Genomic DNA, 222,175 nt, shown 5'->3' with positions numbered 1-222,175 from the left:
TCGCCGACCACGGCCACGTGGTGGACGCCCCCGGCCTCAAGCCGGAGCACTACCCGGTCTTCGACTGCGCGATGGGCGAGCGGTCCATCGCCCCGATGGGCCACGTGCGGATGATGGCGGCCGTCCAGCCGTTCATCTCCGGCGCCATCTCCAAGACGGTCAACATGCCGGAGCAGGCCACCGTCGAGGACGTCGAGAAGATCTACTTCGAGGGCTGGAAGCTCGGCCTCAAGGCCCTGGCCATCTACCGGGACAACTGCAAGGTCGGCCAGCCGCTGTCGGCGGCGAAGAAGAAGGCGGCCGCGCCGGAGACCCCCGCGACCGTGCAGCCGGTCGTCGAGAAGGTCGTCGAGTACCGGCCGGTGCGCAAGCGGCTGCCGAAGAAGCGCCCGTCCGAGACGATCTCCTTCTCGGTCGGCGGCGCCGAGGGCTACCTCACCGCGTCGTCGTACCCGGACGACGGCCTCGGCGAGGTCTTCCTCAAGATGTCGAAGCAGGGCTCGACCCTGGCCGGCGTGATGGACGCCTTCTCGGTGGCCATCTCCATCGGTCTCCAGTACGGCGTCCCGCTGGAGACGTACGTCAGCAAGTTCACCAACATGCGCTTCGAGCCGGCCGGCATGACCGACGACCCGGACGTGCGCATGGCGGCCTCGGTGATGGACTACATCTTCCGTCGCCTGGCGCTGGACTTCCTGCCGTACGAGCGCCGCGCGGAGCTGGGCATCTTCACCGCGAAGGAGCGGGCCGCCCAGCTCGCGGCCGAGGCGGAGGCGGAGGCGAGCGGTGCGGACCTCACCGCGATGGCCGCCTCCGCCCCGGTCGAGATCAGGCCGGAGGAGCCGAAGACCGGCCCGGTCGCCCAGCCGGCGCAGGAGGTCGCGGACTTCGCCGCCGCCAAGCCGGCGCCGTCGGTGGGTTCCAGCACCGAACTGCTGGAGGCCGTGATCGGCAAGGCCGCCGACGCGCCGCTCTGCTTCACCTGCGGTACGAAGATGCGCCCGGCCGGTAGCTGCTACGTCTGCGAGGGCTGCGGCAGCACCAGCGGCTGCAGCTGACAAAGCAACGAGCCCCGGGCGTTGACGCGCCCGGGGCTCGTGAGCCGGGAGAAGTTCCGACCAATCTGTTGCAGGAACGGATCGCCGCTTTTCCCAAGTCGCACCCGAAGACGACGGTCAAGGAGACCAAGAGCAAGTGACCTAGGAGGCCGCCAGCGCCTTGCGTCCGGCTGCCCCTCGAAGTCATGCGAGTGGATCTCGGTGTAGTAGTTGAGGCTCTGTCCCGGCAGGTACGGGCAGGGCCTCAACTCATTTCGTTGACGGTGGTTGTCAGCGGTCGTCGTCGCCGTCGGTAGGGCGTGGCGGACGGTTGTGTCGCGCCCACTCGTCGACCTCGTCCGCGTCCCAGATCGTCGTCCCGATCAGGCGGGCGACGGGCTCGGGGAAGCCGGGACGGCGGGTGATCTGCAGCACCCGTTGCCTCGACACGCCGAACAGGGCGGCCAGTTCCCCAGGCCCGTACAAGCGCGGTCGCGTCATGCTCTATCGGTTCAAGCGGGCCATGAACGCGGACCACGACCGACGGTCGAAGCAAAGCGCCGGGCCAGAAGGGTCCTTGCTGTCGCGGACCAGGATGCTGCGATCCGTTGCTGCGACCTCGACGCAGGCGCCGCCGTTGTTGTCGCTGTAGCTCGACTTGCGCCAGACCGTGCGATCGGGGGTGTCCATGGTCAGCTCTCTCAGATCTGCTGCCGCTCTATGTCGTCCACCATCCGGAGGATGAGCTTGCGCGACTCTACCGGCCCGAGAGCGGCGGCCCGGAGTCGGTCCCATAGCCGAGTGTAGGCGCGCACCGCGTCGGGTCGGTCAAGGTAATCGGCGTCGGTGAAGGTCTCCACGTAGATCACGTCGGACGCGGCGTCGTCGCCGAACCTCAGGATGATGAAGTTGAATGACGCCGTCTCGTAGGTCTGAACGTCGAACGGGAAGACCTGGAGCGAGACGTTTGGCTGCTCGCCGACGTCGGCCAGGTGCAGCAGCTGGCTTTGCATGGTTGCCCCGTCGCCGATGCTTCGGCGGAGTGCCGACTCGCTGAGGATGAAGCTCAGATCGGGCCCGTCCTGCTCCCGAAGGATCGCCTGCCGCTCCAGGCGAACAGCGACCTGCCGGTCGGCGTCCTCGGCCGTTGGGCGTGGATGGGCGGTCGCGTTCATGGCGCGGATGTATGGCTCGATCTGGAGGATGCCGGGGACCACCTCCGGCTGGTACCAACGGATCTCGGAAGCGTCTCCCTCAAGGTCCAGGTACTGCCGGAACCAGTCCGGGACCGCGTTGCGGTACGTGCTCCAGCGCCCGCGTTGTCTGCCGGCTCGCGCGAGTTCGCGGAGTGTCTCCGCTTCCTCGCCGACTACGCCGTAAAGGTCGAGCAACACGTTGAGGTCGGTCAGCTTGATCCCTGACTGGCCCAGTTCGAGCCGACTGACCTTGCTGGCGGCGGCATCGATGACGGCGGCAGCGTCGTCCTGAGTCTTGCCAGCCTCTTCGCGTGCGCGCTTCAGCGCCAGTCCGAGGCGTCGCCGCTGGATCGTCGGGTTGACCATCGGCCGATTATGGCCCGCTCCGCACTGTGATCCCACGACACGCCGGAGCAAGGTTCCCAAAATAGGAGTCCAAAAACTAGTCTGTGTGGACTTCCAAAACAGGAGTCCAAGTGGCGGTGACGAATGAGGCGTTCGGTCTCGTACGACGGCTATCTGCTGGCGGTCGCGCTGACCCTGGCCCGACGGCACCGTCCGGTCTGGTCCTGGTCCCTGTGGCGGCGGGTCTGCCGGTGCGGTGCTGAGTTGCCCTGCCACGCCCGGCACCGCATCCCGATCCGTCGTGGCCACTGGCCAGGGGAGGAGCAGACGTGACCGAGCATCAGGTCAGCCAGATTCTGACGGTCCATCTGCCGGGTGCCGATGGGCTGTGTGACGGGTGCCGGCGGTGGTGGGCGCGGCTGTCGCCGTACCCCTGCTATCAGGCGGAATGGGCGTGCCGCTGGCATGCCCGCGCCACCACCTGGCGCTTCCTGGGAGGCCGCTGGTGACCACCCACGGGCCTGTCCTTCCGGTGTGGACCTGCGGCGGCTGCAACGGGCCGTGGCCCTGCGCGACCCGGCGCAAGGAACTGCGAGCGGAGTTCGACGGCGCGCCGGTCTCGCTGGCTCTGTACATGGGGTCCTACCTGGTGTCCGCAGCCGAGGACCTGACCTGGGTGCCAGCGGGACTGCTGCATCGGCGGTTCCTCGGCTGGATCCGGTGAGCCTGATCCGGCCCGGTGACGAGCGGTTCCACTACAGCGACGGCTCGCACAAGTGGATACCGCCGGACCCGGACTATGACCAGGAGGTCTGGGACGAGATGGTCCGGCAGCACAAGCAGCAGCACCTCGACGAGATTTCCCGACGACGGAAGCCGTAGCCGCGCCACCGCGGGGCGGCCGGCTGGGCGCCGCATGATCGGATACGCCCCAGCGGCACAACACCCGGCGTGTCGTGCCGCTGAGCCGTATCCGATCACCACGGACGCCGGGGCAGCTGCCGTTCCGGCGTCGGCACGGCAGCCGTTGGCGGTCGCGTCAGCCGGCGTGCTTCTGCTGACAGGGCACGCAGAAGCGGGCGTGCGGCAGCACCTCCAGGCGCTCGCGTGGAATCGGCGCGGCGCACCGCTCGCAGGTGCCGTACCGGCCCTCGGCGATGCGGCGCAGCGCGTCGCTGATCTGGTTGAGGCTCTGCCGGGTGGCGGCGATCAGCGCGTCCTGCGTGTGGGCCTCGCCCGGGTCGCCGGTGTCCGCGGTGAGTTGGGTCAACCTGGCGCTCTGCACCTCGAAGTCGTGGGTCAGTGCCGTACGCAGTTCGTCGAGCCAGTTCCGCTCGTCGGGTTGGACCTGGGTGGTCATGACTCCTCCAAAAAAGAAAGGGCCGAAGCGGATGTCGCTTCGCCCTGGGTGGCCGGTGCTGGGGTGCTACCGGTCCACGGCGGGCCACGCCCGGTGGGGCTCGGCAGCAGCGAGGCGGCCGAGCCGGTGGGGGACGGCGCAGCGGTACGCACCGCCCCGATCGCGGTGCGCGCCGCCTGTCGGCCGTTGGGGGTCGAGGCCGGCGTCGGCCGGCAGGCAGCGGTGGACACCGCCGTCACCACGACGGCGGCGCCTGGCTGCCGGCCCGACGGACGCATCCGGACACCATAGGCCGGGGCGACGGGGAAGCCAATGGCCTTTCGCCGATCAGCTTGGCGACGCGCTCGTGGGTCAGTCGGCGAGGCGTTCGTGGCAGAGGAGGACGACCCCGTTGCCGAAGGTGCGCGTACCCGCCAGCCGCAGCTGACGCCGTACGCCGTCGTCGGGAAAGAGCGGCCGGCCGGCGCCGACGATCACCGGGTGGACGTAGAGCCGGTACTCGTCGATCAGGTTGTGCCGGGCGAAGGTGGCGGCGATGTCCGCCCCGCCGAGGGCCATGTCGCCGCCGGGCTGCTCCTTGAGCCGGCGTACCTCGGCGGGGTCGACCTGCCGCACGATCTCCGTGCCCCAGTCGGCCTTCTCCAGCGTCCGCGAGTAGACGATCTTCGGCATGTCCCGCCAGATGCCGGCGAACTCCCGCACCGGTTCCGGGCTCGCCGGGTCGCGGTCGGCGGTCGGCCAGAAGGCGGCCATCAGGTCGTAGTTGCGCCGGCCGTTGAGGAAGGCGCTCATCTCGCGTAACTCGGCGTTGAAGTGCCGGTGCAACTCGTCGTCGACCAGGTGCCAACTCAGGTCACCGTCCGGCCCCTCGAAGAACCCGTCCAGCGACACGCTCATCTGCACGACGATCTTCCGCATGGCCCCCAGCATGCTCGACCCCACCGACATTCGCCGGCCGCCGCGCCCGGGGGCGCGGGCGATGTCCCGGGCGGTACGGTCTGCGGGCCGTCATCGGCGACGGCTGACGGGAGGTCCGGCGTGTCCATCGCCCTGTTCACCCTCGGCGGCACCATCGCGATGGCCGGTGTGGGTCGGGACGGGCCGGGGGTGGTCACCCGGCTGACCGGTGCGGACCTCACCGCGGCCGTACCCGGGCTGGCCGACCTCAGCCCGCCCATGGACGTCCGGGACGCCCTCGCGGTACCCAGCGCGCACCTCACGTACCGGCACCTGCTGGAGGTGGTCGACGCGGCGTCGCGGGCGGTGGCCGCGGGCGCGACCGGCGTGGTCGTCACCCAGGGCACGGACACGCTGGAGGAGTCGGCGTTCCTGGCCGACCTGGTGTGGCCGCACGCCGCCCCACTGGTCTTCACGGGTGCGATGCGCAACCCCACCCTGGCGGGGGCGGACGGGCCGGCGAACCTGCTCGCCGCCGCGCGGGTGGCGGCCGCGCCCGCCGCCCGCGACCTCGGCGTGTTGGTCACCCTCAACGACGAGGTCCACGCCGCGCGCTGGGTCCGCAAGACGCACAGCACCAGCACCGCCACCTTCGCCTCCCCGAACGTCGGTCCCGTCGGGCACGTGATCGAGGGGGAGGTGCGGGTGCTGGCCCGGACCGAGCGGCGGGAGCCGCTGCCGCCGGTCGATCCCGCCCGGCTGAACGACACCCGGGTCGCGCTGTACACCGTGACCCTCGACGACGACGGCGGGCTGCTCGACAGCCTCGCCGACACCCACCACGGGCTGGTGGTCGCCGGCTTCGGCGTCGGACACGTGCCGGGTGTGCTGGCTCCGGTGCTCGGTGCGCTGGCCGAACGGATCCCGGTGGTGCTCACCTCGCGCTCCGGCGCCGGGTCGGTGCTGCGGCACACGTACGGCGCGGTCGGCTCGGAGACCGACCTGCGACGGCGCGGGCTGTTGAACGGCGGGTTGCTCGACCCGTACAAGGCGAAGGTGCTGCTCCGGCTGCTGCTCGCAGCCGGTGCCGACACCGCGGCGATCGTCGCCGCCCTCGCCCGCCACCGCTGAGCGGCCTCTCTACACTGCCCCGGTGACCGGAGAGCGACGACCACTGGCGAACCGGCCGCTGACCGAGCCGCACCCGTCCCGGCTCGCATCCGACCACCCCGACAAGGAGCGCATCCTCGCCGCCCACGCGGCGGCCCTGCGCGACGGGGAGGCGGGCTACCTCGACCCGGCCACCGGCCTCTTCGTCCTGACGGCCGGCTTCCTGGCGCGCCGCGGCACCTGCTGTGGCCGCGGCTGCCGCCACTGCCCGTACGTCGACGACTGACCGTACGCCCACGCTCGCCGATCCTGCGCTTCCGCCCGTTATGCCCGCTTACTCCGGGTATGTGCGGACAGGAACCGCAAGATCGCGGAGGTGAGGGGCGCGAGAATGGGGCGGAGTCAGCTTGCGGCTACGAAGACGCGGCTGGCGACCTCGCGCGGCAGGCGGACCCGGTCGCCGGAGCGGTCGATCGACACGCCGTCCCGCTCCTGGGCCACGGTCACCGTCGCGCCCGGGTCGACGCCGGCGGCGTGCAGCTGCCGCAGCACGTCCGCGTTGGTCTGCACGCTCTCGCAGATCCGCCGGACCACGACCGGGCCGGACAGGCCGGGGAACGCCAGGTTGCGCTCACCCTCCGCCGGCGCGGACTCGGCCGGCTCCGGCGAGCCCAGCTCCTCCAGGCCGGGGATCGGGTTGCCGTACGGGGAACGGGTCGGGCGGTTGAGCAGGTCGTACACCCGCTTCTCCACCGCGTCGCTCATCACGTGCTCCCACCGGCAGGCCTCCTCGTGGGCCTCCTCGTAGGGCATCCCGATCACGTTGACCAGCAGCAGCTCGGCCAGCCGGTGCTTGCGCATCACGGAGACCGCCGCGCTGCGGCCCGCCGGGGTGAGCGCCAGGTGCCGGTCGCCCTCGACGGTGAGCAGACCGTCGCGCTCCATCCGGGCGACGGTCTGGCTGACGGTGGGGCCGCTCTGCCGCAGCCGCTCGGCGATGCGGGCGCGCAGCGGCGGCACCCCCTCCTCCTCGAGTTCGAGGATGGTGCGCAGGTACATCTCGGTCGTGTCGACCAGATCAGTTTTTGTCACCGGTTACCGCCCCTCTCGCTCTCGGAGGTAACTCGGCACTCGGTCGTGTCGACCAAATCATGCTTCACGTCAGGCCCTCCGGTGATCGATGCTACCTTGCGTAACCCCCGAACGGCCGCCGCCGAACCGCCTGCGGGTGCCGGGATGGTGTTGACTGGACGCCATGTCCGGTACCGAGGATCTGCTGGTCGAGGCCGACCGGCTCGCCGCCGAGCTCGACAGCGCCGACCCGCCCACCCTGCTCGACGTCCGCTGGCGTCTGACCGGCCCGCCCGGTCGCGACGACTACACAACCGGCCACCTGCCCGGCGCGGTCTTCGTCGACCTGGACACCGACCTGTGCGGCCCGCCGGGGGCCGCCGGGCGCCACCCGCTGCCCGACCCCGCCGCGCTCCAGGCCGCACTGCGGGCCGCCGGCGTCCGCGCCGGGCACCCCGTCGTCGTGTACGACGGCGGCGACGGCATGTCCGCCGCCCGTGCCTGGTGGACGCTGCGCTGGGCGGGGCACACCGACGTACGCCTGCTGCACGGCGGCTGGCCCGCCTGGGTGGCCGCGGGTCTGCCCACCTCCACCGAGGCGCCCACCCCGCCGACCGGCGACGTCGAGGTGCGCCCCGGCGCCCTGCCGGTGCTCGACGCGGCCGAGGCCGCCCGGCTCGCCGCGGCCGACGACGGTGTCCTGGTGGACGTGCGGGCGACGGCGCGCTACCGGGGCGAGACCGAGCCGATCGACCCGGTCGCCGGGCACGTGCCGGGCGCGGTGAACCTGCCCGCGCCGGACTACGTCGCCGAGGGACGGTTCCCGGCGGCCGACGTGCTGCGGCAGCGGTTCGCCGCCGCCGGGGTGGTCGACGGCCGGCCGGTCGGCGCGTACTGCGGGTCGGGCGTCACCGCCGCGCAGGCCGTGCTCGCCCTGCACCTGGCCGGCCGGCCGGACGCGGCGCTGTACGTCGGGTCGTGGAGCAACTGGGTCGCCGACCCGGCGCGGCCGGTGGCGACGGGGGAGCAGCCGGCGGGGTCCGCCCCGTCGGCGTGAGCCGCGGGGTGACGCCGGAGCCGTACGTGGCCCGGACCGACACCAGCCAGGCGACCAGCGCGTGCGCCGGCCACCGCCGGTCCTCGTGCGACGATGAGCGCATGTCGGACGACACAGTGGTGGTGTGGGACGAGTCGATGCTCGCCTACGACATGGGTGACCATCCCCTCGACCCGGTCCGGGTGGAGCTGACCGTCGCGCTGGCCCGGGAGTTGGGCGTGCTGGAGCGGCCGGGCGTGCGCCTGGTCAAGCCGGAGCCGGCCGACGACGACGTGCTCACCCGGGTGCACGATCCCCGCTACGTGGAGGCCGTCCGCGGCGCCCCGCGTGACCCGCTCTTCGCCGGGTTCGGGCTGGGCACCTCGGACAACCCGGTCTTCGACGGCATGCACGAGGCCAGCGCGCTGATCGCGGGCGCGTCGGTGACCGCAGCCGAGGCGGTGTGGCGCGGCGAGGCACGCCGGGCGGTCAACGTGGCCGGCGGGCTGCACCACGCGATGCCCGCGCGGGCGGCCGGCTTCTGCGTCTACAACGACCCGGCGGTGGCGATCGCCCGCCTGCTCGACCTGGGCGCGCGCCGGGTCGCGTACGTCGATGTGGACGTCCACCACGGCGACGGGGTGCAGAAGACCTTCTGGGACGACCCGCGCGTGCTCACCGTGAGCCTGCACGAGACCCCGCTGGCGCTCTTCCCGGGCACCGGGTTCCCCGACGAGACCGGCGGCCCGGAGGCGCAGGGCACCGCCGTCAACATGCCACTGCCGCCGGGCGTCGACGACGCGGGCTGGCAGCGGGCCTTCCACGCGATCGTGCCGTCGGTGCTGCGCGCGTTCCAGCCGGAGATCCTGGTCACCCAGTGTGGCGCCGACGCGCACCGGCTCGACCCGCTCGCCGACCTGCACCTGTCCGTCGACGGGCAGCGCGCCACGTACATCGCCCTGCGGGCGCTGGCCGACGAGCTCTGCGACGGCCGGTGGGTCGCCACCGGCGGCGGCGGGTACGCGCTGGTCGAGGCCGTGCCCCGGGCGTGGACACACCTGCTCGCGGTGGCCACCGGTGACCCGCTCGACCCGGCCACGCTGACGCCGCCCGCGTGGCGGGAGCTTGCCGCCGCCCGCTGTCCAGGTCGCGAGGTCCCACTGCGGATGACCGACGACGCCGACCCGTCGTACGAGCCGTGGCAGCCCTCCGGCGAGCCGAACTCGGTGGACCGCGCCATCGCCGCCACCCGTCGGACCGTGTTCCCGCTGCTGGGGCTCGACCCGCACGACCCGCGCGACTGACGCCCGGTGGAGGGCCGCCTGCCGTGACCACAGTGGACCACCCGGTGGACGTGCTGCTCAGCGACGGCACGACCGTCCAGTTGCGGCCGATCCAGCCGTCGGACGCACCGGGCATCGTCGCCATGCACTCGCGTTTCTCCGAGCGCACCCGCTACCTGCGCTACTTCTCGCCGTACCCCCGGATCCCGGAGCGCGACCTCCGGCGCTTCGTCAACGTCGACCACCGGGACCGGGAGGCGTTCGTCGTCCTCGCCGGCGACCAGATCGTGGCGGTGGGCCGGTACGAGCGGCTCGGGCCGGAGTCCCCGGAGGCCGAGGTGGCGTTCGTGGTGGAGGACGCCTACCAGGGGCGGGGCATCGGCTCGGTGCTGCTGGAGCACCTGGCCGACGCGGCACGCCGGACCGGCATCATGAGCTTCGTCGCCGAGGTGCTGCCCGCCAACGGCGCGATGCTGCGGGTCTTCGCCGACTTCGGGTACCAGGTGCAGCGCCAGTTCGCGGACGGCGTGGTCCACCTGACCTTCCCGATCGCCCCGACCGAGGCCACCCTCGAGGTGCAGCGGGGCCGGGAGCACCGCACCGAGGCGCGGTCCGTGGCCCGGCTGCTCGCCCCGCGCGGCGTCGCCGTCTACGGCGCCAGTGCCACCGGGCAGGGCGTCGGTGCGGCGGTCCTCGGGCACCTGCGGGACTACGGTTTCACCGGCACGGTCGTGCCCGTGCATCCGACCGCGGCGACGGTGGCCGGGCTGCCCGCGTACCCCTCGGCGGCCGACTCCGGGCTGCCGGTCGACCTGGCCGTGGTGGCGGTGCCGCCGGAGGCGGCGGAGGCGGTGGTCGCCGACGCGGCCGCCGCCGGGGCGCACGGCCTGGTCGTCATCAGCGCGGGGTTCGCCGAGGCCGGCCGCGAGGGTGCCGCGGCGCAACGCCGGCTGGTCCGCGCGGCCCACGCCGCGGGCATGCGCGTCGTCGGCCCGAACTGTCTGGGGGTGGCGAACACCGCCCCCGGCGTACGCCTGAACGCCACGCTCGCCCCGCGGCTGCCGGTGCCCGGCCGGGTCGGGCTGTTCAGCCAGTCCGGCGCGTTCGGTGTGGCGCTGCTGGCCGAGGCGGACCGGCGGGGGCTGGGCCTGTCGAGCTTCGTCTCGGCCGGCAACCGGGCCGACGTCTCCGGCAACGACCTGCTCCAGTACTGGCAGGACGACCCGGGCACCGACGTGATCATGTTGTACCTGGAGACCTTCGGCAACCCGCGCAAGTTCGCCCGGCTGGCCCGGCGGATCGGCCGGGACAAGCCGATCGTCGCGCTGGCGTCACCGGCCCGCCCGGCCGGCGTCGGCGAACGCGCCGGGCCGGACGAGGTGGCGGTCGGCGCGTTGTTCACCCAGTCCGGCGTGATCCGGGTGGACACCGTCAGCGAGCTGCTCGACGTGGGGGTGCTGCTGGCCAACCAGCCGCTGCCCGCCGGCGACCGGGTGGGTGTGGTGGGCAACTCCTCGGCGCTGACCGGGCTCGCCGCCACCGCCTGCGCGGCGCAGGGGCTCACCCTCGCCGACGGGTACCCCCGCGACGTGGGCCCGCGCGCCGGGGCGGCCGAGTTCGCCGCCGCCCTCGCCGCCGCGGCGGCCGACGACGCGGTGGACGCCCTGGTGGCGGTGTTCGCGCCCCCGCTGCCCGGCCAACTGCCGGACACCGAGGCGAACTTCATCGCCGCCCTGCCCGCGGCACTCGCCGCCGGCAAGCCGACCGTGGCGACGTTCCTGGTGGGGCGCGCGCCGGCCGGGGTGCCCGCGTACCCGAGTGTGGAGGAGGCGGTCCGCGCCCTGGGTCGGGTCACCGCGTACGCCGACTGGCTGCGCCGTCCACCGGGGACGCTGCCCGAGCTGCCCGACGTCGACCGGGACCGGGCGCAGGCGGCGCTGCGGCCCGAGTCCCTCGATCCGGGCGGGCTGCTCGCCGCGTACGGCATCGACGTGGTCGAGTCGGTGCCGGCTGCGGCCGAGGACGAGGCCGCCGAGGCCGCGGTCGAGCTGGGGTTCCCGGTGGCGTTGAAGGCCTCCGCCCCCGGGCTGCGGCACCGGCTGGACCTCGGCGCGGTCCGCCTCGACCTGGCCGACGAGGCGGCCGTGCGGCGCGCGTACGCGGAGATGTCGGCGCTGTTCGGCGCGGACGTCCTGGTCCAGCCGATGGTCCCGCCCGGCGTGGCCTGCGTGGTCGAGCTGGTGGAGGATCCGGCGTTCGGGCCGGTCGTCGGCTTCGGCCTGGGGGGCGTCGCCACCGAGCTGCTCGGCGACCGGGCGTGGCGGGCGGCGCCGCTGACCGACCTCGACGCGGCCGAGCTGGTCGACGAGCCGCGCGCGGCCCCGCTGCTGCACGGCCACCGGGGCGCGGCGCCGGTGGACCGGGCCGCGCTGGCGGATCTGCTGCTGCGGGTCGGGCAGCTCGCCGACGAGCAGCCCCGGGTCCGCGCGCTGACGCTGAACCCGGTGCTGGCCCGCCCGGACGGCCTGTCGGTGCTGCACGCGACCGTCCGGATCGGCTCGGCGGCCGCCCGCCCCGACACCGGCCCCCGCCGCCTGTGAAAGGAAGGGCCCCCTATTAACGCCTGGTGTTGTACAAGGGTCCCTTCCTAACCCGCCTCAGGTGCGGCTGCTGATCTGCTGGACGCCCCAGGAGTTGCCGTCCGGGTCGCTGAAGAAGACGAAGCCGACGTTGTCCAGCGGGTCCGGCACCGGGCGCGGGTTCCTGCCCAGCACCTGGATCTCGCTGACGTCGACGCCGCGCTCCACCAGTTGCGCGCGGGCCTTGTGCAGGTCCGGCACCACCAGCTGGAGCCCCTTGAGCGAACCGGGCGGCATGTCCGGCACCGCGCCCTTGCCGATCACGATGGAGCAGCCGGAGCCGGGCGGGGTCAGCTGCACGATGCGGACGTCCTCGTCGACCACGGTGTCGTGGTCGACGTTGAAGCCGAGCTGGTCGGCGTAGAACGCCTTGGCCCGGTCGATGTCGGAGACCGGGACGACCACCACTTCCAGGGTCCAGTTCATGCTCTCTCCTGATGTCGTCGTTGCGAGCAGCTCGGCGAGCCGCGTGAAACTCTCGGTGACGCCGCGGGCCATCGGGTACCGCAGCACCCGATCGCGACCCTCCGGGGTCGCGTAGCGGAGGGTGGTGGTGACGGTCGTACGGCCGGCCAGCTCGGTGAACTCGTGCCGCACCAGCGTCTCGCCGGGGTAGGACTGGTCGTCGAAGAGCTCGGTGCCGACCAGCAGGCGCGGCGGGTCGACGGCGCGGTACACCCCACCCTGGCCCATCCGCTCGCCGTCCGGCCCCTGCGACACGAACCGCCAGCGGCCACCGACCCGCAGGTCCACCTCGCATTCGACCAGCCGCCAGCCCTGAGCGCCGTACCACTGGCGGAGCAGTTCGGGGCGGGTGAACGCGGCGAAGACCAGGTGCGCCGGTGCCTCGAACAGCCGGCTGAGCACGATCTCCCGGTCGCCGGGAGCGGACACCACCAGCGGATCGTCGGCCGTACTCATCGGGAACCACCCGCGTCCCCGGCGGCGCGCAACTCGTCGAGCAGGGCGTCGAGGCGCTGGTAGCTCTCGGCCCAGTAGTCCCGGTAGTCGGCGAGCCAGGCGGTGGCGTCCCGCAGCGGCCGGGCCTCCAGCCGGCACGGCCGCCGCTGCCCGTCCCGCCCGCGGCTGACCAGCCCGGCCCGTTCGAGGACGCGGAGGTGCTTCGAGACCGCCGGCTGGCTCATCGCGAAGGGCGCGGCGAGTTCGGTGACGGTGGCCTCGCCGGCGGCCAGCCGGGCGAGGATGGCACGTCTCGTCGGGTCCGCCAACGCGGCGAACGTCGCGTCCAGGTCCGTCCCCGGCATTCATAACCTCCTGGTTCTATAACCAGGTGGTTTATATCTGGCCCGAGCGGACGGGTCAAGCACCGGGTACGACGAACGGCCCCGGCGAACCGCCGGGGCCGTCGTCGGGACGCGCGTCAGCAGGCGTACGCCTCCAGCCGCTGCGCCCGCTCCGGGGCGCGCAGCTTGAGCAGCGTCACCTTCTCGATCTGCCGGATCCGCTCGCGGGACAGGCCGAACTCCTTCCCGACCTCGTCCAGGGTGCGCTGCCGGCCGTCGTCCAGCCCGAACCGGAGCCGGATCACCGCCTGCTCACGCTGCGAGAGGGTGGCGAGCACGATGCTCACCTCCTGGCGCAGCTCGCCGTGTGCGGCCGCCTCGTCCGGGCCGGCCGCCGGGTCCACCGCCGCGACGAAGTCACCGAGTGCGCTCTCGCCGTCCTCGCCGACCGCCTGGTCGAGGCTCACCGGCTCGCGGTCGTACGAGATCAGCTCGATCACCTGGAACTCGGGCACGTCCAGCGCCCGCGCCACCTCGGCCACGGTGGGCTCCCGGCCCAGCGCGACGGCCAGCTCTCGGCGGGCCCGCACCATCCGGTTGACCTGCTCGACCATGTGCACCGGGATGCGGATGGTGCGGGCCTGGTCGGCCATGGCGCGGGTGATGGCCTGGCGGATCCACCAGGTGGCGTAGGTGGAGAACTTGTAGCCCTTGGTGTAGTCGAACTTCTCGACCGCGCGGATCAGGCCGAGGTTGCCCTCCTGGATCAGGTCGAGGAAGGCCATGCCGCGGCCCGTGTACCGCTTGGCGATGCTCACGACGAGGCGCAGGTTCGCCTCCAGGAGGTGGTCCTTGGCGGCCCGCCCCTCGGCGGCGACGAGTTCCAGGTCGGCCCGCAGCCCGGCCGAGACGGGCGTGCACGTGGCGAGCTTCTCCTCGGCGAAGAGCCCGGCCTCGATGCGACGGGCCAGCTCGACCTCCTGGGCGGCGGTCAGCAGCTTGGTCTTGCCGATGCCGTTGAGGTATGCCCGGACCAGGTCCGTGGAGACGCCACGCTCGTCGGTGGCGTCCAGGTCGGTCAGGGTCTCGGTGCCGTGGTCGGTCTCGATCGTGCCGGCCGGGCGCATCCGGTGCTCCATCATCTGCAGGGCCATCTTTCGTCTCTCCCCGTGTCCACGTCTGTGCCGTGTGATCCGGCCCGGTGGTGCCGGTTGACAAACAGCTTGGCGGGCGGGGCGTAAAACGGGAGTGAGGCGATCGGGGACCCGACAGGAATCCCACCGGGCGTGTCGTCGACGGGTGACCCTTGCCGGGCCCGGTTACCGTGCCAGCGACCGGCCGGAGCGGCCGGCTGCCGGCACCGGGCCAGTAGGGGCGACCGCCGGCGAACCTCGGCACAGGTGATGGAGGGCGTCGTGGTCTTCAAGCGGCTCATGCAGGCGATGGGTGTCGGTGGTCCCTCGGTGGAAACCGTCCTGGCGAACCCGAACTGCCGCCCCGGCGGCCAACTGGAGGGCACCGTCCACGTCGCGGGCGGCGACCACCCGGTCGACGTCACGTACGTGGCGTTGGGCCTGGTCACCCGCGTCGAGGTGGAGAGCGGTGACAACGACTACGAGACCACGCAGGAGTTCCACCGCCAGCACGCCACCGGCGCGTTCCGGCTGGAGGCCGGGCAGCGGTACGACATTCCGTTCCGCTTCGACGTGCCCTGGGAGACCCCGCTGACCGAGCTGTACGGCCAGCACCTGCACGGCATGACGATGGGCCTGCGTACGGAGCTGGAGGTGGCCCGCGCGGTCGACAAGGGCGACCTGGACGCGGTGGCCGTGCACCCGCTCCCGTCGCAGGAGCGGATCCTGGACGCCTTCCTCCGGCTGGGCTTCCGCTTCGCCCGCGCCGACGTCGAGCGCGGCCACATCTACGGCGTACGGCAGACGCTGCCGTTCTACCAGGAGATCGAGTTCTACCCGGCGCCCCAGTACGCGAACGCCATCAAGCAGTTGGAGGTCACCTTCGTGACCGACCCGCAGCAGATCCAGGTCGTCCTGGAGCTCGACAAGCGGGGTGGCCTGTTCACCGAGGGGCGGGACACCTTCGGCCGCTTCACGGTCGACCACGCGACGGCCGACCGCACCGACTGGACCGCCCAGCTCGACGCCTGGCTCCGTCAGTCCCTTCAGCGCCGCGGCCTGTTCTTCTGAGCTCAGTCCTCGTCGATCATGAAGTTGGCGGATTCCACGAGGGGCAAGATCCCCGCTAACTTCATGATCAACGGATGTTGGGCGGGGTTGTCAGAGATCCAAAAGGACCGTGCGGGGACCGACGTTGACGCTCTCGACCAGCATGTGGGTGCGGAAGCGGCCGGTCTCCACTTTGGCGCCGCGGGCCCGCAGCGCCTCGACGACCTCCGTGACCAGCGGTTCCGCCACCTCCGCCGGGGCGGCCGCCGTCCAGCTCGGTCGCCGGCCCTTGCGGGCGTCGCCGTAGAGGGTGAACTGGCTGACCACCAGGATCGGCGCGCCGGTGTCGGCGGCGGACCGCTCGTCGTCCAGGATGCGCAGCTCGTGCACCTTGCGGGCCATGGTCTGCGCGATCTGCGGAGTGTCGGCGTGGGTGACGCCCAGCAGTACCAGCAGCCCGTCGTCGATCGCGCCGACCACCTCGCCGTCGACCGTCACGCTGGCCTGGCCGACCGTCTGCACCACCGCCCGCATCAGATGGCCCTCCCGGCCCCGGCCGGCCCGGCCGCGACCCGGCCACGCCCGGTCGGCCCTGCCGCCGCCGGCATCAGGCGTCCACCGGCTCGATGAAGCCCCGCTCGACCAGGTGGGCCACGATCGGGCCGGCCGCCTCGGCCAGCTCCTCGGGAGCCACGTCGTGCGCGGCGGCGAGCAGGGCCAGCTGGTCGCGCAGCGGCAGTCGCCCGTCCGCCCCGCCGACCAGGGCCAGGACGAGGGGGTCGATCTCCTCGGTCCAGCGCAGGCCGTGCGGCATCGCGAGCACCTGCCGGTCGACGGCCCAGCCCTCGTCGCCCATGGTCGCCTCCTGCCGCAGCTGGAGGCCGTCGGCGGCCCGGTAGCGCGACGCGAGCAGCTCGTCGGTCCCGCGTACGCGGAGCCAGTCCTGGCGGTCGAACCACGTCGCCACGCGGTCGCCGAGCGGCGCCTCCACCCGCTGGCGCAGGTCCTCGACACGGACGACCGGGGCGTCGTGGCCGGCGCGGCGCAGCGACACGATGCCGAAGCCGATCGCCTCGACCTTGTGCGCGTCGAACCAGTCCAGCCACTCGGCCATCCGCCGCGGGTCGGCCGCCTCGCCGACGTCGGTGAGCCAGAGGTTGACGTACGCCATCGGGTCGGCGACCTCACGCTGGATCACCCAGGCGTCCAGCCCGGTGCCGGCGAACCATCCGGTGACCCGCTCGGCCCAGTCCTCGCCGGCCACGTGCACCCAGTTGGCCAGGTACTGCATGGTGCCGCCCTCGGTGAGCAGGCCCGGCGCGGCGGCGGCCAGTTCGGCGCCGATCGCGTCCCCGACCCGGCCGGAGTCGCGGTAGACGTGCGTGGTGGTGCCGGGGCCGACGACGAACGGCGGGTTGCTGACCACCAGGTCGAAGCGGCGGCCGGCGACCGGGGCCACCATGTCGCCGCGCAGCAGCTCCCAGTCCTGGCCGTTGAGGGCGGCGGTGGTGGCGGCGAAACGCAGGGCGCGCTCGGAGACGTCGGTGGCGGTGACCCTCCCGGCGTGGGTCGACAGGTGCAGGGCCTGGACGCCGGAGCCGGTCCCCAGGTCCAGCGCGGTCTCCACCGGCCGCCGGACGGTCGCGCCGATCAGCGTCTGGGTGGCGCCGCCGATGCCGAGCACGTGCTCGGCGTGCAGGGGGCGGCCGGGCCGGGCGCTCGCCGGGACGTCGGCGAGCACCCACCAGTCGTCCCCGTACGGCTCCAGGTCCAGGCCCATCCGTAGCCCGTCACCGTGCCGTTCGACCAGGCCGCCGGCGAGCGCCTCCTCGATCGGCAGGGGCGCGAGCGCGGCGGCGACGGCGGCCCCCGGCTCGGTCTGCTCGCAGATGAAGACCCGGATCAGGGTGGCGAGCGGGTCGCCGTCCTCGGTGGCGCGCAGCGCGGCGCGGAAGTCGTTGCGGGCCACCCCGCCGGTGGCCTGCGCGCCGAGTCGGGCGGCGATGCCGTTCGACGTGAAGTTGGCCCGGGTGAGCGCGGTCCGCAGCGCCGCCACTCCGCTGGGGGAGAGCAGCATGTCGTGTTCGTCCACGTCGTCATCCTGCCTCGCGCGCCGGGCCGGGACCGCGCCACCTGCCGGACCCGCCTTCAATTGATGAACATGCGAGTGACGTACATCTATGCAATGGCTAGCATGACCAGCACTGACCGTCGATGGCACGCCGCCCCGGCCACGAGCCCGGCGTGCCGAGCAGGGAGGCAGACGATGCCAGCAGGGTTCGTTCCACGGCGCCTCACCCGGGCGTTCGCCGTCACCGCCACCGCCGTGGCCGTCGCGGCGGCCGTCACCACCCCGGCGCAGGCGGCGCCGACCGGCGAGATCCGGGGCGCGGGCGCCCCGACCGCCATCAGCGGGAGCTACCTGGTCGTCCTCGAGGGGGACACGGTGGGCACCGCCGGGTCCGCCACCGCCCGCACGGCCGTGCCGGACCGGGCCGCGACGCTGGTGAAACGGTACGGAGGCAGCGTCCGCGACGTGTACAGCGCGGCGCTGACCGGCTTCAGCGCGACGATGACCGCCGGCCAGGCGCGCCGGCTGGCCGCCGACCCGGCCGTCGCGTACGTCGAGCAGGACAAGGTGCTCACCGCCACCGCGACGCAGTCCAACCCGCCCTGGGGTCTGGACCGCATCGACCAGCGCAACCTGCCGCTGAGCCGCAGCTTCACCTACCCGAACACCGCCTCCAACGTCCGGGCGTACATCATCGACACCGGCATCCGCACGACGCACACGCAGTTCGGCGGCCGGGCCACCTGGGGCACCAACACGGTCGACAGCAACAACACCGACTGCAACGGGCACGGCACCCACGTCGCCGGTACGGTCGGCGGCTCGACGTACGGCGTCGCCAAGCAGGTCCGGCTCGTCGCGGTGAAGGTGCTGAACTGCTCCGGCAGCGGCACCATCACCGGCGTCGTCAACGGGGTCAACTGGGTGACCGCCAACGCCGTGAAGCCGGCGGTGGCCAACATGAGCCTCGGCGGCGGTGCCAGCAGCGCCCTCGACAACGCGGTGGCCAACTCCGTCGCCTCCGGCATCACGTACGCGGTGGCCGCCGGCAACTCCAGCGCGAACGCCTGCAACTACTCGCCGGCCCGTACCCCGTCGGCGCTCACCGTCGGGTCCACCACCAGCAGCGACGCCCGTTCGTCGTTCTCCAACTACGGATCCTGCCTGGACATCTTCGCGCCCGGGTCGAGCATCCTGTCCGCGTACCGGACCAGCGACACCGCGACCGCCACGCTGAGCGGCACCTCGATGGCCGCACCGCACGTGGCCGGCGCCGCCGCCCTCGTGCTCTCGGCCAACCCGTCGTGGAGCCCGTCGCAGGTCGGCAGCTACCTGACCAGCAACGCCACCACCGGCAAGGTCGCCAGCCCGGGTTCGGGCTCGCCGAACCGCCTCCTCTTCGTGGTGAACTGACCCGCTTCGTGGTGAACTGACCCGCCGGCACACCGGGTGGGCCGCCTGCGGCCCGCCCGGTGTGCGCCACGCCACGCCGCGTCGTCGCCGCGCCGCGGTCAGGCCGCGGTCAGGGTGCGGGGCGACGGGGTTCGGGACGGGAAGGCGCGGGCGGTGCCCTCCACGGTCACCCCGACCTCGGCGCCGATCGGGACCGCCGGGCCGCCGTCCAGGATCCGGGCGGTGACCCGGGTGCCGTCGGCGAGCCGCAGGCCGACCAGCGCGTCGTGCCCGTGGAAGTCGTGCCGCAGCACGGTCGCGGTGACCGGGCCGGGGCGGCTGGTGACGCGCACCTGCTCGGGGCGGACCAGAACGGTCACCGGGCCGGCCGGTGCGGCGCCGGCGACGGGCACCACACCCAGGGGCGTACGGGCGCTGCCGTCCTCGACGACCGCCGGCAGCAGGACGGCGTCGCCGACGAAGCCCGCCACCCACTCGTCGGCGGGTTCCCGGTACACGGTTGTCGGCGTCCCGGCCTGCACCACCCGACCGGTGCGCAGCACCACCACCCGGTCGGCCACCGACAGGGCCTCGCCCTGGTCGTGGGTGACCAGCACCCCGGTCGCGCCGTCGGCGCGCAGCGCCTCCCGCACGTCGTGGCGCAGCCCGGCCCGCAGCCCGGCGTCCAGGGCGCTGAACGGCTCGTCCAGCAGCACCACGGAGGGGCGGGGCGCGAGCGCCCGGGCCACCGCGACCCGCTGCTGCTGCCCGCCGGAGAGTTGGTGCGGCATCCGGTCGCCGTAGCCGGCGAGACCCACCAGAGCCAGCACCTCCTCGACCCGGTCGCCCCGGCGGGCCGCGCGGTCCAGCCCGTACGCCACGTTGTCGGCGACGCTGAGGTGCGGGAAGAGAGCGCCCTCCTGCGGTACGACGGCGATGCGGCGGCGGTGCGCGGGGACGTGCCGGCCGGCCCCGGCGACCGGGGTGCCGTCGATGCGGATCTCGCCGCCGTCCAGCCGCTCGAACCCGGCGAGGCAGCGCAGCAGCGTCGTCTTGCCGCAGCCGGACGGCCCCAGCACGGCGGTGAGCAGCCCGGACGGCACGGTGAGGTCCACTCCGGCCAGCGCGGTGACCGCGCCGTACCGCTTGACCACACCGGCCAGCACGACCTCGCTCATCCGTGGTCCTCCTTGTCCAGCAGACCGCTGCGGGCGACCAGCAGCCACGTGGGTAGCGCGGAGATCGCCACCAGCAGCGCCGCGTACGGGGCCGCTGCCGCGTACGCCCCGACGGACGTCGCGGTCCACAGTTCGGTGGCGAGCGTGTCCGTCCCGGTCGGGCGCAGCAGCAGGGTGGCGGGAAGCTCCTTCATGCCGGTCAGGAAGACCAGCGCCGCGCCCGCCCCGATGCCGGGCAGGGTCAGCGGCAGGGTGACCGTCCGCAGCACGGTCAGCGGGCCCCGGCCGAGGGAGCGGGCGACCTCCTCCAGCCCGGGCGGGGACTGGGCGGCGGCTGCGGCGACCGCGCCGACCGCGAGGGGCAGGAAGAGCGTCGCGTACGCCAGCGCCAGCAGCCACCGGGTCTGGTACAGCGGGTACGCGACGGCGATGCCGAAGAAGATCAGCGACAGCCCGATCACCACGCCGGGCAGGGCGTGGGCGAGGTACGCGAGCCGGTCGAGGACGGTGGTCAGCACGCCGGGCGCCCGGGCGACGAGCAGCCCCAGCGGCAGGGCCAGCAGCATGGTGAGCGCCGCGCCCGCGAGGGAGACGGTGAGCGAGTTGCCGGCGGCGACCGCGACCTCGGTGAGGGCACCCGGGCGGGACACCCCGGTGACCAGGCGCTGCGCCAGGCTGACCGCGGGCACGCCGAGGGCGAGTGCGGCCACGCCGAGCAACGCCGCCAGGGCCGGCCAGCGGACCGCGCCGAGCCGCAGGCGGGCCGGTGGGCGGCGGGCGCCGCCGAGGCGCGCGTACCGGGCGCCCCGGCGGCGGGTCGCCGTCTCGGCGGCGAGCAGGAGCACGGTCAGGGCCACGAGCACGCTGGAGAGCACCAGGGCGCCGGTGCGGTCGAAGCCCAGGTCGAACGCGATGAAGATGGCCCGGGTGAAGGTGTCCGCCCGCAGGATCGACACGGCGCCGAAGTCGGAGAGCACGTACAGGGCCACCAGCAGCCCGCCGGCGGCGGTGGCCGGGCGGATCTGCCGCAGGGTCACGGCGGTGAACGTCTGCCAGCCGGATCGGCCCAGCGACCGGGACACCTCCTCCTGCGCCGGGTCCGCGCCGCGCAGCGCGGCCGCGACCGGCAGGAAGACGTACGGGTACGAACAGAGCGTCAGCACCAGCGCCGCCGGCCAGAAGCCCTCCAGCCCGTCGACCGTGGAGACCCAGGCGAACGCCGCGATGTAGGTGGGGACGGCCAGCGGCAGCGCGGCCAGCACGGCGAAGGTCCGCCGGCCGGGCAGGTCGGTGCGGGTGACCAGGAAGGCGGCGCCGACGCCGAGTACCACGCAGGCGGCGGTGACCACGGCCGCCAAGCCGAGGCTGCGGAGGGCGAGCAGCGCGACCCGTTCGGTCCACAGCTCGGCGGCGAGCCGGTCGAGCCCCGCCTCGGCGGTGCGGACCGCGAGGTAGACCAGGGGAAGCAGGGCCGCGGCCACCGCCGCGGTCGAGGCCGCGAGCAGCGCCGGGCGCGGGGCCAGCCGGCGTGCCTTCCCGCGTACGCGGGACAGGGCCGGCCCGTCGAGGACCGGCCCTGCGGTGGTCGTCGGACTGGTCAGGGCACCAGCCCCGATTCGGTGATCATGGCGACGGTGGCCTCGAGCGTGTCGAGGTCGTTCAGGTCGATGGCCGGTACCTTCAGGTCGGCCAGCGGCGGCACGTACGCCGGGCCCGGGACGCCGGTCACCACCGGATACTCGAAGGTCTCCTCGGCGAAGTACTGCTGGGCCTCCGCGCCGAGCAGGTAGTCGACGAACGCCTTGGCGTCGGCGTCCTCGGTGGAGCGCTTGAGCACCCCGACGCCGGCCACGTTCACCAGCGCGCCGGTGTCGCCGCCGGGGAAGAAGTGCAGCTTGGCCTTCATCGCCTCCGGGGTGGTGCCCTGCTCCTTGGCGATCTCGCCCAGGTAGTAGTGGTTGACCAGGCCGACCGCCACCTTGCCGTCGTTGACCTCTTCGACGATCTTGATGTTGTTGTCCCGGATCTGCGGTTCGTTGGCCTTGAGGCCGGCCAGGAAGTCCTTCGCCTTCTGGTCGCCGTGCTGCACCCGGATCGCGGTGACGAAGGCCTGGAACGAGGCGTTGGTCGGAGCGATCGCGACCTTGCCCTTCCACGTCGGGCCGGTCAGGTCGAAGACGGACGTCGGGAGCTGGTCGGTCGTGACCTGGTCGGCGTTGTAGACGAGCACGCGGGAGCGGGCGCTCACGCCGACCCACTGGCCGCTGCGCGCCCGGTACGCCTCGGCGACCTTGCCGGTGGCCGCCTCCGGCAGCGTGGCGAACATGCCCTTCTTGGCCACCGTGCCGAGCGCGCCGGCGTCCTGCGCCAGGAACACGTCGGCGGGGGACTTGTCGCCCTCCTCGACGAGCTGCGCCGCGAGCTGGGCGGTGGTGGCGTACCGGGTCTGGACCTTGATGCCGGTCTGCTGGCTGAACTTGTCCAGCAGCGGCTTGATCAGCTGCTCGTTGCGGCCGCTGTAGACCGTGATGACCTTGTCGTTCGGCTTGCCGGGATCGGCGGCGTCGTCCTCACCGGACCCGCAGGCGACCAGGCCGACGGCGAGCAGCCCGGCCGCGACGAGCGTCGTGGTGGACCGGCGGAACGTTGCGGACACGATGCGGACCCTCCAGGGAGTCGACGGACGACGGCAGGCGCGACCGGGGTGAAGTTAGCACAGGCTAACCTCATCGTGAATCGGAGTGCCGGTTGGATCACGCATCGCCGTAACGGCCGGTGGGTCGGGATGCCCGAGGGCCCGGTCGAGGGGCAGGATGGAGAGCATGACGCTCGCGCTGCCCATCGAACCGGAGGCCAACGCGCTGCTGCGGCGCAGCCCGCTGGCGCTGCTCGTCGGCATGGTTCTCGACCAGCAGGTGCGTTAACCATGGAGAGGCCCCACCCCAGCTCAACGGGCGTCTGGCCAGACCGGTGAGCGATGACTACATCCGCCTGGTTCCCACGGATCCGAACTGGCAGCCGGATCCCGAAGCCGCAGCCGCCCTCGTCGCCTACGTGGCGAGCCTGTTCTCCGGGCCCGGTGACGCTGTCGACGAGGTGAAACAGACCTTCTACGACCGAGTGACCTTGATAGACGCCGGCATGTACATGGAGCGGATCACGTGCCCGCGCTGCGCCGGAGTCATCAGCATGGATTGGCTCGGTGACCTCGTCCGCGAGAACGGCATGGGTTTCGACCACCTGGACGTGGCAGTGCCTTGCTGCGGTGCCGTCGTGGGGCTGAACACCTTGCATTACGAGGAGCCGATTGGCTTCGCTCGCTTCGAGGTGAGCGCCTTGAACGCGACTAGGGCGGGATACGAACTCGACCCCAACGAACTGGCCCGCGCGGCCGACCTTCTGGGTCACCCGGTCGCGCAGATCCTCGCACACTACTAGCCATCAATCGTCTGCCTCCCCGCTGACAAGGCATCACGCGCCGTCCGGCAAGGATGTGCCCGGAGCTGCCCGATCGACGGCAGGATGGTCCCCATGACGCTGTCACTGCCCATCGATCCCGAGGCCAACGAATTTATCAATCGGAATCAGCTGGCTCTCGTCCTCGGGCTCGTGCTCGATCAACAAGTCTCGATGGAGAAGGCGTTCTCCTCGCCGTACGTGCTCGCCCAGCGCCTCGGGCACGAGCCGGACGCCGCCGAGCTGGCCGGGTACGACCCCGAGGCCCTGGTCGCCCTCTTCGCGACCCCACCGGCGCTGCACCGCTTCCCCAAGGCGATGGCGGCCCGGGTGCAGGAGGTGTGCCAGGTCCTCGTCGACCGGTACGACGGCGACGCCGCCCGGCTGTGGAACGGGGTCGCCGACGGCCGTGAGCTGCTGCGCCGCGTCGCCGACCTGCCGGGGTTCGGCAAGCAGAAGGCGCAGATCTTCGTCGCCCTGCTCGGCAAGCGGTTCGGGGTCACGCCGGAGGGCTGGCGCGAGGCGGCCGGCGGCTACGGGGACACCGACGCGTACCGGTCCGTCGCCGACGTCACCGACGCGGAGTCGCTGCGCCGGGTCCGGGAGTACAAGCAGGAGATGAAGGCGGCCGCGAAGGCAGCGAAGGCCTGACGCCACCGACCTGCACCGCGCGGGGGCAGCTGGCTCCGTCGGTGTGACGCGGCCGGGGCGACGCAACGGGGTTCCGGTCGGCTCGTTGAAGCCCAGGTGGACGGGGCGAGGGCGGAACGCGGGGCGGCGTTGCTCCGGCCGGCGGTCAGCTCACCCCGGGCCACCTTCCTGGAGCTCTTCTTCGACCTGGCTCTCGTCTTCGCGCTGACCCGGGTGTCGCAGCGGCTCGTCGACGACGTCACCGGTCGGCAGCCGGGTGACGGCCTCCTGGAGACGCTGCTGCTCTTCCTGGCGGTCTGGCTGGTCTGGAACCTCACCACCTGGGTGACCAGCCGCTACGAGCCGGAGCGGACGGTCATCCAGGCGGTCGTGGTCGGCACCATGTTCGGCAGCCTGGTCATGGCCGTGGCGTTGCCCCGTGCCTTCGAGGAGCGGGCGGTGCCGTTCGTGGCCGCGTACCTGTCGGTCATGATCGGCCGGCCGCTGGTCATCGCCGCCGCGCTGCGCGGGCATCCGCGCCGGCAGGTGCCGCTGCGGCTCGCCGGCTGGGCGGCGGTGGGCGGGGTGCCCTGGCTCGCCGGCGCGCTCGGCCCGGACGAGCTGCGGATGCCGCTGTGGCTACTCGCCCTGACGATCGACTATCTGGGCCTGACGCTGGGCTGGCCGCTCCCGCGGCTGGGCGCCGCCCGCCCGTCCGGCTGGCGGATCGAGGGCGAGCACCTCGCGGAGCGCTACCAGCAGATGTTTCTCATCGCGCTCGGCGAGACGATCCTGGTGATCGGCATGACGTACAGCGGGCCCGACTTCGACGACGATCGGGCCCTCGCATTCGCGCTCGCGTTCATCACCACGGCGCTGCTCTGGCGGATCTACTTCCACCGGGCCGGCCACCTGTTCGCCGAAGCCCTGCGCGCGGCCCGCGAGCCGGGTCCGCTGGGCACCTCCGCCACCCAGACCCACCTGTTCATCGTCGCGGCGGTGCTGGCCACGGGCGTCGGCTACGAGCTGGTGATCGACCACCCGTTCGATCCGCTGGAGCCGGTGTGGCTGCTCTTCGTGGTCGGCGGCCCGGTGCTCTTCCTGATCGCCCGGGCCCGCTTCGAGTACGAGATCTTCGGCCGCGTCTCCCGGCCCCGGGTCGTGGCGGTGGTGGTCCTGGCGCTGGCCGTCCCGCCGCTCACCCAGGCGCCCCCGATGGCGGCGCTGGCGCTGGTCGTGGTGGTGCTCTCCGGGGTCGCGGTCGCCGACGTGCTGCGCGGCCGGCGGCGGCCGCCCGAGCGGCCCGCCTCCCCACTGGGGCGCCGGACCTCCCGCGGTGGCACCTTCCCCGCCTGACGAGGGGCGGGACGGGATCAGGCGGCCGTCGGGCGGGAGAGGGCGGCGAGCGCGCGCCGGACGTCGGCGAGGGAGACCGTCGCCGAGTCGTCCAGGTCGGCCAGGCCGGCCTCGATCCACTGCCGCATGAGCGTGGTCACCCCGATGCCCCGCGCGTCCGCGGCGGCGCGAACCCGCTCGTACGTCTCCAGGGGCAGCCGGACCGACCGGCTCACCATCGGGCCGTCGGTGTCCGGGGTGGGCAGCTCCGCGGGCTGGCTCTCGTCGATCAGGTCGGCAAGAGCGTCGCCGCCGTGGAACCGCTTGACCGCCTCGTCACGGTTCATGCTGACCGCCTCCTCATCGGCGCTCTCTCCGCACGGCCTCGTCGTAACGCTTGGCCTCCACGTCGGTCAGCTCGCGGGCGGAGAGGATGTCCCAGTCGTTGTCGGTGCCGTCGGCCTCGGCGAGCAGCACGGCCAGCCGGCGCCCCCGACGGGCGGAGGCGTAGACGACCATCACGTCGTCGCCCAGGTGGCGGATGACCCGCCGACCGCTGTGCAGCGCCTCCCAGACTTCCCCCGGCGTGACGTCGTAGACCCTCAGGTTTGCCAGCGCCTCGTCGGTGAAGCTGAACCTGCTGCCCACGGCGCGAGCGTACCACGGGCGTAACACGACCTGGTATGCGTCGAATCTCGCTGATCACGCCTGCGGAGTGACAGGATGGGGCGTAACCCCTCGAGGAGGTCCGCGGTGAAGCATCAGGCGTACCAGCCGATCCTGATCACCGACGCCTCGCGCAGTCAGGACGACCAGCTCAACAGCCGGCAGAAGCGGTACGTGCTGATGATGGGCATCCGGGTCGCGTGCGTGATCGTCGGCGCGATCCTGGTCGGCGCGCAGGCCCCACTGCTCTGGCTCTGGCTGCCGCTGGTCGCCCTGGGCATGATCCTCATCCCCTGGCTCGCCGTGCTGCTCGCCAACGACCGGCCGCCCAAGGAACAGCACCGCCTGGCCGGCCGCTTCCAGCCGCGGCAGCGGGACGAGACCCCGCCGATGAGCCTGACCGCCGAGGAGCAGCCCCACAAGGTCATCGACGCCGAGCCCTGATCCGCCCGGCTCGAACCCGCTCCGCCAAGCACTGATCGGTCGTCGGGACGACGGCCGCACCGGTCGGACAGCCCGGCAACGCCCGGGGTCCGTCGGAGCGGCCGGCGGCGGTCAGCGCGGCGGTCGGGCGCCCACCTGGCCGACCGCCGACGCGCCCAGGTCCCCGGCCCGGTGCAGCGCCGCCTCCGGCGATGCTCCGGCCAGCCAGGCCGACAGCAGGCCGGCGGCGAAGGCGTCACCCGCCCCCGTCGGGTCGACCACCGCCATCCGGCGGGCCGGCGCCACCGCGATCGCGGCGTCCCGATCCACCCACACCGCACCAGCCGCGCCCCGCTTCACCACGACCCGACGCGCCGACGCGGACAGCACCCGCCCCTGCGCCGCCGGGTCCAGGCCACCGGCCAGCACGGTCGCCTCCTCGGCGTTGACCAGCAGCAGGTCGACCCCGCGTACCCAGGTCAGGAAGGCCGCCGCGCCCACCCGCCGCAGCGGGGCCGCGGAGGCCGCGTCGACGCTGACCGTGAGGCCCCGCTCGCGGGCCGCGGCGAACGCGCGCAACCCGGCCGGCCGCGACCCCGCGTCGAGCAGGGTGTAGCCGGACAGGTGCAGGTGGGCGGCGTCCGCCGCCGCGTCCAGCGCCGCCTCCACCGCTTCCGGGGTCAGCCGCAGGTTCGCCCCCCGCTCGGTGACCATGGTGCGGTCCTCCGCCGTGGCGAGCACGATGACCGTCCCGGTGGGGGCGTCCGGCACGCGCGAGACGGCGCAGTCGACGCCGCCGCGTTCCAGTTCGGCGACCCGGTCCCGGCCCGGCCCGTCGTCGCCGACCGCGCCCACCAGCGTCACCGGTACGCCCAGCGCCCCCAGCCAGGCGGCCGTGTTCGCCGCCTGGCCACCGCCGGTGAACCGGATCGCCGCCGAGGTGTCCGACCCGGCCACCGGTGGCCCGGACAGCACCGCCACCACGTCGGTGATCAGGTCGCCGACGACGATGATGCGGGGTGCCGTCATGCCGGGCGGGACGCCGCGACCGCGATCCGGGCGGCGAGGTCGGCGTTGCGCAGGATGATGCGGACGTTGACCGCGAGGCTGGCGCCCTCGGTGGCCGAGTGGAAGTGCGCCAGCAGGAAGGGCGTCACCGCCTTCCCGGTCACGCCCGTACGCTCCAGCAACGTCAGCCCGTCGGCGAGGGTCCGGTCGTGCAGCGCCGGGTCCAACTGCTCGTCGGCGGGCAGCGGGTTGGCCACGATCAACCCGCCGGTGCGCAGGCCGTGCTGGTCACGCGCGGTGAGCACGGCCGCCACCTGCTCGGGGGAGTCCACCGACCAGTCGAGGTCGAACCCGCCGTCGGTCAGGTAGAAGCCGGGGAATCGGCGGGTGCGGTAGCCGACCACGCCCACGCCCAGGGTCTCCAGGCGCTCCAGGGTGGCGCCCACGTCGAGGATCGACTTCACCCCCGCGCAGACGACGGCGATCGGCGTCCGGGCGAGGGTGGTCAGGTCGGCGGACTCGTCGAACGTCTGCGCGGCCTCCCGGTGCACCCCACCGAGGCCACCGGTGGCGAAGACCCGGATGCCGGCCGCCGCGGCCACCGCGCTGGTGGCGGCCACGGTCGTGGCGCCGTCCGCGCCGGTCGCGGCCGCCACGGCGAGATCGCGTACGGAGAGCTTCGCCACGCCGTCGACGGTGGCGAGCCGGGTCAGATCCCCGTCGTCGAGGCCCACGACGAGTTGACCGCCGACCATGCCGATGGTGGCCGGCACCGCCCCGGCGTCCCGGACGGCCTGCTCGATCTCGCGGGCCACCCGCAGGTTGTCGGGCCGGGGCAGGCCGTGCGAGACGATCGTGCTCTCCAGGGCCACCACCGGGCGGCCGGCGCGCAGGGCGTCGGCGACCTCGGCACCGTGTCGGATGTGAAAGTCGGTCACGACGTTCCACGGTACGACCTCGGCCGGTACGGCATGAAGTGGACCGGGCCCGGGGTGACCTGCCAGACTTGGCGGTTGGAGGTGTGGAAGTGAGCACACAGGTTCTCGAGCGTCCCGAGGTGAAGGACGCCGACACCGGTCCCGAGATGTTCCACTACGTGCGCAAGGAGAAGATCGCCGAGAGTGCCGTGATGGGCACCTTCGTCGTGGCGCTCTGCGGCGAGACGTTCCCGGTCACCAAGGCGGCCAAGCCCGGCTCTCCGGTGTGCCCGAAGTGCAAGGAGATCTACGACTCGTTCGCCCAGTGAACCGGGGCGGGCGGCGGTGCCGCCCGCGTAACCTGCGGCCGTGACCACCTCCACGGCCCTCCTGCTGGCCGACCTCACCGGGGTCGCGGTGTTCGCGGCCTCCGGTGCCTCGGCGGCGGTCGCCAAGCGGCTGGACCTCTTCGGTGTCGTCTTCGTCGGCTTCGTGGCCGCCCTCGGCGGCGGGATCTTCCGGGACCTGGTGATCGACGAGGTCCCGCCCCTGGCCTTCGCCGACTGGCGGTACGCGGCCACCGCCGCGGTCACCGCCGTCGCCGTCTTCTGGCTGCACCCCCAGCTCGCCAAGCTGCGCACCACCGTCCTGGTGCTGGACGCGGCCGGCCTGGGGCTGTTCACCGTCACCGGCACCCTGAAGGCGCTCGACGCGCAGGTGCCCGCGGTGGGCGCCTGCGTGATCGGCATGGTCACCGCGATCGGCGGCGGCCTCGGCCGGGACCTGCTGACCGCCGAGATCCCCGTGGTGCTGCGCCGCGAGATCTACGCGGTCGCCGCGCTCGTCGGCGCCGTCCTCGTCGTCCTGCTGCACTGGCTCGGCCATGCCGACACGATCGGGCTCACCGTGGCCGCGGTCCTGGTCTTCCTGATCCGCCTGGTCTCCCTGCGCCGTCGCTGGTCCGCCCCGATCGCCACGCTCCGCCCACCCCGGACGGGAGCCCCAGGCTGACCCGCCCCGCCGTGGGGCCGGCGGGGCCGGTGTGACCCGTGCTGTGTCGAGTGGGGTCCCGGGGCTCCCGCGGTTATGCTGAGTCGGCCTTCGCGGCACCTTCTGCGCGGAGGCGTTTTCATGGGCGGCGGCACCCGTGGCCCTCGGCCGGTGCCCGCCTCAGGCGGTCGGAGAGGAGCTCGCGTGGCAGCCCGGACGCCGGCGCTCGAGACGTTCCCGGCCCTGCGCGCGTGGCAGCGCAAGGCTCTCGTGGAGTACCTGCGCCGCCGTGACCCCGACTTCACGGCGGTCGCCACCCCGGGCGCCGGGAAGACCACCTTCGCCCTGCGGATCGCCGCCGAACTGCTCGCCGACGGCACCGTCGAGGCGGTCACCGTGGTCGCCCCCACCGAGCACCTCAAGACCCAGTGGGCGCAGGCGGCGGCCCGGGTCGGCGTCCAACTCGACGCCGCCTTCCGCAACGCCGACCTGCACTCGTCCGCCGACTTCCACGGTGCCGTGGTCACGTACGCCCAGGTCGGCATGGCGCCGCAGGTGCACCGGCGGCGCACGATGACGCGCCGCACCCTGGTCATCCTCGACGAGATCCACCACGCCGGGGACTCGCGCACCTGGGGCGACGGCGTGAAGGCCGCCTTCGAAGGGGCCGAGCGCCGGCTGATGCTGACCGGCACTCCGTTCCGCTCCGACGACAACCCGATCCCGTTCGTCAGCTACGAGCGGGGCGGGGACGGCCTGCTGCGCTCCCGCGCCGACGCGGTGTACGGCTACGCCGACGCGCTGCGCGACGGCGTCGTGCGGCCGGTGCTCTTCCTGGCCTACTCCGGTGAGACCCGCTGGCGCACGAACGCCGGCGAGGAACTGGCCGCCCGGCTCGGCGAGCCGATGACGCAGGACCTGATCGCGCAGGCCTGGCGGACCGCGCTCGACCCGGCCGGTGACTGGATGCCCCAGGTGCTGCGGGCCGCCGACGCCCGGCTGACCGTGCTGCGCAACGCCGGCATGCCGGACGCGGGCGGCCTGGTCATCGCCAGCGACCAGCAGGCCGCCCGGTCGTACGCCAAGCTCCTCGAGCAGGTGACCGGTGAGAAGGCCGCCGTGGTGCTCTCCGACGACGTGGGCGCCTCGGCCCGGATCGCGACGTTCGCGGCGTCCGACCAGCGGTGGCTGGTGGCGGTCCGGATGGTCTCCGAGGGCGTCGACATCCCCCGCCTCGCGGTCGGCGTGTACGCGACCAGCGCCAGCACGCCGCTCTACTTCGCCCAGGCCGTCGGCCGGTTCGTCCGGGCCCGCCGGTCCGGGGAGACCGCGTCGGTGTTCCTGCCCAGCGTGCCGCACCTGCTGGGGCTGGCCAGCGAGATGGAGGCCGAACGGGACCACGTGCTCGGCAAGCCGAAGGACCGGGAGGGTTTCGACGACGACCTGCTGGAGCGTGCCCAGCGCGACGACCAGGCCAGCGGCGAGCTCGAAAAGCGGTTCGCGGCGCTGTCCGCGACCGCCGAACTCGACCAGGTGATCTTCGACGGGGCGTCGTTCGGAACCGCGGCCCAGGCCGGTACCCCGGAGGAGGAGGAGTACCTGGGCCTGCCGGGCCTGCTCACCGCCGACCAGGTGGCCATGCTGCTGACCAAGCGGCAGGCCGAGCAACTCGCCGCGCAGCGACGCCGAGCCGCCGAACGGCCCGCTGAAACGTCCGCTGCGGCCACCGCCGCCCCGCCGGCACCGATGAGCGCGGCGCAGCGGCGCGTGGCCCTGCGGCGGCAGCTGAACGCCCTCGTGGCGGCCCGACACCACCGCACCGGACAGCCGCACGGCAAGATCCATGCCGAGCTGCGCCGCATCTGCGGCGGCCCGCCCAGCGCCCAGGCGACGATCGAGCAGCTCGAGGAACGCATCGCGACGGTGCAGACCCTCTGACCCGGTTCGGGCGCAGCCGCGTCCCCCCGCCCGCCGTGCGCCGGCTGTCCGGTCGACGCGGGCCGCAGGACACGAAAAGACCGGCCGGGCCCCTCCAGGGGCCCGGCCGGTCTTATGTCGGAATTACGGACTCAGTTCGCCATCAGATCGGCGCCACGCCAGCTGAACTCCGGGTCCGTCGCGTACCGCACGGTGATCTTCACGAGATCCTCGGCGTACTTGTTCGCGTGGTGCCCACAGAACACCAACTCGCTCCCACCAGCCAGAGTGACGCGGAGCTTGCCGGCAGCATTGCAGCGGTCGCACCGTTCATCGGCGGCCGGGGGGCTCACCGTCTCGGGCGGCGGCGTGAGGGTCGGGGTCATCGCCTTCCTCCTCTGGTCGTCACCGATGAACACTCTCTTCGGTCGTTGCTCACCTATCGTGCAACACCCTTGTCGGGCCTCGCCTTCCCTGTGTGCCCGCGGGGGACCGAGGTCACACATGGCTCCGACAGCGTGCCATGCACCAAGGGTGCCACGTCAACGATCACATTCGTGCAACCAAACGATCACCATGCGGCGTTGCACGCCAAGTGTTCAAAACGACACGTTCAGTTGACGGCTCCGGTCAGTCCAGGTAATCCCGGAGGACCTGCGAACGCGACGGGTGGCGCAGCTTGGACATCGTCTTGGACTCGATCTGCCGGATGCGCTCCCGGGTCACCCCGTAGACCTGACCGATCTCGTCCAGCGTCCGCGGCTGGCCGTCGGTCAGGCCGAAGCGCAGGCGCACCACGCCCGCCTCACGCTCGGACAACGTCTGCAGCACCTGCTGGAGCTGATCCTGCAGGAGCGAGAACGAGACGGCGTCGACCGCGACCACGGCCTCCGAGTCCTCGATGAAGTCGCCGAGCTGGCTGTCGCCCTCGTCGCCGATCGTCTGGTCCAGCGAGATGGGCTCCCGGGCGTACTGCTGGATCTCCAGCACCTTCTCCGGTGTGATGTCCATCTCCTTCGCCAGCTCCTCCGGAGTGGGCTCGCGGCCCAGGTCCTGGAGAAGCTCGCGCTGGATCCGGCCCAGCTTGTTGATCACCTCGACCATGTGCACCGGGATGCGGATGGTGCGGGCCTGGTCGGCCATGGCGCGGGTGATGGCCTGGCGGATCCACCAGGTGGCGTAGGTGGAGAACTTGTAGCCCTTGGTGTAGTCGAACTTCTCGACCGCGCGGATCAGGCCGAGGTTGCCCTCCTGGATCAGGTCGAGGAAGGCCATGCCGCGGCCCGTGTACCGCTTCGCGAGCGACACCACCAGGCGCAGGTTGGCCTCGAGGAGGTGGTTCTTCGCGCGCTCACCGTCCCGCGAGATCCACAGCAGGTCGCGCTGCATCTCGCGGTTGAGCTTCTCCTCGCCCTCGTCGGCGGCGCGCAGCCGCTCGGCCGCGTAGAGGCCGGCCTCGATCCGCTTGGCGAGCTCGACCTCCTGCTCCGCGTTGAGCAGCGGGACCTTACCGATCTGCTTCAGGTACGCCCGGACGGAGTCGGCGGACGCCGTCAGCTCGGCGTCGCGGCGCGCCTGCTTGAGCGCCTCGGACTCCTCGTCGTCCCATTCGAAGTCGTTGTCGTTGGCGGAGTTGGCCGCGTCGGTCTCGGCGGCCTGGGTCAGCTCGGCCGGCTCGTCGACGACGACGTCCTCGATCTCGGCGGCCAGCTCCTCCGGATCGATCTCGCCCTCGGCGTCGGTCTCGCCCTTGGCCTTGGTGGCGGCCTTGGCGGCCTTCGCCGGGCCGGCCTCGGCCACCGTCGCCTTGGTGGCCCGGGTGGCCTTCCTGGCCGGCGCCGCCGCCTTGGCGGCCACCTCGGCGGTGGTGCCGGTGGCCTTGCGGGCGGTGGCCTTCCGCGGTGCCGGGGCCGGGGCCTCGTCGGCGGCGGGCGCCTGCTTCGGCGCGGGAGCGGCGGCCTTCTTCGTGGTCTTGGCGGTCGTCGCCCGGGACGCCGGGGTGGCCGAACGCGCGGCCGCCACCCGGCGGCGGGGTGCGGTGGTGGCCGAGCCGTCGACCACGACGGTCACTCCCGCCTCGGAGAGCGCCCGCAGGATCTTCTTGGCCTGGGCCGGAGTCACCTCGGCGGACTCGACGGTGCGCGCGAGCTGGGCCGACGTGAGCTGACCGCCGGCGCTCTGCGCGTGCGCGATCAGGGTGTCGGTGAGCGAGCGAACGTCGGCGCCGGTCTGGCGGGGTTCTGTCACGAATGACCTTCCGGAGGCGAAGAGCGAGCACGGCCGGGTCGTCCGGCGCGAGGCGGAGCGCTTGTGCCGGGCGATGTCGTTGAGGGACCCCCGTGTCCCGGGCCGGCCGGTCGCTGGCGGTCCGTGGCGCGTGGGCAGGGTGAATTGTAACGCCGTCCACGGCGATCATCCGGCGGCGCACGGTGTACCGGCCGCGAAAGTGGCCGATTCGGTGCAGACAGCGCGTGGGTAAGGATGCGATCCGCACATAAAGCGGAAATCCACCCCGAGGCGAGACGCCGCGCCAGGGACCCCGCACCCGGCGACGACCTGTCGACCCGCGTGGCCCACGCCGCCGCAGAGGTGGATCAGCGAGGCGACGAGCGGGCTCCGCCCGGTGCGTGCGGTCCTGCCTTGCTGCCCGGTCCCGGATCGGCCCAGTCGCCGGGGACGGTCGGCGCGACCAACGTCACAGCCCGGCCGTAACGGCCGGGCACGTGGACGACGCCTGCCGGGACAACAATCAGGGGCCGGTCTGTCGACTCCGGTGTCGCGCCGGAATCCTGCGGCACTTTCGCGCGAACGCTCTCCGCACGCGCATTTCGACAGGCGCACCGGACGCGGTGGGATCCCCGGTTTGGCAGGCGCGACTGTCGTCGGATATTCGTGACGATCGCGCCGCGTCGACTGCCCTCATTTGGTACGACGCGTCGGCGCGGCCACTATCGCCGTTCACGGAGCGGCCGCGCCGAGGCAATGCGTCAGTTTGTTTGAAATCACGGTCGAGCAGACAGATTACCGAGCCTCAGTCGATGTAATCGTTCATGAGGGGGTTGCACCATTCAACGCCACCGCTGACCAGAGTGCAGGCCTTCCAGTGAATAACGGCGCGCGTGACGTTGTTGGGCTCGATGCTGAAGGTCGTCTCGCGTCCCGCGCCGTCCGGCAAGGTGTAACTGCCATACCTTGCGCCGCTCCAGTAAACCTTGATCCGAGTGCCGTCGCTGTACCGGTCCTTGACGGTGAAGGCGTTGCGCTGCGGAATGCAGCAGGTGTTGAACCACACCTCGCTGTAGATCTTTCGTCTGGTTGCCGTACCCGTTCATTTCATCCCGGCTTTGAGTTGTGGTCACAAGTTCAGATTCGGTTGGTGCGAACGCGTCCGGCTGGTGCGCGGCCGGTGGTCACGGTGCGTGGAGGCGGGAGAAGTGGGGGCCGTGGACGATTGGCCGTGGCCGGTCCGCGTTGGCGCCGCCGCTGACAGGCACGCGCGCCCCCAGTCCCGTTGGCGTCGTCCGGCTCTCGCCGGACCAGTCTTCGGCCGCACCGTAGGATGAGCGACGCTGAGACGGCGGAGACGATTCCGTGCTGGTCCTCATCAATTCGCGCGCACCCGTGTGTGCGGGCAGGGGGAAGTTTGACTAGTTCAGTGCCGACACCGAAGGAACTGCTCACGATCGCCGTCGACGTGGCGCGGAATGCGGCGGACACCGCGTCCCGAATGCGCGCCGAGGGGGTGTCGGTCGCCGCGACCAAGACCACCGCCACCGACGTCGTCACCGCTGCCGACCGGGCGGTCGAGCGACAGGTCCTCGATGCGCTGGCCACGCTCCGTCCGCAGGACCAGGTGCTCGGCGAGGAGTACGGGGAAGGTGCGGCCGCCGAGGGAGGCAGTGGGGTGCGGTGGATCATCGATCCGATCGACGGCACCGTCAACTACCTGTACGGGCTCCGGCACAGCGCCGTGTCGCTGGCCGCCGAGGTGAACGGCACGGTGGTCGCCGGGGTGGTGCGCAACATCAGCACCGGTGAGGAGTGGACGGCGACGGTCGGCGGCGGCGCCTGGCGCGACGGTCGACGGCTGCGCTGCTCAGCCGAGACCGAACTCGGCCAGACCCTGGTCGCCACCGGCTTCGGCTACGACCCGAAGCGCCGCGCCCACCAGGCCCGGGTGGTGGCGGAGCTGATCCCGCACGTCCGCGACATCCGCCGCCTCGGTGCGGCCGCCATCGACCTCTGCTTCGCCGCCGAGGGGCGGGTCGACGCGTACTACGAGAAGGGGCTTGCCGCCTGGGACCTCGCGGCCGGCGGTCTGGTGGCCACCGAGGCGGGGCTGCGGGTCGCCGGGCTGGGCGGCGCGGCGGCCGGGCCGGACATGGTCGTCGCCGCGCCACCGGCTCTCTTCGGGCCCCTGCACGACCGGCTGGCGGACCTCGACGCCGCCGGCGGCCCCTGACGCCGGCCGGCCGGCCTCGGCCGGCCGGTGCCGGAGCTCACTTCTGCTGCATCGGGCAGGAACCCGGCGGCGCCACCGGCGAGCCGAGGTCGCCCAGGGACTGGTTGACCTCGGTGGTGGTGGCCAGCTGCTGGAAGGCGCTGCCGAGCACCACGTCGACGGTGTCGTCCGTACGCTTCGGGTCGTACTCGGACTCGGCGTTGTCCAGGAAGTACGCGCGCAGCAGGTGCGCCGAACCGACACCCTTCGGGCCGTACCGCAGGACCGCGATGTCCTCGATCTGCTTCCCGGTGCCGGTCTTCTTGACCTGGAACTGCCGGTTGCGGAACTCGTCGGCGACCTTGTTGGCGAGGCCGGGCTGATCCGTGCCGTTGAGGACGTTGATCTTCACGTCCTTGCGCTCTCGCAGGGTCACGTCCGCGCGCGGCCAGCCCTCCGGGCAGCCGCCGCCGATGCCCGCCTCACTCTGCGTGTCACGTACCAGTGCGACGACCACGAAGACCAGCGCCAGCACCCCCAGCAGGCCGACCACTACGAGTGCTCGCACTCGCGCAAAGCTCATCAGGGCGCTCCCGGGCAGTGGGTGGTGGCGGCCGGCGGCGGGTCGGGCCACCGGGCCGGCCGTCGAGTACGCCGCTGAGGTTAACGGTTGTCCGGCCGTCGCGTGGAAACAGGCGGACATGCCGGCGCGCCGACCGGGAACCGGGTAGTACTACCCCTATCTTCGTGTCGCCTGAGTCACATTGGGAACAACTTGCCGTGCGGGGGCGTACATCTCTGCCACGAGGGCGGTATACATGCCACGCCCAAAGGGGGGGTAAGGTACCGCGCTCGCCGGGGAAGTTTCTCTGGCGGCACCGGCCCGGCACGTCGGGTCGGGTGACCGACACAAGTGGTGGCCGGCCAGCGGAACCGAAACAACGTCGTCCGGCGTTACAACCGGAAGCGACAACATCGACATGGGAGAGTGAAACCGATGGCCACCGACTACGACGCCCCGCGTCGCGACGAGGTCGACCTCGGCGAGGACAGCCTGGAAGAGCTGAAGGCCCGGCGCGTCGACTCACAGTCGGGCGCCGTGGACGTCGACGAGGCCGAGGTGGCGGAGAGCTTCGAGCTGCCCGGCGCCGACCTGGCCGACGAGGAGCTCACGGTCAAGGTGCTGCCGATGCAGCAGGACGAGTTCCGCTGCGCTCGCTGCTTCCTCGTGCACCACCGCAGCCAACTGGCGGTCGAGCGCAACGGCGAACTGATCTGCCGCGAGTGCGTCTGACCGCACGCGGCATCACCGGCGGCGGCTCCCATCCGGGGCCGCCGCTCGTTCCGGTTGCCGTGCGGCGGCCCGGTGGAGCTGCTTGACTCGTGAGGAACGGCCGCCAGGTCGGCGGCGCGTCCACCGGGGAGGTTCGGTGCCATGACCGAGCGGAACGAGCGGGACGTCGCGTCCGGCGCGGCCCCGGCGCGCGCCGCCGACGGATCCGCGGCCGGAGGCGAATCGGCGGGTGGCGGCGACGAGTTGGGGGCCACCGTCGCCGCGCTGACGGCCGACGACATCGGGCCGGCGCGTCGCCGCCAACTGCTCGGCCGGCTGGTCGGGCAGGCCCGCGCGCGCAACCTCGGTGACCTGTTCAAGCCGAAGGCGGCCGTGCGCTGGATGGTCGACACGGTCGCCGAGATCGCCCCGCACGTGCCGGTCCGGGACCGGGCCACCCTGCGCCGGCACTTCCCGGACCTGGACGACGAGGCACTGGCCGAACGCCTCATCCGCAACGCCGCCCGGGCGACCGCGGGCGTCGGCGCGGCCGGGGGCGGTGTCGCGACCGTCGAGTGGGCCATCACCCCGACCCTGTTGTCGGCGCCGGTCCTGCTGGCCGCCGAGACGGTCGCCGTGGTGGCGATCGAGCTCAAGCTGACCGGCGAGCTGCACGAGGTCTACGGCGTGCCGCTGCCGCCGGGCCGGGCCCAGCGGTCGGTGGCGCTCGTGCAGGCGTGGGCCACGAAGCGGGGGATCAACCCGATGATGCCGGGCGTCGGCGTGAGCGCCGTACTGGGCACCGCGGCCCGTCGTGAGCTGCGCGACACCCTGCTCCGGCGCTTCGGCCGCAACCTCACCACGCTCGGCCCGTTCCTCACCGGCGCCGCGGTGGCGAGCTACCTCAACCGGCGGGCGACCCGGACGATGGCCGACGAACTCCGCACCGACCTCCGGCGCCGCGCCGGCAGCCTGCCCGGCCCGCCGCCGGCGCTGCCCAAGGCGCCCTGAGCCGGCTCAGCGCCCCGCGGGGCTGGTCCCCGCGGCGTCCCGGGCCGCGAGGAGCGCCTCCGCCAGCTCGACCGGCCGGCGCGTGCTCACCACCCAGAACGGGGTGGGATCGGCCGGGTCGTCCAGCACGACCTGCACCGCACCGGCGATCCACGGCCGCTGCACCACGAACGCCAGCGGGTCGGCGCCCACGCCGAGCACCTCGCGTCGGCCGGCGGCGTCCAGCGGCACGACGTCGGCGACGAAGCGCGCCGGCAGGCGGGCGTCGTCCACCCGCAGCTCGCCCTCCTGGACGGCCAGCCGGATCCGGCCCAGCCACGCCATGCCGGCCACGGCGGCGGGCAGCAGCACCACGAACGGCAGCCACGCCCGGACGCCGGGCGCACCCATCCAGATCTCGGCGGCGAACAGGGCGGCCACGGCCAGCCCACCCACCCAGAGCCACCAGGGCAGGCTCAGCCGTTCGGCGTACGACGGGGACGGGGACACGCTCACGTGGTGAAGGGTACGGCGCACGACGGGCCGGCGACCGGGCAGGATGGCAGGGTCACCCGAGGAACCGGACGGAAGAGGGGAACCGTGACCGACGTCGTACCCGTGCCCGTACGCCAGCTCGACCCCGGGCTGCCGCTCCCGGCGTACGCCCATCCCGGCGACGCCGGTGCGGACCTGGTGGCCGCCGCGGACGTCGAGCTGCCACCGGGCGGCCGCGCCCTGGTGCCGACCGGCGTGGCCATCGCGCTGCCGGAGGGGTACGTGGGCCTGGTCCACCCCCGTTCGGGGCTGGCGGCCAGGCTCGGCGTGACCGTGCTCAACGCGCCCGGTACGGTCGACGCCGGCTACCGGGGTGAGATCTTCGTCAACCTGATCAACCATGATCGGGAGACGCCGGCCCGGATCGTCCGCGGCGACCGCATCGCGCAGCTCGTCGTGCAGCGCGTGGCGCGGGCGGAGTTCCAGCCGGTGGCGGAGCTGCCCGCGTCCCGGCGGGGGAGCGGCGGGCACGGCTCCACCGGTGGCCACGCCAACCTGGTGCCGGCGCCCGCCGCACCGGGAACGGACGGCCGGCGGCCGGCGGCCGGGGCGCCGTGACGCGGTACGACCGGCGGCCGGTCCACCAACGGGCGGGCGGACGGACGGAAGAGGTGGCAGGGTGAGTGCGAACAGCGGAGGGTGTGCGCAGTGATCTTCTCCCGAAAGCGGGCCGGTGCCGGGCGGCACACGCGTGACGAGCGGACCGAGGTCCGCGACGCCAACGAGCTGGAGGCACCGGTGATCCCGGAGGCTCCGGCGCGCGGCCCGTACGACGCCAGCGAGGCGCCGTCCGGGGTGCAGCGACTCGACCTGGGCAGCCTGCAGATCCCCGCGGTGCCCGACGTCGAGGTGCGGGTGCAGGCCGACCAGCAGGGGGTGATCCAGCAGGTCGTGCTCGTCCACGGGCAGAACGCTCTCCAGCTCGGCGTCTTCGCCGCCCCGCGCAGCGAGGGCATCTGGGACGAGGTGCGTGAGGAGATCCGCCAGTCCCTCTTCAACGACGGCGCCGCCGCCCAGGAGATCGAGGGCGAGTACGGCACCGAGTTGCAGGCCCGGGTCCGCACCCAGGACGGCATCACCGACCTGCGCTTCGTCGGCGTCGACGGGCCGCGCTGGATGGTGCGCGGCGTCTTCCAGGGCGACGCGGCGACCAACCCGGCCGCGGCCGGCCCGCTGGCCACCTGCCTGGAGGGCCTGGTGGTCGACCGGGGCCACGAGGCGAAGCCGGTCCGCGAGCCACTGCCGCTGCGGCTGCCCCGGGAGGTCGCCGAGCAGGCCGGCCCGGGCGACGCCGCCACGGCCGCCGCCGGCGAGGCCCGGGAAGCCTAGGGTCCGCCCGGCCGATCTCGTCGAACCGAGGCGAGGTCCAGGCGACGGTCCGGCCAGGCGACAGCCGCCCGGGCCCGGGTCCCAGCCGGCCGCGCCGGGACGGCGACGCGGGCCCGGCCGGACGTCCACCGCCCGCGCCGGTGCCGGCCGTGTCGGCGTACGCTGGCGGAGCGGTCCCGGCGTCGTCGGGGCCGGTCCACTACCGGCCCCGGGCCGGGCCAGCGTGGGAAGGGTGACGCGGAGGTCATGTCGACCGACGAGCGGCGGGGTTCATTGCGGCGCATGCTGCGACGGCTCACCGCGAGCGAGGCGGAGATCGAGGCGCAGGAGCTGCGCCGGGAGAGCGCCGAGCACGGCGGTGTGCCGGCCCGGCAGTGCAGCCGGGGCGAGGTGGTCTCGGTGTCCGGCCGGCTCCGCACGGTGGTCTACACCCCCCGGACGAACCTGCCCACGCTGGAGGCGGACCTCTACGACGGCAGCGACGTGGTGACCCTGGTGTGGCTGGGACGGCGGCACATCTCCGGCATCGAGCCCGGACGGCACCTGACCGCGCGCGGCCGGGTGGCCGTGCGGGACGACCGCAAGGTCATCTACAACCCGTACTACGAGTTGGAACCGCCGAAGTGACCCGGACGGAAGGCACGCGATGACGACGGGACAGCACCGGGCGGCCCAGCCGGGCACCGGGCCGGACGAAGAGGAGCCGCTGCCGACCATCGCCGAGCAGATGGCCGACCAGTTGGGCGGCTGGCGGGGCCTGCTGGAGTCCAGCATCCCGGTGGTGGTCTTCGTGGTGGCCAACATCGTCGGCGACCTGCGTCCGGCGGTGATCGCCTCGGTGGCGGTGGCGGTCGCGATCGCCGCCCTACGGCTGGCGCAGCGGCGGCCGATCCGGCACGCGGTCAACGGGCTGTTCGGCATCGCCATCGGCGCCGCGATCGCCTGGCGGACCGGCGACGAACGGGACTTCTACCTTCCCGGCATCCTCTACGGCATCGGCTACGGCGTGGCGCTGCTGGTCTCGGCGGCGATCCGGCAGCCCCTGGTGGGCTGGATCTGGTCGGTGCTGGTGGCCAAGGGCCGCTCCGACTGGCGGCAGGACCCCCGCCTGGTGCGCACGTTCACCGGGCTCACCGTGCTGTGGGGCGTGGTCTGGCTGGCGAAGGTCGGCGTCCAGGCCGGCCTCTACCTCGCCCAGCAGGACACCGCGCTGGGCGTGGCCCGGCTGGTGCTGGGCTACCCGCCGTACGTGCTGCTGTTGCTGATCACCGTCTGGACGGTGCGGCGGGTGACCCACGAGTCGTCGCCGCGCCGACGGCCTGACGGTCGGCCCGGCGTGCCCTGACGGACCTGACGGTCGGCCCGACCGTGCCCTGACGGAACAGCCGGGCAGCCCCGGCGGTCAGCGGGACTCGCGGGTCCGCTCGACGCTGTCCGGACCCAGCACCACCGCGCGGACGGCGTCCTCCACCTCGGCGGTGCACACGAAGATCAGCTCGTCGCCCGCCTCGATGGGGTCGTCCGGGCTGGGCACCAGCACGCGCTTACCCCGCAGGATCGCCACCAGCGCGGAGTCGCGCGGCAGCGGCACGTCCCGCAGCGGCTGGCCGACGTACGGGGCGGTCGGCGGCAAGGTGATCTCGACGAGGTTCGCCTCGCCCTGCCGGAAGGTCATCAGGCGGACCAGGTCGCCCACCGTGACCGCCTCCTCGACCAGGGCGGCCATCACGCGCGGCTTGCTGACCGCGACGTCCACGCCCCACTGCTCGGTGAAGAGCCACTCGTTCTCGGCCCGGTTGATCCGGGCGACCACCCGGGGGACCGCGAACTCGGTCTTGGCCAGCAGCGAGACCACCAGGTTGACCTTGTCGTCGCCGGTGGCGGCGACGACGACGTCGCAGCCGGCGACGTCGGCCTCCTCCAGGCTGGCGAGCTCGCACGCGTCGGCCAGCACCCACTCCGCGTCCGGAACCCGGTCCGGGCGGAGCATCTTGGGCTGGCGTTCGATCAGCATGACCTGGTGGCCGTTGTCGATCAGCTCCTGGGCGATGGAGCGACCCACGTTGCCGGCGCCCGCGATGGCGACCCGCATGGTCACTGCCCCCCTTCCGGCGGACGCGCCGCCACCGCGGTGACGGTGTTCACGATGTCGTCGGTGACCAGCATGAAGACCTGGTCACCCTCCTGCACGACGGTGGACGGCGTGGGCAGCGTGCCGATGCCGAACCGGATGAGGTACGCCACCCGGGCGCCCGTCGCCTCCTCCAGCCCGCGCACGGGCCGGCCGATCCAGTCCTTGTGGAGCGGCACCTCGACGATCGACACGGTGCTCGTCGCGTCGCGGAAGATCTCCACGGTGCCCTCGGGCACCAGGTGCCGCAGCATCCGATCGGCCGTCCAGCGCACCGTGGCCACGGTCGGGATGCCGAGGCGTTCGTAGACCTGCGCCCGGCGCTGGTCGTAGATGCGGGCGGCCACCCGCGTGACACCGAAGGTCTCCCGGGCCAGCCGCGCCGAGATGATGTTGGAGTTGTCGCCGCTCGAGACGGCTGCGAACGCGTCCGCCCGTTCGATGCCGGCCTGCCGGAGCACGTCGCCGTCGAAGCCGGCGCCGGTCACGGTGATCCCGGCGAAGTCCGGGCCGAGCCGACGGAAGGCGTCGGCGTCCTGGTCGATCACCGCCACCGAGTGCCCGCGGACCTCCAGGCTGTGCGCGAGGGTCGAGCCGACCCGCCCACAGCCCATGATCACCACATGCACCGCGTTCCTCCTCAGAGTCCGCACCCGCTCCGACCGGTGAGCGGTCGTCTGCGAGCCTGCCACGTTCCCGGGGCGGGCGCGGACCGACGGTACTCCGCTGGTACACACTTCCGTGATCGGCTACCCCTGCGGGTCCGATCCGGGTGGTCGTACGCTTGGCGGTTGTGGCCAGACCCACCTCGCTGCTGAAGCGGCTGCTCCTCGGTCGACCGTTCCGGTCCGACCGCCTCCAGCACACCCTCCTGCCCAAGCGCATCGCCCTGCCCGTCTTCGCCTCCGACGCCCTCTCCAGCGTCGCGTACGCGCCCGACGAGATCCTGCTGACGCTCTCCATCGCGGGCGCGTCGGCGTACCTCTTCTCGCCGTGGGTCGCCCTCGCGGTCGTCGTGGTCATGTTGACCGTGGTGGCGAGCTACCGCCAGAACGTGCACGCCTACCCGTCCGGCGGGGGCGACTACGAGGTGGCCACGGTGAACCTCGGGCCGCGCGCCGGCGTCGGGGTGGCCAGCGCGCTGCTGGTCGACTACGTCCTGACCGTCGCGGTGTCGGTCTCCTCCGGCGTGGCCAACCTCGGCTCGGTGGTGCCGTTCGTGGCGACCCACAAGGTGGGCGTCGCGGTCACGGCGGTGGTGCTGCTGAGCGCGATGAACCTGCGCGGTCTCCGGGAGTCGGGCAAGGCCTTCGCGATCCCGACGTACGGCTTCGTGATCGTGATCGGCGCGATGCTCCTGACCGGCCTGATCCGGATCTTCGTGCTGGGCCACGACCTGCGCGCGCCGAGCGCCGACCTGGTCATCCAGGCCGAGCACAGCGTGACCGGCTTCGCGCTGGTGTTCCTCCTGCTGCGCACGTTCTCGTCCGGCTGCGCCGCGCTCACCGGCGTGGAGGCCATCTCCAACGGGGTGCCCGCGTTCAAGGCGCCGAAGAGCCGCAACGCGGCGACCACGCTGCTGCTGCTCGGCGCCACCGCGGTCAGCATGCTGGTCGGGATCATCTGGCTGTCCCGGCTGACCGGCCTCCAGTTCGTCGAGGACCCGGTGCTGCAGATCGTGTCCGGCCCCGAGGGGTACGTGCAGAAGACGGTGACCACGCAGCTCGGCGAGACGGTCTTCGGCTCCGGGTCGGTGCTGCTGTTCGTGGTGGCCGGGGCCACCGCACTGATCCTCTTCCTGGCCGCGAACACCGCGTTCAACGGCTTCCCGGTGCTCGGGTCGATCCTCGCCCAGGACCGCTACCTGCCCCGGCAGCTGCACACCCGCGGTGACCGGCTCGCCTTCTCCAACGGCATCCTCTTCCTGGCCGTCTTCGCGATCGTGCTGATCGTCGGCTTCCAGGCCGAGGTGACCAGGCTGATCCAGCTCTACATCGTCGGCGTCTTCGTGTCGTTCACGCTGTCCCAGGCCGGCATGATCCGGCACTGGAACCGGCACCTGAAGACCGAACGGGACCCCGAGGCACGCCGGCGGATGGTCCGGTCCCGGGCGATCAACAGCTTCGGCATGGCGATGACCGGTACCGTCCTGGTGATCGTGCTGGTCACCAAGTTCCTGCTGGGCGCGTGGATCGCCATCGCGGCGATGGCGGTCATCTACGGGCTGATGCTGGCCATCCGGCGGCACTACGACCGCGTCGCGGTCGAGCTGGTCCCGGACGAGGGGCGGCCGGTGCTGCCCGCCCGCAACCACGCGGTCGTGCTGGTCAGCAAGGTGCACCAGCCCACGCTGCGGGCGATCGCCTACGCGCAGGCCACCCGGCCGGACAGCCTGACCGCCGTCACGGTCAACGTCGACGACAAGGACACCCGGCAGTTGCAGGCCGAGTGGGAACGGCGGAACGTGCCGGTGCCGCTGACGGTGATCGACTCGCCGTACCGGGAGATCACCCGGCCGATCATCAACTATGTGGCCGACGTCCGCCGGCAGTCGCCCCGCGACGTCGTCACCGTCTTCATCCCGGAGTACGTCGTCGGTCGGTGGTGGGAGAACCTGCTGCACAACCAGAGCGCGCTGCGGCTCAAGGGGCGCCTGCTCTTCGAGCCCGGGGTGATGGTGACCAGCGTGCCGTGGCAGCTCGCCTCGACCGCGAACAAGAACCTGGACCGCCTCGACGCCACGCTCAGCCGTACCCCGGCCCGCGGGCCCCGGGTGGCGCCCCGCGGCACCCTGCCGCCGACCGTCCCGCCGGTGGTCTCCGCCCCGCCCGGGGAGAGCTCCGGCCGCTCGGGCGGCGGCGACGCGCCGGCCGGCGGGGGCAGCCGGTGACGGGCGGCGGCCGCGGGCTGGAGGAGGCCGAGCGGGTCGAGCTGACCGTCGGGGCGGTCGCACCCGGCGGGCACTGCGTCGCCCGCGTCGACGGGCAGGTGGTGTTCGTCCGGCACGCGCTGCCCGGGGAACGCGTGGTGGCCGAGGTCACCGAGGTGCACCGGGGGTTCGTCCGGGCCGACGCGGTGACGGTGCTGGCGCCGGCCCCGGAGCGGGTCGAGCCGCCCTGCCGGTACGCGAAACCCGGCCGCTGCGGCGGCTGCGATCTCCAGCACGTGGCGCCGGAGGCCCAGCTCGACTGGAAGGCGGCGGTGGTCCGCGAGCAGCTCAGCCGCCTCGGCGGGTTGACCGCCGCGGAGCTGGACACGCTGGCCGTCCGGGTCACACCGCTCCCGGGCGGTCCGCTGGGCTGGCGCTCCCGGGTCCGGTACGCGGTCGACGCCGCCGGCCGTGCCGGCCTGCTCAAGCACCGCTCGCACGAGGTGGTGCCGATCGACCGGTGCCTGATCGCCCACCCGGCGATCCAGACCCTGCCGGTGCTCACGCCCAGCGGCACCCGGTGGCCGGACGCGGACGCCGTCGAGACGGTCGCCTCGACCGGCGGGGACCTGGCGGTGACCGCCCTCAGCAACGGGGTGCCCCGGCCGGTGAGCGGGCCGGAGCGGGTCCGCGAGCAGGCCGCCGGCCGCCGGTGGACGTTGCCCGCGTCGTCGTTCTGGCAGGTCCACCCGGCGGCGGCCGACACCCTGGTGGAGGCGGTGCTGGCCCAGCTCGCGCCGCTGCCGGGCGAGACGGCCTGGGACCTGTACGGCGGCGCCGGCCTGTTCGCCGCGGCGCTGGCCGGCCGGGTCGGCGAGGACGGGCGGGTCACGCTGGTCGAGGCGGCCGGGGCGGGCGTCACCGCGGCCCGGGAGAACCTGCGGGACCTGCCCCAGGTCGGGATCGTGCCGGGCCGGGTCGAGGCTGTGCTGGCCCGTCGGCGGGTCACCGGCCCGGTGGACGTGGTGGTGCTCGACCCACCCCGCTCCGGGGCCGGGGCCCGGGTGGTGCGGGCGGTGGCCGCCGCCGGCCCGCGAGCCGTGGCGTACGTGGCCTGCGATCCGGCCGCCTTCGCGCGGGACGTGCGCACCTTCGCCGGGCTGGGCTGGCGGCTGGCCGACCTGCGTGGCTTCGACCTGTTCCCGATGACGCAGCACGTGGAGCTGGTCGGGCTGCTGCTGCCGTCCGGCTGAATGTTAGGAAGGGACCCTTCCTCTACCGCAGACGTTAAGAAGGGACCCTTCCTTGCGCATCGTCGGGTTGATGTCGGGGACGTCGTATGACGGGGTGGATGTGGTTGCGGCCGAGTTCACGCTCGACGGGGACACGCTCTGGTTGACACCGCTCGGGCACCGGGGCATCGACTACGACGACGGGCTGCGGGCCGAGATCGGGACGCTGCTGCCGCCCGCGGCCACCACCGTCGAGGCGGCCTGCCGGCTGGACAACCGGCTCGGCGAGGTCTTCGCCGAGGCGGCGGCGGTCGGCGTGGAGCTGGCCGGCGGCGCCGTCGACGCGGTCGTGTCGCCGGGGCAGACGGTCTTCCACTGGGTCGACCGTGGCGTGGTCCGGGGCACCCTCCAGCTGGGCGCGCCGGCGCGGGTGGCGGCCCGGGTGGGCGTACCCGTGCTCAGCGACCTGCGCTCGGCGGACGTCGCGGCCGGTGGTCAGGGCGCGCCGCTGGTGCCGGCCTTCGACGCCCTGCTGCTCGCGCCGGCGCCGGCGGCACGGCCCGGCGACGCCGGGACACCGGACCCGGCGCAGACCGCGCGCGCGGCCCTCAACCTGGGTGGCATCGCGAACCTCACGGTGGTCGCGCCGGGCGCGCCCGTCCTCGGGTACGACGTGGGGCCCGCCAACGCGCTGCTCGACGCGGCCGCTCGCCGCTTCCTCGGCCGGCCGTGCGACCTCGACGGCGCCGTGGCGGCGGCCGGTCGCGTGCACACCGGCCTGCTGGACCTGCTGCTCGCCGAGCCGTACTACGCGGCACCGCCGCCGAAGTCGACCGGCAAGGAGCTGTTCCACGCCGGCTACCTGGACGACCGGCTCGCCGCCCTCGGCGAACCGGTGCCGGTCGACGACCTGCTCGCGACGCTCACCGAGCTGACCGCACGGGTGGTCGCCGCCGAGTGCGACCGGCACGGTGTCGTCGAGGTGGTCGCGGCCGGCGGGGGAGTGCGCAATCCCACACTGACCGCCCGCCTGGCCGCGCTCGGGGCGGGCCGGTGGCGGCTGCGAACCACCGACGAGCTGGGCGTCCCGGCGCAGGCGAAGGAGGCGTACGCGTTCGCCCTCCTGGGCTGGCTCTCCTGGCACGGGCTGCCCGGCGCCCTGCCGTCGGTGACCGGCGCCACCCGGGCCGCCGTGCTGGGCTCCTGGACGCCCGCCGGCCCCGCGTACGGCGCAGAACCCGCCCGGCCACCGCGTGCGCTGCGGGTGCGCACCTGACCCGGCGCTCAGGGCGACGACCGCGCGGGCGTCGCCGCGCCCCGCGCCGACCTGCGAGGATCCCGGCGGAGCTGCGAAGTGTCGCGAGGCCGATAGACTCTCCGGTCATGAGTGTTGAACAGGACACGGCCCACCACGCCGGGCTGCTGGCCGCCGTGCGCGGTCCGCAGGACGTCAAGCGGATGTCCGCCGAGCAGCTGGGCATCCTCGCCGCCGAGATCCGTGACTTCCTGGTCGCCAAGGTTTCCCGCACCGGCGGTCACATCGGCCCCAACCTGGGCGTCGTGGAGCTGACCCTCGCGCTGCACCGGGTCTTCGACTCCCCCCGGGACCGGCTCCTGTTCGACACCGGCCACCAGGCGTACGTGCACAAGATCCTCACCGGCCGGCAGGTCGGCTTCGACAAGCTGCGCCAGCGCGGCGGGCTCTCCGGCTACCCGAACCAGGCCGAGAGCGAGCACGACCTGATCGAGAACTCGCACGCCTCCACCGCCCTGTCGTACGCCGACGGCCTCGCCAAGGCGTACGCCCTGCGCGGCGAGTCGCGCGCGGTGGTCGCCGTGGTCGGTGACGGCGCGCTCACCGGCGGCATGTGCTGGGAGGCGTTGAACAACATCGCCACCGCCGGCAACCCCCTCGTGATCGTGGTCAACGACAACGGCCGGTCGTACTCGCCGACCATCGGCGGCCTCGCCGACCACCTCTCCTCGCTGCGGCTCAACCCCGGCTACGAGAAGGTGCTCGACACCGTCAAGGAGGCCCTCGGCTCGACCCCGCTGGTCGGCAAGCCGATGTACGAGGTGCTGCACGCGGTCAAGAGGGGCATCAAGGACGCGGTCGCCCCGCAGGCCATGTTCGAGGACCTCGGCATCAAGTACGTGGGCCCGGTCGACGGGCACGACGTCGCCGCCGTCGAGGGCGCGCTGCGCGCCGCGAAGAACTTCGGCGGCCCGGTGATCGTGCACGCGGTCACCCGCAAGGGGTACGGCTACCGCCCGGCCGAGGAGGACGAGGCGGACTGCCTGCACGGCCCCGGTGGCGCCTTCGACGTCGAGACGGGTCAGCTGGTCGCCGCGCCGTCGGTGAAGTGGACGCACGTCTTCGGCGAGGAGCTGGTCGCGATCGCCGACGAGCGGCCCGACGTGGTGGGCATCACCGCCGCCATGGCCGAACCGACCGGCATCGCCAAGCTCGCCCGCAAGCACCCGGAGCGGGTGTACGACGTTGGCATCGCGGAGCAGCACGCCGCCACCTCGGCCGCCGGCCTCGCGATGGGCGGCCTGCACCCCGTGGTGGCCGTCTACGCGACCTTCCTGAACCGGGCGTTCGACCAGGTCCTACTGGACGTGGCGATGCACCGGCTGCCGGTGACCTTCGTGCTCGACCGCGCCGGGATCACCGGCCCCGACGGGCCGAGCCACTACGGTATCTGGGACATGTCCGTCTTCGGCGTCGTGCCGGGCCTGCGCATCGCCGCCCCCCGGGACGCCGCCACGCTCCGCGAGGAACTGCGCGAGGCGGTCGCCGTCGACGACGGGCCGACCATCGTCCGCTTCCCGACCGGCGCCGTCGCCGCCGACCTGCCGGCGCTGCGCCGGGTCGGGCCGGTCGACGTGCTCGCCGAGTCGCCGCGCACCGACGTGCTGCTCGTCGCGGTCGGCTCCTTCGGCCAGCTCGGCATGGAGGTGGCCACCCGGGTCGCCGAGCAGGGCTACGGCGTCACCGTGGTCGACCCGCGCTGGGTCCGGCCGGTCCCGGCCGAACTGGTCGAGCTGGCCGCCGCGCACCGGCTCGTGGTCACCGTCGAGGACGGCGTCCGGGTCGGCGGCGTCGGCGACGCGCTCGCTCAGGCGCTGCGGGACGCCGACGTCCAGGTGCCGCTGAAGGACCTGGGTGTGCCGGCCGCGTGGCACCCGCATGGCACCCGCGCGCAGATCCTCGCCGACCTCGGCCTGACCGCCCAGGACGTGGCCCGTGACGTCACCGGCTGGATCTCCCGGCTCGACGTCGAGCCCGTCGAGCCGGTCGTCGCCACGGACGACGCCGCGGCACCGAACTGATCCTGGCTCTCCCGACGGCGGGCGCCCCACCCGGGGCCGCCCGCCGTCGCCGCTAACCGGGGGCGGTCAGGGAGCGGTAGTGGGTCTTGTCGGCGGTGGCCAGGCTGACCGTCAGGCGGTCCGCGCCGAGGGGAAGGACCGCCAGGCCGGGGCGGTCGACCAGGCGTGGCGTGCCCGGCGGGGTCGACAGCGAGGTCTCGCGGTTCGACCGCCAGGTCAGCACGGCCAGCGGCCGTCCGGGCAGCGGCAGCACGTACGCCTGCAACGGCGCCGCCCGGTCGGCGGGTGACGCCACCGGCGTGCCGCCGGCCGGCCGGTACACCACGGCCGTCATCGTGCCGTCGGCCGTCTCCCAGGTGAGCTGCTGCACCTCGCCGGGCTGGCCGCCGCCGACCGCGAGCTCGCCCACGGTGCGGACGGCCAGCTTCGCCATCGGCCAGGACGCCGGCACCGAGTCCCGGGATTCCCGGTCGCCGACCCGCCGCCGGACACTGCCGAACGGGCCGTCCTCGCCGGCCAGCGAACAGGTGTCCAGACCGGCCAGGGCGCGCCGGCCGGAGCCGGCCTCGTCGCGTACCAGGGGGTACCGCGGTGCCTCCGTGCCGGTGCCGAGGTCGAGCAACCGGTCGGTGGCCCGGCCCCGGGGCAGCGACTCGGTGGCGCGCAGGGTGGCCGTCACCGGCACCGCGGCGCAGGCCGGCACGCCGACCGGCCCGCTCAGGCCGTCGGTGACCGCGAGAGCACGGCCGTCCGGGCCGAGCACCCGCTGGACCCGGGCGGACACCAGGTAGCGCCGCCCCTCGGCGGTGCGCACCGGCAGCACGTCCGAGTAGACCAGGTAGCCGGGATCGGTGTACTCGGTGGCGTGGGTGACCGCGTACCGCCCGTCCCGCGCCGTGACCTGGAGCAGCCACGAGGCGCTCTCGCCCGGCACGCTCGCGGCGACCAGGGCCAGCGGCGCGCCGTCGACCTCACCGGCCCAGAGGACACCGGAGGAGGGCAGGTGCACCCGGTCGTCGACGGGTGACCGCCAGTCGCGGACCGCGGCGGTCACGGCCGCCGTCATCTCCGCGTTCCCGGCGAGGGCGCCCCGCGCCGGCCAGACGGTGAGCGAGCCGTCCCGGCTGTCGTAGCCCGCCCGCAGGTCGCCCGGCTGCCGGTCGGCGACCGGCCCGCAGGCGGTCACGGTCGTCAGCAGGGCCAGCAGGGCGGCGACCGTCCTGCCGGGCCGGCGAGCTGGAGCCACCTTTCCGCCCCCTCGTCCGCCTCGACCATCGTCTGCGAAGCGCCATAGTACGAGATGCCGCGCCCGGCCCGTTCACCGCCCACATGGGACCCTCCGGTGACTTTGGTGTGAATTTACCCGCTCGGGTAGACTCCGCCGACTGTGACGCCTGCCGACACCCGCGCCGAGCCCGACCGGGAAACCGCCGCCCCGGCCGGCCCCGATCCACTCGCCCCCGACGTGGACGGCGCGGCCGGCGCCGACGGCGCCACGGTGAACGGACGTACGCCCTCCGTGACCGCACCGGCGCCGACGCCCGCTTCCGTTCTCCCCTCGCTCCGCCGGCTGCCGCGGTGGACGCCCCGCCGGCAGCACCTCGCGGTGGTCGGTGCGTTCCTGCTCGCCGCGCTGTGGGTGACCAGCCGGATCTGGGCCGACCCGGCCGGCCGGGTGGCCGCGCTCTACAGCAGCGACCCGGCCCAGGTGCAGTTCTTCCTGGCCCACTCGGTACGCGTGGTGCTGCACGGCGAGTTCCCGTTCTTCACCGAGCAGTTCAACTACCCGGACGGGGTCAACCTGATGGCCAACACGGCCATCCTCGCGCTCGGCATCCCGATGGTGCCGGTGACCCTCCTCTTCGGCCCGGCGGTGACGTTCGTGCTGCTGGTGACGCTCGCCCTCGCCGGCACCGCCACCGCCTGGTACGTCGTGCTCTCCCGGCACGTCGTCCACAGTCGCCTGGGCGCGGCCGTCGGCGGCTGGTTCTGCGGGTTCTCGCCGGCGATGCTGTCGCACGCCAACTGGCACCCCAACATCATCAGCCAGTTCCTGCTGCCGTTCATCGTGTGGCGGGTGCTGGTCATCACCCGCTCGCGCCGCCCGTACCGCGACGGGGCGCTGCTGGCCCTGCTGGTGACCGTCCAGGCGTTCATCAACGAGGAGATCCTGCTCTTCACCGCCCTGGCCTGCGGGGTGTTCCTGCTCGCGGTGGTGGCCCAGCGTCCGGCGCTGTGGTCGGCGGCCTGGCGTCCCCTGCTGAAGGCGCTCGCGACCTGCACCGCCGTGGCGGGGTCGCTGCTGGCGTACCCGCTGTACGTCCAGTTCGCCGGGCCGATGGCGTACCACGGCCTGAGTGACGCGGTACGCGACTACGGCAACGACATCGCCGCCTTCGTCGCCCAGGGGTCGCCGACCCTCGGCGGCCACCAGCGGGCCAACGTCAACCTCGCCCCGAACTACTCGGAGGAGAACGCCTTCTTCGGGTGGAGCCTCGCCCTCATCGCCGTCGGCATCGTGCTCTGGCTGCGGAACGAGGTCGTGGTCCGGGCGCTCGCGGTGACCGGGGTGTTCTTCGCGGTGCTGTCGCTCGGGGAGCGGGTCTCGTGGTGGGACCGGGAGATCGCCGTCGGGCCCTGGGAGTGGCTGGTCCGGCTGCCACTGCTCGACGCGGTCGTGCCGACCCGGTTCGGGCTCATCACCTCCGTGGTCGTCGGCCTGCTGCTCGCGCTCGCCGTCGAGCGCTCCCGCACGCTGCCGGTGGAACGGCGTACCCTGCGGACACTCACCGCCGCCGGGCTGGTCCTCGCACTGCTGCCGATCGCGCCCATGCCCCTGCAGGTGACGTCGCGACCGGCGGTGCCCGACTTCATCACCGCCGACCGGTGGCGCGGCTACGTCGGCCCGGACCAGACGCTGGTGCCGATCCCGGTGCCGAACATGGGCAACACCCACGGCATGCGCTGGGCCGCCGCGACGAACCTCGACTTCAAGATCCCCGGTGGCTACTTCCTGGCCCCGCGCAACGGCAACACCGGCGACCCGGGTCGCTTCGGCGGCCGGCCGAGCGGCATGGGGCAGCTGCTGGAGGAGGTCGCCACCACCGGGCGTACGCCGAAGCTGGACGACCGGCAGCGCCGGCGCTCGCTGGACGACCTGCGGTACTGGCGGGCGGCGATCCTGGTGCTCCCGATGGACCAGCACCATGTCGAGCCACTGCGCCAGACCGTCGAGCAGTTGGTCGGCCCGGGCCGCCGGGAGCTGGACGTCTGGGTCTGGGACGTCCGCGCGTTGACCGACGCGACGGCCTGATGTCGGTCCGCACCACGGCCGACACCCGACCGGACGGACGTCCCCGGCTGCCGGTGTGGACCCCCGCCCGCACCGGACCGGACGGGCGCTCGCGGCTGCCCTCGTGGATCCCGGACGCCCTGGTGGTCGCCGGTTACGTCGCCCTCGCGGCGCTGCTCACCGCGCGGCAGTGGGGCCGGCCGGACCGGCTGTTCCACCAGGCCGGCGACCAGATCCTGTTCGAGTGGATGCTCGCCCGTGCGGCGCGGGCCGTGGTCGACGGGGAGAACCCGTTGTACGCCACGGCGCTCAACGCCCCGGACGGCGTCAACCTGATGGCCAACACCTCGGTGCTGGGGCTGGGAGTGCCACTCACCCCGGTGACCCTGTTCCTCGGGTCGCAGGTGGCGTTCCTGGTGGCCGTAGCGGCCTGCCTCGCCGGCACCGCCACCGCCTGGTACGTGCTGCTGCGGCGCCGGTTCGTCGACTCCCGGGTGGCCGCGGCGCTGGGCGGTCTCGTCTGCGGTTTCGCCCCCGGCATGGTCGCCCACGCGGGCGCGCACCTGCACATGGCGGCCCAGTTCCTGGTGCCCGCGATCCTGGCGGCGGTGTTCCCCGCAGACGGCCGCCGCGTCGTCCGGCCCGGGGTGTGGCTCGGTCTCCTCGTGGCGTACCAGGCGTTCCTCGGCGAGGAGGTGCTGCTCTTCCTCGCGCTCGCCGCCGGGGTGTTCGTACTGGCGTACGCCGCCGCGGACCGGCGCGCGGCCCGGGCGGCGGCGCCCGCACTGCTCGGCCGGCTCGGGGTGGGCACGGCGGTGGCGGCGCCGCTGCTGGCGTACCCGCTGTGGTTCCAGTTCGCCGGCCCGGGCAGCTACCAGGGGATGCCGTTCCACGCCGACACGTTCAAGTTGGACCTGGCCTCCTACACCGCCTCGGCGCGGCAGACCGTCCTCGGCGACGAGTACCTGCCCGGGCTGCTCGCCCCCAACCCCACCGAGGAGAACTCCTTCTTCGGGCCGGGCCTGCTGGTCCTCGCCGTGGTCGCCGTCGTCTGGCTCCGGCGTCGGCCGCTGGTCCGGGCACTCGCCGTCTGCGGCGTGCTGTTCGCGCTGCTGTCACTCGGTACCGAGGTACGCCTCGACGGCCAGGCGACCGGGCTGCCCGGGCCGTACCGGCTGCTCGTCGGCGTACCCCTGCTCGACCTCGCGGTGCCCGCCCGCCTGGCCCTGGTCTGCGTGCCGGTGCTCGGCATCCTGCTCGCCCTCGCGACGGATCGGGTCCGCGCCGCCACCGCCGGCGCCCCGGTGCCGGCCGGCGGCGGCGCGGATCCGTCCGACGCCCCTGCGGGAGCGGCCGGCGGCGGTCCGGAGCCGGCCGGCGGTCGGGGCTCCAACTCCGGGTTGGTGGCCCGCGGCCGGCCCGCCGTGCCGGTGCGGCTGCTCTGGGGCGGCGCGGTCGCGGCCGCGTTGCTTCCGCTGGCACCCACGCCGATCCGGACCGTGCCGGTCTGGCCGGTGCCGGCCTTCGTCGCCGACGGCGGCTGGCGGGCGTACGTCCCGCCCGGCCGGACCGTCGTGCCCGTGCCGCCGGTGACCGGCGCCGGGGCGAGCCCGGGAATGCTCTGGTCGGCGCGCACCGGGCTGGCCTTCGACGCGCCCGGCGGGTTCTTCATCGGCCCGACCGCGGCGGAGGACCCGACCGCCCGCTGGGGCGCCCCGGACCGTCCCACGTCGGTGCTGCTGCGCCGGGTCGCGGAGACGGGCGAAATGCCGGCCGTGACCGACGTCGAGCGCCGGCAGGCGGTCGAGGACCTGCGGCACTGGCGCGCCGCCGTGGTCGTCCAGGGTGGACTGCACCTGGGTTACCCGGTCAAGCACACGCTCGACGCGCTGCTCGGGCCGGGCCGCGAGGTCGGCGGCGCGTGGGTGTGGGACGTTCGGCCGCTAATCGGCTGACGCGGCGCGGCGCCGTTAGGAAGGGACCCTTTTACTACCGCAGGCGTTAACAGGGGGCCCTTCCTTTCACCGCACCAGGGGGCGGACGTCCCAGAGCCAGACGTCGTCGACGCGCCGCGGCGGGCCGAGCAGGGCGGTCATCAGGTCGCGCAGCACCGCCTCCCGGGGGTGGGCGCCGAGGACCACCACCGAGGCCCGCCAGAACCGCAGGTCCTCGACCGCCTGCCGGCGGTGCTCGTCGGTGACGTTCGGCGTGGCGTTGCGGTCCATCGTCGTGTAGACGAGCGTGCTCGTCGGGCGGTTCGGCGCGCCGAAGACGCCCTCGCCCTTCTCGTTGGGGCCGATGAAGTAACCGCCCGGGATCGGGAAGGCCTGCTGGGTCAGCGCGCTCCAGCGCAGCGTGGGCAGGCCGTGCACGTTGCTCGGGATCGGCACCGGCACCAGCGTCCGGCCCTCCGGAACGTACGGGCGCCAGCCGCCCGCGGTGATGAAGTGCGGCGGTGGCTCGACCGGCTGGGCGGGCAGCGGACGCGGGAACAGCGGCAGGACGGCGAGCGCGATGGCCGCGTACCCGATCGGGCGCAGCCAGCGCCGTCGCGTCGCCCGGCCGCCCTCGCCGGTGCGGGGGGCGGGCACCGGCGGACGGCCGGCGCCGGACACCGCTTCCCAGGCCACGGCGAGCAGGACGCCGACGGCGGCCACCACCACCAGGCTCAGCCGGGTCGGCATCATCATCTCGACCAGCGGCACGTCGTCGGGGATGTACGCCCACGGGCCGTCGGTCCCGGTCTCCACGCCGTCGAAGCGGATCTTCGGGCCGAGCGACGCCACCGTGAACAGCACCGTCAGCACGGCCAGGATGCGGACGGTCACGGACCGGGCGGCCAGCAGCACCAGGGCCACCGCCGCCAGCACGACCAGCGGCCAGCCGAACCAGGTGTTCTGCTCGGTCAGCCCGATCGTCCGTTCCACGGCCTCGTCACCGGCGATCGTGTCGCGGGGGAAGGTGACGAACGCCTTCAGGTCCTCGCCCCAGTTGTGGAAGACCCCGCCCTGCAGACCGCGGTAGGACTGTGGACCGTTGAACTGGAACCAGATCGGGTACGCGGTGAGCAGCAGCGCCAGACCGCCGCCGGTGCCGAGCGCGGCGGCGAAGGTGCCCGCCTGCCGCCACGCGGCCCGGGGCCGCATCGCCGCGTACGCGACGACGACGACCAGGCATGCCAGCGCCGTCAGCAGCAGCATCTCCTCGTTGACGAAGATCTGGTACGCGACCAGCAGGCCGAGCACGACGCCGTTGCGCCGCCACCGGCCCGGCTCGCCCAACCGCATCACCCGCAGCACGATCAGCGGGAGCAGGAAGTTGGAGACGAAGTTGGGTTGGCCGTTGGCGTGGTGCACGATCCCGGGCGCGAAGCCGAGGAACGCTCCGCCGACGAACGCCGCCGCCCGCGACCGCACCAGGTGGCGCGACAGCACCCAGTACGCCGTGGCGGCGGTGGCCGAGAGCGCGGCGCCGAGGTAGAGCGCGTACATCACCTGCGGGCCGACCAGCATGGTCAGCGGCGCCAGCGGCAGGGTCACCCCGAGCAGCGAGGTGTTCGCCATCATGTTGACCCCGTCCGGGGCGTTCTGGCGGCTGGTGAAGAGCGGGTTCTCCAGGTGCCGCACCGAGTACGCCCCGTGCGAGAACAGCCACTCGAACCAACTGTGGTCGGTCGGCAGGTGGGAGGAGACGCGGTTCTGCACGTCCACCCAGTAGTTGAGGCAGACCAGCACGCCGAGCGCGACGTAGACGCCGACGGCCAGCACGTCGGCGCGGGCGGGCCGCCACCGGGCCCCGCGCGACGACGGCGCCGCGGCGGGCTCGGTAACGGTCTTCAACGAGGGGTGAACCACCGGCACAGCCACGACGCGCCATCGTACAGGTGGGATCCGCCGGAATTGCCGTCCCCGTACGCGCCTGGCCGGATTGCCGGACGGTGATTCGTGCCGCGCCGCCGGGTGACGCGGGCGGGCCGGTGCGACGGGCCGGGACCGGACGGACTGGACGGACCTGTTGCGCATACGCTTCCATCGCCGGCAGAGCCGGAGCCGGGATCCGGCGCGGACGGCCGCCGGGAAGGGGTGTCGGATGACCCTGATCGACCTGGGTGATCTGCGCGACGCCGAGCGACCCGAACCGCCCGCCCGCCGGCCCCGGCCGCCCGCCAACCGGCTGCCGGGCTTCCTCGCGGTGCTGCTGCTCGCCCTGCTCACGCTTGCCGCCGCCACCCCACCGCCCGGCCGGGTCGCCGTCGTCGTGCCGGCCCGGCTCGGGGTCGACCGGCTCGTCGCCGGGAACCTGCTGCTCGTGGTGGACCCGCCCAGCCGAGAGCGGACGCCGCGGTCGATGGCGGCGTACCGGCTGCCCGGCGGTGAACCGGCGTGGCGGGCGCCGCTGCCGGTGGACGGCCGGTTCTGGGGTGTGTCCGCTCGGGCGGACGACCTGCTGCTGATCAGCGGGTACGAGGTGCCGCCCGAGGGCCGGGGCACGGTCACCGTCGCGCTGGACGCGGCGACCGGGGCGTACCGCTGGCAGCAGCCCGGCGCGGCGCTGGGGGTGAGCGGCGGCGGCCTACTGCTGGAGGACTTCAGCCGGGAGGGCCGGGGCACCCTCCGGGCCGTCGACCCCTGCTGCGGTACGCCGCGGTGGACGGTCGACGTGCCGGCGGGAGAGGTCGGGTACCGGTTCACCCCCGACGGAATGGACCGGGTGCTCCTCAGCGATCCCCGGGGACGGGTCGAGGTGCGGGACGCCGTCACCGGCGCTGTCCTCGTCGCGGCCGACCTGTGGTCCACCGCCGAGCGGCCGTACCGTTCCACGCAGATGGTGGGGGACCTGCTGGTGACCATCGGGGGTACGCCTCCGGTGATGACCGCGTACGGGGTCGACCGGTTGGACCGCCGGTGGCGGGCGCCGGTGCCGGACGCGTCGCTCGTGCTGGACTGCGGTGGCGTGATCTGCGGCCAGACGCGGTCCGGGACGCTGTGGGCGGTGGACCCGGCGACCGGCCGTCCGCTGTGGACCCGGCCGGGCTGGGACACGATGTGGGCGGCTCCCGGGCGGCTGGTCGTCGTCCGGGTCCCCGGTACGGGCACCGGGCCGGCGGACCTGGCGGTGCTCGACCCGGTCACCGGCCGGGTCCGGGCAGAGCTGGGCAGGTGGGAGTTCGCCCAGCAGGAGCCCGGTCACGGCCGGCTGCTCGCGGTCCGTCCCCACCCGGCCGGAGGGCTGCTCGTCGCCGAGATCGACGCGGCGGCGGCCATCGTCCGGGTGCTCGACGTGCTACCCGAGGCGTCCGGCGACTGCCACGCGATTGTCGGCGGTGTGTTGTGCCGGCGGCCCGACAGCTCCATCGGGCTGTGGCGGCTGCGCCGCTGACTCACCAGTTGGCCTGGGCCGGCGGCACCGGCAGCGGCACCTCGGGCGGGCGGACGACGTACGCGACTCCACCGCTGCCCGACTGCCAGGCCCGGGCGAACGCGTGGCGGCCCACGATGCGGCGTACGCCCTCGTCGTCCGGGGCGTACGGGTCGTTGAGCACCGGGTCGCCGCCGGCGGTGAACCCGACGAGCACCACGAGGTGCCCGGCGGTGTCGTAGTCCAGCCCGGGGACCTCCCCGGCGCGGAACGAGGCGGAGACGATCAGCGGGACACCGGCGGCGACGAACGCCTCCGCCTCGGTCAGTGACCGGAGCCGCGTGACGAACGCGTCCATTCCGTGCACCCCGGCGTACGCGGTGTTGAACGGCCAGTTCCCGGTGCCCGCGTACGCGTGGTCGAAGCAGTGCCGGGCGGCGTGCACCACCACCGGCCGGGGGTCGGGCGGCGTCACCCACGCGTAGCGCTCCGGCGCCGGTTCCGCGCCCCAGTACGCGAGGACCATCGACGTGCAGGTCGGGCTGCACCAGGAGTCGCCGCCGCCGGCCCACTGGGGGTGGGTGTCGGCGTGGACGCGCTGGGAGTAGCGGGGGACGTCGAGCACGGTGCCCCAGGCCGGCCCGGGGACGCCCGTCCCGTCCAGTGCCGGGCAACCGTCGTACGGTGGGGACGCCGGGCCGGTCGCGACCGCGCCGACGGTACGCAGGACCGGCCCGGCCACCGCGTCGTCGGGTCGGAGCAGGGTCACCCGGAGCTGCCAGCCCGTCGCCGTGGTGGACAGCACCAGGGTGTCGGTGTCGACCGTGGCCACCGCGTCCCGCTGCCCGGGGATCGAGGTGCGGCGGACGGCGTGGTCGTCGGCGGCCCACTCGGCCAGCACGTACCACCTCGTGGCCGGCGCGCCGTCGTGCCAGCCGCGCAGCTCGATGCGGAGCCAGCCGTCGCCCGGGGTGTCCGCCGTCCACGAGGGCACCACCTCGCGGACCCCGAACCCGGTCGGCACCGGCGGTGAGGTCCAGCTCCCGGCGGCGTACCGCCGGACCCGGCCGTCCGGGCGGCGGTGCGACCCGCGGTCGGCCCCGCCGTCGAGCACCAGGCCCCGGTCCGTGCCGCGCAGCCCGGTGGCGGTGCCGAGGTGCAGGTCGGCCGGGAACCGGAAGCTCCGGTAGGCGACGTCCCGTCCCGCCGTGTCGGTCATGGCACCACCGTTCCGTTGCTCGTTGCCGGCAGCATCGCGTACGCCGAAGGTTTTCTGCAACCGGGACCGGCGCGGACCAGGGCTTGGCGGCCGGCACTAGGTTGTCGGGTGGTCGGGCGCGAGGAGGCCGGGATGCGGGTACTGGTGGTCGAGGACGAACGCAACCTCGCCGACGCGATCGCGCGGGGGTTACGCAAGCGCGGCATGGCGGTGGACGTCGCGTACGACGGCGACAGCGGCCACGAGATGGCCTTCGTCACCCGGTACGACGTGGTGGTGCTCGACCGGGACCTGCCCGGCGTGCACGGTGACCAGATCTGCGCCGAGCTGGCCGCCTCGGGTGCGCTGACCCGGGTGCTGATGCTGACCGCGAGCGGGACGGTCGCGGACCGCGTCGAGGGGTTGCAGTTGGGCGCCGACGACTACCTGCCCAAGCCGTTCGCGTTCGACGAACTGGTCGCCCGGGTGCAGGCGCTCGGCCGGCGCGCCACCCCCGCCGCCCCGCCGGTGCTGGAGGTGGCCGACCTGGTGCTCGACCCGGCCCGCCGGGTGGCCACCCGGGGCGGCGTGCCGGTCGACCTGACCAACAAGGAGTTCGGCGTGCTCTGCGAACTGCTCAAGGCGCGCGGCGCCGTCGTCTCCAGCGAGGAGCTGCTGGAACGGGTCTGGGACGCGAACACCGACCCGTTCACCACCATCGTCCGGGTCACCGTGATGACGCTGCGGAAGAAGCTCGGTGATCCGCCGCTGATCGAGACCGTGGTCGGGGCGGGCTACCGCGTCGCCGAGGCGGCGTCATGACGCGCGGTCGCCGGCTGCGGCCCACCCTGCGACTGCGGCTCACGCTGCTCAACGGCGTCCTGCTGGTGGGCGCCGGCGCCATCCTGGTGCTGCTGGCGTGGCTGCTGGTCCGCGACGCGCTGCGCCCCACCGACGAGTTGCTCCCCGGCACCACGGTGGTGCTGGCCGACGGCCGGTCCCTGGACGCCGCGCAGTGGCAGCGGCAACTGGTCGACGCGGCGAGCCGGGAGCTGCTGGCGAAGGGCCTCGCCGCGCTGCTGGCGCTCGGCGTCGTCGGCGTGGCCGGCGCGTACGCGGTCGCCGGGCGGGCGCTGCGGCCGCTGCACCAGGTGACCGCCACCGCCCGGCGGCTCGGCGAGACCACCCTCGACCAGCGCATCGGATACTCGGGGGCGGACGACGAGGTCGCCGAGCTGGCGCAGACCTTCGACGCGATGCTGGACCGGATCACCGCCGCCTTCGAGGCGCAGAAGCGGTTCGTCGCCAACGCCTCGCACGAGCTGCGGACTCCGCTCGCCGTGATGCGTACCGAAATCGACGTGACGCTCAGCGACGACGAGGCGGACCCGGCCGAGTACCGCCGGATGGCCACCGTGGTCCGGGACGCCTCCGAACGCGCCAACGGGCTGGTCGACGCGCTGCTGGTGCTGGCCCGCAGCGAAGCGCAGGCCGGCCGCCGCCTCGCCCGGCGGACGGAGTGCGACCTGGCCGCCGCCACCGCCAACGCCCTGACAGCGGTACGCCGGGAGGTCGAGCGCATCGGCCTGCGGGTGCAGACGTCGCTGGAATCGGCGCCGGTGGTCGGTGACCCCGGGCTCCTCGACCGGCTCGCCGGCAACATCATCGAGAACGCGGTCCGCTACAACCACCTGCACGGCCGCCTCTGGGTGCGGACCGGGTCGGACGGCCGGCGGTCCTGGCTGGTGGTGGGCAACACCGGTTTCGAGGTGGACCAGGCCGACGTGCCGGGGCTGTTCGAGCCGTTCCGGCGGGGCGGTCGGGAGCGGACCGGCGCCCGGGGCTCCGGACTCGGGCTCTCCATCGTGCGGGCCGTCTGCGACGCGCACGGCGGCACGGTCAACGCGATCGCGCAACCGGGCGGCGGCCTGGAGGTGACGGTGACGCTGCCGGCGGCGGACGTCGGGCCGGACCCCGACGCGACGCTGTGACGGCGACCGGTGATCGTGTCGCCACGGGGCTGCGGGTCGTCCGGCCGCGATGTGAAGATGTACCCATCCCGGTGCGGCGGCACAACCGGTTGCGCTTTGACACTAGTTACTCCAGCCGCACCAGGCGTCCCAGTCCTCAGATCCAGCCCCGTTCCTTGGCTCGTGCGGCGGCCTGGAAACGGTTGGCAGCACCGAGTCGGGACATGACGTGAGCCACGTGGCGGTGATAGGTGCGCAGCGATACGCCCATTCGCCGTGCCGCCACCGAATCCTTGTCCACACTGGACATCAGGCTCAGAACTTGCCGCTGTTCATCGGTCGGCTGAGATTCGCAGGCCAGTTCCAGATCGGTCGCCCGGTCCCACGCCTGCTGAAAGAGGTCGGCCAGGGCGGCCACCACACCGGGCTCGGTGAGCTGAAGCGCGGCAGCGGCGTAGGTGTCTGGGACGGCGGGCACGAACGCGTAGGTGCGGTCGATGATGACCATCTGCTGGACGGGGACGTCTGCGACGCGATGGAGGTCGCCGGCCCGGTGCAGCACGAGAGAGTAGTCCAGGTAGCCCGGCGTGGCCAGCACCGATCGCGGCAGGATCGTCCGCCACGACGAGCCGGCGGCCAGCCAGTCGAGATAGGTGGCTAGGCGGGCCGGGTCCGGAGCCTTGCGTTTTGGGCTGTGCACGGTGAGGACCGAATACGCACCACCCGCCAGTTCGCGAATTCGAGCCTCGACCTCCCTGAGGGTGTTGAATCGCTCGACGCCAGGCCGAGCCTCCGCAGGCTCATCCGCTGCTGAGACCCTGATGTCCATCGCGACCTCCCAACGGCATTCTGCCGCAGCGACGACAGCTCGTGGTCGTCACCGAGTCACTGGGTGGCCCGCACCGCCAGCCTTGACGGCAACTGGCAGGGAGCTCCCTTGCCTAGGGTGCTGAGCTGTTATTGAAGTGCCGGCCGGATCAGGGGGCGGCGCGGGCGTGCCAGCCGAGTCGTCGACGGCGCAAGCGCCGCAGCAGCGTCAGCACGGGCAGGGCCACCACGAGCACCACGACGAACCCCACGGCGAGCAGCCAGAACGGCAGCGGCCCGTGGTCGGGGCGGCCGGACCCGCGTACCGCGCCGTCGATCGCCAGGTCGGCGGCGACCGTCAGGTCGGTGATGCCCTCCGGAGTGCGGAAGAGCACCTCCGGCGCCGTTGCTCCCCGGCGCAGCACCACGAGTTCCACCCGGTCCGTTCCCGGCTCGTGATACGGGCCCCAGGCGATGTCGTGGTCCTCCGGCCGGTCCACCGCCTCGGGACCGGGCACACCGGCCAGTGCGACCGCCTCGTCCGCCGAGCGCCAGCCGAGCAGTTGAACGAACGTGCGGGAGCGCAGCGGCGGGAACGCTGCGCCGGCCTGCGGTGCGCCGTCGACGATCGACCGGGCGGCCAGCGTCCAGGTACGCGGGTAGGCGGGCACCGGGCAGTCGGTACAGGTGGACCGGTCCAGGACCGCCACCGCACGCCCGTCCGGTAGCCAGGCCCCGGCCCCGCCGAGCCGCCCGCCGGTCAGCGGCAGCTTCCGGTACGGCTCCGCGACGCCGTCGGCACCGGCGTCGGCGACCCGGGCGAGCCAGATCTCGTCACGGACCTGGAGGGCCAACTCGCCGCTGTCCGGTGAGAGCGCCGCCGTGCGTCCCGGCGGAATCCAGGCCGTGCCGACCGGAACTCGCAGGACGTCCTTCCCGACCTCCCGGTCGTAGACACCGACGTACGGGGTGGTGTAGGTGTTCGGCGGGGTGAAGGCGTCGTCGTCGGCGTAGACAAGTCGCTCGCCATCGGGCGCGAACGCGAGCGGGTAGCCGTCCGTCCGGTCCGGGGTGAACCGCCCCGATGTCAGGTCCAGCAGGGACGCGCCGACCCAGGCGTACCGGCCGTCCGGAGAGAGCAGGGCATCGAAGCCCGGGGTGACCGGCCCGGCGTCCAGCACCCGGTATCGGTCGGCGTCGGCGGCCAGCACGCCCATCCGCGTCTCGAACCAGTCGGTACGCACAGCCGGGCCGCCGAAGAGCATCGCCGCCGCACCGGGTGCCGAGTCCCGCACCGAGGCGGTACGCAGCGGCGGGGCGACGAGTCGGTTGGGCAGGCCGGGGGCGTCGAAGCGCGGAGCGGCGGGCGCCGGCAGGGCCACCGGGTGCAGCGCGTACCCGGTGCCGAGGAGCAGGACCAGGACGGCCAGCGCGCCGGCGACGGTGGACCGGCGACGCCGGTGCCGGGTCCGCGCCGCGTCGAAGAGGCCGTCCGGTACGCGTGCGGGCGGCAGATCGTCGGCGAGGCGACGCAGCGCCTCGCTGAGCCGGGGGGTCATCGGGTCACCTCCAGGGGGCTACGGCCGACCAGCTCGGCCAGCTCGGGGGCGAGGACGCGCAGCCGCCCGAGGGCGTGCCGGGTCTGGCTCTTCACGGTGCCGACTCGACAGCCCAGCAAGGCCGCCGTCTCGATCTCGGTGCGGTCCTCGTAGTAGCGCAGGACCAGGACCGCGCGCTGCCGCACGGTCAGCCGGGCCAACGCCGCCCGGAGCACCAGCCGCAGGTCCGCGTCCTCGTCGGGGCTGGCCCGCTCCGGCGGCGCTCCGCCCAGCCGCTCCGGCGGGCGGGACCGGAGCCACCGCCACCAGCTCGCCGCCTGCGTGTAGAGCACCCGGCGCAGGTAGGCGGCCGGGTCGTCAAGCCGTTCCCAGCGCACCGCGACACGGGCCAGCGCCACCTGCACCAGGTCCTCGGCGTGGTGCCGGTCGCCGGTCAACAGGTACGCGAACCGGGTCAGCCCGGCGGTCTCGGCCCGGACGAAATCGGCGAAGCCGTCCCGGGCACGGTCCTCAGTCGTCAAGCGGATCGCCCTCCTCATCCGGACAGACGCCGGGCGGACCCGCAACGGAGGGAACCGCTGCCCACAATGCTCAGGTCGTCCTCGACTCGCCAGTCGCGGCGAGCAGTCAGTTCGTTGTCTCTCGAACCCGCCGTTGCCGTACAGGCCGTGTTTCATAAGCCTCGTCAGAGCCACTCGTTGGTCGTGGTGATGTGCACGGTGGCGTGGTAGTGGATAGCGAGTTGACGCCCCTATGGATGTCATGCAGCCGATGGCAGGCTGTGCTTCGGTTTTCGGGCGATGGGTTCGTGGACCTCATTTGGCTGTCACCGCACCTGCACGGTGGCAGTTTTCTGCCATTCGCCACCGTTGATCGTACGCGTCGCAGGTGTCTACGTTGGGTCTGCGCGGCCGCGCCGTCCACGATCCCTCTATGCTCGGAGTTCGCATGAGATTGCGTATAGCTGCGCTCATCAGTACTGCTCTGCTACTGGTGACCTTGGCCCCGGCCGCCGCGCAGGCCGGGACCTACGTCTTCGAGGAGGCGGAGTTCGTCTCGCCAACCAGTATCGCGTTCGAGACCGCGGCCCCGCCGACCGGCGAGGCCACCCAGCAGATCCTCGATGGCGCTGAGAGCGTCCAGTCGCTTATCGAGACGTCCTCCGGCGATTACACCGGCGTCGAGGTCACCGACACAGGACTGGCCGTCACGCTGCCCGACGGGCTGGACATCCAGGCCCGCGCCGCAGAAGCCGATGCCGTGACCACCGCCCAGATCAGGTTCCGGCACGGCGACCGCAGCCGCGCGCAGATGTACGACGTCAAGAACCAGATCGAGGACATGATCGACGCCGGGCTGCACCGCGGCACGCTGCGCGGTGTCGGCGCCGACCCGTCGCGGGGCGTGGCCATCGTGTACCTGTCGGAGCTGGACTCGGTTGCGCTGCGGACCGAGCTGAAGACCCGGTTCGGCAGTGCCGTGGTGTTCCGCGAGATGCCCGAGATGAAGACCCTGACCGAGGAACGCTCCCGCGACAGCGCCCCGCACTATGCCGGAGCCGGCGTGCGCCTGTGGAACGACCCGCACACTGGTGAGCGCGGCAGGTGCTCGACCTCGTTCGCGGTGGCGCTCAGCGGCAGTCGTTATCAGCTGACCGCCGGGCACTGCCTGCCGGGCGGGACGAACTACCCGGACCTGTGGGCGGCGACGTTCACCTCGGCGACCAAGCCGGCCGCCGAGTACTACTTCGGCACCAAGCACACCACCACTTTCGGGGGCGAGTTGGGAGCACCGACCCAGGGCTCCGCCCACAAGTACGGCGACTGGGCGCTGATCAACGGATCCACCTACAGCCCACGCGTCTACAACTGCCCGGTAGGGACGGGCTATTGCAGTTCCCTGCCGGTCGGCGGCGCGAGCTACGGCACGCCGGCTGTCGGCACACAGGTCTGCACCAGCGGACTGACCACCGGTCAGACCTGCCGCCAGTTCGTCACCGACCCTGATTGGCACGGCGTGGTTCAGGGCGTTGTCCTTTCCCACATAACCGTCGTGCAGCACGCCACCACCAGCGGCTATTGGGACTGTCAAGGCGTTCGTCCGGGAGACTCCGGCGGGGCCGTCTATCAGGGCATGGGCAACGGGAGTGTCCGGGCCATGGGCATCATCAGCTTCGGTGACGGCTGTATCTCCGGCTACACACGCCTGTCCGGCGTGCGAGCCTGGAACAATGGCGTTTCTGTGGTGACCGCCGGATAGGCCCACCAGTTCGCAGCGGCCCGGTGGCCGCCGTGCCACGCGCTCGGCGGCCACTTATGGGTAGGAAGCAGTATTTCGAAGTAAGGCAGGTGCAGGGCGGCGGCGACAATGTCGCCAATCCCAATGGGATGGCGGTGCTGTGGCGCATGGCTTGCGTCTGCTTTCTCCGGGCGGCCGTGGTCGCCCCATTTTTGGGAATTCGGGGTGCGTGTGACCAGGACATCGTTACCGAGATGCAGGTGGGCGCCGATACCCAGCTGCCCTCGTCAACACGTTTTCTACCTTGACGACGGTCGGTGCGGATCAATCATCCACCGGAAATTGCCATGCCGGTGACAGCGCTGGACGGTGACAATGGCGTCATGAGCACTTCACGCGATCCGATCATGTTCCTCAGCGGCGCCGGGCTTCCCGCCTGGATCTGGGATGACGTCCGCCGCGACCTCGGCGAAGGGCAGCAGACCTTTGTCGCATCCCGACCGCAGGGTGGCCGAGCGCGGTTGCGCGACTACGCCCAGGCGGTGATCGACTCCGCTCCGCCGGGTAGGTACGCGATCGTCGCGCACTCGGCCGGTGGTGTGATCGGCGCCGAAGTCGCCCGGCTCGCACCCGAACGCGTCAGCGCGTTCCTGGCGATCAGTGCCGTGATCCCGCAGCCAGGAGGATCGTTCATCTCGGCGATGCCGGTACCGAACCGGTGGGTGCTCAGTGCCGCGATGCGATTCGCCGGGACCCGGCCCCCGGACTCGGCGATCAGACGTGGCCTCGCCCATGGCCTGGACGACGATGTCGCCGACCGCATCATCGCCGGCTTCACCCCCGAGTCACCCGCCCTCTACCGGGACCGGACCGCTCACCGGTCGTGGAACGGGTGGCGCGGCTACCTGACCACCAACAACGACCGGGAGCTGCCCATGGCGCTGCAACAACGATGCGCCCAGCGACTCGGCGCCGCCTGGCAGAACGACCTGAATACGGGGCACCTGCCGATGCTCGAAGACCACCAAGCCGTCGCCGCTGCAATCACGCGATTCCTCGATGCCCGGCCGTGACACCGAACGACCGACGGGCAGAGAGCCTTTGCCAGGGCTGGCGGTCGAGCAACTCGAGCTGCACCGAGCCGAGGAACGACTCGACCATGCAGTCGTAGCAGTCACCGATGGAGCCCATCGAGCCGAGCAGCCCGGCGGTGCGAAGCCGTGAGACGGTGAAAAACCGCCTGCACCTCGACCTGGAACCGACCGACCGGACCCGCGACGAGGAGGCCGCCCGCCTGCTCGGGATCGCCGCGACGCACGTCGCCGATCGCACCCGCCCGGACGGCTCGGGTCAAGTCGTGCTCGCCGACCCGGAGGGCAACGAGTTCTGCGTCCTGCGCAGCGCCGCCGCTCAGGGCTGAGGCACTGACGGGCCGGGCCCCGCCCAGGTGGTGGGCGGGGCCCGGTCGGTCCGGTTCGACGTCAGGACTTCTGCTCGATCTGGCCGCGCATCGTGGCCAGCTCCTTCTGCACGTCCGCGCCTGTCTTGAAGTAGACCATGATCATGCCGAGGCTGCCCTTGTCGCTCCAGACGCAGACGCCGATCGGGACGCCCTTGGCCTGGGCATCGCCGCACTTGGCCTCCCCGCCGAGCGGTCCCGGGTCCACCGAGGACATCTCACCGACCTGGACATCGCTCTGCCGGGCTCCGGTGATCGTCTCGTCGAGGGTCTTGGTCGGGTCGGTGTTGAGGCCCGAGGCGGCAGCCACCATCACCAGGTCCTGTTTCGCGGGGTCACCGTAGAAGGCCCCGACGGTGCTCGTGGCGTCCGGAAGGGACTTGTTCAGCTCGGCCTCCAACTGCCGGCTGATGTCCTGGAGGTTGGCGTCGGTGACCTTCGGCCGGCCGGCGAGCGTGTCCGGCTCGACGACCCGGATCTTCGTGGCGTCGACGGTCTCCTTGACCTCGTCCTTGACGGCGAAGAAGGCGACCGCGGCCCCGCCCAGACAGAGCACGAGCACGGCCGCGAGCACGATCAGCAGGACCTTGCCGGCCGACCGCTTTTTCGGCGGCGGCGCCGCGCCGAACGGCTGACCGGGCGCGCCTGGTACGGGCGGCGGGAAGCCGCCGGGCTGCTGCTGCGGCGGCGGGTACCCGCCGGGCTGCTGGCCCGCCGGGTACGCGCCCGGCTGCTGGGGTGTCGGGTATCCGCCGGGCTGCTGGCCTGTCGGGTACGCGCCCGGCTGCTGCGGGGGCGGGTAGGCGCCCGGCTGTGCGCCGTACGGGGCGCCGCTGCCCGGCTGGGAAGGGTACGGATTGACTGGCGGCTGGGACATGGTCAGCTCCAGGTCTTCGACAACGCGACGCGTGAGCTTAGCGAGCGTGGTCCCGGTGCCACCGTCCGCCGCCCGCCAAGGTGATCAATTTCGCCGGTGGGCCGGGCGGGTCGGCGTCCCCGTCGAGATGCCGACCCCGCCGCGGCCCCCACTGGTCAGGAGCGCTTCTCGACCTGCCCCCGGATCGAGGCGAACTCGGACTTCGCCTTGCTGGCGGACGAGAAGAACATCACGATCATGCCCACGCTGCCCTGGTCGGCCCAGACGCAAACGCCGAGGTCGATGTCGGAGGCGCTGCCGTCGCCGCACTTCGCCACGCCGCCGAGCGGGCCGGGGGACACGGTGGACATCCGCCGGACGTTCAGCTCGGCGGAGAGCGCCTTGACGGCGTCGTCCAGCTCCCGCTTGGGGTCGAGGACGAAACCCGAGGCGCCGGCGATCATCACCATGTCCTGCTTCTCCGGGCTGCCGTAGAAGGCGCCGACCGCGCCGCTCTCGCTGCGTACCGTCGACTTCATGTCCCGGACCATCTCGTCGGCCAGGGCTCGCAGCTCCGGGTCGGTGCTCTTCGCCCGCCCACCGAGGGTCTTCGGCGCGACGAGCCGGATGCGCGGCTCGGCGCTGGGCTCGGCCGACGGGGTCTCCTCCTCGGCGGCGGCACGCGGCGTGGCGTCCCCGCTGGGGGCCGAGGACGGCACCGGTGCGGGGTCCTCGTCACTCCCGGACAGGGCGACGTAGGCGAGGCCGCCACCGCCGAGGCACAGCACCAGCAGGCCCACCAGGCCCAGCGACAGCACCAGCGGAAGCTTGGACCGCCGGGCCGGCGCGCCGCCGGGCTGCGGTGGGGGAAACGCGCCCGGTTGCGGGTACGGCGTGCTTTCGGCCGGCTGGCCGTAGCCGGGCACCCCGGAGGTCGGCTGGCCGTAGGAGGGGCCACCGGAGGTCGGCTGGCCGTACCCCGGACCGCCGGAGGTCGGCTGGCCGTACCCCGGACCGCTGGTCGGCCGGTCGGCCGGGGGAATCGCGGCGAACACCTGGGTGGGCTGGTCGGCGGGTGCGGACGGCCGCGATCCCGGCTGCGGGCCGGGCCAACCGCCCGCGGCGGGGGCCGGTGGGTTCCCGCTACCCGCGGGCGGCCATGTCTCCGCCGGTGGTTGCCAGCCGCCGGCCGGGGTGGGCGGCGGTGTGGCCTCCGGCCAGGAGCGCGTCGGCGTGGTCTGCGGCGAGGTCGGCCAGGCGGCCGTCGGCGGAGCTGCGGGCCGGGTCGGGTCGGCCCAGCCCGCCGGCGGCGGCGGTGGCTGCCAGCCGCCCGCCGGCCCGGCGCCACCCGCGGGGGGCGAGCCGGGTGCCGGCGGCCAGCCACCCGGCTGCGGCTCGTGGGCACCGGCGTGCGACCCCCACTGGCCCGGGGGCGGAGGCGGCGGGACAGCGGGCGGGGAACCGGGGTGCGAGCCGCGCTCCGGTTGCCCGGACCAGGGGTCGACCGGCGGTGAGGACATGACATCAGCTCCAGGCGCGAAGATGCGAACGGGTGATCGTAGCGGGCGCGCCGGCGGTTCCGCTGCCCCGGACCACGCCGTGGAACGGCGATCGCGGTGGCCGCCGGAGGGGCGGCCACCGCGATCGCGGTGGAGCGGAGGACGTCCTACTTGGACAGGCTGGCCGCGCCGAGCGGCAGGAACCGCTTGCCGGTGACCCGCTCGGAGGTGCCGGTCCGGTCCAGGTACGGCGTGACGCCGCCCAGGTGGAACGGCCAGCCGGCCCCGAGGATCATGCACAGGTCGATGTCCTGCGCCTCGGCGACCACGCCCTCGTCGAGCATCAGCCGGATCTCCTGGGCCAGCGCGTCGAGCGCGTTCTGCCGGACCTGCTCCGCGGTGAGCGGCTGGTCGCCGACGACGAGCAGCTTCGCCACCTCGGCGTTGATCTCGTCGTCCACGACGATCGGCTGGCCGGAGTCGGCGATCCGCTTCAGGTTCTCGCTGACGCCGAACCGGTCCGGGAACGCCGCGTGCAGGGTGCCGCCGACGTGGTACGCCACGGCGGGCCCGACGAGCTGGAGCAGCGCCAGGGGGCGCATCGGCAGGCCCAGCGGGTCCAGCGCGCTGTTCGCCACGTCCAGCGGGGTGCCGGCGTCGACGGCGGCGAAGACGGTGCCGAGGAACCGGGTGAGCAGCCGGTTGACCACGAACGCCGGGGCGTCCTTGACCAGCACCGACGACTTCTTCAGCTGCTTGCCGACCGCGAACGCGGTCGCCAGCGTGACGTCGTCGGTCCGCTCGCCGCGGACGATCTCCAGCAGCGGCATCATCGCGACCGGGTTGAAGAAGTGGAAGCCCACCACCCGCTCCGGGTGCTCGAGGTCCTCCGCCATCGCCGTCACCGACAGCGAGCTGGTGTTGGTGGCCAGCACCGCCTCGGGCTTGACGATCTTCTCCAGTTCGGCCCAGACCTGCTTCTTGACGTTCAGGTCCTCGAAGACCGCCTCGATCACGAAGTCGGCGTCGGCGAAGACCGACTTGTCGACCGAGCCGCTCACCAGGCCGTACAGCTTGGCGGCGGTGCCCTTGTCCATCCGGCCCTTGCTGACCGACTTCTCGATCTGCTGGTGCACGTACGCCACGCCCTTGTCGACCCGGGCCTGGTCCAGGTCGGTCATGACGACCGGCACCTGGAGGCGGCGGGCGAAGAGCAGCGCGAGCTGGCTGGCCATCAGGCCGGCACCGACGATGCCGACCTTGGTGACGGGACGGGCGAGGCCCTTGTCCGGCGCGCCCGCCGGTCGCTTGGCCCGCCGCTGCACCAGGTCGAACGCGTACAGGCCGCTGCGCAGCTCCTCGGAGAAGACCAGGTCCGCGAGGGCCTCGTCCTCGGCGGCGGTGCCCGCGGCGAAGTCCGCGTCCTTCGCCGTCTCCAGCAGGTCCAGCGCCTTGTACGCGGCCGGGACCGCACCGTGCAGCCGCTGGTCCAGGGTCTGCCGGGCGAAGTAGAGCACACCGCCCCACATGTCCTTGTCGACCTCGGGCCGCGTCACGGTGACGTCGCCGCGGACCACGCCGGCGGCCCACTCCAGGGACCGCTCCAGGAAGTCCGCCGGCTCCAGCAGGACGTCGGCGATGCCCATCTCGGTGGCCTGCTTCGGCTTGAGCATCTTGTTCTGCATCAGCGGGTTCTGGATGATCACCTGGGTCGCCGCCGGGATGCCGATGAGGTTCGGCAGCAGCTGCGTACCGCCCCAGCCGGGAATGAGGCCGAGCGAGACCTCGGGCAGCGCGAGGGCCGCCGCGCCGGCCGACAGCGTCCGGTAGTGGCAGTGCAGGGCCAGCTCCAGACCGCCGCCCATCGCCGCGCCGTTGACGAACGCGAAGGTCGGGATCCCGCTGTCCTTGAGCCGGGCGAAGACCCGGTGGCCGAGCCGGCCGATCTCCAGGGCCTGCTCGCGGTCCGCGAGCAGTGGCAGGCCGGTGATGTCCGCGCCCACGCAGAAGATGTACGGCTTGCCGGTGACCGCGATGAACGCCGGGTTCGCCGCGAGCGCGGCGGTGATCGCCTCGTCCAGGCTGGTCAGGCCACCCGGGCCGAAGGTGTTCGGCTTGGTGTGGTCGAAGCCGTTGTCCAGGGTGATCAGGGCGGCCGGGCGGTCCAGCCCCGGTACGTTCACCGCGCGCAGCAGCGCCTTGGTGACCACCTCGTTCGGTGCCGCGAGCGCGCTCACTTGTTGCCCTCCCAGTGCGGGTTCTCCCAGATCACGGTGCCGCCCATGCCGATGCCGATGCACATGGCGGTGAGGCCGTAGCGGACCTCGGGGTGCTCGGCGAACTGCCGGGCGAGCTGGGTCATCAGCCGCACACCCGAGGAGGCGAGCGGGTGACCGATGGCGATCGCGCCGCCCCACGGGTTGACCCGGGGGTCGTCGTCGGCGATGCCGAAGTGGTCGAGGAAGGCGAGCACCTGGATGGCGAACGCCTCGTTCAGCTCGAACAGGCCGATGTCGTCGATGGTCAGGCCGGCGATGCGCAGCGCCTTCTCGGTCGACGGGATCGGACCGACGCCCATGACCTCGGGCTCGACGCCGACGAAGCCGTACGACACCAGCCGCATGGCGACGGGCAGGCCCAGCTCGCGCGCGGTCTCCTCGGCGGCGAGCAGGCTTGCGGTGGCGCCGTCGTTGAGGCCGGCCGCGTTGCCCGCGGTGACCTTGCCGTGCGGGCGGAACGGCGTCTTCAGGGAGGCGAGCTTCTCCATCGAGGTGTCCCGGGGAGCCTCGTCCACCGTGGCCAGGCCCCAGCCGGCCTCGGGGTCGCGGATCGCGACCGGCACCAGGTCGTCCTGGAGCTTGCCGTTGGCGTACGCCTTGGCGGTCTTCTGCTGCGAGGCGAGCGCGAACGCGTCGGTGCGCTCCTTGGTGATGTGCGGGACCCGGTCGTGCAGGTTCTCCGCCGTGGAGCCCATGACGAGCGCGGACGGGTCGACGAGCTTCTCGGCGATGATCCGCGGGTTCGGGTCGACGCCCTCACCCATGGGGTGGCGGCCCATGTGCTCGACACCGCCGGCGATGGCGATGTCGTACGCGCCCATGGCGATGCCGCTGGCGACCGTCGTGACCGCGGTCATCGCGCCGGCGCACATGCGGTCGATGGCGAAACCGGGGACCGTCTTGGGGAGGCCGGCCAGCAGGGCGGCGGTCCGGCCGATGGTCAGTCCCTGGTCGCCGATCTGCGTGGTGGCGGCGATGGCGACCTCCTCGACCCGCTCCGGCGGCAGCTGCGGGTTGCGGCGCAGCAGCTCGCGGATGCAGCGGATCACCAGGTCGTCGGCGCGGGTGTTGGCGTACATGCCACCCGCCTTGCCGAACGGGGTACGGACGCCGTCGACGAAGACGACATCCCGAACTTCACGGGGCACTTGGAGCCTCCTAGCCGGCACTGGCGTTTAGTCGGATGCTACTCGCCAGTAACCAACGGGAACACCACCCCCCGTGTGGCCCACCCCACACCTCGCCCGACCGGAGGCCCGACGAGTTGATCAAGAGGTTCGCGTCAACGTACCGGCGGGCCGCGGACGCAAACCTCTCGATCAACCGGGCCAGGGAGCGGGCGGTGGGTCGATCAGGGCCTTGGTCAGGGCCGGGAGGAGAAGGTGGATCTGCCACTCCCGGGCGCCGAGGCCGCGAAGGGTCTCCGCCACCGTCCCGTCGGTGACGTCCTCCGGGGGGACCCAGGCGAGGCGGCGCACCGAGTCGGGGGCGATCAGGTTCTCCGGCGGGAGCGTGTGCGCGCCGGCGACCTGGACGACCACCTCCCGGCAGCGGGCCAACCGGGCGGCGGCCACCGGGTCCCGCTCGGCCCACCGGTGCGGTGGCGGCGGGCCCTCGACCGTCGGCGCGACCGGCAGCGCGTCGTCGGGCAGCTTCCGGGCGTCGTCGAGCGCGGCCAACCAGGTGCGGGCCAGCCGACGCACCGACCGGCCGCCGAAACCGGGGAGCGTGAGCAGGGTCTTCTCGTCCTTCGGGTCCAACTCCGCGGCGGCGACGATCGCCGAGTCCGGCAGCACCCGCCCCGGGGCGGCGTCGCGGCGGGCGGCGATCTGGTCCCGCGCGTACCACAGGGACCGGACCCGGGCCTGCGCCCGGGCGCCGCGTACGCGATGGATGCCGGACGTGCGGCGCCATGGCTCGGCGCGGACCCGGGGTGGGCGGGTGCCGTTGCGGATCACCGCGGCGAACTCCTCGGCCGCCCACTCGGACTTGCCCTGCCGGGACAGCTCGGCGTCGAGCGCGTCACGCAGCTCGACCAGCAACTCCACGTCCAGCGCGGCGTACGTCAGCCAGGACTCCGGCAGCGGCCGGCTCGACCAGTCCGCCGCCGAGTGGTGCTTCTCCAGGCTGAAACCGAGTAGCTGCTCGGTGAGCGCGGCGAGGCCGACCCGCTCGAAGCCGGCCAGCCGGGCGGCGAGTTCGGTGTCGAAGAGGCGCCGGGGACGCAGCCCCAGCTCCGCCAGGCAGGGCAAATCCTGGCTGGCCGCGTGCAGCACCCACTCGGCCTCGCCGATGACCTCGTCGAGCGCGGTCAGGTCGGCCAGCGGGAGCGGGTCGATCAGCGCCGTGCCGGCGCCCGCGCGGCGGAGCTGCACCAGGTAGGCGCGCTGGCTGTAGCGGTATCCGGAGGCGCGTTCGGCGTCCAGGGCCACCGGGCCGGTCCCCGCGGCGAAGCGGGCCAGGACCTCCTCGAGTTCTTCCGGCGTGGTCACCGGCTCGGGCGTGCCGTCGCGTGGGGCGGTCAGCGGCACCGGTCCGTCGGCGGGGGCGTCCTCGGGGCGGGCGGCGTCGGTCGGCGGCACCGGTCCGTCGGCGGGGGCGTCCTCGGGGCGGGCGGCGGAGTCGGTCGGCGGCACGGGCCCGCCGGCGGTCGGGTGGGCCCCCGCTCCCTCCGGCACTGGCAGGGCCGACGGCGGGTGGTGCGGTGTGTCTCCCGGACGACTTTCGGCGGCCCGACGGCGCAGGGGTGGTTCGTCGGTCACCTGACAACCCTATTGCCCGCCGGCCTCCTACCGCGCGCACCCGCCCCCGTAGCGTGTCCCGTCCCGTCTTGCACCCCGCCGATCATGCACGTTCGGCCCCCGTTTCGCCCCTTCTCCGGCAGTTCGTCCCGGGGAGGGTGTGCAGGATCGCGGCGGCCGCCCGGGTCAGGACGGGGAGGTGCGGTGTGGGGTCGGCAGGGCGGTGACGCCGGGTGGTGGCAGGCCGGCCGTCGAGGCGAGGAGGGTGCACCAGGCGTACAGGTGGGGGGCCAGGTCGTCGTCGAGCGGCGTCCAGGAGGCGCGGATCTCGATGTCGCCCGCCGCGGGCGGCCCTGCCAGCTCGCCGAACCGGGTCGACATGGTCTGGGTGACCGTGCCGCCGATCGCCCGGTGTTGGGCGCCCTGCACATCGAGGGCGTCGGTCAGCCACGTCCAACCGACCCCGGGCAGCAGCGGGTCGGCGGCCAGGTCGACCTCCATCTCGGCGGTCACGTACGTGACCAGGCGCAGTGTGCCCTGCCACGCCTCGTGCCCCGCCGGGTCGTGCAGCAGGATCAGCCGGCCGGTGGCCACCTCGTCACCGTCGCGCAGCACGGTGGCGGAGAGCGCGAACGCGTACGGCGCGAGCCGCTGCGGTGCCCCCACCTCCTCGAGCAGGATCTCCGCCCGGGGCGCCGCGGACCGGAGCCCGGCGACCGCGCGGGCGAAGGTCTCCGGGAGCGCGATCGGGGGGGCCATGCCCGAAAGCGTATGCCGCCGCCGACCCGCCGCCCCGGCGGCGCGCCGTGCGCCCCGGCCGCGCCCCGACGATCCCTCGCCCCGCCGGACCGGTGTTAGAAGGGGACCCTTCCTCTACCGCAGCCGTTAACAAGGGGCCCTTCCTTGCACCTGGGCGGAGGCGGCTCACAATTGGTGGCGGTGGCGGTGGGGGGCAGCGAGCGGCGTGGCACGATGGCCGCGATGAGCACCGACACCGCGGGCACCGCCGCCCGAGACGAGGACCCCCGCTCCGGCGGTCCGGCCGACTCAGCCTTCGTCCGGGCGTGCCGGCGCCGACCCGGCCCGCACACCCCGGTCTGGTTCATGCGGCAGGCGGGCCGGTCGCTGCCGGAGTACCGCGAGATCCGGGCCAACGTGGCGATGCTGGAGTCCTGCCGGCGTCCCGACCTGGTCACCGAGATCACCCTTCAGCCGGTCCGCCGGCACGGCGTCGACGCGGCGATCCTGTTCAGTGACATCGTGGTGCCGGTCGCCGCCGCCGGGGTGGACCTGGACATCGTCCCCGGAACCGGGCCGGTGGTGGCCCAGCCGGTCAGCTCCGCCGACGACGTGGCGCGGATCCGCCCGATCACCCGCGACGACGTCTCCTACGTCGACGAAGCGGTGCGGATGCTGGTGAAGGAGCTGGGCGGCACACCGCTGATCGGCTTCGCCGGCGCCCCGTTCACCCTCGCCAGCTACCTGGTCGAGGGCGGTCCCTCGCGTACCCATGCGAAGACCAAGGCCCTCATGTACGGCGACCCGGAGCTGTGGCACGCCCTGGCCGGCCGGCTCGCCGAGGTGACGCTGGCCTTCCTGCGGGTCCAGGTCGACGCCGGCGTCTCCGCGGTGCAGCTCTTCGACTCCTGGGCGGGCGCGCTGTCCGAGGCCGACTACCGGCGCTTCGTCCTGCCGCACTCGCAGGCGGTCCTCGCCGGCCTGGCCGACGCGGGCGTGCCGCGTATCCACTTCGGGGTGGGCACCGGCGAGCTGCTGACCGCCATGGGCGAGGCCGGCGCCGACGTGGTCGGCGTCGACTGGCGTACGCCCCTGGACGAGGCCACCCGCCGGATCGGTCCCGAGCGGGCCGTGCAGGGCAACCTCGACCCGTGCGTGCTGCTCGCCCCCTGGCCGGTCGTGGAGGCGGAGGTCCGGCGCGTGCTGGAGCAGGGCCGGGCCACCCCCGGTCACGTGTTCAACCTCGGCCACGGCGTGCTGCCGGAGACCGACCCCGACGTGCTGACCCGGGTGGTGGCTCTGGTCCACGAGCTGTCCGCCCGCCCGGCCGACCAGGGCTGACCGGCATGGCGGCGCCGTGGCGGGTCGCGGTGGTCGGCGGCGGGATCGCCGGCCTGGCCGCCGCCGTCCGGTTGCGCGACCGCGCCCCCGCCGGCACCGAGATCACGGTGTACGAGCAGAGCGGCGCGCTCGGCGGGAAGCTGCGCACCGGCGAGCTGGCCGGCCAGGCGGTGGAGTTCGGCGCCGAGTCGTTCCTCATGCGGGACCCGGCGGGCGGGGAGTCCGCCGCCGTGGCCCTGGTCCGCCGGCTCGGGCTGGCCGGCCGTGTCGTCCACCCCACCGTGGGGCAGGCCGCGCTCGCCGTCGACGGTGGGCTGCGCCCGATCCCGGGCGGGACGCTGGTCGGCGTACCCGGGGACCTGGCGGCGGTGGCGGCGGTCGCGCGGCCGGCCGCGGACGCCGACCGGGACGCCGGCCGCCCGCTCCTCGGGCCCGACGACGACGTCGCGGTTGGGGCGCTGGTCCGCGCCCGGCTCGGCGACGAGGTGGTCGACCGGCTGGTCGACCCGATGCTCGGCGGCGTCTACGCGGGCCGGGCCGACGACCTGTCGCTGGCCACCACGATGCCCGCCCTCGCCCGGGCGGCCCGGGTGGAGCACACGCTGGTCGGCGCGGTACGCGCCGCGCAGGCCGCCGCCCCCCGCGCGCCGGGCGCGCCGGTCTTCGGAACCCTGGCCGGTGGCCTGGGCGCCCTGGTCGAGGCTGCCGCGACGGCCAGCGGGGCGACGATCCGCCGGGACGCGGCGGTCCGCGAGGTGACCCCGGCCGGGGCCGGGTGGCGGCTGACCGTCGGCCCGACCCGCGACGCGCAGCACGTGGACGTCGACGCGGTGGTGCTGGCCGTGCCGGCCCGCCCGGCCGCGCGGCTGCTCGACGCTGTCGCCCCGGAGGCCGCGGCGGCGGTCGGCGGGCTGGACTACGCCAGCGTCGCGCTGGTCACCCTCGCCCTGCCGGAGCCGGCGCTGCCGGCGCTGTCCGGGTTCCTGGTGCCGGCGACCGAAGGGCTGCTCATCAAGGCCTCGACGTTCTTCACCACGAAGTGGGGGCACCTGCGCCGGCCGGACGGGCTCGCCCTGGTCCGCGCGTCGGTCGGCCGGTACGGGGACGAGGCCCAGCTCCAGCGCCCGGACGAGGACCTGGCCGCCACGGTGCACCGGGAACTGTCGGCGGTGCTCGGCGTCCCGCTGCCCGCACCGGTCGCCGGTCACGTGCAGCGGTGGGGCGGGGCGCTGCCGCAGTACCCGCCCGGCCACCTCGACCGGGTGGCGTCCGCGCGGGCCACGCTGCGCGCGGGCCACCCGACCCTGGCCCTGGCCGGCGCCGCGTACGACGGCGTCGGCATCCCGGTCTGCGTCCGCTCCGGCGCGACGGCGGCCGACGAGATCATCACAGCACTGGGAGGTTCCCGGACATGACCGAGCAGACCAACGCGGCGCGGCTGAAGGAGCTGAACGCCACGATCCGCTACACCATGTGGTCGGTGTACCGGGCCACCAGCCCCCTGCCGTCGCTGCGCGAGAACGTCACCGGCGAGGTCGAGGCGCTCTTCGAGGAGTTGGCCGGCAAGGATGTGACGATCCGGGGCACGTACGACGTTTCCGGCCTGCGCGCCGACGCCGACCTGATGATCTGGTGGCACTCGTCGTCGAGCGACGCGCTCCAGGACGCGTACCAGCGGTTCCGGCGCACCACGCTGGGCCGCGCGATGACCCCGGTGTGGTCGCAGATGGCGCTGCACCGGCCGGCCGAGTTCAACAAGAGCCACATCCCGGCGTTCCTGGCCGACGAGCAGGCCCGCGGGTACGTGTGCGTGTACCCGTTCGTCCGCTCGTACGAGTGGTACCTGCTGCCCGACGCCGAGCGGCGTGAGCTGCTGGCCGAGCATGGCCGGATGGCGCGTGGCTACCCGGACGTGCGGGCCAACACGGTGGCGTCCTTCGCGCTGGGCGACTACGAGTGGATGCTCGCCTTCGAGGCCGACGAGCTGCACCGCATCGTGGACCTGATGCGTGACCTGCGGGGCTCCCGCGCCCGCCTGCACGTTCGCGAGGAGATCCCCTTCTACACCGGCCGTCGCCGCTCCATCGCCGACATCATCACCTGCCTGCCGTGAAAGGAAGGGCCCCTTCTTAACGCCTCCGGTAGAAGAAGGGCCCCCTGTTAACAGCTCGCGGGGGAGCACCGGCTCGCGGTGGTCACGTCGGTCGGGGTCGGTTGGCGCAAGCCTCATCCGGCCGGCGGCGCCGCGAATCCTTGGCCGACCTGCCGAGCTGGTCGGCTCGGCAGGTGACGTTAAGAAGGGGCCCCGTTACGACGCCAGGCGTTAACGGGGGGCCCTTCCTTACCGGTCGGCCGGGGTCGCGCCCGGAGGGAGATGGGCGCGGCCCCGGCCGGGGACTCAGGCGGTCGTGCAGGCCACGACGGGTATCGGGCTCGCGTTGCCCGAGCCGATGAAGCCGAACGTGGTACTGGCACCGGCGCCGAGGCTTCCGTTGTAGTCGACGTTGCGGGCGACGACCGTGTCGCCGGTCCTGGTGACCGTGGCGTTCCAGGCCTGGCTGACCTGCTGGCCGTTGGCGAAGGTCCAGCTCACGCTCCAACCCCGGACGGCCGAGCCGCCGGCGGTCACCGTCACGTCCGCCTGGAACCCCCCGGACCACTGGCTGGTCACCCGGTACGTCGCGGTGCACGCGCCGGCCGGCGGCGGCGTGGTCGGCGGCGGCGTGGTCGGCGGCGGCGTGGTCGGGGGCGGCGTGGTCGGCGGGGGAGTCGTCGGCGGGGGTGTCGTCGGGGGCGGGCTAGGCCGGGTCCACCACGGAACCGTGGGCCGAGACCGGATTGGCCAGCGCGGTGGTCAGCAGGAGGGTGGCGGTCGCCGCGACGGCGAGCAGCCACAGGATGCGGGGTGATCTCAACGATCGGGCGAGGAAGGACATGGGGCCCCCGGGGGAGTGGTCGGATCGACGACGACGCCCGGACGGCTCGGGAGTTGCCCCTCCCGGACCCCGCGTCACCCGCGCGGTTGGCTCCGCCGGCAGACTCCCATACCCATCGGACTACGTCAATGCTTCCCGGCGCATGGGGGTGTGCGGGATGCCGTCCTCGACGTACTCCGGGCCGCTGACCGTGAAGCCGTGCCGCGCGTAGAAGCCGACCAGGTGCGACTGCGCCGCCAGCACGCTGGGGCGGGCGCCGACCTCGGTCAGGGCCGCCGTCATCAGCCGGCCCGCGTACCCGCCGCGGCGCGCCCGCTCGGCCACCACGACCCGGCCGATCCGCGCCACACCGCCCGGATCGGCCAGCATCCGCAGGTACGCCAGCGGCACCCCGTCCTCCTCCAGCCAGACGTGCCGGGTGCCCGGCTCGACGTCGCGGCCGTCCAGTTCCGGGTACGGGCACGCCTGCTCCACCACGAACACGTCGATCCGCAGCCGGAGCAGGTCGTGGAAGGTGCGGGCGGACAGGTCGGCGAAGGCGGCGGAGCGGAGTTCGGTGTGCGGCACCCCGCGATGGTAGGGCGTCTCCGGGCGGGCAGCGGGATCAGGTTGGTGGCCGTCGCGGCGCGCCACGACGGCGTACCACCTGGATGCCGGCGGCGAGCGCGAGCAGCGCGACGACCGCGGCCGCGACCACCCACGGGCCCAGTTCGCCGACCCACGAGCTGATCGCGCTCTGCACCCGGCCCGCGCCCTCGATCACCGGGTCGTCGCCGCCCCCGTTGGCGAACAGCCGGATCTCGTACCAGCCGTACCACGCGACGTAGCCTCCGGTCAGCGCGAGCAGCACGCCGGCGACCCGGCCGAGCAGCGGGCCGGCCCGGCGGGCGCGCCGCACCAGCGACTCCCGCGCCAGCGCCACGGCGAGGGCCGCCGCGCCGACCACCAGACCCATCCCCACGGCGTACGCGACGAACAGGCCGATCCCGGCGCCGGTCGAGCCGGCCCGGAACGCGGCGACCACCACCGCCAGGAACGGCCCGATGGTGCAGCCGAGCGAGGCGATCGCGTACGCGGCGCCGAAGAGCACCATGGACATGAAGCGCAGCCGGACCGCCGGCCCGGTGGACACCTTCGGGGTGAAGGCGGGCAGTTGCCGGCCGGCGAGCAGCCAGCCGCCCGCCACCACGAGCGCGAGGCCGATCAGCACCGACACCCAGGGCAGCCGGCGGGCGATCGCGTCGGCGGCGGGCGCGGCGAGCAGGCCGAAGGTCCCGAAGACGGCGACGAACCCGAGGGTCATCGCCCCGGTGAGCGCCAGCGCCCGGGCCACCGGGGCGAGCGGCCCGCGGTCGGCCGCCGGGCCGTCCCCCAGCACCAGCACCGACAGGTACGCCGGCAGCAGCGCGAAGCCACACGGGTTGATCGCGGCGAGCAGCCCGGCTCCGAGCGCCAGGCCGTACGGGGCGTCTGGCATTGACGTTCAGCTCAGGCCGTTGATGCGCTGGCGGGCCTCGGTCGTGCTGAGCGGGCCGGAGTGCACGACCTTGCCGGTGGAGTCCAACAGCACCCAGTACTCCTGGGTGGTCACGTCGAACTTCCGCCAGACCTCGCCCTTGTCGTCGGCGAGGTTCGGGAAGCCGCCGATGCCGGTGTCGGCGATGAAGCGCTTCATGGCCCCCTCGCCGCTGCCCAGGCCGGCCACGCCGACCAGGTTCGCCTCGGCCGCGGTGTCCCGCTGGATGGCCGCGACGTCGTCGGCGGCGGCGCGGCACCGGGTGCACCAGGCGGCCCAGAACCAGAGCGCGGCCGGCTTGCCGGCCAGGCTGGCCCCCTCGAAGGTCTGCCCGTCGACCGTACGTGCGGTGAACCGGAGCGTCTCCGGCACGCTGGCCGGCGGGGCGCCGGTCGGGCTGGCCGGGGCGCTGGTGGTGGCAGCGCCGCCGGTCGCGGTGGCCGGCGCGGGGGTGCCGGGCGCCCCGGCCTGGTCGTCCGACCCGGCGCAGCCGACGAGGGCGGCGGCGGTCATGGTGATGACGGCCAGGCCGGCGAGGCGGCGCGGGCGGCGTGCCGAGCGTCCGAATTGCATGATCGGATCTTAGTCCGCTGCGCGCCCGGCACCCCTTACCGAAGGGTTACGTCGTCAGGAAGGGCGGGCGCCGACGGCGTCGCGGATCTTGGCGCCCTGCTCGCCTTCCTCGGCGCGGGCGCAGTGCGCGGAGCAGAAGAACCGACCGGACACCTCCACCCCGTGGCCGACGATCTTGACCTGGCAGTGTTCGCAGATCGGCGCCATCTTGTGGATCGCGCACTCGAAGCAGTCGAAGGTGTGCGTGGCGCCGCTGCTCGTATGCACCTCGAACGCCATCCAGTAGTCGTTACCGCAGACCTCGCAGGTCGCCATGACAAACCCCCCGATTGTGGACACGTAACGCAAGCGTCGAACACGTGACACGCTTCGGCAACCGGAACCGGCGAACCTGATCCGGTTCCACGGCGAGTCGTCCTCGGCGTGTCGGCCGTTGGAACCGGTGGAACACCCGACCCCCGGAGGAAAGACGTGATCAAGCGCAACAAGCTCTTCGGCAACCAGACCCGCGTCACCTTCTGCCTCCCCCGGGACGCCCCGCCCGGGACCGTCAGCGTGGTCGGGTGCTTCAACGGCTGGGAGCCCGGTCGGCACGAGTTGGTCACCCGCCGGGACGGCACGCGCACGATCACGGTCAAGCTCGGGCCGGGCGAGTACCGCTTCCGGTACCTCGCCACGGGTGGGGTCTGGCTCGACGATGACTCCGCCGACCGGATCGACGAGCAGGGCAGCCTGCTGCTGCTCTGACCCCGCCCGTCGCGGCAGATACGACTTACCTCCATCGATGTTTTTATCGACAGGGGTCTTTACTGTTAACAAAGTTTAACTTACCTTGGGTGGCATCTTCAGCAGCCTCGTCCGCAAAGGAGATGCCGCCATGCGTCGAAGAGTCACCCTCCCGTTGGTCGCGACGGGCGCCGTTCTGTCCTCCCTGGCCGTCGCCGCGCCGGCCCAGGCACACGGGTACGTGTCCGGCCCGCCCAGCCGGCAGGCGCTCTGTGCGCAGAACCGGGTGCCCGACTGCGGCCAGATCAAATGGGAGCCGCAGAGCGTCGAGGGCCCCAAGGGGCTGCGCAACTGCCACGCCGGGATCGCCCACTTCGCCGTCCTCAACGACGACAGCCGGGGCTGGCCGGCCACCAGCGTCGGCAGCACGGTCACGTTCACCTGGACCAACACCGCCCGGCACGCCACCAGCAACTGGGAGTACTTCATCGGGAACACCCGCGTCGCGGTGTTCAGCGGCGGTGGCCAGCAGCCTCCCGCCACGGTGTCGCACACCGTCAACCTCGGTGGATACTCCGGGCGGCAGAAGGTCCTCGCGGTGTGGAACATCGCCGACACCGCCAACGCCTTCTACTCCTGCGTCGACCTCCAGATCGGAGGCGGCGGCGGACCCACGCCGACCACGCCACCGCCGACCACCCCGCCACCGACCCCGACCGCCGCGCCCACCACCCCCGCCCCGGGCGGCACGTGGACGGCGGGTCGCGCCTACCAGGTCGGTGACCAGGTCACGTACGGCGGAGCCACGTACCGGTGCCGCCAGCCGCACACCGCGCTGCCCGGCTGGGAGCCGCCTTACACCCCGGCCCTGTGGACCCAGGTCTAGAGCCGGTGCCGACCCGGGCCCAACGGGTGCGGCCCGTACCCAGAGCGTGCCGCACCCGCCGACCGCACCTCGGCGCCCTGCTCGCCGTGCTGCTGCTGGCCGGCGGCTGCACCGGCGGCCCGGGCACCGCCGCGCCCGCCCCGCCCCCGGCGAACACGCCCGCGAGCACACCGGTGAGCCTTGCCGGGGTCGACGCCCCGTTCCTCACCGCGATGGTGGCGCACACCGAGCGGACGCTGGAGATCGTCCGCCTGGTCGAGGGGCGGCTGACCGACGCCCAGCTGCGGACCCTGCTCGACGCGATCGAGGCGACCGAGTCCGACGAGCTGCGGACGATGCGAACCTGGCTGCGGGACGCCGGCCGGCCCACGAGCGGGGGCGCGCACGACCACGCCGGGCACGCCGGCGCCGACGACCTCGCCCGCCTGCGCGCCGCGGCCCCGGCCGACGTGGACCGCGAACTCCGCGCGGTGCTCGGCGCCCACCAGCGCGCGGCGGCGGACCTCGCCCACGCGCATCTCACGGTCGGCGGCAGCGCGTCGGTGCGCGAGTTGGCCGAGCGGGTCGCCCGGTCGCGTACGGCGCAGACGGCGCTGCTGACAGACGGCTGACCGGGGGTGGGAGCCCGGAGGCGGACGGTCAGCTCTCGCGCGGTTCGAGCCGGATGGAGACCGAGTTCACGCAGTGCCGGGTGTCCTTCGGGGTGAACCCCTCACCGTGGAACACGTGCCCGAGGTGGCTGTCGCACCGGGCGCACCGGATCTCCGTCCGGACCATGCCGAGGCTGCGGTCCTCGATCTCCTTGACCCGGCCCGGGATGGCGTCGTCGAAGCTCGGCCAGCCGCAGTTCGAGTCGAACTTGGTGTCGCTGGCGAACAGCTCCAGCCCGCAGGCCCGGCAGTGGTAGACGCCGGGCGTCTTGGTGTCCACGTACTCGCCGGTCCACGGGGCTTCGGTGCCGTGCTCCCGCAGCACCCGGAACTCCTCGGGGCTGAGCCGGACCCGCCACTCGTCCTCGGTGCGGGGCAGTTCGGTGTCGTCGAGACTCACCCACCAACGGTACGTCGGATGTCGGAGCCATCGCATAGGGTCGCGGAATGGGTGGCACGAAGGCCGCAGCCGAGGAGATCGAGGTCTCCGGGCACCGCGTCCGGCTGAGCAGTCCGGAACGGTTGATGTTCCCGCAGCGCGGGTTCACCAAGGCCGACGTCTTCCACTACTACCTGGCGGTCGGTGACGGCATCATGCGCGCCCTCCGCGAGCGGCCCACGACCCTGCAACGCTTCCCCGAGGGCATCGAGGGGGAGATGTTCTTCCAGAAGCGGGTGCCGACCCGGGGCGTACCCCCGTGGGTCGAGACCGCGGAGATCAGCTTCCCCAGCGGCCGGACGGCGGCGGAGCTCTGCCCGGCCGACCTGGCCCACGTGGCGTGGGCGGCGCAGATGGGCACGGTGGTCTTCCACCCGTGGCCGGTCCGTGCCGCCGACCCGGACCGCCCCGACGAGCTGCGCGTCGACCTCGACCCGCAGCCCGGCACGGATTTCGCCGACGCCGCCACCGCCGCGGCCGAGCTGCGGGGAATCCTCGACGAGCTGGGGGTCGCCGGCTGGCCGAAGACGTCCGGCGGCCGGGGCGTCCACGTCTACCTGCGCATCCAACCCCGCTGGACGTTCGTCGAGGTGCGCCGGGCGACGATCGCGCTGGCCCGGGAGCTGGAGCGGCGCCGGCCGGAGCTGGTCACCACCGCCTGGTGGAAGGAGGAGCGCGGCACCCGCGTCTTCGTCGACTACAACCAGATGGCGCGGGACCGGACGATCGCGTGCGCGTACTCGCTGCGGGCCAACGCGCGGGCCACCGTCTCCACCCCGCTGACGTGGGACGAGCTGCCCGACGTCGACCCGGACGACTTCGACCTGCGCACCGTCCCGGCCCGGCTGGCTGAGCGGGGCGACCCGCACGCCGGCATCGACGACGCCCCGTGGGACATCACGCCCCTGCTGGAGTGGGCCGAGCGGGACGCCGCCGCCGGGCAGGGCGACATGCCCTATCCGCCGGACCACCCGAAGATGCCGGGCGAACCACCGAGGGTTCAACCAAGCCGCGCGAAGCGGCCTACCAGCTAGAACTTCGATCCGTCGAACGTGGACGGGGGTAGCATAACGCTGACTCGCCGGATAATCTACCTCCGTGCTTCTCTTCCATGCGACGACCGCTGAGGCGGCGGATGCGATCGCTCGCGGCGGCTTCCGGGACGCCGAGGGCAGCTACATGCTGGTCGGTGCGACGCTTCGGGGCGTCTTCGTCGCCGACGAGCCGCTGACAGTCAACGAGGGCTGCAAAGGCGAGGACCTGGTGGCGATCGAGCTGCCGGCCGAGGTCGACCTCGGCGACTTCGAGCTCGTCGAGGACGGCAAGGGCTACCGCGAGTGGTGCGTGCCCGCTGGGCTCCTCAACGCCGGTGCGATCCGCCGACTCAGCGAGGACGAGGCGGAGGCCGCGCGCGAGGACGCGTTGCTGCGTCGGTGTGTGCAGTGACCTCGCCGCAGATCTCCGACCTCGCCGCGTCGTTCCGGCGGTCCCTGCGCGCCGCCGGCAAGGCCGAGCGCACGCAGGTGCTCTACGGCCAGTCGATCCGGTTCTTCTGCGACTGGCTCACCGCGCAGGGCCGGCCGACCACCCTCGACCAGCTCAACCGCCACGCCATCTCCGCGTGGCTGGCCGACCTCGCCGAGCGAGTCGACATCGAGACCGTCCGCACCCGGCTGCGCGGGATGCGCCGGTTCTGCCGCTGGCTGGTCACCGAGGGCGAGCTGGACAAGGCACCCACCGAGGGCGTCGAGATGCCGGCCAAGTCGGAGAAGCCGGTACGCGTCCTCACCGACGACGAACTCGGCAGGCTGATCAAGCTGTGCCAGGTGCCCCGCGGGAAGGCCGGCCAGTACGACCGGCGGATCTTCGACGGCCGGCGCGACGAGGTGCTGCTGCGGCTGCTCGCTGACTGCGGCCTGCGCGTGTCCGAGCTGGTCGGGCTGGAACACCCCGAGCACGTCGACCTGGACCAGGAGATCGTGTTCGTGACCGGTAAGGGCAACCGGCCGCGGGCCGTGCCGTTCGGCGCCCGCACCGGCCAGGCCATCGACCGGTACCTGAGGATCCGGTCGGCGCACCCGTACGCCAAGCGCACCCAGCGGCTGCTGCTCGGCGAGCGCGGCCCGATGACCGCCGACGGGGTGCGCTGGCGGCTGGAGGTGCTCGGCCAGGCCGCCGGCGTGTCCGACCTCCATCCGCACGCGTTCCGGCACACGTTCGCTCACCGCTGGTTAGCGGAGGGCGGTCAGGAGCGGGACCTGATGCAGCTCGCGGGCTGGCGCAGCGACGCGATGCTGTCCGTGTACGCCCGGTCGACGGCGGTGGAGCGGGCCCGGGCGTCGCACCGCCGGATGGGTCTCGGTGATCGGCTTTGAACGGGCCAGTTCGATGCTTGATATCGAGAACGAGGTCAAGCTTGTCACCGAGATCGGTGGTTCTGGGGAGTGCTGTGCCTGGCGTTTGCGCTATACGCACCGTCACGGGGGTCAGAATGCCCCTTTTTGCAGATGGCGAGAAAGCCAACTGTGTAGTTCGACTGGCCGAGGAGGCAAACCGCACTGACCTGCGCAGATGCGCTTGGGAGCCGCACGAACGCGTGTGCGATGCGAACCAAACACAACGATGGTCGACCAAAGCGGTATCGGCGGTGACCTGCGAAGTGCCGAGAATCGTCACCGCCGACTGGAGTTAGTGCGTTCTGCTTGGCAGGATGGACGAAGCAAGCGCGGGACCTCACCGACGCGATCAACGTAGATGAGGTCCCGCACACCTGGTTACACATCCCCACCTCGAGGGGCCTAATCCTCGGGCGGGAACCGAGCGCAGACGGCAGCCGGCCGTGTTGCACTCATGCACAGGCTAGCGACGCACAGCGCATGTCGCTAGTCGACGAGACTGAATACGACTGAATACGGCTACCTAAGCCGGTCCGTCGTAACGCAGCGTCACCGTGCACCCGTCCGAGGGACTCGGGGTGGCTCACCGAAAAGGGAGCCCCGATGTCCGCTCTGCGAGCCAAGCTCGCCGCCCACTGCAAGTGGGCCAACTGCGACGACCGCACCGCCGCCACGGCACCGGCCCGCCAGGGCTTCAACGACCGGTTCCTGACCCAGGCCCGGGAGAAGTACGGCGACCTGCCGGACACCGAACTGGCGATCCGCGCCGAGAGCCTCCGCAAGGCGCACTTCGCCCGGATGGCGTACCGGTCCGCCGAGGTCCGCCGGGGCAAGGCCGCCGCTCGCAAGGCCGCGCCGGACGACATCTCCTCGACTGACCAGCCCGCACGCACCGCGTGACGGGCTCCGAGTCATGCCCTGAAACGACATCGGCCCGACGGTGGGCGCCGGGCCGATCACAACCTAGTCCTAGGAAGGGACTTGCTGTGAAGAACAGTACACGACCCCCTGACAAGCGGGTCACCCACCGCACCGTCCTCGACCTCGCCCGGTTCGTGGACAACGGCGGCATCGGACTCACCACCGACGCCGCCGACTACGCCATCAAGTCCGGAGAGCGCCTCTACGGGGACGTGGAGGTCCACACCGGCAAGGCTGTGCTCGCGGAGGAGGGGGTCATCGTCCGGCTGTCCCACGCCCTGCGGAACGCCGCCACGGTCACGGTGGTCGGCGAAACCCCGATGGTCATCGCTCAGGCGCTGGCCCGTGAGATCGAGCTGCGCGGATGAGCGCCACCTGCGATGTCTGCGGCACCGCGCCGGCCGGGGTCTACATCGAGGTCACCGACCCGGAGGGCGTGCGAGACGAGCACCGGTCGCGGTGGTCCTGCGCCAACGCCGAGCACCGCGCCCGGGCGGAGGCGACCGTCGGGCACGGCGGCCGGGCGTTCACCGTGACCGACGTGGACTCCGGAACCGGTTCCGGGATCCAGACCGAGCCGGTGACCCTCGCCGAGAAGTTCGAGGCCTACGACAGCGATCACCCCGAGGTCTACGCCACGCTGCGGGCCCTCGCGTTCGAGTGGAAGCGCCGGACGGGCCGTCACCGGCTCGGCATCGCCGCCCTCTACGAGCGGGCCCGCTGGGAACTGTCGCTCCAGACCGGCGAGTCGCCGTCGTTGGACCACAACTTCCGCGCCTTCTACGCGAGGAAGTTGATGAAGGCAGAGCCGAGCCTGGACGGGATGTTCGAGCTGCGCCGCAGCGTCGCCGACGAGTGGGCGGCGGCAGCATGAGCACCTTCTCCATCGCATACGACCCGACCACCAAGCTGGAATGCCGGTGCGGCAACCGGGTGGACGCCGTCCACATCGAGGTGGAAGACCGGCCGGTGTGCAGCTTCTGCGCCCCCGACGTGCCGGCGTTCGCGGACCTGGCGGACAGCCTGGACGACCTGGACGGCGTGCTGGCCCTGGCCCCGGACAACCTGCGCGGGATGCTCGCGGAGGACGCGTTCCGGATGCTCGCCGCCATCGTCGACGCCCGGGTGCCGGACGGCCACGGCGCCGACCCGCTGCTGCCGGACGACGCGTTCGTCGCCGAGCTGCTGCGTCGGGCCGCCGCGCTCGAGGTAGACCGGGACAAGATCCTGGCGATCGTCGGCGCGCTGGTGCCCGGCTTCAGCATGAAGACGTTCGGCGCCATCGTCGACCGGCTGCGCGAGCAGGCCGCCGCCGCGTCTGCCCGCGGCACCGCCGAGGCCGCGCAGATGCAGGCCGCGGTGCTGCTGCTGTCCCGCGCTCCGGCGGGCTCCACCGTCGCCGGGGCGGTCGAGCGGCTCGGGCTCGACTTCGACCGGTTCACGGGGGCGGCCTTGACTGCCGCCGCTTCCCGTGGCGTGGCGGTCACCGACCTGCCGCCCGACCTCGTCAACGACCTCATCACCGCGTCCAAGAAGGGCAACTCATGAGCGTCTCCCCGCAGATGATCAACGTGTTCCAGTCCATGCCGGCGTGGCCCGACGAGGGCGTCATCGATCCGTTCCGGCCGTACGAGCTGGCCGCGGTCGACAAGTACAACAGCACCGTGCTGGGCATCGACGACTCGCTGTTCGAGTTCAACGCCGTGACCCTGACCAACGCCGCCGAAGCCGGGATGGACCCGGTCGCGTACGGCCGGGACGTGGTGGCGCTCCTGCGCCAGTGGGCCACCGCCCTGGACGTGCTGGACGCCGACCTGCGCGACGACTCCGGCCGCCTCTACAACGCCGCCGTCCGGCTCTTGCAGTACGAGGCGGACCGGCTGATTGAGACCACCAACCAGGTGCACCGGGCGATCGTCCGGCATCTGCTCGGCAGCGCCGGTCCGGTCCCCACGGACGGGTACCTCCGCACCTCGAACGGGCACATCCAGCTCACTGCCAACGCGGCTGGCTGACCGGCGCCACCTTCGCCCCGCCCGGGATCGGCCGGCATCGCGCATCGAGCGCGCGACGGGGCACGTGTCACCCCTTCAGCAGGACCGGAGGCTCTCTTGGGCGTGAAGTTGATCGTCGAGGTGCTCGACCACGCCCCGGCCAACTTGACCGCGGTGGACCGGCTGTTGCTGATCGCCATCGCTGAGGACGCGAGGGACACCACCCGCGAGGGCTACCCCGGGTGGGAGTTGATCGCCCACCGGATGGGCTGGTCCGGACACAAGGACGGCGGTAAGAACGCGGTCAGCACCGCTTTGGCGGCCATGGCCGCTCGGGGTGTCGACGTACGTGTACCACTCGCCACCGACAAGAACGGGCGGCCGGTGTACGCCGTCCGGGGGCGGCGCGCGACCTACCGGATCCCACCCATGGAAAGGGTGGCACCTACTGCCACCCAAACCCCGGAAAGGGTGGAAGAGAGTGCCACCCATGATGGGTGGCAGCCAGTGCCACCCATAGACGAGAAAGGGTGGCAAATCCGGGGTGGAAAGGGTGGCAAATCCGGGGTGGAAAGGGTGGCACTCTCTGCCACCCCACCCCTCATACACCCCTCAATAACCCCTCACACCCCACGCGACGGATCGGAGAACCCCGAACCCCCGCCGCCGAAGACGAACCGGGGCAAGCAGCAGACCCTCATCGCCGAAAGCGCCATCCGGCTACCGGAGGCAACGCAGATCGTCCTCGACGGACTCCACGCCGCCGGCTACCCCAACGCCACCCCCGACGACGCCGCCGCCGTCCACCGGGCCGTCTGCCAGCGGTACCCAGGCAAGGTGAACCTCCGCTACCTGCGGACCATGGCCAGCAACCGCAGCTACGCCCCGTTCTACGAAGACGTCCGGACCGCCCGCGGCGAGCAGGTCGAAGCCGCCATCCGCGACCTCCAACGCACCGAACCCGCCTGCGAACACGACACCCCGGCCGGGCGGACGCTGCACCCCACCACCGGGCTGCTGCTGTGCGCGCTGTGCCGTCAGGGCCTACCGGCCCGCCCTGAGCCACGCGAGACCACCCACCCGGTCGTCCTCGCCGCCCTGAACGCCTACCGCGACCACACCAGCGGCCCGCTCAACGCCCTCACCCTCATGCGGATCACGCAGGAGGCCACCGCCCTGCACAACCGGCACGTACCCGCCGAGATCGTCGCCCACCTCGCCGCCAAGGCCGCACAGAGCAACACCGGGCTGCTCGCCGCAGCCACCGCACAGCGAAGGGACCGCTCATGACCGACACGCGCCAGGACACCCGGACGCCCGCCTACGACCTCGCCGCCGAGCGGGTCGTCCTCGGCGCACTCATGACCGACCCGAAGCTGATCGACGAGATCGCCGCGAAGCTCACCGCCGACGACTTCTACCGCCCGGTCCACGGCGAGCTCTTCACCGCGATCGTCAACGCCCACGACGCCGGCATCCCCACCGAACCGCTCGCCCTCGCCGGTCACCTCGCCGACCAAGGCCGGCTCGACCACATCGGCGGCGGCCCGTACCTTCACACGCTCGTCGCCAGCGTGCCCACCGCCGCCCAGGCCGGCTGGTACGTCGACCGGGTCGCGGAGATGGCCACCCGCCGACGGCTGGAAGCCACCGGCATCCAGATCACCCATGCGGCCACCAACCCCGGCTACACGGCCGAGCAGGTCGCTGGGCTGGCCGAAGACCTCCTCCGGCAGGTCCAGCCGCGCCGCGACGACGACAACATGGTTCCGCTCGGCGCGCTGCTCAGCGACGGCCTGGAGGCGATCGAGCACCGCAAGGACGCCCCGGTCGGCCTGATGACCGGATTCTCGGATCTCGACCGGCTCCTCGGCGGGCTCCGCAAGCAGCAGTTCATCACCGTGGCCGCGCCCACCGGCGCCGGCAAGAGCGTGTTCTTGACCGACATCGCCCGGAACCTGGCCATCCGGCAGAAGGCCACCGTGGCCATGTTCACGCTGGAGATGTCCAAGGAGGAGCTGTTCGAGCGGATCATCTCCGCCGAAGCCAGAGTCCCGTACCACACGATCCGCACCGGCACCCTCGACGACCGGGACTGGCAGCGCGTCTCCAACGCGCTCGGCCCCATGTCCACCGCGCCCCTGTTCATCTGCGACCAGTCCGAGATCACGGTCCGGCAGATCCAGAACAAGTGCCGCATCCTCGCCAACCGGCACGGCCTCGACACCGTCATCGTCGACTACACCCAGCTCGTGCAGCCGAGCAGGCGCTGCGCCAGCGAACAGGAACAGATCTCCGACGTCAGCCGCGCCCTCAAGCTCATGGCCGGCAACCTCGACGTCCCGGTGATCGCCGCCGCGCAGATGAACCGCGGCCCCGACATGCGCGCCGACAAGCACCCCCAACTGTCCGACCTGCGCGGCTCCGGGTCGATCGCCAACGACAGCAACGTGGTGATGTTCGTACACCGCCCGGACTACTACGACAAGGAGTCGCCCCGGGCGGGGGAGGCCGACATCGTGGTCCGCAAGAACCGCGGCGGGCCGACCGACACCGTGACCGTCGCGTCCCAGCTCCACCTGTCCCGCTTCATCGACATGGCCATCCTCTGATGTCCCAGTCGTGGGCGGGTGGATCCACACGGAAGTGGCGCCGCATCAGGGCCCACGTCCTGCAACGCGACGGTCACCGCTGCCAGCTCCGGCTGCCAGGCTGCACGACGCGTGCCCAGCACGTCCACCACGTGCTCGGCAAGGAACACGGCGACGACCCCGCCCACCTGCTGGCTAGCTGCGCTAGCTGCAACCTGCGAACCGGCAAGCCCATCGGTGACCCTGCACCGCAGCCGCGCACACGATGGTGACAACGCCCTGACCTGCGGTTTTTCCGGGCCGACCCTGGACCGGAGGGACAGCCCGCCCTGTTTTTCCCCCTCCCGGGGTCCCCTCCCCGGTCAGGGGTCAGCCGGCCTTCCGGCGGCTCACGATGACCTGGGGCCGCAGGCGCGGCTTGACCGGCACGGTGAGCGCCGCGTAGACGGCTCCGGCGGCGCTGTAGGCCGCGTCGCAGTGGCCACCGCCGCGGCGTTCGAACCGCCACCCGTCGCCCTGGTGGAGCTTCTGCGCTCCGGCCACGTGCGCGTCCTGTAGCCCGTCGCCGGGGTGGAGGATGCGGCGGGCGGTGACGAGGTCGGCGAGGCCCATGCAGGCGGCGGTGACGTCGCCGCCCTTCAGCTCGAGGTAGGTCCGGTCGCGCTGGGGCTTGCTGGGCCGCAGGATGGGCGCCAGGGCCGCCGCCGGGCCGGATGGATACCAGGCGACGACGCGGGGCCGGATCTGGTCGAGCAGGACGGCCAGTTGGGCGCGCGCTTCCCGCGTGGACGACCATGCGGCCACCGGCTCGACCCTGACGCGGCCGTCGTCGAGCTGCGCCGCCGCGGTGAGAGTGACGTGTTGCCCGTCGGGCGCGACGTCGATGCAGGCGGCGACCCGGTCGCGGAGGGAGTCGAGGTTGCCGGCGGGGTCGCGGCAGTCCTTCCATGCGGTGAGGTCGACGGCGGAGTCCAGGCTGTCGACGCGCTGGCAGAGAACCTCGGTGCGGAACACGGCGGGCGGGTCGGTGCCGAGCGCCGAGCGGATGGCTTGCTCCGACACGGTGTGCCCGAGGCCGGGGTTGGCCTGCGCCCACGCGGCCGGGTCGTCGAGGTCGCATCCGTCCGGGCCGGACCATTCGAGGATGCAGATCGACGGGTCGGCGCCGGCGAGGGCCGCGTCACGCAGGTGGTTGAGCACCACCGATTCGTCGTCGCCGGCGTTGGAGATGCACCAGACCTGGGCGGACGGGCGGGCGTTGGTGGTCTTCGACAGGGCGGACCAGGCGAGCCAGTCGCGTTGCTGGCGGATCTCGTCGAAGTTCAGGTGGTCGACGCTCAGGCCGCGGCCGGCGGACCGGTTCGCCGCTGAGATCTTGTAGCGGGCGCCGGAGGTGAGCCGGAGCCACTCGTCGCCGTTGCGGGCGGAGACCTTGTCCAGTTCGGCGGACAGCTCGGGTACGTCGCGGATGGTGTCCTGGCTGGCGGTCCACACCTCGCGGGCGAGGCTGACGTCCTGGCCGACGCCGAGGACCAGGCGGGCGCCGCCGACGAAGAGTTTCCACAAGGTCACGACCCGGGACAGGTGGGTTTTCCCGTTCTGCCGCGCCACCAGGATGATCACGACGCGGAAGCGGTAGGTGCCGTCGGGGTTGAGCTCCAACCCCCGGATGACGGCCTCTTCCTGCCACGGCAGGAGCGGTTCGCCGAGCACGCCGTTCGCGAAGTCGATGACGGAGTACCCGTCGGTCGTCTTGCGGGTGAGCCGGCGCAGCGGCTCCGTCGCTAGCCGTGGCTCACGCCGACCGGTGAGCTTCTCGGACGGCTTGGAGCTTGCCCTTGCCCTGCCCACCGGCCGCGCCCCCCTTCACGATGGCGGCGCGGGACCGTGGGGTGGCGCCAAGCGACTCGAGGCAGGCGAGCAGTCGGGGGCCGAGCTTCTCCAGCACGTCCGGGTCGCCGCGGGCGTCGTCGATGGCCTTCGCGTACTGCTCGGCGAGCCGGACGGCCGCCGTGTCGACGTCGGCCGGGTTGAGGTTGCGGATCGTCTCGGCGACCGCGGGCCCGAGCATCGCGTCGACGGAGCGGAGCTGACCGGCCATCCCACCGCCTACCTTACGAACCTGCGGCACATCCGAGCTTTCACCTTGGGATCGTAACGCGAACGGCGTGTTAACCTTCGGATCGTGAAGTGGCGGGGGTTGCTGCGGCTGGGGCGGGCCGACACGCCGCCCGCCCGCATGACCCCCCACCGGCCGGCCGCCCGGTTCTCCGTCGAGGTGCCGCCGGAGATGTTGCAGGCGATGACCGGCGGCGGGGCGATCGCGCCCCGGATCTCCCGCGACGAGGCGCTCCAGGTGCCGGCCGTGCTGCGCGCGCGGAACATCATCTGCGGCGCGCTGTCCACGCTGCCGATCCGCGTACACAGCCCCGACCGGCGACTGGTCACCGACGTGACCTACCTGCCCAGCGGCAACATCGACCCGAACATCGCGAACAGCGCGGTGAAGGCGCAGATCTACGAGGATCTGTTCTTCGAATCGATCAGTTGGCTCAAGGTCACTCGGTTTGGGTGGCACGGCTACCCCGTCGAGGCCCGCCACGTCCCGGTCGGCAGCGTGCACGTCGCGCCGGCCGGCGGGCTGATGCCGGCGCAGATCAGCCCGGACCAGCCGTTCCCGGTCGACGGGCAGGTCTACATCGACGGGATGCCGGTCCGCGACGACGAGATCATCCGGTTCGACTCACCGAACCCGCCGCTGCTGCGCCACGCCGCTCGGGCGATCCGCACCTGCCTGCTGCTGGAGCGCACCGTCGCCACCTACGCGAAGGACCCGCTGCCGCTGGGCTACTTCGCACCGAAGGGCGACATCGAGCCGCCCACCCCGGAGCAGGTCGAGGAGATCCTCGACGACTGGGAAGAGGCCCGGCGGGATCGGTCGTGGGGCTACGTCAACGGGGCGCTCGAAGCGAAGACGTTGCAGTGGTCGCCGGAGCAACTCCAGCTCGCCGCCGCCCGGCAGCACGCCGTGCTCGAGATCGCTCGGGCGACAGGACTCGACGCCGAAGACCTTCAGGTGAGCGTCACCAGCCGGACGTACGCGAACCAGGAGCAACGCTGGCAGGCGCTGATCAACACGAGCCTGGGCCCGTACGTGACCGCGGTGCAGGAGCGGCTGTCCATGCGGGATGTGCTGCCCCGCGGCTACGAAGCCCGAATCGACTTCGGGGCGTTCCTGCGCGGAGACACGAAGACCCGCATGGAGACGTACAAGGTCGGCCGGGAGGTCGGCGCGTACGACGACGAGCGGATCGCGGACCTGGAGGACATCCCCGTCGCCAGCGTCCGCAACGCCAGCAAGCCCCAGACGCCGCCGGCCGCGCCGGCCACCGCGCCGGAGTCGACTCCACCCGGCACCCAGCAGGAACGCAGGGAGGATCGCGTGCCACGCGAGATCGTCAACTTCGACGCCGGCGAGTCGGTGCAGCTCCAGTTCGAGGCGCCCGACCCGCAGGACTTCCAGGTGGACCCGGAGCGCCGCACCATCACCGGCCTCCTGCTCCCCTGGGGCAAGGTTGCCAACAACGGCATGGGCAAATGGCGGTTCACCAAGGACTCGGTCAGTTGGTCCGAGGTCAGCCGCATCAAGCTCAACCAGCACCACGACAGTCGCGACCTGATCGGCGTTGCCACTCGCCTCCAATCCGCCTCGCGCGGGCTGGTGGGGACTTTCAAGGTCGGTCGCGGTCCCGAGGGTGATCGTGCGCTGGAGAAGGCCGAAGACGGCATCCTCGACGGCTTCTCGGTCGAGGTCGACTTCAACGACTTCGACTCGTGGCAGCCGGACCCGACCGACGAGTCGGTGCGCCTGGTTCGTCAGGCGAATCTCCGCGGCGTTGCCCTCACGGGTACCCCCGCTTTCGACGACGCCCGGCTGACGAGCGTCAAGGCCAGCAGGAATCAGAAGGGAACCCACATGCCCACCAATCAGGGCACGGGCCAGCCGGACGCCGCGAACTTCGACTTCGACGGGTACATGTCCGGCCTCGCCGACAAGATCACCGAATCGCACAAGAGCCTCACCACGTCGCTGTCCGAGTCGATCGGCGAGTCCGTGTCGGCCGGGGTGAAGGCGGCGCTGGAGAACATCTCCGCCCCGCAGGACGGCCCGCAGCCCGTCCGCGCCGCGCGGTACACCGTCACCCGCGAAGCCCCGATCTACTCGTTCGACGGGGCCGGAAACTCGCTGGTCCGGGACGCCTGGTACGCCGGGCAGGAGCACGACGACGACGCCGTCGACCGTCTGCGTAAGTTCCGGGCGCAGACCGAGGAAGTGGCGAAGCTGGCCCGTAGCGCCCTGCGCTTCCACCAGTCGCCCGGCCTGCCCCAGCAGTTCGCCACCGTCACCACCGGCACCGCGTCGCAGGTCATCCCGCCCGGCTACCGGCCCGACCTGTTCGTGCCCATGCTTCAGCAGGGCAGGCCGATGGTGAACGCCCTGTCGCAGGGCGTCATCTCCAACGCCACGCCGTTCGTGGTGCCGGTGTTCGGCTCCGCGACCGGCGCGACCGCCGACCACGCCGAGGGCGTGAACCCGACCGACGGGTCGCTGACCTTCACCACGAAGACGGTCACCCCGGGCGCGATCTCCGGCAAGCTCATCCTCACCCGCGAGATCGTCGACTCGTCGAACCCGGCGATCGACCAGATCGCGCTCCAGGCGATGAACGAGTCGTACGCCCGGCAGACCGAGGCGAAGGTGTACACGCTGCTCAACGGGGCCAACGGCGCGGGCGGCACCATCACCACTGGCCTCGTGCCCTCGGGCGCGCAGGCGGCCACGTTCGCCTCGACCGGCGGCACGCCGTACGCGGAGGCCGCGCTCATCAAGGGCATCCGCGCGCAGCTCGCCGCGTACCCGTTCAAGCGGTTCGGCGCGCCGGGCATCGCGCTGATGGGCCAGAACGCCACCAGCATCATGGCCACGGTCACCGACTCGACGGGCCGGCCGCTGTTCCCGTCGATCGGCGCGACCAACGCGGCCGGGCTCGGCAACGCGATCACGCAGGGCTGGTCCGTCGACGGGATGCCGTTCGTGCCGGCGTGGGCGATGACCGGTGTCGCCGCGGGTGACTCGCAGATCCTGATGCTCAACCCGTCGGACGCGTGGGTTTGGGCCTCGCCCACCCTGACGTTCAAATTCGAGGAAAAGTCGGGTCCGGCGCTGATCGAGCTGGCGCTGTTCGGCTACTTCGCCACCCACCTGCTGCGGCCGGTGGGCCTGTCGGGCATCCGGATCACCCCGTAATGAGCGGCGAGAAGACGCAGGCGCGGCCGACCGAACCGGTGAAGCAGTCACCGGCGAAGAAGGCCGCGCCCGCGGCGAAGCAGAAGCAGGAACCGGTGGCCCGGGCCGGCGGCTACGTCGACCGGGGCGACGGCAACGGCTGGGAACTCGAGGAGGCGGAGTAGATGGCGCTGCTGGCAACGCAGGACGCGTCGGCCGGACTGGCCAACGTCACCATGTCCGCCGCGTCCGGTGGTGGGGACACCATCGCGGCGGGCAGCCGGGCCGCCGGCTGGGACCTGGGCGTGTTCCTGCTCGTGCGCAACGCGGACGCCACCTCCACCACTGTGACGGTGGACGGGGTGCCGTTCAGCGTGCCGGCGACCACCGGCACCGCGGTCATCCCCGTCTACCGGACGGCGGCCGGCACGGTCCTGACCGTCACCTATTCGAAGGTGACCAGCCTGACCGTCGCCGCCGTCCAGCTCGCCGGGAAGTAACCATGCCCTGGGCGCCGGCGTACCTGACCTCGGATGAGCTGAAGGCGTTCATCCGGGTCACGGACGTGGACGACGACGTGGAGGTGGCCTCGGCGATCGAGGCCGCTTCCCGCGCCGTCGACGACCACTGCTCGCAAGGCCGGACCCCAGCGGACCGGCAGTTCGGGCAGGTGGCCGCGCCCGAGGCGCGCCGGTACACGGCCAGGCCGCGCGGCTGCCGGTGGGTAGTCGAGATTGACGACCTGATGGACGTCACCGGCCTGACCGTCGCGGCGCCGGCCGGTGCGATCACCCTGTATGACCTGACGCCGGTCAACGCCGCCGCCGAGGGTCGGCCGTGGACGCATCTGGCAGTCGACCCGGACTCGACCATCCAGCCGACCGGCGAGGCGTACGAGGTGACGGTCACCGCGAGGTGGGGTTGGTCGGCGGTGCCGGTGACCGTGAAGAACGCCACGAAGTTGCAGGCGTCGCGGTTCCTCGCCCGCCGTGACTCTCCGTACGGGGTGGCCGGCTCACCGGATCAGGGGTCGGAGCTGCGGCTACTCGCCCGCGTCGACCCGGACGTCGCCGTGATGCTGCGCCCGTACGTGCGGCGGAAGTGGGTGCTCGGATGAACCTCGAAGACGTCGCCGGCGAACTGCGCACCGCCCTGGGCGCCATCACTGGACTACGCCGGCCGCCGTGGGGCGTCGAGAAGATCACCCCTCCGGCGGCGCTCATCGCCCTGCCGGAGCGGATCGACTACGACCTCGCCTATGGGCGGGGCGGGGACCGGATCCCGGACCAGTCGGTGATCGTACTGGTGGCCAATCCGACGCAGCCTGCCGCTCGCCGGGCGATCGCCAAGTACGCGGACGGGTCGGGCCCGAAGTCGGTCAAGGCGGCGATCGAGGCGCACACATACACCGCCTGCGACACGGTGCGGGTCGAGTACGCGGAGTTCACGCCCGCCACGTACGCCGGCACCGAATACCTGGCGGCGATCTTCCACCTGGACATCACTGGAAAGGGCGCATAGGCGATGGGTTACCAGCACGGCAGGCACACGCAGATCACCGTCGGCGGTGACGACATCAGCGCGTGGACGAACACGTCGGAGATGACCCGCGGCGCGGCGGGCCACAACGTGACGCACTACGGCAAGAACTCCGAGGTGCACGACGGCGGGCTGAAGAACGGCCAGTTCACGTGCGGCGGCACGTACGACAACACGGCCACCACCGGCACGCACGCGGTGCTGAACCCGCTGGTCGGCACCGTGGTGGAGATCATCCGGAAGCCGGAGGGCACCGGCACCGGGAAGCCGCAGCAGACGTTCGACGCGCTGCTCACGCAGTACGTGGAGACGAACCCGGTGGCGGACATGGTCACGTGGTCGGCGCAGTTCACGATCAGCGACGACGTCGCCGAGATCGCACAGGTCTGAGGAGGGTTCGGTGGCTGTCGACAAGGATGCGCTGTTCCGGCCGCGCTGCCCGGAAGACAACGTCGAGCTGCCCGGCGTGGGCACGGTGCGGGTGCGCGGGCTGACGCGCGCCGAGGTGGTGCAGATCGCGAAGGGCGCGAACGACGGCAAGGACATGGAGCCGCTGTCGCTGTCGCTGGCGATGGTCGACCCGCAGTTGACCGAGGACGAGGTCCGGCAGTGGATCGGCGTGGCCGGGTTCGGGGAGATCGAGACGCTGAACCAGCGGATCAACGAGCTGTCCGGGATCGCCGGCCGCGCCGATAAGGAGGCGTACAAAAGCCCTCGAAAGTGATCCGGGGCTGGAGAACGAATTCTTCATTGCCGAGAAGCTGCACATGACGGTTGCCCGGATGCGGGAGGAACTGTCGAACGAGGAATTCGTCTACTGGTCGATCTATTTCGCGCGGAAGGCGCAGCGGCGGCGACTGGAATACCTGATGGCGCAGGGTGCGGGGAGGTGAACGGGCGTGGAGATCGAACCGATCCGGGTTGAGGGCCTGGCGCAGTTCAACCGGGCCCTGCGGAAGCTCGACGCTGAGGCGCCGAAGGGTCTGCGGCTGGCACACAACGCGGCGGCGAACATCGTGGTCGACACCGCCAGGCCGAAGATGCCGAAGCTGTCGGGGCGGGCGCGGGCGTCGGTGAAGGCCCGGTCAACGCGCACCGCCACGCGGGTGTCGGCGGGGTCGAACCGGGCGGCCTACGTGCCGTGGTTGGACTACGGCGGCGAAGGCCGGGTGAAGGGCCGACCGCCCAAGCGGGAGTTCAAGAAGGGCGGCCGGTACGTGTACCCGTCGTTCTACGAGAAGCGCGACGAGGTCCAGGCCGAGCTTGAGCGCGGGCTGTTGACGGTCGTGCGGTCGGCCGGGCTGGACGCTGACTGATGCCCGGGCCCTCGGTAACTCTCACCTTCGCCGGCGACGCGAGCAAGCTGGCCAAGGCCGCCGATCAGGCGAACGCGGCGACTCAGTCCGTCGGGGCTGCGGCGCAGCGGGCGTCCGGGGACACGGCGCAGGCGTCCGGGGCGGCGCGGGAGTACACCGACCGGATGACCCGGCTCGGTGCGGTGGCGGCCGGTTCGTCGGCGGCGATCGGTGACGCCGGCGGCGCCGTGTCGGCCCTCGCGGCCATCCAGTCGCGCGGGGCGGACCGGGCGCAGGCGCAGGCCCGCGCTCTGGCCGATGTCGAGCAGGCCGGCCTCGACGCCGAACAGGCTCTCGGTGACCTGAAGCAGGCGCAGCTCGACCTCAACCAGGCGCAGATCGACGCCAAGCAAGCCGGCGTCGACGCCGAGCAAGCGTTGCTCGACCAGAAGCAGGCGGGGATCGACGCCGCCCAGGCGCAGAAGGACTACAACGAGGCGGTCAAGGAGCACGGCGCCGGGTCGATCGAGGCCCGGCAGGCCGCGCAGGATCTGGCGCAGGCCCAGCTCGACCTGAAGCAGGCGGGGGTCGACAGCCAGCAGGCGCAGGCCGATCTGGCGCAGGCGCAGGAGGACGGCGCGCAGGCCGGCCGGGACATGGCTCAGGCCAGCCGGGATGCGAAGGACGCGCAGCTCGACCTGGTCGACGCGCAGAAGGCGGCGGACCCGTCGACGCTGTCGAGGTGGGGTACGGAGATCGAGTTGGTGTCGTCGGCCGCGCTGGGCCTGGTCGGCACGGTCAACCTGCTCGCGATGGCGAACAACGCGGTCAGCCTGTCGGCGATCAAGGCCGCCGCGTCGACCACCGCCAGCAAGGCCGCCGCCCTCGCTGGAGCCGCGGCGACCGGGGTCGCGACGGCCGCGCAGTGGGCGTGGAACGTGGCCATGTCGGCGAACCCGATCGGCTTGATCATCGTCGGTATCGGGCTGCTGGTCGGCGCGATCATCTGGATCGCCACGCAGACGACGTGGTTTCAGGATCTGTGGAAGGCGATCTGGGGCAAGATCGGCGAGCCGGTGAAGGCCGCCTGGGACTGGATCAAGTCGACGTCGTCGAAGGCGTTCGACTGGATCACCGGCCTTCCAGGCAAGATCAAGGACACCTTCGCGAAGATCGGCGGGTACGTCTCGGCGCCGTTCCGGGCCGGCTTCAACGCGGTGTCGCGGGCGTGGAACAACACGGTGGGCCGGCTGTCGTGGACGGTGCCCGGGTGGGTGTTCGGCATCGGCGGCAACACCATCTCAGCCCCGCAGCTGCCCACCTTCCACTCCGGCGGCCGGGTACCCGGCACACCCGGAACGCCGGTGCCGATCCTCGCCCTGGCTGGTGAAGAGGTGTCGTCGCGGTCGGCGTCGATGGGCGGCGACACGATGGTGCTGCGCATCGAGTCGACGGACCGGCGGGTCGGGGAGCTGCTCGTCGAGCTGCTGCGCCCGGCGATCCGGGCGAAGGGCGGCAACGTCCAGTTCGTGCTCGGACCCCGCCGTGCGTAACACGACCCTGACTGAGCTGTATGTCGGCGAGCGCCCGTCGGCGGTGCAGGTGTTGCCGATGTCGGGGCAGGTGGTGACCGGCGGCGGTGGGGTCGCGGCGACGTTGGACGCGTCGGGCATGAGCATTGATCTGACCGGGCGGATGCTGCGGCTGACGTTGACGGTGTCGGACGTGACGAAGATCGGCAACCTGAGCTTGTTTGTGGCGACGTCGGGGTCGCTGGCGAACAACATCCGGTGGCGGTTCAACGCGCAGACCGCCTCCAGTCAGGTCGGGAAGTCGGGTGAGCCGTTTCAGATCGCCCTGCAGCTCGCCGAGATCAACACGGTGGCGGGGACGATCACCCTGTCATCGACGGGTGTCCCGTCGCAGACCAGCGGGTTCACCGCGGTGCGGCTGCACGTCGTCGACAAGGCGACCGGCCCGATCACCGTCACCCTGCACAGGATCGAGGTGGTGCCGGCGCCGCCGGGCGCGTTCGTGTCGATCACCTTCGACGACTCGCACTCGTCGATCACGTCTCAGGCGTTCCCGAAGATGCAGGCGCTGGGGTTCCGGGGTACGGACTACACGATCGCGGGGGCGCTCGGCCAGGCGGACCGGTCGACGCTCGCTGACGTGCAGGCCCGCGCCGCCGCGGGGTGGGAGATCGGTGGTCACGCGTACGCCGAGTCGGTGCACGACGCCCGGCTGACGGGGGTGACGGCGGCGCAGGCGCTGGCCGACCTGACCGCGCTGCGCGGGTGGCTGGCGCAAAAGTTCCCGGACCCGCAGGGCAGGTACAGCCTCGCGTATCCGGGTGGCCGGTATGAGGACACCACCGACGGGGCGGCGGTCGAGGCGATCACCGCGCAGGCCGGGTTCACGTCGGGGCGGACGATCCTGGCGGATGTGGCGGTGTCTACGCATGTGCAGGTCGCGTCGCCGCGTGACCCGATGCCGTTCCGGCTGCACGCCATGTCGGGGATTTCGTCGCTGACCGGCGGCCAGTTCAACCCGACCACCCTGACCGCGACCGGCGGCATGCTCGACAAGGTGGCGTCCAACGGCGGGTGGCTGATCCTGGCGTTCCACCGGATCGTCACCGGTTCGCCCACGGTGCAGACGGAGATCAGCAAGACGGACTTCGACGCGGTCATGGATGCGATCGCGGCGCGGGGCATGACGGTGCTGCCGGTGCGTGAGGTGCTGGAAACGGTCGCCGAGAGCGGCTGGGTTGACGTCACCGCCGACGCCCGGCAGGGCGTGGCCGACTCCGGCGGCGGGCACACCATCACCCGCCGCGACGGCGACGCCGGCACCATGGACCTGGTCCTCGCCAGCGCCGGCGGCAAGTACAGCCCGCGCAACCCCCGCTCGGAGTACTTCGGGCTGTTGGGCCGGAACACGCCGGTCCGGTTCGGGCTGGAGCTCGCCGCGTTCGACTTCGCGACGCCCGTCACGGAGGGGTGGGGAACCGGGTGGGTGTCGTTCGGCGCCGGCGGCACGATCCTGTCCACCGACTCGCACGTCACCGCCGGTACGGCCCGGCATTCGGTGCCGGTGGCCGGCGGGTACCGGGTCAGCTACTACGACGCGCTGCCGCTGGTGGACTGCGAGATCCGCACCACGGTGCACATGCAGGTCGTCAACGTGCTCGGTGGGGCGTTGGAGCCCGCGAACCTGCTGTTCCGGTTGCAGGACATCAACACCTACTACATGGCCCGGGTGGAGATCACCGCCGGTGAGCAGGTGCTGGTGTCGCTGCATCACTCGACGGGCGGTGTGATCGCCGGCCCGGTCACGGTGGCCGGGCTGACGTACACGGGGCTGCCGCTGGAGGTGGCGGCGTCGTGCGTCGGCGACCGGCTCGCAGTCAAGGTGTGGGACCCGACGGCCGGTGGGGAGCCGCGGGAGTGGCAGGTCACCGCCGTCGACGACCAGCTGCGGGCGGCGGGCCCGCCGGGGGTGCGCTCGGGTGTGGCCGGCGGTAACACCAACACGAAGCCCATCCAGTTCTGGTACGACAACCTGCGGGTGATTGACCGGCGCGCGGTGATGGAAGTGTCGGAGTGGCCGCCGCGTTGGTCAACCACCGGCTCGGACGTGTGGGTGCCGTTGCAGGCGTCGGGGATCCTTCGCCGGCTCGGGCAGGGCGCGAAGCCCCTCGACTCCGCCCTGTACCGGTATCTGACCGTTGGGCGGCCGGGGCTGGCGTACCCGACGGTGTACTGGCCGCTTGAGGACCCGGCGGGGTCGCTGTCGGCGCGGGCGGTGACGGCCGGGGTGGAGCCGATGATCCCGTTCGGGTACTCCCGGTTCACCGCCCCGGGCAGCGGCGCTCCGGTCGAGGCGGCGGCACTGCCGGAGTTCGGGTCGGGTACGGGGATTCCCGGCTCCGGGCCGGTGGTCGACCTGTCCCGCGGTGGGGTGCTGCAAGGCCGGGTGCCGGCCGCGGCGACCCCGGGCGGGGGGTGGCGGGTCGAGTGGGTGATGCGCGCCCCTCGCGACAAGGCCGACACGGTGGTCCCGATCCGGTTCGAGTCGGACGGCTCCTACCGGGTGTGGGACGTGCAGATCGAGCCGACCGGCGTGTTCGCCACCGTCTACGTCGACGACCCCCTCGCCGGGGCGGTCGCGTCGGCGTCGGCGTCGTTCAACGTGTTCGACGGGCTGCCGCACCACTACGCGGTCGAGGTATACCCGGACGGGTCGAACGTGGGCGCGGACCTGCGCATCGACGACGTCTTGGTCGACTCCTACAGCCCGTTCACGCCGCCGCTGGTCGGGTCGCCCGGCAACCTGTCCCGGGTCATCGTCAACCCCCTGGAGGTGCGGCAGGACGAGCCGCAGTCGTCGGCGATGCCCACGGTGGGGCACATCGCCGGCTGGAACCCGCTGCCGGTGGACTTCCCGGACACGCACGAGGCGATGACCGGGCACCTCGGCGAGACGACCGCAGCCCGCATCGAGCGGCTGTGTGACGAGCAGGGTGTGCCCGTGTTCGTGTCCGAGGGGCCGGACGAGTCTGCGGCGATGGGCCCGCAAGGCATCGCCACGTTCCTCGACCTGCTGCGGGAGTGCGCCGACGCCGACGGCGGCATCTTGGGTGAGGCGCGCGAGCAGATCGCGCTGACCTACCGGTGTCTCGGCGCCCTCTACAACCAGACCCCCCTGGAGCTGGACTACACGCATCTCGCGCCGCCCCTCGAACCGGTCGACGACGACGACCTCGTCCGCAACGACGTGGAAGCGAAGTCCCCGTCGGGTGGGGCCGCGCGGGCGGTGCTCGAGACCGGGCCGCTGTCGGTGCAGGCGCCGCCGGACGGGGTCGGCACCTACGACACGTCGGTGACGGTCAACGTCGCCTCCGACGTGCAGCTACCCGACCAGGCCGGGTGGCGGCTGCACGTGGGCACGTGGGACGAAGCACGGTATCCGGTGATGCGGGTGAACCTGGGCGCCCCGGTGTGGACCGGCGACGCCGAGCTGACGGCGGCGGCGTCGGCGCTGACGGCCGGTGACGTGCTGTCGGTGGGCGGGCTGCCGGAGTGGCTGCCGCCCGGCCCGGCGGTGGTGATGGTCCGCGAGTCGGTGGAGCGGATCGACCAGCACACCCGCACGGTGGACTGGACGTTGACGCCGGCCGGCCCGTACACGGTCGGCACGGTGGGGGGTGACCCGCGGGTGGCCGCCGACGGGTCGACGCTCGCCGCGGCGTTGACCGCCGCCGACGACCCGTCCCCGATCAACGTCAATCCGTACCTGACCACCGACCTGTCGGGTTGGGTCGCGGCCAACGCCACCATCCTGCGGTCGACCAGTACCCTGCCGCCCGTCAACGACGCCACGGCCTCGTTGCGCATCACCGTGGGCAACGCGTCGTCCGGCGGTGCGAACGCCGACGTCACCGCGCCCGTCAACGCGGCGGTCACCTATTGGGTGCAGATGTGGGCGTGGTCGGCCAGCGCGCTCACGGTCGGCCCGGCCGTCGACTGGTACAACACCGGCGGCTACCTGTCGACCTCGATCGGCCCGCTGGTCACTCTCACGCCTGGGGTGTGGACGTACATCGCTGGTGGGCTCACGCCGCCGGTGGGGGCGACGGGGGCGCGGATGCGCGCCCGTCACGGCTCCGGTTCGACGGTGGGGGCGGTGTGGCACGCGTGGGCGCCGCGGCTCGGCAGGCGGGTGCAGTTGTCTCTCGCGTCGACTGCGGCGAACGGGCCGTGGACTGTCGACCCGGCGGACTTCCCGCTGGATGTGCGGGTGGGCGGCGAGCGGATGACCCTGTCCGCGATCACCGGTGGTGCCAGCCCGCAGACGGCCACGCTCTCCGCCCGGGCCGTCAACGGCGTGGCGCTGGCGTGGCCGGCGGGCACCGAGGTGGACGTCGCCGAACCCGCGTACGCGGCGCTGTAGGGGAAGGGAGCACACGATGCCTTGGGCCAGCGGGAACAGGATCGCCGCAGCCAGGTTGAACCGGATGCAACCCGTCACGTACGAGGCGGTGGCGTCCGCGTCGCTGACGTTGGGCACGTCCCTCGCCGACGTCACGGGCACGTCGATCGCCCTGACCACCCTCACCGACGGCGCGCTCTACATCGCTGAGGCGTCGTTCGACATGAACATCGCCACGGCGGCGGCGGGGCAGCTCGCCGAGGGGCACCTCGATGTGAACGGCGCCGACCAGACCGCCCGTGCGTTGAAGCTGATGACGGCGGTGGACCGGGCCACGGTCAGCCAGCGGTGGCGGGGCACCCTGACCACGGCCGGGTCGCACACGTTGAAGCTGCGCGGCATCAAGTCGGGCGCGTCGGGTGTGGCGTCGATCGTCCTGACCCACACCAAGCTGCAGGTCACCATCTACGAGGTGGTCTAGGTGACCCGCGCGCCTGGCAACCTGCTGGCTGTTCGTGGGCTGCTGCTCGACCACCTGAACGTCGACCCGGACAGCGTGCGGTCGGCGGACTTGGAGCCGGCGGAGGTGGGGATCGTCGGCGACTCCAACCACCGGGGCGGCTACCACTGCGGGTCCGACCGAGTGGTGGCCAACGACTACTCGGTCGTCGAGTCGCCGCGGGACCGGGCCGGCCTGACGCTCGACGCCGCCGCCCTGGACGTCGGCCTGTTCGAGGTCCGCTCCGTCGGCCAGACGCACACGCTCCGCACGTTCTCGGTGTGGTGCGTGCGCGAGTGCGAGCGCGGGGCCCCGGACGCCCGGGACATCCGGGAGGTCATCTACAGCCCGGACGGCCGGACCGTGCGCCGCTACGACCGGCTCGGCCGGCGTACCAGCGGCGACCGCTCCCACCTCTACCACACGCACTTCAGCTTCTTCCGCGACTCGATCAAGGCGGGCCGCGACCAAACCCCGCTGTTCCGCCGCTACCTGACCAGCATCGGACTCTTGGAGGACGCCATGGCGATCGACACCACGGACGTGGAACGCATCGCGCGAGCCACGGCGGAGCGGGTCCTGGCCGCGAACGCCGGCTCCGCCGCGAACCCGGTCCGGTGGATCGACCGGACGAACCAGATCCACGCCCTCGTCGCGGAGCTCGCCGGGCGGGACTTCACCGACGAACCGGAGATCGTGGCCGGGGTGCTCGCGGGTCTCGACCCGGCGGCCATCGCCGCGGCGATCCCGCCGGAGCTGGCACGGCAGGTCGCCGACGAGCTGGCCGCGCGGCTGGCGTCATGAGTGACCCGCTCGGCCCGGTGCAGATCACGCCCCGGGAGATCTACGACCAGTTGGTGTTGCTGCGCGACACCGTCCGGGAGCTGGTCAACCAGAACCGGGAACATGCCGCCGACGTGAAGGACCACGAGTCGCGGCTGCGGCACCTCGAGGCCCGCCAGTGGCCGCTACCCGCCGCCGCGGTGCTGCTGTCGGCAGCCGCGCTCGGCGTGGCCCTGCTACCCCAACTCATCAACTAGGAGGACGTCATGCAGTGGAAGCCGTACGCGAAGGCAGTTGTGGCCGCCCTGCTCGCCGGGCTCGGCGCGCTCGGCACCGCGCTGGTCGACAACACCGTCACCCCCGCCGAGTGGGTCACTGTGGCGGGCGCGACCCTCGCCGGGCTCGGCGTCGTCTACGCCGTGCCCAACAAGCCGGCGTGAGCAAGCCGAAACCACGGCCGATGCCCACACCGAAGCCGACCCGCACCCCGCCCGCCGGCCCGCGGCCGGGTGGTCCGCCGAAGCCGACCGGGCCGTCCGGGCCGCGACCGAAGCGGGGCTAGAGCGCCTGATGCCAGGTGCAGCCGTTCGACACCTTGAAGCCCTTGTCGGTCGGCTTGACGACCACGCGCGCGGTCTCGCCGGGTTCGAGGTTGCGCTGGTCGATGATCGAGTCCGATCGGCCGAAGCTGCGTAGCCGCGCCCAGTAGCAGCCGTACGCCTTCGTGGCCGGCACGGCGGTGGTGTACACCCCGGCGGGGACCTCCGCACCCACCAGGTAGATCCCATCGGTCAGCGCCCGCGGCGCCGGCGTGGCGGGCGCCGCCGGGGTCGGTGTCGCGCTGGCCGGCGCCGCGGAAGGCGCGCTGTCCACCGGCGCTGGTGGGCCGTCGGACAGCGCGAAGCCGATGACGACGGCCAGGACAACGACCAAGCCGACCGCCAGGCCGAGCCGACGGATTGCTGAGCGTCTCATCGGTTTCCTTCCGTTGACGCTGCGTGAAAAACGCTAATGTCCGGGTGCAAGTGACGTGCCGTTGAGGTGCCGCCGTGCTGTCCGGTCGGACACCCCGGCCTGCCGGGCGATGTCCGCGACCGTGGCGTCCGGGTCGGCGGTGCGGGCGGCGAGTACCCGCGCCGCCGCCGACGGCCGGCCGCCGTTGCTGGTCGGCGGGGTTTTGTCCGGGGGGTCAGTTGTGGGCGTCACGCCCACGGGTGCCGCGGACCTGCGCGGGTGAGACACCCGTGCAGGTCCACCGGACAGCATCTCGACGACCAGCAACAGGGCAAGCGCCGGCCACGCCGAGATCACCCGCGCCACCGGGTCCGGCGGCGCCGCGAGCACGTTCGCCACGATGCTGGCCACCACCCCGACCACGAACGACACCCGCGCGGACAACCGGACAGGACGCCCGTCCGCCCGGTCATCGGCCATGACCGCGCTCGCCACGATCAACATCCCGTCCACGCTGATCGGGAGCAGGTTGGCCAGGAGCGGGGACTGGCCGTGCTCGGCCGCGAGGTCCCGCATGTGCGAGTAGGACGCGACCGCGGCCACCCCGGCGACGACTGCCGCCGAGGTGGTCCGCGCGTACCGGATCAGCACTGGCCGCCGTCCCGTAGCCAGGCCTCGAGGTCGGCGACCAGCTCGCCCGGGTCGACGTCGGCGAGCGGGGTCACGCCGGCCGCGTCGGCGAAGTCGAGCAGGTCGTCGCCCTGGCCGAAACCCCACTGCGCGGCGAGCTCCGACACCGCCTCCGGTCCCTCGTTGCAGGCGTCGGCGAGCCGGTGGAGCAGGTCGTCGCGCTGCCGCGCCCGCTTCGCCTCGTCCCGCTGCCCCGCCTCGTAGCCCAGCTCGTAGCTACGCGCCGCCTGATCCTCCGACACCATCCGCACCCGTCGCCGGGTACGGGTCGCCGGGCGGGTGCTGACCGCCGGCCGCCACCACCGCTCCCGCCGGCTCACTTCGCACCACCGGCCCGGAGCGCCTTGACGTAGTCGTCGAGCCACACGGGCAGGCACTGGCAGTCGCCCTCGTCGTTGTGGTGGAAGCCGATGCACCGGTCGTCGACGCAGCCACACGCGTCGCCGCCCCACGGCTGCTCGCCGAAGTAGTGGCGTGTGTAGCCGGCGATCGTGACGCGCTCGGTCCAGCCGTAGTTCTTGATGGTCTCGCGGGCCTGCGTGGTCAGCGCGCTCACCGCGCACCCCGCTTCGCCGCCTCCAGCAGACGCCCGAGCTGGTGCCGCAACACCCGCACCTGCGCCAACGGCAGATAGGTGTAGCGGACCTCCCCGTCGACCGTGGACTCGAACGCCACGCTCGGCGCGTCGAGGGTCCACGCCTGCTCCAACCAGACCCGGATCGCGTCGTACGCGTCGCCGGAGTTCGCCACCAGCGGGCGGGAGTGGTGCAAGCCGTCCTCGGTGCAGACGAGGCCCTTGAGGCACCAGGTGGGGTGCTGTACCTGTGTGGGGTCAGTAGTCTTCTCCATGGGTCGACCTCCCGGGGTCGATCAAGTCCCCGGGCGGTGCTGAGATCACCGTTCCGGGGGCGCTTTAGGCGGCTGAGATCCGCCCGATAACCTCCCTGTCTACGCTCGTCTGCGACCTGCGTTTTAGCTGGTGAAGCACACCGCTACGCCTAGGGCTCCCCGAAGATGCCCGGTGAGCCGAAGCGGGTCCAGCCCTCCAAGGACCGCGACCGCCCTCGGGGAACCGCTACCTGAGCAGACTTCCCGGCTGGCACAACGCCGACTCGCAGACCGGTTTCCCGGAGCGGCCCAGATCGTGATGTCCGTGGCTCAAAAAGTTCCGCTTGATCCCGTACCTCGTGCGACGTTGCTCGCGGAAGACGGCCAAGACATCAGCAGCCTCGTCCAGCCTCGGGCATCCGGTGTCGGTGCAGGCCGGACAGCTGGCCTTCTCGTGTAGGGCAATGCAGTAACCGGCCTGCTCTACGTAGTAGGGAATTTTCGTCAGGACCTCAGCTTGATCTTTAACCTGTGCGCTGTTTACGTGCGGTGATGCTCAGGTCACGCTTGACGGTTTTACCGACGTCGTGGCGGGGTGCTGGTCTACGGTTTCGTGATCCGTACGGGCGTCCAGGACCTGGTCTGCTGGGTTTCGGCGCACTTGCGGGCAGGGTGGTCTTCGGGCGCAAGTTCCGAAACCCCCGACGGACCCGGGCGGGAGTGAGCCGGTCAGGTGCCGTTGGCCGCTCCCACGGTCGACGCAGGTCCGCGACGAGGGGTCGCGCGAGGCGTAGCTGAGTGTAGGCGGCGATGATCAGCCAGGTCCACCGGTCAGCGGCTTCGGTGGTGCGGATCTTCGGCCGAGTCCATCCCAGGGTCTGTTTGAACAGTCGAAACGTGTGCTCGAGGTCGAATCTGCGGAGGAAGGCCTGCCACCAGTGGTCGACATCGGCGGTGGTGGCGTTGGTGGCGGAGCACCACAGCCACACCGGTTTGGGGTCACGCTCGCCGGGCAGGTGCTCGACCTGTAGCCGGATCAGGGTGCCGGTGATGATCGGCAGGTCACCGTCGTGGTCGATCCAGCAGGTGCGGCGGGTCAGCCTGGGGTGCAGCTGGTCCCAGCTGTCGGCTTGCGCGGTGCCGTAGCGGCTGGTCGGGGTGAGGGTGGTGTGTTGCGGCGCGGGCCAGGTGGCCGGGTCGTTGCAGGCGAACTCGGCGCCGTGTTTGCGGGGACGGCCGATGGCACCCGGCTGCCTGCTCGGCTTGGGAAACCGGAGGACCCGGTCCGAGCGGATCCGGCCGACCAGGAGCACGGGCAGGTCGGACAGCACCCAGGCCAGCCGGGCGGTGTCGTAGCCGGTGTCACAGACGATCAGGATGTCGGGGTCGCCGGGGCGCCAGTGCCCGGCACGGATCAGCCGGTCGATCAGCTGCCGGAGCTGGTCGGCGGTGACCGCGGTGGCGTCGTCGGCCGGGCCCAGCCGCACCGCGTCGAGTACCTGTGTCCACGACGTGCGGCCTGGTTCCAAGGCGGCGACGAACGAGTACGGCCAGCCGGGGATCATCTGGGCGGAGCCTTTGCCGCGGCCGTAGGTGTGGCAGAACAACCGATCCGGGCTGGTGGCCGCGTCCGGGCGCAGCCAGTTGCTGACGTCAACGGCGAGCATGATCCGCCCGTCCGTGGCGCGGGGCAGCGCCAACCCTGCGAGGGTCACCCGCAGCCGGGCGACATCGATCCCGCCGGCGCCCAAAGCGTCGTACAGGGCGCCGTGACCACGGCGGTGCTCGGCGGCCAACGACAGGTCGACCAGGCTGGTCACCGGCCCTCCCGAGCACAGCAGCGCGTCGGTGAGCTCGAACAACGCGTCCGCCCGACGTGGCAGACACCGGTAGAAGTCCCGACGAAACCCGGCCAACCTCGCTGCTGGATCCTCGGCCGACCCGACCGCCGACGTGTCGGGCGTGGGCGTGTCGGGCAACACGAGGCCACCCAGGTAGTCCAGAATCGTGGCCACGGCCACCACCTGTTCTGTTCTTCGTGTCCTTGCAGGGAACGTGAAGGATCATCAGGTGGTGGCCGGTTTACGTCTCCATGACACGCCGAGTCCACACAGGATCAGCGCCCCACACGGGCGCCGAGGTTAAAGAACAAGCTCAGGCACCGTCACGGCTTGGCCTGCCGAGATCGTCGCTGTTGGGCCAGACGTTCGGCAGGCGCGGTGTGTATGCCCACGGGAGCCTCCCATGCACGGGTGAGGGTCACCGGCTATCTGGTCGCAGACCGGAAGCAGCCGGTGACGGAGCTACCTCGCAAGTTAGTGCACTAGCTTGCGTCGGGCAATGCATCGGCCAAGATTTGGCGCACTAAATCGGATGTGGTCGACTGAGCGCGCAGACCGGAAAGGAGGGCACTTCCTCCATGCCCACAGCCCCCGCTTATCTGCGCATCGCCACAGCCCTGCGCGGCATGATCAGTGACGGGACGCTTCGTCCCGGCGACAAGCTGCCCACCGAAGCTCAGCTACGGCAACAGTTCGGCGTGTCCACGACCGTCGTCAAAGCGGCCCTGTCGATCCTGCAGGGCGAAGGACTGATCGAGGGTCGACGCGGGTCGGGCAACTACGTACGCCAGGTCCGTCGACTCACCCGGCGGGCCCACGGCCGGGACCTGCGCACCGCCACCGGTCCGACCTCACCCTTCGCCCGCGACGCCACCGCCGCCGGCCAGCGGCCTGACTGGGAGCACAGCAGCGAACACACCACCGCTACTCCTGCCGTTGCGGCCAGACTCGGGATCGACCCCGGAGACCCGGTGATGCGCACCCGCTACCGGTTTCGCTCCGACGGTCATCCCATCCAGCTGTCGGAGTCCCACGAACCGCTCGCCATCACCGGAGGGACACCGGTTGAATGGCCCGAGGAGGGCGCGGCGGTGGGCGTGGTGGCCCGTATGGACACGATCGGCGTTCGAATCGACGCGTTCGAGGAGAGAGTCACCACCAGACCGGCCAGCCCAGCGGAGATCGAGGGGCTGGAGCTGACGGCGCGCGGGTCGCACGTTCTCGTCATCGAGCGGACGTACTACGCCGGGCCACTGGCGGTGGAGACTGCCGATATCGTCCTGGGCCCGTACTACGAGGTGGTGTACCGGGTGCCGGTGGACTAGCGTCGGCCCTCGGCCAATCGACATCGAGCGGGGAGAACGTGGGCGCTTCGGGATGGTCGTACAGCGTTACCTACCAGTCGGACGTGGCCACCGCGCTTGAACAGCTACGTCAGGACGTATATGCCGAGGGCGCGTACTACCGCGAGGAGCCCAACCCGCTGTATGCCCTGGCTGAGGACGAGTTTCGCGCCAGACTGGACCCCGCCCACGACGGCAGCGGGATCAACGAGTACCTCCTCGCGGACTGGCGTGCCGCCCAGCGGCGGCCGGAACCGGTCGACCCGGACACACTGTTCGCAGCGCAACCGGAGTCAGGCACGTACTCGATCATCGACATGGTCAACGGAGTCTCGGCTGGACCGGCGCCGTTCACCGTCTCTCCGTTGAACGATGAGCAGACGCTTGAGTTCTTCGGAACCCGAACGCCCACGCCGACCCAGGTCGTCGAGTGGATGAAGGACTTCAACCCATCCTCGATACGCGAACGCTGGCAGGGCGTATACGTCGTAAGCCAGCTCGACGGCCGCCCCGCGCAGATCCACTTCACCGGCTTCTCCGGCGACTGAACCGCACCTTGGGGGCTTCCCGGGACACCTGGTGGGTGGCCGCTACCTGGTGCTCGGCGTCGGCCCGGGCGAGACGTCGGTTCGCCGCGCTGACCGGCAGAATGGGTGGCATGACCCCCTCGACCGGTGTGATCCGACGGCTGGTCGGCGTCTACCACGCCGACGGTGGCCTCCGTGGTGAGCTGGCGTACCTCGTCGGCAAGCTCCGGGGGACCACGGAGTGCGCCCTCTGCGACATCACCCACCGCGGCTTCGGGCCGAAGCGGGAATGGCGGGACGTCGTCCCCACCCTGGGCGTTCCGGTTCAGCTTGTGCACCTCAACGAGCGCAACGCCGACATCCACGCCGCGAGCGAGGGCCGTACGCCCTGCGTGCTCGCCGTGACCGACGGCGGGCCGGTGCTGCTGCTCGGTCCTGCCGAGCTGGCCGAGCTGGACGGCAGCGTGTCGCGGTTCGTCGAGCGGGCCCGGGCCGCCGCCGAGGAAGCGGGCCTGCGCTGGCCCGGGTCGCGGGATGAACGGCCGGCGTCGACGGCCTGACGGCCGACCGCCCCGGGTGGGGTCAGAGCGGTAGCTTCATGCCCTCGTGACTGGCCACGAAGCCGAGGCCCAGGTAGAAGCGGTGCGCGTCGTGGCGGGACTTGTCGGTGGTGAGCTGGACCAGCCCGCAGCCGCGGGCCCGCGCCTGGTCGATCGCCCAGGTCATCATCTGCCGGCCCAGCCCGCGCCCGCGCTGGTCGGAGCGGACACGGACCGCCTCGACGAGCTGCCGCTCGGTGCCGTGCCGGCCCAGCCCCGGGATGTAGGTGAGCTGCATGCAGCCGAGCAGCTCACCGCCGGCGTCGGCGACGATGAGCTGGTTGCGCGGGTCGGCGGTGATGTCGGCGAAGGCGCGCTCGTACCGTTCGTCGACCTCGGTGTGGTCCCGTGTCCGGCCGAGCACGTCGTCGGCGAGCAGGGCGATGACGGCGGGCAGATCGGCCCGGACGGCTTCACGGAAGATCATGCCGCCGAGCCTGACACAGGGACGCCGGCGGATGTGTGAGCGGTGGTTGCGGGTAGCGGGCAGCATGATGCCCCATGGACGTCCTCCTGCTGCCGTTCCGGTGGATCTACCGGGGGCTGGTCTGGTTCGCGAACTCACCCCGGACGTTGATCGCGTCGTACCTGCTGATGATCGTGATCGCCGGCATCATCTACGGCGAGGTGGAGAACCGAAGCCCCGCCGACGCGGTGTGGTGGGCGGTGGTGACCGCCTCCACCGTCGGCTACGGCGACATCTCACCGACCACCTGGGCGGGACGGACCCTCGCCGCGCTGCTCATCTCCACCATGGTGCTGTTGGTCATCCCGCTGATCACCGCCCACTTCGCCAGCCGACTCATCGTGGACGACGACGCGTTCGAGCACGACGAGCAGGAGCAGCTTAAGGCGGACGTACGCCGGATGCGGGCGCTGCTGGAGGAGATCGCCGCGCGGCACGGCATCGAACTGCCCGACCTGCCGCCGGAGCAGCCGGTCAGCGGGCCGGGCAGCGAAGCCCCTCCCTGGGAACGGTCAACGAGATCAGGTAAGCGTCGACCGCCGCGGTGACGCAGGACGTCTGCGGGTAGGCGGTGTGCCCCTCGCCCTCCCAGGTCAGCACCCGGCCCACGCCCAGCATCCCGGCGAGCGCCGGCGTCTGCTCGTACGGGGTCGCCGGGTCCCCGGTGGTGCCGACGACGAGGATCGGCGGCGCGCCCTCCGCCCGCCCGGTCGGGTACGGGTCGCGCCCGCCGGGCCACTCGGCGCAGGTGAGCATGCCGACGGCGAGCGCCGGGCCGAACAGCGGGTACGCCTGGCGCCACCGCGTCTGGAGCTGCCGGATCTGCTCCCGGCTCGGCTTCTCCTCCTCGTCGGCGCAGTTCACCGCGAGGTTGGCGTCGAACAGGTTCGAGTACGTGCCGTCGGGTTCCCGGCCCGCGTACGCGTCGGCGAGGCGGAACACGTCGGTCGGATCGCCGTCCTCCAACTCTTCGATCGCCCCGGCCAGCTCCTGCCAGCCCGCCTCGGTGTAGAGCGAGGAGACCACCGCGTAGAAGATCCACCCCGGCGTCGCCTCCCGGCCGCCGTCACCCCGGACGGGGGAGACCCGCGCCTTGTCGATGGCCGACGTGACGGCCGCGCGGGCATCGGGCGCGATCGGGCAGCGGCCGGCGTTGGCCGCGCACCACCGCGAGAAGTTGTCGAACGCCCGCTCGAAGCCCTTGGCCTGGCTCTCCGAGGACGCGATCAGACCCATTCGCGGGTCGACCGCTCCGTCGAGCACCAGCGCCCGGACCCGCTGGGGGTGGAGTTGGGCGTACGTGGCGCCGAGCAGCGTGCCGTACGAGTAGCCCAGGTAGGTCAGCTTCTCGTCGCCCACCGCCGCCCGGATCGCGTCCATGTCGCGGGCGGCCTGCTCGGTGCCGTACAGCGGCAACTGGTCACCGTACCGCTCCCCGCAGCCGCGCCCGATGCGCTGGTTGAGCGTGACGAAGCCGTCGAACGCCGGCTGGCTCTCCGGATCGGGGTCGTAGCCGAAGCTCGCGTCGAGGTCCTTGTCGGAGATGCACTCCACCGGGCTGGAGCGGGCGACGCCGCGCGGGTCGAAGCCGACGATGTCGAAGCGGTCGGTGATCGAGGCGGGCAGCCCGCCCAGCGCCGCTCCGAAGGACAGGTAGACGGCGGTGTCGACGCCCGAACCGCCGGGACCGCCCGGGTTGATCAGCAGCGAGCCGATCCGGTCCCGCTGTTTGGTCGACCGGGCCCGCAGCAGCGCGATCTCGAACGTCTCCCCGGCGCCCGGGCCGGAGGTGGCGCCGGTGCCACCACCCCAGTTGCGCGGCACGGCCACGCGGGCGCACTCGTAGCGCATGCCCGGCGCCGTACGGCCGACCAGCTCCTCGGCCACCTCCGGGCAGGCCCGCCAGGTCGCTGCGGCGCCCGGGGCCGCCGCCTCACCCCCGACGTCGGTGCGCGGGGCGAACGCCGGCACGGTGCAGCCGGCGGCGACCAGGATGGCGGCGACCAGGCCGGCCAGCGCCGGAGAGCGTCCGGAACCTCGTTCCGGACGGACTCCTGGCCGGCGGGCGGAAGTGCGGAACACGAGCGCGCCTTTCGTGATCGGGATCAGGCCGGCCCGGACGCGGGGCCGACGCTCGCCGGGTCACCGCGCAGCACCTGGTCGACGTCGAAACGGACCGGACGGTCGAGCTGGTCGTAGCGGCAGGAGCGGGGGTCCCGGTCCGGCCGCCACCGGACGAAGCGGGCGGTGTGGCGGAACCGGTCACCCTCCATCGCGTCGTAGCCCACCTCGACGACGAGCTCGGGACGCAGCGGCTCCCACTCCAGGTTCTTCCCGCCGGTCCAGCGGCTGACCCCACCCGGGATGCGCTGCCCGCGCTCGTGGTCGCCGTGCACCCACGGATGGTCCGCGCCACCGTCCCGGTACGGCTCGAGCTCCGTCAGCAGCTCCTCGCGCCGGGCCATGGTGAACGACGCGCTCACCCCGATGTGGTGCAGCACGCCCTCGTCGTCGTAGAGGCCGAGCAGGAGCGAGCCGACCACCGGGCCGGACTTGTGCCAGCGGAAACCCGCCACCACGGCGTCGGCGGTGCGCGCGTGCTTGACCTTGAACATCAGCCGCTTGCCCGGTTCGTAGGGCAGGTCGGCCGGCTTCGCGATCAAACCGTCGAGCCCGGCGCCCTCGAACAGGTCGAACCAGCGGTGGGCCGTCTGCGGATCGGTGGTGATCTGGGTGACGTGCACCGGCGGCCGGACCCCGGCCAGCGCCGCCTCGAGCCGGGCCCGGCGCTGCGGGTAGGGCAGGTCGAGGAACGTCTCGTCGTCGAGAGCGAGCAGGTCGAACGCGACGAAGTCGGCGGGGGTGGTCTCGGCCAGCAGCTTCACCCGGGACGCGGCCGGGTGGATGCGCTGGGCCAGCAGCTCGAAGTCGAGCCGGGGCTGACCACCGGGCCCGTCGCGCCGGATCACGATCAGCTCGCCGTCGACCGCGCAGCGCTCGGGCAGCTGCCGGCGGGCCTGCTCGACCACCTCCGGGAAGTAGCGCGTCATCGACTTGCCGCCCCGGCTGGCCAGCTCGACCTCGTCGCCGTCGCGGAACACGATGCACCGGAAGCCGTCCCACTTCGGCTCATACGTCATCCCGGGTGCGGTGGGGACCCGCGGGACGCTCTTGGCGAGCATCGGCTCGACCGGCGGGGTGATCGGCAGCTTCACGGCGACCAGTCAACCAGACGGCACCGACAACCGTGAGGAGGATCACCGCTGGCCGGCGGGCGGCCTGTCCCTCGCCGTCCCCCTTCGGCGCTGCCGGGGCAATCGGAAATCCGCAGGTCAGAGCTACTTTCGCCGGGTGCGGGAGTGGGTCTGCGGGTGCTGTGGGCGGTGGCGGGTGAGTGTCGAGCTGATCCGCGGCCGATACCGGTACCGGCTGGTGCACCGCTACCCGGTGCGGTACGGCGGCGGCAAGAACGTGCTCGGCGAGGTCGGCACCGTCGACGAGCTGGCCGAGCTGCTGCGTCGGCACACGCCGCTGGAACTGGCCGACCTGCGCGAGGCCGCCTGACCAGCCGGGACCGCCGGACCGGCGAGTCGGCAAGCGAAGCCGTCCGGCCGGCGGGGCCGGTCGATCAGCAGCGGAGCGGGACCGGCTTCTCCAGCAGGGCCAGCCGGACGCCGTTCGGGTCCGAATCGTGCCCCACGACCCGGTAGCCGTGCCGCTGGTACAGCCGGAGGTTGTCCGCGCTGTCCGCGCCGGTGAACAGGGCGAAGCGGCAGACCCGCGCGGCCACCACCGCCTCGACCGCCCGCAGCAGCCGCCCGCCGATGCCCCGGCCCTGCTGGTCCGGTGCGACCGACAGCCGGCCCACGTGCGCGATGTCGCCCTCGACGCGGATGCGGACGGACCCGACCAGCCGGTTGCCGAGCCGGGCGGTGAGAACGGTCTGCGGCCCGGCCACCGCCGCGCGCACCTCGTCGAGCGTCTCGGTGAGCGGCGGCAGGAACGGATCGGCGTAACGCTGCGCCTCGGTCAGGTAGGCGGCGCGCTGCACGGTCAGGATCTCCCCGGCGTCGGCGGGGGTCGCGGGGGCGATCAGCGGAGGTGCGGTCACCGGCCCAGCCAACCACAGCCCGCCCGGTCCGCGGTGCCCCGCGTACCGGGGGTGAGGGTGCCGTGGCACTGTGATCCCGTGCCCGACCTGACCTACGCCGAGGTGGGTGCGACCCGTGACGGGCGGCTGCCCGACGGTTACCACCACCTGCGGCACCGCTTCCGCCTCCCGGACGGCGCCTTCGCCACCGCGGCCGAGGCGGTCCTCACCTGGCGGCTGCACCGCGCGGCCGGGGTGCGGATGCGCACCGACGCCCCGCGCGCCGCACCGGGAGTCGCGGTCACCCCCGGGCTGGGCGTCGGCCCGCTGCGGATCTGGGGCCCCTGCGAGGTGGTGTGGACCGAGGACGGCCCGGAGCGGGCCGGATTCGGGTACGGCACCCGGCCGGGCCACCCGGAGCGCGGGGAGGAGGCGTTCCTGGTCAGCCGGGACGCCGCCGGCCACGTCCGGTTCGAGGTGGTGGCGTTCAGCGTCCCGGACCGCTGGTTCGTGCGCGCCGCCGGTCCGGCGGCCCGGGGCGTGCAGCACGGGTACGCCTGGTGGCTGGGCCGGACGCTGCGCCGCCTCTGCCCGACCCAGGCCTAGAACCGCGCGAAGGAGCGGATCGGTGCGCGGGGGCCGAACTTCGGTGCCTGGATGCCGGCGGCCTCCAGCAGGACGCAGACGCGGCCCCGGTGCCCCCGGAACGGCTCCAGCAGGGCGAGCATCCGGGCGTCGTCCCCGCGTGCCTCACCGGCCAGTGCCCAGGCCACGGTGTTCGGCACGTGGTAGTCGCCGACGCTGACCGCGTCCGGGTCGCCGTACGCGACGCGTACCACCTCGGCGGCGGTCCACGGCCCGATCCCCGCGACGGCGGTGAGTCGGCGTGTCGCCTCGGCGGAGTCCGCGCAGCGTTCCAGCCGGTCGGCCACCGCGGCGGCCCGGCGCAGCGTGTCCGCGCGCCGCTGCTCGACCCCGAAGGGGTGGAAGACCCAGTACGGGGTGGCGGCCACCGCCGCCGGCTCCGGCGGGAGCAGCAACGCCACCGGACCGGGGGCCGCCGCCCGGAAGTGGCGAACGGTCGCGGCGTACGCCCGATAGGCCTCCTTGCCGGTCACCTTCTGTTCGAAGACGGCCCGCAGCAGCCGGGGAAACACCTGGCCGGTGGCGGGCATCCGGAGCCCGCGGTGCCGAGCCGCCAGCTCGGCCACGACCGGGTGGGCGGCGGCCAGCTCGGCGAAACCGCTCAGGTCGTCCCGGAGCCCGGCGACCGCGTCGGCCCGCTCCACGACCCAGTCGGCGCCGGGGCCGTACCCCTCGGCCAGGAGGTCGCCCGCGACCGGCCGCAGGGCGAGGGTCGCCGGCCCGGCCGGGGAGCGGGTGGCCCACCAGAAGGTCCCGGCGGCGACGCGCGCGCAGGGGTCGTACGGGCTGAAGGTGAGCGACCGGACCGACGCGGCCAGCCGGTACCCGGCGGGTGGGCGCAGCACCCGGCGGGCGGAGGGTTCGGTCCCGGTCACCCGGACATGCTGCCACGAGTGGGGCCGGTGACGGACGACACCGCCGGCGCCTGGGGCGCCGACGGTGTCGTCCTCACCGGGGCGGACCGGCCGGGATCCGGCCGTGGGTGCGGGTTGGGGGACCACGGCGGGCCGCCTGCCGGCGGGGCGACCGCCGCCCACGTCCGCGCCGGGGGCTGCGTGACGGCCGGTGGCCGTCGTGGCGCGGCGCCGGCCCGGGGGACGGGCCGGCGCCGCGGTCGGACGCGTGGGCGTTGCCGGTACGCCCGGCGTCCGGATCTGGCGACGGTGGCCGGCCGGCCCTCCCTCCTCCGACCGGCCACCGGGTCCGGGGTGGACCGGTGTCAGTAGTCGGAGCCCCCGTCCTTCTCCGCGTCCGACGGCGGCGCGACGGGCTTCGGCGTGCCGGTCGGCAGGCAGGTCAGGTTCTTCTTGCCGTCGGGGGCGACCACGAACCAGGTACCACCGACGCCCTGGCCCTTCCACTGGCCGGGCTTCTTGTCGCCGATGTAGCGGTACAACGGCCAGCCGTCCAGCGTGATCTGACGGGTGCCGTCCTGCCGGGTGATGGTGCCGACCAGGTCGTCGGCGACGTTGTTGAGCTGCGGCTCGCCGTCGGTCAGCGCCGGGGGCCACACCTCCGCGCACTTGTCGACGCAGTTCGACGCCGCCGGGTCGTTGGTGTCCTTGTCGAAGCGGTAGAGGATCCACCCGTCCTGGTCGGTGACGACGCTGCCCATCCGCGCGACCTTCTTGGCGATGAGCGTCTCGGTGAGATCGACGTTGGCGGGCGGTTGCTGGGGGGCGACGTCGTCCGCCGGCGGTGCCGCGGAGGCGGTCGCGGTCGCCTCAGGTTCGACAGCCGCGGTGGGCTCGGCCGCGGCGACGGCGACCGGCTCGGCGGCGCTGGAGTTCGCCCCGTCGTAGCCCGCGGGAGCGCAGGCCGTAAGTGCGACCATCGCACTCGCGACGATGACGGTCCGCTTCATCTGTGCCACGTGCCCTCCTCATTCTTGGCAGTTCACCGGGAGATACGGGCGGCGCGCTGTCAAGGTTGAATGTGGAACAGTGGCCAATTTCACTGAAGAATGGTTGAACCGATCCGGTCGACGATTCGTGTGTGGACGCGAGAGGCGATTTTGTCAAGGAACGCCTGATCGGCGCCGGCCAATGCAGCCGGCGCCGATACGTGTGGCTTCGGTCAGTCGATCGGGATCGTGACCAGCGGGCTGGCCACCCCGTTCGCGTCCACCGACTGCACCTGGAAGTGCTTGATCTGAGCGACCGGGGTCGCGGTCGCGGCACTCAGCGTCAACTTGTTGGAGTTGGTGTTGGTGCCGTACCCGCCACCCGGGACGGACCAGGTGGAGAGAACCTCACTGGTGTTGTTGTCGCGGACCACCACCAGTCGGCAGGTGCGGGGTCCGGGCAGTTTCGCCAGGATGAAGTTCACGTTGGTGCCGAACTCCTTCTTCGCGACGAAGAACGACGCCTCCACGCCGGTGGTGCCGTCCACCTCGTCGTGCCGCTTGCCCTCGGGCAGACCCTTGTCGCCACCGATACCGATGTCGTCCGGGCCGCTGGACCGGGGTACGACCGGGCCGGTCGGGCCGGTGGTGGGCTGGGCGTCCACCCGCGGCGGAGCGCTGTCCGCCACGATGTTGGCGAAGCCGACCCCGGTCAGCCCGCCGAAGACCACCACGGCGGCGGCCGTGGCGAGCACCTGCCGGAACCGGGTCCGCCGCCGGTGCGCCCGCACCGCCACCAGCGTCCGGTCCAGCAACGCCGGATCGGTCTGCGTCTGCTCCAGGGCGCTCATCGTCTCGCCGTCGATGCCGGAGAGCAGCCCGACCACCGGCACCATCGTCTCCAGCTCGGCCGCGCAGGCCCAGCAGGTGGCGAGGTGCTCCTCGAACCGCTCGGTGTCGTGCTCGTCCAGCACGCCGAGCGCGTACGCGGCGACGTCCATGTGGTCCGCCCGGCTCATTCCGTCACCCCCCGTTCCTGCAGAGCCGTGCGCAGCGCGCGCAGCGCGTAGTAGACCCGTGACTTCGCCGTGCCGAGCGGAAGGCCCAGCTCCTCGGCGGCCTCCGGGACCGTCCGGCCCCGGAAGTAGGTCGCGACCAGGATCTCCCGGTGCGACTGACTCAGCGTACGCAGCGCGTCCGCCACCGTCATCGTGCGCAGCACCCGGTCGGTGCTGTCCGCCTCGGCGAACGCGGTCAGGTCCCGGTCGTACGTCTCGGCCGGCCGGGCCTGCTCGCTGCGGTGCTCGTCGATGGCGATGCGGCGCGCCACGGTCACCAGCCAGGGGCGCAGCGAGCCCTGACCCTGCGCGCCGAGCCGGTGCGCGTTGCGCCACGCCCGCAGCAGGGTCTCCTGGACGATGTCCTCCGCCCGCTGCCGGTCCCCACCGGTCAGCCGCATGACGAAGGCCAGCAACGGGCCGGCGTGCTCGGCGTAGAGCAGCCGGACCAGATGATCCGAGTGGCTCGCCTCGGCGGACGGCGCCGCCTGGTGGCGTCCGGGAGCGGGTCGGGGCGTCACCGGCCCATTCTGGCGAGGGACCTGTCGTGCGTCGACCCCGCGTGCAGACGCGCTCGGCCGGGACTGGGAACGCGCGGACATCCAGCCCGGACGCACCCTGTCACCGTGCCAGCCGGCCGCCACCGCATGCATGCAGACCTCCGGGAGATGACTGCGGCCGTCCCCCCACGGGCTGGCCGTCCGTTGGTACGCATCCGGCGGCCGGACGGATCAACGGCGGACCGAGAAAATTCCCGGCGGCGGTGGCGTCGAGTCGGTGGCGTCGGCGTCGTGCACGACGGGAGCGCCGCCGGCGAAGCGGTCCAGCTCCTCGCCGGTCACCACCCGGCCGGGGAACCAGTCCCCGGCGACCCGCCGGGTCAGCTCCGGCAGCGGCGGGTCGGCACGGCCGGCGAGCAGCACGAGGTTGCCGTAGCGGCGGCCCCGCAGCACGGCCGCGTCCCCGACCAGCGCCAGGCTCGGCAGCACCGACCGGACCGTGGCGACCTGACGGCGGGCGTGCCGCAGCGGCGGCCCGTCGGCGACGTTGGCCAGGTACCAGCCGGCCGGCCGGAGCACCCGGGCCACCTCGGCCGCGTACTCCACCGAGGTCAGGTGGGCCGGAGTGCGGGCACCGGCGAACACGTCGGCGACCACCACGTCGACGCTGCGCTCGCGGGTGCCGGCGAGCACCGCCCGGGCGTCGCCGACCCGGACCCGGAGCCGGGGATCGGACGGCCAGGGCAGCTCCCGGCGGACCAGGTCCACCAGGGCGCCGTCCACCTCGACCACCCGCTGGGTCGAGCCGGGGCGGGTGGTCGACACGTACCGGGCCAGGGTGAGCGCGCCGCCGCCCAGGTGCAGCACGCGCAGCGGCGTGCCGGCCGGGGCGAGCAGATCGATCGCGGCGGCGAGCCGCCGCACGTACTCGAACTCCAGGTGGGTGGGGTCCGCGAGGTCCACGTGCGACTGCGGCGCGCCGTCGAGCAGCAGCGTCCACGAGCCCGCCCGGGCCGGGTCGGGCACCAGCTCGGCCCGGCCGGTGTCGACGTCCGCGACGATCCGGTCGGTGGCCCGTTTGCGGCCCATCAGTCGGGTCCGCCGGCCGCCGGGGGCTCGTGAGCGACGGCCGGCCGGGGTCCCGGCAGCCGGGACGGGGCGGGCGGGCCGCCCGGAGGCGGCGCGGCGGGCGGTCGGGGCGTCGAGGCGCGGGCGGCGGCGGTGAGCGCCCGGTGCAGCAGCCGGGCGTCGCCGAGCAGCCGGCGCAGCTGCTTCTCCAGCCCGGCGATCGGCACCAGGTTCTGCGGGGCGCGCGGGTCCTTGTACGGGGTGGACGCGAAGCGGGGGAGGGTGACCACGGACAGGTCGGCCAGCGCGACTGCCTCGGCGACGTCGAGGTCGGCGGAGCACTCCACCCGCACGATGCCCGCCCACGGCGCGCCGTGGGTGACCGGCAGCCGCAGATACCACGACCAACCGCCCCAGGCGGTGCCCAACCGGAACACCGGGGACCGCTCGCCGGCCGCCAACCCCGTGACCACGGCCGTCAGGCGCGCGTCCAGGTACTGGCTGTGCTGGGTCTTCACGTAGCCGAGCGTGCGGGGCAACTGCCGCCGGTTGCGCAGCGGGCCGTCCACCACCAGCAGGTCCCCGCCGGCGCGGGCCGCGCCGGAGACCTCCACCTCCAGCGCGGTCAACGGCCCCTGCACCGCGGCCGGCAGCTTGGCCAGCTCGCCGGTGCCACTGACCCGGTGCACCGGGTAGTGGACGCTGCCGGCCCGCACGTCCCCCGCGGACGGGCTGGCCGTGAACAGGCCCCGCCCGACCTTCGCGCCGGCGAGCTGCGCCGCGCCGCGCTCCAGGTCGCAACGGACCACCCCGGCCGCGTACGAGGCGGCGAGGCCCGGGTACGACCCGCCGTCGTCCTCGGCCGTCCACAGGCTGGCGTCGATCCGGCGTACCCCGTCGACCAGGAGCACCACGTCCGGCGGGCGGACGCCGGGCCGCGGCCCGATCGCCCGCCAGTCCACGGCGGGCAGCTCGTGGTCCGCCTCGACCTGGGCGCTGCTCGGCGCGGCCGGGCCCGCAGCGGTGGCCTCGAACGACGCCCCGTACGCCGGATCCCAGGCGTCGACGAAGAACCGGCTCACGCGGGACGCCCCCGCACGGCGCCGACCGCGTTCACCGGCCGGTCCGCTCGACGCGGGCCGACCGGGCGTCCTTGCGGACCTCGAAGCGGACCGGGATGCGTTCGGCGAGCGCCGGCACGTGGGTGACCACGCCCACCATCCGGTCGCCCCGGGCGGCGAGATTCTCCAACGTGGCGGCGACCGTGTCGAGGGTGGCCGCGTCGAGCGTGCCGAACCCCTCGTCCAACACGATCGACTCGAGGCTCGCCGCCGTGGTGGACATGCCGGCGAGCTGCTCGGACAGGGCCAGCGCCAGCGCCAGCGAGGCCTGGAACGTCTCCCCGCCGGAGAGCGTGCGCACCCCCCGCCGCAGCCCGGCGTCGTGGTGGTCGACCACGAAGAACTCGCCCTTGTCGTGCACCAGGTCGTACTGGTCGCCGGAGAGTTCCCGCAGGATCCGCGAAGCACCGTCGACCAGCAGGTCGAGCGCCTCGGCGAGCAGCCACCGCTCGAAGTTGTTGGCCCGCAGGTGCCCGGCGAGCGCGCGGGCCACCTGAGCCTCCCGCTCGTACCCGGCCCGCTGCTCGCGCAGCTCGCCCGCCTGCTCCCGCCGGCGGGTCAGCTCCCGCAGCTCCGCCTCGGCGCGTTCCAGGGCGACCGCGGCGGCCCGGACCGGGTCGTCGGCCGCCGGCACCCCGGCGTCGGCGAGCAGCCCGGCGACCCGCTCCTCGACGGCGGTCACCCGGGACTCGGCCTCGGCCACCGCCGCGACCCGGCCGGGCCGCTCGCTCCGGCGGCGCTCCGCCTCGTCGCCGGCCCAGCCGGTGAGGGTGGCCCAGGCGGCCGCCAGGTCGTCCCGGTCGGCGGCGGGCGGGCCGAAGCGGGCGAGCCCGTCGCGCGTCGCGTCGAACGCCCGCCACGCCGTCCGCAGGCGCTCCTCGGCCGCGTCCACGGCGGCCCGTGCCCGGCGCGCGGCGTCCCGGCCGGCGCGTACGGCCGCCGCCGACTCCTCCAGCGCCCGGCGCAGCCGCGCGTGCTCGTCCAGCTCACGACGGAGGGCCGCCGGCTCGGCCGCGCCGGTGAGCTGGGCGTCCAGCTCGGCCAGTCGCGCGTCGAGCTGCTCCTGCCGGGCCCGCGCCGCCACCAGCACCCGCTCCAGCTCGCGGGCGGCGCCGTCCCGCTCCCTCACGGCGGCCCTGGCCGCCTCGCTGGCGGCGCGGGCCGCCTTGCCCGCCGCGACCGCAGCCGCCACCGCCGAACCCGGCGGCACCGCCGGCACCCGGGCCACCGTCTGCTCGCAGACCGGGCAGGTGGCACCGTCACGCAGGTGCGCGCGCAGGGCCACCGCCTGGTCGGTCGCCTTCGCCTCCTCATGCGCCCGGAACGCCGCCTCCAGGTCGGCCTCCGCCCGCTCGGCCGCCACCCGTGCCGCCGCCAGCGCGGCCGCGGCGGCCTCGTGCTCGCCGTGCGCCGCGGCCACCGCCGCCCGGACCGCGTCCGCCTCGCCGGCCAGCTTGTCCCGGTCCGCGTACGCCTTCAGCAGCAGGCGCAGCGCGCTCTCGTCACCGGCGGCGGCCAGCTCGCCGCGGAGCTTCTCCTCCCGCTCCTCGGCGAGGGCCACCACCTGGGCCGCCTCGTCGGCGCCCGACCGTGCGGCGGCGACGGCCCGGGCGAGCTCGGCCATCCCGTCCGGTGCGGCCACGGCGTCGAGCACGGCCAGGTCGGCGTCGAGGGCGGCCAGCGCCGTTCCCGCCGCCCGCGCCCCGGCGCGGGCGGCCTCCCGCTCGGGTACGGCCTCCGTCACCGCACCGGTCAGCTCCCGCATCCGGTCCACCCGGGCGGACGCCTCGGCGAGCGTGGCGTCGTCGGCGTCCGCCAGCCCCGCGAGGGCCTGGTCGACCGCCTCGAACTTCGCCTCCGCCTGGGCGGCCCGGGCGGTCGCCTTGTCGCGTACCTCCTCGTAGACGCCGAGGCCCAGCAGGTTGACCAGGATCTGCTGCCGGGTCGCCGGCTTCGCGTGCAGGAAGTCGGCGAACTGCCCCTGCGGCAGCACCACGCAGCTGGTGAACTGCTCGTACGGCAGCCCGACCGCCGTCAGCACCGCGTCGTCCATCTCGGCGGCGGTGCCGGCCAGCACCTCGCCGAGGTCGTCCGGGCTGAGGCCGGTGTCCAGCTTCACCGGGTCGAAGCCCGGCGGCATGAGCTGGAGCCCCGCGCCCGCGGTCTTCACGTTGCCCCGGCTGTCGCGGCGCACCACGCGGGTCGCCACGTACCGGTCGCCCCCGGACTCGAAGACCAGCCGGACCCGCGCCTCCGTCGCCGACGGGGCGAGCGCGTTCGCCAGGCCCCGGGTGCCGCCCCACCGGGGCACGGTGCCGTACAGCGCGAAGCAGATCGCGTCGAGCACCGTCGACTTGCCCGAGCCGGTCGGCCCGACCAGGGCGAAGAAGTCGGCATCGGTGAAGTCGATCGTCGTCTCGTCGCGGAAGACGGTGAACCCGGCCAGGTCCAGTCGCATCGGCCGCATCAGCTCTCGACCTCCTCGAACAGTTCGTCGAAGAGGTCCCGGACGCCCTCGTCGTCGTGGCCGCGGCTGTCCAGGTAGTCGGCGAACAGGTCCCGCGGGGACCGGCCGGCCCGCTGGGCGACCCGGGTGCCGCTGCCCGGTGCGGGCACCAGCTCCGGGTCGATCCGGATCTCCAGGGCGCGGGGAAGCAGTTCCTGTACCTCCTCCCGCAGGCCGGCGCGGGGCTGCTCCCGGACGTAGACCCGCAGCCAGGCGTCCGGCGCCTCGATCTCGGCGAGCTGGGCGAGAGTGCCGCGGACCGTCCGCAGGGCGGCGGCGGCCGGGATCGGCACCTCGCGAATCTGCGCCGCCGTCGTCGCGGTCACCTCGACCACCGTCACCGACGGGACGTTCTCCTGCTCGCCGAAGTCGACGGCGAGGGGGCTGCCGCTGTAGCGGATCGGGCACGGGCCCTGCACCCGCTGCGACCGGTGCAGGTGGCCGAGCGCCACGTAGTGCGCCGTGCCGGGAAAGACCGTCGCCGGAACGGCGTACCCCATGACGGTGTGCGCGTCCCGCTCGCCGCCGCCGGTCGCCGCCCCGACCACGGTCAGGTGGGCGGTGACCAGGTGCACCCGGTCCGGCTCGGTGAAGCCCTCGGTCAACCGGGCGATGATCCGGCCGAGGTGGTCGGCGTACGTCTGGGTGGCCTCCGCGGCGGTCAGCTCGTACATCTCGACGGCGCGGATCGCGTACCGCTGGGAGAGGAACGGCAACGCGGCCAGCCGCCAGCGCTCGCCGCCCGCGGTCGTCCCGTCGACGACGTGCTCGTCCGGATTCTCCCGGACGCCGCCGCGCAGGCTGATCCCGGCGGCTTCCGCCCACGGGCGCAGCGCGTCCAGCGCCGGGCCGTTGTCGTGGTTGCCGCCGATCGCGACGACGTCGGCGCCGGTGCGGCGCAGCGCGGTCAGCGCGCGGGTGACCAGCCGCGTCGCCTCCGGAGTGGGCGCGGCGGTGTCGTACAGGTCCCCGGCGACGATCACCAAGTCGGGCTGTTCCCGCCGGGCGACGTCGATCACCCCGGCGAGGACGGCCTTGTGCTCCTCGGCGCGGGACCTTCCCTTGAGGACCTTGCCGACGTGCCAGTCGGAGGTGTGCAGGATCTTCACCGGTGGACCACCTCAGAACGGGATGTCGTCGTCGCCGGAGCCGCCGCCCGAGCCGACCACCGCGAACGGGTCGGCCGACTGGGTGATCGACCGGAGTGTCTGCGAGGGCGCCCGGCCCGCCTCGGAGACGCGCGTCGCCCACGCGGGGAACGGGAACTCCAGGCAGAGCGGCACCGGGATGTCGGGCTGGTTGACGAACATCGTGCCCGGCTTCGCGAGCAGGGCCCGCTGCCGTTGGGCCGGCGGGAGGAAACCGTACTCCGGGCGGGACGCCTCGGCCGGGTCGAGCCGGCCGACCACGCGGATCGCCGAGTTGGTGACGATGCGGCGCTCCACCTCGCTCGCCGTCTGCTGGGCCCCGACCAGGATCACGCCGAGCGACCGCCCCCGCTCGGCGATGTCGAGCAGAACCTCCTTGATCGGGGAGGACCCCTCCCGGGGGGCGTACTTGTTCAGCTCGTCGAGCACGACGAAGAGCAACGGCTTGGCGGTGCCGGCCTTCTCCTTGCGCTCGAACTCGCTCTTGAGCGTCACGCCGACCACGAACCGCTGCGCCCGGTCCGGCAGGTTGTGCAGGTCGACGACGGTCACCTGCGCCGACTCCGCCGTGTTGATGCTGTGCGGGCGCCGGGTGGCGAGGTCGCCCCTGATCAGCCGGGACAGGTCCTTCTTGCTGCCGATGAGCCGCCGCGCGAACGCGTTGACGGTGCCGAGGCCGACCGCGCTGCCCGCCCAGTCGCCCCGGGTCTCGTCGTCGTTGAGCTGCTCGACGACGTGGTCCACCAGGTCGGCGTACGTGCCGAGGCGCACCCCGTCGATGCTCACGCCGCCGTCGGCGGGCTGCGCGTACCGGGCCAGGTGGGCGGCGACCGAGTGCACCACCATCGTGTACTGCTGGCGTTCGTCGTCGGCGTCGGCGAACACGTACGGCAGGAGGCGGTCGGCGCAGAACTCGGTGAGCGTCCAGTAGAAGCTGTCCACCCCGCTGAGCCGGCTGCTCACGTCCGGCGTGCCGGAGGAGTCGCCGACCCGGGGCGGCGCGTACACGCGCACGTCGGGGAAGGCGCCGGCGGTCAGCCCGAGCTGCGCGTACGCCGCCCGGGTCGGGTCGTCCAGCCGGGTGTTGGGGTGGTCGAGGAACAGCAGGTCCTCGCCCTTGACGTTGAAGATGAGCGCCTTGGCGTTGACCGCGTCGCCGCCGAGCACCCCGGAGCGGAACACCGAGTAGAGCAGGAAGGTGGCGAAGCTGGTCTTGGTGGCGACGCCGGAGATGCCGGAGATCGAGACGTGCGCGCCGCGCGTGCCGTCGAGGAAGTCGGCGTTGAGGTAGACCGGCACCCCGTCGCGGCCCATGCCCATCGGGATGCGGCGCTCCATCCGGTCGAAGTGCAGCGCCCGCGCCCGGGCGTCACCCTCGGCGCGGTGCACGACCGCGCCGGGCGACGGCGGCACGTACAGCTCCGGGTCGACCCGGGTGGTCGTGATCTCGGCGGCCTCCTGCACCTGCGCGGGCAGGGTGCCGTCGGCGATCGCGAAGACGTCGGAGTCGAACTGGGCGCCCTCGTGCCGGGCCCGCACCTGGGTGACCACCCCGGCGATCGTCACCGGCTCCCGGTCCGGCAGCTCGCGCCGGGTCACCACGACGTCGTCGAGCTGGAGATAGCTGGTGGGCGAGACCGCCGTCCAGAACTGCAGCGGCGTCGCGTCGGCGGTGCCGAGCACCCGGCCGACCGCCTCGCCCGGGCCGTCGAACACGTCGTCGGTCATCGGGCAACTCCGCGGGGCTGAGGTTGGAGGTCGGCACGCACGCCCTGCATCCTGCCCGAGACGTACGACAGGCCGCCACGCGACGCGGCGGACGCCACCCGGCTTCGCCGCGTCGCTCGCTCGCTGCGCTCGTGCTCGAACACACCGTGTCGGCGATGTTGGCTGATCGGTCTCGCAGCGGGACGGCTCCGGGGGATCCCGCACGTACGCCGAACGAGGGTGGGAGCGGCCGTTGGAGTCCAGGCGTCGCCGGCTGATCTGGCTGTTCGTGCTCGCCACGGTGCCGCCGATGGTGGTCCTGCCGACGGTCAGCGCGATCGAGGCGCCCCCCGGCGAGTACGCCCGCGTCCCGGTCTACCTGGCGCCCGCCTTCCACGGCGGCCTGCTGGGCCGCCCGGCGGTGCACGATCGGGCGGTCGACTTCCTCGCCGGCGATCGATCGACCAGCCCCGGCGCGAATACGACGTCCTGCAGCGGCTCGGCGCCGCCTGGCAGGCTCCCCCGCTCCTGATCGGGCTGAACCCGGTCTGGTCGGCCAACCGGGAGGCGGATCCGGCCATCACCGGCCGGATCTGCGAGGGCCGGTGACCACGGGAGCGGTGGCGGCCGGCGTCACCGGGCGCGGAACTGTCGCACCAGCAGCCACCGGGCGGGTGACATTGTTCGATTGTGTCACCACCGTGGGTGATGCCAGGCGATTCTGCTACGGATGGCTGTTCGGGAAGGGGCGCTCCGGACGCCCCGCGGCCGGCTTGCGGTGCTGCTCGCCATGGCGGCGATCCTGCCGATGGTGGAGGCAGCGGTGTTCGCCGTGCTCGGGTTCCAGGCGGTTCGGGGCCTGTCGCCGCAGGTCACCGCCGTCTGGCCGTACGGCACGTATCACGAACTGCGCTGGCTGTTCGTCTACCACCGTACGATTCCCGGATTCATCCTCGCGTTCGTGGCGATCTCGGCGCTGCGCGGGGTCCTTTCGGCGGGGTTGGCCGCCCTGGCCTGGCCGGCCGGGACGCCGCGCCCGTCGCGGCACTGGCTCATTCGGCGCAACATCTGGGTCGCCACGCTGGCCGCGGTGATCCTCTCGCCGTGGGTGGCCCTGTCGATGGCCTTCGCGACGACCGCGCTGTCCTGGTACCTGGTCGCCTCCGTGCTGCCGATGCTGCTCCTCGCCCCGTTCCTGCTGCGGGCCGGGGTGGTCCCTGACTGGTGGCGTGGCCTGCCGAGGATCGGGCTGGTCGGCTGGGCCTGGCTCAACTTCACCGTCCTCACCTTCACCGGAGCGTTGCTGGCGTCGGCGCCCCTCTGGTGGGGTGTCCCGCTCGCGGCCGTCGCCGGCGCGGTCAACGGACTGCTCTGGCGGCAGAGCGTCGCGGTCGCCGTGGCGTCCGGCCCGGCACGCTGGCGGCTCGTGCCGGTGGCACCGCTGATGGTCGTGTTCACCCTGCTCGCCCTCCCGGCGGTGCAGCCCGTGGCCGGGTACTTCCACGGCGGTCAGGCGGGGTGGCGGCCGCCGATCATCGCTGAGCCGCTGCCGGACACCGTCCCGTACGCGGTGATCGCCATCGCGGGGCACGACTCCGACTTCGACGGCGAACCGGCCGCGGATCCCCGAGTGGAGCGGTTCTCCTACCGGGGGCTGGACGAGCAGGGCCGGCCGGTGCCGTACACGGCCGTCGACACCCACATCTCGTTGGGCGAGAGTGCGGCCCGGCTGGCGGAGCACGTCGAGTCCCTGCACCGGCGTACCAACCGCCCGGTGGCCCTGCTCGGGCACAGCGAGGGGGCCATGGTGGCCCGAACCTACCTTGAGCGGTGGCCGACGACCGAGGTAGAGGCGGTGCTGCTGTTCAGCCCGCTGGTGATGCCCGGCCGGACGTACTACCCGCCCCCGCAGATCCGGCGCGGGTGGGGCGTCGCCGCCGGTTGGGAACTGCGGGCGCTGCTGGCGTGGTGGAGCCTCACCGACGTGTCGGAAGAGGAGCCGGACCAGCCCTTCATCCGCTCGCTGCTGGCGGACGCCCCCTTCTACCGCAACCGCACGCTCTGCCCGGTGGCGGGGGTGCGGATGGTGGCCTTCCTACCGACGGTCAGCGCGATCGAGGCACCCCCCGGCGAGTACGCCCGGATCCCCGTCTACGAGTTGCCTGCGCTGCACGGCGGGCTGCTGAACAGGGCCTCCGTCGCGGACCGGGTGCTCAACTTCCTCTCCGGTGAGCCGGTGCAGCGGGCGCAGGTGGAGTACGCGCTGCTCCAACGGCTCGGTGCGGCCTGGCAGCCGCCGCCGCTGGCCCTGCGGCTCAACCCGGTCTGGGCGGCGGGGCGGGAGGCTGATCCCGCCTTCACCGGTCGGATCTGTGAGGCCCGGTGACCGGTGGCGTGGGCGTCCGGGACCGGCGGCACCGGATCCGGGCGGACCCGCCCGCCGGCGGCGGGTTCCGGGACCGGTCAGCGGGGCGAGCGGCGCGACATGAGGTGCCGGAGCAGCAGCCGGGCCGCCGCGATGTTGAGGCCGGCGACCAGGATGACGTGTAGCGGGGCGTAGGGAATGAAGGCGAGGTCGAGGCCGAGGGCCAGCAGCGCAGCGGCCAGGCCGACCGCCGAGGTCCAGCGCCGCCCGGCCATGACGAGGATGCCGGCGACGGCAACGGCGACGGCGACGCCGACGAGCAACCAGTTCCAGCCGGTGAGGTCGAGCAGGTGCAGGCCGCCCTCCGTCACGACCACGAACCGGTCGGACGACGTGTCGGCGTAGGCCGCCACGGCGTCGATGACTCCCGACCCCACCAGCAGCCCGCTGGCGAGCAGCACGCCGCGGTGCCTGGCGTCTTTCTCGGCCTGGCGGGAGCGCACCCGGTGCAGGTCCATGCGCCCAGGCTACGAGGGCGTGGTGCAGGTCAGCGGGCGTAGCGCAACATCAGCACGCCGTCGGCGGCGGCGAGCACGTGCCGCAGCGGCAGGTGCCGGACCGGGCTCGCCTCGCCCGCGGTGATCCGCCCCGGTCCCGGGCCGGCGAGCAGCGGCGCGACCGTCAGGCAGACCTCGTCGACCAGGTCGGCCGCGGTGAGCGCGCCGAACAGGTGCGGCCCGCCCTCGCAGAGCAGCTGGTCGAGCCCGCGCCGCCGCAGCTCGGCCAGGCCCGCGACGAGGTCCACCCGCTCGTCGCCGCACGGGACGAGGTCGGCCACGTCGGCCAGGCCGGGCGGAGCGGTCGCGCCGGCGCGGGTGAGCACGACCGGGCGGACCGGCGCGTCGGCGAAGGCCTTCTGGCCCGGATCGAGGTCGAGTGAGCCGGAGACGACGACGAGCGTGGGGTACTCGGCGAGGCCGTGCGCGCGGCGCCAGGCGCGCCGCCGCTCGTCGAGGCGGACCGCCCGGTACCCCTCGTGGCGCAGCGTGCCGGCGGCGACCAGGAGCCCGTCGCAGAGCATTCGCAGCAGGCCGAAGACCCGCTTGTCCGGCTCGCCGGAGAGGCCGGCCGAGTAGCCGTCGACGGCGACCGCGCCGTCGACGCTGGACACGAAGTTCACCCGTAGGTGGGGGTGGTCGGCGCGGCCGTAGCGGGCGGCGATGGCGGCGTCGTCCAGCGGGTCCGCGGACGGCTCCGGCCAGAGCGCGGAAATCGGCGTTCCGATGCTCATTCGCTGGCCGGACCCGTGACCGGAGGGGTGGGCCGGGGGGTACGGTGCTGGCAGTCGCACCAGTTCCGGCCCCGACAGTCGTCGTGCCGCCTCGCCCGGCACGCTCGGCAGATCATGCCCGCAGCCTATGCCGAGGGAGGATGGGACAGCATGCCGCGTCAGATCTTCCAGCTGAGGATTTCCCTGACCGGGGTCCGGCCGCCGGTCTGGCGCCGGGTGCTCGTCCCCGGCGGGTACACCCTCGACCGGGTGCACCGCGTGGTGCAGCATGCGATGGGGTGGCGGGACTGCCACCTGCACTCGTTCGAGATCGACGGCCGGCAGTACGGGGAGCCCGACCCGGACGGGGAGCTGTCCCTGCACGACGAGTTGGACGTGCGCCTCGACGGCGTGGTCGGCAAGGGCAGCCGGTTCCACTACACGTACGACTTCGGCGACTGGTGGGAGCACGACCTGCTGGTCGAGGACGTCTTCACCGCCGACCCGGAGGAGCGCTACCCCGCCTGTCTCGACGGCGGGCGGGCCTGCCCGCCGGAGGACGTCGGCGGTCCGGCCGGCTACCAGGCGCTGCTCGCCGCGTTGGCCGACCCGGGGCACGCCGAGCACCACCTGATGCGCGACTGGGTGGGGGACAGGTTCGACCCCGGGGCCTTCGACGCCGCCCGGGTGGGCACGCTCCTGCGCCGGTTCTGCTGAACCGTTTCCGTCCCCCGCTCCTCCGCACCGCGGCCGCCGCCGGCCACCTGCTGTAGCGCCTACTGAATCGCCTCGGCGCAGGTCACCGCGTCGCCCTGCCGCCACAAATCTCCTGCCGGTAACGATCTGGGAACGCTCCCATAGGTCTATTGACACCCCCGACACGTGCCGGCAATCTCATGGGAGCGTTCCCAGACGCGTGACCCGGCTCACCCGCGTCCGCGCCCGGGAAACCGTCGCCGCCCCGACGGCGCCGGTACCGCACCCCCCACCACACCCGACACAGCCTCACCACCGAGAAGAGGGGTCAGGATGAGCCTCACCACGCGGCGTACCCGCCTGGCGGCCGTCGCCCTTGCCGCGATCACCGCCGTCGGCGGGCTCGCGGCCTGCGGCACCGACGACGACGCCCCGGCAGCCGGCGAGAAGCCCGACAAGCTGGTCGTCGACACGTTCGGCGAGTTCGGCTACGACGAGATCATCAAGCAGTACGAGAAGGACACCGGCATCAAGGTCGAGCTGCGCAAGACCGCCCAGCTCAACGAGTACCGGCCGAAGATCGTCCGCGCCCTCGCCACCCGCAAGGGCGCCGCCGACGTGATCGCCCTCGAAGAGGGCATCCTCAACGAGTTCAAGTCCAACCCGGCGAACTGGGTCGACCTCGCACCGCTGGTCGCCGACCACAGCAAGGACTACCTGCCCTGGAAGTACGAGCTGGGCAAGGCGCCGGACGGCCGGCTGATCGGCCTGCCCACCGACGTCGGCAGCCTCGCGGTCTGCTACCGCCGGGACCTCTTCCAGGCCGCCGGACTGCCGACCGAGCGCGACCAGGTCGCCGCGCTGTGGCCCGACTGGAACGGCTTCATCGAGACCGGCAAGAAGTACCGGACCGCCACCAACAAGGGCATGCTCGACTCGGTCACCACCGCCGCCAGCGCGGTGATGTTCCAGCAGGGCGGCGACCTGTTCTACGACAAGCAGGACACCATCGTCGCCGACAAGAGCGCGTCCGTGAAGGCCGCCTGGGACACCGCGATCGCCATGGCGGACGCGAACATCACCGCCGAGACGGCGACCTGGTCGCCGGAGTGGTCGGCCGGCTTCAAGCAGGGCACCTTCGCGGCCACCTTCTGCCCGTCCTGGATGCTCGGCATCGTCGCGGACAACTCCGGCGCGGAGAACAAGGGCAAGTGGGACGTCGCCCCGGTGCCCGGCGGCGCCGGCAACTGGGGTGGTTCGTGGCTCGCCGTCCCGGAGCAGAGCAAGTACCAGAAGGAGGCGGCGAAGCTCGCCGAGTACCTGACCAACGCGCAGAGCCAGGTCGCCGCGTTCAAGCTCAAGGGCCCGCTGCCGACCAACCTCGAGGCGCTGAAGAACCCGGACTTCCTGAGCTACACCAACGAGTACTTCAACAACGCCCCCACCGGCAAGATCTTCGGTGACAGCGTCGCCAAGATCCAGCCGCTGCACCTCGGTCCGAAGCACCAGGCGGTGAAGGAGAACGCCTTCGAGCCCGCGCTGCGATCGTACGAGAACGGGCAGGCCAGCAAGGACAAGGCCTGGGAGCAGTTCGTGAAGGACGCCCAGACGCAGGGCGCCTTCTGACCCCAGCACGTCGCGACGGTGGCGTCCGGGCACCCGCGCCCGGGCGCCACCGGCGGCGTCCGTTCCCCGTACCACCGCCGGCGCGCCGGCCCGCGCGCCGGGCGGGAAAGGACTGAGAATGAGTCTGTCGGCCACGACGGCGCCGCCGTCACCCGCAGCGCCAACACCTCCGCCATCCCGGCGGCACCGGTCCCGCTCGTCGTCGTTGACCCGCCTGGACCTCAGGTTCTCCCCGTACCTCTACATCGCGCCGTTCTTCGTGATCTTCGGCATCTTCGGGCTCTACCCGATGCTGCGAACGGCCTGGATGTCGCTGCACGACTGGAACCTCATCGGCGACCACACCTTCATCGGGTTCGACAACTACACGAAGCTGGTCACCGACGAGTACTTCTGGAACGCCACGTTCAACACGTTCGGCATCTTCCTGCTCTCGACGGTCCCGCAGCTGCTGCTCGCGCTCTTCCTCGCGAACCTGCTCAACCGGACCTTCCTGCGCGCCCGGACGCTGTTCCGCATGGCGATCTTCATGCCGAACGTGGTCTCCGTGGCCGCGGTGGCGATCGTCTTCGGCATGCTCTTCCAGCGTGACTTCGGCGTCTTCAACTGGCTGCTCGGCTTCGTCGGCGTCGACCCGGTCGACTGGGACGCCGAGCGCTGGAGCTCGTGGAGCGCGATCGCGTCGATGGTCAACTGGCGGTGGACCGGCTACAACACCCTGATCCTCCTCGCCGGCATGCAGGCCATCCCGCGGGAGCTCTACGAGGCGGCGGCGCTCGACGGCGCCAGCCAGTGGCGACAGTTCTGGCGCATCACCCTGCCCATGCTGACGCCGACCTTCGTGTTCGTGGTCATCCTGTCCACCATCGGCGGGCTCCAACTGTTCACCGAGCCCCTCGTCTTCGCCAACGGCAACATCATCGGCGGCGACCAGCGCGAGTTCCAGACCCTCGCGATGTACATGTACGAGCTGGGCATCGAGAACCTGAACACCGCCGGCTACGGCGCCGCCGTCGCCTGGGCGATGTTCCTGATGATCGCGCTGATGTCGCTGGTCAACTTCCTGCTCGTCCGGCGTACGGTGAAGTGAGGACCCCGGCCATGAACTCTGCCTCCCGGCGCCTGTGGCGCACCAGCCCGCTCACCTACGTGGCGCTCGTCCTCGCGACCCTGCTCTCCATCTACCCCTTCTACTACATGGTGGTCATCGCCACCCGCAGCCTGGACTCCATCAACGACGTGCCCCCGCCCTTCACGCCCGGCGGCGCGTTCGGCGACAACTTCGGCCGGGTGCTCGACAACGACGCGGCGAACTTCCTCACCGGCCTGCTCAACTCGGTGATCGTCTCGTCGGTGGTGACCCTCAGCGTGGTCATCACCGGCTCGCTCGCCGGCTTCGCCTTCGCCAAGCTGCGCTTCCGTGGACGCAACGCCCTGCTGCTGGCGATCATCGTGACCATGATGATCCCCACCCAGCTCGGGCTCATCCCGCTGTGGGGCATGATCCAGGACCTGAACTGGTACGGCACCCTGTACGCGGTGACCGTGCCCTTCCTGGTCAGCGCGTTCGGGGTGTTCATGATGCGCCAGTACGCCACCCAGGCGGTCTCCGACGAGCTGATCGAGGCCGGCCGGGTCGACGGGGCGAGCACGTTCCGCATCTACTGGAACATCGTGCTGCCCGCGCTGCGCCCGGCGGCGGCCGTGCTCGGCCTGCTGACCTTCATGGAGACCTGGAACTCGTTCCTGTGGCCGTACGCGGTGCTGCCGCCGGAGAACCCCACCCTCCAGGTCTCGCTGGCCTTCCTCTCGTACGCCTACTACACCGACTACTCGCAGGTCTTCGCCGCCACGGCGGTCGGGACGATTCCGCTGGTGGTCGTCTTCGTCCTGTTCGGCCGCCAGATCATTGGCGGGATCATGGAAGGTGCCGTCAAGTCGTGAGCAACCCCGCGAGCCCACCCGCCGTCGGCGTCCTGGCCGAGCGCCCACCGCTGACCTTCCCGCCCGGCTTCCTCTGGGGCGCCGCCACCGCGGCGTACCAGATCGAGGGCGCGGCGGCCGAGGGGGGCCGGACGCCGTCGATCTGGGACACCTTCAGCCACACCCCCGGCCGCGTGGTCGGCGGGCACACCGGCGACGTGGCCTGCGACCACTACCACCGGCTCGACTCCGACATCGCACTGATGGCCGAGCTGGGGCTGAAGTCGTACCGGTTCTCGGTCTCCTGGTCCCGGGTGCAGCCCGGCGGCAGCGGGCCGGCCAACCCGGAGGGCCTCGACTTCTACCGGCGGCTGGTGGACGCGCTGCTGGCGAACGGCATCGAACCCTGGCTGACCCTCTACCACTGGGACCTGCCGCAGCCGCTGGAGGACGCGGGCGGCTGGCCGGCGCGGGACACCGCCGCCCGGTTCGCCGACTACACCGCCCTGGTCGCGGACGCGCTCGGCGACCGGGTGCGCTACTGGACCACACTCAACGAGCCGTGGTGCTCGGCGTTCCTCGGCTACGGGTCCGGCGTTCACGCGCCGGGCCGCTCCGACCCGGGTGACGCCGTCCGGGCCGGGCACCACCTGATGCTCGGCCACGGCCTCGCGGTGCGGGCGCTGCGGGCCGCCCGGCCGGACGCCGAGGTCGGGGTGACGGTCAACCTGTACCCGGTCACCCCGGCCACCGACTCGCCCGCCGACGCGGACGCCGCGCGGCGGATCGACGCGCTGGCCAACCGGTTCTTCCTCGACCCGCTGCTGCGTGGGTCGTACCCGGCGGACCTGATGGCCGACCTCGCGCCGGTCACCGACTTCGGGCACGTCCGCGAGGGTGACCTCGCCACCATCGCCGCCCCGCTGGACCTGGTCGGGGTCAACTACTACAGCCGGCACGTCGTGGCGGCGCCGGTCGAGGGGGCGGCGCCGGAGGCGTACTGGCGGGCACCGTCCTGCTGGCCGGGAAGCGAGGACGTCCGCTTCGTCACCCGGGGCGTCCCGGTCACCGACATGGACTGGGAGATCGACGCCCCCGGGCTGGTGGAGACCCTGCGTCGGGTGCACGAGGAGTACACCGACCTGCCGCTGTACGTCACGGAGAACGGCTCGGCGTTCGTCGACGCGGTGGTCGACGGGGAGGTGGACGACGTCGACCGGCTCGCGTACTTCGACGCCCACCTGCGCGCCGCCCACGAGGCGATCAGCGCGGGCGTCCCGCTGCGGGGCTACTTCGCCTGGTCACTCATGGATAATTTCGAGTGGGCCTGGGGCTACACCAAGCGGTTCGGCATGATCTACGTCGACTACGACAGCCAGGTCCGCATCCCCAAGTCCAGCGCCAGGTGGTACGCCGAGGTGATCCGACGCAACGGTCTGGCCGCACAATAGGCTCGGGCCAGCCATCCGGGCGGTCCCGGTGCCACCCCTGTGGCGGCACCGGGACCTCCCGACGTCGGAGGAGCAGACGATGACAACGCAGCGCACCCGGTCCCTCGGGCGCCCGACCCTCGACGCGGTGGCCGCGCGCGCCGGTGTCGGGCGCGGCACGGTCTCCCGTGTCGTCAACGGCTCACCGCAGGTGAGCCCGGAGGCCCGGGCCGCGGTGCAGCAGGCCATCGCCGAGCTGGGGTACGTGCCGAACCGGGCCGCGCGAGCGCTGGTCACCCAGCGCACCGACTCGGTGGCCCTGGTCGTGTCGGAGTCCGGCGACCGGGTCTTCACCGAGCCGTTCTTCGCCGGCATCGTCCGGGGTGTCAGCTCCGGCCTGCTGGAGACCCCGCTGCAACTGTGGCTCGCCATGGTCCAGTCCCCGATCGAGCGGGAGCGGGTCGAACACCACCTGACCAACCAGCACGTCGACGGCGTCCTGCTGCTGTCGTTGCACGACGCCGACCCGCTGCCCACGCTGCTGGAGGAGCGGGGCCTGCCGGCCGTGCTCGGCGGCCGGCCGGCGCGGATGCTGCAACCCGGCGCGCAGCCCGCCTGGTTCGTCGACGTCGACAACGTCGGCGGCGCCCGGCAGGCGGTCGAGCACCTCGCCGCGCGGGGGCGGCGGCGGATCGCCACCATCGCCGGCCCCCAGGACATGGGTGCCGGCCTGGCCCGGCTGACCGGCTACCGGGAGGCCGTCACGGCCGCGCTGGGCGGTGTCAACCCGGACCTGATCGCGTACGGGGACTTCAGCGAGGGCAGCGGGGCGGCCGCCATGCGCCGGCTGCTGGAGGTGTGCCCCGACCTGGACGCGGTCTTCGTCGCCTCCGACCTGATGGCGTTCGGGGCGCTGCGTACGCTCCGGGAGGCCGGCCGGCGGGTGCCCGAGGACGTCGCCGTGGTCGGTTTCGACGACGCCCCGATCGCCCGGCAGGCCGACCCGCCGCTGACCACGGTCTTCCAGCCGGTCGAGGAGATGGGCCGCCAGATGGCCCGCCTGCTGGTGTCCCGCATCCGCGGCGAGGACCTCTCGTCCCCCCACATCCTCCTGGACACCCAACTGGTCGAGCGCGCCAGCGCCTGACCGGGGTGGGCGGCCTTACCTCTTCTCCACCGCGGTCAGGCCGTGGGTCACCAGAGGGCTCACCAGATCGCCGATCCGGTCGAAGCCCTCGCCGAGGGTCTGGCCCTTCGTGTGCCGGTAGTGGATGCCCTCGCAGATCACCGCGAGCTTGAAGCACCCGAGCGCCACGTGCCAGTGCAGCGGGCCGACGTCGACGTCGCTGCGGCCGGCGTACCGGTCGATCAGCTCCGCCCCGGTGGGGAAGCCGGCGCGGGGGCCCAGCCCGTCCGCGACCGGGTTGCCCTCGGCGGCGTCACTGTCGCCGAGCACGTCCCAGTACGTCAGCAGCAGGCCCAGGTCGGCCAGGGGGTCGCCGAGGGTGGCCATCTCCCAGTCGAGCACGGCGCGGACGCCGACCGGGGCCACGGTGGCGAGCAGGTTGTCGAGCCGGTAGTCACCGTGCACGATCCGGCCGGCGTTGGCCCCCTCGGGGGCGGTCGCGGCGAGCCGGTCGCGCAGCTCGTCGACGCCGGGCAGCGGCCGGCTGCGCGACCGGTCGAGCTGCCCGGACCAGCGACGGACCTGCCGGGCCAGGTAGCCCTCCGGACGCCCGAAGTCGGCCAGCCCGACGGCCGCCGGGTCGACGGTGTGCAGGGCGGCGAGGGTGTCCATCATCGCCATCGCCAGCTCACGCCGCTGGCCGGCGGTGAGCGGGTCGGTCTGCGCGCGGGTCCGGAACACCTCGCCGTGCACGCGTTCCATCAGGTAGAACGGCGCTCCGACGACGTCCGGGTCCGCGCAGAGCAGCAGCGCCGCCGGCACCGGCACGCCGGTGGGGGCGAGCGCCGAGATCACCCGGAACTCCCGGGCCATGTCGTGGGCGGTGGCCAGCACGTGCCCGAGCGGCGGGCGGCGCAGCACCACCTCGTGCCCGCCGGCGCGCAGCAGGTACGTCAGGTTGGACTTGCCGCCGGCGATGAGCCGGGCCGACAGGTCCCCACCGGCCAGCTCGGGCCGGTGTGTCGCCAGGTACGCGGAGAGCCGGTCCAGATCCAGCCCCCGGGGGGAGGAGTGCGGGGCGGGGGAGTCAACGGCCGGCTCGGTCATCCGATCAGTTGATGGCAGCTCAGCCGGGTTGTCAAGGTTGGTTTTGCTCTCGGGACATGCCGCTGCAACAGGGGCGAAACGGTCGCGGGGCACGCTAGGGCGTGCCTGCCGGCGGACCGCGCCGGCCCGCCGAGCGGAGGATCACATGTTGCTGCGAGTTCGGGTCACCCTTCCCGACCGTCCGGGCACGCTCGGCCAGGTCGCGCGCACGATGGGCGTCTCCGGCGCCGACATCGTGCAGGTCGTGGTCCTGGAGCGGCTCGGTGGCCGGGCGGTGGACGACTTCACCGTGGTGTGGCCGGGAGCGGCCCGGGTGGAGCGGCTGATGGCCGGCCTCGCGGCGATCCCCGGAGTCCGCGTGGACGGCGTGTGGCGGGCGATCGGCGCGCCCACCACCACCGGGCAGGACGCGGAACTGCTGGCGCAGGTGGCGGGGAACCCCGCCGACGGGCTGGCGACCCTGGTCGACGCCGTGCCGGGGCTGCTCGCCGCCGACTGGGCGGTCGCCGCGGTGGTGCCGGTCGACTGGGCCGCCCGGGCCGGCGCCGGCAGCGAGGCGACCGTGGGGCACGCCAGCTGGCGTGCTCCCGTACCCCCGCGGCTGCCGGACGTGACGCCGCTGCGCGCCCGCGCGATGAGCGCGCCCGGCGGCGCCCACTTCGCCGTCGCACCGTTCGGGCGGGCCGGGCTGGTGCTGGTCGTGGCGCGGGAGGACAGCGAGCCGCTGGCCGCCGCGGCGTTCCACTCCACCGAGGTGGACCGGCTCGCACAACTGGTCCGCGCCAGCGCGGTGATCCTCGGCGACCGCCTCGACCTGGTCGGGGCACCGCCCGCGGCCGGCTGACGGCGACTGTGGCGCACACCGCACCCGTGGATCACGAGCCGTCACCCCGAAGCAACCGGCCGGCAACAGCCAGCGGCGAGGGTCGTACCGGGGAAGGGAGCGAACCATGACGCTGTGGCGAATCCGGGCCACCGTGGACGACCGACCGGGCTACCTGTCGGTCCTCACGGCGAGCCTGGCCTTGCGTGGGGTCAACATCCTCACGGTGCAGGTGCACACCACGGAGCGGGGTGCGGTCGACGACTTCCTCGTCGACGCACCCGACTCACTCGACGAGGCCGACCTCGTCGCCGCCGTGGAGCGGGGGCGGGGCCGCGACTGCTGGGTGTCGCGCAGCGAGGCGCGCGGGCTGGCCGACCAGCCGACCCGGGTGCTCGGGCTGGCCACCCGCCTGGTGCGGGACCCGGACGCGACCGGGGAGGCGCTGCGGACCCTGCTCGGTGCCGACTCGGTCACCTGGCGGCCGTCGCCGGCCGGGCCCAAGCCGGGGATCACCCCGACCACGATGTTGCTGGCCGACCCGAGCGGCGGGTCGTACGAGCTGCGGCGCGCGGCCCCCGGGTTCACCCCGGCCGAGTACGCGCGGGCGCAGGCCCTGGTCGAGTTGGCGGCGACCGTCGCGCGCCGGTCCGCCGAGCAGGTCACCCTGGTGCTGCCCGACGGCTCGGAGCTGGGCGTCCGCCCGGCGACCGGCGACGACCTGCCGGGCGTGGTCGAGCTGCACGAGAGGTGCTCGGCGCGCAGCCGGCACCGCCGTTACCTGGGCGGCGCGGCCCTGCCCGCGCCGGCCCGCATGCGCCGGCTGCTCGAACCGGCGCGGGGCGTCACCCTCCTCGCCACGGCCACCCGCTCCGGCGGAGCGGGGGAGCCGGTGGTCGCGATGGCCAACCTCCTCGCCGAGGGGGACATGGCCGAGGTGGCGCTGCTGGTGCGGGACGACTGGCAGCGTCGGGGTGTCGGCTCGGCGCTGTTGAACCGGCTCGTCCGCCACGCGGAACGGGCCGGGTACGTCGCCCTGGTCCTGCACACGCAGGCGGAGAACACGCCGATGCTGCGGACGGCCCGCCGGCTGAGCCGTCCCTCGGCGGTGGACCGGGACGGGTCGCTGGTCACGCTGACGGTGCCGCTCACGGCGACAGCGGTGGGCCGGGCCCGCGTCTAGGGCGGCCGACTCCCGGTGCGGGAGACGGTGAAACGGCGGGGCTCCCGGTGCGGGAGCCCCGCCCACCGTCGTCCCGAGGCCCGCCTCAGGTGGTGGGGTAGCTGCTGTAGTCCGGGAAGTTGCCGTAGAGGCGGCCGTCGCCGCCGACCGTGACCGCCTGCACCAGCAGGTCACCGCCGACGAAGGCGCCCTTCCACGAGGCGCCCCGGCCGCCGAACGGCTCCTCCCGGTCGCCCCGCGAACGCGGCTTGTTGATGCCCACCTTGAACGCCTGGAGGTCGACCGCGAGCTTGGCCGCCTCGTCCTCGTCGTCGCAGGCGAGCGACGCGACCAGCGCGCCGTTGGAGGCGTTCATCGCGGCGAGCAGCTCGTCGGTGGTGTCGACGACGACGATCGTGTCGACCGGGCCGAACGGCTCGGCGTGCATCAGCCGCGACCGCCCGGGCGGGGCGAGCAGCACCGAGGGCGCCACGTACGCCGAGGCGTCCTGCCCGTCGAGGAACGGCGCCCCGTCGAGCCGGCCCCGGTACAGCGGGACGGCACCACCACGGACCGCCTCGTCGACCTTGCGGCGCAGCTCCTCGGCCTTGGCGGCGCTGATCAGCGGGCCGAAGTCCAGCTCGGGCAGCGGGTCGCCGGCCGACCAGTCGTCGCCGACGGCGAGCGGGTGACCGAAGCGGACCGACCGCACCACCGGCAGGTACATGTCGAGGAACTGGTCGACCAGCTCGCGCTGGACGACGAAGCGCGGGTACGCGGTGCAGCGCTGCTTGCCGTACTCGAAGCCCTTCTTCAGGTGCCCGGCGAGCAGGTCCCACTGGGAGAAGTCCCAGATGCCCCAGGCGTTGAGGCCCTCCTGCTCGATGAAGTGGCGCTTGTCGGTGTCGAGCAGCGCCGCGGCCACCTTCCCGCCGTTGGAGCGCCCGCCGACGAACGCGACCGCACCGATCTCGGGAGCCCGGACCAGCACCTCGGACAGCTCCTCGCCGCTGCCGGACAGCAGCGTGGCGGGCAGACCGGCGCGGCGCATCAGCGCGTGCGCGACGGTGAGGCAGACCGCGCCGCCCTGCGAGGGCGTCTTGGCGATCACCGCGTTGCCGGCGAGCAGCTGCACCAGCTCGGCGTGGACGAGGACGCTCATCGGGTAGTTCCACGACGCGATGTTGCTGACCGGTCCGGGCAGCGGCTCCCGGCCGTCGGCGAGCATCCGGTCGATCTCGCCGACGTACCACCGGACGCCGTCCAGCGCCCGGTCGACGTCGGCGCAGGCCAGCCGCCACGGCTTGCCGATCTCCCAGACCAGCAGGAGGGCGAGCAGGTCGCGGTGCGCGGTGAGGGCGTCCAGGGCGTCGGTGACCCGGGCCTTCCGGTCGGCGAGGGGGGTCTCGGCCCACGCACGGTGGGCGGTGGCGGCGTGCGCGACCGCGGCGCGGGCGGTCGCCGCGTCCAGCCGTGGCAGGTTGACCAGGACGGTGTTGTCGACCGGGGTGCGTACCGCGGCGGGCGAGCCCACCGCCTGCCAGCCACCCTCGATCAGGTTGTGCAGGGTCGGGACGCCGTCGACCGGGGGCCCGAAGGCCTCGGGGGCGGCGTCGACCGCGCGGGCCAGGACGTCGGACCAGGCGGTTCCGTCGGCGAGTCGTAGAGCCATCGCGATCTCCTCAGGGTCGTCCGGGGGAGCGGCGGCGTCGATGGCACCGCTGGTGTCGCGTACTGTCGCCCGCCGAAAACGGGGGCGGCAACAGTACGTTCGTATGTCAGGACGCGGCGTCCGTGCCCGGCCGGTCTTTTGGCGCGTCATGCGCCGCCGTCAACCGGCCTGACCTGGGCGTACGTCGCCAAGTCATCCATTACTCTCGATGATGTGATGAATCTCCGGGCGCCCTTGACCGGGTTACCGGTCAGTACGGTCGTGCTCCTCCGGCGGATCAAACCTCCGGGGTGATCTTCCCCGCTCCACCTCGAAGGGGCCTCGAAGACGACGACCGGCCGCCGGAAATCCGGCGGCCGGTCGGGTGATGCCTGGGGTCAGCTGGTGAACGTCACATTGTCGCGGCGCCGCCGCAGCACGGCGAGCGCCACGCCGCCGCCGATCAGGGCGAGGCCGGTCAGCGCGATGCCGGTGCCGGCGACGCCGGTGATCGGCAGGCTGGGGTCGTCCGCACCGCCACCACCGCCGCCGGGGGTCGGCGTGCCGGACCCGCCCGGGGTGGACGGGCTCTCGGGGCCGCCCGGCGTCGTCGGCACGGGAGTCGTGGGGGTGGGCGTCCCCGGGGTGTCGTCGTGGCCCGCACAGGTGTGGCTCAGGTTGAACTTGTCCGCCTCGCCGCTGATCGTGGCGCTGCCGTCGACCAGCGTCCACCCGGCCGGGGTGAACAGGTAGGCGTGGATGACGCGGTCGTCGTTCTGCCCGGCGGGGTAGAGGGCGTCCGGGTAAGCGTCCCCGGCATTCGGCACCGTGACGGTGACGTCCTTGATGCCGTCGTTGAAGGTGAGGCTCAGCGTCTCGAAGCCGCCCGACTCCTTGCCGCCGGGCAGCACGAAGTGCCAGCCGTCGTGGTCGTCCGGCAGGTTGGCGAACCGCTCGTCCCCGCACTCCTGCTGGAAGCCGGCGGCGGTCTCGTCCTTGTGGTCGCTGTGGAGGGGGATGGTGGTCGACGCCCACGCCGGGATGGCGAGGGTGAGGCAGGCAGCGGCGGCGGCACCGGAAACGGCCGCGCGCGCCACGCGCCGACGCTGTGGCATGAGGATTCCTCCGGAACGGTGTCGAGGGACAGCACGTGATCGCATAGATCGTCACCACGGGCTATATCCGATGATCGGTCTGAACCGTGCTGACCTGGTGGTTCTTTCCGCCGCCTCCGAAGAATCGTCACGCTCCGCAGGCATGTCGCTGTAACGCCAGAGGCGTATCCGCCGCTGCTGCCGCCCTCGCCTGCACCGCGGCCTGACCTCGATCGACGCGCAACTTCGGGGAAGATGCTGCCTCGGCGGCGATCGAGGCGACAGCTTCCCCGAAGTTGCGCGGATGTTGGCCGGTTACGGCGCCACGCGCGTCGTCAGTCGGGCAGGTCGTCGGCGAGGAGGTCCATCAGGAGGCCGTCGTGCCAGCGGCCGTCCTCGCCGCGCTCGTAACGGCGGAGGATGCCGACCGGGCGGAAGCCCACCTTGGCGTACGCGCGGATCGCCGCCGAGTTGGCCGCCGCCGGGTCGATCGTGAAGCGGTGGTGGCCGTGCTCGTCGATCAGGTGCCGGGCCAGGGTACGGATGGCGTCTCCGGCCAGCCCGGCGCCGCGTGCCGCCGGGTCGAGGAAGATGTCCATGCTGGCGTGGCGGTAGTCGGGGTCGTCCTCGGCGTACCACTGGATGGCGCCGACGACACGGCCGTCGTGCTCTATCGCGTACACGGTCAGGTCGCCGTCGGTGAGGTCGGCCCGCACGGCGGCGGCGAGGTCGTCGCCCCCGCGCCACCAGCGTCGCACCTCCGGGTGGGCACGGATCGCCGCGAGGGCGGGCACGTCCGCGACCGTGGCCGGCCGCAGGGTCACCACCCGCCCCCGCAGCACCGCGTCAGCCCCGGATCTCGCCGTGCGCGACACAGACCGCCGACCAGCCGACCGGCAGCACCTGCACCTTCATCCGGCGGCGGCAGTGCGCGCAGTACCGGGGCGGCTCCAGCTCGCGGGCCGCCCGGCAGGCCAGGTGCTCGCCGACACCGGCCGGCTCGCCGCAGCGGTCGCACCAGGCGGCACCGGCGCCCCCGGCCGCCACGCCGCTCGTCGTCGTCGCGTCACTGGTCGTCACCGGGTGCTCACAGGGTCGCGGAGAGGGCCTTGACCGGCATCTTCAGGTCGTCGAGGAGCTTCAGGTCGTCGGTGGCCGGGCGACCCAGCGTGGTCAGGTAGTTGCCGACGATCACCGCGTTGATGCCGCCGAGCAGGCCGTCGCGGGTGCCCAGGTCGCCCAGGGTGATCTCGCGGCCGCCCGCGTACCGGAGGATCGTGCGCGGCATGGCGAGCCGGAAGGCGGCGATGGCGCGCAGCGCGTCCTTGCCCTCGACCACCGGTCGGTCGCCGAGCGGGGTGCCGGGGCGGGGGTTGAGGAAGTTCAGCGGGACCTCGTGCGGGTCCAGCTCGGCGAGCTGGGCGGCGAACTCGGCCCGCTGCTCGACGGTCTCGCCCAGGCCCAGGATGCCGCCGCAGCAGACCTCCATGCCGGATTCGCGGACCATCCGCAGCGTCTCCCAGCGCTCCTCCCAGGAGTGGGTGGTGACCACGTTCGGGAAGTAGGACCGGCAGGTCTCCAGGTTGTGGTTGTAGCGGTGCACGCCCATGTCGACCAGCTCGTCGACCTGCTCCTGGGTGAGCATGCCGAGCGAGGCCGCCACCTGGATGTCGACCTCCGCCTTGATCGCGGCGACACCCTCGCGCATCTGCTTCATCAGCCGGGCGTCCGGGCCGCGGACGGCGGCGACGATGCAGAACTCCGTCGCGCCGGTCTTCGCGGTCTGCTTCGCCGCCTCCACCAGCGAGGGGATGTCCAGCCACACGGAGCGCACCGGCGAGGTGAACAGGCCCGACTGCGAGCAGAAGTGGCAGTCCTCCGGGCAGCCGCCGGTCTTGAGCGAGACGATGCCCTCGACCTCGACCTCCGGGCCGCACCAGCGCATCCGCACGTCGTGCGCGAGCTGGAGGGCGGCGGGCAGGTGCTCGTCGGGCAGGTTCAGCACGGCGAGGACACCGGCCTCGTCGAGGCCGACGCCGTTCTCCAGCACCTGGGAACGGGCCTGGTCGAGGATCTCTGGCATGGCCCGTACCCTACAAGGCCGCTCCGGCGGCGGGAAACGGCCGCGTGGTGGCCCCGAGTGCCGCACGAGCGACCGTTGAGAGCCACGCCGCGTCGGGCCCGCGCCACGCCGGGGCCGCCGTGGCCAGGTGGTACCTTCGCCCCGGCGCGAGGCGCCCGACGGGCGGGTGCCGCGGGATGGGAGTGGCGGTGGCGGACTGGCTGGCGGCGCTGGACCGCCGCGCCGAGCTGCGGGCCAAGGCGGGGCTCACGCGTACGCTCCGCCCACGGTCCGCCGGCGACGCCGTGGTCGATCTCGCCGGCAACGACTACCTCGGCCTGTCGACGCACCCCGAGGTCACGGCCGCGGCGGTCGCGGCGGTGCGGGCGTACGGGCTGGGGGCCACCGGGTCGCGGCTGGTGCGCGGCTCCACCGACGCCCACCACGCCCTCGAGGACGACCTGGCCGACTGGCTCGGCACCGACCGGGCGCTGGTCTTCTCCTCCGGCTACCTGGCCAACCTCGGCGCGGTCCGGGCGCTCGTGCAGCCCCGCACGCTGCTCGTCTCCGACGCGCACAACCACGCCTCGCTGATCGACGGCTGCCGGATCTCCGGTGCGGAGACGGTGGTGACGCCGCACGCCGACGTCGCCGCCGTACGCGCCGCGCTCGCCGCCACGCCCGGCCGGCCGGCGGTGGTGGTCACCGAGTCGGTGTTCTCCGTCGACGGCGACCTCGCCCCCCTCGCCGAGCTGCACGCGGTCGCCCGGGACCACGGCGCGCTGCTGCTCGTCGACGACGCCCACGCGCTCGGCGTGACCGGCCCGCAGGGCGCCGGGGGAGTGGCCGCCGCCGGGCTGGCCGGTGAGCCGGACGTGATCGTCACGGCCACGCTGTCCAAGGCCCTCGGCGGCGCCGGCGGGGTGGTCGCCGGCCCCGCGGAGTTCGTCCGCCACCTGGTGGAGACGGGCCGGACGTTCATCTTCGACACGGCGCCGCCCCCGGCGGTGGCGGCCGGCGTGCGGGCGGCCGTCGGGCTGGCCCGCGCCGGTGACGACTTGCGGGCGGAGCTGGCCGAACGGGCCGGTCTCGCGGTCTGCCGGCTGCGCGCCGCCGGGCTGACCGTGTCGGCCCCCGACGCCGCGGTCGTGTCGGTCACCGCGCCCGGTCCCGAAACGGCCACCGCGTGGGCGGCCGACTGCCGGGACCGGGGCGTGGCGGTCGGCTGCTTCCGGCCCCCCTCCACCCCGGACAGCCGGTCCCGGCTCCGCCTCACCCTCAGCGCCGGCGTGCCCCGGGCGGACTTCGAGCGGGCCCTGGAGGTCATCGTGGAGTGTGCCCCGTGAGCGCGAGGAGTGAGCCGGGGTTGCGAGCCCCGCAGTCGCGAGCAGAGGTGGCACGGTGAGCGGTGCGGCCGAGACGGGAGCGCCGTGGCGCGGTGTTGTGCTGGTGACCGGCACCGACACCGAGGTCGGCAAGACGATCGTCACCGCGGCGATCACCGCCGCGGCGCAGGCCGCCGGGTTGCGCGTCGCGGTGGTCAAGCCGGGCCAGACGGGTACGGCCACCGGCGACCCCGGTGACGTCGACACGGTCACCCGCCTCGCCGCGCCACTCACCGGCCGGACGCTGGCGAGTTTCCCGGAGCCCCTCGCCCCGCTGGCGGCGGCCCGGATCGCCGAGCTGCCGCCCCTGGAGCTGTACACCGCGGTCGACGCCGTCCGTGAGGAGACCGACAAGCACGACCTGGTCCTGGTCGAGGGGGCCGGCGGGCTGCTCGTACCGATGGGTCTGCGACCGTCGGGTGAGCCGTGGACGGTGGCCGACCTGGCGGTCTCCCTCGGCTGCCCGGCGGTGGTGGTGGCGCGCGCCGGCCTCGGCACGCTGAACCACACCGCGCTCACCCTGGAGGCGCTGGAGCGCCGGGCCGTGCCGGCGGGTGTGGTGATCGGCGCCTGGCCGGCCGATCCGGAGCTGGTGCACTGGGCCAACCTCACCGACCTGGTGCCGCACCTGCTCGGCGCGTTGCCGGCCGGTGCCGGCGCGATGGATCCCGGTGTGTTCCGCCGCTCGGCTCCCGGCTGGCTCACCCCGGCGCTCTACGGGGTGCTGGACGACTGGCGTGCCTGGGCTGAGGAGATCAGCTGAACACCTGACCATCGTCGGTAACCCGGCAGGTCGAGCGTGGGTAGCCTGGCCGCCGTGATGAGCTGTCGGCGGGTGTGGGGCCGACCGGCGGGCCCTCAGTGGCGGCGGCGGTCGGCCGACGGGCTGCTCTGGCTCGTGGCGGCGGGGCCGCTGCTCGCCGCCGGGCTCTCGCCACCGTACGACGCGCCGTCCCTGCTGTCGCTCGCCGGCGGACTCGCGATCCTCACCGGCGCGGTCGCGGTGGCCCGACGGTTCCCGGTGGTGGCGCTGTTCCTGGCCGTGCTCGGCTCGCTGCTCGACGGCAACTTCTCCTTCATCATCCCGGTCTTCAGCTACCTGGCGGGGCGGCGGGCGGCCACGGCCGTCCCGGCCGGCGTCGCCTTCGCGGTGATCGCCGCCGGGGGCACCGTGCTCAACCTGGGGCTGCTCGGCACCGGCGCCGCCACCTGGTTCCTGCTCGCCTCGGTGCTGCTCTTCGCCGGGGTCCTGCCTTGGCTGGTGGGCCGGCACCGGCGTCAGCAGGAGGCCCTGGCGGAGGCGGAACGCCGGCACGAGGAGGCCCGGGACCGGGAGCGGCGTGGCCTGGCCGAGCGTGTCCGGTTGCGGGAACGGGCCCGGATCGCCGGGGAGATGCACGACTCCCTCGGGCACGACCTCAGCCTGATCGCGGTGCGCGCCGCCGCCCTGGAACTCGCCGACGACCTGCCGGCCCGGCACCGGGCCGCCGCCGGTGAGCTGCGGGCCAGCGTCGCGGACGCCACCGAACGCCTGCACGGCGTCATCGGCCTGCTCCGCGAGAAGGGCGATCCGGACACCGCCGGTCCGGGGACCGTGGCCGACCTGGTGGACGGTGCGCGGGAGGCGGGCATGGCGGTCCGGCTGGACCTGCCCGACGGCGGGTCGGACCTGCCCCCGGGGACCGCGTACGCGGTGCACCGGGTGGTGCGCGAGGCGCTGACCAATGCGGCCCGGTACGCGCCCGGCGCGCCGGTGACCGTCTCCCTGCGCGCCGAGGGGGAGTGGGTCGGGCTGAGCGTGGTCAACGCCCGGCCTGCGGCCGGCCCGCTGCCCGGCCCGCCGTCGACCGGCTCCGGCCTGCTCGCCCTCACCGAGCGGGTACGCCTCACCGGCGGTGTCCTCACCGCCGGCCCGCGCGACGGCGGGTTCGCGGTGGAGGCCCGCCTGCCCCGGCACGACGGACCGTACCGCGAGGAGTCCGGCGGGGACGTCGAGCCCGCCTGGCCGGCACTCGCCGGTCGCGGGCCGGTGTCGGCGTCGCCGCCCGGCCGCGCGGAAACGTCGACACCGGCCCTCGGCGAGGCCGAGCGGCGGCTACGGGACGCGCGCCGCCGGGTGCGGCGCAGCCTGATGACCGCCGTCGGCGCTCCGGCGGCGATCGCCGCGGTGCTGACGCTGGTCTACTACCCGGTCGCCACGGCCGGCACCGTGCTGGACGAGGCGACCTTTGCCCGGCTGCCGGTCGGCGCCGCGCGGGCCGACCTGGACGGCCTACCCCGCCGCCCGGTGGACTCGCCCGCCGGGACCAGCCGGGCCGGGTGCGAGCACTACACCGACGGAAACTTCCCCCTGGCCCAGCCGACCTGGCGGCTGTGCTTCACCGACGGCCGGCTGGTCAGCAAGGAGCGGATCGACGGATGAACACCGAGCAGGCCACCCCGGTGCGGGTCGTCCTCGCCGACGACGAGGCCATGATCCGCGCCGGGGTACGGGCGATCCTGGCCACCGACCCGGGCATCGAGGTGGTGGGCGAGGCCGGTGACGGCCGGGCGGCGGTGGAGCTGGTGCGGGCGCACCGTCCCCGGGTGGCCCTGCTGGACATCCGCATGCCGAAGCTGGACGGGCTCTCCGCCGCCGCCGAGATCCGCCGGCTGGTGCCGGAGACCGCCACGGTCATGCTGACCACCTTCGGCGAGGACGACCACGTCGCCCGGGCGCTCGGGCACCGCGCCAGCGGGTTCCTGCTGAAGGCCGGGGACCCTCGGGAGCTGGTCGCCGGCGTACGCGCCGTCGCGGACGGCGGCGCGTACCTGTCGCCGCGGGTGGCCCGCCGGGTGATCGAGCTGGGCGGCGGGCGGATGGCGCGCCGCCCGGCGGCCCGGGACCGGCTGGCCGGGCTGACCGAACGGGAACGGGAGGTGCTCGCCCTGGTGGGGTCCGGTCTGTCGAACGCGGAGATCGGCCGCCGGCTGCACCTCGTCGAGGGCACCGTGAAGAGCTACCTGACCAGCATCTTCACCCGGCTCGACGTGCGTAACCGGGTGCAGGCGGCGATCCTCGCGTACGAGGCGGGGCTCGTCGAGCCACCCGGCTAGACGGGCCCCGCCCCGGCTCACGCGTCCCGGCGCCGTAGCGCGGCCCGGCCCAGGGCGAGCGCGGCTGCGGCCCAGCCGGCGAGCAGCAGCAACCCGACGAAGGCCGGGTACGGGGCGCCGTCCCCGGCCATGAAATGCCCGCCGGCCACGCCGGGAAAGGCGTCGGCGATCCGGTTGAGCACGGCGATGTCCGGCTCCTGCAGTGACAGCGGGACGATCATCAGCGTGGCGAGCAGCACGATCAGGGTGAGTACCGCGCTGCGCAGCGCCGCGCCGAGGCCGAGGGCCAGCACGCCGATCAGCGCCAGGTAGGTCGCGACCGCCAGGATGTCGCCGGCCGTGCCACCGGCCGGCGCGGTGCCCCAGCGGCCGAGCACCGGCCGGGCCACCAGAGCGCCGACCGCGCCGAGCAGCAGCCCGAGCGCGAAGGTCGCCGTCCCGGTCACCACGGCCTTCGCCAGCAGCACCCGGCCTCGCGACGGTGTGCACTGCAACGTGGTCCGGATGGTGCCGCTGGTGAACTCGCTGGTGACCAGGAGCAGGCCGAGCGCCAGCACGGCGTACTGGGTGAGTTCGACGGAGTCGATCAGGACGCTGCCAACAGTGACGATCCCCGGGTCGTCGGCCGGGTCGTCATCGGTGTTGGCGTTGCTCACGTAGATGGCGAGCTGGCCGGCGGTGGCGGCCATCAGCAGCACGCCGGCCAGCAACGTCCACCAGGTGGAACGGATCGACCACAGCTTGGTCCACTCAGCGGCGACCGCGCCGGCGAGGGTGCCCCTCCGGCGGCCTGAGGCGGGTTGTCCGGGACGGCGGGTGGGCGCGGAGGTCGTGGTCATCGCACACCACCACCGGCGTACTCGACGCTGTCCGCGGTGAGCGCCATGAACGCCCGCTCCAGCGACGCCGTCTGCGGGCTGAGCTCGTGCAGCCGGATCCGCAGCTCGTGCGCGAGGTCGCCGATGCGTCCGGCGTCGGCGCCGGTGACGCTCAGCGCGTCCGGTCCGGCCGGATCGACGCCGTACCCGGCCACGACGAGTCGTTCGGCCAGCGCCCGCCGGTCCGGCTCGCGCGGCACCCGGACCCGGACGGCGCCACCGGCGCCGGCGATCACCTCGTCGATGGGAGCGTCGGCGAGCAGCCGCCCGCGCCCGATGACCACCAGCCGGTCGGCGGTCTGCTGCATCTCGCTCATCAGGTGGCTGGACACCAGCACGGTTCGGCCCTCAGCGGCGAGTGACCGGACGAGCTGCCGGATCCAGCGGACGCCGTCCGGGTCGAGCCCGTTCACCGGCTCGTCGAACATCAGCACCGGCGGGTCACCGAGCAGCGCACCGGCGATGCCGAGCCGCTGTCCCATCCCGAGCGACAGGGTGCGGCCCGGTTTTGCGGCGGCGCGGTCGTCCAGCCCCACGGTGGCCAGCACGTCGTCCACCCGGCGGGCGGGGATGCCGTTGCTGCGCGCCATCGCCAACAGGTGCGCCCGGCCGGACCGGGCGGGGTGGACGGCCCGCGCGTCGAGCAGCGCGCCGACCTCGTACAGCGGGTGTCGCAGCTCCCGGTACGGCCGCCCGCCGACCAGGGCCCGGCCGGCGGTGGGTCGGTCGAGGCCGAGCACCATCCGCAAGGTGGTGGACTTGCCGGCACCGTTCGGGCCGAGGAAGCCGGTGACCCGGCCGGGGACGATGTCGACGGTCAGGTCGTCGACGGCGGTCGTCTGGCCGAAACGCTTGGTCAACCCACGTAATGTGATCATGCGGCGACGGTAGGCGCGCGGCGGGTGCCGACACCGTGCCCGAACGGCACCGACCGACCCTCACTTTGGTCAGCTGCGCCTTCGGCCGGAAGCCGTGCGGTCAGCTCCGTCGGACGACGAACGCGTCGGGCATCCGGAAGGTCAGATTGTCCGGGCACCAGGGCGGGCGGACCACGGTCACCCCGTCGAGCAGCGGCGTCACCTGGTCGACGACGACCGCCGCCTCCATCCGGGCCAACTGGTCGCCGACGCAGCGGTGGGCGCCGGCCCCGAAGGCGAGGTGCCGGCGCGAGCCCTTCTGCCCGGGCCGGAACTCGTCGGGCGCGTCCACCGTGGCCGGGTCGCGGCCGGCGCGGGCCAGCCACAGGACGACGCTGGTGCCCGCCGGCACCGCCGTCCCGCCCAGCGTGGTGTCCACGGCGGCCACCCGCCGCCAGGTCACGATCGGCGGCTCCAGTCGCAGCCCCTCCTCGACCACGTCGGCGACCGACACCGTGCCGGCGCGCAGGCCGGCCCGGACGGCCGGCTCGCCGGCCAGCCGGTGCAGCAGCAGCGTGAGGAACTGCGAGGTGGTCTCCTGGCCGGCGACCAGCAGGAAGAACAGCGCCCCGACCACCACGTCGGGCGGGTGCCCGGCGGCGCGCAGGGCCCCGGCGAGCCCGCCGCCGGTGGCGGCGAACTCCCGCAGCACCCGGTGGAACCGCCCGACCTCCGCGGCCAGGGCGAGCTGGCGGTCGGCGTCCAGCGGTGCCCAGAAGAGTTCGAGGGCGGCCCGCGCGAACTCCTTCACCGCGCCCACCGGGGCGTCCGGCAGCTCGACCAGGCGGGCCAGCACCAGCAGCGGCAGGTCGGCGGCCAGGTCGGCGTAGAGGTCGGCGGTCGCGCCGGCGTCGAGGGCGGCCCGGATGGCGGCCACCCGCCGGCCCACCAGGTCGTTGAGCCAGGGCCGCTGGCCGGCCACCTTCGCCGGGTGCAGGGCGTCGGCGACGACCGCCCGGATCGCCGGATGGCTCGCGCCGCCGTTGTTGGCGAGCGTCGGCGGCAGCCGGAAGCGGTGCCCGGCGAGGGTCCGCAGGGCGGCCACCGGGACCGGAGTGACGGCGTCGAGGGCGTTGTCCGGGCGGTACGTGAGCGGGTCGGTCAGCACCTGACGGACCAGCGCGTGCCGGGTCACCACCAGGTGCTCGACGCCCACGTGGTCGGCGACACGGGCCACGTCCGGCCAGGCGGCGCCGGCCGGTTCCGCCCAGCTCCGGAACAGCACGCCGGACACGCTAACGGGCCGCCCCCGGCAGTCCGGGCCGCAGCCGCCACACCGTGGTGCGCTTCACCCGTACGCTCTCCAGCGTCTCCGGGACGGGCACGTCGTACGTGCCGACCTCGTCGAAGCGGTCGCGGGGCAGGAACGCCCGGCCGGGGTCGCCGACCAGCACCGTCGCGCCGGCGCGGGCGGCCGTCAACAGGAAGCGGAGCACCCGCCTCGCCATCACCTCGCTGTAGAAGACGTCGCCAGCGAGCACGACCTCGGCGCCGCCCGCGTCGCCGTCGAGGATGTCGCCCAGTTCGGCGTCGAGGCGTACCCCGTTGGCCTCGGCGTTGAGCGCGACGGCCGCGACGGCGAGCGGGTCGACCTCGACGGCGCGGACCGCCGCCGCGCCGGCGCGGGCCGCGGCGATGGCGACCAGGCCCGACCCGGAGGCGAGGTCGAGCACCCGCCGGCCGGTGACCAGGTCCGGGTGGTCGGTGACGTAGCGGGCGAGCGCCTGCCCGCCGGCCCAGGCGAAGGCCCAGAAGGGCGGCGGCTGGGCGCTGCGGAACTCGCCCTCGGTCAGCTCCCACAGCCCGACCGCGTCGTCGGCCTGGTGCAGCCGCACCTCGGGTACGAAGGCGACCGGCGCGAGGCGCGCGTGGAGCCGGACGAAGGCGGTGGCGAGTTCGGACACCGGCAGATTCTCCCGCAGGCGAGCGACCGGCGTGTCGCGGGGAGGGCGTGACCGGTTCACTACGCACGGTGAAACCACCCTCCGTCCTTGGCGGTCCGTGCGAACACGCCCGTCTACCGGCTGTCTGCACCCGCTCCTAGCGTCTGTCGTGGAGGCGACCGACGGGAGGGCGGAGAAGGTGACGTTGTGGCGGTACGCGTTGCGGGCCGGGGTGGTGCTGGCCTGCGTGACCGGGGTGTGCCTGGCCGCGCCGACGCCGGCGTCGGCGGCCAACAGCACGGAGCTGAGCGGCCTGCCCGACGAGTTCCGGGCCGGTGACCCGGTGGCGACGGTCTCCGCGGTGGTGCGGCGTGACCGGGGCGGCTGCGTGAAGGTCCGCTGGTCGATGGTGCTGCGGGTGTCGGGGATGCGGCTCGACCAGGTGAATGTGGACCGGATCGAGGAGACCGGGTCGTTCCCGCTGGAGGTGCGCACCGACGGTGACGTGGCCCGGCTGACCGACCGTCAGCTCGATCCCGGGACGCTCTGCCCGGACCGGACGGTGACGGCCAAGTACCAGGTGGCGTTCGCGGAGGACGTGAGCCGCGGGCGGGTCACGCTGGAGGCGGAGGCGTACGACGCGAACCTGCGCCTGCTGGCGCGGCAGACCGCGACCCGGTCGGTGGTGGGGCCGGACGCCGAGGCGTCGCCGAGCCGGTCCGCGGAGGTGTCCGAGGCGCCGGCCGAGCCCACCGAGCCGGCGGTGGAGGAGACCGGCGAGGAGGTGCCCGCCGACGACGGCGTCGCAGAGGTGCCACCGGCGGCCGGGGCGGGCCGCCCGGTCGCGCAGTCCGGTGGCTTCGGCGCGGTGCAGGCCGCCTTCCTGCTGGGTGGGTTGCTGGTGTCCCTCGGCCTCGGGCTGCTGTTGCGCATGCGCCACCTGACCCGGACGGTGGGCGACGATCGTGGGTCGGCCCGGGACTGGGGGCGTGCGTCGAGTAGTAGGTCGCGGGGCTGGGCGGGGGGACGCTGATCGGGGGCCGCCGGGGGTGGTGACCTGCCGTGCCGCCCCCGGCGGACGTCCCCTCGCATCGAACGGACTCGACTTTACAAAACATGGGGCCTTGTAAAACGACGTGACGGCTGCCACAGTCAGGAGGGAGACCGGCGAGAGATCGGAGATCGGCCATGGCCGTCGACGCGACCGTCACCCCCGGCGCCTGGCGGGACACCCGCAAGCCGCTCTGGCCGCTGGCGCTGCTCGTCCCCGCGCTGCCCTTCCTCGCCTGGCTGTCCTGGCGGGGCGCCGGGGGCGCCTGGGCCTGGTGGCTCACCCCGGCCGTGGTGTTCGGGCTGATCCCCGCCGTCGACCTGCTGATCGGCGACGACCGGCGCAACCCACCGGAGGAGGCGGTGCCGCGGCTCCAGGCCGACGGCTACTACCGCTGGCTCACCTACCTCTACCTGCCCGCCCAGTACGCGGCCCTGGTGCTCTGCTGCGCCGTCTGGGCCGCCGGCGGCCTCTCCCCACTGGTGGCGGCGGGTCTCGTGGCGACCGTCGGGATCGTCAACGGCATCGCCATCAACACCGCCCACGAGCTGGGCCACAAGCGGGAGACGACGGAACGCTGGCTCTCCAAGGTGGCGCTGGCCCCCACCGGGTACGGCCACTTCTACGTCGAGCACAACCGGGGCCACCACACCCGGGTCGCCACCGCGGAGGACCCGGCCAGCTCCCGGCTGGGCGAGAGCTTCTGGGCCTTCTGGCCGCGTACCGTCTGGGGCAGCCTGCGGTCGGCCTGGCGGCTGGAGACGGGGCGGTTCCGCATCCGCGGCCGCAGCCCGTGGACGTGGCGCAACGACATCCTCAACGCCTGGGCGATGACCGTGGCGCTCTACGCGCTGCTGGCGGTCACGTTCGGCCCGGGTGTGCTGGTCTTCCTGGTCCTCCAGGCCGTGGTCGGATTCAGCCTGCTGGAGGTCGTGAACTACCTGGAGCACTACGGCCTCGCCCGGCAGCGCACCGCCGCCGGCCGGTACGAGAAGGTCGACCCCCGGCACAGCTGGAACAGCGACCGTGCGGTCACCAACGTCTTCCTCTTCCAGCTCCAGCGACACAGCGACCACCACGCCAACCCGCTGCGGCGCTACCAGACGCTGCGCAGCTTCGACGCTTCGCCGCAGCTGCCGGCCGGGTACGCGACCATGGTGGTCGCCGCGCTGGTCCCGCCGCTGTGGCGACGGGTCATGGACCACCGGGTGCTCGCCCACTACGGCGGTGACCCGGACCTCGCCAACGTCCACCCGCCGGCCCGGCCGCGCCTCCGGCAGGCGCAAGGAAGGGCCCCTTATTAACTCCTGCGGTAGTAGAAGGGCCCCTTCTTAACATCCCGGCAGACCTACGGCGCCCAGTCCGGGTCGCGGCCGAAGGCGGCGATGAGCCGGTCCTGGGTGTCGGCGTCGGCTGCCACGTCGACGCCCGACCGGACGAGCCGGCCCCGCCGGTAGTCGTCGATCCGTCCGCGGAACCAGTGGGCGCACCCGGCCACCGCGTCGGCGTCCAGACGCCGATCGGCGCCGATCGCCGCCGCCAGGTCCCACCCGTGCACGAGGTGCTCCGCGATGAGCTGGTGCAGGTACTCGTCGGCCGGCGTCGGACCGGAGGAGAGGTCGACGGTGCGCTCCAGCGCCGAGGGGCGGGTGAAGGCCAGCTCCGCCTGCGCCGCCGCGTCCCGGGCCGCGGCCGCCGGGTCGCCGTCGAGCTGGTCGCCCTCGTACCGGTCGCCCACCTCCGCGATCGTGCGTCCGGCCATCAGCGCCACGCTCCACCGGTCCTCGCCGACGACGTGGTTGACCAGCGTCCGGACGTCCCACTCCGCGCAGGGCGTCGGCGCCGTCCACTGCCCCGGGCCGACCTCGGCCACCCGGTCGGTGAACACGGCGAGGCTGCGGCGGTACGTCTCGAGCAGGTCCATGCCCGGATTGTCCCGCCCCGGGCCGCCGGCAAAGGCCGGTTTCCGCGCGCCCTCAGTCCAGCTGGGCCGGGTCGATCCCCAGCTCCCGGGCGGTCACCAGGCGGACCCACTCGGTGAACTGCCGGCGGGAGATCACCCGGTCGTGCACTGCGAGCTGCACGGCGAGGCCGTCCATCACGGCGCTGATCCGCCAGGCGGCCCCTTCGGGGTCGGCGCACCGGAACGTGCCGTCGCGGACCCCCGCCGCGATCACCGCGGCCAGGTCCTGCCGCCAGCGCAGGTCCAGCCGGCGGGACACCTTCTCCAGCTCCGGCGTGCGCAGCGACTCGGCCCAGCCGTCGATCCACATGGACCAGGAGATCGGCCGGCCGGCCGGGGTGTAGAGCTTGACGATCCGCCGCAGCTTCGTCAGCGGCGGGGCGGTGGAGCGCATCACCGCGTCCAACCGGGCGAGATCCTGCTCGACGGCGTACGCGAACGCCTCGGCGAGCAGTCGGTCCTTCGTGGCGAAGTGGTAAAAGACCAGTGCCTGGCTCACCCCCGCGGCCTGAGCCACGTCGGAGGTGCGGGTGTTGGCCAGGCCTCGCTCCACGATCACGTCACAGGCCGTGCGCAGCAGGGCATCCAGGCGGATCTCGGCCGCACGTCTTGTCACAGCCGTAACGGTAGTCCATCCATACCGACACGGGCCGTTACCGAAGGATCCGGACACGAAGCTCAACCGGTCGGAAATCGGACAGTTTTGCGGACGGTCCCGGTGTGTTGTCCGGATCGGAACCGGCGTGGCGACGGGCATCGACCCACCGGCCGGTCCCGACTCGCTGGGAGGACGCGCCGGGGGGGCACCCCGAGTTGGCAACCGCTCGCCGGCTCGGCTAGAGTTCTCATCCGTCACCGGGAAAGCCGGGGGCACGCGGACGTAGCGCAGCTGGTAGCGCATCACCTTGCCAAGGTGAGGGTCGCGGGTTCGAATCCCGTCGTCCGCTCGGAGATGCCGCCACGCATGACGGGGGCAACCTCGGTGGGGTGGCCGAGAGGCGAGGCAACGGCCTGCAAAGCCGTGTACGCGGGTTCAAATCCCGTCCCCACCTCGGCAAGACGAGGGCGATTGGCGCAGTGGGAGCGCGCTTCCTTGACACGGAAGAGGTCACTGGTTCAAACCCAGTATCGCCCACCATTGGATGACAGTGCGCGAGCCGCACCGTCATCGTTCAGGGCCGGCCCGTTCGGGGGCCGGCCCTGAGTTGTTTCCGGCCAGCGGGAGCTGGCGGACGGCTCTCGCCGGGATCAGCAAGGTGACGGGGTGCGAGCGCCGGCGGTGGCTCCTGGGTCACCGGGTCGGGCAGGCGGCCGCGACCAGCACGCGGGCGGCTTCCTTCGCGGTGTCCGGGGTGGCCGGATCAGCGTCGAGCACCCCGGCGGACAGGCCGCCGTCGAGCAGCAGGGTCAGCTGGCGGGCCAGCCGCGCCGGGTCGGCGGCGCCGGCGCGGCGGGCCAGGTCGGTCACCCAGACCAGCACCACCCGCTTGTGCTCGACGGTACGGGCGTGCACGTCGCTGCCGGCCGCGCTCTCGGCGGCGGTGTTGATGAACGCGCAGCCGTGGTAGCCCTGGCGTCGGCACGCCGAGGCGAGGGCGTCGAACATGCCGACCATCTGGTCGCGTGGGTCGTCACCGGCTGCGCGGGCCGCGGCGCGTAGCTGCCCGAACCAGGTCTGGTCGACCTTGTCCAGGTACGCCAGGACGAGGTCGTCCTTGCGGGGGAAGTGCTTGTACAGGGTCGCCTTGGCCACGCCGGACTCGGCGATGACGGTGTCGACGCCGACGCCGCGGGGCCCGTGGGCGTAGAACAGCCGGAACGCGGTGTCGAGGATTCGCTCGCGCGCCGGCTGGGGTGGTTGTGTCATCGGTTCACCTCCGCTGGCCAGGCGCGACAATGCTACAGACAAGTCTGTCCGGGGCGTCCGCCGGGCGCCCGGCCGCCCGCCTCCGTGCTCGAAGCTTGCGGGTAGACAGACCTGTCTGTTAGCTTGGGTGTGCCCGAAGGGCGCCTGCCGCGGGCAAGCGCCGGGACTTGACGAGGGAGCGCCACCATGAAGATCGCAGTTCTCGGCACCGGCATGGTCGGCCAGGCGCTGGCCGGCCGCCTTGCGGAGCTGGGCCACGACGTCACCGTAGGCACCCGCGATGTCGCCGCGACGCTGGCCAGGACCACCCCGGACGGGATGGGCAACCCGCCCTACGCCGCGTGGGCCGCCGAACACCCCCAGGTGCGCCTGGCGACCCTCGCCGACGCCGCCGCCGGCGCCGAGCTGCTGGTCAACGCCACCTCCGGCGGCGTCTCGATCGCGGCGCTGCAGGCCGCCGGCACCGACAATCTGACCGGCAAGATCCTCGTGGACATCGCCAACCCGCTGGACTTCGACAACGGGTTCCCGCCCACCCTGTTCGTCAAGGACACCGACAGCCTCGGCGAGCAGATCCAGGCGGCCTTCCCGCAACTACGGGTGGTCAAGGCCCTCAACACGCTCACCGCGACGCTGATGGTCAACCCGAAGGCGCTCGCCGACGGCGACCACTCGATCTTCGTGAGCGGCAACGACGCCGACGCCAAGAAGACCGTGACGGGAATCCTCGAGTCCTTCGGTCACACCGACGTCGTCGACCTCGGCGACATCACCACCGCTCGCGGCACCGAGATGCTGCTGCCACTGTGGCTGCGCCTGATGGGCGCGCTGGACACCCCGATGTTCAACCTCAAGGTCGTCCGCTGACTCCCGCTGCGCGACCCGCTTCCAGGGCGGCAGGGCGACAGCCGCGACATCGGGATGCCCAGCTCATGTGTTGATCAGATCAACCCCGTGGCGGAAACTCCGCCACGGGGGAGCGGGGCTCCGCGACGACGGCCGCGTCCTTGTCGCCGTCCCCGGCCCGCACCGCCTCGGTGAACCGGTCGGCCGCGCAGGCCGTCACCGCCAGGCCGACACCTCGGGCGTCCGCCTCGTCGACGGCCAGCCGAAGATCCTTCGCCATCAGGTTCACCCGGAACTGCGGGGGCTCGTAGCTGCGGTTGCGCACCATCTCCGCCCGGAACGCCAGGGTCGGGGAGCTGAACCCGCTCGCGGTGAGCGCGGCGAGGAACCGCTCCCGGTCCAGGCCGCTGCTCTCGACGAACGCCACCGCCTCGGCCAGCGCGGCCACCTGGTTGCCGAGGATCAGGTTGAAGGCCAGCTTCAGCGTGCTCGCCGCGCCGACTGGGCCGACGTACCGGATCTCCTGCCCGAGCGTGGCGAGCACGTCGTGCGCCTCCTCCACGCCCGACCGCTCACCGGCGGTGAAGATGCGCAGCTTGCCCTCCTGGGCCATCGGCGGGTTGCCGAGGACGCACGCCTCGATCCGCCGTACGCCCACCCGCGCCAGGCGCTCGCTGGCCTCCGCCGAGTACGCGGGCGACAGGGTCGACGTGTCCACCACCAGCGTGCCGGGTCGCAGGTAGCCGAGCATCTCGCCGAACAGCACCTGCTCGACCGCATTCTGGTCGCTGAGGCTCAGCACGACGATCCGGGCGTTCTCCACGGCCTCGCCGCTGGCGGCGGCGACACGTGCCCCGGCCTCGGCCAGGGGCGCGGCCTTCGCCGCCGTCCGGTTGTGCACCACGAGGGGGTAACCGGCGGCGCGCAGGCACCGCGCCATGCCGGCGCCCATCCCGCCCAGCCCGACGAAGGCCAGCTCTCGGTCGTGACTCATCTGTGGTCCTTTCAGAAGGCGGTCACGGCGAGGCTGTTCGCCGTGAAGGCGACGAGCGCCAGGGCGGTCCGCAGCAGGTGCCAGCGCCGCCACACCGGGCGCGGGTCGGCCCAGTCGGCCGGGATGGCCGCCGGGTCGGTGCGGTGCACGCGCCGGTTGATCGGCACGTTCCGGAAGTGCGAGACCACCGACACCCCGAGCAGGCACACGGCGGCCACCACGATCAGCGCCCGCGGTGCCGGCGCGGTCGTCCGGAACGCGAGCCACAGGTCCAGCAGCGTGCTGCCGAGGACGATCAGCGGCATCGTCGGGTCCCAGTTGCGGCCCAGCAGGGTGTGTGCCTGCACGTACCGGTCGGGGGGCATCGCGGCCAGCGCCGGGACGGTGCTCAGCGCCACGGCGAAGAGCACCCCGGCCACCGTGCCGCTGCCGAGCAGCACCAGGACGTGCAGCGTCTCGGTCACGCCACTCACCCCAGGACGGCGTCGGCGATCAGGTCCGCCTGCGCCGGTTCCGGGACGCACGGGAAGAGGATCAGCTCGTCGCAGCCCACCGCGCGGTAGTCGGCGACGAACGTCCGCAACTGCTGCGCGTCGGTGAGGACGCTCTTCACCGCGATGTCGGCCTTCCAGCCGAGGAAGCCGTAGTAGTCGCGCAGGTACGCGGCGGACCGGTCGGCGGCACCGGGCCCGAGGGCCACGTACGCGATGGCGACCAGCCGGGGCCGGTCCGTCCGCCCCGCCGCCCGCCACGCCTGCCGGGCCCGACCGGCCAGCTCGTCGTACCCGCTGGCGGAGCTGCCACCGGCGATCCACCCGTCGCCGTACGCGGCGGCCCGCCGCATCGCCGCCGGCGAGTGGCCCCCGACCAGCAGCGTCGGGCCGCCGTCCGGGCAGCGGGGGCCCGGCACCAGGGCGTCCGGCCCGCCGTCCCACGACCGCCGCAACTCGCCCAGCAGCGCGTCGAGGCGCCGGCCCCGTTGCTCGTACGGGGTGCCGCACGCCTCGAAGTCGTCCGGCCGGCCGCCGGCCGCCGCACCGACCACCAGCCGCCCGCCGGAGAGCCGGTGCAGGCTCGCCAGTTGCTTGGCCAGCAGCGCCCGGTCACCCCGGTACGCGGCGATGAGGATCGTGGTGGTCAACCGGATCCGGCTGGTCGCGCCGGCCGCCGCGGCCAGCGTCATCAGTGGTTCGTAACCGTCGTACATCAGCCGGTCCAGCACCCCGAGGGAGGCGAAGCCGTGCTTCTCGGCACGGCGCGCCCAGGTGAGCAGATCCGCGCCGGCGATCCCCGGGATCATCGTCGGCAGCCCGATACCTAGCTCCATGTCACCCTCTCGCGTCCGGCGGCAGGCGTGTCAGGGGCACCCAACACCAGTGCGCTGGTCGCTCGCTGGCGGCGCGGCGGGCGGGGTGGGGCGGATGCTCGAGCCCGGCTCGACCGGCGACCCGCACCGGGCGGCGGGGGTCGAGCGGTCGTGGAGGGCCCGCCCAGCCGGCGGTGCTGCCATGGGCCGATGCGGATCCTCTTCACCACCTGGGCATGGCCCTCGCACCTGTACGCGATGGTGCCGCTGGCCTGGTCCTGCCGTACCGCCGGGCACGAGGTGCTGGTGGCCAGCCAGCCCGCCCTGACCGACGTGGCCCTGCGTACCGGCCTGCCGTTCGCCCCGGTCGGCCGCGACGTCGACGCGGAGGCCGCGTTCCGTGAGATCGTCGCCACGCCGCCCGGCGCCAACGGCGGCGGCCCGCGTGTCCTGAAACTCTTCGCCGAGCTGGCCGACGCGATGCTGGACGACCTGGTCGACCTGGCCCGGCGCTGGCGGGCGGACCTGCTGGTGTTCGAGCCGAGCGCCTTCGCCGGGCCGGTCGCCGCCGCCGCGGCGGGCGTGCCGGCGGTCCGGCACCTGTTCGGCACCGACCTGCTCGGCGGTCGGGCCGCGCAGTTCCTGCCGGCCGTGCTCGACCCGCTCGGCGCCCGGTACGGGCTGACCGGGGTGGACCCGTTCGGCGTGGCCACGGTCGACCCGTACCCGGCCGGCCTTCAGCTCCCGCAGGTCGGCTCGCGGCGGCTGCCGCTCGGCCAGGTGCCGTTCAACGGCCCGGGCGTCGTCCCCCCGCCGCTGCCGGAACCCGGCGCGCGTCCCCGGGTCTGCGTCACCTGGGGTACGACGATGGGCCGCCTCGGACCGGACCACTTCCTCGCCGGGACGGTGGTGCGGGCGCTCGCCGACCTCGACGTGGAGGTCGTGGTCGCGGTGAGCCCCGATCAGCGGTCCCTGCTCGGGCCGGTACCCGACGGGGTGCACGTGGTGGCCGGCTCGCCGCTGCACCTGGTGCTGCCCGGCTGCGCCGCCGTCGTCGCCCACGGCGGCGCCGGGTCGCTGCTCACCGCCGTGTCGTACGGGCTGCCGCAGGTGCTCGTTCCCCGGCTGCCCGACCACACGCGGCACTCCGCCCGGCTCGCCGAGACCGGGGCCGGCCTGGTGGTGCCGGCGAAGGACGCCGACCCGGCCGCGGTGGTCACCGCCCTGCGGCGGGTGCTGGCCGAGCCCGGGTTCCGGGAGGCGGCCGACCGGCTGCGCCGGGAGTTGGCCGCCCAGCCGTCGCCCGCGCAGGTGGTGGCGGAGCTGGAGCGGCTCGTGGTGGCCGCGCCCCGCTGACCGGGGACGGTCGACCACGGTGCGAGCGGTGGTGGATCCCGCCCTGTGACCCTCGGCGGGCGTCCGGACCGGGAACGCGACGACGAGTACGAGACGTACGGGAGTGACCGAATGAATTCCACACCCCAGTTCGAGCACGAGTCCTTCGCCCGGCGGCACCGGGGTGGCATGCTGCTGGAACGGCACGGCATCGACCTCTACCCGCACCCGTTCCTCGGGTTCACGCTCGCGCCGGGCCTTCGGTCGGACATGCTGAACACCGACGACGCGGGGTTCCGGCTCTCCGACTCCCCGTACGGCACGGTGGACTCGGCGAGCTGGCTGGCCGCCGGCGGCGGCGGGATCCTGCTCGGCAACTCGGTGGCCCTCGCGCTCGCCGCGTCGTCGGACGCCACCACCGTGGCGTCGTACCTGGCCGGGCTGACCGGGGTGCGGCAGCTCAACCTGGGCCTCTGCGCGGCGGTGTCGCTCCAGGAACTGGTGGCCGCCGTGCCGTTCCTGGAGAAGGCGTCCACCGTGGTCATCATCGGCGGCGGGCCGGATTTCGTGAACCTGGTCGGCTCGCTGACCCCGGACAACCTCTACGGCACGGTGTCGTACGAGCGCACCTTCGACGACCTGACGCAGGTGCCGCTGTTCGACCTGGCGGTACTCGCCGCCGGCAAGACGGTGCCCGACCTGGACGCGGTGCGCCGTCCCCGCACCACCACGCCCGCCTGGGACCTCGCCCAGGTGCGTGAACGGATGGCCGTGGCGGCGGCACGCCGGCTGCGGGACCTGCGGGTCCTCGCCAAGGCGGTGCCCGCCGGCACCCGCGTGCTGCTCTGCCTCCAGCCGCTGGCCTCCACCCGTACCCGCGACATCACTCCCGAGGAGCGGGCGCGCTACGACTTCGACGCGCCCGTCTTCGGCATCCTGCACAGCGCGATCGAGGAGAACTGGAAGGCGTACGCGGACGTGCTCGCCGCCGGCTGCGCCGAGCTCGGGGTGTCCTTCCTGGACCTGGCGGCGGACCGGTTCGTCGGCGACTCGTTCGCCGACACCGTGCACCTCACCGACGCCGGTAACCGGCAGGCGGCGGAGCTGATCCAGACGGCGCTGGGCGGCGGGGGCGCAACGGCCGTCGTACCGTCGCCGCGGGTCGCGGCCGAGCCGGCGCCCGTGGTCACGGCCGCGCCGGTGGCGGACACCGCACCGGCCGGGGCGGACGACGACCGGACGGCGCAACTCGCGGCTGTCGTGACCGAGATCCTCGAACTGGAACCCGGGCAGCTCACCCCCGACGGCGACTTCATCAACGACTACGGCGCCGACTCCATGCTCGTCATCGACATCCTGGCCCGGATCGAGGTGGACCTGGGGGTACGCATCCCCGACGCCGACATCCCCAAGATGACGAGCCTGGCGGCGGTGGTGGCCCTGGTCGAGGAGAACGCCAATGAGACGGAAGCGGTCGCCTGAACCTGGGCAGCCGGCGGGCGGCGCCGTACGGACCGGCCCGCCCGCGCCGTCCCGGGGACCCGGCCGGGTCGTCCTCGCCGGGGACTGGCCCGCCCCGCGGGCCGCGGCGCTGCGCGCGCTGCTCACCGTCGTCGACGACCCCTGCTCCCCGGTCGACTGGCTGCTCGTCGCCGTCGGCGCCGGGCCACCGCCGCCCAACGCGCTGCCCCGGCCGGCGCAGCCGCGCCGCCCGCGGGTGGCCGTCGTCGACCCCGGCGGCCGGTGGCCGGAGGGCGCGGACAGCGACGTCTACCTCGCCGGTGACGTCGAACCGGGAGAGCTGGTGGCCGCGCTGCGGCTGGCCGGCACCGAGTTCACCATCCGCCGGGTGGCGACGCCGGCGCGGCGGGGACTCCCGGCCGGGCTGACCGGCCGCGAGGTGGAGCTGCTGCGGGCGCTCTGCGCCGGTCTGGGCAACGACCAGATCGCCCGGCAGCTGCACATCTCGCGCAGCACGGTGGAGTTCCACCTCACCCGCATCTTCCGCAAGCTGGAGGTGTCCAGCCGGGCCGAGGCCATCGTCCGGGCCCTCCGGTACGACCCAAGCCTGGCCGCCGCCGGCCGCCACTGACGCCGCCTGCGGCGCTGCGGGCACGATCGTGGAGGGTGCCGTCACCGGCAGGGTCAGCCGACCGGGGTCGGCACCCGGGCACCGGGGGCCAGGACGGCGCAGGCCACCTGGCCGTCGGGGTCGATGGAGGTGACGAGGGTGACGCCGGGCGAGGGCTCCGCGCCGGCCTCGACGATCGCCGCGGCCACGCCGAACGCCGCGGACGCGCCGTAGGTGTCGCCGACGCGGGTCGCCGGGTCCAGCACGGGTACGCCGGGCACGACGTCGGTGAGGACCGCCGTCTCGTCGTCGGCGTACCGGCCGGGGGCGGCGGCGCCCCGGACGACCGTGGCGACGTCCCCGGCGGTGACGCCGGCCTGCCGCAGCGCCCGGGTCACCGCGCGGTGCAGCGCCGCCCGCCCCCCGTCCGGCTCGGGGAAGAAGCCGGCGGTCAGGGCCAGCGGGGCGGCCAGGACCCGCCGGCCGGCCCGCTCGGCGGACTCCGCCGTCTCCACCAGGAACACGCAACAGCCCTCGCCGGTCAGGGCGGGCGCCCGGTCGGCGGCTGTCTCCAGCCGCAGCCGGCGCGGGCTGAGCGCCTCGAACGCGCCGGCCAGCACGACGTCCGCGCGGCCGGCCGCGACCAGCCGGCGGGCACAGCCCAGGGCGGTGAGCCCGGTCGCCCGGCCGGAGGTCACGGTGACGTTCGGGCCACGCAGGTCGAAACGGATGGCGGCCTGGCTGCTGGTGTAGTTCATGATGCCCGGCGGCATCAGATTGTGGTCGATGAAGTGCGGCTTGGCGCCGGCCAGCGAGCCACCGGACACGGCCAGGTACGAGTCGAGGCTGGCCAGCGCGCTGCCGAGGACCACGCCGCGCCGGGCGGCGGGCACGTCACCCAGGTCGTACGTGGCGAGCAGCGCCCCGACCGTGCCGACCGCCAGGGCGGACGAGCGTTCCTTGAGCCGGACCCGGCGGTTCGGGGTGAAGTCGTCGCCGGCCAGCTCGGGCAGCCGGGCGACCGGCGGGTCCTCGCCGGGGGCGGCGGTGGGACGGCCGGCACGCCACCCGGCCGTGAACGGCCCGGTTCCGAGCCCGAACGGCGAGACGACGGCCAGGCCGGAGATAACCACGTTCATGCGTCGGCTCCAGGTGCCTCGGGGCGCGGACCGGCCTCGCCGGGGCCGCGCAGGACCAGGGTGGCGTTGTTGCCGCCGAAGCCCAGCGAGTTCACCAGCGCCGTGCGGACGGCGGACGGCCGGGCCACGTTGGGTACGCAGTCGACCTGGCAGTCCGGGTCGGGCTCGCGGAAGTTCACCGTGGGCGGCAGGAACTGGTGCTGCATCGCGAGCAGCGCGGCGATGGCGGTGTGGGCGCCGACGGCGCCCATGGTGTGGCCGATCATCGACTTGACCCCGACCACCGGGGGCGGGGGCCGCACGCCGAAGACGTCCCGGATGGCACCCACCTCCATCGGGTCGCTGGCCCGGGTACCGGTGGCGTGGGCGAAGATCACGTCCAGCTCGGCGGCGTCGACCCCGGCGTCGGCCAGGGCGCCCGCCATGCACTCGGCGACACGTTCCCGTACCGGGGCGGTGGGGTGGTCGGCGTCGCAGTTGAGGTGCAGGCCGAGCACCTCGGCGAGGATCGGGGCGCCCCGCCGCCGGGCGTGGTCGAGGCTCTCCAGGACCAGCATGGCGGCGCCCTCGCCCCACATCGTGCCGTCGCGCTCCCGGTCGAAGGGCCGGCACCGCTCGTGGGCCATCGCTCCCATCCGGACGAAGCCGGCGAACGCCATCCGGTTGACCGAGTCGGCGCCGCCGCAGATCGCGTACTCGGCGTCGCCGGAGCGGATCGCGTCCACGCCGTAGCTGATCGCGTAGTTGCCGGCCGCGCACGCGGTGGGGATGGTCAGGGTCTCGACGTCGCGCAGGTCGAGCTCGGCCGCGGCGGCGGTGGCGAGGCGCCCGGGCTGGAGCAGCCGCGCGAGGTCCCCGGGCGGCACGGCGTCCGGTTCGCGCAGCTCGACCTCGGCGAGCGCGTCGAGGTCGAGCGACTGCCCGCACGTGGTGCCGACGGCGATCAGGCCGCCCTCGTCGCGGACGGCGGCGGGGTCGAGGGCCGCGTCGCGCACGGCCATCCGGGACGCCGCGGCGGCGAGGGCCGCCACCTGGCCGCTGGCCTTCGGGTCGAGGCGTTCCAGCACCGACGCCGGGTCGAAGTCGGTGACCTCGCAGGCGTGGTCGTGCGGGAAACCGGTGGCGTCCCATTTGCTGATCGGTTTCGCGCCGCACCGTCCCTCCCGCAGGCCGGCGAGGAATTCCGCCCGTCCGGATCCGATGCTGGAAATGACACCGAAACCGGTGATGACGACCCGGCCGGCCGGGTCATGGCTCCAATTCTTTCCGTTCGCGTGGAGAACTCGGGGACTCGTCAACGCGGCCTCCGGAATGGGTGGGGACACCGGCCCCATTGTCGGCGGCGGGGCCTCCGGCAACCACTGTGTGAATCCCTAGTGGCGGGCGACCGCACCGGCTCTCACCAGGCAGGTCATGCGGTACGCGGATCACCTCGTCGAGCGGCTGTCGAGGCCGGCGCGGTCCGGTGTACGTGGACGGCGCCGGCGTCGGCGGCCCCGTCGAGGCGTCGAGCAGCGTTCGACCGTCCCTGCCGGGGGATGCCGCATCATCGGCGCAACGAGTGAGAGGTGATTGGTGTGCATCGAACGCTGATCGTTGCCCGGATGGCCCCTGAGAAAGCGGACGACGTGGCCAAGATATTCGCCAGCTCGGACTCCACCGATCTGCCGCGGATGATCGGCGTCACGCGCCGTACGCTCTTCCGTTTCCACGACCTGTACTTCCACCTGGTGGAGGCCGACGAGGACATCTCGCCCCGGCTGTACCAGGCGCGGAGCCACCCCCTCTACGGGCAGATCAACGAGCAGCTGTCCCACCACATCCGGCCGTACGACCCGAACTGGCGCGAGCCGAAGGACGCCATGGCCGATCCGTTCTACGTCTGGGAGGCCCCCGGTGAGTGAACTCGCGCAGACCCCCACCCGCCCGCTGCGGGTCTCCGCCAACGACGTTCCGGCGAACCGGCGGCGGGGCGGGGACATCCGGGTGGTGCTCAGCCCGAAGACGGTCGGGTCCACCTCCGGCTTCATGGGGACCCTGACCCTCGCCCCGGGCGAGTACGTGACCGAGCACTACCACCCGTACTCGGAGGAGTTCCTGCTGGTCGTGAGTGGCCGGCTGACCGCCCGGGTGGAGGACGCCGGCGAGGTCGACCTCGTCCCCGGCGAGGGCCTGCTGGTGCCGATCGGCAAGCGCCACCGAGTGTGGAACGCCGGCGCCGAGGAGGTGCGGGCGGTGTTCCACCTCAGCCCGCTCGCCCCCCGGCCCGAGCTGGGGCACGTCGACACCGAGGAGCTGCCCGCCGCCTCCGGTGGCGCCCCGGTCCCGGACGTGGGGGGCCCGCGCCGATGACCGGACACCGTCGGGTGGTCGTGACGGGCATCGGCGTGGTGGCGCCCGGGGGCATCGGGACCAAGGCGTACTGGGACCTGCTCACCGCCGGGCGCACCGCCACCCGTCCCATCACCCTCTTCGACGCCTCGCACTTCCGGTCCCGGATCGCGGCCGAGTGCGACTTCGACCCGGCCGCGAACGGGCTGAGCCCCCAGGAGATCCGCCGGATGGACCGGGCGGCGCAGTTCGCCGTGGTCTCCGCCCGCGAGGCGTGGGCGGACAGCGGGCTGGAGGACGCCGACGTGCCGCCGGAGCGGACCGGTGTGAGCATCGGCAGCGCGGTCGGCTGCACCACCGGACTGGAGGAGGAGTACCTGGTCCTCAGCGACGGCGGCCGGCGCTGGCTGGTCGACCCCGCGTACACGGTGCCGCAGCTGTACGGGTACATGGTGCCGAGCACCATGGCCACCGAGGTGGCCTGGACGGTCGGCGCCGAGGGCCCGGTGTCGCTGATCTCCACCGGCTGCACGGCCGGGCTGGACGCGGTCGGCAACGGGGCGAGCCTCATCTGGTCGGGGCGGGCCGACGTCGTCGTCGCGGGCGCGACCGACGCGCCGCTGTCGCCGATCACCGCCGCCTGCTTCGACGCGATCAAGGCGACCTCGCCGGACAACGACGACGCGGCCCACGCGTCCCGCCCGTTCGACGCGAAGCGGCGCGGCTTCGTCCTCGGCGAGGGGTCCGCCGTGCTGATCCTGGAGGAGCGCGAGGCCGCGCGCCGCCGGGGTGCCCACGTCTACGCCGAGATCGCCGGGTACGCCAGCCGGAGCAACGCGTACCACATGACCGGGCTGAAGCCGGACGGCCGGGAGATGGCCGAGGCGATCCGGCAGGCCCTGGCGGCGGCCCGGCTCGACCCGTCGGACATCGACTACATCAACGCGCACGGCTCCGGCACCCGGCAGAACGACCGGCACGAGACCGCCGCGTTCAAACGGGCGCTGGGCGACCGCGCGTACCAGGTGCCGGTCAGCTCGATCAAGTCGATGGTCGGGCACTCGCTCGGCGCGATCGGCTCGATCGAGGTCGCGGCGTGCGCGCTGGCGCTGGAGGAGCAGGTGGTGCCGCCGACGGCCAACCTGCGCAACCCGGACCCGGAGTGCGACCTGGACTACGTGCCGATCACCGCGCGGGAGCACCGGATGCGGGGCGTGCTCAGCGTCGGCAGCGGCTTCGGCGGCTTCCAGACGGCGATGGTCATCACGAAGGACCGCGGGGAGGATCCGCGATGAACCGGACGGCCGTGGTGACCGGGATCGGCGTCACCGCCCCGAACGGGCTGGGCACCGAGGCGTACTGGGCGGCGACGCTCGCCGGCCGCAGCGGCATCGGCCGGATCAGCCGCTTCGACCCGACCGGCTACCCGGTGCGGCTGGCCGGCGAGGTCCACGACTTCGACGCCGCCGCGCACGTCCCGAGCCGGCTCATCCCGCAGACCGACAACTGGACCCACCTGGGCCTCACCGCCGCCGCGTGGGCTCTCGACGACGCCGGCGCCGACCCGGCGGGGTTCCCCGAGTACGAGATGGCCGTCGTCACCGCCAGCTCGTCCGGCGGTACGGAGTTCGGGCAGCGGGAGATCGAGCGGCTCTGGACGAAGGGACCGTCGTGGGTCGGGGCGTACCAGTCGATCGCCTGGTTCTACGCGGCCACCACCGGGCAGATCTCCATCCGGCACGGGATGCGCGGTCCGTGCGGTGTGGTGTGCAGCGAGCAGGCCGGGGCGCTGGACGCCGCCGGGCAGGCCCGGGCGCTCGTCCAGCAGGGGACCCGGCTGGTCGTCACCGGCGGCACCGACGCGTCGCTGTGCCCGTACGGGCTGACGGCACAGCTCAGCAAGGGCACCCTCAGCGGCGGCGACGATCCGGAGCGGGCGTACCGGCCGTTCGACGCCGACGCCGGTGGCTACGTGCCGGGTGAGGGCGGGGCCATGCTGATCGTCGAGGACGCCGCCGACGCGCGGGTTCGCCGCGCGCCGAAGGTGTACGGCGTGATCGCCGGGCAGGGGTCCACCTTCGACCCGCGGCCCGGCTCCGGCCGGGAACCCGGCCTGCGGCGGGCGATCGAGCTGGCGTTGGCCGACGCGGGCGTCGCACCCTCCGACGTGGACGTGGTGTTCGCCGACGCGGCCGGGGTGCCGGACGCCGACCGGGCGGAGGCGGCGGCGATCAGCGCTGTGTTCGGTCCGGTCGGGGTGCCGGTGACCGCGCCGAAGACGATGACCGGCCGGCTCTACGCCGGCGGCGCCGCGCTGGACCTGGCGTGCGCCCTGCTCGCCCTCCGGGACCAGGTGATCCCCCCGACCGTCGGGGTGGCGCGGCTGGCACCGGGGTGTGACCTGGACCTGGTGCGGGATGTGCCCCGGGAGGCGCGCCTGCGCACGGCGCTGGTCGTCGCCCGCGGGTACGGCGGCTTCAACGCCGCCGCGGTCGTCACCGCGGCGGGCTGACCGGAGCGGCCGGCCGGGCGGTGACCCGGGCCGGCGTCGAGTGAGGAGAGACAGCAGCATGGCAGGACACACGGACAACGCGATCGTGATCGACGCGCCGATGGACGTGGTGTGGGACATGACCAACGACGTGGCGTCGTGGCCGCAGCTGTTCAGCGAGTACGCCGCCGCGGAGATCCTCGAACGGGACGGCGACAGCGTCACCTTCCGGCTCACCATGCACCCCGACGAGGACGGCACGGTGTGGAGCTGGGTGTCGAAGCGCACCGTCGACCGGGAGCGCCGCGAGGTCCGGGCCCACCGGATCGAGACCGGCCCGTTCGAGTACATGAACATCCACTGGACGTACGCCGAGGTCGACGGCGGGGTGCGGATGCGCTGGGTGCAGGACTTCCACATGAAGCCGCAGGCGCCCGTCGACGACGACGCGATGACCGCGCACCTGAACCGCAACACGGTGATCCAGATGAACCGGATCAAGGGGCTGGTCGAGGCCGCGGCGGCCGCGCGCGGCCCGGTGGCCCGGGCGAGCTGAGCCGACGAGCCCAGGAGGAGCAGGATGTACGACGAAGAGGTCCCGGTACTGATCGTGGGCGCCGGCCCGGTGGGCCTGTCCACGGCGGTCTTCCTCGGCCGGCACGGCGTGCCCACCCTGGTGGTGGAGAAGCGGCCCAACACGTCCCGGCTGCCCCGCGCCCCGGGTCTGCAGGCGCGCACCATGGAGCTGTTCCGTGCCGCCGGCATCGGCCCGGACATCCGGGCTCTGGAGATCGGTGACTCGCACCGCTACTTCGAGGGCGGGATCCTGCGGGTCAGCACGTACTCCGACATCGCGAACGCCCAGGTGCTGGAGGCGCCGTCGCTGGACGGTCCGGAGATCAGCCCGGAGCGGGTGATGGGCTGTGGCCAGGACCGCTACGAGGTGGTGCTGGCGGCCAAGGCGAAGGAGTTCGGCTCGGAGATCCGCTTCGGTGCCCGACTGACCGCCGTCGACCAGGACGGGGACGGCGTGACCGCGACGGTGACCGACGAGGGCGGCGTCGAGCGGACGGTCCGGGCCCGCTACCTGGTCGGCGCCGACGGGGCCGGCAGTTCGGTGCGGGGTCTGCTGGGCGTGGGCCGGTCGGGTCGCGGTTCGGTGTTCCACGCGCTGAGCATCTACTTCCGCGCCCCCGAGCTGGAGCGGATCCTCGCCGACCGGCCGTTCATCCTCTGCTACGCCACGGTGGGCGGGACGATGACCGGGCTGTCCCGGCTGCACGGCTGCGACCCGTGGCTGGCCGCGCCGGTCTACCACCCGGACCGGGGCGAGTCGCCGGAGGACTTCACCGACGAGCGGTGCGTGCGGATCGTCCGGGAGGCCGCCGGCCGGCCCGACATGGCGGTCGAGGTGGTGGCCAAGGTGCCGTGGGAGGGCTCGCAGCTGGTCGCGGACCGGTTCCGGGTCGGCCGGGTCTTCCTGGCCGGCGACGCGGCGCACGTGCACCCGCCGGCCGGCGGGTTCGGCGCCAACACCGGCATTCACGACGCGCACAACCTGGCGTGGAAGCTGGCCGCCGAACTGCACGGGTGGGGCACCTCCGCGCTGCTGGACACGTACCACCAGGAGCGGCACGCGGTGGGCTCGGCGATGGCGGAGCAGGCCATGGTCCGTAACCGCATCCGGCACGGGCAGAGCGACGGCCGGCCGGAGAAGGAGATGGTCGACGACATCATCATCACGCTCGGCTACCGGTACCGGTCGGCCGCCGTGCTCGCCGACGACCACCCGCCGGTGCTGACCGCGCCGCTGACCCTGGCCGGCGAGCCGGGCACCCGGGCCCCGCACCTGTGGCTGCGTTCCGGTGACCGGGAGCTGTCCACGATCGACCTGTTCTGGGAATCGTTCGTGCTGGTCAGTGGCGCGGAGGACGACGGCTGGCACGAGGCGGCGGTCCGCCTGGCGGCGCGGACGTCGGTGCCGCTGCGGTCGGTGCGGGTCGGTCCGGGCGGTGACGTCGCCACGACGGGCGCCGACTGGGCGGCCGCGTTCGGCGTCTCCTCGCGCGGGGCCGTGCTGGTGCGGCCGGACGCGTTCGTGGCCTGGCGCAGCGTCGAGGGCTCCGGCGAGCCGGAGAAGGTGCTCACCGACGTGCTCGCCGAGGTGTCCGGCGCCGAGCGGCTGACCCCGGCGGCGACGTGACGGCCGGGCCGGCGACCCGGGCGCGGCCCCAGGACGAACTGGCGGCGCTCGCGGCGCCGCTGGTGGCGCGGGTCACCGCCCACCCGTTCTGGGCCGGGCTGCGCGACGGGACGCTCCCGCCGGAGGCGCTGTGGTGGTTCGCCGAGCAGGACGCCCGGTACGTCGTCCCGGCGTACGCGCGGGCGCTGGCCCGGTGCGCGGCGGGTGCCGACCGGTTGGAGCACGCCGGCCTGCTGGCCGGGGCGGCGCAGGCCACGGTGGGCTCGCTGCCCCGGCTGGACCGGGAGTTGGGCCGGCTGGCGGAGACGCTCGGCCGGCCCGCCGGCCCGGCGTTCGCCGGCCCCGCGCCAGCGGTGCACGCGTACACGTCGGTCATGCTCGCGGCGCCGGTGACGTCGTTCGCGGCGGGCGTCGGCGCGCTGCTGCCGATGAGCTGGTTCCACCTGCTCGTCTCCGACGACCTGCGGGAACGGGCCGACCGGTCGTCGCGCTACGGGCCGTGGATCGAGCAGTACCTGGCGTACGACGGGTTCGCCGACTACGTGGCCGCCTGGCTGGCGATGGTCGACGAGGTCGTCGAGGCGGGCGGTGACGGCAACCGGACCCGGCTCGTCGAGTGGTTCTTGACTGGTGCTCGCTGTGAGTGGGAGTTCGCGGACGCAGCGTGGCGGCGGCAGGGCTGGGCGGTGTAGCGGCCGGTTGGGGAATCCCAACCGTCGAGCCCAGATCGAGACGGGAAATCCACCATGGACGGGCTACCGCCCGTCCGCACCGGCCCTCGTCCCCGCAGCTCAGGGGCGGTGGCCGGGCACAGCGCTTGGAGTCCCGTCATGACAGATACCCCTGGCCGTTCCCGAACACGTCTCCGCGGCGTACGTCGAATCGGAGGTCGGATACTCATGGTCGCCCTGAGCGCGAGCCTGGCGGCGGCGGTCACCCCCGCCTCGCCCGCCAACGCCACCACCTGGCAGGCCCGGACGTACCACGTCGACTGCGTGGCGGGCGACGACTCGGCCGACGGCACGAAGCCGAGCACCGCCTGGCGCTCGCTGGCACGGGTCAACCAGGCCACGCTCGGCCCCGGCGACAAGGTCCTCCTCCGCCGCGGCACCACCTGTGAGGGGGTGCTGGAGCCCAAGGGGTCGGGCACGCCCTCGACGCCGATCACCATCGCGGCGTACGGCACCGGCGCCCGGCCGAAGATCGTCGCGCCGGGCACCCGGGCGGCGGTCCTCCTGCGCAACGTGCAGGGCTACGAGATCCGGGACCTGGAGGTGACCAACCCGGGCCCGGCCGACGGGACCGCCCGGGTCGGCATCTACGTGCTGCTGGAGGACTACGGCACCGGCAAGCACTACGTGGTGGAGAACGTCCACGTCCACGACGTGCCGGGCTGTGACTGCCTGAACCCGGACCTGGAGAACAGCGGCGGCATCCTCTTCGAGGCCGCCGGCGACACGACGCCCACCGGCTTCGACCGGATCCGGGTGACCGACAGCATCGTGAGCGGCGTCGACAACGTCGGCATCGGGACGCTCTCCAGTTGGTCCAAGCGCGACCTGTTCCCCGGTGGGCGCAACCACTTCGTGCCGATGACGAACGTGAAGTTCCTCCGGAACACCCTGTCCGACCTCGGCGGCGACGGCATCCTGGTGATGAACGGCATCGACTCGCGGACCGCGCGCAACAAGGTCGACGGCTTCGGCCTGCGGGCCGCCCAGTCGCACGCGGCGATCCTCGCCTACAACTCCGACCGCCCGGTGATGGAGTACAACGAGATCACCGGCGGCGCCGCGTTCCCGCCGTCGTTCTCGCTCACCGTCGACGCCGGCAGCCAGGACCCGCTCTACCAGTACAACTACAGCCACGACAACAACGGGCCGTTCATCCTGTTCTGCGCGTCCGAGGGGTCGTTCGGCGACGGTGCGGTTATCCGCTACAACATCAGCGACAACGACAAGGACGTCAACCTCGACGGTTTCATCATCCCGGTCGTCGCGGCGGGCTGCGACAACGGGATCACCAACTCGAAGTTCTACAACAACACGATCTACGCGCCGAACGCCGAGAACCTCGCCGGCGCCTTCCCGCACACCTCGATCGCCTTCACCAACAACATCTTCTCCGGCAAGGCGACCGGTGCCCGGATCGACGACCCGGTGGGCGTCTACGACCACAACCTGTACCACAACGTCACCAGCATGGCGGCCAACACCACCAACGCCGTGAACGGCGACCCGCTGTTCCGTAACCCGACCGTCGACCGCCCGGCCGGCCTCCGGCTCCGGTGCGGCTCGCCGGCCGTCGACGCCGGCGTGGCCGTGCCGGACAACGGTGGCCGGGACTTCTGGGGCAACGAGGTCACCGGCACCACGCCGAACATCGGCGCGTACGAGGGGCCCTGCCTCTGACCGACCCCTTCGTGGACAGCCTTACCGCGCTCCCCGCGGTAGGGCTGTCCCCGCATGGGCGGTGGCGCGCGGTGACCGTGACACCAACGGGAGGACGACATGACCCTGGCCACCGCGCCGCTCGGGATGATCTCCGCGGCGGATCTCGACCGCTTCCTCGTCCAGGTGGGGCTGCTCCTGCTGGCCGCGCTGGTGCTCGGCCGGCTCGCCCAGCGGCTCGGCCTCTCGGCGGTCGCCGGTGAGCTCTGCGCCGGCGTCCTGCTCGGGCCCAGCCTGCTCGGTCACCTGCCCGGCCTCGGCGACTGGTTCCTGCCGCAGTCGGCCGCCCAGATCAACCTGCTCGACGCGGTCGGCCAGGTGGGCGTCCTGCTGCTGGTCGGGCTCACCGGCATCCACCTGGACCTGGACCTGGTGCGCCGCCGCGGGATGACCGCCGCCCGGATCAGCGCCGCCGGCGTGCTACTGCCGGTCGCCCTCGGCGTGCTCACCGGGCTCGCCCTGCCCGGGTCGCTGATTCCGGACGGGGTGGACGAGATCACCTTCGCCCTCTTCCTCGCCGTCGCGATGGGGGTCAGCGCCATCCCGGTCATCGCCAAGACGCTGACCGAGCTTCGGCTGGTGCACCGCAACGTCGGGCAGCTGATCCTCTGCGCGGTGACCGTCGACGACATCATCGGCTGGATGCTGCTGTCCGTCGTCTCCGCGATGGCGACGACCGGCGTCCGTGCCGGTGGCATCGCGTTCTCCGTGGCGGCCCTGGTCGCCATCCTCCTGCTGGCCGTGCTGGCCCGCCCGTTGGTCCGCCGGGCGTTGCGCCGGGCCGCGCGCGCCGACGGCGACGAGGGGGAGGCGGTGACCGTGACGACGGTGGTCGTCCTGGTGGTCCTCGCCGCCGCCACCACGCACCTGCTGCACCTGGAGGCGGTGTTCGGCGCGCTGGTGTGCGGCATCGTGATCGGCAGCTCCGGCGGCCTGGACCGGTCGCGGCTGCGGCCACTGCGGACCGTCGTCATGGCCGTGCTCGCCCCGATCTTCTTCGCCATCGCCGGCCTGCGGATGGACCTCACCGTGCTGGCCCGGCCGGTCGTGCTGCTCTCCGCGCTGGCCGTCCTGACCGTCGCGGTCGTCGGCAAGTTCGTCGGCGCGTACGTCGGCGCCCGGTTGAGCCGGCTCGGGCACTGGGAGGGGCTCGCCGTCGGCGCGGGCATGAACGCGCGGGGAGTCATCGAGATCATCATCGCCATGGTGGGCCTGCGTCTCGGGGTGCTCGGCGTCGAGACGTACACGATCCTGGTGCTGGTGGCGGTGGCCACCTCGCTGATGGCGCCGCCGGTGCTGCGGCTCAGCATGCGGCGGGTCGAGCAGACCGCCGAGGAACGGCTGCGTGCCCAGGAGCACGGCATCCCGCTGCGCGGCCCGGACGTGGCCGCGTGAACCGGCCGCCTCGACCCGCGATCGACCGGCCACCCATCGGCGATCATCATGCTCTCGGTATGCGTGAATCAACCCAGATTCTTGTCATCGGTGGCGGCCCGGCGGGCTCCACCACGGCCGGCCTGCTGGCCCAGGAGGGCTTCCAGGTCACTCTGCTGGAGCGGGACCGCTTCCCCCGTTACCACATCGGGGAGTCGATCCTGCCGTCCTGTCGCCCGATCTTCGAGAAGCTGGGCGTCTGGGAGAAGATCGAGGCGCACGGGTTCCAGCCGAAGGGCGGCGCGTACTTCGCCTGGGGGCCGGAGGAGTGGGAGGTGCGCTTCACCGACCAGGGTGCCGACAACACCAACGCCTTCCAGGTGATCCGCAGCGAGTTCGACCAGCTCCTGCTCGACCACGCCCGGACCCTCGGCGTCGACGTGGTCGAGGGGATCACCGTCCGCGACATCGAGTTCGACGGCGACCGGGCGGTCGCCGCCAACTGGCAGGAGACGAAGAACGCCGACCAGGGCGGCCGGATCGTCTTCGACCAGCTGGTCGACGCGTCCGGGCGCGGCGGCGTGCTGGCCACCCGCTACCTGCACAGCCGCCGCTTCCATGACGTGTTCCGCAACGTCGCCGCCTGGTCGTACTGGAAGGGTGCGCGGCCACTCGGCAAGGGGCCGGACGGGGCCATCGCCGTCTGCTCGGTGCCCAACGGCTGGTTCTGGGCGATCCCGCTGCACGACGGGACGCTCAGCGTCGGCCTGGTCACCGGCCGGGACCTGTTCAACGACAGCCGGGGACGGCTGGGCAGCATCCAGGCCGTGTACGACGAGGCGATGGCGCAGTGCCCGACGGTGCTGGAGATGCTCGACGGCGCCGAGCAGGTCGCCGACATGAAGGTCGAGCAGGACTACTCGTACGTGTCGGAGACCTTCGCCGGGCCCGGCTACCTGCTGTCCGGCGACGCCGCGTGCTTCCTGGACCCGTTGCTGTCCACCGGCGTGCACCTCGCCACCTACAGCGGGATGCTCGCGGCGGCCAGCATCTCCAGCGTGCTGCGCGGTGAGGTCGCCGAGGACGAGGCGGGGCGGTTCTACCAGACCGTCTACCGGCACGCGTACGAGCGCCTGCTCGTGCTCGTCTCGGTGTTCTACGAGAGCTACCGCGGCAAGGACTACCACTTCTACAACGCGCAGCGGCTCACCAGCGACGAGCGGGACCGGCTGCACCTCCAGGCGGCGTTCGACCGGATCATCACCGGCATCGCCGACCTCAACGACGCCGAGAACGCGTACAAGCTGGTCCAGTCGCACCTCCAGGGTGACACCAGCGGTGACCCGAACCCGCTGAACAACCTCAACCGGGTCCACGAGATGAAGCAGTCCCCGTTCAACCCGGAGAACGCGGTCGAGGGCCTCTACCTGGCGCTCGAACCGCGGCTCGCCCTGAGGCGCCGGTAGCCGGCGGCCCGACGGGAGATCGCCCCACCTCCGACGCGGGAGGTGGGGCGATCTGGTGTGCCGGTCCGGGCCGGGGGACGCAGCCGGGTCAGGTGGCAGCGGCCTGGCTCAGCCGCCGCAGCAGCCCTTTCGGGTCGGCCAGCGGCGGCAGGGCCGCCAGGACGCCCGACACCCCGACCTCCTCCAGCCGGCGCAGGTGCTCGCCCACCTCGGCGACGGTGCCGGTCACCCCGGTCATCTCCAGCGCCAGGTCGACCAGGCCCAACTCCTCCAGCAGCCGCGCGTTCTTGCCGCCGACGGTGTGGTCCCACACGTCGTAGCGCCGCTCCATCTCCTCCACCGCGGGCAGCAGCTCGGGCGGAACGGTGGAGCGCATGTGCGGCGACTTCAACCGCAGTGCCACGTCGGAGGCGAGCGCCGCGCCGATCTCGGCGTTCGCCTCGGCCCGGCTGTCCTTGACGGACACGAAGCTGAACCCCCACACCTGGACGGCGTCCGGGTCCCGGCCGGCCGCCTCGGCGGCCGCCCGGACCTGGGCGACCTTGCGGGCCACCCGCTCGGTGGACATGCCGACGGTGGTGACCACCCCGTCGGCCAGCTCGCCGGCGAGCCGCAGGCTCTTCGGGTAGTCGGCGGCGACCAGCACCGGCACGTCGCGCACCCGCTCCAACGGTTCGGTGTCGAAGCCGTCGACCCGGGCCGAGTCGCCGCGCAGCACGGCCCGTACCGCGGTCACGTAGTCGCGCAGCTCGTGCGGGGTGGCGACCGGGGAGCGGCCGACCACCCGCCGGACGCTGCCGCCGTTGCCGACCGCGAGCATCGCCCGGCCGCCGGTCACCTCGTGCAGGGTCGAGATCGCCGTGGCGGTCGCCGCCGGGTGGCGGAAGAACGGCGTCGTCACCATCGGCGTGAGCGTCGCCCGTCGCGTCTCGTACGCCGCGACGGTCAGCGACACGTACATCTCGTAGGCGCGGGCCGGCGTGTCGCCGACCCCGATGACGTCGTATCCGAGGTCATCGGCCAGTCGGACGACGCTCCGGAACTCCGCGAGGTCGTCCGCCCATTCAATGATCGCTCCGAGTTTCAGGGGGCATCCCTCCGCCGGTACGGCTGGCACGGCCGGTGCGCAGCTCACGGACATTCGGCGCTGGCGCGCGACCTCCATCGGACACGACCGGCCTCGAGGGGGTGTCGAGCGCGGCCGCACCGCCGCGGCGAGCCGGGACGGGCCGGCCCCGGTGACGCCGTGCCCGACCTGAGGTCGACCGTCGCTCGACCGGCCCTCCGGCGCTCCCGGCCACAGTGGCCGCACCGCCGCTCGGAGGAGGGCGGTGCCGCCGGGCGCCCGGACGCTCGGCAGGAAACCCGACCGTGAATCCCAGGGAGTCCGCAATGGATATCGGAGTCTGCCTGCCGACGACCATCCCCGGCGCGCAGGGACGACAACTGATCGAGTTCGCCCGGCGGGCCGAGCGGCTCGGCTTCCACAGCCTGACCGTCGCCGACCGCGTCGTGTACGACAACTACGACGGCATCGTCTCGCTGGCCGCCGCCGCGGCGGTGACCGAGCGGATCAAGCTGGTCACCGGCATCCTGCTGGCCGCGTACCGGCCCAGCCCGGTGGAGCTGGCCAAGCAGCTCGCCAGCCTCGACCGGCTCTCCGAGGGCCGGCTGATCCTCGGCGTGTCCGCCGGTATGCGGGAGGACGACTACGCCGCCACCGGCACCGACTTCCACACCCGCGGCCGGCGGCTCGACGCGACGCTGGAGGAGCTCCGCCAGGTCTGGCAGGGCGCCGGGCCGGTCCCCGGGGTCGGGCCGCGGCCCACCAACGGTGACATCCCGATCTGGGTCGGCGGGCACTCACCGGCCGGTCTGCGCCGGGCGGCCCGCTACGGCATCGGCTGGATCTCCCCGGGCGGCCCGCCGCACAAGTACCCGGAGCTGGTCACCAAGGTCAAGGAGCTGTGGGCGGAGGAGAAGCGCGAGGGCGAGCCGCGGATGGGCGCCAACCTCTACGTGTCGCTCGGGCCGGACGGCCAGCAGCTGGCCATGGAGCACATGCACAGCTACTACGCCTACATGGGCCAGATGGTCGAGCACCTCGCGAAGGGCGCCGTCACCGACGAGGGCAAGCTCCGCGACGTGGTCGACGGGTACGCGGCCAACGGCTGCGACGAACTGCTGATCCTGTCCTGCACGGCCGATCCGGACCACCTCGACCGGATCGCCGCCGTGGTCCTGGGCTGACGACGCGATGGGAAGCCAGAACGGCCGGCGGCTGCGGGTCCTCGTCGTCGGCGGCGGCGTCGGCGGGCTCTGCCTCGCGCAGGGGCTGCGCCAGGCCGGCGTCGCCGACGTGACGGTCTTCGAGCGGGACGCCTCCGCCGAGGGCCGCATGCAGGGGTACCGGCTGCGGATCAGCCCGGAGGGCGAGGCCGCCCTGCGGGAGTGCCTGCCCCGGCGGGCGCAGGACCTGCTCACCGCCACCGCCAACGACCGCCACCAGCTCGGCCTGGTCGCGTTCGACGAGCGGCTCAACCCGCTGCCCGCGCCGACCTTCGACGACCCGCGCGGCGACGCGCCGGACAAGATCGACGCGGTCGACCGGGCGACGCTGCGCCGGGTGCTGCTCGCCGGCCTGGACGACGTGGTGCGCTTCGACAAGCGGTTCGTCCGCTACGAGCACGTCGACGGCGAGGTGGTGGCCCACTTCGCCGACGGCGACCACGCGGTCGGGGACGTGCTGGTGGCGGCCGACGGGGCGCACTCCGCCGTCCGCGCCCAGCTCCGCCCCGACGACACCACCCAGGACCTCGGCGTACGGGCGATCCTGTCCCGAACGCCCCGGACGGCCGCGATCGAGGCGGGCCTGCCGGAGTCGCTGCGCGACCGGTTCGTCAACGTGACCGCACCGGACGGGCTGCGGCTCGCCCTGATGCCGATGGTGTTCCGGACACCGCCGGCGCGGGCGGCCGGGAAGCTGTGGCCGGGGCTGGACCTGGGCGGGTCCGAGGACTACTACATGTCCGTCTTCAGCGTCCACAAGGACCTGCTCGGCCTGGCCGACGAGGCGTTCTTCGCGCTCACCGGCGAGCAGCTGTGCCGGCTGGTGCTCGACCGTACCGTCGACTGGCACCCGGACCTGCGCGGGGTCTTCGCCCACGCGCAGCCCGCGGAGACGTACCCGCTCGCGCTGCGGGCGACGGTGCCGGTGCGGGCGTGGGAGCCGGGCCCGGTGATCCCCCTCGGCGACGCGGTGCACCTGATGCCGCCGACCGGGGGAGTGGGCGCGAACACCGCCCTGCGCGACGCGAGCGGGTTGTGCCGGGCGTTGACGGCCGTCGCCCGGGGTGAGGCGCCCCTGGCCGAGGCGGTGGCCGGTTACCAGGCCGAGATGGTGCGGTACGCCACCGAGGCGATCGAGATGTCCCTCAAGATCGCCCGGTGGTCCATGAAGAAGATCGACGTCGGCGTTCGAGCGTAAAGGCGGGCGGTTCCAGTGACCACGACAGCGACAGACACCAGCCGGCCGGCCGGCATCCTGCGGCTGGCCAACTCCTTCTGCGACGCCAAGGCGCTGCTGACGGCGGTGGAACTCGGCCTCTTCACCACGCTGCGGGCGGGCCCGGCCAGCGTCGAGGAGATCCGGGGCAAGCTCGGCCTGCACGGCCGCGGCCTGTCCGACTGGCTCGACCTGCTGGTCGAACTGCGGCTGCTGGAGGAGGTCGACGGCCGCTACCGCAACGGCTCGGGCGCCGACCGCTTCCTGGTGCGCGGCGAGGAGTCGTACATCGGCGGCTTCATCGAGCGGTCCAACCGCAACCTGTACCCGGCGTGGGGCCGGCTGGGCGAGGCGCTGCGCACCGGCAAGCCGCAGTCCGGCAGCAGCTTCGAGGCGGTGGTGGAGAACCCGCAGATCCTCAAGCAGTTCATCCACTCCATGGACGCGCTGACCCGGGTCCTCGGGCCGCAGCTGATCGAGGCGTTCGGCGAGTGGTCCGACCACGCCTCGGTGCTCGACGTCGGCGGCTGCCGGGGCAGCCTGGCGGCGCAGATCGTCACCGCCCACCCGAACCTGGCCGGGCACGTGTTCGACCTGCCGCAGATGGAGCCGTTCTTCACCGAGCAGGCCGCCGAGAAGGGCCTCACCGACCGGCTGACCTTCCACGGGGGGAGCTTCTTCGAGAACCCGCTGCCCCGGGCGGACATCGTGGTGATGGGGCACGTCCTGCACGACTGGGACCGCGATCAGCGGAAGTTCCTGGTGGAGAAGGCGTTCCACGCGGTCAACCCGGGTGGCGTCCTGCTCGTGTACGACCGGATGCTCGACCGCCCGTCCAGCCGGGTGGAGAACCTGGTGATCAGCCTCGACATGCTGCTGGTCACCGACGGCGGCTCCGAGTACCCGGTGGGCGAGCTGCGCGAGCACGCCGAGGCCGCCGGCTTCGTCAAGATCGAGGACCGCCTGCTGGGTGACGACGACACCCTGGTCGTGGCCCGCAAGGCCGCCTGACCGGTCCGCGAGGCCGGGGTACGCCGCTCGCGACGTACCCCGGCCCCGTCGTGCGTGGGGCGCCTTCCGGCACCGCCGCCGCAATGCGCAGCGCCTCCCGACGTCGCCGCAAGATCCGCGCAACTTCACGGAAAGAGTGCCCTCCGGCCGCGGCCGACACCACTCTTTCCCTGAAGTTGCGGCCTCCGGTGTGCGGGGTGGGCGGTCAGGCGGCGCGGTGGCAGATGACCAGGGTCTCGTTGTCGTCCAGGGGCTGCTGACGTACCGACGTGAAGCCGGCCGCCTTCGCGTACCCGGCCAGCTCACCGACGGGGTACTCGGAGCCCTCCTCGGTGACCAGCGCCATGATGAGGCTCGCCACCAGGTTGTCGACGCGGGGTGCCGCCTCGTCGAGCATCCGGTCGTGCACCAGCAGCACACCGCCCGGCCGGACCGCCCGGTACGCGGCCCAGACCAGTTCCTCGCGCTGCCAGGGCCGCCAGTTGTGCAGGATGTGACCGAACACCACCACGTCGGCGGGTGGCAGCGGGTCGGCGAAGAAGTTGCCGGCGTGGAAGCGGACCCGGTCGGCGGTGCCCAGTTCGGCCATGTGCTCGGCGCAGACCGGGCCGAGCTGCGGCAGGTCGAACACGTGCCCGGCCAGGTGCGGGTGCGCCAGGACGAGCTGGCCGACCAGGCTGCCCCGGCAGCCACCCACGTCGAGCACCGAGCCGTACGCCGTCCAGTCGATCGCGGCCACCAGCCGCGGGATCAGCGGGCGCAGCACACCGTCCATCATGTGCGCGTACCGCCGGAGCCCGGTCGGGTCGGCGAGCATGCCGGCGAAGTCCGCCGCCGGCGTGCGTGGCCGCCCGGTGCGCAGCGTCTCGGTCAGGCCGTTCCACACCGGGTACAGGTTGGCCTTGGCGCCGCGCAGGAACCCGGTCACGTCCTCCGGCCCGCGCCCGGTGAGGAACCGGTCGACGTCGTCGGCGTTGTGGTAGCGGCCGTCCTCGACGTACAGCAGGTCCAGCGCCACCAGCAGGTTCAGGAAGTCGTCCAGCCCGCGCCCGTGCAGGCCCAGCCGGTCGCGGATCTCCGCGCCGGTGGCGGGGGTGTCCCGCAGCGTACGGAACAGGTCCAGCTCGACCGCCGTCAGCAGCGCCTGGGATTCGCAGAAGGCGTTGCCGAGGCGGAGCAGGCGAGCGGGGGATGCGGTGACCGTACCCGTCATCGGGCGGCTCCCTTCGGGGCGCGGACGGAGAACGCCCCCGATGGTGCCGGCCCACCTTGGAACGCCGCTCGACGCGCGGCTGTACCGGCTCTCGAGTCCGCTGTCGCACGATCGGGCGCGCGCGGCGGCCCCGGCGGACGCCCGCCGCGACGGACGACGACACGGCGATCGGTGGTCATCATGCGTGTGTTTGCGACCAAGGAGACCTGCGCGGTGAGCAGCCTCTGCGTCTACCAGGCGCCGGAGGTCTTCGACCAGGACGAGGAGGGCCAGGTCGAGGTGCTCGACCCCGAGCCGCCCGCGGAACTTCACGAGGATGTACGGATCGCGGTACGCGGGTGTCCCACCCGATCCATTCGCGTCGAGTAATCTGGGGCGCACGTTGCGTACGGGCCGCGGTGTGCCTCGGCCGGCGGGAAGCCGGTGGGGTGCGCCGCGGTCCGCGCCCGTCCGGCCCTGTCCCCGGCCCCTCGGCCGCCTCACGATGGAGACACCGTTGCTGGCGAGTTCCCCGCAGGACACCCCCGCCCAGGCGACCCCACCGGCCCAGACCACGGGCCGCCGCCGGTCCACCCGGCGCCGCATCCTGAAGGCGGGCCTGATCGGCGTGCCGGCCGTCCTGGCCGTGGGGGGTGCCGGCTTCGGCATCTGGTACGCGGTCAGCGACGTCGACACCGTCGGCGAGGTCGACTTCCTCAACGAGCTCGCCATCCCGCCGCTGCTCACCGGCCGTCAGGAGGGCGGGCGACGCGTGTTCGACCTGACCGCCGGCGCCGGTGAACGCCAGTTCCGGGCGGGTCGGGCGACCAGCACGTGGGGCTTCGACAGCGGGCACCTCGGCCCGACCCTGCGGGCGACCCGCGGGGAGACGGTGCTCGTCAACGTCCGCAACGACCTGCCCGAGACCACCACCGTCCACTGGCACGGCATGCACCTGCCGGCCCCGATGGACGGTGGCCCACACCAGCCGATCAGGTCGGGCGCCACCTGGTCACCGACCTGGAAGATCGACCAGCCGGCCGCGACGCTGTGGTACCACCCGCACCCGCACGGCCGCACCGCCCACCACGTCTACCGGGGCATGGCCGGCCTGTTCATCGTGGACGAGCCCGCTGCGGCGGCTGCCCGGCTGCCCACCCGGTACGGCGTCGACGACGTCCCGGTGGTCGTGCAGGACGTCAACCTCGACGACGACAACCAGCTTGACGAGGGCTACTCGCGGATCGCCGACGTCGGCATCCTCGGTGACACGCTGCTGGTGAACGGCACCGTCGGGCCGTACCTCACGGTGACGACCGAGCGGGTGCGGCTGCGCCTGGTCAACGCCTCCCCGGCCCGTGTCTACAACTTCGGGCTCTCCGACGACCGGCCGTTCGCGCTGGTCGGCACCGACGGCGGTCTGCTGCCCGCCCCGCACACCACCGAGCGGGTCCAGCTCTCCCCGGGCGAGCGGGCCGAGATCGTGGTCACCGTACGGGCGGGGGAGCGGATCGTGCTGCGCAGCTACCCACCGGCGCTCGGCCTCGACCCGATCAACAGCCGGATCACCGGCGGCGACGACCGGTTCGACGTCCTCGAACTCCGCGCGGCCGACCAGCTCAGCCCGTCGCCCGAGCCGGCCGCCACCCTCGCCGACCCGCCCCGCCTCGGCGTGGACGCCGCCGCGCCGCCCGCCCGCCGCTTCGAACTGGCCGGCACCAGCCAGATCAACGGCCTGACGATGGACATGAACCGCATCGACTTCGGAGTCACCAGGGGCACCACCGAGGTGTGGGAGGTCATCAGCCCGTTCCCGAAGCCGCACAACTTCCACGTGCACGGGACCCAGTTCCAGGTGCTCTCGGTGAACGGGCAGGCGCCGCCGCCCGAGCTGGCCGGCTGGAAGGACACCGTCTACACCACCCCCGAGGTGCCGATGCGGCTGGCGGTGCGGTTCAGCGAGTACGCCGACCGCAACGTCCCGTTCATGTACCACTGCCACCTGCTGCTGCACGAGGACAAGGGCATGATGGGCCAGTTCGTCGTCATGGAGCCCGGCCAGACCCCCGGCACCCCGCCGCATTCCGACCACGACTGAGGCGGCCTCGACCGAGACGTCAGGTCGTCTCGTCGGCGTGACGTGCGGCTCCGGTGCCGAAGCCGGGGCGGGTTTCCCGCTCGGCCAGCGGCTCCAACTCCTGGAACAGGGTGATCTGCAGTCCGGCCGGCGCCTGCAGGCGGGCGTTGAGCGAGCGCCACGGCGTGACCCTGGGCGGGGCGAGCTCGGTGGCACCGGCTTCGGTCGCCTCCCGCGTACGTGCCGCGGTGTCGTCGACCTCGAACGCGACGCGGATGCGGGGCGCGATCTGACGGCCCACCTCCACATCGTCGATCATCCGCTTCTGCGCCGGGTTGGCGATCTCCAACGTGGCTCGGCCGGCATCGAGGATCACCACGCGGGCGTCGCCCTCACCTTCGAAAGCCGCCTGCTCCGGCAGGCCCAACACGTCCCGGTAGAACGCCACCGCCTCGGCGTAGTCCTCGGCCTCCACGACCAGCCGCAGCTGCCGTACCCGATTCCCGTCGGTCATCGTGCGACAGTACGGCAGCAGCCGGCCACCCGGTTCTTCGCCAGGGGGCGCAAGGGAGCGCGCGCACGTCGCTGGGCCTCCCCCAAGATCCGCGCAGATTCACGGAAAGAGTGGCCTCCGCACGCCCGGAGGCCACTCTTTCCCTGAAAGTGCGGGCGACTGCCCGTTCCAGACCTCCTGGCTCGTCCCCGGCCCGGAGGATGCTCACCGCAGCCAGCCGAGGAAGCGGCGGTGCAGTATGCCGGCGGGCGCCCAGGTCAGGTCCTCGGTGGCGCGAACGAGTTGTGCCCCCAGGTACAGGGCCAGGGACACCGGAGCGTCCGCGTACTCCGCCCGCAGCTCCTGCCGCCGGGTCGGGCACGGCTACGGAGCGCCGCAGCCACCGCAACTCCAGACCGGCAGCACCGGCCCGTGCGTGGTCACTCGCCCCGCTCCACGGATCATGCTGGCGGCGTGCGATCGGCCGGGGCACCGTCCACCCCGGAATGGCCCGACGTATCGCGTGCCTGTCTCAGCAAGCGCTGTCGGGCTGCCTCCTGCTCACCTGCCTGGATGCGCTGTCCGGTGCTGAAGGTAAGCGACGCGAACGGAGAGAGCCGCCTGGCGAGCCGACGCAGCAGCCTGATGATCGCCTTCACGGTTTCTGCTCCCTCCGTTCGGAGGGCGCGGATCCGCCGACGGATGGCATCCTGCTTTCCGCGCCCTCGTCCAAGAAGGACAGCGTCACCCCACTTCGGGCGTCGATCCAGGCCGTGACCGTCCGCTAACGGGCTGTTCCGTCCGCTGTTGGCTGACGACGCGGCGCGTACTCGGTGCACAGCTCGCGTAGCGCCGCCGCCTCCGGCACGCCGGCCTGTTCCACCTTCGCCAACAGTTCGGCCGCCCGCCACCAGTTCGAGGGCACGACCCGCCCGGACGCGACAGCCTCCGCGCCCAGGGCGGTCGCCTCGTCGAGCTGGCCTGCGGCGACGAGGGCAAGGCCCAGGTCCAGGCGCGCCGACGCGGACCGGCGGGGTCGTGCCCCACCGTCGCCGTCCGGGTCCAGATCGGCGAGTACGGACCGAGCGACCTGCTCGGCACCGGGATCGCCCGCCCACGCCAACGTCGTCGCCGTGTAGGCGGCGGCCTTTGCCGGGTCGTAGCGATAGTGGTGCTCCGCGCGCTCGGGAACCGGCAAGTTCGCGGTCAGCCGCTCCACCCGCTCCAGGGCGTGCCGCGTCGCACGAACGTCACCCGTCCGCGCCCATGCGCGCGCCTCCTGCGCGGTGGCCTGGATACGGGCGGAGCTGCCCTTCGGGGCGACCTGTTGGGCCTGAAGGGAGAGGTCGAGCGCCTTTCGGTAGTCGCCCTGGGTCAGCACATCCCAAGCCCGCGTCTCCAGGCACCATCCCCGGATCTCAGCGTGTTCGGCGTGATGGGCAAGGTCGAGGGCCGCCCTGAGATGTGCCCTCGCCGCTGCTCGTTGTTGCAGGTCGATGTGAACGGTGGCCCGTAGCACCGCCAGCCAGCCGCCGGCGACCAGGAGGCGGCGCTGCTGGGCGAGCGTGACGCGCCCGTCGAGCAGACGCACCACGTAGGTGAGGTGCCGTCGTACCAGCGGCAGCAGGTCGGCGGGTGCCGCAGTCGGGTAGGCGCTGGCGAGGTCGTCAACGCCCTGCTCGATGCGGTCTATCACGTCCTTGCTGACATCACTTGCGGCGACTCGCGAACGCAGCTCGGCGGCCTCGGCGGCGTGGTCGACCGGCACCTCGACAAGGCGAGCCAGCGCACCGCCCGCGTCGAGCACCTCATCCAGGTGGCGGGCGGTGTCGAGGGTGGGAGCCTTGAGTCCCACCTCCAACTCGTGCAGGTGGCTCTTGCTCCGGTGGGCAAGCTGGCCCAGGGAACGCAGAGACAACCCGCGTCGTTCACGAAGCTCGCGTAGCGCTACGCCGAGGCGGGGATCCACCGACGGTGCCATCGCACTGCTCCCAGGTAGGTGTCTGGGCCGCGGCCTCCGCCGATGTCTGTGCGGGGGTCGCCGCAACCGACCGTACCGCTCCTTGGCTCTGGATCGATGCCCGCTGCGCGACGGACGTGGCCAACAGGTGTCGCAGGGCGCCTCAACCACAAGTGACGACGGCCCTGCCGCTGGAGGATGCTGCCGCCGTGGTTGTGTCGCGGCGATGGCCGCGCTGGGCTTGTGCGTCGTCGCGGGTGAGAATGCCGGCATGCCGAGCCGTCTTGCCGTCATCGCCATCGACGCCGTCCGACCACGACTGATCGCCGACTTCTGGTGCGCGGTGCTCGGCTGGCAGGTCGTTGACGAGGACGCTGAGGTGATCACCATCGCGGCGTCCGACCGTTCCTGGCCGATGATCGACGTGGCGGCTGTGCCGGAGGGCAAGGTGATCAAGAACCGGTTGCATTTCGACCTGCGAGCGGACGGCGTGTCCACCGCGGCGGAGCTTGACCGGTTGCTCACCCTCGGTGCGCGACGGGTCGACGTCGGCCAGCCCGCCGACGCGAGCTGGATCGTGCTGGCTGACCCCGAAGGCAACGAGTTCTGCCTGCTGTCGCGTCCGGTCCAGGAACTCTAGGGCAGCTTCGGCGCGGGCTATTACCTGCTCGTGACAATCCGCGGACCACGTACGGACATGGCGGTGGCAGTTTCACCCGGGTGACCTGCCAGCCGCTGCTGCCCGTACGGCCCGGCAGCGTCGGCCCACCGCCCCGCGCGCGGTGGTTGCCGCCGCTGCGCGGGCCGCTGCTCTTCGCCGTCTCCGCCCGCCGCGTCTCCCCGCCGGGGCGGCAGCGGTGAACGCGCTGGCCGAGGCCGAGGTCGACCTGGCCGCCGTCGCGGACAACGTGCGTACGGTCACCGCGGTCGCCGGCACCGATCTGATGGCGGTGGTCAAGGCCGACGGGTTCGGGCACGGTGCCGTGCCGGTGGCCCGTGCCGCGCTGGCGGCCGGCGCGCGCTGGCTCGGGGTGACCTCGACCGCCGAGGCGCTCGCCCTGCGCGCGGCCGGCATCGCCGCGCCCGTCCTGACCTGGCTGCACCGGCCGGACGACGACTTCGCCGGGCTGATCGCCGCGGCGGTGGATCTGGGCGTCTCGACCGTGCCGCACCTGCACGCGGTGGCCGAGGCCGCCGTCCGGTCCGGCCGGCCGGCGACCGTCCAGCTCAAGGCCGACACCGGGCTGTCCCGCAACGGCGCCGCCGGCCACGACTGGCCCGATCTGGTCAGCTGGTCCCGCAAGTACGAGGTGGAGGGAAGCGTCCGCGTCCGGGGGGTCTGGTCGCACCTGGCCGACGCCGAGACGCCGGACGGGCCGCGCGTCGTCCGCCAGGTGGCGCTCTTCGAGGAGGCGCTCGGGATCGCCCGGAGCGCCGGGCTACGACCGGATCTGGTGCACCTGGCGAACTCAGCGGGGGCGCTGGCGGCCCCCGCGACCCGGTACGACCTCTGCCGGGTCGGTGTGGCCCTGTACGGCGTGGACCCGTTCGGCGCGGCGGGACCCGGCGGGTACCGGCTGCGGGCCGCGATGACCCTGCGCACGACGGTGGTGAACGTGAAGCGGGTACCGGCCGGCACCGGCGTGTCCTACGGTCCCGACCACGTGACGCGGCGCCCGACCACCCTGGCGCTCCTGCCGGTCGGCTTCGCCGACGGTCTGCCCCGGACGGCGCAGGGGCGCGCCCGCGTGTGGCTGGGCGGGGCGCGGCGGCCCATCGTCGGGCGGATCGCCATGGACCAGTGCGTGGTCGACGTCGGCGACCTGCCCGTGGCGATCGGGGACCGGGTGGTGGTGTTCGGCCCCGGTCCGGGAGCGGACGCGACCGCCGGCTGCTGGCCGACGGTCCCGGAATGGGCGGCGTGGGCCGGGACCAGCCCGCACGAGATCTTGACCGGCGTCGGGGCGCGGGTGGCCCGCCGGTACCGGCACCCGGAGATGGCAACCCCATGAGCGAGCGCAGCGGGCCGATCGGCGTACGCGGCACGGAGAGAAACGGAACAAGGGCATGAGCATCCGGCTGGCGATCCTGTACGGCGGTCGCAGCAGTGAGCACGAGGTGTCCCGACGGTCGGCGGCGAGCATCCTCGCCCACCTCGACCGGGACGCCTACCTCGTCACCGAGATCCTCATCGGCCGGGACGGCCGCTGGCAGGTCGACGGCGAGCCGGCCACCCTGCCAGCGGCCCTGGGCGTGCTCGCCGCACAGGACGTGGTGTTCCCGGCATTGCACGGCCCCTACGGCGAGGACGGCACCGTCCAGTCGATGCTGGAGTGGCTGGACGTCCCGTACGTCGGCAACGGGGTCTTCGCCAGCGCGGCCGGCATGGACAAGGCGGTCACCAAGAAGCTGATCAGCGCCGAGGGCCTGCGGGTGGCGGACGGGATCACCCTGGGGCCGGGCGAGTTCCCGTCCCGGGCCGACCAGCGCAGGCTGGGGCTGCCGGTCTTCGTCAAACCGGCCCGGGCCGGATCCAGCATCGGGGTCTCCCGCGTCGACGAGTGGTGGCAGTTGCCGGCCGCGCTCCTGCTGGCCCGCGACGCCGACGCGAAGGTCCTCGTGGAACGGGCGGTACCCGGACGCGAGGTGGACGTCGCCGTCCTCCAGCACCCGGACGGGCGGGTCGAGGCGGGTCCGCCCCTGGAGATCACCGTTCCGCCGACGTCCGCGTTCTTCGACTACGCGGCCAAGTACGACGGTGGCGCCGTCTTCCAGATCCCCGCCGCGCTCGATCCCGCCACCACCCGGCTGGTGCAGGATCGCGCGGTCCGGGCGTTCCACGCGCTCGGTTGCCGGGGGCTGCTCCGGGTGGATCTCTTCCTCCCCGAGCCCCGGCCGGGCCTCGGCACCGCACCCGCCGAGGACACGGACGGCGAGGGTCGGGACGGCGAGGGTCGGGGCGGCGGGGGCTGGGACGACGACCCGGGCGAGCCGGTGGTCAACGAGGTCAACACGTTCCCCGGCTTCACCAGCGCCTCGCAGTTCCCGCGGATCTGGGCACGTGCCGGCATCACCTTCCCGGACCTGCTCGACATCCTGATCGCCGGTGCCCGCAGCACCGTCGCCGTACCGTGAAACCGGTCAGCGCTCGAAGGGGACGACGACCGGGTGAGCGCAGGTCAACGGCCCACGACTCCCGTCCGGGCCGGCCAGTGTGACCGCCGTCGGCATGCTCTCCGGCGCGGCGTACCGCACGGTGCACACGATCTGGTCGACCGCCGTGGCCGACAACGCCGTCACGCCGCCGGTGAGCGTCACCGTGGTACCCGCCCCGCCCGGGGTCGACAGCGACCCCAACCCGACGTCCGCCGGGATTTCGCTGGTGTAGCCCTGCTTCTGCTCGGCGGGATCCGGGCCGGCGAAAAGCAGGGCGAGAGCCTTGTCGACCGACCCGGGTGGCGGAACCGGACGCAGCACCAGCGTGAGCCGCTGCTCCGACACGAAGAAGAGGCCGGTTCCCCGGGCCGGCCCCACCGGGGCCGGACCGCCGGTGATGACACCGCTCGGGCGTACGCCGCAACCGGCGGCGAGAGCCACCAGCACGGCAAGGGCGACGAGGAGTGCGCGCCGCCGGAGACGAATCACGGTCGTCCCCCGGCGGCTTGGGAACGGGCTGCGGGCGGTGCCGAGCCCACCGAGCAACGCGGCAGGCGGAGCGTGAACACCGCACCCCCGGCCGGCTCGTTGCCGGCCACCAGGCTGCCCCGATCGGCACCCGCCCGGTGCAGCCGGGCGTTCTCCCACGCGATGGCGAGGCCGAGCCCACTGCCCTCGGACCGGCTCCGCGCGCTGTCCGCCTTGTAGAACCGGTCGAAGACGTGCGGCAGCACGTGCGGGTGCAGACCCGGGCCGCGGTCACCGACCGACAGGACGACCCAGTCCGGCTCGGCCCGCAGCCGGACCGACACCGGCGGGGCGCCGTGCCGCAGCGCGTTGCCGACCAGGTTGGCCAGGATCACGTCCAGCCGGCGCGGGTCGAGCCGTGCCAGCGTGCCCGGCGGCAGGTCGCTCACCACCTGGTCGGTCCAGCCGCGGGCGCGCAGCGTCGCCCGGACCGCCGCGGCCACGTCGACGTCGTCCAGGGCGAGCGCCGCGGTGCCGGAGTCGAACCGGGTCACCTCGATGAGGTCGTTCACGAGCCGGGCCAGGTTCTGCGTCTCCTGGCTGACCAGCCGCGCGGCGCGTCCGGCGTCCCCGGGCAGCCGGGGCGCCTCCTCGTCCAGCACGTCGGTCACCGCGGTCATCGCCGCGAGGGGCGTACGCAGTTCGTGCGAGACGTCGGCCACGAAGCGCCGGGCGTCCGCCTCCATCCGGCGCAGCTCCCCGACCTGCCGTTGCAGCCGTTCCGCGGTGTGGTTGAAGGTCCGCGCGACGCCGGCGAGCTCGTCCGAGCCGCGAACCGTCAGCCGGGTGGTGAGGTCACCCTCGCCGAGCCGGCGGGCCGCCTGGCCGAGTTCCTGGACCGGCCGCAGCACACCTCGAGCCGCTACCAGCGCCAGCAGGACGGCGAACACCAGCGACAGCCCACCGGTCAGCCACGCCAGCGTGGCGAGCCGGTCGATGCTGCGCTGCTCGGCCTCCAGGCTGTGCAGGCGGTAGACCTCCAGGCCGGAGGGGAGCGGGGTGCCGTCCCCCTGCGCCACCATCAGCTGCGTCCCGATCACCAGGTACGGGTAGCCGTTGACCGCGCGCCGCTGCCAGACGACCCGGCCGCCGCTCACCTCCGCCCGCAGCTCGGGCGAGAGCGCGCCGGAGAGCTGGTCGTCACCGGAGCTGCTGTCCTGGTACGTGACCAGCGCGCTGTCGTCACGGTCGGACAGGTCCGCGGCGATCGCCTCCAGGTCGGCCTGGCTCGGTGGCAGGCTCCGGATCGGCGTGATCCGGGCGATCTGCTCCGTCAGTGTGATGACGGCCGCGTCCTGGGCCTGTTGCAGGATGACGTCGCGGGCCTGGACGTAGCTGGCGCCGGCGACCACCGCCGTGGTGGTCAGGCCGAGCGACGCGAAGGCGAGCAGGAGCCGGAGTCGCAGGCCGGCCGGTCGCCACAGTCGATTCACCGGGAGTCTCCCCGCGCTGCCCGGTCGGCCCGCGGGTTCCGGCCACGCCTGCCGAGGGTCACAGCGGGCCGAACCGGTAGCCGAAGCCGCGCACCGTCTGCACGTACACCGGAGCCGCCGAATCGTCCTCGATCTTCGCCCGAAGCCGCTGCACGCACGCGTCGACGAGCCGCGAGTCGCCGAGGTAGCCGTGCTCCCAGACCGCCTCCAGCAGTTGCTGGCGGCTCAGCACGCGACCGGGTGTGCCGGAGAGTTCGAGCAGCAGGCGCAGTTCGGTCGGGGCGAGGCCGACGCGCAACCCGTTCCGGGTGACCACCAGTGCCGCCCGGTCGATGGTCAACTCGCCGTGCCGCTCCACCGCCGGCTCCGCACCAGCGGGGCGCGGCTCGCCGCCGGTCCGCCGCAGCACCGCACGGATCCGCGCCTCCAGCACCCGGGGCTGGACCGGCTTGACCACGTAGTCGTCGGCACCGGCCTCCAGACCCGCCACCACGTCCATGTCGTCGTTGCGGGCGGTGAGCATGATGATCGGCAGATCGCCGGCGGATCGGATCCGCCGGCAGACCTCGAACCCGTCCATGCCGGGCAGCATGAGGTCGAGGATCACCACGTCGGCGGCGCCCGTACGCAGCCGGGCCAGGCCCTGCTCGCCGGTCGCCACGGCGTCCACCGTGTGACCGTGGCGGGTCAGCGCCAGCTGGAGGCCGTCGCGCACGGTCTGGTGGTCCTCGATCAACAGCACCCGGGACATGGCATCAACTATGGCATTCCAGCCGAAGTCGCTTTGTCGATCATGTTCGGCGGCGCCGGTCGCCGCCCCCCGGCCCGCGCGTCCGGTTCCGGTGCGGCCGAGCCGGGGCGCCCGCAACCAGGGCCGAAGTCCACCGGGACCACCAGAACCAGGACGGCGGCGACGACCAGGACGACCAGCCCACCGGCGGCCGTGATCGCGACGAACAGCCCGCCGGGGACGGCCGGGGCGAGATGCGGCAGGCCGCCCAGCAGACCGAGCAGCCCGAGTGCGGCACCGGCCGGACCGGCTGTTCCGGTCGCGGCTCGGGTACCGGGCCGGGCCGCCGCGGCGGCGGCGTCCTTCCCGGGCTGGGCCAGCGGGGCGGCGGCTCCGGTACCGGGTCGGGCCGCGGCTCCGGTACCGGGCCGGGCCGAGGTGACGGCGGCCAGGCAGAACAGCGCCGCCGCCAGCAGGACAGCGCCGACGACGTCGCTGAAGCGGTGCCAGCCCGCGATCATCGTCGCCGCGGCGACGGTGGAGACCCCGGCCGCGCCCGGCAGCGCGAACCACCAGCGGGCCCGCGCGGGGAGCACGAGCAGGAGCGCGAGCAGCAGGGCCATCGCCGCCGCGACATGCCCGCTGGGAAAGCTGTTGTGCGTCGTGGAGGTCACCACGCCGAGGTCCGGCCGGACGATCACCTGCTTGGCCAGGCCGGCGCCGAGCACCGTGACGCCGACCAGGGCCACCCCCGCCAGCCCGGCCCGCACCCGACCGGACAGCACAGCCAGCAGCAACACCGTGCCGAGCCCGAGACCCAGCACCAGCGGGTCACCGAACCAGGCCAGCACAGCCTTCGCCGGCTCGACCAGGTCGGTCGGCTGCTCGTACCCGCCGCCCCGTTCGGCCCGGGGCAGCAACCCGCCGTCGAGGCGCTGCCCCGGGGCGGTCCACACGAACGCCACGCCGGTCAGCGCGAACGCGAGCAGGTAGCCGAGCGCGGCACGGAGCAGCCGGCCGGTCGGCGGCCTTCCGGCGGGTTCCGGTCGCACCGCAGACAGGAGCGGCGTCGCGTACGGATACGGCGATGGCGGATGCACCCGGCAAGCATGGCCGCGCCGGGTCCGGAAACCGTCCGCGTCATGTCATGGTTCTGTCACAGCCGCTCGCTCTGCCGGGACCCGCCGCGTACTCGTCGGTCGCCGGGGATCCCCCGTCGAGTCGCCGTCGAGGTGGCGTGGAACGCCGCCCGGCAGGCTCACGCGTAGTCGGACGCGAGGCGAGGGGTGATGCGCATGTGCGGCATCGTCGGCTGGGTGGACTTCGGGCGTGACCTGACGGGGGAGCGCGCGACACTGCGGGCGATGACGGACACCCTGACCAACCGCGGGGTGGACGACTCCGGGGTCTGGATCCGGGGGCACGCCGCTCTCGGGCACACCCGTACCGCCATCATCGACGTGGCCGGCGGCGCGCAGCCGCTCACCGTCGAGCAGGACGGCCGCGAGGTCGCCACGATCGTCTACAACGGCGAGGTCTACAACTTCAAGCAGTTGCGGACCGAGCTGCGGGCCCGGGGGCACGAGTTCCGTACCCGCAGCGACACCGAGGTGGTCCTGCGGGCGTACCTGGAGTGGGGTGTGGAGTGCGCCGCCCGGCTGGAGGGGATTTTCGCGTTCGCGATCTGGGACCTGCGCCGCCAGGAGCTGGTGCTGGTCCGGGACCGGCTCGGCGTGAAGCCGCTCTTCTACGCCCGCCGCCCGGAGGGCCTCCTGTTCGGCTCGGAGCCGAAGGCGCTGCTCGCCAACCCGCTGGTGCGGCCGCTGGTGGGGCTCGACAACCTCCAGGAGCTGTTCGCCACCGCCAAGCGGCCCGGCATGTCGGTCTTCCGCGACCTGCGCGCGGTGCTGCCCGGCACCACGCTCACGATCAGCCGGGCCGGGATGGCGCAGCGGCGGTACTGGGCGCTGGAGGCCCGGCCGCACACCGACGACCTGGACGGCACCGTCGGGCACGTCCGGGAGCTGCTGCACGACATCGTGCTGCGGGAGTTGGAGTCGGAGGTGCCGCTGTGCACCGCCCTGTCCGGCGGGATGGACTCCAGCGCCGTGTCGGCGATCGCCGCGTACTGGCGCTGGAAGCTCGACGGCGAGCGGATCCGCACTTTCGTCACCACGTTCGACGACTACGCGGCCCGGTTCCAGCCCGACGACGTCCGCTTCACCCCCGACGAGGTGTACGCCGACGAGGTCGCCCGCCACCTCGAGGCCGACCACGTCCGCATCCAGCTCAGCACCCGGGACCTGATGGACCGGGCCGCCCGCGACGCCGTCCTGTGGGCGCAGGACATGCCCACCACCCTCGGCGACATGGACACGTCGAACTACCTGACCGCGCGCCGGATCAAGGAGCACTCGACGGTAGCGCTGAGCGGTGAGGTCGCCGACGAGATCTTCGGCGGCTACAGCTGGATGTACGACCAGCAGCTCCTCGCCGCCGACATGTTCCCCTGGGTGGCCAAGGAGTACCTCCAGCCCGGCTCGCCACGCGGCCAGGGCCGCGGCCTGTTCGACCCGGGCTTCATGGCCAAGCTGGACCTGGGCACGTACTACCGGGACCAGTACCGGACGGCCCTGGCGGCGGCGCCGTACACCGGGGAAGAGGACGACACCGAGCGGCTCATGCGGGGCATCACCCACGTCACCCTCACCTGGTGGCTGCCGATGCTGCTCGACCGCGACGATCGGCTGGCCATGGCCAACGCGCTCGAACTGCGGGTTCCCTACGGCGACCACCGCCTCGTCGAGTACCTCTACAACACCCCGTGGCGGCTCAAGACCTTCGACGGCCGCGAGAAGAGCCTGCTCCGCGCGGCCGCCCGCGACCTGGTGCCCCACTCGGTGCTCGACCGTGCCAAGAGCCCGTGGCCGGTCACCCAGGATCCGGCGTACGCCGAGATGCTCCGCGACGAGCTGTCGGCACTGGTGAACGACCCGTCCGCACCGTCGCTGCCGCTGCTCGACCTCGCCGCGGTCCGGGCCACCCTGGACCGGCCCTCGGAGATCGCACACCAGTGGGTGAGCCGGATGAACATCGAGATGGTGCTGCAGTTCGACGCGTGGCTGCGGCGGTACGACGTGCAGCTCGCGATCTGACCCGAGGGAGTTTCCATGGACTTTCCCGACGTGCTGCGCCGCCGCCAGATGGTGCGCAGCTACACCGACCAGCCCGTCGCCGACGACGCCCTTCACCGGATCGTGGGGGCGGTGCGGCGGGCGCCGAGCGCCGGCTTCAGCCAGGGGTACCGCCTGGTCGTCGTCACCGACCCGGGTCTGCGGCAGAAGGCCGCCGACATCGCCGAGGCCCGCTACGTGGAGCTGGGCTTCCCCCGCTGGATCGCGTCGGCCCCGGTGCACATCTACGTCGCCACCCGCGAGGCGTCCTACCACGAGCGGTACGGCGGCGAGGACGTCCGGCCCGGCTGGTCGGAGATCCCCTGGCCGGTGCCGTTCTGGTGGTTCGACTGCGGGGCATTGTTCATGCTGCTTCAGCTCGCCGCCATCAACGAGGGCCTCGGCACCGGGTTCGTCAGCTCCGTCTACACCGACGAGTTGAGCGCGCTCGCCGACGTGGTCGACCTGCCGGGCGACGTGTCCCTGACCGGCATCATCACGATCGGCCACGAGGACCGCAGCAAGCGGATGCCGGTGCCGCCGAACGCGGCGCGCCGCAAGCCGCTCGACGACGTCGTGCGGTGGCGCCGGTGACCGCGCGTACGCCGAAGGCGGGAGGGCCGATGAGCCAGCGCGTCCTCGTTCTCGGTGGCGGTATCGCCGGCACGGCCGCCGCGATCGCGCTCGCCCGGCGCGGACACCCGGTGACCGTGGTGGAGCGCGACCCGCCGCCGGCCGACCCGACCGCGGACCCGTTCCTGCACTGGCCGCGGCGCGGCGTGCCGCAGTTCCGGCTGCCGCACGGCTTCTCCGCCCGGGCCCGTAACCTGCTGCTGCGGCACGCCCCCGACGTCCTGGCCCGGCTGCGGGCGAGCGGCGTCGAGGAGATGAACCTGTTCAAGCGGCTCATCCCGGAGGACCGGTGGGTGCCCGCCGACGACACGTTCACCAACGTGTGGGCGCGGCGGGCCGTCTTCGAGTTGGCGCTGCGGCTCACCGCCGAGGAGGAGCCGGGCGTCGAGTTCCGCTGCCCGGCCGTCGCGAACGGCCTGCGCTTCGACTGGACCAGCGCCGGGCCCCGGGTCGCCGCGGTACGCCTCGCCGACGGCGACGTGCTCACCGCCGACGTCGTGCTGGACTGCCTGGGCCAGCGGTCCCCGGTGTCCCGCTGGCTGGCCGCCGAGGGGATCCGGGTGCCGACCGAGGTGCAGGACTGCGAGACCGTCTACTACAGCCGCTACTTCCGCTTCACCGACACCTGCGAGCTGCCCCGGACCTCGGTGGCCACCCTGCGCGGGGAGTTCGCCGACGGGTGGTTCATCGGCTTCCCCGGCGACCACGACACGTACGCCTTCTCCTTCGAGTGTCACCCCGACAACCGCAGCGCCCGCGCGCTGCGGCACACCACGATCTGGGAGGCGGTGGCCCGGGGGATCCCGGCGCTGGCGCCGTGGGTGGACCCGGCCAACGGCACCCCGCTCGAGGGCGTCCAGGTGATGGCGGGCAACCGTAGCCTGCGCCGGCGGTACGTGGTCGACGGCCGGCCCGTCGTCCTCGGCCTGCTCTCGGCCGGCGACTCGCTCTGCGCGAGCAATCCCGCGTACGGCTGGGGATCGGCGATGGCGCTGACGTACGCGTTCGCCGCCGCCGGGGCGGTGGCCGTGGGCGCCGGCGACCCGGTGGCGACGGCCCTGGCGTACGACGCGGCGACCGCCCGGGAGGCCGACGCGGTCTACCGGGAGTCGGCGGCGATGGACCGCGCCCGCATCTACCGGATCACCGGCCAGCCGGTGCCGGACGAGGACAGGGCGGAGATGGCCCGCCAGGACCTCATCTCGGCGGCCCTCTCCGGCGGTGTGCTGCACGACCTCGAACTGGGCCGCGCGTTCAACCGCCGGGTCAACCTGGTCGGCCCCGCCGAGGCGGTCCTCGACGGCACCGACCTGATCCACCACGCCGAACGCCTCACCGCCTTGAGGTAAGGAAGGGCCCCTTCTTATCGCCTGCGGTAGAGGAAGGGCCCCTTGTTAACGCGCGAACGGCCCCCGAGCGCCGAGAGGCGCCGGGGGCCGTTCGCTGGGGCGTCAGTTGGGGCGCTGGTAGCGGGACGGGGGTGCCATGCCGGCGTCGATCGGCAGGTCCACCCCGGTGACGCTGCGGATCCGGCCCGAGGCGAACAGGACCACCAGCGCGGCGATCTCCTCCGGCTCGATCATCTCGCCGGTGGCCAGGCCGGCCATCTTCGGCACCATCGCCAGGAACTCGTCCGGCGTCATCCCCGCCTTCTCGGCGATGTGCGGGTTCGTCCACAGCCGCGTCTTCACCGGACCGGGGGAGATGGTGTTGACCCGTACGCCCTGGGCGGCGAACTCCGCCGACAGCGCCTTGCCGATGTTCGCGACGGCGGCCTTGGCGGCCGAATAGTGCGCCAGCCGCGGGTCGGCCATCGTGCCGTTCATCGAGCCGATGTTGACGACCGTGCCCTTGCGCTCGACGAGGCTCGGCAGCGCCGCCCGGGTCGCCCGGATCGTCGTCATGACGTTCAGCTCGAACGTCTGCCGCCACACGTCGTCGGGGATGTCCCGGAAGCCGGGGGCGAGCATGACGCCGCCGCCGACGTTGTTGACCAGGATGTCGATGCCACCGAACTCGGTGAGTGCCCGCTCCACCAGCAGCTGCGGCCCCTCCTCGGTGACCAGGTCCACGGTGAGGGTGTGCGGGGTGGCCTCCTTCAGCTCGGGGCTGACGGTCCGCGCGCCGCCGTACACGTCGGCGCCCGCGGCGGCGAGCGCCCGCACCACGGCGAGCCCGATGCCGGCGCCGGCCCCGGTGACCACCGCCTTCTTGCCGGACAGGTCGATCTGCATGCTCGGTCTCCTGTTGGTCGAAGGGCCCCGCTCGGTCGTGGGTCCCGCTTGGTCGCAGGCGGCCCGCCGTCAGTGCGGGACGCGTCGCTCGGTCAGGAACTGTCCGGTCGGCCCGTCGGCGGGCAGGGTGGCCACGTCCGCGATGAACCGGGCCGGCACCTCCGGCGGGGTCGTCATGTGCGGCATCATCCGGGTCCGGACCCGCCCGGGGTTGACCGCGTTGACCAGCACTCCCGTGCCGGCGGTCTGCCCGGCGACCAGCGTGGTGAGGCCGTTCAGGCCGCTCTTGGACAGCGAGTAGCCGGGCGCGCCGGGGAAGAGGGCGCCACCGAACTCCGCCGTGGTGCCGCTGGAGACCACCACCACCCGGCCCCAGCCCCGCTCGACCATGCCCGGCACGAACGCCTGGAGCACCCGCCAGGTGCCCAGCAGGTTGACCCGCAGCGTCTCCTCGACCAGGTCGAGCGGGGCGGTGAGCGGGCCGGTGCCGCCGTCGAGCAGCACGCCGGCGTTGCAGACCAGGACGTCGACCGGTCCGACCTCGGCGGTGGCCTTCCCGACGCTGTCCGGGTCGGTCACGTCGAGCTGCTGCCCGCGTACGCCGGGACCCAGCTCGGCCGCCGTGCCGGCGGCGGCCGAGGCGTCGCGGGCGGTCACCGTGAGCGCCAGCCCGCGGGCGTGCAGCTCGGCGGCGACGGCCCGGCCGATGCCCCGGTTGGCGCCGGTGACCAGAGCGTGGCGGTTCACCAGGTCACCGGGACCTCGCTGAAGCCCTCCATGAAGCCGCCGAGGGCGCGGGGGAGCCGGGCGGCCGGTACGGCCAGCCGGATGTCGGGGAACCGGCGCAGCAGGGCCTCCGTGGCGACCTGGAGCTCCATCCGGGCCAGCGCCGCCCCGACGCAGTAGTGGATGCCCGCGCCGAAGGTCATGTGGTGGTTCTCCGGGCGGCGGATGTCCAGGGTGAACGGGTCGGCGAAGACCGTCTCGTCCATGTTGGCCGACTCCTCGGAGAGCAGCACGCTGGAGCCCTTCTTGAGGATCGTGCCGTCGGACAGCTCGATGTCCTCCAGCGCGTACCGCAGCGTGCCGATCGAGGAACCCATGATCTGCGTACGCAGCAGCTCCTCCACCGCCGACGGCACCAGCGAGTAGTCCGCCCGGATGTCCTTGACCAGGTCCTGCCGGTGCAGCAGCACGGCGGTGCCGGTGCCGATCTGGCTCGCCGTGGTCACGTAGCCGGCGATGAGCAGGCTCCGGGTCCAGTGGTGCAGCTCGTACTCGGACAGCCGGTTGTCGTCCTCGTCCCGAACCTTGATCAGGCTGGTGATGAGGTCGTCCTCGCCGGGGTTGGCCCGCTTGTACTCGATCAGCTCGACCAGGTACTGCCACAGCTCGCTGCGGCACCGCTCCACCTCGTCCGGCGGCAGCTTGGTGACCGACAGGAAGCCGTCGACCAGCGAGCGGAACCGGTTGCGGTCCTCCGGCGGGATGCCGAGCAGCTTGCAGATCACCAGGATCGGCAGTGGGAAGGCGAGCGCCTCGTTCAGGTCGGTGGGCTTCGGGCCGGCGGCCATCGCGTCCAGCAGCTCGTCGGTGACCTGCTGGGCGTACGGGCGGAGCAGCTCGATCCGGCGGGCGGTGAACGCCCGGGTGACCAGGCCGCGCATCCGGGTGTGGTGGGGCGGGTCGCCGTCGATCTTCGGGTCGACGAACAGCTCGTTGTCGGCGGCGATGCGGGCCACGTCGGGGCGGGCGACGTTCTTGCTCAGCCGGGGGTCGGCGAAGAGGCTGCGGACGTCGGCGTAGCGGGTCACCATCACGGCGGTGTCGCCGCTGGGCAGGCGGACCTCGACGAGGGCCTGCTCCCGCAGGCCGCGCAGCGACTCCGGGACCTCCATCGGCGGGGTCCACGGGAAGGGGTAGGGAATCGGGGCCTGGGCAGTCATCTCGTGCCCTCTCTCGTTGACTCCTCGAACGGCAGCCGCCGGTCCCCGCCGTCGGAAAGGGACGCGGTGCAGGACTCGGCGAATGCCCATTCGTAACGGATGCTGATGGAGAACTGCTCGATGAGTTCGGCCCGCTGTCGGACCGTGCCGTTCATGCCGATGTCGTCGGCCATGTCGAGGAAGGCCTGCACGGCGTACCGGTAGGACTCGCCGGGGTGGTAGGCCTCCACCCACGGCCGGTAGCGCGAGTCGGCCTCGGTGTCGCGCAGCAGCCGGTCGGAGACCTCGGCGTTGAACCACACCATCGGCAGCAGCGCGCCCACCCCGCCGGCGAAGGAGTCGGCGGTCGCGGCGGTGAGGAACGCGGTGTGCGCCCGGGTCACCGGGTCGACGGGCGGGTCGCCGAGGGTGTCCGGCAGACCGGTGGTCGCGGCCAGGGCGGCGCTGTTGGCGCGCAGCCGGTCGCGCGCGTCGAGGGTGCCGGCCACCGACTGGCCGAGCAGCAGCGTGTGCGCGTCGGCGTCGGCCGCCGCCGCGCAGCGGGCCAACGCCCGGGCGTACGTCGGGAGCAGGTACCCGGTGTCCTGCGCGAGGAAGTGGGCCAGCGCCGCCGGTGGCAGGGACCCGTCCCGGATCCCCGACCAGAAGGGGTGGTCCTGCACCTTGCGCAGCACCGGATCGCGGATCTCCCGCAGTTCGTCGTGCAGCGGCATCGGCCGTCCTCAAGTCCAGGCGGGATGGTCGCGGCGGACGCTATCGGGGGCGGCTTGACCCCCGCTGGAGCAGACGCCGGTCCTGGTGGCGCCGTCCCGAGCCGCCGTCGAGCCCGGCGACGGAGAGTGACCTCCGGCACGGCCGTGCCGGTCGACGACGTCGTGAGGGGTACGCCATGGATCTCGGCCTGACGGACAAGCGGGTGCTGGTGACCGGGGCGACCCGGGGGATCGGCCGGGCCACCGCCCGGGCCTTCGCCGACGAGGGCGCCCGGGTCGCCGTCACGTACCACACCTCCGAGGCGGCCGCCGAGCAGGTGGTCAAGGAGCTGGGCGGGGAGGAGCGGGCGCTCGCGGTGCCGTACGACCTCGCCGACCCCGCCTCGGTACGGGCGGCGGTGCGCCGGGTGGAGGAGCGCTGGGGCGGGGTCGACGTGCTGGTGGCCAACGCCCAGACCTGGGTGTGGATCAACCCGGAGGACCTGCCGGGGTACGAGGACCTGCCGCTGGAGGAGTGGCTGGGGCGGTTCCGGGAGAACGTGGAGGGCCACCTGTGGACGGTGCGGGAGGTGCTCGGCGGGATGCGCCGGCGCGGGTGGGGCCGGGTGGTCCTGCTCTCCTCGGTCACCGCCCTGCACGGCAACCCGGGCTCGGAGGTCTACGGCGCCGCCAAGGCGGCGCTGCACGGCTTCGTCCGGGGTCTGATGTGGACCCGGGACGGTGTGCTGGCGAACGTGGTCGCCCCGGGCGGGACGCTGACCGAGAGCCTCGACAACGTCGACCCGGAGCTGGTCGCGCAGGCCGCCCGGGACACGCCGAGCGGCCGCCTCAGCACCGCTGAGGACGTGGCCCGGCTGGTGGTCTTCCTCGGCTCGGCGGCCAACGGCAACGTCAACGGCGAGATCGTCCGGACCGCCGGCGGGCGGTGACCGGGTGCCGGCGGCACAGCGCGGTCAACCGCGCCGGACACCGCCATGCCGGCGGCATCGAGTCGATCAAAGGTGACGGCCCGGCGCGCGACGGGCCCGGCGGGACGGCCGGGCCCTTAGCCCGGCGGGACGGCCGGGCGGCGGCTGCGACGGGACGGGCGGGTGACGGTGCCACACCGGCGGGACTGCCGGTCGATGGTGGAGCCTGACCTCCGGCACCCGTCCGCGAGCTCAGACGTTCGTTCCGAGCCGTGGCTCGATGAACTCGTGGTTGAGGCGTTCCCGCGCGTACAGGCGGGTCAGCCGGTGTAGCTGGTAGCGGACCACGCCCTCGTCCGCCCGCGCCTCCAGCAGGTTGCAGGCGACCAGGCGACCGAGCTGCGTCTCCACGGCGTCGGCGGCGCTGCCGAGCAGGTTGGCCGCGGTGGCCGCGGTGAAGTGCGGCGGCGGGAGCAGGCTGAGCAGGCGCAGGGCGCTGCGGTCGTGCGGCTCCAGCCGGTAGTAGGTCTCGTCGTAGTTGGTGCGGACGTCGAACTCGGCGAACCGCAGCTGGTCGAGGGCGGCCGGCCCGGACTCGATCAGGTTGGCCATCTTCCGCAGCGACCACGTCGGCGCCGCGGCGAGTCGGGCGCCGACGCAGCGCAGCGCCAGCGGCAGGTGGCCGCACCGGTCGGCGATCCGCTCGGCCTCCTCCGTCTCGGCGTCCACCCGGGACGGACCCACCATGGCCCGCAGCAGGGCCACGGCCTCGCCGGTGGTCATCACGTCGAGCTTGGTGACCTGGACGCCGGGCAGGACCTGGAGGCCCCACCGGCTGGTCACCACGACCGCGCTTTCCGACGTCGCCGGTACGAGCGGGGCGATCTGGGAGGCGCTGGCCGCGTCGTCGAGGACGACCAGGAGCCGCCGGCCGTTGGTCCAGGTGCGGTAGAGGCTGCTCCGCTCCTCCACGGTGGGTGGGATCTGCTGCTCCGGCACGCCCAGGGCCCGCAGGAACCCGGCGAGGACGTCCAGCTGCGCGGTCGGGTTGCGGGACGAGCCCCGCAGGTCGGCGAAGAGCTGCCCGTGCGGGTACCGGGCCTTCTCCAGGTGCCCGACGTGCAGCGCCAGGGTCGTCTTGCCGACACCGGTCAACCCGCAGATCGACACGGCGGCCGGCGCGGTGCGGTGTTCCTGCCCGGCGGCGAGGACGGCGGTGATCTGGCGTACCACCGCCTCCCGGCCGGTGAAGTCGGGGACGTCCGGTGGCAGCTGCGCGGGCACCGCCGTACGGGCGGGTGCCCGCTCGGCGGACGCCGCCGGGCGGGGCGCCGGCCGGTTCTCCGTCGGCTCGGCGTTGAGCAGGGACCGGTGCAGCCGCTGGACGGCCGGGGACGGTTCCAGCCCGAGCTCGTCGATGAGCAGTTCCCGAAGCCGCCGGTAGACCTCGAACGCCTCGTACCGCCGGCCCGACCGGTCCAGTGCGGTCATCAGGTTGGCGTGGAACCGCTCGTGCAGCGGATAGTTGCGGACCAGTTCCTTCAGTTCGCTGATCAGTTCCTCGTAGCGGCCGAGCTGCATGTCCGCCTCGATGCGCATGCCGAGCACCCGCAGCTTGTTCTCCTCGAGGCGGGTCATGTGGGCGGAGAGGATCTCGCCGGCGTTGACGCCGAGCAGGGCCGGGGCACGCCAGAGCGCGAGGGCCTCGGTGAGCAGTTCGCTGGCGCGTTGCGCGTCGCCGCGTTCCCGTTCGAGTCGGCCCTGCTGGGCGAGCCGCTCGAAGTGACACACATCGATCTCATCGTCGTTGACGTCCAGCAGGTAGCCGCAGGACTGGGTGTGCAGCCGCGCCAGCCCGGACGGGTCCAGGACGTCCTTGCGCAGCTTGTAGATGTACGTCTGGAGGGTTGTCATCGCGCTGTCCGGCGGATTGTCCCCCCATAATTCGTCAACGAATTCGCTGACCTGCACGACTTGGTTACGGCGCACCAGAAGAAAAGCCAAGACCTGGCGAACCTTCGGTGCGGTCGGGGTGATATCCCGGTCCTCGTGAGTAACGGACAGTGGGCCAAGAATGCGGAACACCATTAAGCTCCCCCAGGAAATGGTGCGGCGTTAACGCTCGTCCGAAAGGCGGGACATCTTGGGCAATTGTGGTGGTAAATCAACCCCCAGACACCTTGTCCGGCCGATCGGCGGCATGATCGACATGCTCCGTGGCGCAACTGCTACAGACTGTAAGTTGTGACCCCTGCACGGTCAAGGTTTCGTGGGTCAACTGTCTGACGTTTCCCGCGGGTAGGTTCCGTGCTAATCGCGCGGGTGTGCAAGAGTCGACTAACTGTCAACCGAGGCCGGTGGAGACCGGATGAGGTGGCACATAATCAGTGGTTCCACCGGCACTCTGGACAAAAACCGTCATCGATGCTGTCCCTTTTGCGCCGCCTGACGGAAATCGCGCCGAGCCCACCATTTTCCGCCCCTGCCGGCGTCCGGCGGCTGTCGAGCACGCCTCGAGGACGGCCCCGCCGGCGCGGGCGTACCGAGCCCGGCTTCAGCCGCCCCCCAGCGGGTCGGGGTGTCCTGTGCAGGCGGCCCCGGGCGGGGGCGCCGCCACGCCGTGGCGTACGAGGGAGGGGTGGCCCGCATGTCCGACCAGGTGGCACGGCCGACGTCCGACGAGGCCGGGCCGGAGGGCGCCGCACCGGCCGGTCCGCACCGGGTTCGGGTCCTGGTCTACGCCGCCGCCCCCTCGGGTGAGCCGGACGCGGTGGCGGCCGCGTACCACCGCATCAGCCGCGATCTGGCCGGAACCCCCGGCCTGCTGCGCAACGAGCTGCTCCGCGCCGCCGACGACGACCGCGCGTTCGTCGTGATGAGCGAGTGGACCAGCCTGGACGCCTTCCGCTCCTGGGAGGCCGGGGCGACCCACCGGGACACCACCGCGCCGCTGCGCGACTACCAGCGTGTACCCGGTCCCCGGCCGTTCGGCGTCTACGAGGTCACCGCCACCTACTGAGGCGGGCCCTCACGTACTGATCCGGTGAGCGTGCGGGACCGCCCACCGGATCGTCGCCTGGCCCGCCGGGCCGCGTCGCGTCACCCGGCCCGGCCGAGCACCGTCCGCAAGGCCTCCCGCAGCGCGGCGGCGGGATCGACCACCGCGTCCCCGCAGCACCAGGCCACGTGGCCGTCCGGGCGCAGCAGCGTCGCCCCGGCCGCGTCGTACCGGGCCGCGAAGACGCCCTCGACGTCGACGAGGTCCGCGCCGGCCGCGGCCGACCCGATCCGGTACGCCCGCAGCGGCACCGACAGCTCCCGGGCCACCAGCGACCCCACCCCGTCCCAGCGGACCGCCGCGCTCCCGGTCAGCAGCACGAACGCGTCGTGGCACAGGTCGTGCACCGAGATGCGCCGCCCGCCGCGGTCCAGCCAGAGGTGCGGCGCCCGCAGGCCCGGCTCGGCACGCGTGGCCAGCTCCCGCCCGTACACCGTGTCGTGCGCCGCACCGACCGTCGCCGTGGACCGGTACCGCTGCCCGAGCGTGCAGAGCACGTCGTCGACGTCCTCGGTCCCCGGGTCCTCGCCGAAGCGGGCCCGCTGCCGCGCGACGGTGATGTCGGCCAGGGCGAGCGCCACCGGTCGGCGCTCCGCCTCGTACGTGTCGAGCAGGCCCCCACCGGCCCACCCGCCGAGCACACCGGCGAGCTTCCAGGCCAGGTTGTGGGCGTCCTGGACGGCCGCGTTGGCGCCCATCGCGCCGGCCGGCGGCCATACGTGCGCGGTGTCGCCCACGAGGAACACCCGCCCGGACCGGAACCGGTCGGCGACCCCGACCGCCTCCTCCCAGGCGGCGACGTCGAGCACCGCCACCGGCCGGTCGGTCCCGAGGAACGACCGGGCCAGCTCCCGGCAGCGGTCCGGGGTGAACGACTCCACCGGGGTACGCGCCGGGTCGAAGCTCACGCTCATCGCCCACTGGTCCGGGACCGACGTGGTCAGGAACGACCCCAGCCCGAGTTCGTCGTTCACCACGATCCAGAACATCGCCCGCTGGCGGACGATCCCGGTGAGGTCGGCCCGGACCAGGAACGTCACCCAGTGCTGCGTGACCCCCGGCCCGGCGCGGTCGATCCCGACCGCCTCCCGGGTCCGCCCACGGAAGCCGTCCGCGGCCACCAGGTAGCGGGACCGGACGGTACGGCGGTCGCCGCTCGCGACGTCCTCGATCACCGCTGTCACGCCGTCGTCGTCGGCGTCCACCGACACGCACCGGGTGCCGAAGCGGATGTCCGCTCCGCGCTCGCGGGCCGCGTCGACCAAGATCGGCTCGACGCTGCGCTGGTCGGCCATCACGAACTCGGCCGGGGTCAGCTCGGGCAGCGGCTTGCGCGTGTCGTCGGCCAGCAGCCAGGTCCACTCCCCGCTGAGGGTCTCGCAGCGGACCACGCCCGCCTCGTCGTCGAACGGCCGGCCCGCCCGCCGGATCAGGTCCTCGACGCCGAGCGGCCGGTAGAGCTCCATCGTCCGCTGGTTGATCCCCCGCGCGCGGCCCTGGATCGAGATGCCCGGGTGCCGGTCCACCAGCACCGAGGCCACCCCGTGGTGGGCGAGGAACAGCGCCGACGCGAGGCCGGCGTAGCCACCCCCGACCACCAGGACGGGGATCGTCTCGTCGTACGTGTCGGTGGGCTCCCGGCCCACCGCCCGGTCGCTCGGCATCCGGTCCTCCCTCTCCGGCGGCGCTGTGCCGCCCGTGCCCGTGGGGCCTGCCGCACCCGCACAGCAGGATCACGGCCGGTCCTCGAGAGCCGGTGGACGTCCGCCCCGGTGGCCGGGCCCCGGTTCAGCCCGCGTCCAACACGCCTTGAGGCTCCGGAGTCACGCTTCCGGTGTGACCGTCTCCACACTGCCCTCATCCGCGCCGGAGTGGGTCAGCTGCGGCACCTGCCGGGGCCTGACCTACGGCCCGCGCTTCGACCGGGACCTGCGGGTGTGTCCCGGCTGTGGCCACCACAGCCGACTCACCGCCGGTCAACGCATCGAGCAGCTGCTGGACCCGGGATCCGTCCGGCCGCTGGAACCACCGGCGGTGCGCGAGGATCCGCTCGGCTTCGTGGACTCCCACCCGTACCCGGACCGGCTGCACGCCGCGCGCCGCGCCACCGGCCAGGCGGAGGCGGTCACCTGCGTGACCGGGACCCTGCTGGGCCACCCGCTGGTCGCCGCCGTGATGGACTTCCGCTTCCTCGGCGGCAGCCTCGGCGTCGGGGTCGGCGCGGCCATCACCGCCGCCGCCGAGACCGCCCGCGACACCCGCCGCCCGCTGCTGCTGGTCACCGCCTCCGGCGGGGCGCGCATGCAGGAGGGCGCGCTCGCCCTCATGCAGATGGCCAAGACCAGCCAGGCGATGGCCGAGCTCGACGAGGCGGGAGTCCTCACGATCTGCCTGGTCACCGACCCCACGTACGGCGGGGTGGCGGCGTCGTTCGCGACGCTCGGCGACGTCGTCATCGCCGAGCCCGGCGCCCGCGTCGGCTTCGCCGGCCGGCGGGTGATCGAGCAGACGATCGGCCACGAGCTCCCGGAGGGCTTCCAGACCGCCGAGTTCCTGCTGGCCCGTGGCCTGCTCGACGCGGTGGTGGCGCGCTCGGCGCTGCGTCCGACCCTCGCCCGGCTGCTGGCCGCCGCCGCGCCGGGCACCCCGTCGGCCGCGGCCCCGACCCGGGTACGCCTCGTCCGCGACCCCGCCGAGCTGCCCGTCCGCGAGGCCGCCGACGTGGTGGCGGCGGCGCGGCATCCGCAACGCCCCACCACCCTCGACTACATCGCCCAGGTCTTCGACGACTTCCTGGAACTGCGCGGCGACCGGAGTTCGGGCGACTGCCCGGCGATCGTCGGCGGGATCGGGCGGCTCGACGGCCGGCCGGTGGTCGTGATCGGCAGCCAGAAGGGCCGGGACACCGCCGAACGCATCCAGCGCAACTTCGGCATGGCGCTGCCGGAGGGCTACCGCAAGGCGGCCCGGCTCATGCGGCTCGCCACCAAGCTGGGCCTGCCGGTCGTCACCCTGGTGGACACCCCGGGCGCCCATCCCGGGGTGGACGCCGAGGAGCGCGGGCAGGCGTGGGCCATCGCCGAGACGATCCGGCTGATGTCGGGGCTGCCGGTGCCGGTCGTCGCGGTGGTGACCGGCGAGGGCGGCAGCGGCGGCGCGCTGGCCCTCGCGGTCGCCGACCGCGTCCTCGCCTGCGCCGGGGCCATGTACTCGGTGATCAGCCCGGAGGGGTGCGCCGCGATCCTCTGGAAGGATCCGGCCGCCGCGCCCCGGGCCGCGGCGGCGTTGCAGATCGGCTCCCGGGACCTGCTGCGTCACGGCATCGTCGACGCGGTGGTGCCCGAGCCGCCCGGCGGCGCGCACGAGGATCCGGTCACCGCGGCGGACTCGCTGCGTGCCGCGCTGATCGAGTCCCTTCAGGAGATCGCCGCCGTCGCGGCGACGGATCTGGTGGCCCGCCGCCGGCGACGGTTCCGGCGGTTCGGCACCGAGGAGTCGAGGTGGCAATGACCAACGAGGTGACCGACACGACCTCGCACGGCATCGACGAGCTGTGCCGGCAGGCGACCCAGCTGGCCCGGGCCGCCCCGGCGCCGTTGCGCAGCGTCCGGGTGCAGGCCGGCGAGCTGCTGGTGGCGCTGGAGTGGCCGGACACGCCGGCCGGCGCGCCGGTCGTGGTGGCGGCGCCGGCCGCCGCCGGCGACCCGGGGGAGGCGCCCCCGGCGGACGGCACGTTCACCATCGCGGCGCCGCTGGTGGGCACCTTCTACCGGGCCCCCGGGCCCGGGGCGCCACCGTTCGTCGAGGTGGGCCAGGACGTGGCGGCGGGTCAGCAGGTGGCGATCGTCGAGGCCATGAAGCTCATGAACCCGGTGGAGGCCGACCGGCCCGGCCGCGTGGTCGAGGTCCGCGTGGCCGACGGCACCCCGGTCGAGTACGGCGAGGTGCTCTTCGTACTGGCGCCGCCCCCGGAGGCGGATGCGCCGTGACGCGGACCAGGAGGTAGGACACGTGTTCTCCACCGTGCTGATCGCGAACCGGGGCGAGATCGCCCTTCGGGTCGCCCGGACCTGCCGGGAGATGGGCATCCGCACCGTCGCGGTCTGCTCCGACAGCGACCGCGACTCGGCCATCGCCCGGTACGCCGACAGGTGCGTCCGGATCGGCCCGTCGGCGGCCCGGCTCAGCTACCTGAACCCCGCCGCCATCGTCACCGCCGCGCTCCAGAGCGGTGCCGAGGCGGTACACCCCGGCTACGGGTTCCTCTCCGAGGACCCGGACTTCGCGGAGATCTGTGAGGCGAACGGGCTCACGTTCGTCGGCCCGCCGGCCGCGCTGCTGCGCCGCCTCGGGGACAAGGCGCAGGCCCGCGAGATCGCCCGGGCGGCCGGCCTGCCGGTGCTGCCCGGCAGTTCCCGTTCGCCCGCCTCGCTGGAGGAGGCGCGGGAGGTCGCCGCGCTCATCGGGTACCCGGTCATCATCAAGGCGACGGCGGGCGGCGGCGGCCGGGGGATGACCGTGGTTCGTGACCCGCGCGAGTTCGGTCGATCCTGGGCCCGGCTGCGGGCGGTCGCCCAGGCGACCTTCAACGACCCCCGCCTCTACCTGGAGAAGTTCCTGGAGAACGCCCGGCACGTCGAGGTCCAGGTGCTGGGCGACGGCAACGGCGACGTCATCCACCTCGGGGAGCGCGACTGTTCGGTGCAGCGGCGCCGCCAGAAGCTGATCGAGGAGACACCGGCGCCGGGCCTGCCCGGCGAGCTGGCCGACCGGATCCGCGCGGCGGCGGTGCACGCGGCCCGGGAGGTGCGCTACGCCGGCGCCGGCACGTACGAGTTCCTCGTCGGCGACGACGGCGACTTCGTCTTCATGGAGGTCAACTGCCGGATCCAGGTCGAGCACCCGGTCACCGAGCAGGTGACCGGCATCGACCTGGTCCGCGAGCAGCTGCGGGTCGCCGCCGGGTACGGGCTGTCGGTCACCCAGGAGGACGTGCAGCCGCGGGGGGTGGCCATCGAGGTGCGGGTCAACGCCGAGGACCCGGAGCGGGGCTTCCTGCCCACGCCCGGGGTGCTCGACGAGTTCCTGCCGCCGAGCGGGCCGTTCGTCCGGGTGGACACCCACGGCTTCCCGGGCTTCCGGGTCACCGCCGACTACGACCCGCTGCTCGCCAAGGTGACCGTGTGGGCGCCGGACCGGCGCCAGGCGATCGAGCGGGTCGACCGGGCGCTGGCCGAGTTCCGGGTGACCGGTCGCGGGGTGCACACCACTCGCGACTTCCTCCGCCGGGTGGTGGCGAACCCGGTCTTCCGGGCCGCGAAGCACACCACCGGCCTGGTCGACGAGATGGCCGTCGAGGACGCCGAGCGGCTGCGCCTCGCCGGCTGACGACGAGAACGATGGCCCCGTCCCTGGTGGACGGGGCCTTCGTCGTGGGCACGCACGAAAGCGGCGGACCGGACCGGTCCGCCGCTTCCGCCGTGCTCAGGCCGGCTGCGGGGGCACGTACTCCTCGCGCGACAGCTGCGAGATGCAGCGCATGGTGGCGTTGCGGAAGTACGTCTGGAAGCCCTCGGTGGTCTTCGTGTCCCGCTGCTCGGCGAGGTACGGGGCGAGCTTGCTCTCCAGCGAGTGCACACCCTGCTGCTTCGCCATGTGCCGGCCGATGGCGGCGAAGTCGCCCTGGTAGTGGATGACCCGCACCATCAGGTCGTCCCGGATGAACACCGCGGTGCCGAGCAGTTCGCCCACCTCGGTGCCGTCCTCGTCGCGCAGCACCGGCGAGTCCACCCGCCGGAAGTTCGCGAAGATCTCCGCGATCTCGTCCTCGTGACCGGGCTTGACCCGGTAGGTGATGGCGGCGTACGGCATCAGATTCCTCCGTCCACGTGCAGGATGCTCCCGCTGACGTAGCGGGACTCGTCACCGACGAGGAAGAGCACCGGCCCCGCCACCTCGTCGGGTTCGCCCAGCCGGCGCAGCGCGGTCATCCCCTTGATCAGCTCGGCGACCGGTGGCGGTGGCCCGCCGCCGGGTTCGGTGACGATCACACCCGGGGCCACCGTGTTCACCCGGACGCCCCGGTCGCCGACCTCCCGGGCCACCGAGCGGGTCAGCCCGACCAGCGCCGACTTCGACGCCGCGTAGTGGGCGCTGTGCGGCCGTCCGCGCAGCGCGGCCGACGCGCCGACGAGGACGACCGAACCGCCGTCGACGATCAGCGGCAGCGCCGCCTTCGTCACCAGGAACGCGGCGGTCAGGTTGATGTCGACCACCCGTGCCCACTCCTCGGGCGTCAGCTCCTCCAGGGACGCCCGCCCGTCGACCCCGGCGTTGTTCACCACGGCGTCCAGGCCGCCGAGCGTCTCCCGGCAGACCTCCACCAGGCGGGTGACGTCCTGCTCGTCGGTGACGTCCGCCTGGACGACCCGGTGGCCGGCGCCCTCCTTCTCCAGCTCCCGGGCGAACTCCTCGGCGTGCTCGCGGTCGTGGCCGTAGCACACCACCAGGCGCGCGCCGGCCCGGGCGGCGGCCAGCGCGGTGGTGCGGCCGATGCCGCGCGTACCACCGGTGATCAGGATCCGTTTCGCGGCGAGCGAACCCACGTCGGTGCCTCCCTTCGTCGTGCCGTGGTGGGGACGGCCCGGCTCACCGGGCCGCCGCCGCGCCGGTCATCCCGTACACGACGCGCATGGTCGTCATCGACCCTCCGGACCGGTACGGGTGCAGCTTGGTGCGGTGCTGCACGTGCGCCTCGCTGTGCTCGAACTCGCGGAAGCGCGGCTCGTCGACCCAGTCGCTGACCACGTAGTAGACCGACTCCTCCTCGGCGCTGCGGGACAGCCAGTGCCCGAGGTTCGCGGGGTGCTGGACGATGGTGCTGCCGACCTTGTGCCAGGTCTGCTCGAACTCCCGTTCCATGCCGGGGTGGATGTGCATCCGCAGCATGACGCGGAAGACCTCCGACCGGTCCTCGTCGGCGGCCATCAGATCCCCCCGTCGACGTTGATGGTCTCGCCGTTGACGAAGCTCGCGCTGTCGCTGGCGAGGAACCGGACCACGGAGGCGATCTCGTCGGCCTCGCCGAGGCGGCCGAGCGGGATCAGGTTCTTGTAGCGCTCCAGCACCGCCGGCGGCGTCTCGGCCTCGGTCTGCACCGGGCCGGGGGCCACCACGTTGACCCGGACGCCCTGGGGGCCCAGCTCCTTGGCGAGCGAGCGGGTGAGCCCGATCAGGCCGGACTTGGCGGCGGTGTAGTGGGCGCGCAGCGGGATGCCGACGGTCGCCACCCGGGAGCCGACGTTGACCACCGACGCGCCCGCGCCGAGCAGCGGCAGCGCCGCCTGGATCACCCGGGCGGCGGCGGTCAGGTTGCTGTCGACCACCGACCGGAACTCGTCCAGGGGGAGCTTGGCGAACGGCACGTGGCTGATCACGCCCGCGTTGTTGACCACCGCGTCGAGGCGCCCGAACCGCAGCCGGGCCTCCTCGACCAGCGCGGCGACGTCCTCGGCCTTGGTGACGTCGGCCCGGACCACGTGGTGCGTGCCGGGGGTGGCCTTGAGTTCCTCGACGAGGCTGCCGACCGCCTCGCTCTCCGTCCGGTAGCAGGTCACGACGTCGGCTCCGGCGCGGGCGAAGGACAGTACGATCGCCCGCCCGATGCCCCGGCTGCCGCCGGTCACCAGCACTTTCTTCCCGGCAACGTCCACGGTGTCTCCTTCCGAGGGTTTCAGGGGTTCGCCGTGGCGCCGAGCAGCACCGCCACGGCGCTCACGTTCACGACGAACGCCAGCACGGCCAGCGCCGTGCGCAGCAGGTTCCAGTTCCGCCAGCGGACCCGCGGGTCCGCCCGCGCCCAGTCGGCGGGCGGGCGTTGCGGGTCGAGCGACATGACGTACCGGTTGATCGGCACGTTCTTCACGACCGAGATCGCCATGACCACCACCAGCAGGGCGCCGGCGGTGCCGAACAGCGCCCGGCCGGTGGGGTCGTCGACGGTGGCGACGAGCACCAGGTCCAGGACGCAGGCCGCCGCGTTCAGTGCCGGCATGAGCGGGTCGTACCGCTTCCAGAGGAACTGCACGGTCCCGACGTACGTCTGGTACGGCACGGCCAGCGTCATCGGTGCCAGGCCGATGACGGTGGAGACCATGACCCCCACCGCCACGCCGTTGGCCACCAGGGCGATGGCCACCAGCAGGGGTGTCACGTCGACCCACCGGATCCGGGGCCGACCGGCCGTACGGTCACCGTCACGGCACCACCACGTGCCGGTTGACGTAGTCGACGAGGCGGGCCGGGGTGGTCAGCTCCGTCACGTCGTCCTCGCGGACCTTCACCCCGTACTCCTGCTCGATGCGGGCGGTCAGCTCCAGCACCGCGAGCGAGTCGTACCCCAGGTCCTGGAACTCCAGGTCCCCGACGTCGCCGTCGAGGTCGATCGACTCGTCGACGCCGGCGCTCTCGCGCAGCAGACGCCGTACGTCATCGAGGTTGATCTTCGTCACCACTGACCCCTTCCGTGCCCGGCCGGCCCGGTCCGGGCCGGCTCCAAGGTTTGCGGCTGGACGTCGAGACTCCGTGGAGGTTCGCTCGGGCCGCCCGTCACTGCTGGCCCGCGGGGCGGGCGGCGCGCGGCGCCGGCACCGGCGCGGCCGGGCGCGGCGCGTCGTCGACGAACGGCGCGTTGAGCCGGCGGCGGAAGGCCACGAACAGGGCGCCGATCGCGAGCGCGACCACGGCGAGCGAGAGGTAGTACACCGGCCCGGAGAGCACGTCGATCAGCGCGCCCACCTGGGCGCTCAGGCCGCCGCCCAGCGCGGCGAAGAGCCAGTAGACGCCGATCGCCTGGCCCAGGAAGGCCCGCGGGACGAGGTCGGCGATGGCGCTGATGCTGACCGCGGCCACCACGATCTCGCCGAGGGCGTGCAGCAGGTAGACCGAGAGCAGCCAGAGCGGCGAGACCCGGTCGCCGCCGGCCGCGAGCGCCGACGCCGCGGTCATCACCAGGAAGCTGACCCCGGCGAGCAGGAGACCGAAGGCGAACTTGTCGGGTACGGCGACCCGCGCGCCGAGCCGGGTCAGCTGCCAGGCGATCAGCGGCGCGAGCAGCAGCATGAACAGCGGGGTGGCGCCCTGCAACCAGCTCGCCGGGAAGGTGAAGCCGAGGACGGTGCGGTCGGTGGAGTCCTTGGCGAACAGGGTCAGCACCGAGCCGTCCTGCCCGGCCAGCAGCCAGAAGATGGTGGCGGCCAGCATCAGCCGCAGCATCACCGACAGGCGCCACCGGTCGTTCCCGGTCAGCTCCGGGTTGCGGCGCAGCCGCCGGTACGCGCCCCACGGCGCGGCGATGAGCAGCAGGCCGACGATCCCGAGCGCGGCCTGCGGCGGGACCACGCCGGCGCTCAGGCCGACGACCAGCAGCAGCACGAGCACGCCGACGACCGGGAGCAGGCGGTGCAGCAGGGTCCGGCGTTCGGCCGGGGACAGCGGGCGGGCCCGCTGGGCGCCCGCCGCGCCGAGGGCGCGTCGTCCGGCGGCCGTGGTGAGCACGCCGACCGCGACGACGGCGCCGATCGTGGCGAAGGCGAGCCGCCAGCTCACCCGCTCACCGATCCCGCCGACGACCAGCGGTGCCAGCAGGCCGATCGCCTGGATGCCGACGAAGAACGCGGCCAGCGTGGCCTCGCGCCGCCCCGGGGTGCCGGCGAGCATGTTGACCAGCGCCTGGTGGTTGGGCTTGAACAGTCCGAAGCCGGCGGAGATGAACAGCAGGCCGAACAGGGTCAGCGGGGACGGCGGCAGCGCGAGGGTGAAGCAGCCGAGGGAGATCAGGGCGAGCCCGGCCACCATGGCGCGCTGCTGGCCCAGCACCCGGTCGGCGAGCCAGCCACCGGGCAGCGCGAACATGAACGTGATGCCGATGAAGGCGCCGAACAGGGCGGCGCCGCTGCCCGCGCTCAGGCCCAGCCCGCCCTGGTCGGTCGGGGCGACCGCGTACAGCACCAGGACGGCCTGCATGCCGTAGAAGCCGAACCGCTCCCACAGCTCGGCCACGAACAGGCTGCGGAACCATCCGCTGGTGAACAGTCGGTCGGTCGGGTCGGTGCGGGGCGGCGCGACGGCCGCCGCGGCGGGGGACCTGGTCGTGTCCACCATGGGAGGTCACCTCCGGCTCGGCGAATGGGGCCTGGGGCTGCCCTCGAAGGTCCGGCGCGGTGGGCCGGTCACTTCGGGTCCGGCCGTAGCGTCGGGCAGCCGTGTCGCGCCCGGATCGAGCGTCGCTGGACCCGGGCTCGCGTTTCGTCGGCGCGGTCCGGGCGCCGGCCGAGCGGTCGTGCGTGGTGCGGACGGGGGTCGAGCCGGCGTCCGCCGGCCGGCCGCAGACTGTCGATCACTGTCCGCATCCCGACGACCGCGATTGGTTGACATCGAATGGTCGATCCTGGATAGTCGACATCGACCTTTAGGAGTGCTCAGTGGAGCGACGTCGTCGCGTGCCCAACCCGTTGGCGCTGGCCGTTCTCGCCTGGCTGCTCCTGGAGCCGATGCACCCCTACGAGCTGGGGCGCCGGCTCCAGCAGAGCGGCAAGGACCGACACATCAAGTTCACCCGGAGCTCGCTCTACATGGTGGTCGAGCAGCTCACCAGGGCGGGCTTCATCGTCGAGCGGGAGACGGTGCGCGACGGCCAGCGGCCGGAACGCACGGTCTACGAGATCACCGACGAGGGGCGTCACGAGTTCCACGACTGGCTGCGCGCACTGCTGGCGCAGCCGCGGGAGGAGTACCCGCACTTCGCCGTCGCGCTGTCGCTGCTGAGTCTGCTCCCGCCCGACGACGTCGTCGAGGTGCTGCGGAAGCGGCTGGCGGCGCTGACTGTCAAGATCGACGAGAGTCGGGCGGCCACCGAGGACGCTCTCACCCGCGGCGTCGAGTGGTACTTCCTGGTCGAGGAGCGGTACGCACTGGCGCTGATGGAAGCGGAGAGCGCGTTCGTCACGGAGTTGATCCAGTCGCTCACCGCGCCGGGCTACGTGAAGTCCTGGCAGGAGGCCATGGGCGGTCGGGCATGACGGCCGCGCCGGGTGTGCGGGTGCCGGCCGCATCCCGCCCCGACATCTCAATGACGTCATGTAGACGTCAATATTTTCTTGACTGACGTCACATCTGATGTCATCGTGAAGTCACGCACCGGAACCAGTCGTTCACAGCGCCGGGTTACCTGAAGTCCTGGCCGGAGACCATGGGGAGTCGTACATGACAGC

At 73.1% G+C, this 222,175-nt stretch carries 226 protein-coding genes, 3 tRNA genes and 6 pseudogenes (2 of these 235 cut by a window edge); 127 read left to right on the top strand and 108 right to left on the bottom strand.

Going from position 1 to position 222,175, the window contains the following annotated elements:
- A pseudogene (locus ACN26Y_RS30395) lies at positions 1-1,058 on the top strand (vitamin B12-dependent ribonucleotide reductase) (its annotated part extends 1,363 nt beyond the left edge of the window); the annotation flags it as partial.
- A gap of 270 nt (positions 1,059-1,328) precedes the next feature.
- Here ACN26Y_RS30395 and ACN26Y_RS30390 read toward each other — a convergent pair.
- From ACN26Y_RS30390 to ACN26Y_RS30380, 3 genes are read right to left on the bottom strand one after another with little or no spacing between them, the layout of a single operon-like run.
- The gene (locus ACN26Y_RS30390; protein ID WP_155333468.1) at positions 1,329-1,538 is read right to left on the bottom strand and encodes a helix-turn-helix transcriptional regulator; all 210 of its coding nucleotides are present in this window, start codon (positions 1,536-1,538) and stop codon (positions 1,329-1,331) included.
- Positions 1,539-1,541: 3 nt separating this feature from the next.
- Entirely contained in the window at positions 1,542-1,727 is a 186-nt protein-coding gene (locus ACN26Y_RS30385) for a DUF397 domain-containing protein (RefSeq protein WP_155333467.1), read from the bottom strand.
- 11 nt (positions 1,728-1,738) lie between these two features.
- Entirely contained in the window at positions 1,739-2,599 is an 861-nt protein-coding gene (locus ACN26Y_RS30380; protein WP_155333466.1) for a helix-turn-helix domain-containing protein, read from the bottom strand.
- A 123-nt stretch (positions 2,600-2,722) separates the two neighbouring features.
- Between ACN26Y_RS30380 and ACN26Y_RS30375 the strand changes: the two genes are divergently transcribed.
- From ACN26Y_RS30375 to ACN26Y_RS30360, 4 genes are read left to right on the top strand one after another with little or no spacing between them, the layout of a single operon-like run.
- Positions 2,723-2,911: a hypothetical protein gene (locus tag ACN26Y_RS30375; RefSeq protein WP_155333465.1), complete on the top strand. Its 189-nt coding sequence runs from the start codon at positions 2,723-2,725 to the stop codon at positions 2,909-2,911.
- A complete protein-coding gene (locus tag ACN26Y_RS30370; RefSeq protein WP_155333464.1) occupies positions 2,908-3,087 on the top strand; it encodes a hypothetical protein in 180 nt (59 codons plus the stop codon). The genes ACN26Y_RS30375 and ACN26Y_RS30370 overlap by 4 nt, the downstream gene beginning before the upstream one ends.
- A complete protein-coding gene (locus tag ACN26Y_RS30365) occupies positions 3,084-3,302 on the top strand; it encodes a hypothetical protein (protein ID WP_155333463.1) in 219 nt (72 codons plus the stop codon). The genes ACN26Y_RS30370 and ACN26Y_RS30365 overlap by 4 nt, the downstream gene beginning before the upstream one ends.
- Positions 3,299-3,460 carry a hypothetical protein gene (locus tag ACN26Y_RS30360; protein WP_196255746.1) on the top strand — a complete coding sequence of 54 codons (162 nt, stop codon included), beginning with the start codon at positions 3,299-3,301 and terminating at the stop codon, positions 3,458-3,460. Before ACN26Y_RS30365 ends, ACN26Y_RS30360 begins: the two co-directional genes overlap by 4 nt.
- 157 nt (positions 3,461-3,617) lie before the next feature.
- Here ACN26Y_RS30360 and ACN26Y_RS30355 read toward each other — a convergent pair whose 3' ends face one another.
- Positions 3,618-3,938 (bottom strand): TraR/DksA family transcriptional regulator, encoded by a 321-nt coding sequence (locus tag ACN26Y_RS30355; RefSeq protein WP_155333462.1) that lies wholly within the window; start codon positions 3,936-3,938, stop codon positions 3,618-3,620.
- A gap of 351 nt (positions 3,939-4,289) precedes the next feature.
- Positions 4,290-4,856, bottom strand: a complete 567-nt coding sequence (locus ACN26Y_RS30350; protein WP_155333461.1) for a dihydrofolate reductase family protein — start codon at positions 4,854-4,856, stop codon at positions 4,290-4,292.
- Between the two features lie 159 nt (positions 4,857-5,015).
- On the opposite strand from ACN26Y_RS30350, the gene ACN26Y_RS30345 reads away from it, so the two are divergent.
- Positions 5,016-5,966: an asparaginase gene (locus ACN26Y_RS30345; protein ID WP_422734990.1), complete on the top strand. Its 951-nt coding sequence runs from the start codon at positions 5,016-5,018 to the stop codon at positions 5,964-5,966.
- Positions 5,967-5,988: 22 nt separating this feature from the next.
- Positions 5,989-6,231: a DUF5522 domain-containing protein gene (locus ACN26Y_RS30340; protein WP_155333459.1), complete on the top strand. Its 243-nt coding sequence runs from the start codon at positions 5,989-5,991 to the stop codon at positions 6,229-6,231.
- Positions 6,232-6,347: 116 nt separating this feature from the next.
- Here the strand turns inward: ACN26Y_RS30340 and ACN26Y_RS30335 are convergent, their stop codons facing one another.
- Positions 6,348-7,037 carry a metal-dependent transcriptional regulator gene (locus tag ACN26Y_RS30335; RefSeq protein ID WP_422734041.1) on the bottom strand — a complete coding sequence of 230 codons (690 nt, stop codon included), beginning with the start codon at positions 7,035-7,037 and terminating at the stop codon, positions 6,348-6,350.
- A gap of 163 nt (positions 7,038-7,200) precedes the next feature.
- Between ACN26Y_RS30335 and ACN26Y_RS30330 the strand changes: the two genes are divergently transcribed.
- The 3 genes from ACN26Y_RS30330 to ACN26Y_RS30320 all read left to right on the top strand — a co-directional run bounded on the left by ACN26Y_RS30330 (position 7,201) and on the right by ACN26Y_RS30320 (position 11,935).
- Positions 7,201-8,073: a sulfurtransferase gene (locus tag ACN26Y_RS30330; protein ID WP_422734040.1), complete on the top strand. Its 873-nt coding sequence runs from the start codon at positions 7,201-7,203 to the stop codon at positions 8,071-8,073.
- Between the two features lie 101 nt (positions 8,074-8,174).
- Positions 8,175-9,356, top strand: a complete 1,182-nt coding sequence (locus tag ACN26Y_RS30325) for an acetoin utilization protein AcuC (RefSeq protein ID WP_422734039.1) — start codon at positions 8,175-8,177, stop codon at positions 9,354-9,356.
- Positions 9,353-11,935: a GNAT family N-acetyltransferase gene (locus ACN26Y_RS30320; RefSeq protein ID WP_422734989.1), complete on the top strand. Its 2,583-nt coding sequence runs from the start codon at positions 9,353-9,355 to the stop codon at positions 11,933-11,935. The genes ACN26Y_RS30325 and ACN26Y_RS30320 overlap by 4 nt, the downstream gene beginning before the upstream one ends.
- Before the next feature lie 57 nt (positions 11,936-11,992).
- Here the strand turns inward: ACN26Y_RS30320 and ACN26Y_RS30315 are convergent, their stop codons facing one another.
- The 4 genes and pseudogenes from ACN26Y_RS30315 to sigB all read right to left on the bottom strand — a co-directional run bounded on the left by ACN26Y_RS30315 (position 11,993) and on the right by sigB (position 14,372).
- Positions 11,993-12,400 carry a VOC family protein gene (locus ACN26Y_RS30315; protein WP_230689119.1) on the bottom strand — a complete coding sequence of 136 codons (408 nt, stop codon included), beginning with the start codon at positions 12,398-12,400 and terminating at the stop codon, positions 11,993-11,995.
- Between the two features lie 18 nt (positions 12,401-12,418).
- Positions 12,419-12,895: pseudogene (locus tag ACN26Y_RS30310) on the bottom strand (SRPBCC family protein); the annotation flags it as partial.
- Complete coding sequence (locus ACN26Y_RS30305; protein ID WP_155333453.1) at positions 12,892-13,239, bottom strand: ArsR/SmtB family transcription factor; 348 nt, start codon at positions 13,237-13,239, stop codon at positions 12,892-12,894. The pseudogene ACN26Y_RS30310 and the gene ACN26Y_RS30305, both read right to left, overlap by 4 nt.
- A gap of 116 nt (positions 13,240-13,355) precedes the next feature.
- Positions 13,356-14,372, bottom strand: a complete 1,017-nt coding sequence (sigB, locus tag ACN26Y_RS30300) for an RNA polymerase sigma factor SigB (protein ID WP_370463284.1) — start codon at positions 14,370-14,372, stop codon at positions 13,356-13,358.
- Positions 14,373-14,633: 261 nt separating this feature from the next.
- Here sigB and ACN26Y_RS30295 point away from each other — a divergent pair, with 261 nt between their 5' ends.
- Entirely contained in the window at positions 14,634-15,422 is a 789-nt protein-coding gene (locus ACN26Y_RS30295) for a sporulation protein (protein ID WP_155334361.1), read from the top strand.
- A 90-nt stretch (positions 15,423-15,512) separates the two neighbouring features.
- On the opposite strand, the gene dtd is transcribed toward ACN26Y_RS30295, so the two are convergent.
- Positions 15,513-15,935: a D-aminoacyl-tRNA deacylase gene (gene dtd, locus ACN26Y_RS30290; RefSeq protein WP_422734038.1), complete on the bottom strand. Its 423-nt coding sequence runs from the start codon at positions 15,933-15,935 to the stop codon at positions 15,513-15,515.
- A 73-nt stretch (positions 15,936-16,008) separates the two neighbouring features.
- Positions 16,009-17,493 (bottom strand): DUF7059 domain-containing protein, encoded by a 1,485-nt coding sequence (locus tag ACN26Y_RS30285; protein ID WP_422734037.1) that lies wholly within the window; start codon positions 17,491-17,493, stop codon positions 16,009-16,011.
- A gap of 174 nt (positions 17,494-17,667) precedes the next feature.
- Between ACN26Y_RS30285 and ACN26Y_RS30280 the strand changes: the two genes are divergently transcribed.
- Positions 17,668-18,885 carry a S8 family serine peptidase gene (locus ACN26Y_RS30280; protein WP_422734036.1) on the top strand — a complete coding sequence of 406 codons (1,218 nt, stop codon included), beginning with the start codon at positions 17,668-17,670 and terminating at the stop codon, positions 18,883-18,885.
- Positions 18,886-18,983: 98 nt separating this feature from the next.
- Here ACN26Y_RS30280 and ACN26Y_RS30275 read toward each other — a convergent pair whose 3' ends face one another.
- The 3 genes from ACN26Y_RS30275 to ACN26Y_RS30265 are packed head-to-tail and all read right to left on the bottom strand — an operon-like array spanning position 18,984 to position 22,701.
- Positions 18,984-20,042, bottom strand: coding sequence for an ABC transporter ATP-binding protein (locus ACN26Y_RS30275; protein WP_155333449.1), 1,059 nt, complete (start codon positions 20,040-20,042; stop codon positions 18,984-18,986).
- The gene (locus ACN26Y_RS30270) at positions 20,039-21,595 is read right to left on the bottom strand and encodes an ABC transporter permease (RefSeq protein WP_155334360.1); all 1,557 of its coding nucleotides are present in this window, start codon (positions 21,593-21,595) and stop codon (positions 20,039-20,041) included. Before ACN26Y_RS30270 ends, ACN26Y_RS30275 begins: the two co-directional genes overlap by 4 nt.
- A gap of 44 nt (positions 21,596-21,639) precedes the next feature.
- Positions 21,640-22,701 (bottom strand): iron ABC transporter substrate-binding protein, encoded by a 1,062-nt coding sequence (locus tag ACN26Y_RS30265; RefSeq protein WP_230689118.1) that lies wholly within the window; start codon positions 22,699-22,701, stop codon positions 21,640-21,642.
- Positions 22,702-23,012: 311 nt separating this feature from the next.
- Here ACN26Y_RS30265 and ACN26Y_RS30260 point away from each other — a divergent pair, with 311 nt between their 5' ends.
- The 3 genes from ACN26Y_RS30260 to ACN26Y_RS30250 all read left to right on the top strand — a co-directional run bounded on the left by ACN26Y_RS30260 (position 23,013) and on the right by ACN26Y_RS30250 (position 25,484).
- A complete protein-coding gene (locus ACN26Y_RS30260; protein ID WP_422734035.1) occupies positions 23,013-23,480 on the top strand; it encodes a hypothetical protein in 468 nt (155 codons plus the stop codon).
- 84 nt (positions 23,481-23,564) lie between these two features.
- Positions 23,565-24,149 carry an HhH-GPD-type base excision DNA repair protein gene (locus ACN26Y_RS30255; protein ID WP_422734034.1) on the top strand — a complete coding sequence of 195 codons (585 nt, stop codon included), beginning with the start codon at positions 23,565-23,567 and terminating at the stop codon, positions 24,147-24,149.
- 96 nt (positions 24,150-24,245) lie between these two features.
- The gene (locus ACN26Y_RS30250) at positions 24,246-25,484 is read left to right on the top strand and encodes a low temperature requirement protein A (RefSeq protein ID WP_422734033.1); all 1,239 of its coding nucleotides are present in this window, start codon (positions 24,246-24,248) and stop codon (positions 25,482-25,484) included.
- 17 nt (positions 25,485-25,501) lie between these two features.
- On the opposite strand, the gene ACN26Y_RS30245 is transcribed toward ACN26Y_RS30250, so the two are convergent.
- Positions 25,502-25,810: a hypothetical protein gene (locus tag ACN26Y_RS30245; RefSeq protein WP_155333444.1), complete on the bottom strand. Its 309-nt coding sequence runs from the start codon at positions 25,808-25,810 to the stop codon at positions 25,502-25,504.
- A 13-nt stretch (positions 25,811-25,823) separates the two neighbouring features.
- On the bottom strand, positions 25,824-26,111 hold the full coding sequence (locus ACN26Y_RS30240; RefSeq protein WP_230688834.1) for a hypothetical protein: 288 nt from the start codon (positions 26,109-26,111) through the stop codon (positions 25,824-25,826).
- Between the two features lie 105 nt (positions 26,112-26,216).
- On the opposite strand from ACN26Y_RS30240, the gene ACN26Y_RS30235 reads away from it, so the two are divergent.
- Positions 26,217-26,573 (top strand): DUF3099 domain-containing protein, encoded by a 357-nt coding sequence (locus tag ACN26Y_RS30235; protein WP_422734032.1) that lies wholly within the window; start codon positions 26,217-26,219, stop codon positions 26,571-26,573.
- A gap of 111 nt (positions 26,574-26,684) precedes the next feature.
- Here ACN26Y_RS30235 and ACN26Y_RS30230 read toward each other — a convergent pair whose 3' ends face one another.
- On the bottom strand, positions 26,685-27,581 hold the full coding sequence (locus ACN26Y_RS30230) for a carbohydrate kinase family protein (RefSeq protein ID WP_422734031.1): 897 nt from the start codon (positions 27,579-27,581) through the stop codon (positions 26,685-26,687).
- Positions 27,578-28,498: a pseudouridine-5'-phosphate glycosidase gene (locus tag ACN26Y_RS30225; protein ID WP_422734030.1), complete on the bottom strand. Its 921-nt coding sequence runs from the start codon at positions 28,496-28,498 to the stop codon at positions 27,578-27,580. The genes ACN26Y_RS30230 and ACN26Y_RS30225 overlap by 4 nt, the downstream gene beginning before the upstream one ends.
- An 83-nt stretch (positions 28,499-28,581) precedes the next feature.
- Between ACN26Y_RS30225 and ACN26Y_RS30220 the strand changes: the two genes are divergently transcribed.
- The 3 genes from ACN26Y_RS30220 (at position 28,582) to ACN26Y_RS30210 (ending at position 31,405) form a co-directional block, all read left to right on the top strand.
- Positions 28,582-28,806 (top strand): DUF3039 domain-containing protein, encoded by a 225-nt coding sequence (locus tag ACN26Y_RS30220; protein ID WP_196255745.1) that lies wholly within the window; start codon positions 28,582-28,584, stop codon positions 28,804-28,806.
- 40 nt (positions 28,807-28,846) lie between these two features.
- Positions 28,847-29,488 carry a trimeric intracellular cation channel family protein gene (locus ACN26Y_RS30215; RefSeq protein WP_155333439.1) on the top strand — a complete coding sequence of 214 codons (642 nt, stop codon included), beginning with the start codon at positions 28,847-28,849 and terminating at the stop codon, positions 29,486-29,488.
- 183 nt (positions 29,489-29,671) lie between these two features.
- Positions 29,672-31,405, top strand: coding sequence for a DEAD/DEAH box helicase (locus ACN26Y_RS30210; RefSeq protein WP_155333438.1), 1,734 nt, complete (start codon positions 29,672-29,674; stop codon positions 31,403-31,405).
- A gap of 131 nt (positions 31,406-31,536) precedes the next feature.
- On the opposite strand, the gene ACN26Y_RS30205 is transcribed toward ACN26Y_RS30210, so the two are convergent.
- From ACN26Y_RS30205 to ACN26Y_RS30195, 3 genes are all read right to left on the bottom strand, one after another.
- Positions 31,537-31,770: a DUF7455 domain-containing protein gene (locus ACN26Y_RS30205; RefSeq protein WP_155333437.1), complete on the bottom strand. Its 234-nt coding sequence runs from the start codon at positions 31,768-31,770 to the stop codon at positions 31,537-31,539.
- 244 nt (positions 31,771-32,014) lie between these two features.
- A complete protein-coding gene (locus ACN26Y_RS30200; protein ID WP_422734029.1) occupies positions 32,015-33,631 on the bottom strand; it encodes an RNA polymerase sigma factor in 1,617 nt (538 codons plus the stop codon).
- Positions 33,632-34,415: 784 nt separating this feature from the next.
- On the bottom strand, positions 34,416-34,676 hold the full coding sequence (locus ACN26Y_RS30195; protein ID WP_422734028.1) for a hypothetical protein: 261 nt from the start codon (positions 34,674-34,676) through the stop codon (positions 34,416-34,418).
- Between the two features lie 351 nt (positions 34,677-35,027).
- Between ACN26Y_RS30195 and ACN26Y_RS30190 the strand changes: the two genes are divergently transcribed.
- A complete protein-coding gene (locus tag ACN26Y_RS30190; protein WP_155333434.1) occupies positions 35,028-35,846 on the top strand; it encodes an inositol monophosphatase family protein in 819 nt (272 codons plus the stop codon).
- Positions 35,847-35,883: 37 nt separating this feature from the next.
- Here the strand turns inward: ACN26Y_RS30190 and ACN26Y_RS30185 are convergent, their stop codons facing one another.
- Entirely contained in the window at positions 35,884-36,393 is a 510-nt protein-coding gene (locus ACN26Y_RS30185; RefSeq protein ID WP_196255744.1) for a LytR C-terminal domain-containing protein, read from the bottom strand.
- A 429-nt stretch (positions 36,394-36,822) separates the two neighbouring features.
- Here ACN26Y_RS30185 and ACN26Y_RS30180 point away from each other — a divergent pair, with 429 nt between their 5' ends.
- Entirely contained in the window at positions 36,823-37,119 is a 297-nt protein-coding gene (locus ACN26Y_RS30180; RefSeq protein ID WP_007075406.1) for a DUF4193 domain-containing protein, read from the top strand.
- Positions 37,120-37,260: 141 nt separating this feature from the next.
- Entirely contained in the window at positions 37,261-38,109 is an 849-nt protein-coding gene (locus tag ACN26Y_RS30175; protein ID WP_422734027.1) for a hypothetical protein, read from the top strand.
- 6 nt (positions 38,110-38,115) lie between these two features.
- Here ACN26Y_RS30175 and ACN26Y_RS30170 read toward each other — a convergent pair whose 3' ends face one another.
- Entirely contained in the window at positions 38,116-38,604 is a 489-nt protein-coding gene (locus ACN26Y_RS30170; protein ID WP_155333432.1) for a DUF3093 domain-containing protein, read from the bottom strand.
- 84 nt (positions 38,605-38,688) lie between these two features.
- Between ACN26Y_RS30170 and dut the strand changes: the two genes are divergently transcribed.
- The 4 genes from dut (at position 38,689) to ACN26Y_RS30150 (ending at position 41,317) form a co-directional block, all read left to right on the top strand.
- Positions 38,689-39,201, top strand: a complete 513-nt coding sequence (dut, locus tag ACN26Y_RS30165; protein ID WP_155333431.1) for a dUTP diphosphatase — start codon at positions 38,689-38,691, stop codon at positions 39,199-39,201.
- A gap of 90 nt (positions 39,202-39,291) precedes the next feature.
- Positions 39,292-39,972 carry a DUF3710 domain-containing protein gene (locus ACN26Y_RS30160; protein ID WP_155333430.1) on the top strand — a complete coding sequence of 227 codons (681 nt, stop codon included), beginning with the start codon at positions 39,292-39,294 and terminating at the stop codon, positions 39,970-39,972.
- Between the two features lie 246 nt (positions 39,973-40,218).
- Positions 40,219-40,599, top strand: coding sequence for an OB-fold nucleic acid binding domain-containing protein (locus ACN26Y_RS30155; protein WP_155333429.1), 381 nt, complete (start codon positions 40,219-40,221; stop codon positions 40,597-40,599).
- 19 nt (positions 40,600-40,618) lie between these two features.
- Positions 40,619-41,317, top strand: a complete 699-nt coding sequence (locus ACN26Y_RS30150; protein ID WP_422734026.1) for a DUF3159 domain-containing protein — start codon at positions 40,619-40,621, stop codon at positions 41,315-41,317.
- 57 nt (positions 41,318-41,374) lie between these two features.
- Here the strand turns inward: ACN26Y_RS30150 and ACN26Y_RS30145 are convergent, their stop codons facing one another.
- Entirely contained in the window at positions 41,375-42,064 is a 690-nt protein-coding gene (locus ACN26Y_RS30145; protein WP_196255954.1) for a potassium channel family protein, read from the bottom strand.
- Positions 42,065-42,066: 2 nt separating this feature from the next.
- Positions 42,067-42,732: a potassium channel family protein gene (locus tag ACN26Y_RS30140; protein ID WP_155333426.1), complete on the bottom strand. Its 666-nt coding sequence runs from the start codon at positions 42,730-42,732 to the stop codon at positions 42,067-42,069.
- Positions 42,733-42,896: 164 nt separating this feature from the next.
- On the opposite strand from ACN26Y_RS30140, the gene ACN26Y_RS30135 reads away from it, so the two are divergent.
- From ACN26Y_RS30135 to dxs, 4 genes are all read left to right on the top strand, one after another.
- Positions 42,897-44,993, top strand: coding sequence for an APC family permease (locus tag ACN26Y_RS30135; protein WP_155333425.1), 2,097 nt, complete (start codon positions 42,897-42,899; stop codon positions 44,991-44,993).
- Positions 44,990-46,225: a class I SAM-dependent RNA methyltransferase gene (locus tag ACN26Y_RS30130; protein ID WP_155333424.1), complete on the top strand. Its 1,236-nt coding sequence runs from the start codon at positions 44,990-44,992 to the stop codon at positions 46,223-46,225. Before ACN26Y_RS30135 ends, ACN26Y_RS30130 begins: the two co-directional genes overlap by 4 nt.
- A gap of 52 nt (positions 46,226-46,277) precedes the next feature.
- Entirely contained in the window at positions 46,278-47,480 is a 1,203-nt protein-coding gene (locus tag ACN26Y_RS30125; RefSeq protein ID WP_155333423.1) for an anhydro-N-acetylmuramic acid kinase, read from the top strand.
- A 107-nt stretch (positions 47,481-47,587) separates the two neighbouring features.
- Positions 47,588-49,540, top strand: a complete 1,953-nt coding sequence (dxs, locus tag ACN26Y_RS30120; protein WP_422734025.1) for a 1-deoxy-D-xylulose-5-phosphate synthase — start codon at positions 47,588-47,590, stop codon at positions 49,538-49,540.
- Between the two features lie 52 nt (positions 49,541-49,592).
- Here dxs and ACN26Y_RS30115 read toward each other — a convergent pair whose 3' ends face one another.
- Positions 49,593-50,786 carry a hypothetical protein gene (locus ACN26Y_RS30115; RefSeq protein WP_422734024.1) on the bottom strand — a complete coding sequence of 398 codons (1,194 nt, stop codon included), beginning with the start codon at positions 50,784-50,786 and terminating at the stop codon, positions 49,593-49,595.
- 141 nt (positions 50,787-50,927) lie between these two features.
- On the opposite strand from ACN26Y_RS30115, the gene ACN26Y_RS30110 reads away from it, so the two are divergent.
- Together ACN26Y_RS30110 and ACN26Y_RS30105 are read left to right on the top strand one after the other, a co-directional pair.
- Positions 50,928-52,853 (top strand): hypothetical protein, encoded by a 1,926-nt coding sequence (locus tag ACN26Y_RS30110; protein ID WP_422734023.1) that lies wholly within the window; start codon positions 50,928-50,930, stop codon positions 52,851-52,853.
- Positions 52,853-54,787, top strand: coding sequence for a hypothetical protein (locus ACN26Y_RS30105; protein WP_422734022.1), 1,935 nt, complete (start codon positions 52,853-52,855; stop codon positions 54,785-54,787). The genes ACN26Y_RS30110 and ACN26Y_RS30105 overlap by 1 nt, the downstream gene beginning before the upstream one ends.
- 66 nt (positions 54,788-54,853) lie before the next feature.
- On the opposite strand, the gene ACN26Y_RS30100 is transcribed toward ACN26Y_RS30105, so the two are convergent.
- Positions 54,854-56,692 (bottom strand): hypothetical protein, encoded by a 1,839-nt coding sequence (locus ACN26Y_RS30100; RefSeq protein ID WP_422734988.1) that lies wholly within the window; start codon positions 56,690-56,692, stop codon positions 54,854-54,856.
- 229 nt (positions 56,693-56,921) lie between these two features.
- On the opposite strand from ACN26Y_RS30100, the gene ACN26Y_RS30095 reads away from it, so the two are divergent.
- Positions 56,922-58,211: a PQQ-binding-like beta-propeller repeat protein gene (locus tag ACN26Y_RS30095; RefSeq protein ID WP_422734021.1), complete on the top strand. Its 1,290-nt coding sequence runs from the start codon at positions 56,922-56,924 to the stop codon at positions 58,209-58,211.
- Between the two features lies 1 nt (position 58,212).
- Here the strand turns inward: ACN26Y_RS30095 and ACN26Y_RS30090 are convergent, their stop codons facing one another.
- Positions 58,213-59,409 carry a peptidase C39 family protein gene (locus ACN26Y_RS30090; protein ID WP_422734020.1) on the bottom strand — a complete coding sequence of 399 codons (1,197 nt, stop codon included), beginning with the start codon at positions 59,407-59,409 and terminating at the stop codon, positions 58,213-58,215.
- Between the two features lie 132 nt (positions 59,410-59,541).
- Between ACN26Y_RS30090 and ACN26Y_RS30085 the strand changes: the two genes are divergently transcribed.
- Positions 59,542-60,210 (top strand): response regulator transcription factor, encoded by a 669-nt coding sequence (locus ACN26Y_RS30085; RefSeq protein WP_155333417.1) that lies wholly within the window; start codon positions 59,542-59,544, stop codon positions 60,208-60,210.
- Complete coding sequence (locus ACN26Y_RS30080; protein WP_422734019.1) at positions 60,207-61,379, top strand: sensor histidine kinase; 1,173 nt, start codon at positions 60,207-60,209, stop codon at positions 61,377-61,379. The genes ACN26Y_RS30085 and ACN26Y_RS30080 overlap by 4 nt, the downstream gene beginning before the upstream one ends.
- A 136-nt stretch (positions 61,380-61,515) precedes the next feature.
- Here the strand turns inward: ACN26Y_RS30080 and ACN26Y_RS30075 are convergent, their stop codons facing one another.
- The 3 genes from ACN26Y_RS30075 to ACN26Y_RS30065 all read right to left on the bottom strand — a co-directional run bounded on the left by ACN26Y_RS30075 (position 61,516) and on the right by ACN26Y_RS30065 (position 64,263).
- Complete coding sequence (locus ACN26Y_RS30075) at positions 61,516-62,187, bottom strand: helix-turn-helix transcriptional regulator (protein ID WP_155333415.1); 672 nt, start codon at positions 62,185-62,187, stop codon at positions 61,516-61,518.
- Positions 62,188-62,335: 148 nt separating this feature from the next.
- Entirely contained in the window at positions 62,336-63,724 is a 1,389-nt protein-coding gene (locus tag ACN26Y_RS30070) for a hypothetical protein (RefSeq protein WP_155333414.1), read from the bottom strand.
- Positions 63,721-64,263, bottom strand: a complete 543-nt coding sequence (locus ACN26Y_RS30065) for a SigE family RNA polymerase sigma factor (RefSeq protein ID WP_155333413.1) — start codon at positions 64,261-64,263, stop codon at positions 63,721-63,723. Before ACN26Y_RS30065 ends, ACN26Y_RS30070 begins: the two co-directional genes overlap by 4 nt.
- A 454-nt stretch (positions 64,264-64,717) precedes the next feature.
- On the opposite strand from ACN26Y_RS30065, the gene ACN26Y_RS30060 reads away from it, so the two are divergent.
- The 3 genes and pseudogenes from ACN26Y_RS30060 to ACN26Y_RS30050 form a co-directional block, all read left to right on the top strand.
- Positions 64,718-65,983, top strand: a complete 1,266-nt coding sequence (locus tag ACN26Y_RS30060) for a hypothetical protein (RefSeq protein ID WP_155333412.1) — start codon at positions 64,718-64,720, stop codon at positions 65,981-65,983.
- 296 nt (positions 65,984-66,279) lie between these two features.
- On the top strand, positions 66,280-67,035 hold the full coding sequence (locus ACN26Y_RS30055; RefSeq protein WP_155333411.1) for an alpha/beta fold hydrolase: 756 nt from the start codon (positions 66,280-66,282) through the stop codon (positions 67,033-67,035).
- Positions 67,036-67,187: 152 nt separating this feature from the next.
- Positions 67,188-67,382 (top strand): annotated as a pseudogene (locus tag ACN26Y_RS30050) (VOC family protein); the annotation flags it as partial.
- 61 nt (positions 67,383-67,443) lie between these two features.
- Here the strand turns inward: ACN26Y_RS30050 and ACN26Y_RS30045 are convergent.
- The 7 genes from ACN26Y_RS30045 to ACN26Y_RS30015 all read right to left on the bottom strand — a co-directional run bounded on the left by ACN26Y_RS30045 (position 67,444) and on the right by ACN26Y_RS30015 (position 75,555).
- Complete coding sequence (locus tag ACN26Y_RS30045; RefSeq protein ID WP_155333410.1) at positions 67,444-68,298, bottom strand: hypothetical protein; 855 nt, start codon at positions 68,296-68,298, stop codon at positions 67,444-67,446.
- 155 nt (positions 68,299-68,453) lie between these two features.
- A complete protein-coding gene (locus ACN26Y_RS30040) occupies positions 68,454-69,332 on the bottom strand; it encodes a hypothetical protein (protein ID WP_155333409.1) in 879 nt (292 codons plus the stop codon).
- Between the two features lie 88 nt (positions 69,333-69,420).
- A complete protein-coding gene (locus ACN26Y_RS30035) occupies positions 69,421-69,699 on the bottom strand; it encodes a hypothetical protein (protein WP_155333408.1) in 279 nt (92 codons plus the stop codon).
- Positions 69,700-69,943: 244 nt separating this feature from the next.
- Positions 69,944-72,013 carry a 3-hydroxyacyl-CoA dehydrogenase NAD-binding domain-containing protein gene (locus ACN26Y_RS30030; RefSeq protein WP_155333407.1) on the bottom strand — a complete coding sequence of 690 codons (2,070 nt, stop codon included), beginning with the start codon at positions 72,011-72,013 and terminating at the stop codon, positions 69,944-69,946.
- Entirely contained in the window at positions 72,010-73,203 is a 1,194-nt protein-coding gene (locus ACN26Y_RS30025; RefSeq protein WP_155333406.1) for a thiolase family protein, read from the bottom strand. The genes ACN26Y_RS30030 and ACN26Y_RS30025 overlap by 4 nt, the downstream gene beginning before the upstream one ends.
- Before the next feature lie 171 nt (positions 73,204-73,374).
- The gene (locus ACN26Y_RS30020; protein ID WP_422734018.1) at positions 73,375-74,817 is read right to left on the bottom strand and encodes an HRDC domain-containing protein; all 1,443 of its coding nucleotides are present in this window, start codon (positions 74,815-74,817) and stop codon (positions 73,375-73,377) included.
- 165 nt (positions 74,818-74,982) lie between these two features.
- Positions 74,983-75,555 (bottom strand): DUF3000 domain-containing protein, encoded by a 573-nt coding sequence (locus ACN26Y_RS30015; protein WP_155333404.1) that lies wholly within the window; start codon positions 75,553-75,555, stop codon positions 74,983-74,985.
- A 222-nt stretch (positions 75,556-75,777) separates the two neighbouring features.
- Between ACN26Y_RS30015 and hemE the strand changes: the two genes are divergently transcribed.
- Genes hemE through hemQ form a run of 3 tightly spaced genes read left to right on the top strand, consistent with a single transcriptional unit; the run spans position 75,778 to position 78,988 of the window.
- Positions 75,778-76,875, top strand: a complete 1,098-nt coding sequence (hemE, locus tag ACN26Y_RS30010) for a uroporphyrinogen decarboxylase (protein WP_155333403.1) — start codon at positions 75,778-75,780, stop codon at positions 76,873-76,875.
- 5 nt (positions 76,876-76,880) lie between these two features.
- The gene (hemG, locus tag ACN26Y_RS30005; protein ID WP_155333402.1) at positions 76,881-78,290 is read left to right on the top strand and encodes a protoporphyrinogen oxidase; all 1,410 of its coding nucleotides are present in this window, start codon (positions 76,881-76,883) and stop codon (positions 78,288-78,290) included.
- On the top strand, positions 78,287-78,988 hold the full coding sequence (hemQ, locus tag ACN26Y_RS30000; RefSeq protein WP_155333401.1) for a hydrogen peroxide-dependent heme synthase: 702 nt from the start codon (positions 78,287-78,289) through the stop codon (positions 78,986-78,988). Before hemG ends, hemQ begins: the two co-directional genes overlap by 4 nt.
- A gap of 285 nt (positions 78,989-79,273) precedes the next feature.
- On the opposite strand, the pseudogene ACN26Y_RS29995 reads toward hemQ, so the two are convergent.
- The 5 genes and pseudogenes from ACN26Y_RS29995 to ACN26Y_RS29975 form a co-directional block, all read right to left on the bottom strand.
- Positions 79,274-79,663 (bottom strand): annotated as a pseudogene (locus ACN26Y_RS29995) (cellulose binding domain-containing protein); the annotation flags it as partial.
- 268 nt (positions 79,664-79,931) lie between these two features.
- Complete coding sequence (locus ACN26Y_RS29990; protein ID WP_422734017.1) at positions 79,932-80,378, bottom strand: GNAT family N-acetyltransferase; 447 nt, start codon at positions 80,376-80,378, stop codon at positions 79,932-79,934.
- Between the two features lie 37 nt (positions 80,379-80,415).
- A complete protein-coding gene (locus ACN26Y_RS29985) occupies positions 80,416-81,288 on the bottom strand; it encodes a cytochrome c biogenesis CcdA family protein (protein ID WP_422734016.1) in 873 nt (290 codons plus the stop codon).
- Positions 81,289-81,294: 6 nt separating this feature from the next.
- Positions 81,295-81,840: a redoxin domain-containing protein gene (locus ACN26Y_RS29980; RefSeq protein WP_155334357.1), complete on the bottom strand. Its 546-nt coding sequence runs from the start codon at positions 81,838-81,840 to the stop codon at positions 81,295-81,297.
- Between the two features lie 114 nt (positions 81,841-81,954).
- Positions 81,955-82,215, bottom strand: a complete 261-nt coding sequence (locus ACN26Y_RS29975; RefSeq protein WP_155333397.1) for a Prokaryotic metallothionein — start codon at positions 82,213-82,215, stop codon at positions 81,955-81,957.
- Positions 82,216-82,371: 156 nt separating this feature from the next.
- On the opposite strand from ACN26Y_RS29975, the gene ACN26Y_RS29970 reads away from it, so the two are divergent.
- From ACN26Y_RS29970 to ACN26Y_RS29960, 3 genes are all read left to right on the top strand, one after another.
- A complete protein-coding gene (locus ACN26Y_RS29970) occupies positions 82,372-82,647 on the top strand; it encodes an isoamylase early set domain-containing protein (RefSeq protein ID WP_155333396.1) in 276 nt (91 codons plus the stop codon).
- Positions 82,648-82,777: 130 nt separating this feature from the next.
- Positions 82,778-83,512, top strand: coding sequence for a lytic polysaccharide monooxygenase (locus tag ACN26Y_RS29965; RefSeq protein ID WP_155333395.1), 735 nt, complete (start codon positions 82,778-82,780; stop codon positions 83,510-83,512).
- A gap of 5 nt (positions 83,513-83,517) precedes the next feature.
- Positions 83,518-84,123 (top strand): DUF305 domain-containing protein, encoded by a 606-nt coding sequence (locus ACN26Y_RS29960; RefSeq protein ID WP_370463281.1) that lies wholly within the window; start codon positions 83,518-83,520, stop codon positions 84,121-84,123.
- Positions 84,124-84,151: 28 nt separating this feature from the next.
- On the opposite strand, the gene msrB is transcribed toward ACN26Y_RS29960, so the two are convergent.
- Positions 84,152-84,562, bottom strand: a complete 411-nt coding sequence (msrB, locus tag ACN26Y_RS29955; RefSeq protein ID WP_155333394.1) for a peptide-methionine (R)-S-oxide reductase MsrB — start codon at positions 84,560-84,562, stop codon at positions 84,152-84,154.
- 47 nt (positions 84,563-84,609) lie between these two features.
- Between msrB and ligD the strand changes: the two genes are divergently transcribed.
- From ligD to dnaB, 10 genes are all read left to right on the top strand, one after another.
- Positions 84,610-85,635 (top strand): non-homologous end-joining DNA ligase, encoded by a 1,026-nt coding sequence (gene ligD / locus ACN26Y_RS29950; RefSeq protein WP_422734015.1) that lies wholly within the window; start codon positions 84,610-84,612, stop codon positions 85,633-85,635.
- Between the two features lie 64 nt (positions 85,636-85,699).
- Positions 85,700-86,047, top strand: a complete 348-nt coding sequence (locus ACN26Y_RS29945) for a hypothetical protein (RefSeq protein ID WP_422734014.1) — start codon at positions 85,700-85,702, stop codon at positions 86,045-86,047.
- Complete coding sequence (locus ACN26Y_RS29940) at positions 86,044-86,976, top strand: tyrosine-type recombinase/integrase (protein ID WP_422734013.1); 933 nt, start codon at positions 86,044-86,046, stop codon at positions 86,974-86,976. Before ACN26Y_RS29945 ends, ACN26Y_RS29940 begins: the two co-directional genes overlap by 4 nt.
- Before the next feature lie 624 nt (positions 86,977-87,600).
- Positions 87,601-87,897 carry a hypothetical protein gene (locus tag ACN26Y_RS29935; RefSeq protein WP_422734012.1) on the top strand — a complete coding sequence of 99 codons (297 nt, stop codon included), beginning with the start codon at positions 87,601-87,603 and terminating at the stop codon, positions 87,895-87,897.
- A gap of 86 nt (positions 87,898-87,983) precedes the next feature.
- Positions 87,984-88,286, top strand: coding sequence for a hypothetical protein (locus ACN26Y_RS29930; RefSeq protein WP_422734011.1), 303 nt, complete (start codon positions 87,984-87,986; stop codon positions 88,284-88,286).
- Positions 88,283-88,792: a hypothetical protein gene (locus ACN26Y_RS29925; RefSeq protein WP_422734010.1), complete on the top strand. Its 510-nt coding sequence runs from the start codon at positions 88,283-88,285 to the stop codon at positions 88,790-88,792. Before ACN26Y_RS29930 ends, ACN26Y_RS29925 begins: the two co-directional genes overlap by 4 nt.
- Positions 88,789-89,466 carry a hypothetical protein gene (locus ACN26Y_RS29920; RefSeq protein ID WP_422734009.1) on the top strand — a complete coding sequence of 226 codons (678 nt, stop codon included), beginning with the start codon at positions 88,789-88,791 and terminating at the stop codon, positions 89,464-89,466. The genes ACN26Y_RS29925 and ACN26Y_RS29920 overlap by 4 nt, the downstream gene beginning before the upstream one ends.
- Complete coding sequence (locus ACN26Y_RS29915; RefSeq protein WP_422734008.1) at positions 89,463-89,933, top strand: hypothetical protein; 471 nt, start codon at positions 89,463-89,465, stop codon at positions 89,931-89,933. Before ACN26Y_RS29920 ends, ACN26Y_RS29915 begins: the two co-directional genes overlap by 4 nt.
- Positions 89,934-90,488: 555 nt before the next feature.
- Positions 90,489-91,202 (top strand): hypothetical protein, encoded by a 714-nt coding sequence (locus ACN26Y_RS29910; protein WP_422734007.1) that lies wholly within the window; start codon positions 90,489-90,491, stop codon positions 91,200-91,202.
- Complete coding sequence (gene dnaB / locus ACN26Y_RS29905; RefSeq protein ID WP_422734006.1) at positions 91,199-92,524, top strand: replicative DNA helicase; 1,326 nt, start codon at positions 91,199-91,201, stop codon at positions 92,522-92,524. The genes ACN26Y_RS29910 and dnaB overlap by 4 nt, the downstream gene beginning before the upstream one ends.
- Positions 92,525-92,872: 348 nt before the next feature.
- Here dnaB and ACN26Y_RS29900 read toward each other — a convergent pair whose 3' ends face one another.
- Both ACN26Y_RS29900 and ACN26Y_RS29895 read right to left on the bottom strand, forming a co-directional pair.
- Complete coding sequence (locus tag ACN26Y_RS29900; RefSeq protein WP_422734005.1) at positions 92,873-94,354, bottom strand: terminase; 1,482 nt, start codon at positions 94,352-94,354, stop codon at positions 92,873-92,875.
- Positions 94,299-94,604, bottom strand: coding sequence for a terminase small subunit (locus ACN26Y_RS29895; protein WP_422734004.1), 306 nt, complete (start codon positions 94,602-94,604; stop codon positions 94,299-94,301). Before ACN26Y_RS29895 ends, ACN26Y_RS29900 begins: the two co-directional genes overlap by 56 nt.
- Positions 94,605-94,688: 84 nt before the next feature.
- Here ACN26Y_RS29895 and ACN26Y_RS29890 point away from each other — a divergent pair, with 84 nt between their 5' ends.
- The 15 genes from ACN26Y_RS29890 to ACN26Y_RS29820 all read left to right on the top strand — a co-directional run bounded on the left by ACN26Y_RS29890 (position 94,689) and on the right by ACN26Y_RS29820 (position 108,280).
- Positions 94,689-97,811, top strand: a complete 3,123-nt coding sequence (locus ACN26Y_RS29890) for a phage major capsid protein (RefSeq protein WP_422734003.1) — start codon at positions 94,689-94,691, stop codon at positions 97,809-97,811.
- Positions 97,811-97,975 (top strand): hypothetical protein, encoded by a 165-nt coding sequence (locus tag ACN26Y_RS29885; RefSeq protein WP_422734002.1) that lies wholly within the window; start codon positions 97,811-97,813, stop codon positions 97,973-97,975. The genes ACN26Y_RS29890 and ACN26Y_RS29885 overlap by 1 nt, the downstream gene beginning before the upstream one ends.
- Complete coding sequence (locus tag ACN26Y_RS29880; RefSeq protein ID WP_422734001.1) at positions 97,976-98,290, top strand: hypothetical protein; 315 nt, start codon at positions 97,976-97,978, stop codon at positions 98,288-98,290.
- Between the two features lie 2 nt (positions 98,291-98,292).
- Positions 98,293-98,907, top strand: a complete 615-nt coding sequence (locus tag ACN26Y_RS29875; RefSeq protein ID WP_422734000.1) for a hypothetical protein — start codon at positions 98,293-98,295, stop codon at positions 98,905-98,907.
- Entirely contained in the window at positions 98,904-99,311 is a 408-nt protein-coding gene (locus tag ACN26Y_RS29870; protein ID WP_422733999.1) for a hypothetical protein, read from the top strand. Before ACN26Y_RS29875 ends, ACN26Y_RS29870 begins: the two co-directional genes overlap by 4 nt.
- 3 nt (positions 99,312-99,314) lie before the next feature.
- Positions 99,315-99,719 (top strand): hypothetical protein, encoded by a 405-nt coding sequence (locus ACN26Y_RS29865; RefSeq protein WP_422733998.1) that lies wholly within the window; start codon positions 99,315-99,317, stop codon positions 99,717-99,719.
- 10 nt (positions 99,720-99,729) lie between these two features.
- Positions 99,730-100,053, top strand: a complete 324-nt coding sequence (locus ACN26Y_RS29860) for a hypothetical protein (RefSeq protein ID WP_422733997.1) — start codon at positions 99,730-99,732, stop codon at positions 100,051-100,053.
- Positions 100,054-100,096: 43 nt separating this feature from the next.
- Positions 100,097-100,222 carry a hypothetical protein gene (locus tag ACN26Y_RS29855; protein WP_422733996.1) on the top strand — a complete coding sequence of 42 codons (126 nt, stop codon included), beginning with the start codon at positions 100,097-100,099 and terminating at the stop codon, positions 100,220-100,222.
- 6 nt (positions 100,223-100,228) lie between these two features.
- Positions 100,229-100,645, top strand: coding sequence for an HK97 gp10 family phage protein (locus ACN26Y_RS29850; protein ID WP_422733995.1), 417 nt, complete (start codon positions 100,229-100,231; stop codon positions 100,643-100,645).
- The gene (locus ACN26Y_RS29845; RefSeq protein WP_422733994.1) at positions 100,645-102,177 is read left to right on the top strand and encodes a hypothetical protein; all 1,533 of its coding nucleotides are present in this window, start codon (positions 100,645-100,647) and stop codon (positions 102,175-102,177) included. Before ACN26Y_RS29850 ends, ACN26Y_RS29845 begins: the two co-directional genes overlap by 1 nt.
- Complete coding sequence (locus ACN26Y_RS29840) at positions 102,170-106,579, top strand: polysaccharide deacetylase family protein (protein WP_422733993.1); 4,410 nt, start codon at positions 102,170-102,172, stop codon at positions 106,577-106,579. Before ACN26Y_RS29845 ends, ACN26Y_RS29840 begins: the two co-directional genes overlap by 8 nt.
- A 64-nt stretch (positions 106,580-106,643) precedes the next feature.
- A complete protein-coding gene (locus ACN26Y_RS29835) occupies positions 106,644-107,039 on the top strand; it encodes a hypothetical protein (protein WP_422733992.1) in 396 nt (131 codons plus the stop codon).
- The gene (locus ACN26Y_RS29830; protein WP_422733991.1) at positions 107,040-107,861 is read left to right on the top strand and encodes a hypothetical protein; all 822 of its coding nucleotides are present in this window, start codon (positions 107,040-107,042) and stop codon (positions 107,859-107,861) included. It abuts the gene before it with no gap.
- Positions 107,858-108,097, top strand: coding sequence for a hypothetical protein (locus tag ACN26Y_RS29825; RefSeq protein ID WP_422733990.1), 240 nt, complete (start codon positions 107,858-107,860; stop codon positions 108,095-108,097). Before ACN26Y_RS29830 ends, ACN26Y_RS29825 begins: the two co-directional genes overlap by 4 nt.
- A gap of 9 nt (positions 108,098-108,106) precedes the next feature.
- Complete coding sequence (locus ACN26Y_RS29820; protein ID WP_422733989.1) at positions 108,107-108,280, top strand: hypothetical protein; 174 nt, start codon at positions 108,107-108,109, stop codon at positions 108,278-108,280.
- A 118-nt stretch (positions 108,281-108,398) separates the two neighbouring features.
- On the opposite strand, the gene ACN26Y_RS29815 is transcribed toward ACN26Y_RS29820, so the two are convergent.
- From ACN26Y_RS29815 to ACN26Y_RS29790, 6 genes are all read right to left on the bottom strand, one after another.
- A complete protein-coding gene (locus ACN26Y_RS29815; RefSeq protein ID WP_422733988.1) occupies positions 108,399-108,815 on the bottom strand; it encodes a hypothetical protein in 417 nt (138 codons plus the stop codon).
- 33 nt (positions 108,816-108,848) lie between these two features.
- Complete coding sequence (locus tag ACN26Y_RS29810) at positions 108,849-109,445, bottom strand: DUF2637 domain-containing protein (protein WP_422733987.1); 597 nt, start codon at positions 109,443-109,445, stop codon at positions 108,849-108,851.
- Complete coding sequence (locus ACN26Y_RS29805; RefSeq protein ID WP_422733986.1) at positions 109,439-109,804, bottom strand: hypothetical protein; 366 nt, start codon at positions 109,802-109,804, stop codon at positions 109,439-109,441. Before ACN26Y_RS29805 ends, ACN26Y_RS29810 begins: the two co-directional genes overlap by 7 nt.
- Positions 109,801-110,040: a hypothetical protein gene (locus ACN26Y_RS29800; RefSeq protein WP_422733985.1), complete on the bottom strand. Its 240-nt coding sequence runs from the start codon at positions 110,038-110,040 to the stop codon at positions 109,801-109,803. The genes ACN26Y_RS29805 and ACN26Y_RS29800 overlap by 4 nt, the downstream gene beginning before the upstream one ends.
- The gene (locus tag ACN26Y_RS29795) at positions 110,037-110,333 is read right to left on the bottom strand and encodes a hypothetical protein (RefSeq protein WP_422733984.1); all 297 of its coding nucleotides are present in this window, start codon (positions 110,331-110,333) and stop codon (positions 110,037-110,039) included. The genes ACN26Y_RS29800 and ACN26Y_RS29795 overlap by 4 nt, the downstream gene beginning before the upstream one ends.
- Positions 110,334-110,836: 503 nt before the next feature.
- On the bottom strand, positions 110,837-112,228 hold the full coding sequence (locus ACN26Y_RS29790) for an NF041680 family putative transposase (RefSeq protein WP_155333921.1): 1,392 nt from the start codon (positions 112,226-112,228) through the stop codon (positions 110,837-110,839).
- A gap of 503 nt (positions 112,229-112,731) precedes the next feature.
- Between ACN26Y_RS29790 and ACN26Y_RS29785 the strand changes: the two genes are divergently transcribed.
- The 3 genes from ACN26Y_RS29785 to ACN26Y_RS29775 all read left to right on the top strand — a co-directional run bounded on the left by ACN26Y_RS29785 (position 112,732) and on the right by ACN26Y_RS29775 (position 114,583).
- A complete protein-coding gene (locus tag ACN26Y_RS29785; protein ID WP_422733983.1) occupies positions 112,732-113,478 on the top strand; it encodes a GntR family transcriptional regulator in 747 nt (248 codons plus the stop codon).
- Between the two features lie 83 nt (positions 113,479-113,561).
- Positions 113,562-114,044: a hypothetical protein gene (locus ACN26Y_RS29780; RefSeq protein ID WP_155333391.1), complete on the top strand. Its 483-nt coding sequence runs from the start codon at positions 113,562-113,564 to the stop codon at positions 114,042-114,044.
- Positions 114,045-114,154: 110 nt separating this feature from the next.
- Positions 114,155-114,583, top strand: a complete 429-nt coding sequence (locus ACN26Y_RS29775) for a hypothetical protein (protein ID WP_155333390.1) — start codon at positions 114,155-114,157, stop codon at positions 114,581-114,583.
- 22 nt (positions 114,584-114,605) lie between these two features.
- On the opposite strand, the gene ACN26Y_RS29770 is transcribed toward ACN26Y_RS29775, so the two are convergent.
- A complete protein-coding gene (locus ACN26Y_RS29770; RefSeq protein WP_155333389.1) occupies positions 114,606-115,049 on the bottom strand; it encodes a GNAT family N-acetyltransferase in 444 nt (147 codons plus the stop codon).
- Between the two features lie 74 nt (positions 115,050-115,123).
- Here ACN26Y_RS29770 and ACN26Y_RS29765 point away from each other — a divergent pair, with 74 nt between their 5' ends.
- Positions 115,124-115,636 carry a potassium channel family protein gene (locus tag ACN26Y_RS29765; protein ID WP_155333388.1) on the top strand — a complete coding sequence of 171 codons (513 nt, stop codon included), beginning with the start codon at positions 115,124-115,126 and terminating at the stop codon, positions 115,634-115,636.
- Here ACN26Y_RS29765 and ACN26Y_RS29760 read toward each other — a convergent pair.
- Positions 115,563-117,104 carry an alpha/beta hydrolase gene (locus tag ACN26Y_RS29760; protein ID WP_422734987.1) on the bottom strand — a complete coding sequence of 514 codons (1,542 nt, stop codon included), beginning with the start codon at positions 117,102-117,104 and terminating at the stop codon, positions 115,563-115,565. The two genes, ACN26Y_RS29765 and ACN26Y_RS29760, sit on opposite strands and share 74 nt — an antisense overlap.
- An 89-nt stretch (positions 117,105-117,193) precedes the next feature.
- A complete protein-coding gene (locus ACN26Y_RS29755) occupies positions 117,194-118,303 on the bottom strand; it encodes an ATP-dependent DNA ligase (RefSeq protein ID WP_422733982.1) in 1,110 nt (369 codons plus the stop codon).
- A gap of 136 nt (positions 118,304-118,439) precedes the next feature.
- On the opposite strand from ACN26Y_RS29755, the gene ACN26Y_RS29750 reads away from it, so the two are divergent.
- Positions 118,440-118,652: a hypothetical protein gene (locus ACN26Y_RS29750; RefSeq protein ID WP_155333385.1), complete on the top strand. Its 213-nt coding sequence runs from the start codon at positions 118,440-118,442 to the stop codon at positions 118,650-118,652.
- A gap of 64 nt (positions 118,653-118,716) precedes the next feature.
- On the opposite strand, the gene ACN26Y_RS29745 is transcribed toward ACN26Y_RS29750, so the two are convergent.
- Positions 118,717-119,199, bottom strand: a complete 483-nt coding sequence (locus ACN26Y_RS29745) for a GNAT family N-acetyltransferase (protein WP_155333384.1) — start codon at positions 119,197-119,199, stop codon at positions 118,717-118,719.
- A 78-nt stretch (positions 119,200-119,277) separates the two neighbouring features.
- Between ACN26Y_RS29745 and ACN26Y_RS29740 the strand changes: the two genes are divergently transcribed.
- Positions 119,278-119,784, top strand: a complete 507-nt coding sequence (locus ACN26Y_RS29740) for a DUF1990 family protein (RefSeq protein ID WP_155333383.1) — start codon at positions 119,278-119,280, stop codon at positions 119,782-119,784.
- Here ACN26Y_RS29740 and ACN26Y_RS29735 read toward each other — a convergent pair.
- From ACN26Y_RS29735 to ACN26Y_RS29695, 9 genes and pseudogenes are all read right to left on the bottom strand, one after another.
- Positions 119,781-120,698, bottom strand: a complete 918-nt coding sequence (locus ACN26Y_RS29735) for a DNA-3-methyladenine glycosylase family protein (RefSeq protein ID WP_422733981.1) — start codon at positions 120,696-120,698, stop codon at positions 119,781-119,783. The two genes, ACN26Y_RS29740 and ACN26Y_RS29735, sit on opposite strands and share 4 nt — an antisense overlap.
- 344 nt (positions 120,699-121,042) lie before the next feature.
- Positions 121,043-121,696: a hypothetical protein gene (locus tag ACN26Y_RS29730; protein ID WP_155333381.1), complete on the bottom strand. Its 654-nt coding sequence runs from the start codon at positions 121,694-121,696 to the stop codon at positions 121,043-121,045.
- Between the two features lie 203 nt (positions 121,697-121,899).
- Positions 121,900-122,685 carry an anti-sigma factor family protein gene (locus ACN26Y_RS29725; RefSeq protein WP_155333380.1) on the bottom strand — a complete coding sequence of 262 codons (786 nt, stop codon included), beginning with the start codon at positions 122,683-122,685 and terminating at the stop codon, positions 121,900-121,902.
- Entirely contained in the window at positions 122,682-123,377 is a 696-nt protein-coding gene (locus tag ACN26Y_RS29720; protein ID WP_155333379.1) for a sigma-70 family RNA polymerase sigma factor, read from the bottom strand. The genes ACN26Y_RS29725 and ACN26Y_RS29720 overlap by 4 nt, the downstream gene beginning before the upstream one ends.
- Positions 123,378-123,455: 78 nt before the next feature.
- Complete coding sequence (locus ACN26Y_RS29715) at positions 123,456-124,313, bottom strand: spermidine synthase (protein ID WP_155333378.1); 858 nt, start codon at positions 124,311-124,313, stop codon at positions 123,456-123,458.
- A gap of 77 nt (positions 124,314-124,390) precedes the next feature.
- A pseudogene (locus ACN26Y_RS29710) lies at positions 124,391-125,374 on the bottom strand (hypothetical protein); the annotation flags it as partial.
- A gap of 31 nt (positions 125,375-125,405) precedes the next feature.
- Complete coding sequence (locus tag ACN26Y_RS29705) at positions 125,406-127,880, bottom strand: AAA family ATPase (protein ID WP_422733980.1); 2,475 nt, start codon at positions 127,878-127,880, stop codon at positions 125,406-125,408.
- Entirely contained in the window at positions 127,880-129,028 is a 1,149-nt protein-coding gene (locus ACN26Y_RS29700; RefSeq protein WP_155333376.1) for an exonuclease SbcCD subunit D, read from the bottom strand. Before ACN26Y_RS29700 ends, ACN26Y_RS29705 begins: the two co-directional genes overlap by 1 nt.
- A 12-nt stretch (positions 129,029-129,040) precedes the next feature.
- Positions 129,041-130,795, bottom strand: a complete 1,755-nt coding sequence (locus ACN26Y_RS29695; protein ID WP_422733979.1) for an ATP-binding protein — start codon at positions 130,793-130,795, stop codon at positions 129,041-129,043.
- A gap of 298 nt (positions 130,796-131,093) precedes the next feature.
- On the opposite strand from ACN26Y_RS29695, the pseudogene ACN26Y_RS29690 reads away from it, so the two are divergent.
- Positions 131,094-131,383 (top strand): annotated as a pseudogene (locus ACN26Y_RS29690) (hypothetical protein); the annotation flags it as partial.
- Positions 131,384-131,504: 121 nt separating this feature from the next.
- Positions 131,505-133,160, top strand: a complete 1,656-nt coding sequence (locus ACN26Y_RS29685; protein WP_155333373.1) for a hypothetical protein — start codon at positions 131,505-131,507, stop codon at positions 133,158-133,160.
- A 77-nt stretch (positions 133,161-133,237) separates the two neighbouring features.
- On the opposite strand, the gene ACN26Y_RS29680 is transcribed toward ACN26Y_RS29685, so the two are convergent.
- Together ACN26Y_RS29680 and ACN26Y_RS29675 are read right to left on the bottom strand one after the other, a co-directional pair.
- Positions 133,238-133,657 carry a DUF7144 family membrane protein gene (locus ACN26Y_RS29680; protein WP_422733977.1) on the bottom strand — a complete coding sequence of 140 codons (420 nt, stop codon included), beginning with the start codon at positions 133,655-133,657 and terminating at the stop codon, positions 133,238-133,240.
- A 29-nt stretch (positions 133,658-133,686) separates the two neighbouring features.
- Positions 133,687-134,430 carry a pyrimidine reductase family protein gene (locus ACN26Y_RS29675; RefSeq protein ID WP_155333371.1) on the bottom strand — a complete coding sequence of 248 codons (744 nt, stop codon included), beginning with the start codon at positions 134,428-134,430 and terminating at the stop codon, positions 133,687-133,689.
- 150 nt (positions 134,431-134,580) lie between these two features.
- Here ACN26Y_RS29675 and ACN26Y_RS29670 point away from each other — a divergent pair, with 150 nt between their 5' ends.
- The 6 genes from ACN26Y_RS29670 to ACN26Y_RS29645 all read left to right on the top strand — a co-directional run bounded on the left by ACN26Y_RS29670 (position 134,581) and on the right by ACN26Y_RS29645 (position 141,231).
- On the top strand, positions 134,581-135,126 hold the full coding sequence (locus ACN26Y_RS29670; RefSeq protein ID WP_155333370.1) for a plasmid pRiA4b ORF-3 family protein: 546 nt from the start codon (positions 134,581-134,583) through the stop codon (positions 135,124-135,126).
- A gap of 312 nt (positions 135,127-135,438) precedes the next feature.
- A complete protein-coding gene (locus ACN26Y_RS29665; RefSeq protein ID WP_155333369.1) occupies positions 135,439-136,731 on the top strand; it encodes an ABC transporter substrate-binding protein in 1,293 nt (430 codons plus the stop codon).
- Between the two features lie 118 nt (positions 136,732-136,849).
- Positions 136,850-137,821 carry a carbohydrate ABC transporter permease gene (locus tag ACN26Y_RS29660; protein WP_155333368.1) on the top strand — a complete coding sequence of 324 codons (972 nt, stop codon included), beginning with the start codon at positions 136,850-136,852 and terminating at the stop codon, positions 137,819-137,821.
- A gap of 11 nt (positions 137,822-137,832) precedes the next feature.
- Positions 137,833-138,675 (top strand): carbohydrate ABC transporter permease, encoded by an 843-nt coding sequence (locus tag ACN26Y_RS29655; RefSeq protein WP_155333367.1) that lies wholly within the window; start codon positions 137,833-137,835, stop codon positions 138,673-138,675.
- Positions 138,672-140,105 (top strand): GH1 family beta-glucosidase, encoded by a 1,434-nt coding sequence (locus ACN26Y_RS29650; protein WP_422733975.1) that lies wholly within the window; start codon positions 138,672-138,674, stop codon positions 140,103-140,105. Before ACN26Y_RS29655 ends, ACN26Y_RS29650 begins: the two co-directional genes overlap by 4 nt.
- A 79-nt stretch (positions 140,106-140,184) precedes the next feature.
- Positions 140,185-141,231 carry a LacI family DNA-binding transcriptional regulator gene (locus ACN26Y_RS29645; protein WP_155333365.1) on the top strand — a complete coding sequence of 349 codons (1,047 nt, stop codon included), beginning with the start codon at positions 140,185-140,187 and terminating at the stop codon, positions 141,229-141,231.
- Positions 141,232-141,246: 15 nt separating this feature from the next.
- On the opposite strand, the gene ACN26Y_RS29640 is transcribed toward ACN26Y_RS29645, so the two are convergent.
- Positions 141,247-142,317, bottom strand: a complete 1,071-nt coding sequence (locus tag ACN26Y_RS29640; protein WP_155333364.1) for a phosphotransferase family protein — start codon at positions 142,315-142,317, stop codon at positions 141,247-141,249.
- A 145-nt stretch (positions 142,318-142,462) separates the two neighbouring features.
- Between ACN26Y_RS29640 and ACN26Y_RS29635 the strand changes: the two genes are divergently transcribed.
- Positions 142,463-143,161 carry an amino acid-binding protein gene (locus tag ACN26Y_RS29635; RefSeq protein ID WP_155333363.1) on the top strand — a complete coding sequence of 233 codons (699 nt, stop codon included), beginning with the start codon at positions 142,463-142,465 and terminating at the stop codon, positions 143,159-143,161.
- Between the two features lie 106 nt (positions 143,162-143,267).
- A complete protein-coding gene (locus tag ACN26Y_RS29630) occupies positions 143,268-144,323 on the top strand; it encodes a GNAT family N-acetyltransferase (RefSeq protein ID WP_155333362.1) in 1,056 nt (351 codons plus the stop codon).
- A gap of 85 nt (positions 144,324-144,408) precedes the next feature.
- Here the strand turns inward: ACN26Y_RS29630 and ACN26Y_RS29625 are convergent, their stop codons facing one another.
- The 5 genes from ACN26Y_RS29625 to bioB form a co-directional block, all read right to left on the bottom strand.
- Entirely contained in the window at positions 144,409-145,974 is a 1,566-nt protein-coding gene (locus tag ACN26Y_RS29625) for an aldehyde dehydrogenase family protein (protein ID WP_155333361.1), read from the bottom strand.
- A gap of 377 nt (positions 145,975-146,351) precedes the next feature.
- Positions 146,352-147,068, bottom strand: a complete 717-nt coding sequence (locus ACN26Y_RS29620) for an LPXTG cell wall anchor domain-containing protein (RefSeq protein WP_422733974.1) — start codon at positions 147,066-147,068, stop codon at positions 146,352-146,354.
- 314 nt (positions 147,069-147,382) lie between these two features.
- Positions 147,383-147,889: a GNAT family N-acetyltransferase gene (locus ACN26Y_RS29615; RefSeq protein WP_155333359.1), complete on the bottom strand. Its 507-nt coding sequence runs from the start codon at positions 147,887-147,889 to the stop codon at positions 147,383-147,385.
- Between the two features lie 4 nt (positions 147,890-147,893).
- Positions 147,894-148,127 carry a hypothetical protein gene (locus tag ACN26Y_RS29610; RefSeq protein WP_155333358.1) on the bottom strand — a complete coding sequence of 78 codons (234 nt, stop codon included), beginning with the start codon at positions 148,125-148,127 and terminating at the stop codon, positions 147,894-147,896.
- 7 nt (positions 148,128-148,134) lie between these two features.
- The gene (gene bioB, locus ACN26Y_RS29605; RefSeq protein WP_155333357.1) at positions 148,135-149,130 is read right to left on the bottom strand and encodes a biotin synthase BioB; all 996 of its coding nucleotides are present in this window, start codon (positions 149,128-149,130) and stop codon (positions 148,135-148,137) included.
- Positions 149,131-149,318: 188 nt separating this feature from the next.
- Here bioB and ACN26Y_RS29600 point away from each other — a divergent pair, with 188 nt between their 5' ends.
- The 4 genes from ACN26Y_RS29600 to ACN26Y_RS29585 all read left to right on the top strand — a co-directional run bounded on the left by ACN26Y_RS29600 (position 149,319) and on the right by ACN26Y_RS29585 (position 153,590).
- On the top strand, positions 149,319-150,455 hold the full coding sequence (locus tag ACN26Y_RS29600) for an 8-amino-7-oxononanoate synthase (RefSeq protein ID WP_422733973.1): 1,137 nt from the start codon (positions 149,319-149,321) through the stop codon (positions 150,453-150,455).
- A gap of 97 nt (positions 150,456-150,552) precedes the next feature.
- Positions 150,553-151,257, top strand: coding sequence for a dethiobiotin synthase (gene bioD / locus ACN26Y_RS29595; RefSeq protein WP_155334355.1), 705 nt, complete (start codon positions 150,553-150,555; stop codon positions 151,255-151,257).
- A gap of 57 nt (positions 151,258-151,314) precedes the next feature.
- A complete protein-coding gene (locus tag ACN26Y_RS29590; protein ID WP_422733972.1) occupies positions 151,315-152,916 on the top strand; it encodes a histidine kinase in 1,602 nt (533 codons plus the stop codon).
- On the top strand, positions 152,913-153,590 hold the full coding sequence (locus tag ACN26Y_RS29585) for a response regulator (RefSeq protein WP_155333354.1): 678 nt from the start codon (positions 152,913-152,915) through the stop codon (positions 153,588-153,590). The genes ACN26Y_RS29590 and ACN26Y_RS29585 overlap by 4 nt, the downstream gene beginning before the upstream one ends.
- Before the next feature lie 17 nt (positions 153,591-153,607).
- Here ACN26Y_RS29585 and ACN26Y_RS29580 read toward each other — a convergent pair whose 3' ends face one another.
- The 4 genes from ACN26Y_RS29580 to ACN26Y_RS29565 form a co-directional block, all read right to left on the bottom strand.
- Positions 153,608-154,429 (bottom strand): ABC transporter permease, encoded by an 822-nt coding sequence (locus ACN26Y_RS29580; protein ID WP_422733971.1) that lies wholly within the window; start codon positions 154,427-154,429, stop codon positions 153,608-153,610.
- The gene (locus ACN26Y_RS29575; RefSeq protein ID WP_422733970.1) at positions 154,426-155,346 is read right to left on the bottom strand and encodes an ABC transporter ATP-binding protein; all 921 of its coding nucleotides are present in this window, start codon (positions 155,344-155,346) and stop codon (positions 154,426-154,428) included. The genes ACN26Y_RS29580 and ACN26Y_RS29575 overlap by 4 nt, the downstream gene beginning before the upstream one ends.
- Before the next feature lie 100 nt (positions 155,347-155,446).
- Positions 155,447-156,619 (bottom strand): cytochrome P450, encoded by a 1,173-nt coding sequence (locus ACN26Y_RS29570; RefSeq protein ID WP_422733969.1) that lies wholly within the window; start codon positions 156,617-156,619, stop codon positions 155,447-155,449.
- Position 156,620: 1 nt separating this feature from the next.
- Positions 156,621-157,289, bottom strand: a complete 669-nt coding sequence (locus ACN26Y_RS29565) for a class I SAM-dependent methyltransferase (protein WP_155333350.1) — start codon at positions 157,287-157,289, stop codon at positions 156,621-156,623.
- A gap of 148 nt (positions 157,290-157,437) precedes the next feature.
- Between ACN26Y_RS29565 and ACN26Y_RS29560 the strand changes: the two genes are divergently transcribed.
- Together ACN26Y_RS29560 and ACN26Y_RS29555 are read left to right on the top strand one after the other, a co-directional pair.
- Positions 157,438-158,301 (top strand): hypothetical protein, encoded by an 864-nt coding sequence (locus tag ACN26Y_RS29560; RefSeq protein WP_196255742.1) that lies wholly within the window; start codon positions 157,438-157,440, stop codon positions 158,299-158,301.
- A gap of 155 nt (positions 158,302-158,456) precedes the next feature.
- The gene (locus ACN26Y_RS29555) at positions 158,457-159,623 is read left to right on the top strand and encodes an alkane 1-monooxygenase (RefSeq protein WP_422733968.1); all 1,167 of its coding nucleotides are present in this window, start codon (positions 158,457-158,459) and stop codon (positions 159,621-159,623) included.
- A 44-nt stretch (positions 159,624-159,667) separates the two neighbouring features.
- On the opposite strand, the gene ACN26Y_RS29550 is transcribed toward ACN26Y_RS29555, so the two are convergent.
- Both ACN26Y_RS29550 and ACN26Y_RS29545 read right to left on the bottom strand, forming a co-directional pair.
- Positions 159,668-160,243 (bottom strand): TIGR03086 family metal-binding protein, encoded by a 576-nt coding sequence (locus tag ACN26Y_RS29550; RefSeq protein WP_155333348.1) that lies wholly within the window; start codon positions 160,241-160,243, stop codon positions 159,668-159,670.
- A gap of 52 nt (positions 160,244-160,295) precedes the next feature.
- Positions 160,296-160,898 carry a TetR/AcrR family transcriptional regulator gene (locus ACN26Y_RS29545; protein WP_155333347.1) on the bottom strand — a complete coding sequence of 201 codons (603 nt, stop codon included), beginning with the start codon at positions 160,896-160,898 and terminating at the stop codon, positions 160,296-160,298.
- A gap of 258 nt (positions 160,899-161,156) precedes the next feature.
- Here ACN26Y_RS29545 and ACN26Y_RS29540 point away from each other — a divergent pair.
- From ACN26Y_RS29540 to ACN26Y_RS29530, 3 genes are all read left to right on the top strand, one after another.
- Positions 161,157-161,229, top strand: a tRNA-Gly gene (locus ACN26Y_RS29540).
- Positions 161,230-161,263: 34 nt separating this feature from the next.
- A tRNA-Cys gene (locus ACN26Y_RS29535) sits at positions 161,264-161,334 on the top strand.
- An 11-nt stretch (positions 161,335-161,345) separates the two neighbouring features.
- Positions 161,346-161,420 (top strand) — tRNA-Val (locus ACN26Y_RS29530).
- 153 nt (positions 161,421-161,573) lie between these two features.
- On the opposite strand, the gene ACN26Y_RS29525 is transcribed toward ACN26Y_RS29530, so the two are convergent.
- Positions 161,574-162,149 carry a TetR/AcrR family transcriptional regulator gene (locus ACN26Y_RS29525; RefSeq protein WP_422733967.1) on the bottom strand — a complete coding sequence of 192 codons (576 nt, stop codon included), beginning with the start codon at positions 162,147-162,149 and terminating at the stop codon, positions 161,574-161,576.
- Between the two features lie 186 nt (positions 162,150-162,335).
- Between ACN26Y_RS29525 and ACN26Y_RS29520 the strand changes: the two genes are divergently transcribed.
- Positions 162,336-163,016 carry an NADPH-dependent F420 reductase gene (locus ACN26Y_RS29520; protein ID WP_155333345.1) on the top strand — a complete coding sequence of 227 codons (681 nt, stop codon included), beginning with the start codon at positions 162,336-162,338 and terminating at the stop codon, positions 163,014-163,016.
- Positions 163,017-163,095: 79 nt separating this feature from the next.
- Here ACN26Y_RS29520 and ACN26Y_RS29515 read toward each other — a convergent pair whose 3' ends face one another.
- Genes ACN26Y_RS29515 through ACN26Y_RS29505 form a run of 3 tightly spaced genes read right to left on the bottom strand, consistent with a single transcriptional unit; the run spans position 163,096 to position 165,316 of the window.
- Positions 163,096-163,989: an NAD(P)-dependent oxidoreductase gene (locus tag ACN26Y_RS29515; RefSeq protein WP_422733966.1), complete on the bottom strand. Its 894-nt coding sequence runs from the start codon at positions 163,987-163,989 to the stop codon at positions 163,096-163,098.
- 11 nt (positions 163,990-164,000) lie between these two features.
- Positions 164,001-164,453 carry a DUF1772 domain-containing protein gene (locus tag ACN26Y_RS29510; RefSeq protein ID WP_155333343.1) on the bottom strand — a complete coding sequence of 151 codons (453 nt, stop codon included), beginning with the start codon at positions 164,451-164,453 and terminating at the stop codon, positions 164,001-164,003.
- Between the two features lie 5 nt (positions 164,454-164,458).
- Entirely contained in the window at positions 164,459-165,316 is an 858-nt protein-coding gene (locus ACN26Y_RS29505) for an LLM class flavin-dependent oxidoreductase (protein ID WP_155333342.1), read from the bottom strand.
- Between the two features lie 189 nt (positions 165,317-165,505).
- Between ACN26Y_RS29505 and ACN26Y_RS29500 the strand changes: the two genes are divergently transcribed.
- From ACN26Y_RS29500 to ACN26Y_RS29490, 3 genes are all read left to right on the top strand, one after another.
- Positions 165,506-166,651 (top strand): nucleotide disphospho-sugar-binding domain-containing protein, encoded by a 1,146-nt coding sequence (locus ACN26Y_RS29500; protein ID WP_155333341.1) that lies wholly within the window; start codon positions 165,506-165,508, stop codon positions 166,649-166,651.
- A gap of 111 nt (positions 166,652-166,762) precedes the next feature.
- Positions 166,763-168,112, top strand: a complete 1,350-nt coding sequence (locus tag ACN26Y_RS29495; protein ID WP_230688826.1) for an acyl carrier protein — start codon at positions 166,763-166,765, stop codon at positions 168,110-168,112.
- Positions 168,090-168,722: a helix-turn-helix transcriptional regulator gene (locus tag ACN26Y_RS29490; RefSeq protein WP_155333340.1), complete on the top strand. Its 633-nt coding sequence runs from the start codon at positions 168,090-168,092 to the stop codon at positions 168,720-168,722. The genes ACN26Y_RS29495 and ACN26Y_RS29490 overlap by 23 nt, the downstream gene beginning before the upstream one ends.
- Before the next feature lie 53 nt (positions 168,723-168,775).
- Here ACN26Y_RS29490 and ACN26Y_RS29485 read toward each other — a convergent pair whose 3' ends face one another.
- On the bottom strand, positions 168,776-169,840 hold the full coding sequence (locus tag ACN26Y_RS29485) for a beta-ketoacyl synthase N-terminal-like domain-containing protein (protein ID WP_155333339.1): 1,065 nt from the start codon (positions 169,838-169,840) through the stop codon (positions 168,776-168,778).
- Complete coding sequence (locus ACN26Y_RS29480) at positions 169,837-171,165, bottom strand: beta-ketoacyl-[acyl-carrier-protein] synthase family protein (RefSeq protein ID WP_230688825.1); 1,329 nt, start codon at positions 171,163-171,165, stop codon at positions 169,837-169,839. The genes ACN26Y_RS29485 and ACN26Y_RS29480 overlap by 4 nt, the downstream gene beginning before the upstream one ends.
- 243 nt (positions 171,166-171,408) lie before the next feature.
- Between ACN26Y_RS29480 and ACN26Y_RS29475 the strand changes: the two genes are divergently transcribed.
- From ACN26Y_RS29475 to ACN26Y_RS29430, 10 genes are all read left to right on the top strand, one after another.
- Entirely contained in the window at positions 171,409-171,744 is a 336-nt protein-coding gene (locus ACN26Y_RS29475) for a TcmI family type II polyketide cyclase (RefSeq protein WP_366597785.1), read from the top strand.
- Positions 171,737-172,192 carry a cupin domain-containing protein gene (locus tag ACN26Y_RS29470; RefSeq protein WP_155333337.1) on the top strand — a complete coding sequence of 152 codons (456 nt, stop codon included), beginning with the start codon at positions 171,737-171,739 and terminating at the stop codon, positions 172,190-172,192. Before ACN26Y_RS29475 ends, ACN26Y_RS29470 begins: the two co-directional genes overlap by 8 nt.
- On the top strand, positions 172,189-173,466 hold the full coding sequence (locus tag ACN26Y_RS29465; protein WP_155333336.1) for a beta-ketoacyl-[acyl-carrier-protein] synthase family protein: 1,278 nt from the start codon (positions 172,189-172,191) through the stop codon (positions 173,464-173,466). Before ACN26Y_RS29470 ends, ACN26Y_RS29465 begins: the two co-directional genes overlap by 4 nt.
- Positions 173,463-174,683: a ketosynthase chain-length factor gene (locus tag ACN26Y_RS29460; RefSeq protein ID WP_155333335.1), complete on the top strand. Its 1,221-nt coding sequence runs from the start codon at positions 173,463-173,465 to the stop codon at positions 174,681-174,683. The genes ACN26Y_RS29465 and ACN26Y_RS29460 overlap by 4 nt, the downstream gene beginning before the upstream one ends.
- Before the next feature lie 58 nt (positions 174,684-174,741).
- Positions 174,742-175,218, top strand: coding sequence for an SRPBCC family protein (locus ACN26Y_RS29455; protein ID WP_155333334.1), 477 nt, complete (start codon positions 174,742-174,744; stop codon positions 175,216-175,218).
- Between the two features lie 24 nt (positions 175,219-175,242).
- Positions 175,243-176,865 (top strand): FAD-dependent monooxygenase, encoded by a 1,623-nt coding sequence (locus ACN26Y_RS29450; RefSeq protein WP_155333333.1) that lies wholly within the window; start codon positions 175,243-175,245, stop codon positions 176,863-176,865.
- The gene (locus ACN26Y_RS29445; RefSeq protein WP_422733965.1) at positions 176,862-177,557 is read left to right on the top strand and encodes a TenA family protein; all 696 of its coding nucleotides are present in this window, start codon (positions 176,862-176,864) and stop codon (positions 177,555-177,557) included. Before ACN26Y_RS29450 ends, ACN26Y_RS29445 begins: the two co-directional genes overlap by 4 nt.
- 207 nt (positions 177,558-177,764) lie before the next feature.
- Positions 177,765-179,276, top strand: coding sequence for a right-handed parallel beta-helix repeat-containing protein (locus ACN26Y_RS29440; protein WP_155333331.1), 1,512 nt, complete (start codon positions 177,765-177,767; stop codon positions 179,274-179,276).
- Positions 179,277-179,375: 99 nt separating this feature from the next.
- Complete coding sequence (locus ACN26Y_RS29435) at positions 179,376-180,710, top strand: cation:proton antiporter (RefSeq protein WP_422733964.1); 1,335 nt, start codon at positions 179,376-179,378, stop codon at positions 180,708-180,710.
- Positions 180,711-180,769: 59 nt separating this feature from the next.
- The gene (locus ACN26Y_RS29430) at positions 180,770-182,155 is read left to right on the top strand and encodes an NAD(P)/FAD-dependent oxidoreductase (protein WP_155333329.1); all 1,386 of its coding nucleotides are present in this window, start codon (positions 180,770-180,772) and stop codon (positions 182,153-182,155) included.
- Between the two features lie 88 nt (positions 182,156-182,243).
- On the opposite strand, the gene ACN26Y_RS29425 is transcribed toward ACN26Y_RS29430, so the two are convergent.
- Entirely contained in the window at positions 182,244-183,272 is a 1,029-nt protein-coding gene (locus ACN26Y_RS29425) for an LLM class flavin-dependent oxidoreductase (protein WP_196255740.1), read from the bottom strand.
- 275 nt (positions 183,273-183,547) lie between these two features.
- Between ACN26Y_RS29425 and ACN26Y_RS29420 the strand changes: the two genes are divergently transcribed.
- The 3 genes from ACN26Y_RS29420 to ACN26Y_RS29410 are packed head-to-tail and all read left to right on the top strand — an operon-like array spanning position 183,548 to position 186,671.
- Complete coding sequence (locus ACN26Y_RS29420; RefSeq protein WP_422733963.1) at positions 183,548-184,405, top strand: LLM class flavin-dependent oxidoreductase; 858 nt, start codon at positions 183,548-183,550, stop codon at positions 184,403-184,405.
- 7 nt (positions 184,406-184,412) lie between these two features.
- A complete protein-coding gene (locus tag ACN26Y_RS29415) occupies positions 184,413-185,642 on the top strand; it encodes an FAD-dependent oxidoreductase (RefSeq protein WP_155333326.1) in 1,230 nt (409 codons plus the stop codon).
- Between the two features lie 15 nt (positions 185,643-185,657).
- Complete coding sequence (locus ACN26Y_RS29410; RefSeq protein ID WP_155333325.1) at positions 185,658-186,671, top strand: methyltransferase; 1,014 nt, start codon at positions 185,658-185,660, stop codon at positions 186,669-186,671.
- A gap of 205 nt (positions 186,672-186,876) precedes the next feature.
- Here ACN26Y_RS29410 and ACN26Y_RS29405 read toward each other — a convergent pair whose 3' ends face one another.
- A complete protein-coding gene (locus ACN26Y_RS29405; protein WP_155333324.1) occupies positions 186,877-187,884 on the bottom strand; it encodes a methyltransferase in 1,008 nt (335 codons plus the stop codon).
- 180 nt (positions 187,885-188,064) lie between these two features.
- Here ACN26Y_RS29405 and ACN26Y_RS29400 point away from each other — a divergent pair, with 180 nt between their 5' ends.
- Complete coding sequence (locus tag ACN26Y_RS29400; RefSeq protein WP_155333323.1) at positions 188,065-188,253, top strand: ferredoxin; 189 nt, start codon at positions 188,065-188,067, stop codon at positions 188,251-188,253.
- A 127-nt stretch (positions 188,254-188,380) separates the two neighbouring features.
- Positions 188,381-189,961: a multicopper oxidase family protein gene (locus tag ACN26Y_RS29395; RefSeq protein WP_422733962.1), complete on the top strand. Its 1,581-nt coding sequence runs from the start codon at positions 188,381-188,383 to the stop codon at positions 189,959-189,961.
- Positions 189,962-189,980: 19 nt separating this feature from the next.
- On the opposite strand, the gene ACN26Y_RS29390 is transcribed toward ACN26Y_RS29395, so the two are convergent.
- From ACN26Y_RS29390 to ACN26Y_RS29380, 3 genes are all read right to left on the bottom strand, one after another.
- Positions 189,981-190,454, bottom strand: a complete 474-nt coding sequence (locus tag ACN26Y_RS29390; protein WP_155333322.1) for a VOC family protein — start codon at positions 190,452-190,454, stop codon at positions 189,981-189,983.
- Positions 190,455-190,894: 440 nt separating this feature from the next.
- Complete coding sequence (locus ACN26Y_RS29385; RefSeq protein WP_155333321.1) at positions 190,895-191,092, bottom strand: hypothetical protein; 198 nt, start codon at positions 191,090-191,092, stop codon at positions 190,895-190,897.
- Between the two features lie 125 nt (positions 191,093-191,217).
- Positions 191,218-192,414 (bottom strand): helix-turn-helix domain-containing protein, encoded by a 1,197-nt coding sequence (locus ACN26Y_RS29380; protein WP_422733961.1) that lies wholly within the window; start codon positions 192,412-192,414, stop codon positions 191,218-191,220.
- Between the two features lie 205 nt (positions 192,415-192,619).
- Between ACN26Y_RS29380 and ACN26Y_RS29375 the strand changes: the two genes are divergently transcribed.
- The 4 genes from ACN26Y_RS29375 to ACN26Y_RS29360 all read left to right on the top strand — a co-directional run bounded on the left by ACN26Y_RS29375 (position 192,620) and on the right by ACN26Y_RS29360 (position 195,528).
- Positions 192,620-193,033, top strand: a complete 414-nt coding sequence (locus ACN26Y_RS29375; RefSeq protein ID WP_366597758.1) for a VOC family protein — start codon at positions 192,620-192,622, stop codon at positions 193,031-193,033.
- A gap of 80 nt (positions 193,034-193,113) precedes the next feature.
- Positions 193,114-193,254 (top strand): hypothetical protein, encoded by a 141-nt coding sequence (locus ACN26Y_RS29370; RefSeq protein WP_155333319.1) that lies wholly within the window; start codon positions 193,114-193,116, stop codon positions 193,252-193,254.
- A complete protein-coding gene (gene alr, locus ACN26Y_RS29365) occupies positions 193,251-194,405 on the top strand; it encodes an alanine racemase (protein WP_196255738.1) in 1,155 nt (384 codons plus the stop codon). Before ACN26Y_RS29370 ends, alr begins: the two co-directional genes overlap by 4 nt.
- 55 nt (positions 194,406-194,460) lie before the next feature.
- Complete coding sequence (locus ACN26Y_RS29360; protein ID WP_422733960.1) at positions 194,461-195,528, top strand: D-alanine--D-alanine ligase family protein; 1,068 nt, start codon at positions 194,461-194,463, stop codon at positions 195,526-195,528.
- A 6-nt stretch (positions 195,529-195,534) separates the two neighbouring features.
- Here the strand turns inward: ACN26Y_RS29360 and ACN26Y_RS29355 are convergent, their stop codons facing one another.
- From ACN26Y_RS29355 to ACN26Y_RS29340, 4 genes are read right to left on the bottom strand one after another with little or no spacing between them, the layout of a single operon-like run.
- Positions 195,535-196,038, bottom strand: coding sequence for a GerMN domain-containing protein (locus ACN26Y_RS29355; protein ID WP_155333317.1), 504 nt, complete (start codon positions 196,036-196,038; stop codon positions 195,535-195,537).
- The gene (locus ACN26Y_RS29350) at positions 196,035-197,510 is read right to left on the bottom strand and encodes a sensor histidine kinase (protein WP_155333316.1); all 1,476 of its coding nucleotides are present in this window, start codon (positions 197,508-197,510) and stop codon (positions 196,035-196,037) included. The genes ACN26Y_RS29355 and ACN26Y_RS29350 overlap by 4 nt, the downstream gene beginning before the upstream one ends.
- A gap of 58 nt (positions 197,511-197,568) precedes the next feature.
- On the bottom strand, positions 197,569-198,261 hold the full coding sequence (locus ACN26Y_RS29345; protein WP_155333315.1) for a response regulator transcription factor: 693 nt from the start codon (positions 198,259-198,261) through the stop codon (positions 197,569-197,571).
- 8 nt (positions 198,262-198,269) lie between these two features.
- Positions 198,270-199,292 carry a phosphatase PAP2 family protein gene (locus ACN26Y_RS29340; RefSeq protein ID WP_155333314.1) on the bottom strand — a complete coding sequence of 341 codons (1,023 nt, stop codon included), beginning with the start codon at positions 199,290-199,292 and terminating at the stop codon, positions 198,270-198,272.
- A gap of 243 nt (positions 199,293-199,535) precedes the next feature.
- On the opposite strand from ACN26Y_RS29340, the gene asnB reads away from it, so the two are divergent.
- Genes asnB through ACN26Y_RS29325 form a run of 3 tightly spaced genes read left to right on the top strand, consistent with a single transcriptional unit; the run spans position 199,536 to position 203,395 of the window.
- Entirely contained in the window at positions 199,536-201,395 is a 1,860-nt protein-coding gene (gene asnB, locus ACN26Y_RS29335) for an asparagine synthase (glutamine-hydrolyzing) (protein WP_155333313.1), read from the top strand.
- Positions 201,396-201,410: 15 nt separating this feature from the next.
- Positions 201,411-202,007, top strand: a complete 597-nt coding sequence (locus ACN26Y_RS29330; protein WP_422733959.1) for a nitroreductase family protein — start codon at positions 201,411-201,413, stop codon at positions 202,005-202,007.
- 29 nt (positions 202,008-202,036) lie between these two features.
- On the top strand, positions 202,037-203,395 hold the full coding sequence (locus ACN26Y_RS29325) for an NAD(P)/FAD-dependent oxidoreductase (protein WP_155333311.1): 1,359 nt from the start codon (positions 202,037-202,039) through the stop codon (positions 203,393-203,395).
- Positions 203,396-203,497: 102 nt separating this feature from the next.
- Here ACN26Y_RS29325 and ACN26Y_RS29320 read toward each other — a convergent pair whose 3' ends face one another.
- From ACN26Y_RS29320 to ACN26Y_RS29305, 4 genes are all read right to left on the bottom strand, one after another.
- Positions 203,498-204,280, bottom strand: a complete 783-nt coding sequence (locus tag ACN26Y_RS29320; protein WP_155333310.1) for an SDR family NAD(P)-dependent oxidoreductase — start codon at positions 204,278-204,280, stop codon at positions 203,498-203,500.
- A 69-nt stretch (positions 204,281-204,349) separates the two neighbouring features.
- On the bottom strand, positions 204,350-205,027 hold the full coding sequence (locus tag ACN26Y_RS29315) for an SDR family NAD(P)-dependent oxidoreductase (RefSeq protein WP_155333309.1): 678 nt from the start codon (positions 205,025-205,027) through the stop codon (positions 204,350-204,352).
- Positions 205,024-206,226, bottom strand: a complete 1,203-nt coding sequence (locus tag ACN26Y_RS29310) for a cytochrome P450 (protein WP_422733957.1) — start codon at positions 206,224-206,226, stop codon at positions 205,024-205,026. Before ACN26Y_RS29310 ends, ACN26Y_RS29315 begins: the two co-directional genes overlap by 4 nt.
- Positions 206,223-206,939 (bottom strand): TenA family protein, encoded by a 717-nt coding sequence (locus tag ACN26Y_RS29305; RefSeq protein ID WP_155333307.1) that lies wholly within the window; start codon positions 206,937-206,939, stop codon positions 206,223-206,225. Before ACN26Y_RS29305 ends, ACN26Y_RS29310 begins: the two co-directional genes overlap by 4 nt.
- Positions 206,940-207,115: 176 nt before the next feature.
- Here ACN26Y_RS29305 and ACN26Y_RS29300 point away from each other — a divergent pair, with 176 nt between their 5' ends.
- Positions 207,116-207,868: an SDR family NAD(P)-dependent oxidoreductase gene (locus tag ACN26Y_RS29300; RefSeq protein ID WP_155333306.1), complete on the top strand. Its 753-nt coding sequence runs from the start codon at positions 207,116-207,118 to the stop codon at positions 207,866-207,868.
- Positions 207,869-208,099: 231 nt separating this feature from the next.
- Here the strand turns inward: ACN26Y_RS29300 and ACN26Y_RS29295 are convergent, their stop codons facing one another.
- On the bottom strand, positions 208,100-209,935 hold the full coding sequence (locus ACN26Y_RS29295) for an AfsR/SARP family transcriptional regulator (protein WP_155333305.1): 1,836 nt from the start codon (positions 209,933-209,935) through the stop codon (positions 208,100-208,102).
- Positions 209,936-210,494: 559 nt separating this feature from the next.
- On the opposite strand from ACN26Y_RS29295, the gene ACN26Y_RS29290 reads away from it, so the two are divergent.
- Complete coding sequence (locus ACN26Y_RS29290; RefSeq protein ID WP_155333304.1) at positions 210,495-210,866, top strand: antibiotic biosynthesis monooxygenase family protein; 372 nt, start codon at positions 210,495-210,497, stop codon at positions 210,864-210,866.
- Positions 210,867-210,946: 80 nt separating this feature from the next.
- Here the strand turns inward: ACN26Y_RS29290 and ACN26Y_RS29285 are convergent, their stop codons facing one another.
- Positions 210,947-212,569, bottom strand: a complete 1,623-nt coding sequence (locus ACN26Y_RS29285; protein WP_155333303.1) for an FAD-dependent monooxygenase — start codon at positions 212,567-212,569, stop codon at positions 210,947-210,949.
- Between the two features lie 172 nt (positions 212,570-212,741).
- On the opposite strand from ACN26Y_RS29285, the gene ACN26Y_RS29280 reads away from it, so the two are divergent.
- Genes ACN26Y_RS29280 through ACN26Y_RS29270 form a run of 3 tightly spaced genes read left to right on the top strand, consistent with a single transcriptional unit; the run spans position 212,742 to position 216,293 of the window.
- Entirely contained in the window at positions 212,742-214,415 is a 1,674-nt protein-coding gene (locus ACN26Y_RS29280; protein ID WP_370463280.1) for an acetyl-CoA carboxylase carboxyltransferase subunit alpha, read from the top strand.
- Positions 214,412-214,894 carry an acetyl-CoA carboxylase biotin carboxyl carrier protein gene (accB, locus tag ACN26Y_RS29275; protein WP_155334348.1) on the top strand — a complete coding sequence of 161 codons (483 nt, stop codon included), beginning with the start codon at positions 214,412-214,414 and terminating at the stop codon, positions 214,892-214,894. The genes ACN26Y_RS29280 and accB overlap by 4 nt, the downstream gene beginning before the upstream one ends.
- A 22-nt stretch (positions 214,895-214,916) precedes the next feature.
- A complete protein-coding gene (locus ACN26Y_RS29270; protein ID WP_422733956.1) occupies positions 214,917-216,293 on the top strand; it encodes an acetyl-CoA carboxylase biotin carboxylase subunit in 1,377 nt (458 codons plus the stop codon).
- 96 nt (positions 216,294-216,389) lie between these two features.
- Here ACN26Y_RS29270 and ACN26Y_RS29265 read toward each other — a convergent pair whose 3' ends face one another.
- From ACN26Y_RS29265 to ACN26Y_RS29235, 7 genes are all read right to left on the bottom strand, one after another.
- A complete protein-coding gene (locus ACN26Y_RS29265) occupies positions 216,390-216,776 on the bottom strand; it encodes a SchA/CurD-like domain-containing protein (protein WP_422733955.1) in 387 nt (128 codons plus the stop codon).
- A complete protein-coding gene (locus ACN26Y_RS29260; protein WP_230688821.1) occupies positions 216,776-217,510 on the bottom strand; it encodes an SDR family NAD(P)-dependent oxidoreductase in 735 nt (244 codons plus the stop codon). Before ACN26Y_RS29260 ends, ACN26Y_RS29265 begins: the two co-directional genes overlap by 1 nt.
- 43 nt (positions 217,511-217,553) lie before the next feature.
- Positions 217,554-217,892 carry an antibiotic biosynthesis monooxygenase family protein gene (locus ACN26Y_RS29255; RefSeq protein WP_155333300.1) on the bottom strand — a complete coding sequence of 113 codons (339 nt, stop codon included), beginning with the start codon at positions 217,890-217,892 and terminating at the stop codon, positions 217,554-217,556.
- Complete coding sequence (locus ACN26Y_RS29250) at positions 217,892-218,617, bottom strand: SDR family NAD(P)-dependent oxidoreductase (protein WP_155333299.1); 726 nt, start codon at positions 218,615-218,617, stop codon at positions 217,892-217,894. Before ACN26Y_RS29250 ends, ACN26Y_RS29255 begins: the two co-directional genes overlap by 1 nt.
- 20 nt (positions 218,618-218,637) lie before the next feature.
- Positions 218,638-219,117, bottom strand: coding sequence for a DUF1772 domain-containing protein (locus tag ACN26Y_RS29245; RefSeq protein ID WP_230688820.1), 480 nt, complete (start codon positions 219,115-219,117; stop codon positions 218,638-218,640).
- A gap of 43 nt (positions 219,118-219,160) precedes the next feature.
- A complete protein-coding gene (locus ACN26Y_RS29240) occupies positions 219,161-219,415 on the bottom strand; it encodes an acyl carrier protein (protein ID WP_155333298.1) in 255 nt (84 codons plus the stop codon).
- Between the two features lie 97 nt (positions 219,416-219,512).
- Positions 219,513-221,066, bottom strand: a complete 1,554-nt coding sequence (locus ACN26Y_RS29235) for a peptide MFS transporter (RefSeq protein WP_155333297.1) — start codon at positions 221,064-221,066, stop codon at positions 219,513-219,515.
- Positions 221,067-221,386: 320 nt separating this feature from the next.
- Between ACN26Y_RS29235 and ACN26Y_RS29230 the strand changes: the two genes are divergently transcribed.
- Positions 221,387-221,983 (top strand): PadR family transcriptional regulator, encoded by a 597-nt coding sequence (locus ACN26Y_RS29230; RefSeq protein ID WP_155333296.1) that lies wholly within the window; start codon positions 221,387-221,389, stop codon positions 221,981-221,983.
- Between the two features lie 184 nt (positions 221,984-222,167).
- Positions 222,168-222,175, top strand: the start of a protein-coding gene (locus tag ACN26Y_RS29225; RefSeq protein WP_155333295.1) for an FAD-dependent monooxygenase. It continues 1,216 nt past the right edge of the window; only the first 8 of its 1,224 coding nucleotides appear in the window; its start codon is at positions 222,168-222,170; its stop codon lies beyond the right edge, outside the window.

It is taken from the genome of Micromonospora sp. WMMD558 (genome assembly GCF_049315255.1).
Lineage (GTDB): Bacteria > Actinomycetota > Actinomycetes > Mycobacteriales > Micromonosporaceae > Micromonospora.
The sequence above is the reverse complement of the archived record's forward strand: the minus strand, read 5'-3'. Positions and strand labels throughout refer to the sequence as shown.

Coding starts and splice junctions, on each gene's coding strand:
- hemG (WP_155333402.1), top strand. CDS start 76,881: ATGGCGGCGCCGTGGCGGGTCGCGGTGGTCGGCGGCGGGATCGCCGGC.
- ACN26Y_RS30385 (WP_155333467.1), bottom strand. CDS start 1,727: ATGGACACCCCCGATCGCACGGTCTGGCGCAAGTCGAGCTACAGCGAC.
- ACN26Y_RS29460 (WP_155333335.1), top strand. CDS start 173,463: ATGAACCGGACGGCCGTGGTGACCGGGATCGGCGTCACCGCCCCGAAC.
- ACN26Y_RS29440 (WP_155333331.1), top strand. CDS start 177,765: ATGGTCGCCCTGAGCGCGAGCCTGGCGGCGGCGGTCACCCCCGCCTCG.
- ACN26Y_RS29375 (WP_366597758.1), top strand. CDS start 192,620: ATGGCCGCGCTGGGCTTGTGCGTCGTCGCGGGTGAGAATGCCGGCATG.
- ACN26Y_RS30280 (WP_422734036.1), top strand. CDS start 17,668: ATGCCAGCAGGGTTCGTTCCACGGCGCCTCACCCGGGCGTTCGCCGTC.
- ACN26Y_RS30155 (WP_155333429.1), top strand. CDS start 40,219: ATGTCGACCGACGAGCGGCGGGGTTCATTGCGGCGCATGCTGCGACGG.
- ACN26Y_RS29415 (WP_155333326.1), top strand. CDS start 184,413: ATGGGAAGCCAGAACGGCCGGCGGCTGCGGGTCCTCGTCGTCGGCGGC.
- ACN26Y_RS30070 (WP_155333414.1), bottom strand. CDS start 63,724: ATGACCCCCCGGCTCAGCGAGGCGCTGCGTCGCCTCGCCGACGATCTG.
- ACN26Y_RS30150 (WP_422734026.1), top strand. CDS start 40,619: ATGACGACGGGACAGCACCGGGCGGCCCAGCCGGGCACCGGGCCGGAC.
- ACN26Y_RS29390 (WP_155333322.1), bottom strand. CDS start 190,454: ATGACCGACGGGAATCGGGTACGGCAGCTGCGGCTGGTCGTGGAGGCC.
- ACN26Y_RS30065 (WP_155333413.1), bottom strand. CDS start 64,263: ATGAGGAGGGCGATCCGCTTGACGACTGAGGACCGTGCCCGGGACGGC.
- ACN26Y_RS29330 (WP_422733959.1), top strand. CDS start 201,411: ATGGACTTTCCCGACGTGCTGCGCCGCCGCCAGATGGTGCGCAGCTAC.
- ACN26Y_RS29430 (WP_155333329.1), top strand. CDS start 180,770: ATGCGTGAATCAACCCAGATTCTTGTCATCGGTGGCGGCCCGGCGGGC.
- ACN26Y_RS29285 (WP_155333303.1), bottom strand. CDS start 212,569: ATGCCGAGCGACCGGGCGGTGGGCCGGGAGCCCACCGACACGTACGAC.
- ACN26Y_RS29695 (WP_422733979.1), bottom strand. CDS start 130,795: ATGACCGACGACGTGTTCGACGGCCCGGGCGAGGCGGTCGGCCGGGTG.
- ACN26Y_RS29925 (WP_422734010.1), top strand. CDS start 88,283: ATGAGCGCCACCTGCGATGTCTGCGGCACCGCGCCGGCCGGGGTCTAC.
- ACN26Y_RS29665 (WP_155333369.1), top strand. CDS start 135,439: ATGAGCCTCACCACGCGGCGTACCCGCCTGGCGGCCGTCGCCCTTGCC.
- ACN26Y_RS30175 (WP_422734027.1), top strand. CDS start 37,261: ATGACCGAGCGGAACGAGCGGGACGTCGCGTCCGGCGCGGCCCCGGCG.
- sigB (WP_370463284.1), bottom strand. CDS start 14,372: ATGGCCCTGCAGATGATGGAGCACCGGATGCGCCCGGCCGGCACGATC.
- ACN26Y_RS29420 (WP_422733963.1), top strand. CDS start 183,548: ATGGATATCGGAGTCTGCCTGCCGACGACCATCCCCGGCGCGCAGGGA.
- hemQ (WP_155333401.1), top strand. CDS start 78,287: ATGACCGAGCAGACCAACGCGGCGCGGCTGAAGGAGCTGAACGCCACG.
- ACN26Y_RS30245 (WP_155333444.1), bottom strand. CDS start 25,810: ATGAACCGTGACGAGGCGGTCAAGCGGTTCCACGGCGGCGACGCTCTT.
- ACN26Y_RS29815 (WP_422733988.1), bottom strand. CDS start 108,815: ATGAGACGCTCAGCAATCCGTCGGCTCGGCCTGGCGGTCGGCTTGGTC.
- ACN26Y_RS29435 (WP_422733964.1), top strand. CDS start 179,376: ATGACCCTGGCCACCGCGCCGCTCGGGATGATCTCCGCGGCGGATCTC.
- ACN26Y_RS29255 (WP_155333300.1), bottom strand. CDS start 217,892: ATGGCCGCCGACGAGGACCGGTCGGAGGTCTTCCGCGTCATGCTGCGG.
- ACN26Y_RS29980 (WP_155334357.1), bottom strand. CDS start 81,840: ATGACCGCCGCCGCCCTCGTCGGCTGCGCCGGGTCGGACGACCAGGCC.
- ACN26Y_RS29290 (WP_155333304.1), top strand. CDS start 210,495: ATGTCCGACCAGGTGGCACGGCCGACGTCCGACGAGGCCGGGCCGGAG.
- ACN26Y_RS29985 (WP_422734016.1), bottom strand. CDS start 81,288: ATGCCAGACGCCCCGTACGGCCTGGCGCTCGGAGCCGGGCTGCTCGCC.
- dxs (WP_422734025.1), top strand. CDS start 47,588: ATGAGTGTTGAACAGGACACGGCCCACCACGCCGGGCTGCTGGCCGCC.
- ACN26Y_RS30350 (WP_155333461.1), bottom strand. CDS start 4,856: ATGCGGAAGATCGTCGTGCAGATGAGCGTGTCGCTGGACGGGTTCTTC.
- ACN26Y_RS30380 (WP_155333466.1), bottom strand. CDS start 2,599: ATGGTCAACCCGACGATCCAGCGGCGACGCCTCGGACTGGCGCTGAAG.
- ACN26Y_RS29490 (WP_155333340.1), top strand. CDS start 168,090: ATGAGACGGAAGCGGTCGCCTGAACCTGGGCAGCCGGCGGGCGGCGCC.
- ACN26Y_RS29495 (WP_230688826.1), top strand. CDS start 166,763: ATGAATTCCACACCCCAGTTCGAGCACGAGTCCTTCGCCCGGCGGCAC.
- ACN26Y_RS29520 (WP_155333345.1), top strand. CDS start 162,336: ATGAAGATCGCAGTTCTCGGCACCGGCATGGTCGGCCAGGCGCTGGCC.
- asnB (WP_155333313.1), top strand. CDS start 199,536: ATGTGCGGCATCGTCGGCTGGGTGGACTTCGGGCGTGACCTGACGGGG.
- ACN26Y_RS29580 (WP_422733971.1), bottom strand. CDS start 154,429: ATGACCACGACCTCCGCGCCCACCCGCCGTCCCGGACAACCCGCCTCA.
- ACN26Y_RS30090 (WP_422734020.1), bottom strand. CDS start 59,409: ATGACCGACACGGCGGGACGGGACGTCGCCTACCGGAGCTTCCGGTTC.
- ACN26Y_RS29655 (WP_155333367.1), top strand. CDS start 137,833: ATGAACTCTGCCTCCCGGCGCCTGTGGCGCACCAGCCCGCTCACCTAC.
- ACN26Y_RS29590 (WP_422733972.1), top strand. CDS start 151,315: ATGAGCTGTCGGCGGGTGTGGGGCCGACCGGCGGGCCCTCAGTGGCGG.
- ACN26Y_RS30145 (WP_196255954.1), bottom strand. CDS start 42,064: ATGCGGGTCGCCATCGCGGGCGCCGGCAACGTGGGTCGCTCCATCGCC.
- ACN26Y_RS29400 (WP_155333323.1), top strand. CDS start 188,065: ATGCGTGTGTTTGCGACCAAGGAGACCTGCGCGGTGAGCAGCCTCTGC.
- bioB (WP_155333357.1), bottom strand. CDS start 149,130: ATGCCAGAGATCCTCGACCAGGCCCGTTCCCAGGTGCTGGAGAACGGC.
- ACN26Y_RS29680 (WP_422733977.1), bottom strand. CDS start 133,657: ATGGACCTGCACCGGGTGCGCTCCCGCCAGGCCGAGAAAGACGCCAGG.
- ACN26Y_RS29870 (WP_422733999.1), top strand. CDS start 98,904: ATGAACCTCGAAGACGTCGCCGGCGAACTGCGCACCGCCCTGGGCGCC.
- ACN26Y_RS29450 (WP_155333333.1), top strand. CDS start 175,243: ATGTACGACGAAGAGGTCCCGGTACTGATCGTGGGCGCCGGCCCGGTG.
- ACN26Y_RS30045 (WP_155333410.1), bottom strand. CDS start 68,298: ATGTCCCAGCCGCCAGTCAATCCGTACCCTTCCCAGCCGGGCAGCGGC.
- ACN26Y_RS29620 (WP_422733974.1), bottom strand. CDS start 147,068: ATGCCACAGCGTCGGCGCGTGGCGCGCGCGGCCGTTTCCGGTGCCGCC.
- ACN26Y_RS29775 (WP_155333390.1), top strand. CDS start 114,155: ATGACCCCCTCGACCGGTGTGATCCGACGGCTGGTCGGCGTCTACCAC.
- ACN26Y_RS29345 (WP_155333315.1), bottom strand. CDS start 198,261: ATGTCCCGGGTGCTGTTGATCGAGGACCACCAGACCGTGCGCGACGGC.
- ACN26Y_RS29935 (WP_422734012.1), top strand. CDS start 87,601: ATGTCCGCTCTGCGAGCCAAGCTCGCCGCCCACTGCAAGTGGGCCAAC.
- ligD (WP_422734015.1), top strand. CDS start 84,610: ATGGGTGGCACGAAGGCCGCAGCCGAGGAGATCGAGGTCTCCGGGCAC.
- ACN26Y_RS29855 (WP_422733996.1), top strand. CDS start 100,097: ATGACGGTTGCCCGGATGCGGGAGGAACTGTCGAACGAGGAATTCGTC.
- ACN26Y_RS29640 (WP_155333364.1), bottom strand. CDS start 142,317: ATGACCGAGCCGGCCGTTGACTCCCCCGCCCCGCACTCCTCCCCCCGG.
- ACN26Y_RS29875 (WP_422734000.1), top strand. CDS start 98,293: ATGCCCTGGGCGCCGGCGTACCTGACCTCGGATGAGCTGAAGGCGTTC.
- ACN26Y_RS30095 (WP_422734021.1), top strand. CDS start 56,922: ATGACCCTGATCGACCTGGGTGATCTGCGCGACGCCGAGCGACCCGAA.
- ACN26Y_RS29670 (WP_155333370.1), top strand. CDS start 134,581: ATGCCGCGTCAGATCTTCCAGCTGAGGATTTCCCTGACCGGGGTCCGG.
- ACN26Y_RS29310 (WP_422733957.1), bottom strand. CDS start 206,226: ATGACTGCCCAGGCCCCGATTCCCTACCCCTTCCCGTGGACCCCGCCG.
- ACN26Y_RS29845 (WP_422733994.1), top strand. CDS start 100,645: ATGCCCGGGCCCTCGGTAACTCTCACCTTCGCCGGCGACGCGAGCAAG.
- ACN26Y_RS30085 (WP_155333417.1), top strand. CDS start 59,542: ATGCGGGTACTGGTGGTCGAGGACGAACGCAACCTCGCCGACGCGATC.
- ACN26Y_RS29675 (WP_155333371.1), bottom strand. CDS start 134,430: ATGAGCATCGGAACGCCGATTTCCGCGCTCTGGCCGGAGCCGTCCGCG.
- ACN26Y_RS29320 (WP_155333310.1), bottom strand. CDS start 204,280: ATGCAGATCGACCTGTCCGGCAAGAAGGCGGTGGTCACCGGGGCCGGC.
- ACN26Y_RS30315 (WP_230689119.1), bottom strand. CDS start 12,400: ATGAACTGGACCCTGGAAGTGGTGGTCGTCCCGGTCTCCGACATCGAC.
- ACN26Y_RS30230 (WP_422734031.1), bottom strand. CDS start 27,581: ATGACGGCACCCCGCATCATCGTCGTCGGCGACCTGATCACCGACGTG.
- ACN26Y_RS29300 (WP_155333306.1), top strand. CDS start 207,116: ATGGATCTCGGCCTGACGGACAAGCGGGTGCTGGTGACCGGGGCGACC.
- ACN26Y_RS29660 (WP_155333368.1), top strand. CDS start 136,850: ATGAGTCTGTCGGCCACGACGGCGCCGCCGTCACCCGCAGCGCCAACA.
- hemE (WP_155333403.1), top strand. CDS start 75,778: ATGAGCACCGACACCGCGGGCACCGCCGCCCGAGACGAGGACCCCCGC.
- ACN26Y_RS29975 (WP_155333397.1), bottom strand. CDS start 82,215: ATGGCGACCTGCGAGGTCTGCGGTAACGACTACTGGATGGCGTTCGAG.
- ACN26Y_RS29920 (WP_422734009.1), top strand. CDS start 88,789: ATGAGCACCTTCTCCATCGCATACGACCCGACCACCAAGCTGGAATGC.
- ACN26Y_RS30355 (WP_155333462.1), bottom strand. CDS start 3,938: ATGACCACCCAGGTCCAACCCGACGAGCGGAACTGGCTCGACGAACTG.
- ACN26Y_RS29515 (WP_422733966.1), bottom strand. CDS start 163,989: ATGAGTCACGACCGAGAGCTGGCCTTCGTCGGGCTGGGCGGGATGGGC.
- ACN26Y_RS30330 (WP_422734040.1), top strand. CDS start 7,201: ATGTCCGGTACCGAGGATCTGCTGGTCGAGGCCGACCGGCTCGCCGCC.
- ACN26Y_RS29380 (WP_422733961.1), bottom strand. CDS start 192,414: ATGGCACCGTCGGTGGATCCCCGCCTCGGCGTAGCGCTACGCGAGCTT.
- ACN26Y_RS30015 (WP_155333404.1), bottom strand. CDS start 75,555: ATGGCCCCCCCGATCGCGCTCCCGGAGACCTTCGCCCGCGCGGTCGCC.
- ACN26Y_RS30305 (WP_155333453.1), bottom strand. CDS start 13,239: ATGCCGGGGACGGACCTGGACGCGACGTTCGCCGCGTTGGCGGACCCG.
- ACN26Y_RS29880 (WP_422734001.1), top strand. CDS start 97,976: ATGGCGCTGCTGGCAACGCAGGACGCGTCGGCCGGACTGGCCAACGTC.
- ACN26Y_RS30390 (WP_155333468.1), bottom strand. CDS start 1,538: ATGACGCGACCGCGCTTGTACGGGCCTGGGGAACTGGCCGCCCTGTTC.
- ACN26Y_RS29630 (WP_155333362.1), top strand. CDS start 143,268: ATGACGCTGTGGCGAATCCGGGCCACCGTGGACGACCGACCGGGCTAC.
- ACN26Y_RS29305 (WP_155333307.1), bottom strand. CDS start 206,939: ATGCCGCTGCACGACGAACTGCGGGAGATCCGCGATCCGGTGCTGCGC.
- ACN26Y_RS29235 (WP_155333297.1), bottom strand. CDS start 221,066: ATGGTGGACACGACCAGGTCCCCCGCCGCGGCGGCCGTCGCGCCGCCC.
- ACN26Y_RS29965 (WP_155333395.1), top strand. CDS start 82,778: ATGCGTCGAAGAGTCACCCTCCCGTTGGTCGCGACGGGCGCCGTTCTG.
- ACN26Y_RS30275 (WP_155333449.1), bottom strand. CDS start 20,042: ATGAGCGAGGTCGTGCTGGCCGGTGTGGTCAAGCGGTACGGCGCGGTC.
- ACN26Y_RS29325 (WP_155333311.1), top strand. CDS start 202,037: ATGAGCCAGCGCGTCCTCGTTCTCGGTGGCGGTATCGCCGGCACGGCC.
- ACN26Y_RS30075 (WP_155333415.1), bottom strand. CDS start 62,187: ATGGACATCAGGGTCTCAGCAGCGGATGAGCCTGCGGAGGCTCGGCCT.
- ACN26Y_RS29585 (WP_155333354.1), top strand. CDS start 152,913: ATGAACACCGAGCAGGCCACCCCGGTGCGGGTCGTCCTCGCCGACGAC.
- ACN26Y_RS30080 (WP_422734019.1), top strand. CDS start 60,207: ATGACGCGCGGTCGCCGGCTGCGGCCCACCCTGCGACTGCGGCTCACG.
- ACN26Y_RS29625 (WP_155333361.1), bottom strand. CDS start 145,974: ATGGCTCTACGACTCGCCGACGGAACCGCCTGGTCCGACGTCCTGGCC.
- ACN26Y_RS29820 (WP_422733989.1), top strand. CDS start 108,107: ATGCAGTGGAAGCCGTACGCGAAGGCAGTTGTGGCCGCCCTGCTCGCC.
- dnaB (WP_422734006.1), top strand. CDS start 91,199: ATGACCGACACGCGCCAGGACACCCGGACGCCCGCCTACGACCTCGCC.
- ACN26Y_RS29795 (WP_422733984.1), bottom strand. CDS start 110,333: ATGGAGAAGACTACTGACCCCACACAGGTACAGCACCCCACCTGGTGC.
- ACN26Y_RS29725 (WP_155333380.1), bottom strand. CDS start 122,685: ATGAGCCGGGCGGACCACATGGACGTCGCCGCGTACGCGCTCGGCGTG.
- dtd (WP_422734038.1), bottom strand. CDS start 15,935: ATGCGGGCGGTGGTGCAGACGGTCGGCCAGGCCAGCGTGACGGTCGAC.
- ACN26Y_RS29295 (WP_155333305.1), bottom strand. CDS start 209,935: ATGGTGTTCCGCATTCTTGGCCCACTGTCCGTTACTCACGAGGACCGG.
- ACN26Y_RS29525 (WP_422733967.1), bottom strand. CDS start 162,149: ATGACACAACCACCCCAGCCGGCGCGCGAGCGAATCCTCGACACCGCG.
- ACN26Y_RS29550 (WP_155333348.1), bottom strand. CDS start 160,243: ATGGACCTGCTCGAGACGTACCGCCGCAGCCTCGCCGTGTTCACCGAC.
- ACN26Y_RS29635 (WP_155333363.1), top strand. CDS start 142,463: ATGTTGCTGCGAGTTCGGGTCACCCTTCCCGACCGTCCGGGCACGCTC.
- ACN26Y_RS29705 (WP_422733980.1), bottom strand. CDS start 127,880: ATGCGGCCGATGCGACTGGACCTGGCCGGGTTCACCGTCTTCCGCGAC.
- ACN26Y_RS29765 (WP_155333388.1), top strand. CDS start 115,124: ATGGACGTCCTCCTGCTGCCGTTCCGGTGGATCTACCGGGGGCTGGTC.
- ACN26Y_RS29685 (WP_155333373.1), top strand. CDS start 131,505: ATGGCTGTTCGGGAAGGGGCGCTCCGGACGCCCCGCGGCCGGCTTGCG.
- ACN26Y_RS29915 (WP_422734008.1), top strand. CDS start 89,463: ATGAGCGTCTCCCCGCAGATGATCAACGTGTTCCAGTCCATGCCGGCG.
- ACN26Y_RS29265 (WP_422733955.1), bottom strand. CDS start 216,776: ATGCCGTACGCCGCCATCACCTACCGGGTCAAGCCCGGTCACGAGGAC.
- ACN26Y_RS29865 (WP_422733998.1), top strand. CDS start 99,315: ATGGGTTACCAGCACGGCAGGCACACGCAGATCACCGTCGGCGGTGAC.
- ACN26Y_RS29770 (WP_155333389.1), bottom strand. CDS start 115,049: ATGATCTTCCGTGAAGCCGTCCGGGCCGATCTGCCCGCCGTCATCGCC.
- ACN26Y_RS29715 (WP_155333378.1), bottom strand. CDS start 124,313: ATGGGCCGCAAACGGGCCACCGACCGGATCGTCGCGGACGTCGACACC.
- ACN26Y_RS29835 (WP_422733992.1), top strand. CDS start 106,644: ATGCAACCCGTCACGTACGAGGCGGTGGCGTCCGCGTCGCTGACGTTG.
- ACN26Y_RS29885 (WP_422734002.1), top strand. CDS start 97,811: ATGAGCGGCGAGAAGACGCAGGCGCGGCCGACCGAACCGGTGAAGCAG.
- ACN26Y_RS29825 (WP_422733990.1), top strand. CDS start 107,858: ATGAGTGACCCGCTCGGCCCGGTGCAGATCACGCCCCGGGAGATCTAC.
- ACN26Y_RS29505 (WP_155333342.1), bottom strand. CDS start 165,316: ATGGAGCTAGGTATCGGGCTGCCGACGATGATCCCGGGGATCGCCGGC.
- ACN26Y_RS30375 (WP_155333465.1), top strand. CDS start 2,723: ATGAGGCGTTCGGTCTCGTACGACGGCTATCTGCTGGCGGTCGCGCTG.
- ACN26Y_RS30205 (WP_155333437.1), bottom strand. CDS start 31,770: ATGACCCCGACCCTCACGCCGCCGCCCGAGACGGTGAGCCCCCCGGCC.
- ACN26Y_RS30345 (WP_422734990.1), top strand. CDS start 5,016: ATGGCCGGTGTGGGTCGGGACGGGCCGGGGGTGGTCACCCGGCTGACC.
- ACN26Y_RS29720 (WP_155333379.1), bottom strand. CDS start 123,377: ATGCATGCGGTGGCGGCCGGCTGGCACGGTGACAGGGTGCGTCCGGGC.
- ACN26Y_RS29555 (WP_422733968.1), top strand. CDS start 158,457: ATGGCCGTCGACGCGACCGTCACCCCCGGCGCCTGGCGGGACACCCGC.
- ACN26Y_RS29500 (WP_155333341.1), top strand. CDS start 165,506: ATGCGGATCCTCTTCACCACCTGGGCATGGCCCTCGCACCTGTACGCG.
- ACN26Y_RS29405 (WP_155333324.1), bottom strand. CDS start 187,884: ATGACGGGTACGGTCACCGCATCCCCCGCTCGCCTGCTCCGCCTCGGC.
- ACN26Y_RS29485 (WP_155333339.1), bottom strand. CDS start 169,840: ATGAACGTGGTTATCTCCGGCCTGGCCGTCGTCTCGCCGTTCGGGCTC.
- ACN26Y_RS29465 (WP_155333336.1), top strand. CDS start 172,189: ATGACCGGACACCGTCGGGTGGTCGTGACGGGCATCGGCGTGGTGGCG.
- ACN26Y_RS29360 (WP_422733960.1), top strand. CDS start 194,461: ATGAGCATCCGGCTGGCGATCCTGTACGGCGGTCGCAGCAGTGAGCAC.
- accB (WP_155334348.1), top strand. CDS start 214,412: ATGACCAACGAGGTGACCGACACGACCTCGCACGGCATCGACGAGCTG.
- ACN26Y_RS30180 (WP_007075406.1), top strand. CDS start 36,823: ATGGCCACCGACTACGACGCCCCGCGTCGCGACGAGGTCGACCTCGGC.
- ACN26Y_RS30255 (WP_422734034.1), top strand. CDS start 23,565: ATGGTCCCCATGACGCTGTCACTGCCCATCGATCCCGAGGCCAACGAA.
- ACN26Y_RS30105 (WP_422734022.1), top strand. CDS start 52,853: ATGTCGGTCCGCACCACGGCCGACACCCGACCGGACGGACGTCCCCGG.
- ACN26Y_RS30325 (WP_422734039.1), top strand. CDS start 8,175: ATGTCGGACGACACAGTGGTGGTGTGGGACGAGTCGATGCTCGCCTAC.
- ACN26Y_RS29575 (WP_422733970.1), bottom strand. CDS start 155,346: ATGATCACATTACGTGGGTTGACCAAGCGTTTCGGCCAGACGACCGCC.
- ACN26Y_RS29455 (WP_155333334.1), top strand. CDS start 174,742: ATGGCAGGACACACGGACAACGCGATCGTGATCGACGCGCCGATGGAC.
- ACN26Y_RS29895 (WP_422734004.1), bottom strand. CDS start 94,604: ATGGCCGGTCAGCTCCGCTCCGTCGACGCGATGCTCGGGCCCGCGGTC.
- ACN26Y_RS29785 (WP_422733983.1), top strand. CDS start 112,732: ATGCCCACAGCCCCCGCTTATCTGCGCATCGCCACAGCCCTGCGCGGC.
- ACN26Y_RS29645 (WP_155333365.1), top strand. CDS start 140,185: ATGACAACGCAGCGCACCCGGTCCCTCGGGCGCCCGACCCTCGACGCG.